The organism is Rhizobium sp. NLR10b (assembly GCF_019685435.1).
Classification (GTDB): domain Bacteria; phylum Pseudomonadota; class Alphaproteobacteria; order Rhizobiales; family Rhizobiaceae; genus Rhizobium.
Genome location: NZ_JABDWV010000006.1, coordinates 57,672 through 284,738 on the forward strand (window position 1 = coordinate 57,672; position 227,067 = coordinate 284,738).

A 227,067-nucleotide genomic window follows, 5' to 3' on the forward strand; every position below is an offset into this window, starting at 1 on the left:
CATGCCGCCGCCGTCGCCGGTGCAGGTGTGGGCCGAGGTTGCCGAGAAATAGGCGCGGCCGTAGCCGCCGGTCGCCAGCACCACCATCTTGGCGGCGAAGCGATGGATCGTACCGTCATCGAGGCACCAGGCGACGACACCGGTGCAGCGGCTGCCGTCCTCAGACATGATCAGGTCGAGCGCGAAATATTCGATAAAGAATTCGGCATTGTTGCGCAGCGACTGACCGTAGAGCGTATGCAGGATGGCGTGGCCGGTGCGGTCGGCAACGGCGCAGGTGCGCTGGACTGGCGGGCCTTCGCCGTAATTCTGCATGTGGCCGCCGAAGGGGCGCTGGTAGATCTTGCCTTCCTCGTTGCGCGAGAACGGCACGCCGTAATGCTCGAGCTCATAGACCGCCTTCGGCGCTTCCATGGTGAGATACTGCATGGCGTCGACGTCGCCGAGCCAGTCGGAACCCTTGACCGTATCATAGAGATGCCACTGCCAGCTATCCGGTGTCATGTTGCGCAGCGAGGCGGCGATGCCGCCCTGGGCCGCAACCGTGTGCGAGCGGGTCGGGAACACCTTGGTGATGCAGGCGGTGCGGAAACCCTGCTCGGCCATGCCGAGGGTGGCGCGCAGACCCGCGCCGCCGGCGCCGACGACGATCACGTCATAGGAGTGGTCGACATATTTGTAGGCTTTGCCATTCTGGGCGGGTGAGGTCGGTGCCATATCGAGCTTATCCTACGAATGCGATTTTCAGAATGGCGAAGAGACAGAGGCTGGCGATCACGATCGCAAAGAAGGTGTTCAGCATCAGCAGAGCGATCTTGCCGAATTCGCCATGCACGTAGTCTTCGATGATGACCTGCATGCCGAGCTTCATATGGATGACGCCCGATATCACCATCAATCCCATGACAACGGCGACAAAGGGGTTCGACAGGGCGCGAACCACGTCCGCATAGGGCGCGCCGGCATAGGTGATCATGAAGATTACGAAGAAGAGGATCAACGGAATATTGGAGACCGCGGTCAGCCGCTGACGCCAGAAATGGCTCGTGCCTTCCTTGGCGGAGCCGAGCCCGCGAACCTTGCCGAGGGGGGTGCGCATATCCATGAGAGGACCTTCAGAAGCGAATGAGGAAGCCGATCACCCAGACCAGCACGGTCAGACAGAGCGACCCGATGATGTTGGCGATGGCGAGTTTGGTCGAGACTTCCTTCTCGAAGCCGTAGCCGAGATCCCACATGAGATGGCGCAAACCGCCGAGCATGTGGTGCAGCAGCGCCCAGGTATAACCGAGCAGCACCAGCTTGCCGAGAAGGCTTCCGAGCACCCAATTGGCCCAGTCATACGACGCTTGGCCGCTTGCCGCCGCGATCAGCCACCAGGCGACCAGCAGCGTGCCGACATAGAGCGCACCGCCGGTGATGCGGTGGACGATGGACATGACCATGGTGGGAATAAGTTTGTAGACTTGCAAATGCGGCGACAGGGGCCGGTTATTTGTCACGTTCGCCATCAGAACCTCGCGGCGGCTTCTCTGCGCTCCCGGATTTCGGAGCATGCTCAGTCAACCACACGAATGACAAAATTCTCTGTGTGCGTTGCATCAATTGCGACGTTTACTCACCGGAAAGCCCGACGACAAGCACAATCGCTGTGCGCTATTAATTTAATCGATTCGGGTTGCCGCGAAGTTTGCGGGCGGGAGAAGCTCCAGAAAGGTGCGAAGCGGCCTTCCACCCGGAATTCCGTAAGAACAAAAGGTTAAGGGCGGTTCTGCGCCTCGGCGAAGAGGCTGAACCGTCCCAACGAAACTCGGCTTAATATTTATGCCGTTCCTTCCAGGCGCATGGACAAGCAGCGGCTTTTGGCGCAATCTGGCATTAACGATTTGTTAACGATCGGGAATTCCGGAGGCCGACATCCATGTTTCGCAGTCTGTCTGCAGTCGCCCTGCTTGGGCTCTCCGCGCTTGTCGCCTTGCCTGCCGCCGCCGGCGAGCGCCGTTTCGATCATCGCTTTGCCGATCATCGCTTCCTTGGCCACCGCCACGTCTTGCACAATGGCTTGCTTCTCGGCCAACGCCTCGGCTGGCGCGATCGCGGCATCCGTTTCGACAGCGCCTATATTCGCCGACCCGGCAGGGAGCGTATGCCGTTCCTGAAGCAGTTTTCGTCCCCGGCGACAAATCGCGTTGCCCGCAGCAGCCTGGTTATCTTCGCGCCCCAGCCGCCGGGTGGCGGCAGCGGCGACACCTATGCCGGCTCCTATGCCTATCAGATCGATGGCGGGACTTATGTCGGCGGCAATGGCTATGGCTATGGGTATTATTCGGGCGCACGGCTCGCGCCCCAGGCGCCGAATGCGAAGGTCATCGACGTCGGCGTCCAGGACGATCCCTGCAGCTACGAGGCCAATGTCTGCGTGATCCGGCCTTAAGATCTTGAGCCGAAGCGCCAGACCGTCGTCTTCTTGATTTCGCTGTCCTCCAGCGCCCGCGTCACCGGCACCTGATAGGCCGCACAGAATTCCAGCTGTTCCCGTGGCAGATAGCTTCTCCCGGGATCGCCGACCAGAACCAATATGCCTTCCCCCGTCAGCCTCGTCAGCCAGGGAACGAGCGCATCGGCGAAGACACGGTCGTAGAAGACGTCGCCGGCAAGCACGACATCGGCGGCGATATCCTGTCCGATCAGATCGGCGCCGGTAAATCCGAGAAAAACGCCGTTGGCCCTGGCGTTCAGCCGGATCGCCGTCTCCGCCCAGGGATCGATATCGGCGGCCGTCACCTCACGCGCACCGGCCATCATCGCCGCAATCCCGACGAGGCCGGAGCCGCTGGCAAAATCCAGCACGCGCTTGCCGCGCACCATTTCCGGATAATCGAGAATGTAGCGCGCCAGTCCCTGCCCGCCCGCCCAGGCGAAAGCCCAGAAAGGCGGCGGCAGACCGATCGCTTCCAGCTCTTCCTCCGTCTTCAGCCAGAGCTCATGCGCCTCGCTGGCCAGATGGAGCGAAATTTCCGGCACATGCGGCGGCGCCATCAGACTGGTATTGGCGCGGATGAAGGCTTCCGGATCGGTTTTCAACGCGGGGGATTGTCGAGCCCGCCCATGCGGCAGACTTCGGCCCACTCATCGTCGGTGACCGGCTGCACGGAAAGGCGCATGGAGGTGACGAGCGACATCTTGGTGAGCTTCTCGTTCGCCTTGATGTCGTTCAACGTCACCGGCTTCGGCATGTCCATGACGGCGCGGATATCGACGCAATCCCACTTCGGATCGCCTTTTGCGGTGGAGTCGGGATGCGACAGCGCTGCGACTTCGACGATGCCGACGATCTCCAGCCCGTCATTGGAATGGTAGAAGAACCCTTTGTCGCCGATCTGCATCGCCCGCATGTTGTTGCGCGCCAGATAGTTGCGCACGCCGGTCCATTCCGTGCCCTTTTCGCCGGCGGCCTTTTGCTGCTCCCAGGACCAGGAGGCAGGTTCGGATTTATAAAGCCAATGCGCCATGCTCACGCCTCCGGCTTGTTGAAGACCCAGTTGAAGGGCTTGATATCGACGCTTTCGAACAAACCGGCCATGGCGTAAGGGTCGGCGTCGGCCAGCGCCTTTGCCTCTTGCGCCGTCTCCGCCTTGACGAGCACCAGGCTGCCGCAGGCTTTGCCCTCGTCGTCAAGGAAAGGCCCGGCCATGGAAAGCTTGCCTTCGGCATTGAGCTTGTCGAGATAGGCAAGATGCGTCGGCCGCGTCTCCAAACGAACGTTCAGATGTCCCGGCTTGTCCTTGCAGAGCAGGGCGAAAAGCATGTCTATTCTCCTATTCGGTGGTGATTGGACGCGTCATCAACTGCTCGATGGCGTCCGATATATCGAGCCTGCCGTCGATGATGGCGGAAACGGCGTCGGTGATCGGCATGCTGATCGAAAGCTCCGCGGCAAGCCGCGAGGCGACCGAGGCGGCAAGCGCGCCTTCCACCAGCGCGCCCTGCAGCGGATCGGCCTTTTCCCCGCGCCCGAGCGCAATGCCGAAGCGCAGGTTGCGCGATTGATGGCTCGTTCCCGTCAGCACCAGATCGCCGAGACCCGATAGCCCGCGCACCGTATCCGCCTTCCCGCCTTTGGCGACGACGAAGCGTGACATTTCCGCGAGCCCGCGGGCAATCAGCGCCGCACGGGCGGATTCGCCGATGCCGCGGCCTTCGACGATGCCGCAGGCGATCGCCAGCACATTCTTGAGCGCACCGCCGAGCTGCACGCCGATGCGGTCGCTGGAGGCATAGAGCCGGAAGGTCCGACCTGATATCGCCTGGGCGAGCCGCTCGGCAGTCTCCATATCCGCCGCCGCGATTGCCATCGCCGTCGGCAGGCCCTTGGCGATATCGGCAGCAAAGCCCGGACCCGAGAGCACCGCGATCGGATGGTCCGGCAGTTCCCGCTCCAGCATGTCGGTCAACAGCTTGCCGGTCGCCCGCTCGATGCCCTTGGCACAGGTGACGACAATGGCGTCTTTCGACAGATATGGGCCATAATGCCGCGCCGCATCCGCCTGCGCCTGCGAGGGCATCGCAAAAAGCACGATGGAGGCGCCGGCGATCGCCTCCGCCTCCGCGGCAAATTCGAGCGATTCCGGCAGAACAATGCCGGGGAGCACGGCATCATGCAGACGTTCGCTCTTCAGATCGGCCATCAGCGATGGATTGCGCCCGACGAGCGTCACTGTGCTGCGACCGGCAAGGGCGATGACGGCGGCAAGCGCCGTGCCGAAAGCGCCCGATCCGACGACGGCGATCCTTTCGCTCATGCCTTGGCTCCTCTCTTTCCAAAGCCGATCAGCCTTTCCGCATTGGCATCGAGCGGCCAGCGCGAGCGCGGCTGGACGTCGAGTGCATCCGGGACCGCACCCGTCGCCATCCGCTCCAGCCCTGCCCAGGCAATCATCACGGCATTGTCGGTGCAGAGGCTCAGCGGCGGCGCGATGAAGCGGAAGCCGTTCTTGTCGCAAAGACCCTGCAGCGTCGCCCGCAGTTCGAGATTGGCGGCGACACCGCCGGCAACGACGAGCGCCGGTTTTTCCTGGTTGACCGGAAACTCGGCCTTGAAACGCTGCAGGCCGCGGCCGATGCGGTCCTTCAGCGTGCGTGAAATCGCCCGCTGGAACGAAGCGCAGATATCCGCCACGTCCTGATCGCTGAGCGGCGCGATCTCCTGCGCCGCCTGCCGCACCGCCGTCTTCAGACCGGAGAAGGAGAAATCCAGCCGCGCCTCGCCGACCAGTGGCCGCGGAAAATCGAAGCGATCGGCGTTGCCGTCCCGCGCCATGCGTTCCACTGCCGGGCCGCCGGGATAGGGCAGGCCGAGCAGTTTTGCCGTCTTGTCGAAGGCTTCGCCGAGCGCGTCGTCGATCGTCGTGCCCCAGCGCTCATAATCTCCGACGCCGCGCACCAGGATGAGCTGGGTATGGCCGCCGGAGACGAGCAGCATCAGATAGGGAAAGGAAAGCCCGTCGGTCAGCCGCGCCGTCAGCGCATGGCCTTCGAGATGGTTGACCGCATAGAGCGGCTTGCCGGCCGCCCTTGCAATCGCCTTGCCGGTCATCAATCCCACAAGCAGCCCGCCGATCAGCCCCGGGCCTGACGTGGCGGCGATGGCGTCGACATCAGCCAGCGACACATTGGCGCGCTTCAGCGCCTCCTCGATCAACTCGTCCAGCGCCTCGACATGGGCGCGCGCGGCGATCTCCGGCACGACGCCGCCATAGGCGCTGTGCTCGTCGAGCTGGGAAAGCACGACGTCGGAGAGTATCCTGGAATGGCCCTCCGCATCGCGCTCGACGATCGCCGCGGCGGTCTCGTCGCAGCTCGTCTCGATGCCAAGGATGCGCAGAAAGGGAACCATAAGGCCTGTTCGTTCATTGCGATGGGGCCGAAACCCGTTTACGAGAACTCCGGTAACAACGGAACAGAGCGGATGCAAACAAAACCTTTCCGGATCGGCACGCGGGGCAGCCCGCTGGCGCTTGCCCAGGCGCATGAGGCCCGCGACAGGCTGATGGCGGCGCATCACCTGCCTGAAGAGATGTTCGAGATCGTCGTGCTGTCGACCAAGGGCGATCGCATCACCGACCGGTCGCTGGCTGAAATCGGCGGCAAAGGCCTCTTCACCGAGGAGCTCGAACAGAAGCTCGTCTCAGGCGAGCTGGATTTCGCCGTGCACTCCGCCAAGGACATGCCGACGCACCTGCCGGACGGCCTGCATCTGTCCGCCTTTCTGCCGCGCGAGGATATCCGCGACGCCGTCATCGGCCGCACCGCACCCAAACTGATCGACCTGCCGCATGGCGCCACCGTCGGCTCCTCGTCACTGCGCCGCCAGGCGCTGATCCGCCGCATGCGACCCGACATCAACGTCATAGTCTTCCGCGGTTCGGTCGAAACCCGGCTGCGCAAGCTCGAAGAAGGTCAGGTGGACGCGACGCTGCTGGCGCTTGCCGGCCTCAAGCGCCTCGGCAAGGTCGAAGCGCTGACCGATATCCTCGACCCCGACGCCTTCCCGCCGGCGCCCGCCCAAGGGGCAATCTGCATCGAGAGCCGGATCGGCGATACGAGGATCGACGAGCTGCTGGCATCGGTCAACGATGCCGCGACCTTCGACACCGTCTCCTGCGAGCGCGCCTTCCTCGCTGCTCTCGACGGCTCCTGCCGCACGCCGATCGCCGGCTATGCCGTCTGCGAGGGCGACCTGATCCGCTTCTCCGGCCTGATCCTCACGCCAGACGGCCGCAGCCAGCATGCGGTGACGACGGACGGCCACCGCCGCGATGCGGCCGCACTCGGCACCCGCGCCGGCCAGGATGTGCGCGCAAGAGCCGGCAGCACCTTCTTCGACGACTGGCACTGAAGCAGCCATGCGTGTGCTTGTCACCCGCCCCGCGCATTCAGCGACAAGAACAGCACAACGTCTGCGCGATATGGGCCACGAGCCTCTGCTGCTGCCGCTGCGCCGGCCACAGCACGACAGTGCCGCAGCCGCGGCCGCGCTCGAAGCCACCAGCGGCGCGATCGCGGTGACCAGCGCCGAAGCCGTCAGGGTCGCATCCGCGCTCGGCGAGAAACTTCGTCCGCATCTTGTCCGCCCGCTTTTTGCGGTCGGCGAGATGACGGCGCAAGAGGCGCGCGGACTCGGCTTCCGTTCGGTCGCCGCGTCCGCAGGCAACGGCCGCGATCTCGCCGATCTCATCGCCACGCAGGGAGCGGAGGAGTTGCTCTACCTCGCCGGACTGCCGCGCGCCGAAACCTTCGAAACAAGATTGCGCCAACTCGGCATCCGCTTTTCGGTCGCCGAATGCTATCGCATGACGCCGGTTGCTCCGAGCCCGGCCGAGATCGAAGCTGTCTTTTCCGGCGGCTGCCCTAACGCCGTTCTCTTCTATTCCCGGCAGACGGTGGAAGATTTTTTTCGCCTGGCGGAGCTGCGATCAGCCCTGTCGGGACACCGCGAAATCCACCTTCTCTGCCTGAGCGAAACGGTGGCGCAGGCCATTCCGATGTCCCTGAAAAAAACTGTGGCGATTTCATCCATGCCGGATGAGCAAAGTCTTTTGTCGCTGCTTTGAAGGCTTTTGAGCCTTTCCTGGTCAGATTGAAGCATTCTGCCGGAGCAGGTTTTCGTCAGGGCAGAGGCGATTGGCGACGGGCATACCCCAAGGTACGTCCGAGCCGATCGCCTCTGATCCTGGCGGAAACATGCCCGGCCCACCGGCCGCACCGCTTCGCCGTGGCGAAGCGACAAGTGCGTCCGGCGATTCCAAAGTCTTGCAGTTTTGCCACGCAAATCTGCGGGAGGGTTGGCTGAAACGGGCCGGCTGATCGACCGGCCGGCTTGGCCGTGGAGCTTGGCTACGACGCGCGCCGGCCGGTCGACCCTCCGACTCCGTTTGAGCCAACAGAATGCTTCAATCTGACCAGGAAAGGCCCAAACCGCCCAAATTTGATCTAACCTCTTCCCTTAATTGGCATCACTGTCTAGTTTCGTTGCAATGCAGGATAAAGAGGACCTCATGGTATCGGGAAACCCGCCACGCCATTCGAAGAGCGCCGATGAGCCGGTCACGATCGACCTCGATGCACAGGACTTCGCCTCCGAAGCCGATACCACAAAGCCGGTGAACAACGATGCCGGCGACGCCGACAGCCCCCCTGCGGATCTTGGCCCGGCGCCGGAAACCGAAGCGGCGTCGCAGCCTCAACCTGAAAGCAAGCCCGAATCGGAGCCGGAGGAGGAGACGCCGGCAGTCGCCGAACCTTCCTTCACGCCCCCTGCCGAACAGCCCGCGCCGCGGGGCGCCGGCACCTCCGGTCTTATCGCCGCCGGCATTTTCGGCGGCCTCGTGGCGCTGCTTGGCGCAGGCGTCATTCAATATGCCGGTTACCTCCCGGGTTCCTCCGCGCCTGAGACCACCTCGCCCGAGGTGGCCGATCTCTCCGGCGAGATCGACGGCTTGAAACAGACCGTCGCCAACCTTGCCGCCAATCCCGCAAACACGGGCGACGGCGCGCTTGAGACGCGGATCGCCGCGCTGGAAACGGCTGCGAAGAACTCCGCGGCGGGGCCATCGGCGGATCCGGCAAATGTCGAGGCTCTCAACCAGAAGGTTGCGGAGCTCAGCAGTCAGGTCGATCAGCTGCGCTCGATGCTTGCCCAGTCCTCCGACCAGCAGACGAGCAGCGATGCCGATATCGCCAAGCGCCTGGCCGAGGCCGAAAAGAAGCTCAACGAGCCGCGCGAGGATGTTGCCGTCGCGCGGGCGATCGCGGCAGCCGCCCTGAAGGCAGCGATCGATCGCGGCGGGCCGTTCCTGGCCGAGCTGGATACCTTCGCTGGCGTCGCACCCGACGATCCTGCCGTTACGGATCTGCGCGCTTTTGCCGAGACCGGCGTTCCCTCACGCGCCGAGCTGATGCGTCAGGTTCCCGACGTTGCCAACGCCATCATCGAATCGATCAATCAGCCGGATCCAAACCAGAGCTGGTCGGATCGGCTGATGGCGAGCGCAAAATCACTGGTGACGGTCCGACCCGTCGGCAATATCGAAGGCGAAAGCGTTGAGGCGATCGCCGCCCGCCTGGAGGACAAGGTGAAGAACGGCGATCTGCCCGGCGCTTCCGCCGAATGGAACAATCTGCCGGCTGCCGGCAAGCAGGCCTCCGCTGCCTTCAAGCAGTCTCTGGAGGCGCGCATCCGTGTCGAGGAGCTGGTTGGCGGGGCGCTGTCGAAGGCGGTCGCCGGCGCCGGCAAGGAAGGGTGAGACCATGACCAGGCTTGTCATCTTCGCCCTGCTCGTCCTGCTTCTCGCCTATGGCTTTTCCTGGTTCGCCGATCGTCCCGGCGACATCTCGCTGATCTGGGAAGGCCAGATCTACCAGACGAAACTGATCGTCGCCGTCAGCGCGATCATCGCCCTCATCGCCGCCGTGATGATCGCGTGGTGGTTCGTCCGGTTGATTTGGACTTCGCCGCATTCGGTGACCCGCTATTTCCGCGCCCGCAAGCGCGACCGCGGCTATCAGGCGCTGTCGACCGGCCTAATCGCTGCCGGCGCCGGCAATGCATTGCTCGCCCGCAAGATGGCGGCTCGTTCGCGTGGCCTCATCCGCGCCGATCAGGAGCCGCTGATCAATCTGCTCGAGGCCCAGGCCGCACTGATCGAAGGCCGCCATGATGAGGCGCGCGCCAAGTTCGAAGCCATGGCCAACGACCCGGAAACGCGGGAGCTTGGCCTGCGCGGCCTCTATCTCGAAGCCCGCCGCCTCGGAGCCAACGAGGCCGCCCGCCAATACGCCGAAAAGGCCGCCGACAATGCACCTTATCTGCCTTGGGCCGCCCAGGCGACCCTCGAATATCGCAGCCAGGCTGGCCGCTGGGACGATGCGATCCGACTGCTCGAACAGCAGAAGGCCGCCCGCGTCGTCGAAAAACCCGAGGCCAACCGCCTGCACGCCGTGCTCCTGACGGCACGCGCCGCCGAGAAGCTGGAAGGCAACCCGGCCGGCGCCCGCGACGACGCCCTGCAGGCGCTGAAGTTCGCCGCCGATTTCGTTCCGGCCGCTCTCATTGCCGCAAAGGCACTGTTCCGCGAAGGCGGTCTGCGCAAGGCCGCTTCGATCCTCGAACAGGTGTGGAAATCGGCGCCTCATCCCGAGATCGGCCAGACCTATGTCAGAGCCCGCAGCGGCGATTCCACGCTCGACCGGCTGAAGCGCGCCGAACGCCTGGAAGCGATGCGCCCGAACAATGTCGAATCTCTTCTCGTCGTCGCCCAGGCGGCGCTCGACGCGCAGGAATTCGCCAAGGCGCGCGCCAAGGCGGAAGCGGCGGCGCGTATTGAACCGCGAGAAGCCGCCTTTCTGCTGCTCGCCGACATAGAGGAAGCCGAGACCGGCGACCAGGGCCGCGTGCGCCACTGGCTGGCCCAGGCACTGAAAGCCCCGCGCGATCCCGCCTGGGTGGCGGATGGTTTCGTCTCCGACAAATGGCTGCCGGTGTCGCCGGTCACGGGTCGTCTCGACGCCTTCGAATGGAAGGCGCCCTTCGGTCAGATCGAGGGGCCGCTCGAAGAAGGGTCGGCGCCCGCCTCGATCGAAACGGCTCTGAAGACCCTGCCGCCGCTGCGTGACGTCAGGCCAGAGAGCCCGGTCAACGATCATCGCATCATCGAACTGGAACGCGCCGCGACGATCGCCGAGGCCGTGCGCCCGGCGCCGGCACAGTCACCGGCACCGGCAAAGCCGAAACCGGCCGAATCCACCGCCAGCGACAAAGCGCCAGCACCGAACGAAACAAAGCCCTTTTTCGGCGGATTGCCGGATGATCCCGGCGTTCGCGATCCCAGGACGGAACCGGAACCCAAGACACGGCTTCGCCTTTTCTGACACGGAACGAAACCCGCATGTTCGAACGCTTTCAGGCATTCTTCCAGAAGCTCACCGCCGATCGTCCAAAGAAAGGTTTTGCCCCCGATGACCCGCGCATCGCAGTGGCAGCACTCTGCATGCAGGTGATGGAAGCCGACGGTCAGATCAAGGCTAGTGAAAAGAAGCGGCTGCGCAAGCTCTTGAAGGAGCAGTATTCGCTCGACAGCAAGCAGCTCGATGCTTTGATGGCCGCCGGCCTCGAAGCCGAAAGCTCCGCCGTCGACTATTATCGCTTCACCGCCGACCTGAAACGCCATCTCGATACCGAGCAACGGCTGGAGCTGATCGGCATTCTCTGGGACATCGTTTACGCCGATGGCGAGCGCAGCGAGATGGAAGACCATGTCATCTGGCGTATCGCCGATCTGCTCGGCGTCTCCTCACGCGAACGCATTCAGAAGCGGCAGGAGGCGGCCGCCAGGGTCACGGATATCCAGGTTGCGCAAGATGATGCCGACTGAGCAAAATCCGGGCCGCGACCGGCGCCCGATCCTTATCGTCCTGCATCAGGAGCGGTCTAGTGCCGGCCGTGTCGGGCAATTGCTGGTCGAAAAAGGCTACTGCCTCGATGTCCGTCGCCCGGTCCTCGGTGATCCGCTTCCGACGACGCTCGCAGACCATGCCGGCGCCGTCGTCTTCGGCGGACCGATGAGCGCAAACGATCCGGATGACTTCGTCAAGAAGGAGATCGACTGGATCGAGGTTCCGCTACGGGAAAAACGCCCTTTTCTCGGTATCTGCCTCGGGGCCCAGATGCTGGTGCGTCATCTCGGCGGCAAGGTACAGCCGAATGCCGACGGCTCGACGGAGATCGGCTGGTACCCGCTGCACCCGACCGAGAAAGGCCGCCTGCTGATGCACTGGCCGAAGATGGTCTATCATTTTCACCGCGAAGGTTTCGAGCTGCCACACGGCGCCGATCTGCTCGCCGAAGGCGATGCCTACCCGAACCAGGCCTTCCATTACGACGGCAACGCCTGGGGCCTGCAGTTCCATGCCGAACTCACCCGAGTGATGATGCATCGCTGGGTCGTGCACGGCGCGCATCGCTTCATTCTGCCGAACGCCCAGCAGGGCCGCGAACACCTCGAAGGCCGCATGCTGTTCGACGCGCCGCTGAGAGCCTGGCTGACAGAATTCCTCGATCTCGTCTTCGAGGGAAAGTCGGCGAAGGCGACACCGTCTATCGCTCTGCGAGCATAATCCCGTTTAGTGGTCAGGCGGGCGCGTCGAGCGTGTCGATCCTGCGCAGCTTCGGGAAACTTGAAGCCCAGATCGCCGCGACCGCCAGTGTTCCGAGCCCGCCGATGACGACTGCCGGCACCGCGCCGAAGACCGATGCCATCGTGCCCGCCCTGAACTCTCCAAGTTCGTTGGAAGCGCCGACGAAGACCATGTTGACCGCATTGACCCGCCCGCGCAGCTGATCCGGCGTCCAGAGCGCGATCAAGCTCTCGCGCACATAGACCGACACCATGTCGGCCGCGCCCATCAGCGCCAGCGCTGCGATCGAAATTTCTGTATTGGACGAGGCGCCGAAGATGATGGTGCCGACACCGAACAGAGCGACGCCGATGAACATATAGAGGCCGGCGCGGTGTTTCAGCGGATAGGCGGCGAGGAAGATCGCCATGACGATGGCGCCGAGCCCCGGTGCTGCCCGTAGCAGTCCAAGGCCCCAAGGGCCAAGCGTCAGAATATCGCGGGCGAAAATCGGCATCAGCGCCGTGGCGCCGCCGAGCAGAACGGCGAAGAGATCGAGCGAGATCGCGCCGAGCACGACTTTTTCGGCGCGGATGAAACTGAAGCCGCCGAGGATCATCGCCCAGCTCTTCGCCTCACCCGTCGTCTTCTGTTCCGGCTTCGGGATCATGAAGAGGAGAGCCGCCCCGAGGACGGAAAAGATGACCGCCACCGTATAGGCGGTCGTCGCACTGACCCCATAGAGCAGGCCGCCGATTACAGGCCCGGTGATCGCCGCAAGCTGCCAGGACGATGAATTCCAGGCGATCGCATTGGAAAGGGCGCGCTCGGGCACGAGGTTGGGTGCGAGAGACTGCACCGCCGGCGACATGAAGGCGCGCTCGATCCCGAAAATCAGAAGCACCGCAAAGACCGGCCAGGGCGCGAAGGTTCCCGTCGCCGTCATGACGAGCAGCGCCAGCGTGCAGAGCGCGCTCACCAGAGAGCAAAGAGCGGCGATGGCCCGGCGATTGTGCCGATCGGCGATCGAACCGGTCACGAGAATGAGCAGCAGCGACGGCAGGAACTGTACGAGCCCGATCAGGCCGAGATAGATCGCCTTGCCGGTCTGGTCGTACATCTGCCAGCCGACGGCAACGCTGACGATCTGTTGCGAGAAGGAAAGCAGAAAGCGCGCGAAGAAGAAACGCGTGTAGGACGAATGCCGAAACGCGGCGAAACGGTCTCCGGTAGGCGAAAACGACATGGGGCCCTGTCCGAGGAAGCGGGCGCGCCGGAATGGCTGCGAGGCCGCCCGTTAAACATGATCTGCCATGCGTTTCGACACGGCACTTGCCCGTTTAGTCGCCAATGTCTACATGTCTGTCAACAACCAATTGGAGACGACGATGTTTGCCTTGTTTCAAACCATTGATTTGGTTTTGAATATTTACACCTGGATCCTGATTGCCAGTGCCGTTTTCTCCTGGCTCTATGCGTTTAACGTCATCAATTCCAGCAACCAGTTCGTCAATTCGGTCGGCATGTTCCTCTACAATGTCACCGAACCCGCGCTGAAGCCGATCCGCCGTCTGCTTCCGAATCTCGGCGGCATCGATATTTCTCCGATCATCCTGCTGGTGATCATCTTCTTCCTGCGTACCTTCCTTTGGACTACGCTATACCCGCTGGTCGCTTGAGCCCTCCCTGGAGATTTTCCGGCGATCAGCTGCGCCTGGCCGTTCGGTTGACGCCGAATGGCGGGCGTGACGCGATCGATGGCGTCGAAGCGGATGGCGACGGCGAGACCCTGTTGAAGGCGCGCGTCACATCAGTGCCCGAGAAGGGCAAGGCCAACAAGGCGCTGATCCTTCTGATCGCCCGGTCGCTGCGCATTCCGAAATCCAGCATCAGCCTCGTCTCCGGCGAGACGGCGCGTAAAAAAATCCTCCGGATTGAGGGCGACCCGGAGGATTTGGTAAAAAAGCTCGAAGCGTTATTGGGCTGAGGGTTCAGCCCTTCGCCTTCTTGGCCCGCTCGACGGCCTCGATGATGAGCTGGCCGGCTTCCTTGGAATCGCCCCAGCCGAAGATCTTCACCCACTTGCCGGGCTCCAGGTCCTTGTAGTGCTCGAAGAAATGCTCGATCTGCTTCAGCGTGATCTCCGGAAGATCGGTAAAGTCCTTCACCTTCTCGTAGCGCAGCGTCAGCTTCGGCGACGGCACGGCAATGATCTTCTCGTCCTTGCCGGAATTGTCTTCCATCTTCAGGACGCCGATCGGACGCACGTTGATGACGCAGCCCGGAACCAGCGGTCGGGTGCTGGCGATCAGCACGTCGATCGGGTCGCCATCTTCAGACAGCGTGTGTGGTACGAAACCGTAATTGCCCGGATAGGTCATCGGCGTGTAGAGGAAACGATCAACGACCAGCGTGCCGGCATCCTTGTCCATTTCATACTTGATCGGATGACCGCCAACAGGAACCTCGACGATAACGTTGACGTCTTCAGGTGGATTATTACCGATTGAAATGGCGTCGATGCGCATAGGATACTCCCGCGGGGTTGAATTGCTCGAAGCCAGATAATCAGTTTCATCTCGCAACGCAACACGGCAGATCACCGATGCGTGATGACACAGGCGTGATGCCGCAAAAACTTTAGAGGAGAGGTGTGCGACGCTCGAGCAGGCCGATCAGTTCCAGATGAAACCGATCTTCTTCAACTGCTTGTGATCGAAATTTTCCATGCCTTCGCAGAAATCGGTCCCGCCATGATGGCGGTAGAAGCGGCTGGCGGCCTCGTTTTCTTCAAGGCACCAGACGACCAGCCCGTTGCAGCCGAGCGACTTCAACAGCCGGCGCGCCTCGCCGAACAGCATGTGGCCGAGACCGATTCCCTGATATTGGGGGCGAAGATAAAGCTCGTAGATTTCACCTTCCTGCGGCAGGGCGCGGGCACGGTTGAGACCGAGCGTCGCATAACCGGCGACTGTCCCTGCCACATCGAGAACCAGCAACGTCGCGGGTCCGCGTGTTGCCTTGCGCCACCAATTTTCGCCGCGTCGCTCGATCATCTGCGTCAGCGCGCGATGCGGAATGATGCCCGCATAGGTGTGTTGCCAGGCGAGCCTGTGCGTTTCCGAAATGGCTCGGGCATCGTGCGGTTCGGCCCGCCGGACATCGATCGACAACGTCTTCATAACGTTTACTCTGGTCCTGCCGCAGGCAATTAACCATATGCGGCGAGCGCATCGTGATCGATTGCCCACAGACTTGATATGTGGACGACGGATAAAATTTAACGCTTTTTTAACGATTGTCACAAGTCGGAATCAGCGCAGCGCACAATAAAAAACCCCGGCTCGAAGGCCGGGGTTTGAAAGGGGGAACGACTGGGCTCTTAGAGAGCCGCCTTGGTCTTTTCGAACCGTTTGCGGTCGTTGGCGTCGAGATACATCTTCCGCAGGCGAATGGACTTCGGCGTGACCTCGACGAGTTCGTCTTCCTGGATCCATGAGAGCGCGCGCTCCAGCGTCATGCGGATCGGCGGGGTCAGCTTGACGGCTTCGTCCTTGCCGGCGGCGCGGATGTTGGTCAGCTTCTTGCCCTTCAGCACGTTGACTTCGAGGTCGTTGTCACGCGTGTGAATGCCGATGATCATGCCCATATAGACCTTTTCGCCGGCGTCGATTATCATCGGGCCGCGGTCTTCCAGGTTGAACAGGGCGTAAGCAACGGCTTCACCGGCTTCGTTGGCGAGCAGCACGCCGTTGACGCGGCCGCCGATCTCACCCTTGTAGGGCTGGTAGCTGTGGAACAGGCGGTTCATGATCGCCGTACCACGCGTATCCGTCAGCAGTTCCGACTGATAGCCGATCAGGCCGCGGGTCGGCGCGTAAAACACCAGACGGACGCGGTTGCCGCCCGACGGGCGAAGCTCGACCATCTCTGCCTTGCGCTCGGACATCTTCTGCACGACGACGCCGGAATGTTCTTCATCGACGTCGATCAGAACTTCCTCGATCGGCTCCAGGAGCTGGCCGCTCTCGTCCTTGTGCATGACGACGCGCGGACGCGAAACGGCAAGCTCGAAGCCTTCGCGGCGCATGTTTTCGATCAGAACGGCGAGCTGGAGTTCGCCACGGCCGGAGACGAAGAACGAATCTTTATCGGCGCTTTCCTCGATCTTGAGGGCGACGTTGCCTTCGGCTTCCTTGAACAGGCGGTCGCGGATGACACGGCTCGTCACCTTGTCGCCTTCGGTGCCGGCAAGCGGCGAGTCATTGACGATGAAGGACATGGTGACGGTCGGCGGGTCGATCGGCTGCGCCTTCAGGGCTTCCGTCACCGACGGATCGCAGAAGGTGTCGGCGACCGTACCCTTGGAAAGGCCGGCAATGGCGACGATGTCGCCCGCATGCGCTTCCTCGATCGGCTGGCGCTCGATGCCGCGGAAGGCGAGGATCTTGGAAATACGGCCCTGTTCGATCAGCTTGCCGTCCTGGCCGAGAACCTTGACGGCCTGGTTCGGCTTGATCGAACCGGACGCGATGCGGCCGGTGATGATGCGGCCGAGGAAGTTGTTGGCTTCGAGGATCGTGCCGATCATCCGGAACGGACCTTCCTCAACCTTCGGCTCGGGCACGTGCTTGACGACGAGGTCGAGCAGCGGTGCGAGGCCTTCGTCGCTCGGGCCTGCCGGATCGTAGTTCATCCAGCCGGCGCGGCCGGAACCGTAAAGGATCGGGAAGTCGAGCTGCTCGTCGGTCGCATCGAGGGCGGCGAAAAGGTCGAAGACTTCGTTGACGACTTCGTCGGCGCGGGCGTCGGGACGGTCGATCTTGTTGATGGCAACGATCGGACGCAGGCCGACCTTCAGGGCCTTGCCGACAACGAACTTGGTCTGCGGCATCGGGCCCTCGGCAGCGTCCACGAGAACGATCGCGCCGTCCACCATCGAGAGAATGCGCTCGACTTCACCACCGAAGTCGGCGTGGCCGGGCGTGTCGACGATGTTGATGCGCGTATCCTTCCATTCGATGGAGGTCGCCTTGGCGAGAATGGTGATGCCGCGCTCTTTTTCGATGTCGTTGGAATCCATCACGCGTTCCATGACGCGCTGGTTCTCGCGGAAGGAGCCGGACTGTTTCAGAAGCTCGTCAACGAGAGTGGTCTTGCCATGGTCAACGTGCGCGATGATCGCGATGTTGCGAAGTGCCATATGTCATAATCTCTGAGGCTGGGGCGCTACGCCAAGTGGACGCGCCATTTACGTTTGGCGCGCTCTTACCGGTTTTTTCGCGATTGCGAAAGGGGGTCGCGCGCGAAAGCTGCGGCATGGCTGCCGCCATGCCGCTCGCTTCTCTGTCATCAAACTGTCTTAAGCGTCGCTGCCTGTCAATTCCTCGAAGGTGGCGAGTCCCTTTTTGACCAGCATAGCATCCGGCCTCGGCAGCTTGCCGCGGAAGCCCTTATAGGCATCCTCGGGATCAACCGAACCGCCGGTGGAATAGATATTTTCCTTGAGCTTGCGCGCCATCTCGCCGTTGAAAGCGTCGCCCGTCTCCTCGAAGGCGGCGAAGGCATCGGCGTCGAGAACTTCCGACCACATGTAGGAATAATAGCCGGCCGAATAACCGCCGGAGAAGATGTGCTGAAAGTGCGGTGTGGCATGGCGCATGACGATCGACTTCGGCATGCCGATCTCGGCCAGCACCTCCGCCTGCACCGCCATCGGATCGTCGACGGCCTGTCGCGTGTGAAACGCCATATCGACGAGCGCCGACGAGGTGAATTCGACGGTGTTGAAACCGGCATTGAAGGTGCGGGCCGCCAGCACCTTGTCGAGGAGCGCCTGCGGCATCGGCTCGCCTGTCTCGAAATGCACGGCATATTCCTTGAGGATGGCGGGAACCGTCAGCCAATGCTCGTAGAGCTGCGAGGGCAACTCCACGAAATCCCGCGAGACGCCGGTGCCGGAAACCGAGGGATAGGTGACGTTTGAAAGCATGCCGTGCAGCGCATGGCCGAATTCATGAAACAGCGTGCGGGCGTCGTCGAGCGACAGCAGCGCCGGCTTGCCCTCGGCGGGTTTGGCGAAATTGCAGACATTGTAGATGATCGGCAACTCGCCGCGGCGGCCGTTCTTCAGTTGCAGCTTGTGCTGCGATTGCAGTGAGCTCATCCAGGCGCCTGAGCGTTTCGAACTACGAGCGAAATAGTCGCCGAGGAAGAGGGCGACCAGCCTGTCGTCCCGATCCCTGATTTCGAACACCCTGACGTCGGGGTGATAGGCCGCGACACCCTTCTTCTCGACCCCGCGAATGCCGAACAGCCGGCCGGCCACATCGAAGCAGGCGTCGATGATCTTTTCGAGCTGCAGATAGGGCTTGAGCTCGGCCTCGGAAAAATCGAACTTCCGGGCTCGGATCTTTTCGGCGTAGTGGCGCCAGTCCCAGGGCATCACCTCGTGGTTCCGGCCCTCCTCGGCGATCAGCGCCGCGATGTCGATCTCTTCCTCGCCGGCGCGTTTGACCGCCCGCGCCCAGACGGCTTTCAAAAGGCCGTTCACCGCATCTGCCGTCTTCGCCATCGTGTTGTCGAGTTTCAGCTCGGCGAAATTGCCGTAGCCGAGCAGCTTCGCCACCTGATGGCGCAGCGCCAGCGTTTCCTTGATGACGGCGCGGTTGTCGGTTTCCCCGCCGTTTGCGCCGCGCGCCACCCACGCATTAAAAGCCTGTTCGCGCAGATCTCGGCGCTCCGAAAAGGTCAGGAACGGCTCGATGATCGAGCGCGACAGCGTCACAGCATATTTGCCCTCCTCGCCGCGTTCGCGCGCCGCCGCCGCCATCGCGTCGCGCAGGAATTCCGGCAGCCCATCGAGCTCGGCGCCCTCGGATAGCATAAGCGCCCAGGCCTTCTCGTCGGCCAGGACGTTCTGGCCGAACTGCGTGCCGAGGCCCGCGAGTTTTTCATTGATCGCCGCAAGCTTCTCCTGCTGGGGCTTTTCAAGCTTGGCGCCGGATTTGACAAAACCCTTCCAATGCCGCTCCAGCACCCGCGTCTGCTCCAGCGTCAGGCCGAGGCTCTCGCGGTTCTCCCAAAGCGTATCGATGCGGGCAAAGAGCGCGGCGTTCATCCCGATCTTTGAATAGTGGCGTGACATCTTCGGCGAGATCTCCCGTTCCAGCGCCTGGATGACCTCGTTGGTATGTGCGCCCGCCTTGTTCCAGAACAGCGCCGAAACGCGCGAGAGCGCATCGCCGGCAATCTCCAGCGCCACCACCGTATTGTCGAATGTCGGCGCATCACTGTTTCCGGCAATCTCGTCGATCTCCTGCTCGTGCGCGGCGAGTGCGGCGTCGAAAGCGGCGGAAAAATCGCCGTCATCGATGGCATCGAACCGTGGCAGGCCGTGGAGAGCGTCCCAGTTGATGAGCGCCGGATTGAAATCGTGGGGAGAAGCCATCGGAGAATTCCTTTTGGTATGCGGGATGGTCAATATAGGAGAGCCGTCACGGAATTGGTATGTCGTCGCGATGGGCTTTTGTCTCATTCGGCGATCTGACGCACGTCAGCCGGTGGGCAAGATTTCACAGTTGAAAATTAACCGTTTGTTAACGATTGACGCGAATCACCCACAAGCGCTAGTTTCCCGGTGATCTTTCCTGCCAGGGGACATGCGCCATGGAAATTTTTTCCCTGCGGTCTTCTCAGAGTTTGCTATTTAAAAACAACCCTAATAACGCAAGAAATTCGAAGACAGCCGATATTCAAATCGAGACCAAGGCTCCGGCTCCGGTCTCGTTCCACATCGAAGATAATCTCGACCAAGGGCCGGATTTCACCGCGGTCAGCCCCGGCGAGCTGCGCAACTACGCCCGCCAAAGCTTCGATAGCGGCCTGATCGACCAGAACACTTACGCCGCGATTTCGGAACCGCTGCCGATGCATGCGATCGATCCGCTAGGCAATATCATCGATCTCTCCGGCGTCACCGACGGCACGAGTTTCAATTTCCTCGATTATTACAAGAACCAGCTGCAGGTCGCCATGTCGATCGGCGATCCTCATGAGGTTCAGACGCTGAAATCGATCGTCAGTTTCTTGAATGCATGATCGCAGTTAGGCCTTGCGCCAACCGATGAGACCGGGCGTGGCGTGCCATAGCGCCTGGGCGGCAAAGCCCATGAACAGGACGCCGGACGAGCGCACGATCAGCCGCTCATGGGCGCGATAGAAGCGCCGCACCGCACCCGCGCCAATGACGCCGATCAGGATGATGTCGGCGGTCACGAAACCCAGGAAGGACACAGCGAGAAGCACCGGCAGCGCCTCGAAATCGAGTGCACCGGCCGAGCCCGCGACCAGCGCCGTGAAGGTGGCAAGCGCCACCGGGTACCCCTTCGGGTTGGTGACCCCGAAAATCAGGCCACGCCGGAACGGCCGCTCGATCACGACAAGCGCCTGCCCATCCGCTTTTGGCTTGGCATTGACGGCGCCCCAGCCGATCCAGGCGAGGTAGAAACCGCAGGCGAGCCCGAGCAGATCGAAGACGAAGGTTCCGATCGTCTTGGCGCCGACGATCGCAATCAGCGCCAGCGACGACCAGATGAGATCCCCGACCAGATGCCCCATCATGAACAAGGCGCCGGCCTTGCGCCCCTGCCCGGCGCCGATGCCGAGCAGTTGCAGAAAGGCGGGGCCTGGTATGAGCACATAGAACAGCGCCGCCAGAAAGGCGCCGAAGAGCAGGGACTGCGTCATGGACATGCTCCGAAGAATGACCGGAGCAGACTAAGCGATGGCAGGCATCCGTCAAGGGCGATGACACGGCCATGAAAAGGTCAGAGCGGTTCTGCGCTCCGTGAGAAGCTGAACCGCTCCAATCCCAATCTGCATGTCGTCATCACCGTCCGGTTGGCATCGGCCGGGCTCGAGCCCGGCGCCGCGTCCGGGGCGCTTCCGCAACGGGTCGCCGTCGGCCGGGTGACGGATGCGACGTCGCCCGGTCACCCATCAGGTGCCCAGGACCTCAATTCCGTGCCTCTGGCACGCCGCCAATACCGCGCCGATTTCCTCCGCCGAAGGGGGGGCCATCCGGCGGAACTTCGCTCTGGCCGATGTCGCGGAAGAAGTGGCTCATCGAATCTTCCACGACTGCGATCATCTGGGCGGGAAGGCTTCCGGTGTTGGCATAATTGTGCGGCTGGAAGGACCGCAGGGTGAGAACGTCGCCGGTCCGCGCGACCATCTGCGAGGGAGGTACGCTGTCGAACACCGTGAAAGTGATCTCACCGCTCAGGACCCGGAATATCTCCACGGATTCGTGCTTGTGCGGCGGCGTACCGGAACCGGGAGGCACGGTCACCTCCAGGATCGACAAGCCCTTCTCCGGCACTTCGCCCATGAACTGCACCTTGTCGCGAATGACCCAAAGGACGTCCGCGGTCTCTCGTGTCTTGAATGCTTGATCCATTATCGGCTCCATCGTCGGGCCGGCTCTTGCCGGCATGTGTTTGATCAGTTCTCGTCAGTCTCGGCAGCCTTCAACAGCGCCTGCATCGCCCAGGACGCGACCTGTCCCGCGTCCTTCCCCGTCAATCCGCCGTAGTCTTTAAGCGTTTCCCAGGCGCTGGCGCTGTAGAGAAGGTGGAAGAGCGCCTCGACCTTGCGGGCGCTCTTGGAATTTATATCCAGATTGGCGTCTTCGAGGCACGTCCGGAACGCAACGCGCCGTGTCTTGACCGTCCGCATCCGCATGGCGTGACCCGTGGGCGTATGAAGGGTGGCGCGAATGATACCTTCGTTCTTGTCGAACTGCGGAAAGGCGTCGAGGGGCGAGCGAAGAAGCTCCTCCAGGGTCGTTGGCAGGGTCGCCGCATTCATGTTCTGGTTAATGTAGACCCAGAACGCGTCGAACAGCGCTTCCTTCGTTGCAAAATGCCGAAACACCGTTCGCCTCTCCACCCCGGCAGACCGCGCAACATCGTCCATGGAAATGTCCGCGAACGCATTGCCGTTGAGAAGGTCTGAGGTGGCGCGCAGGATGCGCTCCCGTGTTTCCTGGGCCTGCGATTCCCGTAAGGGGGAACTGTACTTTCGTGTGGGCGACTGTTGGGACATTATGTCTCTCATGATGTATTAATGTCGCTTCTAGTGACACCATTTTACGATCATGTCAACTGGAGTTGTTGACCGTTGGCGGAGAGGGTATCGGCAAGACCTGGACGCAGGCGATGGCGCGCGAACAGCGACGATTGATGAGCGTCGTTGGGGCAATCCGGTCATCTTGGATGCCCCGAGAGGTATTGGCGCGCTTGCCACTCATTCAATAAAAAGCCCGCGCGGCGATGCCGGCGGGCCGATGTCCGTCCGAAGACGAATTCCGCGATTACTTCGCGAGGTTGCGCTTTCCGAGCGTGCGCAGGCGCAGTGCGTTGAGCTTGATGAAGCCGGCCGCGTCCTTCTGATCGTAGGCGCCCTGGTCGTCCTCGAAAGTGACGAGCTTGTCGGAGTAGAGGGACTTTTCGCTCTCGCGGCCGATGACCATGACGTTGCCCTTGTAGAGCTTCAGCGTCACTTCGCCTTCGACATGCTCCTGGCTCTTGTCGATCAGCGCTTGCAGCATCTCGCGCTCCGGCGAGAACCAGAAACCGTAATAGATCAGCTCGGCGTAACGCGGCATGATCTCATCCTTGAGATGGGCGGCACCCCGGTCGAGCGTAATCGATTCAATAGCGCGATGCGCAGAGAGCAGGATCGTGCCGCCGGGCGTTTCGTAAACGCCGCGCGACTTCATGCCGACGAAGCGGTTCTCGACGAGATCGAGACGGCCGATGCCGTTGTCGCGGCCGTAGGTGTTGAGCGTGGCGAGCAGCGTCGCCGGCGACATCTCGACACCGTTGATCGACACGGCATCGCCCTTGCGGAAGCCGACCTTGATTGTCGTCGCCTTGTCGGGCGCTGCTTCCGGGGAGATCGTGCGCATATGCACATATTCCGGCGCCTCCTGAGCAGGGTCCTCGAGAACCTTGCCCTCGGAAGATGAATGCAGAAGGTTGGCGTCGACGGAGAAGGGAGCTTCACCCTTCTTGTCCTTGGCGACCGGGATCTGGTGCTGTTCAGCAAAGGCCAGCAGCTCCGTGCGGCTCTTGAACGCCCAATCGCGCCAGGGCGCGATGATCTTGATGTCGGGGTTCAGGGCATAGGCGGAGAGCTCGAAGCGAACCTGATCGTTGCCCTTGCCGGTCGCGCCGTGGGCGATCGCATCGGCGCCGGTCTTATGGGCGATATCGATCAGATGCTTTGAGATCAGCGGACGGGCGATCGAGGTGCCGAGCAGATAGACGCCCTCGTAAACGGCGTTGGCACGGAACATCGGGAAGACGAAATCGCGGACGAATTCCTCGCGGACGTCCTCGATGTAGATCTCCTTGATGCCGAGCATCTCGGCCTTCTTGCGCGCCGGCTCCAGCTCCTCGCCCTGGCCGAGATCGGCGGTGAAGGTGACGACTTCGGCGCCGAGTTCCGTCTGCAGCCACTTCAGGATGATCGAGGTGTCGAGGCCGCCGGAATAGGCGAGCACGACTTTCTTCACGTCTTTGTATGATGCCATGATGATGAGGTCCGTTGCATAAGGCCGGCGAAAACCCGGTGTCGCGGCACTTTTAGCGAGATTGGCGCGTGACGCAAGGGCAAGTGCGATCGCTGAGGCGCCGATAGCGTTTGACACTGCGAAAGCGGCGCCCATATTCGGCTGCGTGCGAACAACGCTCGAGGAGGGGCTGTCCCCGTGACGAATATTCAAGACATTTTCAAGAAGTCCAATGTTGCCGTCATCACCGGCGGCGCTTCCGGCATCGGGCTTGCGGCGGCGAAGTACTTTGCCGGGCGCGGCATGAGCGTCGTCATCGCCGATCTCGGCGGCGACCGGCTGGCTAACGCCGCCGACGAACTCAAGGCCATTGCCGGCGAAGAGGATGTGATGGCGGTCGAGACCGACGTCGCCAGCCGCGACTCCCTGGAGGCGCTTGAACGCGCCGTGCTCCAGCGTTTTGGCCGCGTCCACGTGTTGATGAACAATGCCGGTATCGGTCCGGAAACCTCGATCTTCAGCCCGCAGGGCAATTGGGACCATATCCTCGCCGTCAACCTGATGGGCGTCGTCAACGGCACACGCGTCTTCGGGCCGAAGATGCTGTCCCATGGCGAGCCCGGCCTGATCATCAATACCGGCTCCAAGCAGGGCATCACCACGCCACCGGGCAATCCCGCCTACAATATCTCCAAGGCTGGCGTTAAAGTCTTTACCGAAGCGCTCGAACACGAGCTTCGCAACACCGCGGGGTCAAAAATCTCGGCGCACCTGCTGATCCCCGGCTTCGTCTTCACTGGCCTCACCAAGGGTGACCGCGCGGAAAAGCCGGCTGGCGCCTGGACACCGGAACAGACCGTCGACTTCATGGTCGAGAGCCTGGAACGCGGCGATTTCTATATCCTCTGCCCGGACAACGACGTCACCCGCCCGGTCGATGAACGCCGCATGGCCTGGGCGGCCGGCGACATCATCGAGAACCGCCCGCCGCTGTCGCGCTGGCACAAGGACTATGCCGACAAATTCAAGGCCTTCCTGGAGCAGAAGTGATCGTCGCCATCAGGAGGTTTGATTGGTAATTTTCTGAAAGCCGGATTAGAGATCGTCAGGTTTTTTCCGGCTTGCAGAGAGTGCCATGGATTTCGTGCCCAGCCTGCCAACACTTCTGGCCTTTGCCGCCGCGACGCTCCTCCTTGCCGCGACGCCCGGCCCCGACATGACGCTGTCGATCAGCCGCGCGCTGGCCCAAGGAAAGAAGTCTGCCCTCTTCGTCGTCGTCGGCACCAGCCTCGGCATCGTCGTCCACACCATGCTGGTCGCCTTCGGCATCTCGGCGCTGATCACTGCCTCACCAACGGCTTTCCTGATCCTGAAGACCGGCGGCGCGGCCTATCTGTTCTGGCTCGCAGTACAGGCGATCCGCTTCGGATCGAAACTTACGGTCGCCAAGGTCGAGACGCAGAAGGGGACCGCGTTTGCCAACATCTCATCCGGCTTCTGGGTCAATCTTCTAAACCCCAAGGTCATCATTTTCTTCATGACCTTCCTGCCGCAATTCGTCAGCGCCGGCGATCCCGCCGTTACGCAGAAACTGCTGTTTCTCGGATTTTGCTTCATCCTGATCGGCATGCCGGTCAATGCCAGCGTGATCCTCGCCGCCGATTGGCTGGCGTCCTGGCTGCAGAACAACAAGAAGGTTCTGCGCGGCATGGACTATACCTTCGCCGGCGTCTTCTCGGTCTTCGCCGCCAAAATCCTGCTCACCCAAGCGCGATAGGCCGCTATCGGCTTCGCCGATCGGCTCAGCCGATCAGCAAAGCGTCATCATCGAGTGTCTGGCCGCGCATCTTGCGGAACATGGCGATCAGATCTTCGACCTGCAGGTCCTTCCTGCTGTCACCCGCCACGTCGAGAACGATCTCGCCGCCATGAAGCATGATCGTGCGATGGCCGTAATCCAGCGCTTGGCGCATGGAATGCGTTACCATCATCGTCGTCAGCTTGCGCTCGGCAACGATCTTCTGCGTGAGGTCCATCACGAACTCAGCCATGCCGGGATCGAGCGCCGCCGTATGTTCGTCGAGCAGGAGCACCTCGGAGCCTGCAAGTGTCGCCATGACGAGCGACACGGCCTGCCGCTGCCCGCCCGAGAGCAGATCCATGCGATCCTTCAGCCGATTTTCCAGCCCGAGATTAAGCTCGGCGATCCGTTCCTTGAAATAGTCCCGACGTTTGCCGCCAAGCGCCGGCACAAGCCCGCGCTTTTCGCCGCGCCGGGCCGCCAGAGCAAGATTCTCTTCGATCGACAACGAGCCGCAGCTGCCAGTCAGCGGATCCTGGAAGACGCGCGCCACCAGGCCGGCGCGCGCTGCCGTCGATTTGCGCGTCACCTCGCTCTTGCCGATCAGCACCTGTCCCTCACTCGGGATGACATCGCCGGCGAGCACGCCGAGCAGCGTCGATTTGCCGGCGCCGTTGGAGCCGATGACGGTGACGAAGGAGCCTTGTTCGATGGTCAGGCTGACGCCGTTCAGAGCCTGCTTCTGCAGCGGCGTGCCGCGTCCGAAGACGACCTTGATATCCTTGACGCTGATCACGATGCGGCACCTCGGCGAAGACGGGGGAGAATGAGCGCGAAGGTGACGAGCACCGCCGTCACGAAATTGAGATCGGAGGCCTGCAGGCCGATGACGTCGCTCGACAGCGCCAGCTGGATGGCGATGCGATAGAGGATCGAGCCGAGCACGCAGCCGACGAGGGCGATCAGCAGGCCCCGGCGTCCGAGCAGCGTCTCGCCGATGATGACGGCGGCAAGACCGACGACGATCGTGCCGACGCCCGAAGTGACGTCGGCAAATCCGTTGGTTTGGGCAAACAAGGCGCCACCGAACGCCACCAGCGCGTTCGAGATCGCCATGCCGAGATAGATCTGCCGGCTGGTGTCGACGCCCTGGGCGCGGGCCATGCGGGCATTGGCGCCGGTGGCGCGCATCGCAAGCCCGGCATCGCTGTCGAGGAAGCGCCAGACAATGATCAGCGCGACAATAACCAGAACGCCGACGAAGAGCGGCCGCACGTAGAAATCACGCAGGCCATGGCCGAAAAACGGGCTGATCATCGTATCGGCATTGATGAGGGCGACGTTCGGTTTTCCCATCACCCGCAGATTGACCGAAAACAGCGCGATCATCGTCAGGATCGAGGCGAGCAGGTTGAGGATGTTGAAGCGCACGTTGAGTAGCGCCGTCACCATGCCGGCCGCCGCACCCGCCGCCATCGCAATCAGCGCCGCGAGCCAGGCATTGACGCCGGCAATGATCAGCACCGCGGTAACCGCCGCGCCGAGCGGAAAGGAACCGTCTACCGTGAGGTCAGGAAAATCGAGGACGCGGAAGGCGAGATAGACGCCGAGGGCGACGAAGGAATAGACCAGGCCGAGCTCGACGGCCCCCCAGAATGCGATTTGGCTCAAGGCTTTCAGCCCCTTTTGTTTTCGTTCCGCCCGTCGCGAAACCGCAGCCTTTTAATACTTCAGCCGCCCCCGTGCAAACGGGAGCGGCTGAATGTGAATGGTTGATGCGACGATGAGCGCTTATTCGATGACCTTGTTGGCGCGTGAAAGCACGCTCTCGGGCAGGGTGACGCCCATCTTGGCCGCAGCCGCCTTGTTGACGACGAGATCGCTGCCGGCGGCGGTCTTGACCGCGATGTCGCCCGGGTTTTCGCCCTTCAGGACGCGCACGACGATCTCGCCCGTCTGCTTGCCGACGTCGTAATAATTGAAGCCGAGCGCGGCGATCGAACCGCGCGAAACCGAATCCGTATCAGCGGTGAAGAGCGGCAACTTGCTCTCTTCGGCAACCGCAACGGCGCCCTCGAGCGCGGAGATGATCGTGTTGTCGGTCGGAATATAGATGGCATCGGCGCGGCCGACGAGGGCGCGGGCGGCACCCTGAACCTCGGCCGATTTGGTCGCGGCCGATTCGACCACCGTCAGGCCGGCCTTTTCGGCTTCGGCCTTCAGCACGGCGAGCAGCGAAACCGAATTCGCCTCGCCGGAGTTGTAGAGATAGCCGATCGTCTTCACCTTCGGCAGGATTTCCTTGATCAGCGCCAGGTGCTCGCCGACGGGCGACATGTCGGAAAGGCCGGTGACGTTGCCGCCCGGCTTGTCCATGTTCTTGACGAGCTGGGCGCCGAGCGGATCGGAGACGGCCGTGAAGACGACAGGAATGTCGCGCGTCGCCGAGACGACGGCCTGGGCCGACGGCGTGGAAATGGGGACGATCACGTTGGGCTCGTCGCCGGCGAACTGACGGGCAATCTGGGCTGCCGTCGCCGGATTGCCCTGCGCCGATTCGAACATGAATTTCAGGTTCTCGCCTTCCTTGTAGCCCGCCGACGTCAGCACGTCGAGAACGCCCTTGCGGGCGGCATCGAGCGCGGGATGCTCGACGATCGCAGTGACGGCAACGGTCACATTATCGGCCTTGGCGGGCAGGGAAAGGGCCAAAGTGGCGGCAAGAGCGAGCAAAATCGGGCGCATGGATGTCCTCCTGAATGATTTTGGCGGCACTATTAGGAAAAGCGCATGCTTAAATCAATGCAGGAGAATTGTAGCGAGGATCAAACTTGCTGATCAGTCGTCGGCGCCGTGATTGGCGATCATCATTGCCTCGAAGGCCAGGCGCTCGGTCTTGCGCATGCGTTCGGATTCCGATTTCAGCTGGCCGCAGGCGGCAAGGATGTCGCGGCCGCGCGGTGTGCGGATCGGCGAAGCGTAACCGGCCGAATTGATGAAATCGGCGAACTTTTCGATCTGCTCCCAATCCGAACACTGGTAATTGGTGCCGGGCCAGGGATTGAACGGAATGAGGTTGATCTTCGCCGGCACGCCTTTCAGGAGCTTGATCAAACCCTTCGCGTCTTCGAGGCTGTCGTTGACGTCCTTCAGCATCACATATTCGAAGGTGATGCGCCGGGCATTGGAAAGGCCCGGATAGGCCTTGCAGGCGTCGATCAGTTCCTTCAGCGGGTACTTCTTGTTGATCGGCACCAGAATATCGCGCAGGTCGTCGCGCACCGCATGCAGCGAGATCGCCAGCATGACGCCGATCTCCTCGCCGGTGCGGAAGATCTCCGGCACGACGCCGGAGGTGGAAAGCGTCACGCGGCGTTTGGACAGCGACAGGCCGTCGCCATCCGTGGCGATCAGCAGCGCTTGCTTGACGCTGTCGAAATTATAGAGCGGCTCGCCCATGCCCATCATGACGATATTGCTGACCTTGCGGCCCTCGGCAGGCATGATCGTGCCTTGCGGCGCTTCACGATCCGGGAAGTCGCCGAGCCGGTCGCGAGCGAGCAGCAACTGCGACAGAATTTCCTCCGCCGTCAGGTTGCGCACCAGGCGCTGTGTACCGGTATGACAGAAGGAACAGGTCAGCGTGCAGCCGACCTGGCTTGAGATGCAGAGCGTGCCGCGGCCCTCTTCCGGAATGTAGACGGCCTCGATCTCGACCGGGCGGCCCGCGCCCCGCGCGGGAAAACGCAGCAGCCATTTGCGCGTGCCGTCGTTCGAGACCTGCTCCTCGACGATTTCCGGACGCGCGATGGTGAAATGCGTCTTCAGCATTTCACGAAGATCCTTGGCGATATTGGTCATATAGTCGAAATCGGAGACGCCGCGCACATAGATCCAATTCCAGAGCTGCGAGACGCGCATCTTGATCTGCTTTTCGGGCACGCCTTTTTCCCGGAGCGCCGCCGCCATTTCCTCCCGGGAGAGCCCGATCAACGACGGCTTCTCGGCGCCGGAAGACGGGCGCGCGGCCTGAGGTTTGTTGATGACGATCGCATCCATGACGGACATAGGCTTCTGACCCCGAATTCGAACACGTAACCGTTCCGCAAGCCGCGGACTTCGGGATCTGATCCGGAAGACTTGCGGAGGCATGACGGCACATTGGCAGAAATTGATGGCGGACGGCGACTGATATCGCGATCTGTCCGCTGTTTGCGCGGCCTTTAGCATTATTTTGCCCGCGCGTCACTAATGCATGTCGCCCAAAAGTGTGAAGCGGTTTTGGAAAAACGACATGCATACAGCAGAGACCTAAACGGCAAGAGCCGGCACAAGGCCGGCTCTTGAAACTTTGTGACCGAAAGTCCCGCTTACTTGCAGCTTTCGATCTGCTTGAGCGCAGCCGAGATGCCCGACAGCGAATAGCTGTAGGACGTGCCGGTGCCTTTGCGCGAAACCGCATTGACGGTCATCGAATGGCCGGTCTTCATCGCCGCGACGAGGGCCGGCTCCTGGGCAGCATTCTCGACCCAGCCCGCCTTGTCCTTGGTAAACATGACGAAGGTCTTGTTGTCGATGACGACATTGATCTTCGAATTTTCCTTCACCGTGTAGCCCATCATCGCCTGCGGCTCGTAGGAGATGTTCTGGCCGGGCCGCTGCGAAACGATGAAGAAATTGTCGCCATGGTCGACGCTTGCTGGCTGCTTTGCCGTTGGAACGGACAGCACGTAGCACACGGTGCTATTGCCCGACTTATAGGAATAGGCGCCCCATGCCTGGAACTGCTGAATGCGGGTCGGCGCGGCCTGCTGCGCTGCCGCCACTCCGGCCATTGTCAGGGTGAGGGCGAGGGCGGATACGATACTTCTTACAAACATGGATTCCTGCCGGTTCTTGCGATTCAAGGCCCGAAGCGATCATAGCGGGCGCCGCATAATCACGATCTGCTTTATTTTGACTTAATTCAGGTTACCAAATGGTCAACAATAGCTGCGATTTGTATGTGCCTGTGTCATTTCAGCTCGACTACCACCTTTGCCCCTTGCCGAAATCGGCTGCGATGCCGGTGCGCCGATGGCACCGACTGGCCGTTCGGCTGAACTTAAGACACAAAGATTCAGGCAACAGTTTGACCTTTCAAAAATCCGCTGTACCTCATTAAGACTTTGGAAATCCGGGACGAAATTTTCGCCGCAGGGGGCTGGTGAGACGACATGGATGCCGAGGAAAGACAGCGTTTCGCTGCCCTCGCAAAGGCCGTCGCGGATGATCGCGACCAGCAGGCCTTTTCTATCCTGTTCGACTATTTCGCGCCGCGCCTGAAGAGCTGGCTGATGCGCCAGAAGATGACATCAGGCGAGGCCGAAGAGCTGGTCCAGGAGATCATGATCGTGCTCTGGCACAAGGCCTATCTCTACGATGCGACGCGATCTTCTCTGTCGACCTGGCTTTTTCGCATCGCCCGCAACCGCCGCATCGATCTGCGGCGCCGCACCAGCACCCGCACTTTCGACGAAACGGACCCGACCCTGCTGCCACCGGCTGAGATCGGTGCCGATGAAATCGTCGCCAATGGCGATCGCGATGCCAAGCTGCGCGCCGCTGTCGAGCAACTGTCCGAAGAACAGCGCGATATGCTGCGTGCAGCCTTCTTTCTCGGCCAATCGCATTCTGAGATAGCCGAAGCGACCGGGCTGCCGCTCGGCACGGTGAAATCACGTATTCGGCTTGCGTTTGGAAAGCTTCGCAAGATGCTCGAGCAGGAACTCAGGTGAACCGCGCCGCGGCCTTCAAATCGTTTTCATCGTGTCCGCAGGCCGGTCGGCAAGGACGCGGTCCGCTGCGTCGTAATGGTTCGGCCGGATATGACCGCGCACCATGGCGAAGGCGGCGGAAAGCACGGCGATGTCGTCAGAAAAGCCGATAACAGCGAAAATATCCGGGATCATGTCTATCGGCATGACGAAGTATGCCAGCGCGGCCAGCAGCACGCCGCGCACCTTGGTCGGCGTCTGCGGATCGAGCGCACAGTAGAAACCCGCGACGACGTCGCGCGAAAAGGGAATCTGGCGCACGGCCCGGCGGAAGGTCGGCCAGAACTTCTGCCGTACGGTTTCCTCCCGCCGGCTCTGGGTGTCCTCGTCGCCCGGCAGCAGGATTTCCCCGAATTTGACCTCGTCCATTCCTGACATCCTTTCGTCCATGCGAACATATGGTGATGGCGCTTCGGCTTTCAATCAGCGCTCGTTTCAAACGGCACCGCGTGCCGCCGCCTTGTCCATCGCCCTGGCGAGCTTGAAATCCAGTTCCGTCAGCCCGCCGGCATCATGCGTGTTCAGCGTCACATCCACCCGGGAATAGACGTTGAACCATTCGGGATGGTGGTTGAGTTTCTCGGCCGTAATCGCTGCCTGCGTCATGAAGCCGAAGGCCTCGATGAAATTTGAAAACTTGAACGTTTTCGAGATTGAAGAGGCCGCATCGTTGAGCGCCCAGCCTGAAAGCTCAGCCAGTCGTGCCTCGGCCGCCGCCCGTTCCAGTCTTTCCTGTTTCATGCCATGGTCCTCTCATCTGTCAGCAGGTCACCGATGAAAGACATCAGCATCCTTTTCGTTTGCATGGGCAATATATGCCGTTCTCCGCTTGCGGAGGGAATTTTTACCCACCTTGCCGCCGAGGCGAGGCTGACCGATCGTTTCACGATCGATTCCGCCGGCACCGGCGGCTGAGATGAAGGTGAACCGCCCGACTGCCGTTCGATCGCTGTTGCCCGCCACCATGGCATCGACATAGCAGGGCAACGCGCCCGGCGCATCCGTTCGATCGATTTCGTCAGTGTCGATCTGATCGTCGCCATGGACCGCGACAATGTTGCGGAACTCAACAGGATCGCCCCTCCCGAGGCGAACATCCAGCTGTTCGGCGATATCGCGCTGGGAACGGGGAGGACATTGCCGACCCCTATGATGGCGGTCCGGAAGGTTTCGAGCTGCTCTATACCAAGCTCTTGACCGGCTGCAGCAGCCTGCTCGAAACGCTGGTCCCCGAACGTACTTCGTGCAGCGGGAACACTTCCTCGGTGAGATAGGGCCCGCCGCCGACCGATTCGCGCGATGAAAGCAGCACGAAACGCGGCGCCGTGAAGGTCGCGGTGTGGAAGTTGCCACGCCCACTCAGATATTGCACGACATCGTCGAGCCGCGAGGATTTCAGCCGGGCCAGCGTCACGTGCGGCGTGAATTTGCGCGGATCCGGCGGCAGGCCGATGCGCTGGCAGATCCGTTCGATCTCAGCCTGCAGGGCGTACATCTCAGGCGACTGAGAAACGCCCGCCCAGACCGAATGCGGCTTCTTCGAGCCGAAGGACCCGATGCCTTCGAGCCGGAACTGAAATTCCGGCCGATCGATCCGGTCGAGGCGTTCAACGATTTCATCGGCCGTTCGGCCGTCGACATCACCGATGAAGCGCAGCGTGATGTGGTAATTTTCCACATCGATCCATCGTGCTCCGGGGAGGCCACCGCGCAGCAATGAAAGGCTCATTGCCGCATTGCGCGGAATTTCGAGGGCGGTAAACAGTCTCGGCATAACGAGCACTCCCCGAATCTTTTGCAGGTGCTTACACGGAATCACGCAATCAATGGCCGTGCAAGCCCCTAATTCTTCACAGAAGAAATCGTATCGATGAAATTTGTGACATCAGCTTCCATTTTCTCGACCATGACGTCGACACCTCTCGCGTTTGGATGCATGCCGTCATCGAGCTTCAGCCCCGCATCGAGCGCAACCCCGTCGAGGAAGAAGGCATAAAGTGGAACTCCATATTTGTCGGAAAGTTTCCGATAAATCGGATTGAAGCGCGCCGCATAATCCGCTCCCATGTTCGGCGGCGCCATCATGCCGACAAGCAGCACCGCTATGCCGCGCGCCTTGAGCCGGGCAATCATCTGATCGAGGTTTTTCTCGCTCTCTTCCGGCGGAATACCGCGCAGCGCATCATTGGCGCCGAGCTCGAGGATAACGCCATCGGTGCCGTCGGGGACCGACCAGTCGACCCGGGCAAGCCCACCTGTCGTGGTATCGCCCGAAACCCCGGCATTGGCAATGGAAACGTCGAGCCCCTTGGCCTTCAAAGCCGCCTGCAGCTTTTCCGGAAAGCCCTCGCCGGGCGGCAGCTGATAACCCGCCATCAGGCTGTCCCCGAATCCGACGAGATTGATCGTCCGCGCATTGACTCCAACGGCAAAGATCAGCGACACCGCGATGACGGTGAATTGAAGCGCGGCAACTTTAAATCTCATTCTGGCTTCCCTAGATTGGCGAGGTGCCGTGATGCGGCCATTGCGTTAGAGATTAATATAGGTCGATTTCTGTTGGCAAAAACCATCATCGAGTTGAAGGGCGCCGATCTCACCCTTGGCAGTGCGGCCGCCTCCGTCCATGTTCTGAAGGGCATCGATCTCGATATCGCTGCCGGCGAATCCGTTGGCATCGTCGGACCTTCCGGTTCCGGCAAATCCACCCTGCTGATGGTGCTTGCCGGACTGGAAAAGCTCGACAGCGGCGAAATCAATATCAACGACACGCCGCTCCATGCCCTGAGTGAGGATGAGGTCGCCGATTTCCGCGGCCGCAACATCGGCATCGTCTTCCAGTCCTTCCACCTGATCGCCAACATGACGGCGCTGGAAAACGTCGCGGTGCCGCTGGAGCTCGCCAATATCAGCAACGCCTTCGAAATCGCCCATCGCGAACTGAGTTCGGTCGGCCTCGGCGAACGGCTGAACCACTATCCCGGCCAGCTTTCCGGCGGCGAGCAGCAGCGCGTGGCGATTGCCAGAGCGCTTGCTCCCTCGCCCGCCTTGCTGATCGCCGACGAGCCCACAGGCAATCTCGATACCGAAACGGGCCGACAGATCGCCGACCTTCTCTTCGCCAAACAGGCCGAACGCGGCATGACCCTGCTTCTCGTCACCCACGACGTCTCGCTTGCAAACCGCTGCTCGCGCCAGATCCGCGTCCGTTCCGGCAGGATCGAGGGCGACAGCGCCGCCCGCCGCAGCGAGGCGGCAATCGCATGAGCACGGTCACGCCACGCGTCGCGCTCGCTTTTCGCCTGGCGCTCCGCGAGCTGCGCGGTGGCATTCGCGGCTTCTACATCTTCCTGGCGTGCATCGCGCTCGGCACCGGTGCGATCGCCGCCGTCAATTCCGTTTCGCAGTCGATCACTGACACGATCGCCTCGCAAGGGCAGGAGCTGCTGGCGGGCGACGTCCGCTTCGAGCTCAACAATCGCCAGGCGACATCTCAGGAAATGAGCTTCCTTCAGGGCCTGGGAACCATTTCGGTTTCAACCGGCCTTCGCTCGATGGCCCGCAAGCCCGACGGTTCCGACCAGGCGCTGGTCGAGGTCAAGGCCGTCGACGACGCCTATCCGCTCTACGGCAGGTTCGTCGCCGAACCGGACTATCCGCTTGCAGCCCTGCTCTCCAGCCAAGGGGGCACCTATGGCGCGGTCGCCGCCCCGCTGCTTCTCGATCGGCTAGGCCTTGCGGTCGGCGACGAATTGCTGCTCGGCAATGTCAAGCTCAGCATTACCGGCACGGTGAAGACCGAGCCCGACGCGCTGTCGGAAGGCTTCGGTTTTGCGCCGCGTCTGCTCGTCAGCCGCCAGGCGCTCGAAGCGTCGGGGCTGATCCAGACCGGAAGTCTGGTCGAACACGCCTATAAGATCCGGTTGGAAGATAAGGGCGCCATGTCGGGCATCCAGGCCCGCGCCTCCAAGGAGTTTCCCTCCGCCGGCTGGGCGATCCGTACCAGTGATCGCGCAGCACCCTCCCTCACCGAAAATATCACCCGTTTCTCGCAATTCCTGACGCTGGTCGGCCTCACCGCGCTGATCGTCGGCGGCGTCGGCGTCGCCAATGCCGTGCGTGCTTTCCTCGATTCCAAGCGCACCACCATCGCCACCTTCAAATGCCTCGGCGCTCCAGCCGCCGTCGTCGTTCTGATCTATCTCTTTCAGATCGCCATCATCGCCCTTGGCGGCATCTTGGCCGGCCTCGTCATCGGCGCCCTGTCGCCGATCTTTGCGGCACAGTTCCTGGCGCAATTCCTGCCGGTCTCAACCGCGCCGACCCTCTATCCCGGCGCCCTGCTGCTCGCGACGCTGTTCGGCATCCTGACGACGCTCGCCTTCGCCATTCTGCCGCTTGGTCATGCCCGCGAAGTGCCGGCAACGGCGCTCTTCCGAGAGCAGGGCTTCGAAGCCCGCCGGCTGCCGTCCTGGCCTTATATCCTGCTTGCCGCCCTCTTCATGGCGGCCCTTGCCAGCCTTGCCATCCTCACCGCCTATGATCGTTTTATCGCCGTCGTCTTCGTCGGCGCAATCATCTTCGCCTTCGTCGTCCTGCGCCTCGTCGCCGCCTTGATCGCCTGGCTCGCGCGCCGCAGCCCGCGCGTTCACTCGCCGGCGCTCAGGCTCGCGATTGGCAACATCCACCGCCCCGGAGCGCTGACGCCCTCGGTCGTCCTCTCGCTCGGCCTCGGCCTGGCATTGCTGGTGACCCTGACCTTGATCGACGGCAACCTGCGCCAGCAACTGACCGGCCGCATGAACGAGGGGGCACCCAACTTCTTCTTCGTCGATATCCAGAGTGCCGAGGTCGATGCCTTCCGCAATCTCGTCCAGGCGCAAGCGCCAAGGGGCAAGCTGATGGAGGTGCCGATGCTGCGCGGCCGGATCGTCGCCTTCAATGGTGAGGATGTCACCAAGATGAATGTGCCGGCCGCCGGCCGCTGGGTGCTGAACGGCGATCGCGGCATCACCTACGCCGACACGCTGCCCGAAAATGCCGCGCTCGCCGAAGGCAGCTGGTGGGACAAGGATTACAGCGGCGAGCCGCTCGTCTCCTTCTCCTCGGAAGAAGCGCATGAACTCGGCCTCAAGATCGGCGATACCGTCACCGTCAACGTGCTCGGCCGCAACATCACTGCAAAGATCGCCAATCTGCGCCGTGTCGAGTGGGAATCGCTGGCGATCAATTTCGTCATGGTCTTCTCGCCGAACACGTTCCGCGGCGCCCCGCATGCCTGGCTGGCGACGCTAACCGATCCCTCCTCAACACCGGCCGAAGATGCTGCCATCCTGAAATCCGTCACCCACACCTATCCGACGATCACCAGCGTGCGCGTCAAGGATGCGATCGATATCGTCAACCAGCTCGTCACCCAGCTTGCGACAGCGATCCGCGCCGCCGCATCGGTGGCGCTCGTCGCGTCGATTCTTGTCCTTGCCGGGGCGCTCGCCGCCGGCAACAGGGCGCGCACTCACGACGCGGTGGTGCTGAAGACGCTCGGCGCCACGCGCGCTATGCTGATTCGCGCCTTCAGCTACGAATATCTGATCCTCGGGCTGGCCACCGCGATCTTCGCACTCTTTGCCGGCGGTATCGCCGCCTGGTTCATCGTCGCCCGCATCATGCGACTGCCGTCTGCCTTCCTGCCCGATGTGGCGGGACTGACGCTCGTCACCGCGCTCGTGCTCACCATCGGCATCGGCCTCATCGGCACCTGGCGCATCCTCGGGCAGAAGGCCGCACCGGTGCTGCGTGAGCTTTAGACGGATAGCACGGTCGACACGACTTCACGTTACGGCGATTTAACCGGCCGCGCCTTTGCAAGCCCCTTGTTTGCAAAGGGCGAAAGCCTCATATTGTCTGCAGGCATGCTGGAGCTCCGCAGCGGCGCCCGGGTCGAAAACCCCGACACCGTATCTCCTTCGGAGCTTGTAAGAGGAAACTATGGCTGATCTTCGTAACTATCAAAGCCGCGTCCAGACCGGCGAGATGATTGATCAAGGCCTGCGCGCATATATGCTCAAGGTCTACAATCTGATGGCGCTGGGCCTGGCGATCACCGGCGTGGCAGCATATCTCGGATTCAACTTCGCGGTCCAGGACGGCCAGCTCACCCAGTTTGGCGCGCTTCTGTTCCAGTCGCCGTTGCGCTGGGTCGTGATCCTTGCCCCCCTTGCGGTCGTCTTCTTCCTGAGCTTCCGCATTCATCAGATGAGCGTGTCCGCCGCCCAGACCACCTTCTGGATCTACGCCGCCTTGGTAGGGCTGTCGCTCTCGTCGGTCTTCCTGGTCTATACAGGCCAGAGCGTCGTTCAGACCTTCTTCGTCACCGCCGCCTCCTTCGGCGCGCTGTCTCTTTACGGCTATACGGCGAAGCGTGACCTGTCGGCGATGGGTTCGTTCCTGATCATGGGTCTCTTCGGCCTGATCATCGCCTCGCTCGTCAACATCTTCCTGGCTTCATCCGCGCTGCAGTTCGCGATCTCGGTGATCGGCGTGCTGATCTTCGCAGGTCTCACCGCCTACGACACGCAGCGGATCAAGGAACTCTACTATGAAGCGGATGACGTCGCTGTCGCCGGTCGCAAGGCGATCATGGGCGCACTGACGCTATACCTCGACTTCCTCAACCTGTTCATGTTCCTGCTGCAGTTCATGGGTAACCGCAGATAACAGGCGCATTGATAGATCGAAAAGGCGGCTTCGGCCGCCTTTTTTGTTGCACCGGTTTCTCAGGGGTGGTTTTAGAGGAGCCTGCTCCTTCCGACGGACCTGCCGCCCGATGTCCTTCCTCCTGCGCGACGCCTCCCAAACCGACATCACCGCCATTACGGAGATCTATCGCGACTCGGTCCTCAATGGCGTTGCAAGCTACGAGATTGCGCCGCCCTCCGAGGCCGAAATGGCCCAGCGGTTTTCCGTGATCGTCAGCCAGCAATATCCCTATATCGCCGCAACCGATGCTGACGGGAAACTCCTGGGCTACGCTTATGCGTCGGCCTTCCGCACCCGCCCTGCCTATCGCTGGATGGTGGAGGATTCGATCTACCTGGCACCCGAAGCCCGCGGCCGCGGCATCGGCAAGGCACTGATCGCCGAGCTGATCGACCGCTGCACCGGGCTTGGCTTTCGTCAGATGGTAGCCGTCATCGGCGGCGCGAGCCCGGCCTCGATCGCGCTTCATCTGAAGGCAGGTTTTGTGGAGGTCGGACTGATGAAGGGTACCGGCTACAAGCACGGCCGCTGGCTGGACACGATGCTCATGCAGCGCAGCCTCGGCGAGGGCATGAGGACCGATCCGGATCCCTCCATTTATCCCGGTACGCTGTTTGCGGGCTGATGAGAATTATTTATCGACAAGCTTCAAGGCCTTGTCGAACACCTTGAGGACCTGATTCAGCTCGTGCCCGCGCTTCAGGATCATGCCGTTGACGTTGATGACAGAATAGGCGCCCTGCTTGGCGGCAAGCTTCGGGTTCTTTTCGATCCGGAAGAGCGGCATCTCGCCGGAGCGCTTGAAGACGGAAAAGACTGCTCTGTCCTTCAGATGGTCGATGGCATAATCGCGCCATTCCCCCTCGCCGACCATGCGGCCGTAGATCCAGAGGATCGCGTCCAGCTCGCGCCGGTGGAAGGTCACCGGAAGCGGGTCCTTGCTTTGCTTGTACTCCCTGAGATCGACGACGACCGAGGAACTATTGTCGACGGAGCGGCTTTCGCCGTGTCGCAAATCCGGCTGATCTGTCATCAGGTCTCCAAGGCCTCCGCTTGTGACAGGAGAGTGACAGTTTGCCCGAGCCGCCGCAAATTGCAAGAGCGCGGCCCCTCACATTCGGCCTACGGCAGCGCCGCACGTCCAGACACCTTTCGCTGGGGACGAAGCAGTGCTTTCTCCCCAGCGCCGCATTTCAGTCAAAACAGCGCCTCATTTGCAGGGGATTTATGCATCCCGGTTTGGCGCCAGCGCGCCAAAGGGCCCGGCGGAGCGTATCGACCTTAACCCCAGCCCCGAATACGCTCGGCCGGGCCGCCCGGCATTTCACCCGTAATCGGTTGAAATATCAGATATTTTTTCCCGCCATTACCACGGTCGCCCCGAGAATCGCTGCCGGATCGCCGTCGGCCGTTGCCGACTGCAGCAGAATCGCGCAGCCCTCGAGCTGCGGCCGCTGCAGGACGCTCGCCGGCAGCGTCAGACTGGTCGCCTTGCCGTCCCACATGCCTACGGTTTCGACATTGGTGACGCTGTGCAGATAGGAGATCTTCTTGCCGCTGTTTTCGCCTTTTTCGACGTCGATCGTCTTTTCCTTGTCGAAATAGACCATCACGACATTGGCCTTTCCCTGCCCTGCGCCGATTTTGATCTCCAGCTCGTCGCCGCGCATTGCCGCGCTGACGGGGATGGTCAGCCCGTTGCCTTCGCTGCTGTAGGTGTCGATCTTGCTGTTGATGCCGGTGAGATCGGCGCCGGCCAAATGGCCACGGCCATTGACGATCGCCTGCGGCGTATAGACGTTGCTGCGACCCATCGTCCTGGCATAGCCGTACTGCCGCTCGGTATTTTCCTTCGAGCTCAGCGTGTCGGCCCAGCCGAGATAATTCCAGTAGTCGATGTGATAGGCGAGCGCGATGACATCGCCCTGGTTCACCAGCTTGCGAAAGGCGGCATCAGCGGGAGGACAGGAGGAGCAGCCCTGCGACGTGAAAAGCTCGACGACGCCTTTGGGCTTGCCGTCTTCGGCCTGCAGCGAGCCTGAAAAAGCGATGCCGACGATCAGCGGAATCAAGAAACGGGGGGACATTCACCTGCACCTCTTTTTCAGCGCCGGCGGCGTTTGGAACTGAAGGCTCTGAGATATGAACGTACGAATAATCCTTCCGGGTCCAAACGAAAAATCACGAACGGGTGAGACCCTAGCTCGGCCGGAACGCAGCTGAAACAAATCATCGTGAGCCCCCGGCAAAGACTCTTGCAGCAAAGAAAAAGCCGCCGGAAACGCTCTCCGGCGGCCATTATCAATCCACTCTCCTAGACCCGGGTGATTTTAGGCCGACCGGCCTAAAATCTGAATCCGGATCTACATCAAAGAAGAAGAGCATGATGTCGTCCGAAAACCGCTCACACTTTTCGGCATCATGCCCTGAAAATCAGGCAGCGAGATCACGCAGGACCGTCTGCAGAATGCCGCCATTGTTGAGGTAGATCACCTCGTCGAGCGTATCGACACGCGACAGCAGCGGAACTTCCTTCACAGTGCCGTCGCCATAGGTAATCTTGGCGATCTTCCTCTCGCGCGGCTTGATCTTGTCCAGCCCCTCGATGGTGACGAGCTCATCACCCTTGAGGCCGAGGCTCTGCCAGGTCGTGCCCTCTTCGAAGACGAAGGGGATGACGCCCATGCCGACCAGGTTCGAGCGATGGATGCGCTCGAAGCTCTGGGCGATGACAGCCTTGACGCCGAGCAGGTTGGTGCCCTTGGCAGCCCAGTCGCGCGAGGAGCCGTTGCCGTATTCGACACCGGCGAAGATGACGAGCGGAACGCCTTCGGCCTTGTACTGCATGGCGGCGTCGTAGATCGAAGTCTCTTCCTTCGACGGGTAGTGGATGGTGTAGCCGCCTTCCTTGCCGTTCGGGCCGAGCATATGGTTGCGGATGCGGATATTGGCAAAGGTGCCGCGCATCATCACCTCATGGTTGCCGCGCCGCGTGCCGTACTGGTTGAAGTCGGCAACCGCGACGTCATGGCCGATGAGGTAGGCGCCGGCCGGCGATGCCGCCTTGATCGAGCCGGCCGGAGAGATGTGGTCGGTGGTGATCTTGTCACCGAACAGGCCGAGGACGCGGGCGCCCTTGATGTCGGCAACGCCGGTGCCCTTCTTGCCCATGCCGACGAAGTAGGGTGGGTTCTGGACATAGGTCGAGTTGTCGTCCCAGGCATAGGTCTGGCCCGGCGGAACCTGAACCGCCTGCCAGTTGATGTCGCCCTTGAAGACATCGGCATATTTGCTTTCGTAGAGTTCGCGGGTGACGTATTTCTGGATGAACTCCTGCACCTCGTGCGAGGTCGGCCAGATATCCTTGAGGTAGACGGGCTTGCCGTTCTGGTCTTCGCCGATCGGCTCCTTGGTCAGGTCCTTCTGCACCGTGCCGGCGAGAGCGTAGGCGACGACAAGCGGTGGCGAAGCAAGATAGTTCGCCTGGACGTCGGGCGAGATGCGGCCTTCGAAGTTGCGGTTGCCGGAGAGCACGCCGGAAACGATCAGACCCTTGTCGTTGATCGTCTTCGAGATCGGCGCCGGCAGCGGGCCGGAATTGCCGATGCAGGTGGTGCAGCCGAAGCCGACGAGATTGAAGCCGAGCTTGTCGAGATCGGCCTGCAGACCTGACTTGGCGAGATATTCACCGACCACCTGCGATCCCGGAGCCAGCGAGGTCTTGACCCACGGCTTGGTCTTCAGTCCCTTGGCAACGGCGTTGCGGGCGAGAAGGCCGGCCGCGATCAGCACCGACGGGTTGGAGGTGTTGGTGCAGGAGGTGATGGCGGCAATCGCGACGTCGCCGTGGCCGAGATCGAAATCGGTGCCTTCGACCGCATAGCGGTTGGCAAGCTGGCCGGGCTTCTTGTAGTCGGCATCCATCGAGCCGGCAAAGCCGGAAGCGATGTTTTCAAGCGCGATGCGGCCTTCCGGACGCTTCGGGCCGGCCATCGACGGCACGACGTCGCCGAGGTCGAGTTCCAGCGTGTCGGTGAAGACGAGGTCGGAACCGTCGCCTTCGCGCCACATGCCCTGGGCCTTCGAATAGGCTTCGACGAGGGCGATGCGGTCATGCGTGCGGCCGGACATGGTGAGGTAGTTGATGGTTTCGCCGTCAACCGGGAAGAAGCCGCAGGTGGCGCCGTATTCCGGACCCATGTTGCCGATTGTCGCGCGGTCAGCGAGCGGCATGTTGTCCATGCCGGGGCCGAAGAATTCGACGAACTTGGAAACGACGCCCTTCTTGCGCAGCATCTGCACGACGGTCAGAACGAGGTCGGTCGCGGTGACGCCTTCCTTGAGCTTGCCGGTCAGCTTGAAGCCGATGACTTCAGGCAGGAGCATCGAAACCGGCTGGCCGAGCATGGCGGCTTCAGCCTCGATACCGCCCACACCCCAGCCGAGAACGCCGAGACCATTGATCATCGTCGTGTGGCTGTCGGTGCCGACGCAGGTATCGGGATAGGCGATCGTCTCGCCGTCCTCTTCCTTGGTCCAGACGGTCTGGCCGAGATATTCGAGATTGACCTGGTGACAGATGCCGGTGCCCGGAGGAACGACGCGGAAATTCTTGAATGCCTGCTGGCCCCACTTCAGGAAGCGGTAGCGCTCGCCGTTGCGCTGATATTCCAGCTCGACATTCTTGGCGAAAGCCTGCGGCGTGCCGAACTCGTCGACGATGACGGAGTGGTCGATGACGAGGTCGACAGGAACAAGCGGATTGATCTTCTCGGGATCGCCGCCGAGCGACACCATCGCGTCGCGCATCGCGGCAAGATCGACGACGGCGGGAACGCCGGTGAAGTCCTGCATTAGCACGCGCGCCGGGCGATAGGCGATTTCGTTTTCGACAGCGCCCTTGTTGTTCAGCCACGCGGCGACGGCGAGGATGTGCTCCTTGGTCACCGACTGGCCGTCTTCGAAGCGCAGCAGATTTTCGAGCAGCACCTTCATCGAATAGGGAAGCTTCGATACGCCGGCCAGACCGTTTGCCTCAGCCTTGGGCAGGCTGTAATAGACATAGTCCTTTCCACCAACGGAAAGCGTGGAACGACAATTGAAACTGTCAAGAGATTTAGACACGAGAAACCCCGTTCTGATAGCCAACACAGTCGTGCGAACGCCTATGCACTTAATGCACATCAGGATGCGGGTACGGCCATTTCCGCTGTCCGCACGTGGAGCAGATGCTCCAAGTTCGGCGCAAGGATGAAATTCACGCCGACCGCTGGCGTGGTTGCCGGTCTTATAGATAATTTCCTAAAAACTTGCCATACCCGAGCACTGCCAAAACCAGACATTTTTTGAGCCTTCCGAAAGCCGCAACGAAGAAAGAGCAGACGCATGCAACTCACCGCCGAAAATCTGGCTGCAAGGCGCGGTGAGGATCTCATTTTCGTAAACATTTCCTTTCACTTGACGGCCGGAGAAGCCCTCGTTCTGACCGGCAAAAATGGATCGGGAAAATCCACTTTGCTGCGCGTTGCCGCCGGTCTTCTTAAGCCCGAAAAGGGAACTGTCATCTTCCGCGATAAAGAGAGCCCGCAAGGCCGCCATCCGGGCGAGGCCAGCCATTACCTCGGCCATCGAAATGCGATGAAGAATGAACTTACGGTTGCAGAGAATTTGGAATTCTGGCAGTCCTTCCTCAGCAGCCCGGGCGCCGCCGGCCTCCCTGTCGATGACGCCGCCGAAGCCGTCGGCCTCTTAGGGATCACCCACCTTCCCTTCGGCTATCTCTCCGCCGGCCAGCAACGCCGCTTCGCCTTCGCCAAGCTGCTCGTCGCCCACCGCCCCATCTGGATCCTCGACGAGCCCACCGCGGCCCTCGACGCCAGCGCCGACCGGCTGTTTGCCGGATTGATCGAAGCGCATCTGGCAAAAGGCGGCATCGTGCTGGCGGCAACTCATCAGCCACTGGGGCTCCAGAATGTGCAGGAATTGAAGATGACGGGCTTTGCCGGCGTGGATCAGGGAGTGTGGGGATGACCACCCTCTTTCTCCGCGACCTGAAACTTTCCATCCGCGCCGGCGGCGGCGCGCTGATCGGCGTGCTGTTCTTCCTGACCATCGTCGCCGTCATCCCCTTCGGCGTCGGACCCGATCTCAAGCTGCTCTCGCGCATCGGCCCCGCCATTGTCTGGATCGGCGCGCTGCTTGCCGCCCTTCTCGGCCTCGACCGGCTGTTCCAGGCCGAGCGCGACGATGGGTCGCTCGACCTGATGCTGATGCAGGAAACGCCACTTGTGCTCACCGTGCTCCTCAAATGCTTCGCCCACTGGACCGCGACCAGCCTGCCGCTGGTCATCGCTTCGCCGCTGCTCGGCCTGTTCATGAACATGGACGAGACGGCGATCGGCGCCACCATGCTGACGCTCTTCGTCGGATCGCCGGCGATCACCTTCATTGGCGCCGTCGGGGCTGCCGTCGCCGTTGCCCTGCCCCGCGGCGGTCTGCTGGTCTCGATCCTCGTATTGCCTTTGACGATCCCCGTGCTGATCTTCGGTGTCAGCGCCACCTATGCCGCGGTCGAGGATCCTGCGCCATTCCTGCCGCCCTTCCTCATATTGATCGCACTGACGCTGTTCTTTGCGGTCATCGGCCCCGCCGCCGCCGCCTTGGCGCTGCGAAACACGTCGGATTGAATGCCTTTCGATTGCGGGAAAAGCCGGATCAAGGTAAGGAAGCGCTCATGAGCCAAACCAGCCTTGCCATCAGCAAAATCAGCGATCTCGCCAACCCGACGCGGTTTCTGGCGCTGGCCGCGCGCATCATTCCCTGGATGGCCAGCATTACCGTTCTCTGTTTTGCGGTCGGTCTTTATCTGAGCTTCGCGACCGAAGGCGATTACCAGCAGGGCGAGACGGTGCGCATCATGTATATCCATGTGCCCGCCGCGTGGCTGTCGATGATGTGCTATACGATCATGAGCTTCTCGGCGATCGGCACGCTGGTGTGGCGCCACCCGCTCGCTGATGTTTCCGCCAAGGCCGCAGCCCCGCTCGGCGCCGCCTTTACGCTGCTGGCGCTCATCACCGGCTCGCTCTGGGGCAAGCCGATGTGGGGCACCTGGTGGGTCTGGGATGCCAGACTGACCTCTGTCTTCATCCTCTTTCTGATGTATCTCGGCCTCATTGCGCTGAGCCGCGCCATCGACGATCCCTCGAGGGCCGCACGCGTCTCCGCCGTGCTGATCCTCGTGGGCTTCGTCAACATCCCGATCATCAAGTTTTCCGTCGACTGGTGGAACACGCTGCATCAGCCGGCAAGCGTGATGCGCCTCGATGGCCCGGCGATCGATCCGGAATTCCTGCGCCCGCTCTTCGTCATGGCGACCGCCTTCACGCTGCTCTTCTTCACCCTGCACCTCATGGCCATGAGAAACGAGATCTGGCGCCGCCGCGTCGCCGCCCAGCGCCGTCTCGCCGCCCGCATGGCCAGCCGGGAGGAATAGGCCGTGACGCACGCCTTCTATGTCTATGCATCCTATGGCATCGCCGCATTGGTGACACTCGCCGTCATCCTGTGGACCTGGGCCGACGGCCGGGCGCGCCGCCGCGAGCTTGCGAGCCTCGAAGCCGCCGGTATCCGCCGCCGCTCGGCGCGGCCAAAGGATGGCGAATGACCGAGACGCCCGACACCAAAACTGCCAAGCCCCGAGGACTTGGCCGCTACGCCCTGGCGCTTCTGCCGCTGATCGTGTTCGGCGGCATTGCGGCGACGGCCGCGAAGATGCTCTATGACCAGGATTTCCACGGCAAAAACATCGCCGAAATCCCGTCCGCCCTGATCGGCACCAAGGCGCCGTCGCTGAACCTTCCGCCACTCGACGGCGCCAACCTGCCAGCGCTGACCGACGCCGCGATCAAAGACAAGCTGACGCTTGTCAACGTCTTCGCCTCCTGGTGCATCCCCTGCCGCGACGAACACCCTATTCTCAAGGAACTCGCCAAAGACGGCCGGCTGAACATCGTCGCCATCAATTACAAGGACAAGAATGAGAACGCCCTGCGCTTTCTTGGCGAACTCGGCAATCCCTATCAAGCGATCGGCATCGATCCAAACGGCAAGGCGGCGATCGACTGGGGCGTCTACGGCATCCCGGAAAGTTACCTCGTCAGCGCCGACGGCACCATCCTCTACAAGCGCGTCGGCCCCTTCGACGACATCAGCCTGAAGGAAGGCCTGTATCCGGCGATGGAAAAGGCGCTGGGCAAGCCGGCTTCGTAAGTTTCTCCCTACGAACATACGATTAGCTGTCGATTACGCCCGCCGAGGGCGATGCCTCCAGCCCCGCGCCTCCAGATGATCATTGATCCGGCTCCACGGACCGGCCGCACGCCGTTCACCGCGATCAATCTTTTCGCGATGGTTCATATCAAAACCTCTGCCTAGACATCAGAATATTGATTTCAGACATCAATAGGCACATCATGGACCTCAACTGTCAGAGTGTGCGCAAGATAAGCGATGTTTAATCGTGATCACTGCAGCTCAGATGCGGGCCGCCAGGGCCATTCTCGGTATCGACCAGCGGCAGTTGGCCGAACTGACGGGAGTTTCGGTTCCGACGATCCAGAGAATGGAGGCGAGTGCCGATGTGGTGCGCGGGAATGTCGACACCCTGATGCGTCTGCTGGCGGCGCTGGACAGTGCAGGTGTCGAGGTGATCAACGAGGGAGCCGTTAGCACGGATGGCGGGCGCGGGGTCAGGCTTAAAGCGAAGACCAAGCCCTCAGAGAGCGCAACCACGGAACGGTTGGCGTCCTTGTCCACAGCGAGGACGAACTCGTGACATCGGTTTCAGTCCTATTGTTATGCGCGGCGGCATTGCTTGGGACGGCGGTTTTGGCGGTACTGCTCACTCATTCGAGCCGGTCGACGCCAGTTGTCTACGGTGTGAGCCTGGCTTTCTCCGCCATCGCCTTTGTCACTGCCCTCGCATATCTTGGCGGAGGGCTTCCTTCCGCCGAAGCATCGTTGCTTGCCCTTCCTATCGGCCTCCCGTGGCTGGGAAGCCATTTCCGGCTCGATGCGCTCGCTGCCTTCTTCATAATCGTCGTCAATCTCGGTAGTGCCCTTTCGGCTCTCTACGCCCTTGGTTACGGCCGTCACGAACATGCGCCGCATCGCGTGCTGCCGTTCTTTCCCGCCTTCCTCTCCGGCATGAACCTGGTGATCCTGGCAGACGATGCCTTCACCTTCCTCATCTCCTGGGAGTTCATGTCGCTTGCTTCCTGGGCGCTGGTGATGGCCCACCATCGCGATGCCGATAACCGGAAGGCCGGCTACGTCTACATCGTCATGGCGAGCGCCGGCTCGCTTGCCCTGTTGCTCGCATTCGGCCTGCTTGCAGGATCTGCCGGCGATTATAGCTTCGCAGCCATGCGGTTATCGGCGCACAGTCCGTTTGTGGCCGGCCTCGCGCTTGTCCTGCTGCTGCTCGGCGCCGGTTCCAAGGCTGGTCTCGTGCCGCTGCATGTCTGGTTGCCGCTGGCGCATCCAGCAGCCCCAAGCCATGTTTCCGCCTTGATGAGCGGCGTCATGACCAAGGTCGCGGTCTATGGTTTCATCCGGGTGGTCTTCGATCTGCTCGGCATGCCGACCTGGTGGTCGGGTATCGTCGTGCTGATCATCGGCAGCGGGAGCGCCGTGCTCGGCATCCTGCAGGCGCTGATGGAGAGCGATCTCAAACGATTGCTCGCCTACAGCACCATCGAAAACATCGGGGTGATCTTCGTCAGCCTCGGGCTGGCGCTTGCCTTCAAGGCGAACGGTATGGGGCTGGCGGCAGCATTAGCGCTGACTGCCGCGCTATTTCATGTCCTCAACCATTCATTCTTCAAGAGCTTGCTCTTCTTCGGCGCCGGCGCGGTGCTGACGGCGACCGGTGAGCGGAGCATGGACAAGCTCGGCGGCCTTATCCATCGCATGCCGGTCACGAGCGTCGTTTTCCTCGTCGGCTGCGTCGCGATCTCGGCCCTGCCGCCATTCAATGGCTTTGTTTCCGAGTGGCTGTCGTTCCAGGCTATGCTGCAGAGCCCGGTTCTGCCGCAATGGGGCTTGAAGATTCTGGTGCCGGCGGTGGGCGGCATGCTGGCTTTATCGGCTGCCCTGGCGGCTGCCTGTTTCGTCAAGACATTCGGCGTGACCTTTCTCGGTCGTCCTCGCACCATTGTGGCCGAGAAGGCGGTGGAGGTCGATCGCTTCTCGCTCGCGGCGATGTGCGTGCTGGCCGCGCTGTGTCTTCTGGCGGGCATCCTGCCGGGGATCGTCATCGATGCGCTCGCGCCCGTAACGCTGTCGCTGATCGGGGAACAGGTGCCGATGCAGACGGATATTCCATGGCTGTCGATTGTGCCGATCGCCGAGAGCCGCAGTACCTATAATGGTCTTCTGGTATTCCTGTTCACCCTCTTCTCAGCGTCGTCGACGGCCTATCTCATCCACCGTTTCGCCTCGCGGGCGCTGCGCCGGGCGCCCGCCTGGGATTGCGGCTTTCCCGAAATCAACCCGGCGACGCAATACACGGCAGGCAGCTTTGCCCAGCCGGTTCGGCGCGTTTTCGGGACAGTGGTTTTCCGCGTCCGCGAAAGGGTGGACATGCCGCCGCCGGGGGATCTTCGGCCGGCGCGTTTTTCCGTCGAGGCGCATGACCTGATTTGGGAAGGGCTCTACCTGCCGATCGTCGGCGCCGTCGGGTTTGCCGCCGAAAAGCTCAACCATCTGCAATTCCTGACGATCCGGCGCTATCTGAGCCTGGTCTTCCTCGCGCTCGTCTTCCTGCTTCTGGTGCTGGCGCTATGGTCATGATCTCCGCTCTCCTCGTCCAGGCCGTTCAGATGGCGCTCGTCGTGCTGATCGCGCCGCTGCTGACCGGTTTTATCCGTCTGATCAAGGCGCGGTTGCTGCGCCGGCGGGGGCCCTCCATGATCCAGCCCTACCGCGACATTCTGCGGCTCGTGCGCAAGGAAGTGGTGCTGGCCGAGAATGCGTCATGGCTGTTCCGGATAACGCCCTACCTCATCTTCGCCGCGACCTGGGTCGCGGCTGCAGTCATCCCGACTTTCGCCACTGGCCTCATCTTTAGCTGGACGGCCGATCTGATCGCCATCATCGCACTGCTTGGCAGCGCGCGTTTCTTTCTGGCGCTCGCCGGCATGGACGTCGGCACCAGCTTCGGCGGCATCGGATCGAGCCGCGAAGTGATGATCGCAACGCTGGCAGAACCGTCGATGCTGCTCATCATCTTCACGCTCGCCCTGATCGCCGGCTCGACCCAGCTTTCGAGCATCGCCGCCTTCATGACGTCACCGCAGGTGGGGCTGCGGGTTTCGCTGGCGATCGCCTTGATCGCGCTCGTCATGATCGCAATCGCCGAAAACGCGCGTATTCCCGTTGATAATCCCGCTACCCATCTGGAACTGACCATGGTGCATGAGGCCATGGTGCTCGAATATTCCGGACGGCACCTCGCAATTATCGAATTGGCGGCCTTCCTGAAGCTCGAACTCTACATCTCGTTGATCGCCTGCATGTTCGTTCCGTGGAAACTCGCCGAATTGGGAGAAGGCCCTTCTGCCTATCTGGCTGGCATCCTTGCCTATCTCGCCAAGCTCGCAGTCGGCGGTGCTCTCCTCGCCCTGTTCGAAACGGCAACCGCCAAGATGCGGGTTTTCCGGGTGCCGGAATTTCTTGGCGCCGCGCTGATGCTCGGCCTGCTCGCGACTCTGTTGCGCTTCGTTTCAAGGAGCCTTTGATGAACGGTGCGGTCTTCGATATCGCCCATATGCTCGCCGGCGGCCTGGTCTTGGTCAGCATGATGATGCTCTATCAGGACCGTCTCTACGCATTGCTCAACGTCTTCGCGCTGCATTCGCTGATATTGACGATGTCGGTCGCTTGGCAGGCCTTCGTCCAGGATGCTCCGCATCTCTATGTCACGGCGGCGATCGCTCTCGTCTTCAAGGCAATCGTTATCCCCGTCGTACTCCATCGCATGATCCGCCAACTCGGCATCCACCGCGAGATCGAGGCCGTTGTCGGCATCGGCTCCACCATGCTCGCTGGCATCGCTCTCGTCGCTTTGGCGACGGTTATAATGCTGCGGGTGACGCCGGAGGCGGATCCTTTGGCGCGCGAGGACCTCGCCTTCGCATTATCCGTCCTGCTGCTGGGATTGCTGATCATGGTCACCCGCCGCAACGCGGTCAGTCAGGTCGTGGGCTTCATGTCGCTCGAAAATGGGCTGGTGCTCGCCGCGACCGGCGCCAAGGGCATGCCGCTCGTCGTCGAGATCAGCGTCGCCTTCTCGATCCTGATCGCCTTCATCGTCATCGGCGTTTTTTTGTTTCGCATCCGCGAACGCTTCGACACGGTCGATGTCCGCGCGCTGGATGACTTCAAAGGGAGACGGCGGAAATGAATGCGTTCTCCTCCGTCGTGGCCTTCGATGCCGTGACAGCCGTCCTTGTGATACCGCTCGTTGCGGCTGCCCTCCTGGCGCTTTTGCCCGGTTATCGGATGACCGCACGGCTGAACGTATTTGCAAGCCTGCTGACCTTGCTCGCCGCGCTTTCCTTGTTCCCGGCCGAACGGCCGGCTCCGGGGCAATATCTGCTCGTCGACGATCTCAATATCGTCTTCATCGTCCTCAACAGCTTCGTGGGCTTTACCACCAGCATCTTCAGTTCCAGCTACATTGCGCATGAACTGGATATCGGCCGGCTGACGCCTGCAAACCTTCGTTTCTACCATGCCATGTATCAGATCATGATGTTCGGCATGAATCTGGCATTCGTGTCCAACAATATCGGCCTGATGTGGGTCGCCGTCGAGCTTGCAACGCTCACCACCGTGCTGATGGTCGGCATCTACCGTACCCACGAAGCACTGGAAGCTGCCTGGAAATATTTCATTCTGGGAAGCGTCGGCATCGCGTTTGCGCTCTTCGGCACCATTCTCATCTACCTGGCGGCGCAGCCGGTCGTCGGCGAAGGCTATGACGCCATGGTCTGGACCATTCTGATTGAGCACGCCTCGGCCTTCGATCCGGCGCTTCTCAACGTCGCTTTCGTATTTCTGCTGCTTGGATATGGCACCAAGATCGGTCTCGCGCCATTGCATGCCTGGCTGCCGGATGCCCATGCCGAGGGCCCGACGCCGATCTCGGCGGTCCTATCCGGCTTGCTCCTGAATGTCGCGCTCTATGCGGTCTTGCGCTTCAAGATGCTGTTGTCGGCCAATCCCGAAGCTCTTGCGCCTGGACCGCTGATGATGACGATGGGGCTCGCCTCGCTGATTTTCGCGGCCTTCATGCTCTACCGCCGCCGCGACATCAAACGCCTGTTCGCCTATTCTTCGATCGAGCACATGGGCCTGATCGTCTTTGCTTTCGGCCTCGGCGGACCATTCGCCAATTTCGCCGGACTATTGCATATGGTCATGCATTCGCTGACGAAATCGGCGATCTTCTTCGCCGTCGGCCATATCGCCCAGGTCAAGGGAACGCAAAGGCTCTCCGCCATCCGCGGCCTCAGCGAAACGCATCCGGGGCTGGGCTGGGGCTTGCTGACCGGCGTTGTCGCCATCGCCGGCGTGCCGCCGGCGGGGATATTCATGAGCGAGTTCCTGATCGTCAGTTCAGCTTTCGCAAAGCAACCGCTGCTCGCCATTCCGCTCGTCTTCGGATTGCTGGTCGCTTTCGGTGCACTGCTGCTGCGGCTCACGGGAGCGGTGTTCGGACAGCCCCGCGGCAGCACGGCGCCCGCCGAGGCATCCTATGTGCCGATGTATGCTCATCTCATGCTGGTGCTTGTCGCCGGCGTCTATCTGCCGTCAGAGCTGGTTGCCTGGTTCCAGCATATCGCCAACCTTCTTCGATGATGCGAGGGGAGATGTCGACGCTCAGTGATGTCCTCGAGAAAGGTCGTTCCGTACCGCACCACGCTCCGTGGCAACGCGCCATCGTCGATGCGGTCACATGGACATCGGCCATATCGGCGCTATCCGAAGGGCGCCTGATCCTGCTCGGTCTATGGGGCGAGGCGAGTGCCGTTCATATGGCCTTACTCGACGAACCGACCCGCGCAATCGGGGTTCTCAGTCTGGAAGAGCTGGAGGAGGGCGGCTATCCTTCCGTCGCGCAATTGCATCCGCCGGCCTTGCGGCTGGAGCGGGCGCTCCGCGATCTCACGGGGCTTGACCCACGGGATTTGCCGGATAGCCGGCCGTGGCTCGATCACGGCTGCTGGGATCTGCGCCATCCCCTCGGAGAACGCGGGATCGCGTTGCCGGAAGCCGGTCCTTATGCCTTTTTGCCCGCCGAAGGTGACAGTCTGCACCAGATCGCGGTTGGCCCGGTGCACGCCGGCATCATCGAGCCGGGACATTTCCGCTTTGCAGCCAATGGCGAGACGGTCGTCCGCCTTGAGGAGCGACTCGGTTACGTCCACAAGGGGATAGAGGCGCTGATGGAGGGCGCGGATCCGATTCGCGGATCCCAGCTCGCCGGGAGAGTGTCCGGCGACAGCACCGTCGCATACGCCTATGCCTTTTCGTGTGCCGTCGAGGCCGCATTGGGGATCGTTGTTCCGCCGCGGGCGATCTGGTTGCGCGCTCTGATGGCGGAATTGGAACGGCTCGCCAACCATCTTGGCGACATCGGCGCCATCTGCAACGACGCCGCGTTTCCTCTGATGCTGGCTCATTGCGGCGCGCTGCGCGAGCGTGTGTTGCGGGCAGCCGATGCCGCCTTCGGTCACCGCCTGATGCGCGACCGTATCGCGCCCGGCGGCGTCACCCGCGATCTGAACGGCGGCGGAGCGGCCGGCTTGCGAAGCCTCCTTCTCGAAATCCGCCATCGGTTTCCAGCCCTGGTCGAGCTCTACGACAACACCGCCTCGTTGCAGGACCGGACGGTCGGCACAGGTAGGCTGCGCGCCGAATTGGCGCGCGCGTACGGGGCCGGCGGCTACGTCGGGCGCGCATCCGGGCGCGGTTTCGATGCCCGGCACGTCTTGCTCTACCCGCCCTATGATCATTTGGTCTTCGGCGTTCCGGTGCTTAATGACGGCGACGTTAACGCCCGCGTCTGGATCCGTATTCGGGAGGTCGACGAGAGCCTGTTGCTCATCGAGCAGATTCTCGATCGTCTCCCGATCGGATCTATCCTCAACGCGATCCCTTCCGTCGGTGAACGTCGGGAAGGCATGGCGCTTGTCGAGGGTTTTCGTGGTGACGTCCTGGTCTGGCTTCGGCTTGCACCGGAGGGTGTCGTCGAACGCTGCCATCTGCGCGATCCATCTTGGTTTCAGTGGCCGCTGATCGAGGCAGCGATCGAAGGCAATATCGTTGCCGATTTCCCGCTCTGCAACAAGTCGTTCAATTGTTCCTATTCTGGTCATGATCTTTGAAGGCAGGGTCGCATGCGAAAACTCCTTTTCGAAAACCTGATCCGCCTGCCGCTGACAGAACCGGCGCCATCCCCCTCCGATGCGGCCATGGAAGAGCTCATCGCCGCTATCGACAAAACCGCGCGCCGGCGCCTTGGGCGCAGCCTATCAATCCGCGCAGTCGATGCCGGTTCCTGTAACGGCTGCGAGTTGGAGATGCATGCGCTGAGCAATGCCTTCTACGATATCGAGCGTTTCGGCATGCGTTTCGTTGCCTCGCCGCGCCATGCCGACGTGCTGCTCGTAACCGGCCCCGTAACCAAGAACATGCGCGAAGCACTAGAACGGACAAACAACGCCACACCGGCTCCAAAGTGGGTGGTTGCGCTCGGTGGTTGCGCCCGCGACGGTGGCTGTTTTGCGGGCAGTTATGCGGTTGTCGGCGGAGTTTCCAAGGTCATACCCGTCGACCTTCATATTCCAGGTTGCCCGCCGTCGCCGACGGACATCCTCCGAGGTCTTCTTTCTTTACTTGAATACGTCGATACAGGAGGCCGCGCTTCGTGACGGCGAGGTTCAATGGTTCGACTTCTCCAGGCTGGACTTGTTGCAATTGGGATGCTGATCACGGCGGCACTCGGCCTTCTCGCTGCCGTCCGGCGCAGGGCCTTTTCACCGGAGCCGCCACGGCGACGGTTACAATCTCGAAAGCCGGACATCCATCAAATGGATCCGTCCACACGCCTTGCCATTGACCTGGTCGAGAAGGTTTTCATCCGGGATTTCGGATGGTCTTTCCGCAGGCAGACGGATTCGAACATCGGTATCGACGCTCGCGCTGAAATCCTCGAAAACGGTTGGCCAACGGGCCGGCTTCTGCCGCTGCAGATCCGACCGATGTCCTGCGCGGAGAGAACCGAAGGCCATTACATCTATCGCGGTGAAAAACACCATCTGGACTGTTGGGCGAGGCATTCGCTACCCGTTTGCGTCATCATCGTTGACACCGAAACCGGACTGATATTGTGGCAGCGAATGGAGAAGCAGCTATGGGAGGAAGTGAGGATGGAATGGTCGATTGCCATCCCGGCAACCAACTTGCTCGACGCCACTGCCAGGCTCTGTTTCGAGGAGGCGATACCGACTGATCCGGAATTCCTGATGCGCTCGGCCTTTGCGCTCGATCTCGTTTTGATGGAGCAAATACAAGACCAGACAACGTTTTTCGTATGGGACGAGTGGGGCGATACAACTGCGATCTTTGGCAATCTCCGCATCTACATCGGTGAAGGCCAGGAGGCAGAGCCGGATGTGCAGATCGATTATCGTCTCCGAGCTCACAACCTCCACGACGTCATGGTCAGGCTTTTCCCCTGGGCGATCTATTCGTATGCCGAACCTATTTCGGAATATTCCGGTGAGGTTGCCGTTCATATTCTGGAAGTCGAACTGCGGCCCGAAGCGCGTGCCTATCTGGAGGCCGAGAATTTTCTGGTTGCAGGCTATCCCGAGGATGAGGCGCCATCGGCCCCGGAACCTCAGGACTTCATCACGGAAGAAGAGCAAAGTGAGTTTTGGCGCAGCCGGGGAACACCTCACGATCCTCGCGATTGGCAGGATTAGGAGCAGCGGGAAAGATTGGGGAGGGGATTTTATTGCCCCTAAACCCCACCCTGCCAGATCTTGATCGCCTCAACCGGCCAGATCAGCATCAGCACATTCAGTGTCAGATTATCCCGGATCATATACCCGGTGGAAATCTCGAAGAAGATGGCGACGGCCACGGTCAACGCTATCGGCGCCCGCCAGGCGAAGAAGAAGCCGACGCACATGAAGACGGTGTCCATCGCCGAATTCAGGATGCTGTCGCCGTAATAATCGAGCGCGATCGTCGCGGTGCGGTAGCGGTCGATGATGAGAGGGGAGTTTTCCAGCAGTTCCCAGCCGGACTCGATGACGAGCGCCAGGAGCAGACGCGCCATCAGCGGCTTGCGGCGCAGGAGCAGATAGCTCAGTCCGTAAAACAGGAAGCCGTGGATAATGTGCGACGGCGTGTACCAATCCGACAGATGCTGCGAGTTGCCGCTGGTATTGACCCCGCCCTCCCACAGCTTGACATAGCCGCAGGCGCAGATCGGCACGCGCCCCATCAGATGCTCGGCGACGACTTGGGCGACCAGGACCGCAAGGCACGCGACGAACCAGAAGGTCTGATGCCTGATCCGGTATTCGACGTCTGCAGCGCTCACTTTTCACCGTCCGTTTCGGGATTGAGGCTATGTTTCAGCACCAGCGGCATCTGCGCCAGCGTGAAGATGATGGTGATCGGCATCGTGCCCCAGACCTTGAACGCGACCCAGGTATCGTCGGAAAAGTTGCGCCAGACGACTTCGTTCAGCACGGCGAGGAACAGAAAGAAGATGCCCCAACGGATCGTGAGTTTGCGCCAGCCTTCGGCATCGAGCTGGAAGGCGGCGTTGAAGACGTAGCCGAGCAGCGACCGGCCAAAGGCCAGCCCGCCGAGCAGCGCCACCCCGAAGAGCGTGTTGACGATGGTCGGCTTCATCTTGATGAAGGTCTCGTTCTGCAGCCAGATCGACAGCGAGCCGAAGATGACGACGACGATGCCGGAGACGAAGGGCATGATCGGTAGATGGCCGAGCACGATCTTCGAAACTACAAGCGAAATCACCGTCGCCGCCATGAAGAGCCCGGTCGCGACGAACAGCGGCCCGCCCAGTTCGGAAAGGGCGGGAAATTTTTCGACCAGCCATTGGCCACGCAGATTGGCGAAGAAGAAGATCATCAGCGGCCCGAGTTCCAACGCCAGTTTCAGTATCGGATGATGGCGGTCGGCCGCGGACGGGGTGATATCGCTTTCGGTGGTCATGCGTTCTTCGAACCTGCTATTGCTGAAAACCTGTTTCCCGACCGTCCCTTGCAGGCTTTCGGCGGCATATCTGTGGCATCATTGCCCGAGCCCGGCAATGGCATGGGCAAAATCCTCGGCCTCGAACGGCTCCAGGTCTTCCACGCCCTCGCCGACACCGATGAAATAGACCGGCAGCTTGTGCTTGGCGGAGATCGCAACGAGAATGCCGCCCCGTGCCGTGCCGTCGAGCTTGGTCATGATCAGCCCGTTGACGCCGGCGACATTGCGGAAGATCTCGACCTGGCTCAGCGCATTCTGCCCCGTCGTGGCGTCGAGCGTCTGCAGTACGGTGTGCGGCGCATCGGGATCGAGCTTGCCGAGCACGCGCACGATCTTTTCGAGCTCGGCCATCAGCTCGGCCTTGTTCTGCAGCCGGCCGGCGGTATCGACGATCAGCACGTCGCATTTTTTCGCCTTCGCCTGTTCGAAGGCATCATAGGCAAGACCGGCGGCATCGGAGCCGAGCTTGGTGCCGATGAATTCGGAATTGGTTCGCTCAGCCCAGATCTTCAGCTGCTCGATCGCCGCCGCGCGGAATGTATCGCCGGCGGCCAGCATCACCTTCAGCCCGGCGCCCGAAAGCTTCGCCGCAAGCTTGCCGATCGTCGTCGTCTTGCCGGTACCGTTGACGCCGACGACGAGGATGACATGCGGCTTGTGCGAGAGATCGAGCTGCAGCGGCTTGGCGACCGGCGTCAAAACCTTGGCGATTTCGGACGCCATAATCCGGCTGACATCCTCGCCGGTCACATCCTTGCCATAGCGCTCGGAAGCCAGCGTATCGGTAACGCGCAACGCCGTTTCGACGCCGAGATCGGCCTGGATCAGCAGATCTTCGAGATCCTGCAGCGTCTCGTCGTCGAGCTTGCGCTTGGTGAAGAGCGCTGTGATCTGGCCGGTGAGCTGCGAGGAGGTGCGCGCAAGCCCGTTCCGCAGACGCTGGAACCAGCTGAGCTTCGGCTGCGGGGCAATGGGCTCCGGTGCAATGATCGCAGGGCCGGTGGTGAAGCCTTTGGGGAGGACGGGAGATTCAGCCTTCGGCCATTCCGTAATCGTCTCGGAAGGCTCGGCGGATGTGACCCCCCCCTCTGCCCTGCCGGGCATCTCCCCCACAGGGGGGGAGATCGGCTGAACGGCGATCTCTTGCTCCACATCGAGTTCTGGCTCTTCTGGAAGCAGGTCTGCGCCATCCGCTGTCTCTTCCGCGGAAACCGACACCTCCGGCTCCGAACGATCTCGCCCATTGTGGGGGAGATGTCCCGCAAGGACAGAGGGGGGTGTTTCCACCACGTCCACAGCCATCGGCTGGGCTTCCGTCTCCGCTTCCGCCTCGGCTTCCAGCAGCGACAGCGGAACAACGCCGATATCGCTCAGCTGGTCCGGAGCCGGCAGGATCGCGGGCTCAGCATCGTCACGCTCTTCCTCGGCGCCCTCGCCGACATCCGCAGCCGGCCCGCCGGCCGTATCCATCTCCTCGGGAAGAACAGGATCTTCCGCAATCGGCAGGTCCTCGTCGCGCGAGCGTGGCTCGAGCTCCCTTTCCACGGTCTCAGGCAGGGGTTCCTCAGCCGGCTTGCCGAAGGTGAAGACCTTTTTGATGAAACTGAGCGCCATGGGAATTCCGTGAAAGTCAGGCCGCTGCGGCCGTCAATTGCATGTCGAGATGCTTGCCATTGTGGCCGGTGATCGTCGCCGGCACAAGTTCGCCGGGACGAAGGCCGGCGGCTGCGACCAGCGTGAAGTTTTCCGTATGGGCCAGGCCGTTGTTTTCAACAAGCAGCCACTGCCGGGTTCCGACCATGCCATCGAGATGGGATTGATGCAGCCTCTGTCCAGTGGCGCGCAGCCTTGCCGCGCGATCCTTGACCAGCGACCGGTCGAGCTGCGGCATGCGGGCGGCCGGCGTGCCGGGACGCGGGCTGTAGGGGAAAACGTGCAGGTGCGCGATGCCAGCCTCTTCGGCGAGCCGCACTGTATTGGCGAACATCTCTTCCGTTTCCGTGGGGAAACCGGCGATCATATCGGCGCCGAAGCTCATTTCAGGGCGAAGGCGGCGCGCTTCCTCGATGAAACGCAGCGCATCGGCGCGCGAGTGCCGGCGCTTCATCCGCTTCAGGATCATGTCGTCGCCATGCTGCAGCGATAGATGCAGATGCGGCATGAAACGCGGCTCGTCGGCAATGAGGTCCATCAGATGGGCGTCGGCCTCGATGCTGTCGATCGAGGAAAGCCGCAGACGACGGATTTCAGGGAGCTGTTTCAGCAGCGTCTTCGCCAGAAGGCCGAGCGTCGGCGCGCCGGGCAGATCGGCGCCATAGCTGGTGGCGTCGACGCCGGTCAGCACGATCTCGCGATAACCGCTGTCGGCGAGTTTGCGCGCCTGATCGACGACCGCACCCATCGGCACGGAGCGGGAATTGCCGCGGCCATAGGGGATGATGCAGAAGGTGCAGCGATGGTCGCAGCCGTTCTGCACCTGAATGAAGGCGCGCACGTGGCCGTCGATGTGCCTTACCATCTGCGGCGCCGTCGCCTTGACGCTCATGATATCGTTGACGCGGAGCTTCTCTTCGGCCGAAACGCCGAAATCCGGCAGGCTGCGATAAGAGGCGCTCGTCAGCTTCTCCTCGTTGCCGAGCACCGCATCGACCTCCCCCATGGCAGCGAAGGTTTGTTTTTCCGTCTGCGCGGCGCAGCCGGTGACGATGATGCGGGCATGCGGATTGTCGCGCCGCGCCCGGCGGATCGCCTGGCGGGCCTGGCGCACGGCCTCGCCGGTTACGGCGCAGGTGTTGACCAGGATGGCGTTGTTGAGCCCGGCCTTCTCGGCCTGCGCCTTCATCACTTCGGATTCATATGTGTTGAGGCGGCAGCCGAAGGTAATGACCTCGATGCCGCTCACTGCGCCTCGACCTCTCGGGTGCCGTCGCGCGACCAGAGGCCGGTCGAAGGATCGACCCGGCCCGACCATTCCCATTCCGCCGGCCCCGTCATGATGACGTGATCGTCACGCTCGCGCCATTCGATGGAAAGTGTCGCCGGCGGCTTGGCGCTTGCCACGTTGATCGTGACCTTGCGGCCGGTGCGGCCGGTGCGCGCCGCGCTGACGGCGGCCGAACAGGCGGCCGAACCGCAGGCAAGCGTCAGTCCCGCACCGCGCTCCCATGTGCGCGTCGTCACCGATGTCGGCGAGGTCACCTGCGCCAGCGTGATGTTGGCGCGCTCGGGAAACATCGGATGGTTTTCGAGTAACGGCCCGAAGCGGGCGAGATCATAGGACATCACGTCCCTGTCCACCCAGAAGATCGCGTGCGGATTGCCCATCGACATTGCCGAGGGCGAATGCAGCACCGGATTGTCGATCGGGCCGATTTGCAGTTCGATGCGGCTGGTGTCGCGGAATTCTTCCGCCAGCGGAATCCTGTTCCAATCGAAGACCGGCCGGCCCATATCGACGGAGATCGTCCCGTCCTCGTGCTCGACGGCATTGAGAATGCCAGCGACCGTCTGGAAGGTGAAGGCCTTCTTTCCGGTCTCGGCGGCAAGCGCCTGCACGACGCAGCGTGTGCCGTTGCCGCAGGCCTGCGCCTTCGAGCCGTCGGAATTCAGGATATCGATGAAGGCATCGGTGCCGTCGGCCTTCGGATCATGGATCGCCATGATCTGGTCGAACTCGGTCTCAGGATCGGCATTGAGCGCGATTGCCGCCACGGGCGTCACCTTGTCCGGCCGCCCACGCATGTCGACGACCAGGATCTTGTTGCCAAGCCCGTTCATCCTCGCGAATTCGACCGTTGCGTTCATGGTATCATTCCGTCCGTCTTTCCGCTGTATATGGCGGAAACGCGAGGGAATTACCAGTGGGTGAGTGCCATGCAAGCCTTGCAGCCGACCGAGGTCTCGGGCCGTCCGGCTTCTACCGCTGTCCGCCGTCGGGCTCGAACGACGCCGCATGCGCCTCGACGATAGCGGCGGTGATGACCTTTCTCAGCTCATAGACCAGCGAGCGGGACCGTTTGCGGTCCAGATCCTGTGCCGCTTTTGCAAGACTAAGGCCTTCGTTGAGAACAATATGATGGGCCCGTGCCAGCGCCCAACTTTCAATATCAGCATTGATCATTCGATATCTCCGCCGGATCATCCGGCATCAAGGATATTCACGAATCATTTTACAGGACGCACTTAAGTGGAAAATAGAATCACAAGCAGAATATTTTGCAACTCGCCTAAATAGCGAATTTGAACTGTGAGCGGGAATTTAACCGCTTGCCCCACGTGGCGCCGCTTCCGAAAAGCCGCCATGCGGCCATCTGCCCGCATTCGCCTTGACTTTCCCGCCGCTTTCCTGTTTATCGCGCCCAATCCGCGACGAGCCACATGACTCCGAGCCGCCGACCGGGACTTCGAGATCCCGGAGGTCAACACCCGACAGCGCGATGCGCCCTCGGGTGCTTTTTGGCTTTGCGTCTTGTTTTCGTCAAGGAAAAGCACGACGTTTCCGGGCATATCGAAGCCGCCCGAAACGTATCAAGGAAGAGCCGATGTTTGAAAACCTCCAGGACCGTCTTGGATCCATTCTGAATGGACTGACAGGCCGTGGCGCGCTTTCGGAAGCCGATGTTTCCGCTGCGCTGCGCGAGGTTCGCCGTGCGCTGCTGGAAGCCGACGTCGCGCTCGACGTCGTGCGCTCCTTCACCGACCGCGTGCGTGAAAAGGCCGTCGGCGCCGAGATCCTGAAGTCGATCAAACCCGGCCAGATGGTCGTCAAGATCGTCCATGACGAACTGATCGAGATGCTGGGTGGCGAAGGTGTGGGCATCGATCTGCATGCGCCGGCCCCCGTCGTGGTCATGATGGTCGGCCTGCAGGGCTCGGGTAAAACGACGACGACCGCCAAGATCGCCAATCGTCTGTCGACGCGCGACAAGAAAAAGGTGCTGATGGCATCGCTCGACACGCGCCGTCCCGCCGCGCAAGAGCAGCTTCGCCAGCTCGGCGCCCAGGCCAATATCGACACGTTGCCGATCATCGCAGGCCAGTCGCCGACCGATATCGCCGCCCGCGCCGTGCAGGCGGCCAAGCTCGGTGGCCACGACGTCGTCATCCTCGATACCGCCGGCCGCACCCATATCGACGAGCCCTTGATGGTCGAAATGGCCGACATCAAGAAAAAGTCGAACCCGCATGAAATCCTGCTGGTCGCCGATAGCCTCACCGGTCAGGACGCCGTCAATCTCGCCCGCAACTTCGACGAACGCGTCGGCATCACCGGCCTCGTGCTGACCCGCATGGACGGCGACGGCCGTGGCGGTGCTGCCCTTTCGATGCGCGCCGTCACCGGCAAGCCGATCAAGCTGATCGGCGTCGGCGAGAAGATGAGCGAGCTCGAGGAGTTCCATCCCCGCCGCATCGCCGACCGCATCCTCGGCATGGGCGACATCGTTTCGCTCGTCGAGCGCGCGGCCGAAAACATCGACGCCGAGAAGGCGGCCGCCATGGCCGCCAAGATGGCCAAGGGCAAGTTCGACCTCGACGATCTCGCCGATCAGCTGCGCCAGATGCAGAAGATGGGCGGCATGGGCGGCATCATGGGCATGATGCCCGGCATGGCCGGCATGAAGGACAAGATGGCCGCCGCCGGCCTCGACGATAAGCTTTTCGGCCGCCAGATCGCCATCATCCAATCGATGACCAAGGCCGAGCGCGCCAATCCCGACCTGCTCAAGCATTCGCGCAAGAAGCGCATCGCCGCCGGTTCCGGCACCGATGCCGCCGCCATCAACAAGCTTCTGAAGATGCACCGCCAGATGGCTGATATGATGAAGATGATGGGCGGCAAGGGCAAAGGCGGCCTGATGAAGCAGATGATGGGCGGCCTTGCCGGCAAGATGGGGCTTGGCGGCGGCCTGGGTGGCATGGGGGGCGGCATGCCCGATCTCTCGAATATCGATCCTCGCCAGCTCGAAGCCCTGCAGAAGCAGGCGGAAGCGGCGGGGCTTGGAAAGCCGGGTGGGGGTATGCCCGGTCTCGGCGGCCTGCCGGGTGGTTTGCCGGGCCTCGGCGGCGCCAAGCTGCCGGGTCTTGGCGGTGGTTTCCCGGGATTGCCCGGCTTGCCGAAGAAGAAGTGAAAGGATCGTTTGCCCCATGATTGATCCAGACGTCAAAGCCCAGCTCGCGAGCTATCGTCAGTCGATCGACAATATCGATGCCGCTCTCGTGCACATGCTGGCCGAACGCTTCCGCTGCACCAAAGAGGTCGGCGTGCTGAAGGCCAAATACAATCTGCCGCCGGCCGATCCGGCGCGCGAGGAATACCAGATCGAACGCCTTCGCCAGCTGGCGAAGGCCGCCAATCTGGATCCGGATTTCGCCGAGAAGTTCCTGAACTTCGTCATCAAGGAAGTCATCCGGCATCATGAGCAGATCGCTGCGGATCACGCTGAACAGAGCGCCGCAGCCCGATAACCCTGCCGCCCTACGAAGCGGTCAAGAACAGCCTAAGGAGTAAAGAACATGGCCCTGAAAATTCGTCTCGCCCGCGGTGGCTCCAAGAAGCGTCCCTATTACCACGTCGTGCTCGCCGATGCGCGCAGCCCGCGTGACGGCCGCTTCCTCGAAAACCTCGGCTCCTGGAACCCGATGCTTGCCAAGGACGATGAGAAGCGCGTTCAGCTGAACGCCGAGCGCATCAAGCACTGGCTCGACAACGGTGCCCAGCCGACCGACCGCGTTCTGCGCTTCCTCGACGAAGCCGGCGTTGCCAAGCGTGAAGCCAAGAACAACCCCGTCAAGGCGAAGCCGGGCAAGCGCGCCCAGGAACGTGCCGCCGAAAAGGCTCAGAAGGCCGCCGACGCCGCCGCTGCTGCCGCCGACGCTGCGGAATAATCGCAACCTTCCTTTCTTAGACGGGCGGCATGGCGACATGCCGCCCGTTTTCGTTTCCAATCGCCCGCACTTCGTTTATGAGAAACCTGTCTTTCGGCTTCACATGAAGGAACCCATGACAAAGCTTGAAAACCCGGTTTTGATGGCGACGATCGGTGGCGCGCAGGGCCTCAGGGGCGAGGTGCGCGCCAAGGCCTATACGGCCGATCCGACCGCGCTCGGCGATTACGGCCTTCTGCACAGCATGGACGGACGCAGCTTCGAAATCCTCGAGATCCGCGAGATGAAGAACGTCGTCGTCGTCCGCTTCCGTGGCATCAACGACCGCAACGCCGCCGAAGCGCTGAACGGACTTGAACTCTATATCGAGCGAGACAACCTGCCGGACGAGGAGCTCGAGGACGACGAATTTTACTATGCCGATCTCGAAGGGCTCGAAGCGCTTGATGACAAGGGCGTCAGCTACGGAACGGTCTCCGGCGTCTTCGATTTCGGCGCCGGCGATCTCCTGGAGCTCAAGGGCCCGGGCAAGCGCCCGGTTCTCATTCCCTTCTCGGAAGCCTCCGTACTGGAAATCGATCTCGAAGCCGGTACGCTGCTGATCGACCCGCTGGCGGCGGGACTGGTCGACGAACCCGAGCTTTCGCAGTTCACCGCCGGCAAGCCGAAAAAGAAGAAATAATGGCTTTCCGGGCACGCGTACTGACACTTTATCCGGAAATGTTTCCGGGACATCTTGGCTTCTCGCTTGCCGGCAAGGCGATGGAGCGGGGGCAATGGTCGCTGGATCTGGTGCAGATCCGCGATTTCGCCACCGACAGACACCGCACCGTCGACGACACCCCGGCCGGCGGCGGCGCCGGCATGGTGCTGAAGGCTGACGTTCTCGCCCGCGCGATCGACAGTGCCGGTGAAAATGATCCCCGGCCGCGCCTGCTGATGAGCCCGCGCGGCCGGCCGCTGACGCAGCAGCGCGTGCGTGAGCTTGCGACGGGTGACGGCGTCATCATCGTCTGCGGTCGCTTCGAGGGCGTCGACCAACGGGTGATCGAGGCGCGCGGACTGGAAGAGGTCTCGATCGGCGATTACGTGCTGTCGGGCGGCGAGCCGGCGGCGCTGATCCTGCTTGATGCGATCATCCGCATCCTGCCCGGCGTCATGGGCAACGATCTTTCCGGCCTGCACGAAAGCTTCGAGGGCGGGCTGCTGGAACATCCCCATTATACCCGGCCACAAGAGTGGGAAGGCCGGGAAATTCCCTCCGTCTTGACCTCCGGCAACCACGGTGCCATCGAGAAGTGGCGCCACCAGGAAGCGGTGCGGCTGACGCGGGAACGGCGGCCGGACCTGCTCGATCGCGCTAAAACCGAGAAAAACGGCTGATTTCGCCGTCCTTTTCACAAAAATGTCGTGTGAGGGATGACAAGCCCCGGCCTTTCGTGTAATGGCGCACGCGGAAATGGGGTTAGCCCCGTCTGCCAGCAAACAAAGAATGGCGAATCCGCTCCCGTCCGCAAGGGCAAACTCCGGAGGCATCGACCGAAGGACAGTGTGAGCGCTCTGGCTGTTTCAGAAGAACCAAAGGTTGAGACGATGAACATCATCCAGCAGCTCGAGGCCGAACAGGCCGCCAAGATCGAAGCCAAGCGCACCCTCCCCGAATTCTCCCCGGGCGACACCGTCCGCGTCAACGTCAAGGTCACGGAAGGCAACCGTACCCGCGTCCAGGCCTATGAAGGCGTTTGCATCGCCCGCTCCGGCGGCGGCCTGCAGGAAAACTTCACGGTTCGCAAGATCTCCTACGGCGAAGGCGTCGAGCGCGTATTCCCGGTCTACTCGCCGATGATCGAAAGCGTCGACGTCGTTCGCCGCGGTAAGGTCCGTCGCGCCAAGCTCTATTACCTCCGCGACCGTCGCGGCAAGTCGGCTCGTATCGTTGAAGACACCGGCGTTCGCGCCCGCAAGCTCAACGACGCCGAGCGCGCTGCTGTCGCCGAGGAAAAAGCCCGTATCGAAGCCGAGAAGGTTGCAGCCGCCCAGGCACTCGCCGCCGAAAAGGCAGCAGCAGAAGCTGCGGAAGCCAAGGCCGCTGCCGAAGCAGCTGCTGCGGCCGAAGCCGAGAAGGCCGCAGAATAAGATCTGCGCAAAATTCTGTTTCTGGAAAGGCGGTCTTCGGATCGCCTTTTCTATTTTTTGCGCTTGCGCATGACCGGCGGCCTTGCCTTCGGCAGGTCATCCGTGACAATTTTGCCGTTCAATTTTGGAGCCGTTCTATGCTGTTTCGTCGCACCGTTCTCGCAAGCTTCGCCGCCCTTGTGCTTGCACCTATAGCCGCATCGGCCGCCGAGCTGCCGGATCTCGGCGGCAAGAGCGTCATCGTCGTCACCGAGAATGCCTATCCGCCGCTGCAGTTCGTCGATCCGAAATCCGGCAAGGCGATCGGCTGGGAATATGATGCGATGAACGAGATCGCCAAGCGGCTGAACTTCAAGGTCGAATATCAGAACACCAGCTGGGACGCGATGATCCAGGCGGTTTCCGACGGCCAGTACAACATCGGCATGACCGGCATCACCATCAAGGACGACCGTAAGCAGAAGGTCGACTTCTCCGATCCCTATATGCGCTCGCAGCAATTCATGCTGGTACGCGGTGATGAGAAGCGCTTCGCCGACGCCAAGTCCTTCGGTGAATTCAAGGACGGCCTGATCGGCGCTCAGCCCGGCACCTCGCCTTTCTACACCGCCGTCTATGAGATCCTCGACGGCAACGAACAGAACCCGCGCATCAAGCTATTCGAAACCTTCGGTGCAACCGTGCAGGCCCTGAAGACCGGCGACGTCGATCTCGTCCTCACCGACAGCGTCGCCGCCAAGGGTTATGTCGATTCCTCGAACGGCGCCCTGAAGGTGGTTGGCGAACCGCTCGGCACCGAGGATTTCGGCTTCATCTTCCCGAAGGGCTCTGATCTCGTCGCCCCTGTCAATGCCGCCATCGCAGCGCTGAAAGCTGACGGCACCTTCGAGGCGCTGAACAAGAAGTGGTTCCTCGACTACAAAATGGGCGAATAATCCCCCGAGCAATGGCGCCACAACCATACCCGCGACAGGAGAAGGAAGACCGCCCTTGGTGGCTGGCCCTCCTTATCCTGATCGGCATCGTCCTCGCAGTCGTCATCGTCACCAACGATATTTATGCGCAGGTCTTCCAGACCGTGGTCAATGGCGCAGGCATTACCGTGTTCGTGACACTGGTCGCCTTCATGCTGGCGACAGTGCTTGGTCTCGGTATCTCGCTGCTTGGCCTGTCCGACAGCATCGTGCTGCGTCAGGTCGCCCGTTTCTACATCGAGATCATCCGCGGCATCCCGATCCTGGTGCTGCTCTTCTACATCGCCTTCGTCGGCGCACCCGGTTTCGTCGCGGCCTATAACTTCATGATCACACCCCTGGTGAAATCAGGCGTTACGGAACCGATTCTGGTGCGCGACCTGTCGCTGATGTGGCGCGCCATCATTGCGTTGATGATCGGCTATTCCTCCTTCATTGCCGAGATCTTCCGCGCCGGTTTCCAGTCCGTCGATATCGGTCAGATCGAGGCGGCCAAGTCGCTCGGCCTGTCGCGCTACCGCCGATTCCGGCTCGTTGTGTTCCCGCAGGCGATCCGGGTCATCCTCCCGCCGCTCTCCAACGATTTCGTCTCGATGGTGAAGGATTCGTCCCTCGTTTCGGTGCTCGGCGTGGCCGACATCACGCAGATGGGCAAGGTCTACGCCTCCGGCTCCTTCCGCTTCTTCGAGACCTACTCGATCGTCACCTATATCTACCTGATCCTGACGATCGGCCTGTCGCTTTTCCTGCGGCGGGTCGAGAAGAAGATGAAGCAGATGCCGCGGCGCTAGAGCACTTTGCCTCCATGCGGACGCGCCAAGGATGCGCTTCACGATTCGAATTGCCGTTTCGATCAAAAATCGCTATATCCAGCGCCATGGAATCCAAGTTCAGTTGCATTGGCGCGCATATTTTCGTGCTGCAGGATCATTATCGCCTGCCGGCGCGATTCTTCGCATGCGTCTCCGGTGCGCTCAACAGCCGACTTCGTTGATCGAATGACGGCCAGCGGAGCCTGATCCGCTTTTTCCGATTTTCCAAAGCTTCCAAAAACGGACTTACCGCCATGAGCGCACCGCGTACCCTCTACGACAAGATCTGGGACGACCACCTGGTCGACGAGCAGGCAGACGGCACCTGTCTTCTCTACATCGACCGCCATCTGGTCCATGAAGTCACCTCGCCGCAGGCTTTCGAAGGCCTGCGCATGTCCGGCCGCAAGGTTCGCGCCCCGGAAAAGACGCTCGCCGTTGTCGACCACAACGTTCCCACCTCGGCCGACCGCCATCTCGGCATCAAGAACGAGGAAAGCCGCATCCAGGTCGAGCAGCTCGCCAAGAACGCCGCCGAGTTCAACGTCGAATATTATTCCGAGAACGATAAGCGCCAGGGCATCGTCCACATCATCGGGCCGGAACAGGGCTTCACCCTGCCGGGCATGACGATCGTCTGCGGCGACAGCCACACCTCCACCCATGGCGCCTTCGGCTCGCTCGCCCACGGCATCGGCACGTCCGAGGTCGAGCACGTTCTCGCCACCCAGACGCTGATCCAGAAGAAGGCCAAGAACATGCTGGTGCAGGTCGACGGCCAGCTGCCGGCAGGCGTCACCGCCAAGGATATCGTTCTGGCCATCATCGGCGAGATCGGCACCGCTGGCGGCACCGGCTACGTCATCGAATATGCCGGCGAAGCGATCCGTTCGCTGTCGATGGAAGGCCGCATGACGATCTGCAACATGTCGATCGAAGGCGGCGCCCGCGCCGGCCTCATTGCCCCTGACGAAATCACCTTCGAATATATCAAGGGCAAGCCGCGCGCGCCGAAGGGCGAAGCGCTGGAACAGGCGATCGCCTATTGGAAGACGCTGAAATCAGACGAAGGCGCTCATTTCGACCGCATCGTCAAGCTGAACGCCGCCGAACTGCCGCCGATCGTCTCCTGGGGTTCTTCTCCTGAGGATGTCGTCTCCGTCCAGGGCATCGTGCCGAACCCGGATGAAATCCAGGACGAAACCAAGCGTGCCTCCAAGTGGCGTGCGCTTGACTATATGGGCCTGAAGCCGGGCACGAAGATGACCGACATCGCTGTCGATCGCGTCTTCATCGGCTCGTGCACCAACGGCCGCATCGAAGACCTGCGCGCCGCTGCCAAGGTCGTCGAGGGCAAGACCGTCGCCTCGACCGTCAACGCGATGATCGTTCCGGGCTCCGGCCTCGTCAAGGAACAGGCGGAAGCCGAAGGCCTCGACAAGATCTTCAAGGCCGCCGGCTTTGACTGGCGCGAGCCGGGCTGCTCCATGTGCCTTGCCATGAACGACGACCGGCTGAAGCCGGGCGAGCGTTGCGCCTCGACGTCGAACCGCAATTTCGAAGGCCGTCAGGGCTTCAAGGGCCGCACGCATCTCGTCTCGCCGGCCATGGCAGCCGCCGCCGCGATCGCCGGGCACTTCGTCGATATCCGCGAATGGAACTGACCCGCCGGGCGGAATGAAAGATAAAGCCGCCCGGTGCGTCTCAGCGCATCGGGCGGCTTCTTATATGGCGCTGTCGGCAGCCGATCGACGGTATTCAGCAACGGCGATCAGAAAGCCGCTGTCATCGGATCCGGCCCCATGCGGGCGCCGGCGCTGTCGAGTTTGGCGATCGCCGCCATGTCGTCGGCATCGAGCTTGAAATCGAACACCTGGAAGTTTTCTTCGATGCGCGACGGCGTCACCGATTTCGGGATGACGACGAGACCGGTATCGATATGCCAGCGGATGATGACCTGGGCCGGCGTCTTCCCATGCTTGTTGGCGATCTCGCCGATGACCTTGTTCGAGATGAATTTGCCTTGGCCGAGCGGGCTCCAGGATTCGGTGGCGATATTCAGTTTCTTGTGAGCCTCCTGCGCCGCCTTCTGCTGGAAGTCGGGGTGCAGCTCGATCTGATTGATGACCGGAACGACGCCGGTCTCGCCGATGATGCGCTCGAGATGTTCGGGATAGAAATTCGACACGCCGATCGAGCGGGCGCGGCCCTCTTCGCGGATGCGCACGAATGCCTTCCAGGTCTCGGTGTAGAGGCCGCGATGCGGCGACGGCCAGTGAATGAGTTAGAGGTCGACATAGTCGGAGCCAAGTTTCTTGAGACTGCCGTCGAAGGCCCGCAACGCATTGTCGTAGCCCTGGTCGGTATTCCTGAGCTTGGTGGTGACGAAGATATCCTTGCGGTCGAGGCCCGACGAGCGGATACCTTCGCCCACACCCTCTTCATTATCGTAACCCGAAGCCGTATCGATATGCCGATAGCCTGCGGCAATGGCAGTGCGTACCGTCGGCGCGGCAATCTCCTGCGGCGTCTGCCACACGCCGAGACCGACCTGGGGAATGGAATGTCCGTCATGGAAAGTGATGATGGGTTGAGCGGTCACAATATATCTCCGGGAGTTTGAAGAATTGGACGAGGCATGGATTGCGCCCGCACCTGCGGACGTCCCGGAACGCATTTCAGCCGGAGCGTCCGGTCACCGGAACCATATAGGTGGCGGCAGCTTGAAGACAATCAGAGGACCCGGACAATCGTTCCCTTTCGAAGGTGGGGCAGAAGGCGGCGCATGTCACGCAGGCTTACGGCCACGCAGCCGGCCGTCGGCTCGTAGCCCGGCCTGATGAGATGGAAGAAGATCGCCGAACCGCGATGGCGCGCCCGCGAGGAAATGTTCCAGTCCATGACAAGGCAGATATCGTAGAGACCGTCGCTGCGCCGCATCTCCTCATGACTTGCCCCGAATGGCGCCCGCACGAGGCGGTTGTAGTTGGCGTTGCCGGGCTGGTCGCACCAGAGCATGTCTGCGCGGATGCGGCGAATGGGAAGCGAGGTGATGAGTTGACCGTTTTGTTCACCGCGCCGGAAACCGGAAATCAGCCGCATCGCCGCGATTGGCGTGGCGCCGTCGCCCTCGCGTTTCAGGATGGTACGGCCCGATCGGCCGATTGCGGCAGGGACGGTGATTGCGCCGAACCGAACGATGGCGCGGCTCTTCTTCCCTGGAGCGGGCCGCACCATGATCGTTGATGGCCGCATGCCCCGGCTCCGCCTTGCTTTTTCCATTTTTCTCGCATGTCTTGCATTGCCTGGTGCCTTGATTGAAATCATATGAAAAGCTGCGCGGCAATAGCCCCGCCGGCCGATCCTTGCCAAAGCTGCAATTTGGCGTAGGACTAGGGGACTTAACTTTGAGGATGCAACGGCATGACCGCACGCACCATTCTTCTGGTGGATGACGACGAGGACCTTCGTCAGACCTTGACGGAGCAATTGTCGCTTTATGAGGAATTCACGGTTCTGCAGGAAGCCAGCGCCGGCAAAGGTGTTGCGACCGCCCGTTCGACGCCGGTCGACCTCTTGATCATGGATGTCGGCCTGCCCGACATGGACGGCCGCGAAGCGGTGAAGCTCTTGCGCAAGGGCGGCTTCAAGGCGCCGATCATCATGCTGACCGGCCACGATACCGATTCGGACACGATCCTCGGCCTCGAAGCCGGCGCCAACGACTACGTCACCAAGCCCTTCCGCTTCGCTGTGCTGCTCGCGCGCATCCGTGTACAATTGCGCCAGCACGAGCAGAGCGAGGACGCGACCTTCACCGTCGGCCCCTATCTCTTCAAGCCGAGTCAGAAACTGCTTACCACCGACAACGGCCAGAAGATCCGCCTGACGGAAAAGGAAGCGGCGATCATCCGCTATCTCTACCGTGCCGAGCAGAAGGTCGTCACCCGCGACGTGCTTCTTGAAGAGGTCTGGGGCTATAACTCAGGTGTAACGACGCACACGCTGGAAACCCACGTCTACCGGCTGCGCCAGAAGATCGAGCGCGATCCCTCCAACGCCGAAATTCTGGTGACGGAAAACGGCGGCTACAAGATCATACCCTAGAGCATTCCGTTTCCCCAAATCACGGAGATGCTCTATCTCTTTGTTTTCACGCAATTCCCGGCAAGAGCGTTTCACGCTTTGCTTGGCAAATCCGCCAGGCACTTTTGCCGGAGTTGCTCTAAGGCGAAAAGCCGGCATGGCGCTGACCGACGACATTCATCTGCTTTCCCAGCTTCCGCTGTTCAAGGACATGAGCGAGGACCAGCTGCGGCTGATCGCCTTCGGCGCCGACCGGCGCATGATCGCCGCCGGCCAGATGCTGTTCCGCCAGGGCTCGCCGGCCGAAAGCGCTTATGTCGTCTTGAGCGGCAGCCTCGAACTCAGCACGATGAGCAGCGACGGCATGCAGCGGGCGGAGGCGGTCGCCGGGCAGGGAACACTGATTTCCGAACTGGCGCTGGTCACCCTGGTGGAGCGCAAGTTCACTGCAATCGCACGCGAGGACACGAGCATCATCCGCATCACTCGCGCCCTCTTCCATCGACTGCTCGAGGAATATCCCGATGCGGCCCGTCTGATCGAAAACCGCATCCGCGACAACCTCGCCGAACTTGCAGCCATGGCGGCAAGCCAGTTCCATCGATTCAGCTGAACCTTGTCAGAAGTCGAAATGCGCTGTCACCGGCACATGGTCCGACGGCCGATCCCAGCCGCGCGCCTCCTTCAGGATCTCGATCCGCTGGAGATGCGGCCCGAGATCCGATGACGACCAGATATGGTCGAGCCGGCGGCCGCGATCGGCCGCCTCCCAGTCCTTGGCGCGGTAGCTCCACCAGGTATAAAGCTTCTCGCTTGCCGGCACGTGCTGGCGCATGAGATCGAGCCAAGCGCCGCGCTTCATCACCTCGAGCAGCCCGTCGGTTTCGACGGGCGTATGGCTGACGATTTTCAGCAGTTGCTTGTGCGACCAGACATCGTGCTCCAGCGGAGCGATGTTGAGGTCACCGACCAGGATGGCGGAGGTGTTAGCCTCGCCATTCGCTTTCAAGAGCTTCATCTCCTCGATGAAATCGAGCTTGTGGCCGAATTTCGGATTGATCATGCGATCGGGCTCGTCGCCGCCGGCCGGCACGTAAAAATTGTGCAGCCGGACACGGCGGTTGCCGCGCTCGAACACCGCCGATATGTGGCGGGCATCGCCGACGCCGCAATAATCCTGCCGGTGATCCTCCGTCAGCGGAATGCGCGAGGCGATTGCGACCCCGTGATACCCCTTCTGGCCGTGCATGATGATGTGATCGTAGCCCATCGCCCGCAAAGGTGCTGCCGGGAAGAGCTCGTTCGGCACCTTGGTCTCCTGCAGGCAGAGAATGTCAGGCCTCTGTTTGAGCACGAGCTGCTCCACGATCGGCATGCGCAGACGTACCGAATTGATGTTCCAGGTGGTGATCGAAAAGCCCATGCCCCATGCCCTCTCGCGTCAACTTCGCATGCCAGTCGAACCACAGAACTGTGGCTCGACGCGACGCACTTTCATGAAAGGGCTTTAAAACAAAGGCGGGCAGGAAGAAACCGGCAGCGTGCAAAAGCCCCAGTCGATCAACCGAAAACCCTCAGTCTCGAGAAGCTGCCGTGCCCGGAATGCTCTCATAGGGCACCCGGAAGACCCGGTCGTCGAACTGCACACCCGTCTTGACGTTGAAGATCATCACCGACGTATCCTTGCCCTGGTTGTCGGTGATCGTCCACTGGCGCAGATCATAGGTCTTCGGATCGAACATCATGGTGATCGTCGAGTTTCCGAACACGGTATTGTTGCCGAGCGCGATCGTCGTCAGGTCCGACTCCTCCTTCACACCCTTCACCATGCCGGCCGAAAGGTCGATATGTTGCGCCAGGAGCAGGCTGAGCGGAGTCTTCGAGAGCGGATAGAGATCCCAGGTCTTGAGCTTAGTATTGCCGATGGCGACGTTCTTGCCGTCGGCGATCACCCGCATTGGCGACGGATCGTCATAGTTGAAGCGCAGCTTGCCGGGACGCTGGATGAAGAACTTGCCGCCGGTCTGCTCGCCGCGCGGACCGAACTGGACGAATTCGCCCTGCATCGTCGTGACGCCGGAGAAATGATCGGCGATTGCCTGCGCGGTGCCGGAAGCGGGCGCTGCCGCTTGTGCGATGGCGCTGAGAGGGACGGCGCTCGCCACAGCAGCGACGGCGAAAGCGCCGAGAAGATCGCGGCGCGTCATCGCCAGGCCGGAGAGGAAGGAATCGGAGTTACGCATCTAAATCTCCTTAATGCGATCTGCATGCCGCCGAAAGGCGGCGTCTTCAAGGCGTTGCGATCGGCGCGCGAAAAGCAGCGACATCGATGCCACCGCGTTTCCGCCAAAAGGGCCTCATCAGAAATATATGGCGCTTGTCTCAGCGGTCGAGGATGTCGCCCTCGGTCGGAACGAGGATTTCTCGTTTGCCGGCGTGGTTGGCCGGCCCGATGATGCCTTCCTTCTCCATGCGCTCGATCAGCGACGCAGCGCGGTTGTAGCCGATACCAAGCCGGCGTTGAACGTAAGAAGTCGAAGCCTTGCCGTCGCGCAGCACGATGGCGACGGCCTGATCGTAGGGATCTTCCGAATCCGAAAGGTTCGACGTGCCGGCCGGACCGCCGCCGCCGTAATCGCCGTCCTCTTCGTCATCGGCGGTGATCGCATCGAGATATTGCGGCGAGCCCTGCGTCTTCAGGTAGGAGACGATCTCTTCCACCTCGACATCCGAAACGAACGGGCCGTGGACGCGCTGGATGCGCCCTCCGCCCGCCATATAGAGCATGTCGCCCATGCCGAGCAGCTGTTCGGCACCCTGTTCGCCAAGAATTGTGCGGCTGTCGATCTTCGAGGTGACCTGGAATGAGATGCGGGTCGGAAAGTTCGCCTTGATCGTGCCGGTAATGACGTCGACCGATGGACGCTGGGTCGCCATGATCACGTGGATGCCGGCCGCACGCGCCATCTGCGCCAGGCGCTGGACCGCCCCTTCGATGTCCTTGCCGGCGACCATCATCAGATCGGCCATCTCGTCGATGATGACCACGATATAGGGCATCGGCTTGAGGTCGAATTCCTCGGTCTCGTACATGGCCTCGCCGGTATGGCGGTCGAAGCCGGTCTGCACCGTGCGGGAGATAACCTCGCCCTTCGACAGCGCCTGTTCGACGCGCGTGTTGAAGCCGTCGATGTTGCGCACGCCAATCTTCGACATCTTCTTGTAGCGCTCTTCCATCTCGCGCACGGTCCATTTGAGCGCGACGACGGCCTTCTTCGGATCGGTGACAACAGGCGAAAGCAGATGCGGAATGCCGTCATAGACGGAGAGTTCGAGCATCTTCGGGTCGATCATGATCAGCCGGCACTGTTCCGGCGTCATGCGGTAGAGCAGCGACAGGATCATCGTGTTGATGGCGACCGATTTGCCCGAACCGGTGGTGCCGGCGACGAGCAGATGCGGCATCTTGGCGAGGTCGGCGATGACGGCTTCTCCGCCGATCGTCTTGCCGAGCGCCATGGCGAGCTTGGCCTTGCTGCCGTCGAAATCGCGGGAGGCGATCAATTCGCGGAGATAGACGGTCTCGCGCGTCTGGTTCGGCAATTCGATACCGATCGCATTGCGGCCCGGCACGACGGCGACGCGGGCGGCAATGGCGCTCATCGAGCGGGCGATGTCGTCGGCGAGGCCGATGACGCGCGACGATTTGATGCCGGGCGCCGGCTCCAGTTCGTACAGCGTGACGACCGGGCCTGGGCGGACGTGAATGATCTCGCCCTTGACGCCGAAATCCTCCAGCACACCCTCGAGCATGCGGGCATTCTGCTCCAGCGCATCGGCCGACAGTGTCGAATCGCGCACCACGTTCCTGGGCTCGGCGAGCAAATGCATCGAGGGAAGCTGGAAACCCTCGGGACGAATGAACGAACCCTGCGCTTCCCGTTCGACCCGGGCACCGGGCTTCGGACGCGTGATCGCCGGGACGACGCGTGGTTCCGGCTTGGCGGCGGCTTTTGCCGGCGCACGGATCGTCCAGTCGTCATCATCGTCGTCGGGCAGAATGTCGGCCGGACGCGGCGGCATGTCGGTATCGAAGGGCGGATCGCCGTCCTCATCCTCGTCGTCGATGGAAAGCGACGGCGCGGCGACGACGCGGCGGGGCGAAGCCGAGCGCGGCTCCATCGATGGCTCCAGGCGCTCGCCGCGGACGGCCGGCGCTTTGGGGCGGACCGGTTCGTTCAGTGTGCCGAATTCATCGTCGTTGAAATCATAAGGCGACTCGAAATCGCCCTGGCGCCGCTGGCGCGGTCCCATGCCGAAGAGCCGGCGCAGCCGGCCCTGGCTCATGAACCATGCATGCGTCATGGCGCCGCTGAACGCAACCCAGCGCGATTCGTCCTCTTCCTCGTCCTCGTCTCCGACCACCCGCGCCTTGCTTGTTGTCTCGACGTAATCGTCCTCGGTTTCGTCATCGGCGCTGCGGCCGACGAGGCCTGATGCGAAGAGCATCATCCAGGCTGTGGGTACAGCAAAAATGCAGCCGACGACCATGGCGAAGGTGCCGGTTGGATAAGCGCCGACGAAGAGTGCGGGAAAGCGCAGGATCATATCGCCGATGACGCCGCCGATGCCGTTCGGGATCGGCCAGGTGAGCGGCGGCGGAAAACAGCCGATGACGGCGGACGAAAGCACCGAGCCGGCAAGCCAGGCGCCGATGCGGACGGGAATGCGGTCGAAGCGACGACCGGAGATCATCGTCAGCGCCCAGGCAACGATCGGCAGCATCGCCACGACACTGGCAAGCCCCAGAAACTGCATGACGATATCGGCAAAGGCGGCACCGCTGTAGCCGAGAACATTCGTCGGCAGGTTGGCGGTGGCGTAGGAATAGCTCGGATCGGCGACATTCCATGTCGCCAGCGCCGCAACTGAGAAGGCCAGCAGCAGAAAGATCGCAAAGCCGATGAGTGCCTGGATCTGCCGCAGCATGAATGCCGAGAAGGAGAACCGATCCGGACGGCCATCCATTGCCGGCGACGTGCTTCTTGCCATGTGTCTAACCCGTCCAATGCCTGAGGGCAGGCGAATCGCCGAAGCCTCGCCATGCCAAATGCGTCCGCTCTACCTAACCAGAGCGGGGTTAAAGTGATGTTAACCATGCAAGTACCGGCACGCATTCCGGCCGATAAAAGAAAAAAGCCCGAACCTTTGAAGGTCCGGGCCAAATGCGGTCTACGAGCTTTTCCGGGTCTAACCCGGAAAAGCTCGAGGTAGGCCGCGACGGGCCGTGTGGGGCGCCCTCATGCGGGGCGCCCGAAGCCGATGTTACGAGTGATAGGCGGCTTCGCCGTGGGTCGAGAGGTCGAGACCTTCGCGCTCGGCTTCGACGGAGACCCGCAGGCCGATGACGACGTCGACGATCTTGTAGAGGATCGCCGAACCGATGCCCGACCACAGAAGCGTGGTGAGAACACCCTTCGCCTGGTTCAGGACCTGGGTTGCCGTGCCGGCATAGGTGGCGGCGAAGTCAGCCGTCGAATAGTCGACGATGCCTGCACCGCCCAGCGCCGGATTGACGAGGATGCCGGTGCCGAGAGCGCCGATGATGCCGCCGACGCAATGGACGCCGAAGACGTCGAGGCTGTCGTCATAGTTGAACTTGTTCTTCACGACGTCGACGAAGAAGTAGCAGATCGGCGAGACGACGAGACCGAGAACGATCGAGCCCATCGGGCCGGCAAAACCTGCCGCCGGCGTGATGGCGACGAGACCGGCGACGGCACCCGAAGCGCCGCCGAGCATCGAGGCCTTGCCGCGGGCGAGGCTTTCGACGATGCACCAGGACACGGCGGCGGCGGCCGTCGCGACGAAGGTGTTGATCATGGCAAGCGATGCGTAGCCATTGGCTTCGAGGTTGGAGCCGGCGTTGAAGCCGAACCAGCCGACCCAGAGCAGCGAGGCACCGACCATGGTCAGCGTCATCGAATGCGGGGCCATGATTTCCTTCTTATAGCCGGTGCGCTTGCCGAGCATGATGGCGCCGACAAGGCCGGCGATACCGGCATTGATGTGAACGACCGTACCGCCGGCGAAGTCGATTGCGCCGTAAGAGAAGATCAGGCCGGCCGGTGCGCTGTAGGAGCTCGGGCCGCCCCAGAACCAGACCATGTGCGCCATCGGGAAGTAGATGAAGGTGACCCAAAGCACGACGAAGAGCATGACCGCCGAGAACTTGACGCGTTCGGCGAAGGCGCCGACGATCAGACCGGGCGTGATGCAGGCGAAGGTCATCTGGAAGACGATGAAGGTGTATTCGGGAATGGCGACGCCCTTCGAGAAGGTTTCGGCGAGCGACGAGGTGTTGACGCCGGCGAGGAAGGCCTTGGAGAAGCCGCCGATGAAGCTGTTCAGCGAACCGCCGTCGGTAAAGGCGAGCGAATAGCCGTAGGTCACCCAGATCAGCGACACGACAGCCGTGATCATGAAGACCTGCATCAGCACGGAGAGCATGTTTTTGGCGCGCACGAGACCGCCGTAGAAAAGCGCAAGGCCGGGGATGGTCATCAGAAGGACGAGCGCCGAGGAGACGAGCATCCAGGTATTGTCACCCTTGTCCATGGTGAAGGCAGGAGCAGCGGCTGGCGCGGCAGTCTCCTGCGCAAAAGCGACGGCCGGCGCAAGAAGCGCGGCCGATGCTGCGCCGACCCGCGCAAAGGTGGAAGAAAACTTCGAGATTGACATTGGAAAAGGCTCCTTGATCTGCCGTTTACAGCGCTTCTGAATCGGTTTCGCCCGTACGGATGCGCACGGCATGGTCGATCGAATAGACGAAAATCTTGCCGTCACCGATCTGGCCGGTCTTGGCCGATGCCGCGATGGCTTCGACCGCCCTGTCGACAAGTTCCGATGCAACCGCGATTTCGATCTTGAGCTTCGGCAGGAAGCTGACCGCATATTCGGTGCCGCGATAAATTTCGGTATGTCCCTTCTGACGTCCGTAACCCTTCACTTCGGTTACGGTCAGGCCCTGAATGCCGATCGCCGTAAGCGCTTCGCGGACCTCATCGAGCTTGAACGGCTTGATAATAGCCATCACAATTTTCATCTGGTTTCCCATCCTTCGTTATCCTCGGCGCGGAGCCGACTCTCCTTGCCGCTGACGTTCCTGAACAGCGACCGGCGATATACATTCAAAGGACGTGCCAGATTCGAAGCCGAAGTTAACTTATTGAAAAATAAATGTTATAATTGGCAATACCAATAAACAGGCAATTGATCGAGCAATAAGCGCACAAATAATGCGCAAATTTGCAAATATGCCCGTTATTTATTCATTTGCCTTTTTCCGAATCAATCCTTCTTGCGCGACGGATGCGATCAACACACCTGTTCGCGTGAACAGGCTGCCGCGAGTCAATCCCCTGGCGCCCGAAGCCGAGGGGCTGTCCTGCATATAAAGCAGCCAGTCGTCGAGCTTGCACGGCCGGTGGAACCACATGGAGTGATCGAGACTTGCGACCTGCAGGCTCTGATCGAAGATAGACGTTCCGTGCGCATAAAGCGACGTATCGAGCAGCGTCATGTCAGAGAGATAGGCCAGCACCGCAGCCTGATAGAGCCGGTCATCGGGAATCGGACCGGTGGCGCGCACCCAGACATCCTGCCGGGGGTCGAGTTTCCTGTCGGAAAAATAATGGGTCAGCGAGACGGGGCGGATCTCGATCGGCCGCTCGCGCTCCCAGTATTTCCGGATCGCTTCCGGCGCATGCGCAAGAAATTGCTCCTTGATCTGCTGTTCGCCGAGCACCTCTTCGGGCATTGCCACGTCGGGCATGGCGACCTGATGGTCGAAGCCCGCTTCCTCCAACTGGAAAGAAGCCGACAGCGCGAAGATCGCTTTGCCGTGCTGGATCGCGACGACCCGCCGGGTATTGAAGCTCGATCCGTCGCGGATGCGTTCCACCTGGTAGATGATCGGCACCGAGGGATCGCCGGGGCGCATGAAGTAAGCGTGCAGCGAATGGACGAAGCGCTCGGACCCGATGGTACGCTGTGCCGCCATCAGCGCCTGGCCGATCACTTGGCCGCCGAAGACCCGCTGCCAGCCGACCTGCGGACTGCGGCCGCGGAAGATATCGACCTCGATCGGCTCGAGATCGAGCGTCGCAAGCAGCCTCTCCATCGCCGAGGGCTCGGTCGTCTCGCGCGTCATTTTGTATGCCTCCCGGCGGTAGGAAGTGAAGTTGCGATGATCTATATAGATCACATCTGAGGCACAAGGTACGGGAGCGGCGCGATGCTGGATATGCTGGTTGTGGGCGCGGGGTATGTCGGCCTTTCCGCGGCGGTCGCGGTCAAGCAGGCAGCGCCCCATCTGAACGTCACGGTCGTGGAGGCCGCCCCAGAGCATGTCTGGAAAAACGATACGCGCGCCTCAGCCATCATCGCGGCGGCCTCAAAGATGCTCGACGTCTTCGGCATCTGGAACGAGATAGAGCCGGAAGCGCAGCCGATCACCAAGATGATCGTCACCGATTCCAGGACCTCCGATCCGGTCCGTCCCGTATTCCTGACGTTCGACGGCGAAGTGGAGGAAGGCCGGCCCTTCGCACACATGATCCCGAACGTTGCCATGGTGGCAGCACTGCGCGGCCTCTGCGAGCGGCTCGGCATCGACATCCGCCACGGGCTTGGGGCGACCGAATTCAAAACCCACGACAGCCATGCCGACGTCACGCTTTCGGACGGCAGCACGCTGGAATCCCGGCTGGTGGTTGCCTGCGACGGCGTGCGCTCGAGGCTGCGCGATCTCGCCGGCATCAGGACCGTCACCTGGGACTACGGCCAGTCCGGCATTGTCGCGACCGTCGAACATGAGCGGCCGCATGACGGCTGTGCCGAGGAGCATTTTTTGCCGGCCGGCCCCTTCGCCATCCTGCCCCTCAGGAACAACCGCTCCTCGCTCGTCTGGACGGAACGCACGCATGATGCCGACAGGCTGGTTGCCGCCGACGATCTGATCTTCGAGGAGGAACTGGAACGCCGCTTCGGCCACAAACTCGGGGCGCTGAAGGTCATCGGCGACAAACGCGCCTTTCCGCTCGGCCTGACGCTTGCCCGCTCCTTCGTTGCTCCGCGTCTGGCGCTGGCCGGTGACGCCGCGCATGGCATCCATCCGATCTCAGGGCAAGGGCTCAATCTCGGCTTCAAGGACGTGGCAGCGCTCGCCGAAACGATTGTCGAGGCCGACCGCCTCGGTCTCGATATCGGCTCGATCAACATCCTCGAGCGTTACCAGACCTGGCGGCGCTTCGACACCTTCCGTATGGGAGTGACGACCGACGTGCTGAACCGGCTCTTCTCCAACGACGCAATGCCGATCCGTATCGCCCGCGACGTTGGTCTCGGCATCGTCGACCGGCTGCCGCGTCTCAAATCCTTCTTCATCAGCCAGGCGGCCGGAACAGCGGCAAAGGATAATCCGCGGCTGCTGGCCGGTCAGACGATTTAGCCGAATTCGGAGAGGCTATTCGTCGAGGCGGCGGGCCTCGGACACCAGCATGATCGGAATGCCGTCACGGATCGGATAGGCAAGCTGCGCCTTTTCCGAGACAAGCTCATTATGTTCGCGATCATAGGAAAGCCGGCCCTTGGAGAGCGGACAGACCAGGAGTTCCAGCAGTTTCGGATCGACGCGGCTCAGTTTTTCGTCCATGGCCGCAGTCTACTGCAGAACCGTATCGGAGTCACCGAAGACCCGCGCCAGCACGATTTCGGTAATGGCGATCAGCGTCTCGGCCCGTGTCTTCAGGTCCGGCGCCTCCAGGAGCGCCTGCTTTTCAGCCGGCCCGAACGGCGACATCATGGCAAGTGAATTGACGAGCGTCAGGTTGCTGGCCCGCTCGACGCTCTCCCAGTCGGCCTCCAGCTTATTGGCATCGAGATATGCCTTGAAGGCGGTCAGCAGCGCCGTACGGTCGACCGCCTCCTCCTCGTTTTCAGCCGAGAGATCGGCAATGAAGGGCGCGATGCGGAAGGTGCGGAAGGGATCGCTGGTCACCTTCTCCTCCAGGAGCCGGAAGCGGCAGACGCCGGTCAGCGACACGATATAGCGCCCGTCGCCGGTCTCGGCAAATGAGGTGATGCGACCGAGGCAGCCGACGGCGGCAAGATTGTGCTCGCCGCCCTTGTCCTCATGTTCGCCGAGTGCCGGCTGGACCATGCCGATCAGCCGGTTTCCGGCAAGTGCTGCATCCAGCATCGCCAGATAACGCGGCTCGAAGATGTTGAGGGGAAGCTGCCCGGCGGGCAGGAGGAGGGCCCCGGTCAGGGGGAAGACGGCGATCGCATCAGGCAGATCGCCCGGCTTCAGGTATCTGGCATTACCGACTTGCATGAAACCGTCCCGCATTCTGGTAGACGGGCGTGCCCGTCCTGACGAGAATGTGGTGCCCCCGCCCGAAAACGCAAGGGCGGATATTCATCTTAAGAGAACAGCATTGCCGAAAGCTTGCGCCGGGCGGCAACCGTCGCCGGATCCTTGAAACCCCAGACCTCGAAGAACTGCAGCAGTTGACGGCGGGCGCCGTCATCGTCGAAGGCGCGATCCTTGCGCATGATGAGAAGCAGATGTTCGGCGGCTTCCTCGCGCCGGCCTTCGACATTGCGGATCTTGGCGAGCTTCAGCCGCGCCTCGTGATGATCGGGATTGATGGCCAGTTCATGCTCGAGTGCCACGGGATCGCCGAGCTTGCGCGCCTCCTCGATCTGATCGAGCTTCTTCAGCACCGCCTGGATGCCGGCGTCCTTCGCCAGCTCTTCCGGCAGATCAGTCAGCGTTTCGCGCGCCCGCTGATGCTGGTTTGCGGCGATCATGCATTCGGCCATCCCGGCAAGCGCCTTGGCATTCTCGGGATCGGCCTGGATGACCGCGCCGTAAAGCTGCGCCGCCTCGTTGATGTTGCCGGCAGTGAGCAGCTCCGCCGCCTCCGTCAGCACGGCTTCGATCTCGGCCGCCTCATCAGCACCGGCAGGCCCGGCGATACGGTCGATGAACTGAGTGATCTGACTTTCCGGCACCGCGCCCATGAAGCCATCGGCCGGACGGCCGTTGACGAAGGCGATGACGGCCGGAATCGACTGGATGCCGAGCTGGCCGGCAATCGAGGGATGGTCGTCGATATTCATCTTGACCAGACGAACGCGGCCCTTGGCCTCATTGACCACCTTCTCCAGGACTGGCGTCAGCTGCTTGCACGGACCGCACCAGGGCGCCCAGAAATCGACCAGCACCGGCTGTTTGCGTGACGCCTCGATGACATCCTTGCCGAAATTCGCAGTCGTCGTGTCGGTGATGTAGCTGCCGGCCGCAGCCGCCGCTTCCGGCTGAGCGCCGAAGCTTGCCGTTGCCGACATCTGATTTCCGAAGGAACCGTTATAGGGGTTGTTGCTGCCGCTCATAGGTATCTCCCGCCGCGCCGATCCTGCCGGCATCATTGTAGCGCTAAAATCGTATGTCAGGACGTCACTTTCAAGACAAGCGGCTTATGTCCGGTCGCTTCCATAAAACGAACGAGGTCACCGCTCGCAATCGATGTCGTCGCATCGTTGGAGAGCGGATGGCAGTTGACGATCTCCTCTTCCATCAGATCGGCATCGAGCACGAAGGTGACGTTTCCTGCGGTATCGTTGATCGCGCCGAAGGCGGTGACCGCGCCCGGAATGACTCCCAGATACTCCATGAGCTTCTCCGCCCTGCCGAAGGAGACCCTGCCGGACCCGCCGATGATGGTGTGAACCTCCTTGAGGTCGACCTCGGCATTCTCCTCCACCGTCAGCAGAAAATACCGGTCCTTCTTGTCCCTGATGAACAGATTCTTGGTGTGGCCGCCGGGGATTTCATCGCGCAGCGCAACCGATTCGGCCACGGTAAAGACCGGCGCATGATCGACCGTCTTGTAAGCGATCCCTAGTCCGTCGAGGAAGGCGAACAATTCTTCTCTTGTCTTGGGGGTATTTTCGGACATCGGGCGATCCGTCGAATGAGGATAAGGAAAGTCGAGGCGTCCTGATTAAGTCCGTCCACAATGTTTGGCAATCTTCGCAACCGACGCTCTGCCCCCAGTTTTGCGGCCTTTCCCCGCCGCCTGGCCGGGCGCCAAAATTTTTCTTCGACTCTGCGTCATTTCCCTGTTGCATTTGAAAATCCGTTAGGCCATATAGCGCCCGTCGCCACGAGGCGGCGCCCACGGTCCAACGACTACCCCGGACCGATGCGGGTTGAGCGGGTGTAGCTCAGGGGTAGAGCACAACCTTGCCAAGGTTGGGGTCGAGGGTTCGAATCCCTTCGCCCGCTCCAGTTTCTCCGAAATAGCAGTGCTTATCGTTTTCCGGGCGTCAGCATAGCCGGCGTCATCGGCTCAGTACCTTCTTCACCCAGGTATCGACCTCATCGCCACTGCTCACGTCCGCCTGCACCAGCCCGTTGATCATGAAGGTCGGCGAGACGTGGACGCCGTTTTGCCGGGCATATCTGCACTGCCATTTGATCTCCCGGTCGAGATCCGGGATTGCGAAGGCGTCCTTCAGCTCCACGCCGCTATAGCCCTCCAGACGCTCGATGATCTGATTTGGCGTGACGTCCATGTTCGGGCCGCCGGCGTGATGATCGAATTCGAATTCCTCCCGATGCGCGGCGACGGCGGCCATGACCTTCTTCGCCGTCTCCTTGCCGCCTTCCAGGGTCGAGGCTGCGATAATGCAGCGGACGATCACGCCGGAATACATATGCCAAGGCTGCGACTGTAGGCGAATTTTCACCGTGATCCTGTTTTCGCCCGCCTGATCGAGAAGGGTGTCCAGCTTGTTGAATGCCCTGGCGGAATAAGGGTCCGTCGGTTCGAGGAAGGCTTCGAATATGCGTGGGCCATTGCCCCAACTCAGGGGATCTGCGTGCCACGAAGTATCGGTCATGACGATGTCCTTTCCGTTCGTGAATCGGGTATGCAACTAACGGATCAAGCTCCAGAAACCATGCTTTTTTCCATGTTGACGCTTCAATTCGGCGACGTAGGTGTCATGAGGTCGGGCGTTGCCGAAATCGTCGATATGAGGCGCGAGCGACGCGCATACCGCCAGATGGCGCGCGGCATGCCTGTAGCGGCTGGATCGGCCTTCATCGAGGGCGAAGCCGATCATCGACCGTAGCACCACGGTTGCTGCGAGCGGGAATTTCTCCTGCAGCATCTCGGCCGCTGGTGTCATCAGCTCGTAGAGGTCGCCGTTCAATTCGGCCTGGCGCCCGGATATCAGTTTTGCTGCCTCGGCAGGTGCGGGCCAGGTGAGAAAAAAGGCAAGGGCTCGATGAACGTCCGGAAAGCGGTGTGCAAAGGCGAATGCCTTCTCCTCGGCCTCGATATCGTCGAAGTCGGCGAGCCTTCGCAGGAAAGCGCGAAGGTGCTCGCCATTCAGCGACTGCTCGAAGCATTGCCATTGATAGGACCGCGCTTCTTCCCCCCGCCCCAGGACGTCGAGGGCTTTGACGCGGGCGTGCTGCCATTCAAAAGGCAGTTCGAACCGCTCCCTGTGATCGGCGGCGTCCAAAATCTCCAATGCTTCCTCCGCGCGTCCAGCTAAAAGCAAACGGTCGGCAATCTCGGCTGCGACCATCGGCGCCCTTAACGTCTCTTCCGGCTGCTGGGCGATGAAGGCATCGACATCATTCTGTGCATCGGCAATTTCCTGCAGAGCGATGCGTGCCCTCCGTTGCCGATGATTGGTGTAGATCTCGTCCTTGTAAATCGGCCCCTTGCCGCCCCAGCCGAAAATCTCCCGGTCTGCGTCGGCAGGCTTCTCCTCCGGTTCGTTCGACCATCGCACCAGGAGGCTCTTCAAACGTTCAAGGCCGTCCTTGCCCAGCGCCGGAACCATCTCGGCGATCAGCGGATCATATTGGCCGTAGTCGTTATCCTGCAGCGCAGTAAAGATCCTGTCGGCAAGGACATCGATACCGATACAAGCGGAGCTGGCGATGACGCCGGCATCGGCGCATGCCTGATGGAACGTCTCGATGAACGCGCTGTCGCCGCTGTTGGACCGCGCTAATATCGTGTCGGCGACAGCAAGGAATTGCCAGATAAGATCGAACGCTTCCTTCGGATCGTCGGCAGCGACGACAGTGACGATCGCGGACCGCTGCGTTTCGAGGTCGGCGTTAACAGCCTTCACCTTATGCCATTCGATGACGGTGCGGGCTCGCGCAATGCTGGCGAGACGTTTCCGCACCTCACGGGCCACTTCCGCACCACCATGATTGCCGGCAAGCTCCATTCGAAGCCGCCGTTTGTGGGCGGCGCTGCCGGTGCTGATTTCGATCAGCAGTTCGGCGAGACGCTGCGCGCCGAGGGCCTCCAGATTCTTTGCGTTGAGTGTCGTCTTTGCTGCCATGGATCAACTCTATCGTTTCAGCCCGACAGTATCTCAGCGTTCACATCAGTCCAAGGCGCCGAGCGGGGAGGCGTTGCGGTAATCCCGATGCGGTTTCCGTACATCTTCGAATTTCAGTTCAAAGCGCGCCAGATATTTGGCAAGGCGATCGGCGTCGTTGCTGCTCTTCTTTTCCAGGCGCGAATTTGCAAACAGCGCCCGGCCCGCGGCGCTGGCACTGGCATGCTCCCGGCAGGTGCTAAGGACGGCGGCGAGTTGAACGGCGTCGAAACGATCGAGGCGGGCAGTGGCGTCTTCGCCGAGCAGATCGATCAGGATGTCGTCGGAGGATTGGCGTCCCGATGAGCCGCGCCAGGCGGCCTTCAGGCGTCGGATCTCGTCGTCGGCGACCTCCACCGTGATTCGGCCTTGAGGCGCAAGCGTCGCCATGCGCGTGACGGAAGCGGACAAGTCGCGGAAATTCGCGCTCCAGAGGGCCTCCGCGCCGGTTGCAAACGTGAGATAGCGGCTTCGCGCTTCCTTGTTGAAGGTGACGTTCTGCCCTTCACGCTCAAGGAAACGCCGAAGTTCGAAATCAAGATTGGGCTCGATATCCTCCCTGCGCTCGCGCAAGGCCGGCAGCTGGAAAGTCCATAGATTGAGCCGGGCAAAGAGATCCTCGCGGAATCGGCCGCGACGGACGGCGTCGCCGAGATCGCGATTGGTGCCCGCCAGAAGCTGGAAGTCGGCGGAAACTTCGCGGTCCGCACCGACTGGCAGAAAGCGCTTTTCCTCAATCGCCCGCAAGCACATGGCCTGTTCATCGAGGCCCAGTTCACCGATCTCGTCGAGAAAGAGCACGCCCTTGTCCGCCGACTTCATGAGGCCAGGCCGTTCGCCTGCGGCGCCGGTGAAGGCGCCTTTGACATGGCCGAAAAGCGCCGACATGGCGTGATCCCCGCGCAGCGTTGCGCAGTTAACCTCGACGAAGGGACCGCTGACTTTTCGCTCGGCCTTCTTGAGTTCGTAGATCCGCTTGGCAAGCTGGGATTTTCCTGCGCCGGTCGGGCCGGTCAGCAGGACCGGGGCAGTAGAGCGAATGACAACGCGCTCGATCTCGTCGATCATGCGATTGAAGGCGGGATTTCGCGTCGAAATGCCGGATTTCAGAAACGAGGCGGCGTCGGCCTGTTCGGATGCGAAGCGCTTGGCGATTTCGTCATAGCGCGAGAGATCAAGATCGATGATGCGATGGGTTCCCGCGAAATCCTGTCCCGGCTCGCGCTCGCGCGGCGGAGAAAGCTGCAGCAACCTGCCGGGGATGATGCGCGCTTCGGTCAGGAGGAACCAGCAGATCTGGGCGACATGGGTGCCGGTGGTGATGTTGACGAGATAGTCTTCGGCCTCGGGATCGAAACTGTAGTCCCGGGCAAAATCCCTGAGGCTCGTATAGACTTCGGAAAAGTCCCAGGGGTCGCGCAGATTGATGATGCGCTGGCGAACCTCCGTCGCGGGCGAAATCGTCTCGATATCCCTGATTACGGTCTTGGCCAGCCAGTCTGAATGGTTGTCGTGGATCAGTTCCAGCCGATCGATGAAAAGACCGGCCTGTTGGCAAAGGCCGACGTTCGGCCGCCAGCGCGTCCATCGGTCTTCACGCCGGCCCACGTCGAGGGTCGTTCCAAGAATGCTGATGGCGACCCGGCGCTTCATGATTTATCCAAAATTATAAAGCCGTAGATAATCAGATAGATTATTCCGCTTTCTCGAACTTGGCAATTTGCAGGGCAGAAATTCTCTGCTAATTTTTTACTATTAAAAATCAAATCTTTATGAACGAATTCGCGGAGGCTTGTCGCGGATTTTAGAAACTGGCACGCCACTTGAATTGTATTCGGCAGAACCAAATCAAAGAGGTGCTGCCATGGTGAACAAGGCAATCTTCAAACCCTATTTCGGAAAGCTGCTCGCCGGCACGACGACGACCAACCACGAAGGCGCAGCAGCCTATGCCCTGTCGCCGCGCGAAGCCCTGGCGCAATATGCCGTTACCGGAACGTTCAGCGACATTTTCTATGCAGATGCAGGAGAGCAGCTCGATGCCGTGAGGCAGCTTGCGGCGGAGGTCGAGCCAGAATTCCTGGCAAAGCTTGCGATCCATGCGGCGGAGAAAGGCCATATGAAGGACATGCCGGTCATGCTGCTGGCTATGCTTTCGAGCCTCGAAAGCGATGCCTTTGCGCGGGCTTTTCCGCGTGTCGTGAAGAGCGGCAAGATGCTGCGCGGCTTCGTGCAGGTCATGCGGTCGGGTGTGACGGGCCGGAAATCGCTCGGGACGCGGCCGAAGAAGATGGTGCAGGCCTGGTTCGACCGGGTAACTACGGAACAGTTCCTGCATGCGATGGTCGGCAATGATCCGTCGCTGCCTGATGTGATCCGGATGGTACATCCAAAGCCGCGAGACGCGGAGCGTCAGGCGCTCTACGCCTGGGCAGTCGGCAAGCCGTATGATGTCGCAGCATTGCCGGCTGAGGTAAAAGCGTTCGAAGCGTTCAAGCGGGATAGCAGCTTGCCGCTGCCGCCCGTGCCGTTCCAGATGCTGACCTCGCTGGGTCTCAGCAAGGAGCAGTGGTCGGAAATCGCCTTGAAGGGCTCGTGGCAGATGGTGCGCCAGAACCTCAACACCTTTGCCCGAAACGGGGTGTTCGAGGTGGATGGCATGGCCGAACGGCTTGCTGCGCGGATCGCCGATCCGGAAGCGGTGCGGAAGGCGCGCGTCTTCCCCTACCAGTTGATGGTCGCGTGGCATATGGCGAACCAGTCCGTTCCGGCTGTCGTTGCGGATGCTCTGCAGGATGCGATGGAGGTGGCAATCTCCAGCGTACCGACGATCGGCGGCAATGTCGTGGTCTGCCCGGATGTCTCCGGCTCCATGTCGTCCCCCGTCACCGGTTACCGGAAGGGCGCGACATCAGCCGTCCGCTGCATCGATGTCGCAGCACTCGTGGCTGCGTCGTTCCTGCGCCGCAACCGGCGGACGCGTATCATCCCCTTCGAACAGGACGTCGTGAACGTCCAGCTGAACGGGCGCGACAGCGTGATGACCAACGCGGCGAAGCTCGCGGCGGTGGGCGGCGGCGGAACGAACTGTTCTGCACCGCTGCGGCTGCTCGCAAAGGAGAAGGCGGCGGTGGACCTCGTGCTCTTCGTCTCGGACAACCAGTCCTGGATGGATGCGCGGGGACACGGCCAGGCGACAGGGATGATGGTCGAATGGGCGCGGCTCAAGAGGCTGAACCCGGCTGCAAAGCTGGTCTGCCTCGACATCCAGCCTTACGTCCAGACTCCGGCCAAGGCAGAGGACGTGCTGAACATCGGCGGCTTCTCGGATGGCGTCTGCGGAGCCATCACCAGTTTCGCAGCCGGCAAGTCCGGTCCGGGCGATTGGGTTCGCAGGATCGAGGCGACTGATCTTTGAAAAAGCTTCGCGCCGCCAGTGAACGGCGCGAGGCACCGTGACGAATGCCGGATGGAACTACAGACTGTCACTCTCCAGGTCGCGGGTTCGAATCCCGTCGGGTCCCCCAAAAACAAGGACTCGTAGCTCAGCGGATAGAGCGGGTGTTCCACCATATCTCGTCGTCACGGACCAATGGAATGACGTACAAAACATATGGCGAATGCCGGGGAAACTACATCGGTAACCCGAAAGGGCGCGGGTTCAAGGCCCGCCTTGCCGCCCGAATCCGCGAGGGAGGAGGATGCGCAAGATGTTTCCTCAAGACTTGTCGCCATGACCGAAATCGCAGCGGCGAATGCCGGACGGAACTACAGCCTCCGTGTTGAGGTGGCCCGACCGGTTCGACTCCGGTCCTTGGCGGCGCTCTCTGGCACGAGCGGGGCCACGCAGGTTTCGTCCACCTTTGTCGCCGCTGCAAAAATGTCCGGTGAACGCCGGCACGACGACAGGAAAGAAGGTCTCCGGGAAATCGTCGCCCAGGCGAGACCCGAAACGCAACGAAGAAGAAGGACTGCAGACGCAGAAAAGAAGATGACCGAGATCATGAGCGGACAGGATCTGATCGACGCAGGCATGAGCCAGGGCAAGTGGTTTCGCCCGGCTCTCGACGCGGCCAACAGGATTTTGAGCCAAGGCGGTTCGGCCGCAGAGGCCCTCGAAGCGGCAAGGGCCTTTCAACCGGCGCCGACGCTCGCCTTGAGGGCGGATAACGATATCGAGATCTATTCCAATATCCGCGCCGATAACCCCTTCGAGCAGGACAATGTCGAGAAGGTCAACGCGACGATGCGGGCGCTTGCGCGCACGCCGGTCATCCGGGCTGCGGCAATCATGCCGGATGCTTGCCCGGCCGGGCCGATCGGCACCATTCTGGTTGGCGGCGTCGTGGCATCGGAGGCGATCCATCCGGGCATGCACTCGGCTGACATCTGCTGCTCCATGGCGATCTCGATCTTCCCGGACGTCGATCCGAAATCGCTTCTCGATGCGGTGCATGCAGTGACGCATTTCGGTCCCGGGGGCCGCCCGCGCGGTGCGCAGATCAAGCCTTCCGAAGCGACGCTATCTGCCTTCCAGCAGAACCCGTTTCTGCGCGACGGAGCGCTGAGCGCCGGCATCGAACATTTCGGCACGCAGGGCGACGGCAACCACTTCGCCTATGTCGGGACGATGAGATCGACCGGCGAGACCGCACTCGTCACCCATCATGGGTCGCGTGCGCCGGGTGCCCGGCTCTACGACAAGGGCATGAAGGCCGCGAACCGCTTCCGCGAGCAGATCTCGCCGGAAACCCTGCGGGACAATGCATGGATTCCCGCCGACACCGAAGAGGGCGACCTCTACTGGTCGGCTCTGCAGACCATCCGGCAGTGGACGAGGGAAAACCACTATATCGTCCATGACATGGCGGCAGAGGCACTCTCGGCGAAGGTGGCCGATCGTTTCTGGAACGAGCACAATTTCGTTTTCCGGAAATCGGACGGCCTCTTCTATCACGGCAAGGGAGCGACGCCGGCCTTCGACAAATGGGCCGAGGATGCGACCGATCTGACGATCATTCCGCTCAACATGGCGGAACCGATCCTGATCGTCCGCGGCTCCAACGCCGCCCATGGCCTCGGATTCTCGCCGCATGGCGCCGGCCGTAATTTTTCGCGCAGCGCCCATATGCGGCGCCTGGCGGAAGAATATGGCGCCGATGCCCGCGGCCTGAGCCCGAACAATCTGGCGGAGATCCTGGAAAAGGAGACCGCGGGCCTGGACGTTCGCTTCTTCTCGGGCTTTGCCGACGCCTCGGAACTGCCGAGTGCCTACAAGTCCGCCGCCAACGTGCGTGCCCAGATCGAGCATTACGGTCTGGCCGAGGTGGTCGACGAGGTCATTCCGTATGGAAGCATCATGGCCGGCGACTGGCAGAAGGATGCACCCTGGCGTCGCAAACGGGAACGTCGCTGATTGCCTCCGACAATGCTGCGGCCTTTGCCGTATCGGCAAGGGCCGCAGCAATATGTGGGGGCGATTCCGTCGTCGATTCATATTACTTTATCAGGACCTAAGTATTGGCATTTCCTCGTATTATCTAAAAAATAACGCTGCGTCGTAACGACTCCTAAAGCCGGGTTTGGCACCTTGTCGACTATCGTTATTTGCTTCCAATTTTTCGGCTGGGGTTTGTTATGAGTCACAATAGGGACGTCTGGGTCAGCCAGCGCGCTTATTCGCTGTGGGAATCGGAAGGCAGGCCGGATGGGCGTGGGGAAAGCCACTGGGCGCAAGCGCTCAAGGAATTCGAGCAACTGGAATTGACGAAGGCATCGCCCGATGGGAACGATCTCATCGAGAAGCTGAAGGCGGCCGGGCGGCTGATGCGGGTCTGTGATGGGGCGGTCGCCGCGGTCGAGAACGACCTGCAGCTGAAAGCGGCGCGTTAAAATCTTTTCCTGTCAAATTGAAGCACTCACCCCGCCCGAGTGCAGCGATGTGTCGTCCTGATACTATTGGCGGGCAGCCCAGCCGAGGCCGCGCCGCAGGATGAGCGGCATATAGGGATGGTCGAACTCGGCGGCGACATGGCCGAGAGCGGAATAGAAGATGCGGCCGGCGCCGAAATGGCGTTTGAAGACGACGGGCATCACCACATTGCGCGCCGCCGGATCGTAGGCGCCGGTGAAAGTGGTGGTCGCAAGGATTTCGACCGTCGGATCATAATGCAGATAATATTGCTCCGAACGGTAGTCGAAGTCAGGAATGCCCTCCATGACAGGATCGTCCTGGCGGGTGACGGCGACACGGAAATCGATGATGTTGCCGGGATGGGCGACCCAGGTGACGCCGGAGACGTAGCGGAAAGGCGCGCTTTCCTTGAAGGAGGTGGCGAGCGAGCCGTGATGGCCGGCGAGTCCGAGACCTCCACGTACGGCCTCGACCAGGGCGCTAGCATGGGGCTTTTCCAGCGTTCCGCCGGTGATGATGGGCACCAGCAGATCCGCCTTGGCCAGGGTCGGAGACCCGAATATCCCGAGATCGCCGGTCACCTCCACGGCAAAATCGTCCTCGCGCAGGAGATCGGCGACGATATGGGCGCATTGTTCCGGCTCGTGGCCCGGCCAGCCGCCCCAGACGATCAATGCCTTCCTCATTCCCGTTCTCCCTGGCTGATTGCTGCGGATCGGTGATCATCGCCCGATGATACAAGCCGCTTAAATCGGGCGGTCGTGCAAATCACGCGAATAATTGATCGACTTCGCCGTTTCGGCCAAATCGCAAACCGCCAGTTTCGGCATTTGACGTATTGTCAGCTCCTGCTAATCGCAGTTCCTTCTTTTTATTGACGTCTATCTCGTCTAGGTTTCTTCCATCTCTCACTGATCATTAAGGGTGGTGCATGGCAGGTGAAACGGTTCTTGTGGTCGGCGGCGCCGGTTATATCGGCTCGCATACGTGCCTCGACCTGGCGAACAAGGGCTATAGGCCTGTCGTCTTCGATAATTTTTCAAACGGCCATCGCGAGTTCGTCAAATGGGGGCCGGCGGAAGAGGGCGACATTCGCGATCGTGCCCGGCTGGACGAGGTGATGGCCAAGCACAAGCCGGCGGCCATCCTCCACTTCGCGGCGCTGATCGAGGTCGGGGAATCGGTCAAGGATCCTGTTTCCTTCTATGAAAACAACGTCATTGGCACTTTGACGCTGCTTTCGGCGGCGCAGGCGGCCGGCATCAATGCCTTCGTCTTCTCCTCCACCTGCGCCACCTATGGACTGCCGCAGAGCGTGCCGCTCGACGAGACGCACCGGCAGGTGCCGATCAATCCCTATGGTCGTACCAAATATATCGTCGAACAGGCGCTTGCCGATTACGACCAGTACAAGGGCCTGCGCTCAGTGGTGCTTCGTTATTTCAATGCGGCCGGTGCTGATTTCGAAGGTCGGATCGGCGAATGGCACCAGCCGGAAACCCATGCGATTCCCTTGGCAATCGACGCCGCACTCGGTCGTCGCCAGGGTTTCAAGGTGTTCGGCAGCGACTACGAGACGCGCGATGGCACCTGCGTGCGCGACTACATCCATGTGCTGGATCTTGCCGATGCGCATGTGCGCGCCGTCGAATATCTGCTGAAGGGCGGCGATTCCGTCTCACTCAACCTCGGCACCGGCACGGGCACGACGGTCAGGGAATTGCTGGGCGCGATCGAGGACGTGTCGAACCGGCCCTTCCCGGTCGAATATATCGGCCGGCGCGAAGGGGATTCGCATACGCTGGTCGCCAACAACGACAAGGCGCGCGACGTGCTCGGCTGGGTGCCGCAGTATGATCTGTCCGAGATCATCCGTTCCGCCTGGAATTGGCATGCAAAATCCAACCAGCATTGAGCCAAAAAGCCTTGAGAAGCTCCGCCGGCCCAATGTTCTGCTGATCACCGCGGACCAATGGCGTGGCGACTGCCTGTCGGCGGTCGGTCATGCTTGTGTGAAAACACCTCACATCGATGCACTGGCGCGCGAAGGCACGCTCTTCCGGCAGCATTATGCCGGGGCAGCCCCCTGCTCGCCGGCCCGGGCCACGGTCTATACCGGCCTTTATCAGATGAACCATCGGGTCTGCCGCAATGGTTCGCCGCTCGACGCTCGCTTCGACAATCTGGCGCTGGCGGCCCGGCGGGCGGGATACGACCCGACGCTGTTCGGTTATACCGACACGGCGCCCGATCCACGCGGCATGGATGCGGCTGACCCGCATCTGACCACCTATGAAGGCGTGTTGCCGGGTTTTACCGCTCGCCAACTCCTGCCCGAACATGAGCGGCAATGGCTCTCATGGCTCAGGTCCCGTGGCCATTTGAATGCCGTCAGCCGCGACATCCATATCCCCGTCGGTGCTGATGCCGGCGAAATTTCCGATGCGGCGCCAGCCTATTCCAGCGATGAGACCCAGACCGCCTTCCTGGCCGACGAGTTCATTCGCTGGATGGGCGAACAGGACCGGCCGTGGTTTGCGCATGTCTCTTTCCTGCGCCCGCACCCGCCATTTTCCGTGCCGGCGCCGTTCAACCGGATGTACAAGCCGGATGACGGACCGGCCTTTGCGCGAGCGGAAAATCGCGAAGCAGAACAGCGGGCTCATCCCTATCTCGCCTATGCCATGCAGCTCTCCGACAAGGGCAGCTTCATTCACGGGGCGCAGGGGCCGCTCAGCGCCTGGAGCGGCGAGGACTTGGCGGCGATCCGGGCGATTTATTACGGGATGATCTCAGAGGTCGATGCGCAGCTCGGCAGGGTCTGGCAAGCGCTGAAGGATGCAGGCGCCTGGGACGATACACTGATCATCTTCACCTCGGACCATGCGGAGATGGCGGGAGATCATTGGACGCTCGGCAAGGGCGGCTTCTTCGATGGCAGCTATCATATCCCGCTGATAATCCGCGATCCCGCAAACGTTGCGGCCGGCAGGATCGTTGACGATTTCACCGGCGCTGCGGATATTTTTCCCACGCTTTGCGAAAGGCTCGGCATCGAGGCAAAGAACGGGCTCGACGGCCGGTCGCTGATGCCGTTCATCATGGGCGGGCGCTCGGAAGGCTGGCGCGATGCGATATTCTGGGAATTCGATTTCCGCGACATTGCCAAAGGTGAGGCAGAACGGCATTTCGGGCTGAGGCCGAACCAATGCAATCTCGCCGTGATCCGCGACGATCGGTTCAAATATGTGCATTTTGCCGCACTGCCGCCGCTGCTCTTCAATCTCAGCGATGATCCGATGGAACTCGACGACGTCGCGGCGGATCCGGCCTATGCGGCGATCCGGCTTCAATATGCCGAGAAGTTGCTCTCGCTGAGAGCGCGGCATCTCGACCAGACGCTTGCCTATACCGAGCTGACGGAAAAGGGGCCGGTGACGCATCGACCCCGGTAGGGCATTTCCGTCTTCTTCGAATGACCGCAACGCCCGGTTATTTTTACGCAATCCCAGCAAGATCCGCTGTGCGCCTTTGCTGGAATTTGCCTTGAATCAACCGAGATAGTCGCGCTTGCCGATCGGTGCGCCCTGGTTGCGCAGGATGGCGTGGGCGGTGGCGACGTGAAAGTAGAAGTTCGGCAGGGCGAAGGTGGTGATATATTCGTCACCCGGCAGCACGATGCCGCTCTTGCCCGGCAGCGTGATCTGGCGGCTTTCCGCGCCCTCCAGCGCTTGCGCCGAAAAGGTGGCGAGATAGGTCTCGGTCTTTGCCAGGCGCTCGCGCAACTGCTCGATCGTCGTCTCGTTATCTTCGAACTTCGGCGCTTCGGTTGCGGTCAGGCGAGCGAGCGTGAACTTGGCGCTGTCGCTGGCCCGCTGATATTGGCCGGCGAGCGACAGCATGTCGGGCGCAAGCCGAGCGGAGACGAGTATGGCGGGATCGATATTCTTTTCCTTCGCATAGGCTTCAGCCTTGTCGAGATAGGTCTTCAGGCTGGCGAGGCCGCGCTGGAACATCGGAACGGTAAGGCGATAGATCGAAATGGACATCAGTCCTGTCTCCAAAATCTTCAATGGGCGGCCGCGGCGGATGTCGAAGGGCCTGCAGCTGTGAGCCTGTCTTCGACTTCCCATAGATGGAGGCTGCCCACTTCGTGCGCAATGCCGCCGAACGCGTGTGCCGCGCAATTCCCATGCATTGCCCCATCAATATCCCGAGTGCCGCTAAAGAGAGGCTTGACGTCGTTCCTAGAAAATGGAATGAATATTCCGCATAACAAATTTTACGGTTTGTTTGTTCCGTTTTCGGAACGCCGCGGGAGAGGCGGCGCAGCAAATTGCGGCTTCAGGGCAGATGCCCGGAGCTCCGGCGTGAGGAGGGTGTAGCCGGGCACCGCTTTGTGGAGGAAGTAAAAATGAAAAAGTTTATCCTGGGCACTGCGATGGCGCTCGTCATGGCGACGGCCGCCCACGCGGAGACGGTTGGCGTGTCGATGGCGAAGTTCGACGACAACTTCCTGACCGTTCTGCGCAACGGTATGACCGATTATGCCAAAACGCTTGATGGCGTCACGCTGCAGGTCGAAGACGCGCAGAACGACGTTTCCAAGCAGCAGAGCCAGATCCAGAATTTCATCGCCTCCAAGGTCGATGCAATCATCGTCAACCCTGTCGATACCGATGCGACGACGGCGATGTCGAAGCTTGCGGCTGATGCCGGCATTCCGCTGGTTTACGTCAACCGCCAGCCGGTCAACGTCGACACGCTTCCGGAAAAGCAGGCCTTCGTCGCTTCCAACGAGCAGGAATCCGGCACGCTGGAAACCAAGGAAATCTGCCGCATTCTCGGTGGTAAGGGCAAGGCCGTCGTCATCATGGGCGAGCTTTCCAACCAAGCTGCCCGCATGCGCACCCAGGATGTCCACGACGTCATCAAGACCGATGAATGCAAGGGCCTTGAGATCGTCGAAGAGCAGACGGCCAACTGGGACCGTACCCAGGGCGCCGACCTGATGACCAACTGGCTCTCGAGCGGCATCGAGTTCGACGCGGTGATCTCCAACAACGACGAAATGGCGATCGGCGCCATCCAGGCGCTGAAGGCAGCCGGCAAGGACATGAGCAAGGTCGTTATCGGCGGTGTCGACGCCACGCAGGACGCGCTTGCCGCCATGCAGGCAGGTGACCTCGATGTGACCGTGTTCCAGGACGCGGCCGGCCAGGGCAAGGGCGCGCTCGATACGGCGCTCAAGATTGCCAAGGGCGAAAAGACCGAGAAGAAGGTCTACATTCCCTTCCAGCTCGTCACGCCCGAAAACGTCAAGGACTTCGTCACCAAGAACTGAGGTAAGTGCCAAGCGGGATGCGGGCTCTGCCCGCATCCTTTCAGCCTGTCCGTATCCGGAGGAGATGATATGGCCGTCAGTCCGACAACCATGGCAGCCGTGCGTGCGAGCGGCGCCGTTCCGAATGCGGAGTTTCTCTTGAGCGCCGAGGGCGTTCGCAAGGAGTTTCCCGGCGTCGTCGCACTCGATGACGTGCAGTTCCGGCTAAAGCGCGCCTCCGTGCATGCGCTGATGGGCGAAAACGGCGCCGGCAAATCGACATTGATGAAGATTCTCGCCGGCATCTATACGCCCGATAAAGGCGATATTCGCCTCAAAGGGGTCGAGATCCAGCTGAAATCTCCGCTCGATGCGCTGGAGAACGGTATCGCCATGATCCATCAGGAGCTGAACCTGATGCCGTTCATGACCGTCGCTGAAAATATCTGGATCCGCCGCGAACCGAAGAACCGCTTCGGTTTCATTGACCATGGCGTGATGCACAGCATGACCGAGGAGCTGTTTGCCCGGCTCAATATTGATATCGATCCCGATATCGAAGTCCGCCATCTCTCGGTCGCCAACCGGCAGATGGTCGAGATCGCCAAGGCGGTCTCCTGTAATTCCGACGTCCTCATCATGGACGAGCCCACTTCGGCGCTGACCGAGCGTGAGGTCGAGCATCTTTTCCGCATCATCCGCGATCTCAGGTCCCAGGGCATCGGCATCGTCTACATCACCCACAAGATGAACGAGCTTTTCGAGATCGCCGACGAGTTTTCCGTCTTCCGCGATGGCCGATATATCGGCACGCATGCCTCGACCGACGTCACCCGCGACGACATCATCCGCATGATGGTCGGGCGCGAGATCACTCAGATGTTTCCGAAGGAAGAGGTGCCGATCGGCGAGGTCGTGCTCTCCGTCAAGGACCTCTGTCTCAAGGGCGTCTTCCGCAATGTTTCCTTCGAGGTCAGGGCCGGCGAGATTCTCGGTGTGGCCGGCCTCGTCGGCTCCGGACGGTCGAATGTCGCCGAAACGCTGTTCGGCGTGACGCCGGCAAGCTCCGGCACGATCGAACTGTTCGGCAAGCCGGTGACGATTTCCTCACCGACCGAGGCCATCCGTCACCAGATGGCATTCCTGACGGAGGATCGCAAAGACACCGGCTGCCTGTTGATCCTGGATATTCTGGAAAACATGCAGATCGCCGTCCTGCAGGACAAATTTGTCAAGGGTGGTTTCGTGCAGCAGGGAGCACTCGAGGCGACCTGCGAAGACATGGCGAAAAGGCTGCGCGTGAAAACCCCCAATCTTTATGAGCGGGTGGAAAACCTTTCGGGCGGCAATCAGCAGAAAGTGCTGATCGGGCGCTGGCTGCTCACCCATCCGAAGATCCTGATTCTCGATGAGCCGACGCGCGGCATCGATGTCGGCGCCAAGGCGGAAATTCATCGGCTGGTCACGGAAATGGCGCGAAACGGCGTGGCGGTTATCATGATCTCATCCGAAATGCCCGAGGTTCTCGGCATGAGCGACCGCATCATGGTCATGCATGAGGGCCTGGTGACCGGTTTCCTCAATCGCGATGAAGCAACGCAGATCAAGGTGATGGAGCTGGCTGCGCGGTAATGCGCAGCTTGAGATCGCCTAAGGGAGGTTTGATATGAGTACCAAGGCAGCAGAGGGTACGGCCCCGCTCGCAACCCGGCAGAGACGGCGGCGTATGCCGCCGGAACTCAGCATCTTCCTGGTGCTTGTCGGCATCGCGCTCATCTATGAAGCGCTCGGCTGGATGTTCATCGGCCAAAGCTTCCTGATGAATTCGCAGCGCCTGACAATCATGATCCTGCAGGTCTCCGTCATCGGCATTATCGCCGTCGGCGTCACGCAGGTCATCATAACAGGCGGTATCGATCTGTCATCGGGCTCCGTCGTCGGCATGACGGCGATGATCGCAACCAGTTTCGCCCAGTCCTCCACCTGGGGGCGGGCCGTCTTCCCTTCGCTGACCGATCTTCCGGCGCTCGTGCCCATCATGATCGGCCTGCTGATCGGAGCGGCGGCGGGTCTGGCGAACGGCGCGCTCATCGCCTATACGAAGATCCCGCCGTTCATTGCAACGCTTGGCATGTTCGTTTCCGCCAGAGGTGTTGCCAAGTGGTATACGAAGGGGCAGCCGGTTTCCGGTATCACCGAGCAGTTTCATTTTATTGGAACGAAGGCGTGGCCGGTTGTCGTCTTCCTCGTCGTTGCACTGATCTTCCATATCGCGCTGCGCTACACCCGCTATGGAAAGTTCACCTACGCCATCGGCGCGAACCCTCAGGCGGCCCGCGTTTCCGGTATCAACATCGAAGCGCACCTCGTCAAAGTCTATGTGATCGCTGGATTGCTCGCTGGTCTCGCCGGCATCGTCACGGCGGCACGCGCGGAAACAGCGCAGGCAAGCATGGGCGTCGGATATGAGTTGGACGCGATCGCTGCGACCGTCATCGGCGGCACATCGCTCACCGGCGGCGTCGGGCGCATCACCGGCACCGTCATCGGAACCATCATTCTCGGCGTCATGACCTCGGGCTTCACCTTCCTCAGGATCGACGCTTATTATCAGGAGATCGTTAAGGGCTTCATCATCGTCGCGGCCGTCGTCATCGACGTCTACAGGCAGAAGAAGCGCCGCAAGCATTGAGCTCCGCCAGTACGATCCGAGTTTTGACGGGGGCTTCGGCCCCCGTTTCCTCTGGTGATGCTCCACGATGCCGATGACCAAAAAAAAAGAGGTGGCGAATCCCGCCAGCTTTTCTATTCTGCCACGTCATACGCCCGCCTCGGGCAGCGCAGGAAGACAGATGCAATTCGTATTTGACGGCCACAACGACGTTCTCCTTCGACTCTGGACACATTCAAAAGACGGCAGTGACCCGATCGCGGAGTTCGCAGATGGCACGACGACCGGCCATATCGATGCGCGCCGGGCGAAAGAGGGCGGTCTTTCCGGCGGCCTCTGCGCCATCTACATTCCTTCGGGCGATCTTGTGTTCGCCGATCCGGATGCCGATGGCCGCTACATCACGCCGATGGCGGCCCCTCTCGATCCGCTGCCGTCCCTCGCCATCGCCACCGAAATGGCGGCGATTGCGCTGCGGCTCGATCAGGCAGGCGCCTGGCGGCTCTGCCGGACGGTGAAGGACATCCGCAGCGCCATGGAGGACGGTATCTTTGCCGCCGTCATGCATATGGAGGGCTGCGAGGCGATCGGTGCCGATCTTTCGGCGCTCGAAGTGTTCTATGCGGCGGGTCTGCGGTCGCTCGGGCCGGTCTGGAGCCGGCACAATGTCTTCGGCTACGGCGTGCCCTTCGCCTTCCCGATGTCGCCGGACACAGCCCCCGGCCTGACCGATGCCGGCTTCGCGCTGGTCCGGGAATGCAATCGCCTCGGCATCCTGATCGACCTTGCCCATATCACCGAGAAGGGTTTCTGGGACGTGGCCAAAACGACGGAACAGCCGCTGGTCGCCAGCCATTCCAACGCCCATGCACTGACGCCGGTCGCGCGCAACCTGACGGATAGGCAGCTCGATGCGATCCGCGAAAGCCGCGGGCTCGTCGGCATCAACTATGCCACCGCCATGCTGCGTCCCGACGGCCGCTCGGACAGCGACACACCGCTTGCCGATATGATCCGCCACATCGACTATCTGGTGAACCGCATCGGCATCGATTGCGTTGGCCTCGGATCGGACTTCGACGGCGCAACCATTCCGGAAGAAATCGGCGACGCGGCCGGCAATCAGAAGCTGATTGCCGCTCTCCGGGAGGTTGGATATGGTGAGGCCGATCTGACGAAACTTGCCCGTGAAAATTGGCTTCGTATTCTGGCGCAAGCTTGGCGGGAGGACGACGCCTAAAGCGCTGCGCGGCTCTGGACGCACTGAAAACGGACAATAGTTTTAATGGGATATGACCGACAAAACGCTTCGTAGTCAATCAAGAACAGGGGAACAGACCATGATGATCACCAAGCTCAGCCGCAATTTTCGCCTGCTTTCCGCAGGAGCCGCCCTTTCGCTTCTAATGATGACGGCACCCGTCGCCTTTGCCGAAACGCCCAAGGACACGCTGGTCGAGGGTTTTGCCATCGACGACATCATCACCATGGATCCCGGCGAGGCTTTCGAGCTTTCGACGGCGGAGATCACCAGCAACAGCTACAGCCTGCTCGTCCGCCTCGATCTCGCCGACACCTCCAAGGTGAAGGGTGATCTTGCCGAGAGCTGGAGCGTCTCGGATGACGGCCTCACCTATACGTTCAAGCTGAAGCCAGGTCTCAAATTCGCCTCCGGAAATCCGATTACCGCCGAAGACGTCGCCTGGTCGTTCGAGCGCGCCGTCAAGCTCGACAAGAGCCCGGCCTTCATCCTCACCCAGTTCGGCCTGACCGGCGACAATGTCACCGAAAAGGCCAAGGCCGCTGACGCCAATACCTTCGTCTTCACGGTCGACAAGGCCTATGCGCCGAGCTTCGTGCTCAACTGCCTGACGGCGACGGTCGCCTCCGTCGTCGACAAGAAGCTGGTGCTGGAACATGTGAAGGCGGTGACGCCGGATGCCGAGCACAAATACGACAACGATTTCGGCAATGAATGGTTGAAGACCGGCTATGCCGGCTCCGGCGCCTTCAAGCTGCGCGAATGGCGCGCCAATGAAGTCGTCGTGCTGGAGCGCAACGACAACTATTACGGCGATAAGCCGAAGCTCAACCGCGTCATCTACCGCTATATGAAGGAAAGTTCGGCCCAGCGGCTGGCACTCGAAGCCGGTGATATCGATATCGCCCGCAATCTCGAGCCGGGCGACATCGACGCCGTTTCCAAGAATGCCGATCTCGCAACGACCAGTGCACCGAAAGGCACGATCTACTACGTCAGCCTGAACAACAAGAACGAGAATCTGAAGAAACCCGAGGTTCAGGAGGCTTTTAAGTATCTGGTCGACTATGATGCAATCGGCGCAACCCTGATCAAGGGGATCGGCGAAATCCATCAGACCTTCCTGCCGAAAGGCCAACTCGGCGCGCTCGACGAGAACCCCTACAAGCTTGACGTCGCCAAGGCCAAGGAGCTGCTTGCCAAGGCTGGCGTTCCGGACGGCTTCTCGGTGACGATGGACGTGCGCAATACGCAGCCGGTGACAGGTATTGCCGAATCCATGCAGCAGACTCTGGCGCAGGCCGGCGTCAAGCTGGAAATCATCCCCGGCGACGGCAAGCAGACGCTGACCAAATATCGCGCCCGCACCCATGACATCTATATCGGCAACTGGGGCTCGGATTACTTCGATCCGAACTCCAATGCCGACACCTTCACCAGCAATCCGGACAACTCCGATGCCGGCACAGTCAAGACGCTCGCCTGGCGCAACACCTGGGAGGCGCCGGAACTCGACAAGCAGACAAAGGCAGCTCTCCTTGAACGCGACGGCGCCAAGCGCGCGGCAATGTATCAGGACGTCCAGAAGAAGTTCCTTGCCAACAGCCCCTTCGTCATCATTTTCCAGCAGACCGAGGTCGCCGGCTACCGGAAGAATCTGAAGGACTTCAAGTTGGGTCCGAGCTTCGACACCAACTTCGTCGGTCCGATCGCCAAGGAATAATCCGGCGGGATTGCGGCGTGAGCACCATCGAAACCACACGAGAGGCGCGGCCCCGAAAGGGCCGTGCCGGGGCCTTCGCCAAGGCTTTGGGACGGTTCCTGTTCGCCGCCGTCACCACCTATCTCGGCCTACTGGCCGTCACCTTCTTCATCGGCCGCGTCGTGCCGATCGATCCCGTGCTCGCCATCCTCGGCGACCGCGCTCCCACCCATGTCGTCGAGCGGGTGCGCCAGGAGATGGGTTTCAACCTGCCGCTCTATCAGCAGTTCTACATCTACATCAAAGGCATCCTGTCCGGCGATTTCGGCAATTCGGTGCTGACGACCAATCCTGTCATGGTCGACATCCGCCGCGTCATGCCGGCGACGATCGAGCTCGCGACGTTGGGAACGCTGATCGGCGCCTGCGTCGGCGTGCCGCTCGGTGTTCTCGCTGCCGTGCGCCGCGGCAGCATCGCCGACCAGGTCGTGCGCGTCATCGGCCTCGTCGGCTACTCCGTGCCGATTTTCTGGCTGGCGCTGATCTCGCTCGTCATCTTCTATGCCCAGCTGCGTTGGGTGGCCTTCCCCGGCCGCATCGACATCGTCTTCGAATATACGTTCGCGCCGATCACCGGCTTCTATCTTCTGGACAGCGCCTGGCAGGGGCAATGGGACGTCTTCTATGACGTCTTCCGCCACATCATCCTGCCCGCTTCGCTGCTCGGCTATTTCTCGCTCGCCTATATCAGCCGCATGACCCGCAGCTTCATGCTGAACGAGCTTTCGCAGGAATATATCGTTGCTGCGCGCGCAAAGGGGCTTTCGGAACCACGGGTGATCTGGGGCCATGCGCTGCGCAACGCCGCCGTGCCGCTCGTCACCGTCATCGCGCTTTCCTATGCCGGCCTGCTCGAAGGATCGGTGCTGACCGAGACCGTCTTTTCCTGGCCGGGCATCGGGCTCTACATCACCAATTCGCTGCAGAACGCCGATATGAACGCCGTCCTTGGCGGCACGATCGTCATCGGGACGATCTTCATCGGCATCAATCTTCTGTCCGATCTTCTCTACCGGACACTCGATCCGAGGACGCGAAACCGATGACGGCTCCTGCCAGCCCCTCTCCTGCGATGAGCCGCCGCGAATGGTTGCTTTCCGACCGGCCGCAATCGCGCAGGCAGGCCCGTCTCGGCCGCGCTTACGTCACCTGGCGGCAGTTCACGGCCAACAGGCTCGCCGTCGTCGGCCTGCTGATCATCATCGCCCTGCTCCTCGTCGCCGCTTTCGCGGATTTGCTCGCCACACACAACCCCGTCGTCGGCGATCTCCGCAATGCCCGCCTGCTGCCGCCGGGAACGGCCGGCTATCTGCTCGGCACAGACGATCAGGGCCGCGACATCTATTCACGGCTGATCTATGGATCGCGATTGACTTTGTTCGTCGTCGCGCTCGTCGCCATCATCTCCGCGCCGATCGGGCTGATCGTCGGCACGGTCTCGGGCTATGCCGGCGGCTGGGTGGATGCGACGCTGATGCGCATCACCGATATCTTTCTTGCCTTTCCGAAACTGGTATTGGCGCTCGCCTTCGTCGCCGCTCTCGGCCCGGGCATCCAGAACGCGGTCATCGCCATCGCCATCACCTCCTGGCCCCCTTATGCTCGCATCGCTCGGGCCGAGACGCTGACGGTCCGGCGTTCCGACTATATCTCGGCAGTGAAGCTGATGGGCGCCTCGCCGTTCCGCATCATCGTGCGTCATGTCATGCCGCTCTGCATTTCCTCGCTGATCGTGCGCGTGACCCTCGATATGGCCGGCATCATTCTGACGGCGGCCGGTCTTGGTTTTCTGGGTCTCGGCGCACAGCCGCCGCTGCCGGAATGGGGCGCGATGATCGCCTCTGGCCGGCGCTTCATTCTGGATCAGTGGTGGGTCGCGGCCATGCCCGGCATCGCCATCCTCATTGTCAGCCTCGGCTTCAACCTCTTGGGCGACGGCCTGCGCGACGCGCTCGATCCGAAGGAGAGCGGCCAATGACGACGCTTCTGACGGTCGACAGGCTCAAGGTCAGTTATCCCACCCGCACCAGCCTGATCGAAGCGGTGCGCGGCGTCTCCTTCACGCTCGGCAGGGAAAGGCTCGGCATCGTCGGCGAATCCGGCTCCGGCAAGTCGCAGACCGGCCGGGCGATCATGGGGCTGACGCCGAAACACGGCATCGTCACAGCCGACAGGCTCGATTTCAGCGGCATCGATCTCCTCAAGGCATCCGCCAGCGAAAGGCGCAGGTTGCGCGGCAAGCGCATCGCCATGATCCTGCAGGATCCGAAATATTCGCTCGACCCTGTCATGACGATCGGACGGCAGATCTGCGAAACGCTCCGCACTCATGAGAAGATCGGCAAGGCGGAGGCGCGCGAACGGGCGCTCGCCATGCTTGAAGCGGTGCAGATCCGCGATCCTCAACGCGTCTTCGACCTGCACCCACACGAGGTTTCGGGCGGCATGGGACAGCGCGCCATGATCGCCATGATGCTGATCGCCGGACCCGAACTGCTGATTGCCGATGAGCCGACTTCGGCGCTCGACGTGACGGTGCAGCTCGATGTGCTCCGGATCATGGACAGACTGGTCTCCGAGCGCGGCATGGGGCTGATCTTCGTCTCCCATGATCTGAGACTGGTGTCTTCCTTCTGCGACCGGGTCATCGTCATGTATGCCGGCAAGATCGTCGAAGAGCTCGCGGCCGCCGATCTCAAACATGCGCAGCATCCCTATACCAGGGGGCTGCTGAACTGCATGCCGGAGATCGGCGCGAACCGCCATCCGCTGCCGGTGCTCGACCGCAAGCCGGAGTGGGCGGTATGAGCGCAGCCCTCCATGTCGACAATCTCAGTGTCGTCTACGACGATTTTCATGCGCTGAAGGATGTCAGCATCAGCGTCGAACGCGGTGAATCCTTCGGCCTCGTCGGTGAATCCGGGTCGGGAAAATCGACCTTACTGCGCGCCGTTGCCGGACTCGCGCCGATCAGCGGCGGCGCGATCCACATCGACGGCGAAGAGCTGAAAGGTTCAAAGCGCAGCAAGGCCTTCTATCGGCGCGTGCAGATGGTCTTTCAGGATCCCTACGGCTCGCTGCATCCGCGCCAGACGATCGACCGGCTGCTGCTCGAACCGCTTGCGATCCACGCCGTTACCGACAGCGACAAGCGCATTGCCCGCGCGCTCGACGAAGTCGGCCTCGGCAATGGTTTCCGATTCCGCTATCCGCATCAGCTTTCCGGCGGTCAGCGACAGCGTGTGGCGATCGCCAGAGCGCTGATCGTGCAACCGTCGATCCTGCTGCTCGACGAGCCGACGTCGGCGCTCGACGCCTCGGTGCAGGCGGAGGTACTGAACCTGCTCGAACAGATCCGCCGCGACCGCAAGCTCACCTTCGTCATGGTGAGCCATGACCTCGGCGTCATCACCCATATGTGCGAAAGGCTCGCGGTGATGCGCAACGGCGCCGTCGTCGAACGATTGAGCTCGGAAGAGCTGGCGCGGGGCTCGGTCCAGGAGGATTACACGAAAAATTTGATGATCGCGAGCAGGGGCTTCGTCAAAGCCTGAAGGGCAATCATTTCAAGCCATTGAAAAGAAAAGGCTGGTGGCGGCGTTAAGGATAAGGTTCCCTTAAAAGACGACCATTCGACTAGACTATTGACAGCAGCCCGGCTTCTGTCATGATCCTGTTAACGATTGTTAGCTTTCGTGATCATGGAGGTCGAAGCATGTTCTTTCTCGGTGGGATGACCATGGGCTACCTCGATCCTCCGGTGAGAGCCGATCGCAAGGAACAGACCACGGTCTCCATGCCGGCGGAACAGGACCGGCGCCTGATCGGGACAGAGACCTCCGATCTGCAGCAGAACGAGAACGCCATCGAGCGCTCCTTGATCTGGGCATGGCGCACGCTCTGCTGAAGAGCGGTTGAATTTTCTCTTCCGCTCGCTCTGGACGGAAATTTATCTCTACCTACCTGATAGGGAATAAGAAATATAACAGCGAGCCGCACAACCGGCCGCACGAGAACAACGGAGGCGACACATGGCAGAGCTGGGTATTTCGCATACTCACGTAAACCACTATGGTTCGGTAGCCACCAAGAAGCCGCACGCGACGCGCCACAGGCTTCAGACGGTGCTCCATGGGACGATCTTCACCGCGGCATTCCTGTTCGTGGTGGCAATGGTCTGCGGCGTCCTCGGATAGTCGGCGGATGATAGGCCTCGGCACGATGCCGGGGCTGCGTGCGCCCATCCATGCGGCGCGTTCCGCGCTCGCGGCAAGCCCGAACAAAGCGCGGCCAGACGATGATCTGGCGAACCTTCCTCTTATCGAAAAGCTCCTGCCAGTCCTCAAGGTGGCGACATGCTCGGCGCTCAGCCTTGCGCCGCAAGCCCGCGGGCTCGTTCGGCTCACGATTCTTGACTTGAATTATCGCGAGAATGTCCAACTTTTCGCCATGGTTTTGCGGAGAGGGTATTGATCGACCTTCGCGCTGGACCAAGGCTACGCCCGGTTACATCGCTTGGCCCAGACGTCATTCACCCCGGCTTCATCGATCTTCGAAGAATCGGGCCCCGTTCATGTAGCAGTCATGATAAGCAGTGCAAAAGGCTGAGCAAAACAGCCATAACTTTGTTTGGATCCAGAACCGAACCCATGTCTATTGCCAATCTTTCTCCGAGCCTTCCACGCGACTCCGATACGAAGCAGATCGATCACAATGATTCGATCCGCTCGACCTATCTATCCATCGAGGACATCAAGGCGATGGGCGAAGCGGTCGCCGTCAACGGCGTCGACAAGCTGCCGGCTTTCGCCGCCTTTGATTTCTTCGCGCGCCACAAGGAAAACGAGAAGGAAATCCTGCGCGTCTACCGCACCACGGCAACCGACGTCGAGGCCGGAGAGACGATCACGCCGGCGGCGGAATGGCTGCTGGACAATCACTACATCGTCGAAGAGGCGATCCAGGAGGTACGGCGCGACTTTCCCCGCCGCTTCTACCGCGAACTGCCGACCATGCGTGTCGGCGGCGTCGACATTCCGCGCACGCTGGTGCTTGCCTGGCTCTACGTCGCCCATACCCACAGCACGATCTCGCAGGAAAGCCTGACGGCGCTGGTCGACGGCTTCCAGACCAGCGAGACGCTGAGGATCGGTGAACTCTGGGCCCTGCCCTCGCTGGTGCGCTATGTGCTGGTGGAAAACCTTCGACGCATTTCGAGCCGTGTCGAAGCGAGCCGCCGCCTGCGCCGCCGCGCCAACGAGGCGGCCGACGAATTGGTGCGCCTGACCGATCCGGTCAAGGCTGCCGCCTATCTGAAAACGCTGGAACCGCTTGCCGAAGACAATACCTTCTCGACGCAGTTCCTCTATCGCCTGCGTGACGGCTCGCAAACGTCGAGCCTGGCAATCACCTGGCTCGATGAACGCCTGGAAGAGCTCGGTCGCAATACCGAAGAGGCGACGACCGCCGAACACAGCCGTCTGTCTTCCGGCAACGTGACGATGGGCAACATCATCCGCAGCCTGCGCGAGATCGACGATACCGAATGGTCGGTCTGGGTCGAGCAGGTCAGCCATGTCGACAAGCTGCTCTGGGAGCATTCGGATTACGGCATCCTCGATTCCGGCTCGCGCAACAAATACCGCAAGCAGATCGAGAAACTGGCCAAGCGCTCGCCGCTGACCGAAATGCAAATCGCCCAGCTGGCGCTCGACATGACCGAGGCCGCCAAGGCCTCCGACGAGCCGCGGCCGCATGAGCCGAATGTCGGCGGCTTCCTGTCAGGGGCGCAACGGCCGAAGCTCGAGGCGCGGGCGAATTATCGCCCGACGATCACCCAGCACTTCGTGCGCGCCGTGCGCCGGTTCAACTGGCTGTCGATCGCGCTGCCCGTCATGCTGCTGACGATCATCGCCATGGCGATCGTCGGCAGGTTCATGGCAAGTGCCGGGATGGGCGCAATCGAGATCGCAATCCTGCTGATCATGTTCTCATTGCCGGCCTCGGAGGGCGCAACCGGTCTCTTTAATACCCTGCTGTCCTTCTTCGTGACGCCTGCCCGCCTCGTCGGCTACGAGTTCAAGGAAGGCATTCCGGAGGATGCGCGCACGCTGCTCGTCGTGCCCTGCCTGATCTCGAACCGCGACAGCGTCGACGATCAGGTGCGCAATCTCGAGGTTCATTATCTCGCCAATCCGCGTGGAGAGATCTATTTCGCGATGCTCAGCGATTGGCCCGACAGCGATGTCGAGGAGACGCCTGCCGATCTTGAGGTTCTCGATTACGCAAGACGCGAGATCGCCAATCTTTCCGCCCGCTATGCCTACGACGGCAAAACCCGTTTCTACCTGCTGCATCGCCGTCGCCTCTACAATCCCTCGGAAGGCGTATGGATGGGCTGGGAGCGCAAGCGCGGCAAGCTGCACGAGCTGAACATGCTGCTGCGCGGCGACCGGGACACGACCTATCTGCCCGGCGCCAACGCCGTGCCGGCCAATGTGCAATATGTCATGACGCTCGATGCCGACACGCGCCTGATGCGCGATGCCGTCACCAAGCTCGTCGGCAAGCTCTATCACCCGATCAACCGCCCGGTCATCAATCCGAAGACCGGCCGCGTCGAGAGCGGCTACGGCGTGCTGCAGCCGCGTGTCACGCCGTCGCTGACGACGGGCAAGGATGCCTCGGTCTTCCAGCGTGTCTTCTCGATCAATCGCGGTCTCGACCCCTATGTCTTCACCGTGTCGGACGTCTATCAGGATCTTGCCGGCGAAGGCACGTTCACCGGCAAGGGTCTCTATCATGTCGATGCTTTCGAAGCCTCGCTGAAGGGCCGGATCGAGGAGAACTCGGTGCTCAGCCACGACCTTCTCGAAGGCTCGATGGCGCGCTGTGCGCTCGTCACCGATCTTGAATTGGTCGAGGATTTCCCGATCCGCTACGAGGTGGAGACCTCGCGCCAGCATCGCTGGGCGCGCGGCGACTGGCAGCTCCTGCCCTATATGTTCAATCCGAAATACGGCGTTACGGCCCTCGGCCGCTGGAAGATGTTCGACAATCTGCGCCGTTCGCTGACGCCGATCGCCTGGTTCTTCGCCTCCGTTCTCGGCTGGTATTTCATGGGTCCGCTCGGCGCGCTCGTCTGGCAGATTCTCTTGATCTTCTGCCTGTTCGTGGCGCCGACGCTTTCGCTCATCAACGGCATCATCCCGCGCACCAGCGATATCGTCGCACGCGCCCATCTCTATACGGTCTGGTCGGATATCACCGCCGCCAATGCGCAGGTCGCATTGCGGATCGTCTTCATCGCCGATTCGGCGGCGATGATGGCGGATGCGATCGGCCGTTCGCTCTACCGGCTGCTCGTCAGCCGCAAGCTGATGCTGCAGTGGCGGACCGCCGCCAGCGTCCAGGCCGGCGGGCAGGGCACCCTCGCCTCTTATTACAAGCAAATGTGGCATGCGCCGGTACTGGCGCTGCTGGCGCTCGGATTTGCGGCGCTCCCCGGCGACAACGCCTTCCTCGTCGGGATCCCCTTCGCGCTCTTATGGATCCTTTCGCCTGTCGTCGCCTGGTATGTCAGCCAGTCGGCCGAGACCGAGGATCGGCTCGACGTCGCCGATTCCGTGTCGAGCGAACTGCGCAAGATCGCCAGGCGCACCTGGCGTTATTTCGAGACCTTCACCACCCCCGAGCAGAATTATCTGCCGCCGGACAATATCCAGGAAACGCCGCACGTCATCGTCGCGGCGCGCACCTCGCCGACCAATATTGGCGTCTACCTGCTCTCCGTCGTTTCCGGCCGGCATTTCGGCTGGTTCTCTTTCGAGGAGACGCTCGAACGGCTGGAGCAGACGATCGCTACGATCGACAAAATGGAGAAATTCCGCGGCCATCTGTTCAACTGGTATCACACCGATACGCTGCAGACGCTCGGGCCGCGTTACGTCTCTGCCGTCGACAGCGGCAATCTCGCCGGCCATCTGATCGCCATTTCTTCGGCCTGCCGCAACTGGGCCGAGGCGCCATCGGCCCACATGCAGGGCAATCTCGACGGCGTCGGCGACACGGCCGGCATCCTCGGCGAAGTGCTGGCGGACCTGCCGGACGACCGCAAGACCGTGCGCCCGCTGCGCCGACGCCTGGAAGAACGCATCGTCGGCTTCCAGAATGCGCTTGCCGCCGTCAAGCGCGAGCACGAATTCGCCTCGATCCGCATCATCAACCTTGCCGTTCTCGCACGCGACATAGAGAAGCTCGCCGCCAATCTCGATCATGAGGTCAAGTCGAAGCAGAGCGAGGAAGTCACCCAATGGGCGGCATCGCTGGTGAAGGTCTGCGAGGCGCATATATCGGACAGCACCTTCGACCTTTCCAAAGTCGATGCGCTCAGGCCGCGCCTGGTGGCGCTACGCGACAAGGCCCGCGATCTCGCCTTTTCAATGGATTTCGGCTTCCTATTCCGGCCGGAGCGACGCCTGCTGTCGATCGGCTATCGCGTCGAAAGCGGCGAGCTCGACCAGGCCTGCTATGACCTTCTCGCCTCGGAATGCCGCCTGACCAGCCTCTTCGGCATCGCCAAGGGCGATCTGCCGACGGAACACTGGTACCGTCTCGGCCGCCAGGTCGTGCCTGTGGGATCACGCGGCGCGCTGGTCTCCTGGTCCGGATCGATGTTCGAATATCTGATGCCGCCGCTCGTCATGCAGGAGCGTGGCGGGGGTATTCTCAACCAGACGAACAATCTGGTTGTCGTCGAGCAGATGAATTATGCCCGCAAGCTCGGCATCCCGTGGGGCATTTCGGAAGCGGCCTTCAATGCCCGCGACCATAACCTCAATTACCAGTACACGAATTTCGGCGTGCCGACGCTCGGCCTCAAGCGAGGCCTCGGCCACAATGCCGTCATCGCCCCCTATGCTTCGCTGCTGGCCAGCCAGTACGACCCGCCCGGCGCACTCGAAAACCTGCAGAGACTGCGCAAGGTCGGCGCGCTCGGCAAGTTCGGCTTCCACGACGCGGTCGATTTCACGCCGACGCGCGTGCCGGAAGGCAAGAAATGCGCGGTGGTCTACAATTATTATGCCCACCATCACGGCATGTCGATCGCGGCCGTCGCCAACGTCGCCTTCAACGGCCATCTGCGCGAACTCTTCCACTCCGATCCGGTGATCGAGGCGGCGGAGCTTCTGCTGCAGGAAAAGGCGCCGCGCGACATTCCCGTCATGAGCGGCAAGCATGAATCCGATACGCCGGCCAGCATCCAGGACGATCTCATGCGGCCGGAAATCCGGAAGATCAGCGATCCCCTTTCGCGCGACCGCGAACTCGTGTTTCTGTCGAACGGCCATTATTCCATGATGCTGACGGCGACGGGCGCCGGTTATTCCCGCTGGAATGGTCTTTCCGTTTCCCGCTGGAAGGCCGATCCCACCGAAGACCGCTGGGGCACCTTCATCTTCCTGCGCGACACCGCCACCAACGAATGGTGGTCGGCGACAGCGGAGCCGAAGGGTGTCGAGGGCGAAAAGATCAAGGTCGAATTCGCCGACGAGAAGGCACAGTTCACCAAGACGGTCGGCGATCTGACGAGCGAGGTGGAGTGCATCATCGCGACCGAGCACGATGCTGAAGCCCGTCGCGTCACCCTGCTCAACATGGGTGGGGAAGATCGTTTCATCGAAGTCACGTCCTATCTCGAACCGGTGATCACCTCTGATGATACCGACAACGCACATCCGGCATTCGCCCGCATGTTCGTCAAGACCGAGATCGGCAAGCGCGGCGACGTCATCCGCGCCGAACGCAACAAGCGTGATCCGAACGAGCCGAATATCAGCCTCGCACATCTGATCGTCGACAATGCCGGCGACACCCGTCACACCGAATTCGAAACCGACCGGCGCAAGTTCATCGGTCGCGGCCGCAGCCTCGCCGATGCGGCGGCCTTCGATCCGGGCGCCACACTTTCCGGCAGCGACGGTTTCACGCTCGATGCGGTGATGTCGCTGCGCCGCACCGTGCGGGTGCCGGCCGGCAAGAAGGTCAGCGTCTTCTTCTGGACGATCGCCGCGCCAAGCCGCGACGAGGTCGACAAGGCGGTCAATCGCTACCGTCATCCCGACGCCTTCAACCACGAGCTCGTCCAGGCCTGGACGCGCACGCAAGTGCAGATGCGCCATGTCGGCGTCACCTCGCAGCAGGCGGCCGCCTTCCAGCATCTCGGGCGCTACCTCGTCTATCCCGACATGCAGCTGCGCAAGGATGAGGCGACGGTCGAGGCCGGCCTGCAATCGCAATCGGCGCTCTGGCCGCTGGCGATCTCCGGCGACTTTCCGATCTTCACGCTGCGTGTCAACGACGACATGGATCTCGATATCGCCCGCGAGGCACTGCTGGCGCAGGAATATCTGCGCTCGCGCGGCGTCACCGCCGATCTCGTCATCATGAACGAACGCGCCTCTTCCTATGCGCAGGACATGCAACACGCGCTCGACGCCATGTGCGAGAACGTACGCCGCATGGGCCAGGCCGACGGCTTGCGCCAGCATATTTTCGCGGTTCGCAAGGACCTGATGGAGGAGAACACTTACAAGGCATTGATCGCGGCTTCCCGCGTCACCCTGCATGCGAAGAACGGCAAGGTGGTCGACCAGATCAACCGCGCCGTCGCCCTGTTTGCACCGTCGAAGGACGAACTGCAGGAGATGGAGCGCGCCGAGCGCAACAGGGCGCCGGTCAAGCGCATCGCACCGGTGCCGCCGCCCGTGATGCCGGCCGTTGCCATCGAGGAGGAAGGCGACCTCGACTTCTGGAACGGATTTGGCGGCTTTGCCCGCGATGGCCGCGAATATGTCGTTCGCTTGCCCGGAGGTCATGCGACGCCCCAGCCCTGGATCAACGTCATCTCCAACGACAGGTTCGGTTTCCACGTGTCGGCCGAAGGCGCAGGTTTCACCTGGAGCGTCAATTCGCGCGATTATCAGCTGACGTCCTGGTCGAACGATGCGGTGGTCAACCGATCGGGCGAGGCCTTCTATCTCGCCGATCTCGAAAGCGGCGCCGTCATGACTCCGTTCGCAGCGCTTTCGCGCCGGCCGGATATCCGCTTCGAAGCCCGCCACGGGCTCGGCTATTCGGTCTTCTCCACCGTTCAGCACGAGATCGCGCTCGAGCTGACACAGACGATCGACCGCGAGAAGCCGGTGAAACTGCAGCGCCTGCGCCTGCGCAACACCGGTTCGACCGGCCGTAAGCTGCGTCTCTATGGCTACGTCGAATGGGTTCTCGGCAGCAATCCCGGACGCACCGCACCCTTCATCCTGTCGAAGCATGACGAGGAGACGGGGGCGCTGTTTGCCACCAATCCCTACAGCATCGATTTTTCCAACCGAACCGCCTTCTTCGCGGCGAGCGAGACGCTTTCAAGCTTCTCGGCAAGCCGGCGCGAATTTATCGGCAAGGCTGGCACGATCCAGATGCCTCAGGCCGTCACCTCCGCAGCCCCGCTTTCGGGCGTCACCGAACTGGATGGCGATCCGGCTGCGGCTCTGGCGATCGATATCGAACTCGGGGCCGGCGAGGAGCGCGACGTCACCTTCATCCTCGGCGATACGCCGACGGAAGAAGAAGCGCGCGCCCTGATCGCCGATATAAGCAAGTCTTCGTTCGACGATGCGGTCGAGGCAAACCGCGCCTTCTGGCGAGATTTCACCGGCAGGCTGCAGATCTCGACGCCGGATCGCGGGATGAACAATCTCGTCAACACCTGGCTGCCGTATCAGAGCCTCGGCTGCCGCATCATGGCCCGCACCGCCTTCTACCAGGCAAGCGGCGCCTTCGGTTTCCGCGACCAGTTGCAAGATACGCTGGCCTTCCTGATGCACGAACCCTCGATCGCCCGGCGTCAGATTCTGAATGCCGCCTCACGGCAGTTCCGCGAAGGTGATGTTCAGCATTGGTGGCTGCCGGGAACGGGTGCGGGCGTTCGCACCTTGATTTCGGACGACGTCGTCTGGCTGAGCTACGCGATCCACCATTATTGCACCGTCACCGGCGACAAGACCGTGCTCGACGAGGAGCTTGCCTTTCTGGAAGGACCCGCTCTTCTCGAAGGTCAGCACGACTCCTTCTACAAGCCGGAAATTTCCGAGGACAAGGCGAGCGTCTACGAACATGCGGCCCTGGCGCTCGATCTCGCCATCGCCCGCAAGGGCGCGAACGGTCTGCCGCTGTTCCTCGGCGGCGACTGGAACGACGGCATGAATCGCGTCGGCATCGGCGGGCGCGGCACCAGTGTCTGGCTCGGCTGGTTCCTGGCCGGTGCACTGCGCGCCTTCATTCCCTATGCCGAGGAGCGCGGCGATACGGCCCGGGTGGAGCGCTGGTCGGCCCATCTCGCCGAATTGAAGAAGGCGCTCGAAACTGCGGCCTGGGACGGCAGCTACTATCGCCGCGGCACATTCGACGACGGTGCGCTGCTCGGCTCCAAGGAGAGCCCGGAATGCCGGATCGACTCGATCGCCCAATCCTGGAGCGTTCTGTCCGGCGAAGGCGACCTGGCCCGTGCAGGAAAGGCAATGGAAGCCGTGCTCGACCAACTGGTCGATGAGGAGGCGCGCATCATCCGGCTGTTCACGCCGCCTTTCGTCAATTCCGCCAGGGATCCCGGTTACATCAAGGCCTATCCGCCGGGCGTGCGCGAAAACGGCGGGCAATATACCCATGCCGCGACCTGGGTGGTGATGGCGCTCGCGGAGCTGAAGCGGGGCGACGACGCGCTGCGCTGCTTCCAGATCCTCAATCCGATCACGCATGCGCTCGACAAGGCTTCGGCCGAACAATACCGGGTCGAACCCTATGTCGTGGCAGCCGACGTCTATGGGCATGAGCCTTATACGTCGCGCGGCGGCTGGACCTGGTATACCGGATCGGCCGGCTGGCTCTACCGCGCCGCCGTTGAGGGCATTCTCGGTATCCGGTTGAAGGACGGCCGGCTCCATGTGCGTCCGTCGCTCCCGTCGGAATGGGACGGTTTTGCGGCGGAGGTGGAGCGGGGCGGCGTCAAATACCGCATTTCGGTCTCAAAAGTGTCCAATGCCAGCGGCTACACTCTGTCGATCAACGGCAGCGAAGTCACCGATCCCGAAGAGGGATATCCGCTCGGATAACAGCGTTCTCCACGCTGAGGAACACGGCGATTCGCGGCGGCCAAAAGGGAACCCTTTTGGCCGCCGTCGCGTTTGCAAAATCGGATAACAGGAGAAACCCATATGGCAAGCACGCCGACCGAAGCCATCGGCACCGAGCGCAGTTCCTCATCCGCAGCTGCGACGACGCGCGATACAAGGCTTGACGTGCTGCGTGGCCTCGCCCTGATCATGATTTTCATCAATCATGTTCCCGGACAGATCTTCGAATATGTGACGACGAAGAATTTCGGTTTCTCCGATGCCGCCGAGGCCTTCGTCCTGATCTCCGGCATCGCCGTCGGCCTCGCCTATGGTTCCCGCTTCAAGCCGGGCGACCGCATCAAGACGGCGATCAAGGCGGCGCGGCGCGCCTTCACGCTCTACCTCGCGCATATGATCACCACCTTCATGACGCTGGCGCTCTTCATCTGTGGTGCCTGGCTGTTCCACCGGCCGGGGCTGCTGGTCGAGATCAACATCCTGGCGGTTCTGATGAACCTGAAGGAAGGCATCCCGGCGCTTCTGCTGCTCGGTCACCAAATCGGCTACAACAATATCCTGCCGATGTATGGCGCATTGTTGCTGATGGTGCCGATCATCCTGCTCCTCAACGAGCGAAGCCCGCTTCTGGCGCTCGCCGTTTCCGGCACGGTCTGGCTGCTGGCCGGCATTTACGAGGTGGCGCCGCATAATTTGCTGATAGAGGGCTACTGGTTCCTCAATCCGCTCTCCTGGCAGTTCCTGTTTTCGATTGGAATTGTTTCGATCCTGCATATCAAGCGCGGCGGCACGATCCCGCGGCATCCGCTGCTGCTTGCGGCTGCCGCCGGCTATGTCCTGCTGTCCTTCATCTGGGTAACCGGCCATCTGTGGATTTTCGGCAATTCGCTGGCGGCGCTCGGCCTGCCCACCGTCGTCACCGGTTTCGACAAGACCTTCCTGTCGCTGCCGCGGCTGCTGCATGTGCTGGCGCTGACCTATCTCATCATCAGCATCCCGGCGTTCTCGCGCATCCTGCGGCGCCCAGCCGAACACCCGCTGACGATCCTCGGCCGGCATTCGCTGAACATCTTCGTCGCCGGCACGATCCTCGCCATGATCGGCCAGGTCGTGCTCTATATCACCAACAAGGATCCGCTGGTCGGCCCGCTCTTCGTGATCGTGGGCATCGCGACGCAATTCGCCTATGCCCACTACCTCGAGCACAAGCGCCAGCTGGGCAAGATCAAGGGCAAGCTCGTGACGGAGATTGCCGCGGTCCCTGTGCCTGTGCGAGTTGGCGGAGCGGCGAATACCTATCACCGGACCAATCGGAAATAGGAATCCCCCATCTGATTGAAGAGCGGCGGGCTTAGCGGGGGCCCAAAATCGGCATCGAAAAGCACCACGGCATTGCAGCGCCTTTCGCGCGTTGAAAAGACGCGCGGCGCTGTAATGCCGCCGGCTCAACTTTTGTGAACTAGAATATTCACCAGCCGGTCGAAAGGATCGCGCACGTAGAAGCGCCTGACGCCCCAGGGCTCGTCGGCCGGACCGTATTCGATCGGAACGCCGGCGGCAGACATCGCCTCGAAAGCAGCATCGAGATCATCCACCTCGATGGAGAGATCGGGCACCGGAGTCCCGGAGCCGCCTTGGCTGGCGACACTGAGCTGAACTTTCATGGAAGTATTCGCGCCGAACGTGACGATCCAGCCGAGATCCATCATCCGATCAAGGCCGAGAATATCCTGATAGAAGCGTTTGGCGGCCATGATGTCGGGCGCCTGGATATTGGCGACGATGCGAAGGACTTTCATGCCGCTCTCCTGAGTATCGGCTAGCGACAACAGCTTAGAGGGGATCGGCGATGCGATCAATCAGCCCGGCCGCCAGACATGTCGTGCCTTGTGCCGACCTCCTCTGCACGGCCGAGACCTCCGTCTCGATCTCGCTTGGCAGGGAGATGGCCGCCGGGACAAAGGGGGCCACGCGGGTGTCTGCTATCCCAGAAAGCTACCCAAGAAAAACAAAAGGCCGGAAGAGCGTCTGCCCTTCCGGCCTTATCCTTTGACTCGGAAGCGCTCAGGCGGCTTCGGTAGTGTGCGCCTTGCGGACTTCTTCGTCCGTCAGGATGCCGCTGGCGCGCAGCAGGGCGGCGAAGCGGCCGTTGCTGTGGCTGAGCTCGTCGAAGCTGCCCTGTTCGGCGACGCGGCCATCGTCAAGGAAGAGCACCATATCCGCTTCGCGGACCGTCGAGAGGCGGTGGGCGATGATGAAGGTGGTGCGGTTCTGCCGCAGATTGTCGATCGCGGCCTTGACGCGGGCTTCGGTCTCGACGTCGAGCGCCGAGGTCGCCTCATCGAGCACCAGGATCGGCGCATCCTTGAGGATGGCGCGGGCAATCGCGATGCGCTGACGTTCACCACCGGAAAGCTTGTTGCCACGCTCGCCGACATGGGTGTCGTAACGATCCTCACGGGTCTCGATGAAATCGGCGGCGGCGGCGGCTTCGGCCGCACGGCGCATGTCCTCCTCGCTCGCACCTTCGCGGCCGAGGCGGATATTGTCGCTGATCGAACGATTCAGCAGGCCCGCATCCTGGAAGACGGTAGCGATATGGCGACGCAGTGACTTCCGGGTCACCTTGGTGATATCGGTGCCGTCGACGAGAATCTGGCCGCCCTGCGGGTCGTAGACGCGCTGCAGCAGGTTGACCAGCGTCGTCTTGCCGGCGCCGGTCGGGCCGACGATGGCGACCGTCTGGCCTGCCTTTACCGAGAAGGAGACGTTGTGCAGGCCCTGCGAGCTGTTGCCGAAGCCGAAGGAGACGTCGCGGAATTCGACCGCACCCTTGACGTTCTTGATCTCGCTATTGCCGGCCGGCTCTTCACGGTCGCGCACCGAGTCTTCGAGCGTGTAGAAGTCCTCGAGCTTGGAGCGGGCCTCGAAGATCTGCGTCGCGAATTGGCGCATCAGGTCGAGACGGGCGATCAGCAGGTTGGCAAAGCCGATGAAGGCAATGACATCACCGATGCGCAACTCGCCGGACTGGACGAGCATCGTGCCGATGATCAGAACCACCATCATCGCGATGGTCGAAGCCATGCGGTTCAGCGCGCTGGCGAGCGCCCACCAGTCGAGCACCGGATACTGCGCTTCGAGCAGCCGGTCGGCGAAGGATTTCAACGCCTTGGTTTCCGCTTCGATACGGTTGTAGCTATGCAGAACGGAGACGTTGCTGATCGAATCGCTGACATGCGAGAAGACGGTATGGTAGTGGTTTTCGACCGAAGCCTGGCCATCCTTGGTGCGGCTCATGACCACGCGGCCGATCAGCCAATAGGCGATGCCAAGCACGATCAGCACGGCGGAAAGGCGCAAATCCATCGACATTGCCGTCGGCACCAGCAGGGACAGCGCAATGACCGTCGATAGGTGGTTGCGCATGAATTCCAGCCAGAGGCCAAACAGCGTCTCGCAGGCACGCAGCAGTGTATGCAGCGCGTTGGAGGTGCCGCGCTGATGGTGCCAGGCAAGCGGCATGGAAATAATGCGGCCGAAGGCTTCCGTCAGCAGCGTCGCCCGCCGGCCATGGGCAAGCCGGTCGGCCTCGCGTGAGACTAGAACGAAGGCGACGGTATTGAACACGGCGAAACCAGCCCACATGAAGAGGATGGGTTTGACTTCGCCCTTCCCCGATATCGCATCGATGATGCGACCGAACAGGATCGGTTCCGCAATGGTGATGGTCGCCAGAACAATGTTGGCAATAACGACCAGGGATACGCGGAGCTTGTAGGCGCCAAGATAGCGCAGAGCTCTTGCATAGACCTTGAATAGCGACACGTCTAACCTCTTGTGCATCTGCGAAAACGGGAATGATGGGATGCTACAAAAGGCTACCTGAACCGGCGATTAACGGAGTATTCGGGATTCAGCCCGCCGGGTGGTTAACTTGATCACACGATCGAAGCTGCGACGAATTTGAAGCTGCCTCAATAGGACAGAACAGAGGGGTATTCCGGGCTCCTCAGATTTTTCGGCAGCGGGATCTGGCGCCGGAATTCCACCATGATTATATCTCCCGACAATTTGCGCTTGCATTTTAATCAATGTTTAGCGCAGCATTAAATTAGAGACTGCATTTTTTTGAAGAAGACCGTTACGCGACCAATCTGAACAGCCGCCAACGGCCTCGATGCGGTTCAGGTCCGGGCAAAGGGCGCTATTTGTGAATATTAATTCTTTAATTCAATTGCTTGTCATTCTGGAAGAGTGCCCAAATCAGGACGCCGTCGTCACCGAACTCGAGCAGGTCCTCCACGGTTGCGGTTTCGAGTATTACGGTCTGCTGCGACATTTGCAGCAAAACCCGGCGCAGCGGAATATCGAACTGCGCGCCGCGCCGCTTGCCGGCCGCTGGCCGGAACAATGGCTACAGATATATGCCGCAAAAAAATATGTCCGGATCGATCCGATGGTGCGTTATCTCGTGCATGCGCAACGGCCTTTCCGCTGGCGGGAGAGCGTGGCCGCCTTCGACGGTGATGCGCATCAGCGCCGCATGGAGCAGATGATGGTCGATGCCTTCGGTCACGGATTGGAGGACGGCTATCTCTTTCCGATTCATGGGCGCAACGGCATTCTCGGCAGCCTCAGCCTCGGCGGCAAGCCGATCGACTTGTCGCCGGTGGAAATCGCGCTGCTCGAGGCCGTGGCGCGCAAGAGCTTCTGGCGATTGCTCGACCTCTCAGGCGAGGCCGCGGCGCTGGAAACGGTGCTGCCGACCGAGACGCCGCTGACGCGCCGCGAGATGGAAATCCTCCACTATCTTGCCGAAGGCATGACCTCGATGGAGATCAGCAAAATGCTGAAGATCTCAAACCATACGGTCGACTGGTACATGAACGGTCTGCAGGATAAGCTGAGGGCAAAGAACAGGCAGCAGGCAGTGGCGCTCGCCTTCCGTCACGGTCTGATAAGCTAGGCTTTTTCCATCCATCTCGCTGAAATCGCCGCCTACTGCGGGCCGACAGCTCTGGCATGGCGAGAAAGTGCGTTTCGCAGTCGCAAGAGAAATTGAACTTCCCGTGACAAGAAGTTAAGAATTTTCTTCGCGGGTGCAGCATGCCCGTGTCTGAACGACGGAGGAGACCGTTTTGCCCATATCCAAGATACTCGTTGCCAACCGCTCCGAAATAGCCATTCGCGTGTTCCGCGCGGCCAACGAGCTTGGAATAAAAACGGTGGCGATCTGGGCGGAGGAGGACAAGCTGGCACTGCACCGCTTCAAGGCGGACGAGAGCTATCAGGTCGGCCGCGGTCCGCATCTGGCCCGCGATCTCGGACCGATCGAAAGTTATCTGTCGATCGACGAGGTGATCCGCGTCGCCAAGCTTTCGGGCGCCGATGCTATTCATCCGGGCTACGGCCTCTTGTCGGAAAGCCCGGAATTCGTCGATGCCTGCAACAAGGCCGGCATCATCTTCATCGGCCCGAAGGCCGATACGATGCGCCAGCTCGGCAACAAGGTCGCAGCGCGCAACCTGGCGATCTCCGTCGGCGTGCCGGTCGTGCCGGCGACCGCACCGCTGCCGGACGATATGAAGGAAGTCGCCAGGATGGCGGCCGAGATCGGTTATCCCGTCATGCTGAAGGCCTCCTGGGGCGGCGGCGGTCGCGGCATGCGCGTCATCCGTTCCGAGGCCGATCTTGCCAAGGAAGTGACGGAAGCCAAGCGCGAAGCGATGGCCGCCTTCGGCAAGGATGAGGTCTATCTGGAAAAGCTCGTCGAGCGCGCCCGCCACGTCGAAAGCCAGATCCTCGGCGACACCCACGGCAATGTCGTGCATCTCTTCGAGCGCGACTGTTCCGTTCAGCGCCGCAATCAGAAGGTCGTCGAGCGCGCGCCCGCACCCTATCTCACCGAAGCGCAGCGCCAGGAACTCGCCGCCTATTCGCTGAAGATCGCAGAGGCGACGAACTATATCGGCGCCGGCACCGTCGAATATCTGATGGACGCCGATACCGGCAAATTCTACTTCATCGAAGTCAATCCGCGCATCCAGGTCGAGCATACAGTGACCGAAGTCGTCACCGGCATCGATATCGTCAAGGCGCAGATCCACATCCTCGACGGCTTTGCGATCGGCACGCCGCAATCCGGCGTGCCGAAGCAGGAAGACATCCGTCTCAACGGTCACGCCCTGCAGTGCCGCGTGACGACGGAAGATCCGGAACATAACTTCATTCCGGATTACGGCCGCATCACCGCCTATCGCTCGGCCTCCGGCTTCGGCATTCGCCTCGACGGCGGCACCTCCTATTCCGGCGCCATCATCACCCGCTATTACGATCCGCTGCTCGTCAAGGTCACGGCCTGGGCGCCGAACCCGCTGGAAGCCATTTCCCGCATGGATCGGGCGCTGCGCGAATTCCGCATCCGAGGCGTGGCCACCAACCTGACCTTCCTCGAAGCGATCATCGGCCACCCGAAATTCCGCGACAACAGCTACACCACCCGCTTCATCGACACGACGCCGGAGCTCTTCCAGCAGGTCAAGCGCCAGGACCGCGCAACGAAACTCCTGACCTATCTCGCCGACGTGACCGTCAACGGCCATCCCGAGGCCAAGGACAGGCCGAAGCCGCTGGAAAATGCCGCCCGGCCGGTGGTGCCCTATGCCAATGGCAACGGCGTGAAGGACGGCACGAAGCAGCTTCTCGACACGCTTGGTCCGAAGAAATTCGGCGAGTGGATGCGCAACGAGAAGCGGGTGCTTCTGACCGACACGACGATGCGCGACGGCCACCAGTCGCTGCTTGCCACGCGCATGCGCACCTATGACATCGCCCGCATCGCCGGCACTTATGCACATGCGCTGCCGAACCTGCTCTCGCTCGAATGCTGGGGCGGCGCCACCTTCGACGTCTCGATGCGATTCCTCACGGAAGATCCGTGGGAGCGCCTGGCGCTGATCCGCGAAGGCGCCCCCAACCTGCTCCTGCAGATGCTGCTGCGCGGCGCCAATGGTGTCGGCTACACCAACTATCCCGACAATGTCGTCAAATACTTCGTCCGCCAGGCTGCCAAGGGCGGTATCGATCTCTTCCGCGTCTTCGACTGCCTGAATTGGGTCGAGAATATGCGGGTATCGATGGATGCGGTTGCCGAAGAGAACAAGCTCTGCGAGGCGGCGATCTGCTATACCGGCGACATCCTGAACTCGGCGCGGCCGAAGTACGACTTGAAGTACTATACCGATCTTGCCGTCGAGCTCGAAAAGGCCGGGGCTCACATCATCGCGCTCAAGGACATGGCGGGCCTGTTGAAGCCTGCGGCGGCGAAGGTTCTGTTCAAGGCGCTGCGCGAGGCGACCGGTCTGCCGATCCACTTCCACACGCATGACACTTCGGGCATTGCGGCGGCGACCGTCCTTGCCGCGGTCGAAGCCGGGGTCGATGCCGTCGATGCGGCAATGGATGCGCTCTCCGGCAATACCTCGCAGCCCTGTCTCGGCTCGATCGTCGAGGCGCTCTCCGGCTCCGAGCGCGATCCCGGCCTCGATCCCGAATGGATCCGCCGCATCTCCTTCTATTGGGAAGCGGTGCGCAACCAGTATGCCGCCTTCGAAAGCGATCTCAAGGGGCCGGCATCGGAGGTCTATCTCCATGAAATGCCGGGTGGCCAGTTCACCAACCTCAAGGAGCAGGCCCGCTCGCTGGGGCTGGAAACCCGCTGGCATCAGGTGGCGCAGGCCTATGCCGACGCCAACCAGATGTTCGGCGACATCGTCAAGGTGACGCCGTCCTCCAAGGTCGTTGGCGACATGGCGCTGATGATGGTCTCCCAGGACCTGACCGTCGCCGATGTCGTCAGCCCCGACCGCGAAGTCTCGTTCCCCGAATCGGTGGTGTCGATGCTGAAGGGTGATCTCGGCCAGCCGCCGTCGGGATGGCCGGAAGCGCTGCAGAAGAAGGCATTGAAGGGCGAAAAACCCTATACGGTGCGGCCGGGCTCACTGCTCAAGGAAGCCGATCTCGATGCGGAACGCAAGGTCATCGAAAAGAAGCTGGAGCGCGAGGTCAGCGACTTCGAATTCGCTTCCTATCTGATGTATCCGAAGGTCTTCACCGATTTTGCGCTTGCCTCGGATACCTACGGTCCGGTCTCCGTGCTGCCGACGCCAGCCTATTTCTACGGGTTGGCGGACGGCGAGGAGCTGTTCGCCGACATCGAGAAGGGCAAGACGCTCGTCATCGTCAACCAGGCGATGAGCGCAACCGACAGCCAGGGCATGGTCACCGTCTTCTTCGAGCTCAACGGCCAGCCGCGCCGCATCAAGGTGCCCGACCGGGCCCATGGGGCGACCGGGGCGGCCGTGCGCCGCAAGGCCGAGATCGGCAACGCCGCCCATGTCGGCGCACCGATGCCTGGCGTCATCAGCCGCGTCTTCGCCTCGCCGGGCCAGGCCGTCAGTGCCGGTGACGTGCTCGTCTCCATCGAAGCGATGAAGATGGAAACCGCGATCCACGCGGAAAAGGACGGCACCATTGCCGAAGTGCTGGTCAAGGCCGGCGACCAGATCGATGCGAAGGATCTGCTGGTGGTTTACGGCGGATGAGCGACCGACACGAAAGTTTCGTCCGCCAATCCCTGCCAGGCCGGGCTGATCACCCGATTGTGTACAGCTAGTCTGTTAAAAGGTCGATCTTTTTGAAAGGCTAGCGGCCTCCTCGCCTTGCCCGGCGGGGAGGCTTTTTCGTAGACTTGCGTGCCTGCCCCTCCCAAAATCAATCAGGAAACAATTTCATGAGCAAATTGAAGATCGCCGTCATCGTCGGCAGCACTCGTATTGGCCGTTTCGCCGAACATCCGGCAAAATGGATCGCCGAGCTCGTCGGCCAACGCTCCGATCTCGAAGTCGAGGTTCTCGATCTTCTCGACTATCCCATGCATTTCTTTGGCGAAGAGCGCGCCACCACGGTGGAAAGCGACACCGCCGAGCGCTGGAAGAAGAAGCTGCGCGAATTCGACGGCTACATATTCACCGTCGCCGAGTACAATCATGCACCGACGGCGGTTCTGAAGAACGCTATCGATCTCGGCGAGTTCCTCCAGAAGCCGGTCGCCTTCGTCGGCTACGGCGGCGTCGGCGGTGCGCGGGCCGTCGAGCATCTGAGGCTGATCTTCGTGGAAATGGGCGCTGCCTCGGTGAAAACGGGCGTGCACATCGCTTTCAGCGAATATCTGAGCGTGCTCAAGGAAGGCAAGAGCCTTGGCGATTACCCGCACCTCAACGAGGCGGCGAAGAACCAGCTCGATCAGCTCATCTGGTGGGGCAATGCGTTGAAGGCGGCGCGTTCGGTCGTCACCTCAGCCTGAGGCAGGTGGCTTAAAATCAAAGCGTCTCACGTGAATCACGATTCACGTGAGACAAGAGCAATTCCAGCAAAAGTGTGCAGCGGTTTTGCATTCGGAATTGCGTGAAAACATAGAGATAGAGCAATTCCTTGATTCGAAGAGAAACGGAATTGCACTAGATGTCATATGTGTGGGCAGCGTTGATCGTCGATATGAAGCGCTTGGTGCGTTCGCGCTTGGGCGCGCTGAAAATGGCTTTCGCGCTGCCCGTTTCCACCACGCTCCCGGCCTCCAGGAAGACGACGTCATTCGCGATTTTCGAGGCGAGCCGGAGATCGTGGGTGGCCATGACCATCGTCGTGCCTTCGCGGGCAAGCTGGCCCAGCACATCGACCACTTCCGCCGAGAGTTCCGGATCGAGCGCCGAGGTCGGCTCGTCGCAGAGAAGCACCCGTGGCGACGGCGCAAGGGCCCGGGCGATTGCCACGCGTTGCTGCTGGCCACCCGATAAGGTCGAAGGCCAGGCATCGGTCTTGTGCGCCATGCCGACCTTGGTCAGCAGTTCCATGGCGTGTTCGCGCGCTTTCTCCTTCGGCCACTTCAGCACCGTGACCAGACCTTCCATAACGTTTTCAATCGCGGTCTGATGCGGAAAGAGCTGGAAATTCTGGAAGATCATGCCGGTCTGACGGCGGATTTTCTGGATCGCCTGCCGGCCCAAGCGTTTGCCGGGCGCGAAGGAAAGCTCTTCCTCGCCGAGGCGGATCGCGCCTGATGTCGGGATCTCGAGCAGGTTGATGCAGCGCAGTAGCGTGCTCTTGCCACCGCCGGACGGCCCGACGAGCGCGGTGACGCTGCCCTCGGGAATGCGGAGGCTGATATCCTTCAGAATGACGGCATCGCCGAAGCGCTTCTCGATGTTGGAAAGCTCGATCATGCGTTTGCCTCCAGCATGCCGCCATAACGTGCGAAACGACGTTCCAGCCGCACCTGCAGCTGCGAGAGGACGGAGCTCAGGGCGAGATAGATCAGCGCCGCCTCGATATAGAGGATCAGCGGCTCGTAGGTGGTGGCGACGATGCGTTGTGCCGCCTGGAAGAGCTCCGGCACGGTGATGGCGGCGGCAAGCGAGGTATCCTTGACCAGCGAGATGAAGGTGTTCGACAGAGGCGGCACGGCGACGCGGCCGGCCTGTGGCAGGATCGTCCGGCTCATCGCCTGGCGCCAGCTCATGCCGATCGAATAGGCCGCTTCCCACTGGCCCTTCGGCACGGAGGAGATGACCGCGCGGATGATCTCTGAGCTGTAGGCGCCGATATTCAGGGTAAAGCCGATCAGCGCGGCAGGAAAGGCGTCGAGCAGGATGCCGATGCTCGGCAGCCCATAAAAGATCACGAAGAGCTGGACGAGCAGCGGCGTGCCGCGAATGACCCAAACATAGAAACGGGCAAGCGCCGCGACGGGCGTCGGGCCGAAAAGGCGGGCGATCGCCGTGATCAGGCCGAGGATCAGACCAAAGACGAAGGAGAGCAGCGTCAGCGGAATGGTGAAGATCAATCCCGCCCAGAGGAGCGAGGGAAGCGATTCCGCCATCAGTTGGAGCCAGTGCGGCAAGGGATATTCCCTCTCGTCGGTTGACCAGTGATACTTCGAAATACCCCTCCCCAACCCCTTCCCACAAGGGGCAGGGACTTAATCTGCCTCCCGCGCCGCATGAAATGATCACCGAGCTGCAAGTCGGGACCTCTATTTTGAGGTGAGGCGGTTCCCGGCCAAAGCCCCTCCCCCTTGTGGGGAGGGAGGGGAGTTTTTTAGACGAAGCTTACTTCGAGACGTCCTGGCCGAAATATTTGTCGGCGATCTTCTTGTAAGTGCCGTCGGCCTTGATATCGGCGAGCGCCTTATTAATCGCTTCCAGCAGTTCCGGCTCGTTCTTGCGGATGATGACGCCGGAGTAATCGGCATTTTCCTGCTGGGCGGCGATCTTTACCGGCGCGTCCGGCTTGTGCTTCTTGAAGTCGAGGAAGGAGAGGCTGTCGTTGATCGTCGCATCGGCGCGTTTGGTCAGCACAAGCTGGATCGACTGGTCGAAACCGTCCGTGCCCACGAGCTCGGCCCCGGATTCGGTGGCGATCTTGCCGAAGTTGCTGGTCAGCGACTGGGCTGATTTCTTGCCCTTCAGGTCGGCGAAGGTCTTGATGCTGTCATCGCCGTCGCGGACGATCAGCACGGCCTTGGAAGCGATATAGGGCTCGGAGAAATCGTATTTCTGCTTGCGGGCTTCGGTGATGCCGACCTGATTGATGACAGTGTCGTAACGCTTTGCGTCGAGGCCGGCGATCAGGCCGTCCCACTTGCCTTCGACGAACTCGGCCTTGACACCGAGCTTGGCGGCGATGGCTTCGCCGATCTCGACGTCGAAGCCGACCAGCTTGCCGCTTTCGTCATGATAGGTGAAGGGCGCATAGGTGCCCTCGGTGCCGATCTTGAAGACGCCGGCCGATTTGATGGCGGCGAGGTTTTCGCCGGCATGGGCGGGCAGGAGGGCCGCGACGTGAATAAGGGTAGCGGCGGCGACGGTTTTCAACCAGTTCATTGTTCTGTCCATCCTTGGGAGGTTGCGATCGGATGAGCGATACTTTGCAGAAAACTAGGGCGCCGGAAGCGTAGAAAACTGCGAATAAAAGCAGCAACTGCAAATATTTTTCTCAAGAGTCGCCCTCCACGCACGAATTCCATGAAATTGGCGTCGCCGCGGTCACGCTCCAACCTTTCTCTCAGCGACCAATCGAAGACGCGCTTTGATGATTCAATTTTGTTTCACTGCGTCAGGAAACGTGTAACCGCGCATATTGCCTGCACGATCATAAGCGTTTATGCACGTTTATGTCAGTTCAGCGATTGATCCGGTAGGAACATGCAGGATTTTTTATTGCGAGAGCGCCAAGGCGTCATTTCCGAGCGGCTGCGGCTGAATGGCCGCGTGCTGGCGGCGGAACTTGCGCTCGAATTCGGCGTCTCCGAGGATACGGTGCGGCGCGACCTGCGTGAGATGGCGGCGGCGGGCCTCTGCGAGCGGGTCTATGGCGGCGCCTTGCCCGTGTCGCCGGCGCATGGAAGCCTGACGCAGCGCACGGGATTTGCTGCCGACCGCAAGCAGGCCTTGGCGCGGGCTGCGGCAAAGCAGATCGCTGCCGGTTCCTGCGTGTTTTTCGATGCCGGGAGCACCAATCTGGCGATTGCCAATGCTCTACCTGCCGAACTCGAACTGACGGCTGCGACGAATGCGCCGGTGATCGCCGCGGCGCTCATCGACAAGCCTGCGGTCAACGTCATCGTGATCGGCGGCATGGTGGACCGGCAGACGGGTGGAGCGCTCGGCGCCAAGGCCTTGCGGGATATGGAGCAGATTTCGCCCGATCTCTGCATTCTCGGCGCCTGCGGCATCGATCTCGAGGCCGGCATCACGACCTTCGGTTTCGAGGATGCGGAGTTCAAGCGGTTTGCGGCATCGAGAAGCAAAAAGGTGATGGCGGCAGTAACCTCGGAGAAATTCGGCACGGCTGCGCCCCACAGCATCCTTCCGGTTGCGCATTGCGAATGCCTGGTCGTCGAGCACGATGCCGATCCCGGCGTTCTTGCGGGTTATCGCGAGCGCGGCTGCCGGACCGTTATCGCCGAAAAAACGAACTGAGCCGTCGTCACGGAGTTTAGAAAAACGGGGGCTCCCAAGCCCGATAGCGAGGAAAGACCGAAAATGGACAGTCATGTGAATGCGCCGTCGGGGGTCCGCAGCGGCTTCATCACCAGAAGCAGGGCAGCGGTTTCCCTGCTCTTTCTCATGAACGGCTTTGTCGTCGGCTGCTGGGCGCCGAAGATCCCGGATTTTGCCGAGCGTCTCGGGCTGAGCAAGTTCGAGCTCGGGCTGATGATCATCGTCTTCGGCGTTGGCTCGCTGGTCATGATGCCGATCGCCGGCGCGCAGATCGCCAAGCATGGCTCGCGGATCGTTGTTCGGGCAACCGCCGTCTGCGTGCTGCCGCTGCTCCTGGCTCTGACGCTCGCGCCAAACGTGATTACCGCGGCAATCTCGCTCTTCCTGTTCGGCGGCTTCATCGGCGCCATGGATGTGGCGATGAACGCCAATGCGGTGTCCGTCGAAAAATCCATGCGCCGCGCCATCATGTCGTCCTGCCATGCTTTCTGGAGCCTTGGCGGCCTCATCGGTTCGGGACTCGGCGGCATCGTGATCACCAAGCTCGGCATTCTCGGCCATGCGCAGCTGGCGACGGTGTTGGCGGCGATCTTCCTTGCTCTGGCATGGCCGATGATCCTTGCGGATCCGCCGCATCCGGATGCCAAGAAAGAAAAGACGAAGCTGCCGATGGTGCCGCTGCCGTGGCTCCTTGGATTGATGGCGCTGTTCTCGATGGTGCCGGAAGGTGCCGTCCTGGATTGGGGCGCGCTCTATCTCCGGCAGGACATGGGGGCGTCGGTCGCGCTTTCAGGACTTGGTTTCGCAGCCTTTTCGGCGACCATGGCGACCATGCGCTTTGCCGGCGATCTCGTGCGCGACCGCCTCGGGAGCGTCAAGACCCTGCGCATCTGCACGCTCTTTGCCATCGCCGGCATGCTGCTTGCCGGCCTGGCGCCCAATGCCGAGCTTGCCATTTTGGGCTTTGCCTTTTGCGGCATCGGCATATCAAACATGGTGCCGATCGCCTTCTCGGCCGCAGGCAACATTCCCGGCCTCAAGCCCGGCATTGGCATCTCCGTGGTGACGACCATGGGTTATTCCGGCATGCTGGTAGCGCCGTCGTTGATCGGCTTCGTCGCCGAGCATATCGGTTTTGCCGTTGTCTTCATGGCGCTGCCGGTGCTGCTGTTGTTCGTTCTCCTATTCTCCAAACTGGCCCATTATGCCGATGGGGTCTCTGGAGGCGGCCACTGAGCCACCTCCAGACAAAAGTGATATAGTGGGCGGTTGACAATAAAGCGGTCATGATCCACCTGAAAGGCACTGTTTTTAGGGGTGCAAGAACTCTTCATGTCCTCAGCCGCCGATTTTGATCCAAAACCGCGCCGCGCTTCCGTCGCCGTCGATGTCGGCGGCGTCATCGTTGGTGGCGGCGCGCCGATCGTCGTGCAATCGATGACGAATACGGATACCGCCGATATCGATTCGACCGTTGCGCAGGTCGCCGCCCTGCACCGGGCGGGCTCGGAACTGGTGCGCATCACCGTCGATCGCGACGAAAGTGCGGCTGCCGTGCCGAAAATCCGCGAAAGGCTGCTGCGGCTCGGCATGGACGTGCCGCTGATCGGCGACTTCCACTATATTGGCCACAAGCTGCTTGCCGATCATCCAGCCTGCGCCGAGGCGCTGGCGAAATACCGCATCAATCCCGGTAATGTCGGCTTCAAGGACAAGAAGGACAAGCAGTTCGCCGAGATCATCGAGATGGCGATCCGCTACGACAAGCCGGTGCGCATCGGCGTCAACTGGGGCTCGCTCGATCAGGATCTCCTGACGGCGCTGATGGATCGAAATGCCGAGGCCGGGTCGCCGCTGTCGGCACGGCAGGTGACGCGCGAGGCGATCGTACAGTCGGCGTTGCTTTCGGCCGCCCTTGCCGAGGAAATCGGCCTGCCACGCAACCGCATCATCCTGTCGGCCAAGGTCAGCCAGGTGCAGGACCTGATCGCGGTCAATTCCATGCTCGCCGAGCGTTCCGATCACGCGCTGCATCTCGGGCTGACCGAGGCCGGCATGGGCAGCAAGGGCATCGTCGCTTCGTCGGCTGCCATGGGCTTCGTGCTGCAGCACGGCATCGGCGATACGATCCGCGTCTCACTGACACCCGAGCCGAACGGCGACCGCACCCGCGAAGTCCAGGTGGCGCAGGAAATCCTGCAGGTCATGGGTTTCCGGCAGTTCGTGCCCGTCGTGGCCGCCTGTCCCGGCTGCGGACGCACGACCTCGACGGTCTTCCAGGAACTCGCCCAGAACATTCAGAACGACATCCGCAAGAACATGCCAGTCTGGCGCGAGAAATATCCAGGCGTCGAGGCGCTGAACGTCGCCGTGATGGGCTGCATCGTCAACGGACCGGGCGAAAGCAAACATGCCGATATCGGCATCTCGCTGCCCGGTACCGGCGAGACGCCGGCCGCTCCCGTTTTTATCGACGGCAAGAAGGCGCTGACACTGCGCGGTCCCAATATCGCCTCCGACTTCGAGGCGCTTGTCGTCGATTATATCGAAAAGCGTTTCGGCCAGCGGACGGCAGCGGAATGAAGATCCGCGCGTTCGAATGAGCCGGTATTGGTCTGATATCGTCAGCAAGCTCCGACCGTATGTCGCGGGCGAGCAGCCGCGTATTCCCGGCCTGGTCAAGCTCAATACCAATGAGAATCCCTACGGACCGTCCCCAAAGGCGACCGAAGCGATCAGGCAGGCGGCGGACGATCGTCTGCGGCTCTATCCCGATCCCTCCGCCACGGAATTGCGCGAAGCGATCGCCGCCCGTTTCAACCTGACGGCGGAAGAAGTATTCGTCGGCAACGGCTCCGATGAGGTTCTCGCCCATACGTTTCAGGCGCTGCTGAAACACGAGCTGCCGCTTCTCTATCCCGACATAACCTATAGCTTCTATCCAACCTATAGCCTGCTATATGGTGTGGAGGCGATCGAGATGCCGCTCGACGATCAGTTCCGGATTCGGCTTGCTGATTACGACAGGCCGTGCGGCGCAATCATCATTCCCAATCCGAATGCGCCGACTGGTATCGGCCTGCCGCTGGCCGGGATCGAGGCGCTTCTTGCTGCTCATCCGGATGCGGTCGTCGTGATAGACGAGGCCTATGTCGATTTCGGCGGCGAGAGTGCCGTGCCGCTCATTTCTCGTTATCCCAACCTTCTGATCATCCAGACCTTGTCGAAATCTCGTTCGTTCGCAGGTCTGCGCGTCGGCTTCGCGCTGGGGCACCGGGACCTGATCGAGGCGCTGGTGCGCGTCAAGGACAGCTTCAATTCCTATCCGCTCGACCGCCTGGCCCAGGTCGCGGCGACGGCGGCGATCAAGGACGAGGCGTGGTTCGAAACAAGCCGGCGGAAAATCATCGCCAGCCGGGAAACCCTTGTCCGGCAACTGGAAGCGTTGAGTTTCCAGGTGCTGCCATCCCAGGCGAATTTCCTCTTCGCGATGCACGAGAGCCGATCGGGCGGTGCACTTCTGGCCGAACTGCGGGAGCGTGGCGTGCTCGTCCGGCGTTTCGCCGAGCCGCGCATTTCGGAGTTCCTGCGCATCAGCATCGGCACCGACGAGGAATGCGCGCGGCTGGTTGCCGCTCTCAAGGAGATATTGGCCGCCTGACCTTCGGCTCAGCTCTTACGGTCGGCGATGAAATGCGCAGCGGCGGTGAGGATCGAGGCGCGTGCCCCATAGGGGGCGAGCAGGTCTTCGGCATCGCTGACGTGCTGGCGGAGCTCGGTCTCGGCCCATTCCATGCCATGAAGCCCCACGAGCGTTCCCTTGCCGCGGGCCGCATCCTTGCCGGTCGCCTTGCCCATGGTCTCAGCATCAGAGGTCAGGTCGAGAATGTCGTCGGCGAGCTGGAAGGCAAGGCCGATCTTTTCGCCGAAGGCGCGCAGGCGGCGGCGATCTTCGGGCGGGCTTCCTGCGATGATGGCGCCCGCCTCGCAGGCGAAGCGGATCAGCGCCCCTGTTTTCATCGCCTGCAGGCGTATGATGCCGGCCTCGTCGGGGGCCTGTTTCTCGGCCGCGAGGTCGAGCGCCTGGCCGCCGGCCATGCCGCCGAGACCGGCTGCGCGGGCAAGGGCCAGCACCAGCGCTGCTTTGCTCGTATCGGGAAGGGCGGTCTCCGGCGCTGCGACGATGTCGAAGGCGTAGGTCAGCAGGCTGTCGCCGGCAAGGATCGCGGTGGCTTCATCGAACTTGATATGGACTGTCGGCTTGCCGCGGCGCAGGTCGTCGTCGTCCATGGCCGGCAGATCGTCATGCACGAGGGAATAGCAGTGAATGCATTCGAGCGCCGCGCCGACACGAAGTGCGGCCTTCCCATTGCCGCCGAGCAGGGCGGCACTTTCGGCAACGAGGAATGGGCGCAGCCGCTTGCCGCCGTTCAGCACGGCATAATGCATGGCGCTGCGCAGGGTCTCGGGCCTGGCGATTTCATCGGAAAGAGGGACCGGTGACGACAGCAATGCGTCGAGCAGCGCCTCGATTTCGCGGGCGTTGTTCCTAAGCCTCGTCTCGAAAGTGTCCCGGTTCGCGTCCATGGGCGCTGTTTGGCATGGGGCACCGGGGCTTGCAACGGAATTGTCGATGACTGCAGCAAGATTTCCCATGTGCTCTGGCATAAGCGCCTCACAGGCGTTATGAGAACGAGAGGGAGCGAAATGGGCTTGGGACATTGGATATAGCGCCGGAGAGAGAGGATATTGCCGACATGCCGGCCCGTCGGCGATGGTTCGAAGATCGGCCCGTGCTGAGACGCGTCGGTCTTGCCGTTCTGGCCATAGTGATCCTTCCTTACGCCCTGATCTTCCTCTACCTGCTGCCCTTCATCCATCCCGTCTCGACGCTGATGCTGCGCGATCTGGTGCTGCTGCGCGGCTATGACCGCAGATGGGTATCGTTGGACGAGGTCGCTCCGGTCCTGGTGCAATCGGTGATGATGTCCGAAGACGGTCAATATTGTTTCCACGGCGGCGTCGACTGGGCGGAGATGCGCATGCTGGTCGAGGATACGCTGAAGGGCCAGGCAACGCGCGGCGGCAGCACCATCCCGATGCAGACCGCCAAGAACCTCTTTCTCTGGAACAGCCGCTCCTTCGTGCGCAAGGCGATGGAGCTTCCGCTCGCCGTCTCCACCGATTTCGTCCTGTCGAAGCGGCGGCTGATGGAAATCTATCTCAACATCGCCGAATGGGGTCCCGGCATCTACGGCGTCGAGGCGGCGGCCCAGCATCATTTCAAGGTTCCGGCCTCGAAGCTGACGCGGCGGCAGGCGTCGCTGCTGGCTGTCTCGCTCCCGAACCCGATCGACCGCAAAGCAGGCATGCCCGGACGAGGCCTTCGCCGGCTTGCCGGCGTCATCGAGAGGCGTGCGCAGGGCTCAGGCGACTACATCAAGTGCATCTATGAATAAGATCAGAACTTGTCATTAGAAGCAGTGAACGTCATCTGACATTCTTGGTTCTGCCATATGGGCGAATGCAGTCCAATCAGAGCCCCCGAGTCGCCCATGACCGCCCCAACCTTTTCTCCCGAACTTCTCTTTTACTCGAAGACGCACAATCAAAACCCGCCCGCCCATCTCGGCAGCCGCTATGGCAAGATCGGCGGTTTCCTGCCGGAAGCCGGCAACACCATCGTCTGCCACATCGAGAAGGGGTCAAGGACCCGGGCGGTACTGATAGAGGCGCGCGAGAAATATCTAACGATGCCCGAGGCGCCGCAATTTCTCTTCACGCCGATCTCGAGCCTTCACATGACGCTTTTCGAAGGCGTCATCGAGACCAGGCGCCTGCAGGACTGCTGGCCTGCAGACCTCCCTCTCGAGACGCCGATCGACGATATGACCGATCTCATGGCGGCGCGGCTCGAATGTTTCTCGATGGCGGAGCCTTTCAAAGTCGCCGTCGTCGAAGCTCGGCCGTCGGGCCTGCTCGTCGACGGAGCGACGGAGAAGGACCGCAAGGTCATGCGCGCCTGGCGTAACGCGCTTGCCGATCTTCTCGGCTATCGCCAGCCCAACCATATGGATTACAAATTCCATGTGACCTTCGCCTATGTGATCGAGCGGCTGGAGGATGAAGCCTTGCCGCGCTGGCAGGCAATGCTCGACGAGGTGGCCGAGGATATCCGCCGCAAGGCCCCTGTTTTCGAGCTTGCGCCGCCGGCGTTCTGCGTGTTCGAGGACATGAACCATTTCCACGAACTGCTGATCTTCGATTTCGATGCCTGAATGGGAGAGGCCTATGGACAGACCGACGCTCTACATCGCCAACAAGAATTATTCTTCCTGGTCGTTCCGGCCGTGGATGGCGCTGACGAGCGCCGGCGTCGACTTCGAAGAAATCCTGATCCCTTTCGACGATGCGGGCGGCAATCCCAATATCAAGGCGATATCGCCGAGCGGCCGGGTGCCAGTCCTGCAGCACGGCGGTTTGAAGATCTGGGAATCGCTGGCGATCATCGAATATGCCGCCGAGCTTTATCCGGACGCCGGCCTTTGGCCGCGCGACCGTGCCGAACGGGCGCTCGCCCGCTCTGTTTCGATGGAAATGCTTTCAGGCTTCCGAGCCCTGCGCAATGCCTGCCCGATGAATATTCGCCGACCGAGGGGCGGGATCACATTGCCTGACGGCGTCGACGCCGACGTCAGCCGTATCGAGACGATCTGGCGAAACCTTCTGCAGAAATCCGGCGGCCCGTTTCTCTTTGGTGCGTTCAGCGGCGTGGATGCGATGTTTGCGCCCGTCGTCAACCGGTTCGACATCTATGACCTCGTCAGCCGGGAGGAGACGCTCGCCTATATGGAGACGATGAAGGCGCATCCGGCCTGGCGGAAATGGGAAGAGGCGGCCCGCGCCGAGCCCTGGATCGTGCCGGAAGACGAGGTCTGAGGCTCGAATCATCGGCTTCGCAAAAAATATGCATGGGGACTGGTCAAGGCCGCCCCTTGCATGTATAAGCGCGCAAAATTTCCGAAATCGCGACATGTCCGTTTCGGCCGCCATCTGGCCGTGGGAATGTTTTGCCCGCAAGTGGAGTAAGAAAAATGGCTGTACCGAAGAGAAAAACGAGCCCGTCCAAGCGCGGCATGCGCCGTTCGGCTGACGCGCTGAAGGCACCGACCTACGTCGAAGACAAGAATTCCGGCGAACTGCGCCGCCCGCATCATATCGACCTGAAGACCGGTATGTATCGCGGCCGCCAGGTTCTGACTCCGAAGGAAAGCGCATAATTTCCGATCCGGCTCGTCCGATCGCGAGTCTCAAGGCCGGCTTCACGCCGGCCTTTTGCATTTCGGCAAGATAATATTTGCAATCACTTGCGGTGAGACAACGGTTTGCGGCAGTATTCTTTCTCCGCTGGGAGATTGCCGATGGTAGCCGCAATGCCGCTGATGATTATTCCGTTTATTCTTTACAATCTGGCGATGCTCGGCCTGATGGGCGACGGCGGCATCGCAGCCTTGCAGCATAACATCATCGTGCTGTCGATGCTCTCGGGTGCGACCTGGAGCATGGCGCTCGGCGATCTCTTCATCGTCGTTGCGCTCATCGTGCTGTTCTTCGAAATCCTGAAAGCAACGCGAACCGGGCCCGGCAACCTCTTGAACCATATCTTGTCGATGCTGGTCTTCATCGCCTTCCTGGTCGAGTTTCTTCTCGTCCAGGGCGCCGCGACACAGGTGTTCTTCATTTTGATGACGATCGCTCTGATCGATGTGATCGGGGGTTTTGCCGTTTCGATCCGAAGCGCCGGGCGGGATGTCTCTATCGGACTATAGGTTGTCGAGCTTGTTCTGAAGGGCGCGGAGCTGTTCCTTCAGTTCGTCGATATCCTTGGCTTCGGCCTTGCGGCTTTCCTTGGCCGCCGGCGGTGTCATGAAAGGCGAGAACATCTGCATTGCCTGCTGAAACAGCTCGGTATTGCGGCGAACCTGGTCCTCGACCATCTGCATCGGCAATTGCAGGTTCTTGCCGAGCGGCGTCTCGCCGAAGGCACGGTTTACCTGTTCGCGCATCTGTGCCTGCTGTTCGCTGAAGGCGCGCATAGAATGTTCGAGGAAGCTCGGCACGACCATCTGCATCTGGTCACCATAATAGGTGATCAGCTGGCGCAGGAAGGAGATCGGGAGCAGCGTGTTGCCGGTTTTCGATTCCTGCTCGAAGATGATCTGCGTCAGCACCGAATGGGTGATATCGTCCCCGCTTTTTGCGTCCTGGACGGTAAAGTCTTCGCCCCTCTTTACCATCTCCGCCAGATCTTCCAGCGTCACATAGGTGCTGGTGCCTGTATTGTACAGGCGGCGATTGGCGTATTTCTTGATGACAATCTGACCCTCATGCTTCGCCATATCAGTCTCCTGAACCCCCGTCTGATTTATGGATCTTCCTCCACTTCAGACTGTAAACGCAAAAGAAGGCTGGTGACAATCTCTTTGTGCGTTGCGGCAAACCTTTAGCAGATCAAACGAATCGGCGTTGACTGCTGCCGCGAAAATGGCGGCGGCCGGTCTTCCCGTTTGACTTGTGCTCAAAGCTTTGCCAGTTTCCCCTTATGTAAGTGGGACGAAAAACGAGGAGCCTCCCCATGAGCAATTCATCCGTCGTCATCGCCAGCGCAGGTCGGACAGCCGTCGGCTCGTTCAACGGTGCTTTTGCAACGGTCCCCGCGCATGAACTCGGCGCGGCCGTCATCAAGGGGGCGCTCGCGCGCGCCGGCGTCGATGCCGGCGAGGTGGATGAGGTGATCCTCGGCCAGGTGCTGGCCGCGGGCGAAGGCCAGAACCCGGCCCGCCAGGCGGCGATCAAGGCCGGCCTTCCGAAGGAAACGACGGCCTGGGGCGTCAACCAGCTCTGCGGCTCGGGCCTGCGCGCAGTCGCGCTCGGCATGCAGCAGATTGCCACCGGCGACGCCAGGATCATCGTTGCCGGCGGCCAGGAATCCATGTCGATGGCGCCGCATGCCGCGCATTTGCGCAGCGGCACGAAGATGGGCGACATGAAGATGGTCGACACGATGATCAAGGACGGCCTCACCGACGCTTTTCACGGCTACCATATGGGCATCACCGCCGAGAACGTCGCACGGCAGTGGCAGCTGTCGCGCGACGACCAGGATCAGTTCGCCGTCGCCTCGCAGAATAAGGCAGAGGCGGCTCAGAAGGCCGGCCGCTTCACCGACGAGATCATTCCCTACATCATCCAGACACGGAAGGGCGACGTGACCGTCGATTCCGACGAATATATCCGCCACGGCGCGACGCTCGAGGCGATGGGCAAGCTTCGCCCCGCCTTCGACAAGGAAGGCACGGTTACCGCCGCCAATGCCTCCGGCCTCAACGACGGCGCTGCCGCCGCCGTGCTGATGAGTGAGGCGGAAGCGACCCGGCGCGGCATTCAGCCGCTTGCCCGCATCGTTTCCTGGGCAACGGCCGGCGTCGATCCGTCGATCATGGGCACCGGCCCGATCCCCGCGTCGCGCAAGGCGCTCGAAAAGGCCGGCTGGTCTGTGAACGATCTCGATCTTGTGGAGGCCAACGAGGCCTTCGCGGCACAGGCTTGCGCTGTCAGCAAGGATCTCGGCTGGGATCCGTCGATCGTCAACGTCAATGGCGGGGCGATTGCGATCGGCCATCCGATCGGCGCCTCCGGGGCGCGCATTCTCAACACGCTGCTGTTCGAGATGAAGCGGCGCGGCGCGAAGAAGGGCCTCGCCACGCTTTGCATCGGCGGCGGCATGGGCGTCGCCATGTGCTTTGAAGCACTTTAAATAGCATGCGATCCGTCATTGATTGAAATGCCGCCACGAGCGGGCGAAAACACAGAGGGGGAGCGGAACATGAGCAGAGTGGCTCTGGTCACCGGAGGTACACGCGGCATCGGCGCAGCGATATCCATGGCGCTGAAAAATGCCGGCTACAGGGTTGCGGCCACTTACGCCGGCAATGACGAGAAGGCTCATGCCTTCCACGACGTCACCGGCGTTGCGGTATTCAAATGGGATGTTTCGGACTACGCTGCCTGCGGTGAAGGGATCACCAAGGTCGAACGCGAGATCGGGCCGGTCGAGATCCTCGTCAACAATGCCGGCATCACCCGCGACGCAATGTTCCACAAGATGACGCCGCAGCAGTGGCACGAGGTGATCAACACCAACCTGACCGGTCTGTTCAACATGACGCATCAGGTCTGGAGCGGCATGCGCGACCGCGGCTTCGGCCGCATCGTCAATATCTCGTCGATCAACGGCCAGAAGGGCCAGATGGGCCAGGCGAACTATTCGGCGGCCAAGGCCGGCGATCTCGGCTTTACCAAGGCGCTTGCCCAGGAAGGGGCTGCGAAAAACATCACCGTCAATGCCATCTGCCCCGGTTATATCGGAACGGAAATGGTGCTTGCCGTGCCGGAGAAGGTACTAAATGAACGCATCATTCCGCAGATCCCGGTCGGCCGTCTCGGCGAGCCCGAAGAGATTGCCCGCTGCGTTACCTTCCTCGTCTCCGACGATGCTGGTTTCATCACCGGTTCGACGCTGACGGCCAATGGCGGGCAATTCTTCGTTTAAGATAGGACGAACGTGTGTCGATTTGCAAAGGCGCGTTGCAGAACGCGCCTTTGCTTTTGTTCGGGAGGGCAGAAGCGGTTGCCGGTGTTCCGGTCTCGATCAACCCGAATCATGGCCGGCATTCGCTGCCGCGAGCGATCTCCGCTACCAAGACAAGAGATGAGACCGCGGTTGTCAGGAAAGCCGCGGCGACGAGAATGACGACGGTGGAATTGTCGGGCGATGGCGCCTGCCCTGCGCGTACGAGGTAAATATGCGGCTAGCTAATGGGCGTTGGTGGATTTGACTTTCATGACCGATCAACGTCACGTTGACGGACGTGTCGGCAAAGAAAAACGGGCGCAGAAGCGCCCGTTGGGAGTCCGATATGTGATGCGATCAGTAACGGCAACGCGCCTCGTAGCGGCGGCCGTAGCGATCGCGATAGATGCAGTAGCCGCGGCGTTCGACCGACTGGCCGATGAGAGCGCCGGTCAGGCCGCCGGCAACGGCGCCGACTGCGGCACCGCCCCAGCTGTTGGTGACGGCACCGCCGATGACTGCACCGGTGCCGGCGCCGATCGCCGTGCCCTGCTCGGTCGCGGTGCAGGATGCGAGAGCGCCCACGAGCGCGCCGATAAGAACAATCTTCTTCATCATGTCGTAACTCCCCAGGTTAGTCGGGCTTTAGATGCGGCCCATTAGTACAAGGATAATGATAATGACCAGAACTAGCCCCAAACCGCCGGAAGGTCCATAGCCCCAGCCACGGCTATAACCCCAGTTCGGCAGGGCTCCGATCAGGAGCAGAATGAGGATAACGAGAAGTATCGTGCCAAGCATGGTGTTTTTCCTTCATTTCATCTGCAATCTGAATGGACAAGAAACACGCATTGGCGATTTTTGTTCCCGGTTGGGCGCGCGAATTAGGATGCGACGCGATTCATGGTTTGTGATCCGTCACCCCTGACAAATGGCCCGTATGGTTAAAAAGACATTGAAATACAACATGTTGCGGCGAACAAAGCAGGAAGATCACGATGTCTCCGATTCGTCGGTGATTCGTTCCGTTTTTGATCGGTCCGACGGGCAAGCGGGTCAGGCTTAAGGCTGTGTGAATTTGCTCGCCGGAAGATTAACACCGACGTGACGAGATCTTGCCGCCTGCCCCGCATCAAGCGGGCGGAACATGACGACGCCACCAGATATGGCCGTGAACGAAAGGGGAAAGCAGAGCAGTCGGCGATTCGTCGCCGATTCGTTCCGGATTTGATCGAGACGTTAATTTCGGCGGATTTTTCCCTTGGCAAAAAGCGAATGACAGACCTCCGGCAGGGTCACAAAATGCGAACCGGAGAGAGTCCCGCGATTCAGCATTTAGTAGGAAAAAGTGATTCAAAATCAATACTTAGCCGTGAACAAAAGCTGAATCAGCAGGAGTCAGCGATTCGTCTCTGATTCGTTCTCACGCTGTTCCGAATCGGAAATGCGGACCGTCCGGACGACTCGCAAAAGTCGCAATCCCCGACGCATTTTGAAATCTGCCCTTGCGTTTGCGGCAGTAGCTGTCCATGTGTTCTGTGCCTTCATCGAGATGGCAAAACTTTTCCCGGGGCGCGCCTGCCTCACTTGCATGGACCATGACTCTGACTTCGCAGCCGATGATTCTCAGCGGGCGCGGTGTGACCGCGGTGCTTGGACCAACCAATACCGGCAAGACCCATTATGCCATCGAGCGCATGGTCGCACATGGGACCGGCGTGATTGGCCTGCCACTCAGGCTTTTGGCCCGCGAGGTCTATACGCGGGTGGTGGAGAAGGTCGGCTTGCAGAACGTGGCTCTGGTCACGGGCGAAGAAAAGATTTCGCCGCCCAATGCGCGTTTTTCCGTTTGCACGGTCGAGGCGATGCCGCGGGAGACCAAAGCCGCCTTTGTCGCGATCGACGAGGTCCAGCTCGCCGGCGATCTCGAGCGTGGCCATATCTTCACCGACCGTATCCTGCACCTTCGCGGCCGGGATGAGACGCTGCTTCTGGGCGCGGGGACAATGCGGCCGATCCTGCAGCAGATCCTGCCCGGCGTCACGATCGTCGAGCGGCCACGGCTTTCGCATCTCCTTTACGCCGGGCAGAAGAAGATCACCCGGCTGCCGCAGCGCTCGGCCATCGTCGCCTTTTCCGCCGATGAGGTCTATGCCATCGCCGAGCTCATCCGCCGGCAGCGCGGCGGCGCGGCGGTCGTGCTGGGGGCGCTGAGCCCGCGCACCCGCAATGCGCAGGTCGCGCTCTATCAGGCGGGCGACGTCGAATATCTGGTGGCGACCGATGCGATCGGCATGGGCCTCAACCTCGACGTCGATCACGTCGCCTTCGCCCAGGACCGGAAATTCGACGGCTACCAGTTCCGCAACCTCAATCCGGCCGAGCTCGGCCAGATCGCCGGCCGCGCCGGGCGGCACGTGCGGGACGGCACCTTCGGTGTCACCGGCCAAGTCTCGCCCTTCGACGAGGAAGTGGTGCAGCGCATCGAGGGACATGAATTCGACAACGTCAAGGTTCTGCAGTGGCGCACGACGGAGATGGATTTCTCCTCAATTCAGTCGCTGCGCGCCAGCCTGGAGGCCGGGCCGCGCGTGCCCGGGCTGACGCGGGCGCTGCCGGCGGTCGATCAGCAGGCGCTCGAGCAGCTTTCGCGCTATCCCGAAGTGATCGATCTCGCCGACAGGCCGGCCCGCGTCGAAAAACTCTGGGAGGCTTGCGCGCTGCCCGACTACCGGCGTATCACTCCGGCCCAACATGCCGATCTTATTTCGACCCTCTTTTCCGATCTCGTGCGCTATGGCACGGTGAACGAGCAGTTTCTTGCGGAGCAGGTTCATCGCTCGGATCGAACTGATGGGGAAATTGACACGCTTTCGGCGCGAATCGCGCAGATAAGGACCTGGACCTACGTTTCGAATCGGCCCGGCTGGCTTGCCGATCCGACACATTGGCAGGAAAAGACGCGGGAAATCGAAGATCGATTGTCCGATGCGTTACATGAAAGGTTGACGAAACGCTTTGTTGATCGCAGGACATCTGTGCTCATGAAGCGCCTGAGAGAGAATGCGATGCTGGAAGCTGAAATCAGTGTGAATGGCGATGTCTTCGTTGAAGGACATCATGTAGGGCAGTTGAGCGGATTCCGTTTCACCCCGGTGGGGGGAACGGATGGACCGGATGCCAAGGCGGTTCAGGCTGCGTCGCAGAAGGCGCTCGCGCTCGAGTTCGAGGCCCGTGCGGCCCGGCTGCATGCCGCGGGCAATAGCGATCTGGCGATCGGTTCGGATGGCTTGATCCGTTGGCTCGGCGATCCCGTGGCGCGGCTTTCCGGCAGCGATCACGTCATGCGGCCGCGCGTGATCCTGCTCGCCGACGAGCAGTTGACGGGCAATGCCCGCGATCACGTCGCCGCCCGTATCGAACGTTTCGTCAATCATCACATCAGCACGGTATTGAAACCGCTCGATGATCTGTCGCGCGCCGAGGATCTGCAGGGCCTCGCCAAGGGACTTGCCTTCCAGCTGGTCGAAAATCTCGGCGTGCTCTTCCGCCGCGACGTCACCGAAGAGGTGAAGTCGCTGGATCAGGAGGCTCGCGCCTCCATGCGCCGCTACGGCGTGCGTTTCGGTGCCTATCATATCTTTGTTCCGGCCCTTCTGAAGCCGGCACCTGCCGAACTGATCACGCTGCTCTGGGCGTTGAAGAACGACGGTCTCGACAAGCCGGGCTACGGCGATCTCATCCCCGTGCTTGCCGCCGGCCGCACCTCGGTCGTCACCGATCCGAGCTTCGAGCGGATGTTCTACAAGCTCGCCGGCTTCCGCTTCCTCGGCAAGCGCGCCGTGCGCATCGACATTCTGGAGCGGCTTGCCGATATCATCCGTCCGCTGCTGCAATGGAAGCCCGGTCAGAGCAATCGTCCGGAGGGCGCCTATGACGGTCGCCGTTTCACGACGACGACGGCGATGCTGTCGATTCTCGGGGCGACGCTCGAGGACATGGAAGAGATCCTCAAGGGCCTCGGCTATCGCGCCGATGCCGTGAAGGCGGAAGAGGCGTCGGCCCATCTTGCGGCGCAGGACGCGGCTTCAGCCCCTGCCGCCTCCGCGGAAACATCCGCGGAAGCGGCAGAAAAAGCCGATCACGATGATGCCGACGGAGCGACGGAAGAGGCTGTTTCCGAGCCGACCCAAGCCGAGCCGGCTTCGACGGCGGCCGACGTCCCCGCCACAGAAGCGAACGACAGCAACACTGCGGCCGAAGTGACCGAGGCAACCGCTTCGGCAGAGACTGCCGCCTCCGGGGAAACTGGCGAGCCGGCGGAACCGAAGCCGGTTCTATTGTGGCGTCTCGGCGGCCGCAATGACAACCATCGCCAAGCACGCGGCGGCCATGGCGAACGCCGGGGCGGCCAGAACCAGGAGCGCGGCGAACGCAATCGCCGTCCGAACGGCGGTGAAGGCGGCGAAGGCAATCGCGGCGGCGACGGGCGCGACAACCGCCACGGCCGCGGCAAGGACGGTGGCGGCCGTGACGGTGGCAGACCGCAGCAAGCAAGGGGCGAGCGCAAGGACCAGCCGCGCGGTGATCGTCAGGACCGTGGCGATCGGAAGGACCGCGGCGAGCGGAACGATCGCAATGACCGTAACGACCGCAACAACAATCGCGGCGCCCAGCCGCTGCGCTTCGAGGCCAAGCCGCCGCGCAAGGAGAAGCCGATCGATCCGGATTCTCCCTTCGCCAAGCTCGCAGCTCTCAAGGAACAGATGAAGAAGTAATCATGGGCGGGGAGACACAGCCGGCAAGCGGTTCGCGCCAGCGCATCGACAAGTGGCTGTTTTTCACGCGCATGGTGAAGTCGCGCTCGCTGGCCCAGAGTCACGTCCAGTCGGGGCACGTGCGCATCAACGGCGAGCGCTGCAGTCACCCGAGCCAGATGGTCAAGCCGGGTGACCGCGTCGAACTGACGCTGGAGCGGCGCGATGTCATTCTCATCGTGCGTCTCGCCGGGGAGCGGCGGGGTCCCTACGAGGAGGCCCGCCTGCTCTACGACGACCAATCCCCGCCGCCGGATGAGACAAAACGTCTCACGCCGTACGAGCAAGCGACCCGGGGGACGGGTACCGGCCGTCCGACCAAAAAGGAAAGGCGTGCAATCGACAGGCTGATGTCGGACGAGGATTAGAAAACTCTGTCTGTGGCGGCGGCTTTGCAGATCGTTTACCCTTGAAATCCGGCGCTAAAGCCGATAGGTCACTGACAACCTGCCGGAAGCGTGCTTGCCTGCCAAGCCTGTCCACGCTTCGCCCGGCACGGGGATAGGCGCGACGTTCCAGGTTGCCCGGCCCCATCCGCTTGAAATCCTGGAGTTCTTCATGACCTATGTCGTGACCGACAATTGCATCAAGTGCAAATATACCGATTGCGTGGAAGTCTGCCCTGTCGACTGCTTTTATGAAGGCGAGAATTTTCTCGTCATCCATCCGGACGAATGCATCGATTGCGGCGTCTGCGAACCGGAATGTCCCGCCGAGGCGATCAAGCCGGATACCGAGCCGGGCCTCGACAAGTGGCTGAAGATCAATACCGAATATGCCAGCATCTGGCCGAATATCACGGTCAAGAAGGATCCGTTGCCGGAGGCCAAGGAAATGGACGGCCAGACCGGAAAATTCGAGAAATATTTCTCCGAAAAACCGGGTTCCGGCGATTAAGACGGCTGTCCGATTTCGTCGCCGGATGCGGGCCGTTGAGCGGTGAAACGTTTTAAATCCTGCGTCTGGCATATGGGTGATCTGTGTTGCCCGCATGACTCAGATGAAGCAAATTATTGATTTCCTCATATTTTTGTGATAGGTTTCGCCTACTGTTCCATTTGTGGCATGACGCATGCCCAAAACCATCACGAAAGCAAAACCAATCCGTACGCGGTTTCCGTGACATATCAACGCTTTGAGCGCCGGGTCCCCAGATCGCGCGCAAGAAGCCCTTGCTTTTGCCTGATGGGACCAGAGTGAAGTCACCCGACGGATGCAACCGTCTCAACCGGGCCTGACTGACCCGGCTCCGGCCGCCGCCGGAAGCGTAACAGGGAGTTTTTGAATAGAATGACGACTCAGCAGAAAAAGCCTTCTACAGCACGTCACGGCTTCAAGACCGGTGAATCGATCGTCTACCCCGCTCATGGCGTCGGTACCATCACCGCTATCGAAGAGCAAGAAGTTGCCGGCATGAAGCTCGAACTTTTCGTTATCGATTTCGAAAAGGACAAGATGCGCCTGAAAGTTCCGGTCGCGAAGGCGATGAGCATCGGAATGCGCAAGCTTTCGGAAACGGATTTCGTCGATCGTGCGTTGAAGGTTGTGCAGGGCAAGGCGCGCGTCAAGCGCACCATGTGGTCCCGCCGCGCCCAGGAATATGATGCCAAGATCAATTCCGGTGATCTGATTTCCATCGCTGAAGTCGTGCGTGATCTCTATCGTGCAGAGAACCAGCCCGAGCAGTCCTATTCCGAGCGCCAGCTCTACGAAGCAGCGCTCGATCGCATGGCGCGCGAAATCGCCGCTGTCAACAAGATGTCGGAAACCGAAGCCGTCCGCCTCGTCGAGACCAATCTCAACAAGGGTCCGAAGCGCGGCAAGGCGATTGAAGAAGACGATTCGCAGGACGAAGCCGCTTAGGGCAAGCCTGTCTCTCCCAAAAAAACCCGGCCGTCGCGCCGGGTTTTTTATTGGAACTTTTTCCCGACTGACGCGTTTACCACACGTAATTGCGGACTGCTCGTCGGGCGCAAACTCGTCGGGCGAACTGCTATTCCGTCAATATTCGGTGAGGAGCGGATCATGCCTTTTCAATATTGCCCGTTCGGCAACGTGAAGAAACAGGTCCGACCCAGCCGTCTTAGCGGCACGTGATGAGAGATAGGGCCTCTCCCTGAAAAGTCCAGGGGTGAGGCCCTTTTGCATTCGGAACCCCATTCAGTCCGGACAGCGATGTTCCGGAACGTGAGTTTTATTGTCCATTTTGAGGGCGAAGGCCTTTCGGGAGATCGAAATGAAGAACATGTCTGCAGATCGGCGCATGATCAAAATCGCGATGGCCGCCCCCTATCTCGCGCGTCAGGAAGAGCATGATCTCGCCACCCGCTGGAAAGATCACGATGATCGCGGTGCACGCAACCAGATCGCCATGGCGCATATGCGGCTGGTTATCTCCATGGCTGGCAAGTTCCGCAATTTCGGTCTGCCGATGAGCGACCTCGTGCAAGAGGGCTATGTGGGCCTGCTGGAAGCCGCCGCGCGTTTCGAACCGGAACGTGACGTGCGCTTTTCGACCTATGCCAGCTGGTGGATCAGGGCGTCGATCCAGGACTATATCCTGCGCAACTGGTCGATCGTGCGCGGCGGCACCAGTTCGGCGCAGAAGGCGCTGTTCTTCAATCTGCGCCGTCTGCGCGCCAAGCTCGCGAGAGGCGATACGCAACTGACTCTGCAATCCATTCATCAGGAAATCGCCGCTGCCCTCGGCGTCAGCCTCGCCGATGTCCAGACCATGGATGCCAGGCTTTCCGGCAACGACGCTTCGCTGCAGGCGCCTTCCGTCTCCGGCGATGCCGAGAGCGCGGAAAAGATGGATTTCCTCGTCAGCGACGATCCGCTGCCGGACGAGCAGGTTTCCAATATGATCGACGGCGAGCGCCGCCGCGTCTGGCTCGCTTCGGCGCTGAAACATCTCAACGAACGTGAGATGAAGATCATCAGCGCCCGGCGCCTGGCGGAAGACGGCGCCACGCTCGAAGAACTCGGCGCCGATCTCGGCATTTCCAAGGAGCGCGTGCGCCAGATCGAAAGCCGGGCGATGGAAAAGCTTCGTAGCGCGCTGGTCAGCGCCGACCCGCATATGGCGGCCTACGCCTGAACTTCTTTACCCTCCAGCAGCACTGCCTGGCCCGGCGCAAGCCGGGCTTTTTTCATTCGGCGATGATTTTGACGCGATCGCCAGGGGAAACGGCCGCACCCGTCGGCAGGGCATTGATGAGCTTGAAGAGATCAAGCTTGCGATCGGTGCCCATCATGCGCGCGGCAAGCGTCGAGATGTTCTCGCCTGGCCGGACCGTGACGACACGAATGCGCAGCGGCTTCAGCGAGGCTGCCTCCGCCGGTGTCATGCGCCGGAAACTGGCGCGCAGAACATTGGCCGTCGGTTCGAGGGCGTCGCTGCCCTTCGGTACGGCGGTCAGGAAACGGAAGATCTGCGCATTGTTGCGGATGACGGTGACATCGAAATCCCAGCGGTCGGCACTTGCGCGAGCGGTGGCTGCTTCCATGCCATTGACGGTGATCTGTTGAATGGTCGATGGGTCGAGACCGGTCACCCAGCCGCTGGAGATATAGTTTGTGAGGCTCTGGTTCTGGTTGTCGGCAACGCCATCGAAGCGGACGGCGATGTCGTTGGGGCCGGTGGCCATCACGGCTTCGACCTTATTGTCGATCTTGAAGTCCGCCGGTACGTCGAAGCGGATGCCGAGGCCGCCATGCAGGAAAGTCTGGCCGCGTACGTAGCCTTCTTCCGGACTGTCGCCATAGAGCAGGCCGTCAATGCCATCGAGATAATAGTCGCGACCCTTGTCGCCGACCCTCCCTTCCTGGCCGAAGGCGCGCGCATGGGTGCGGGCAAGCTCGATGCGCTGGGCGGAGTTCGGATGGCTCGAGAGGAAGTCGAGGCTCTGGTCGGCTTCCGGGTCGACCGACATGAAGCGGCTGTAGGCCGCCATCGAATCGAGGAAACGGGCGGCGGCATAGGGGTCGTAACCGGCTTCGCCGAGCATGCGCACGCCGATGACATCGGCCTGCAGCTCCTGCTGGCGGGAGAAAGCGGCAAGCCTGAGCTTGCCCCGGGCAAGCGCCTGCTTGCCGGCGATGTCGCTCGATAGGACCTCGGCGACGACGCGGCTGGCGATGACTTCGGCTTCTTCGCGCTTCTGCCGCTCGATACCGTGATTCGCTGTCACGTGGCCCATTTCGTGCGACAGCACAGCGGCGACTTCCGAGGCGTCGTTGGCAAGGGCAAGCAGACCGCGGGTGACGTAGAGGTAACCGCCCGGCAGCGCGAAGGCGTTGATCGCAGGCGAGTTCAGGATGGTGATACGGTAGGACTGGCTCGGATTTTCCGACACCGCCGTCAGCGCGCCGGCAATGCGGGCGACGAGGCGCTCGGTCTTGGCATCCTTGTATTCGCCGCCGTAGCTTGCCACGATGCGCGGATGCTCGCGGGCACCCATCGCCGCGCGCGGATCGTTCTTCTGCACCTCGTCGACGATCTGCGGATTGGAGGAAGGCGAGATGCTCGGCTGGTAGGATTGTTCGATCAGCGACTGACACCCGTTCAGCGCCATTCCGACGGTTGAAAGCAGCATCAGGCGGCGGGCGAAGCGCCGCGTCGCAGAGATGACATCACTGGAAAGCGCGGGCGATTTCCACGTCGTCAAGCTGTCCAGTCTGGTTCTCTGCATCATGTCGCTGTTTTGCCGGTTTGCCGCAGATGGAGACCGGCCTTGGCAAGGGGAACTCAACAGGTGCGCACCCCTGATCTCGCGCCGCATGCTAGGCCGATACACGTCGTTGCTGTAACTGATTTACGCATCGGTTGCATAGCGAGACTCTGTTTAATTGTGGCGCCGTTGCATTTTAGCAAGCCTCAGGCATCGAGGTCTCCCTTCGCTCGGATGAAATTATGGCGAAAGTTCCGTCACCAGTCATAGATTTGTCAGAGGCGCGGAAAAAGAACGGCATGATTGAAGCAACAGGTGGGATAACGGCAGCCCTGCGAGAAAATCGCAACTTTTGATCTATCTATGCGATAGAGAACGTCTGCTGGTGCATATTCCCATTATGTAGTCTATTCCGCCGCTTCCGCCGCCGCCGATTGCGGTCGCTTCGTTTCGCCGGTGCGCGGCAGTTGCACGGGCTTCAGCGTCATTGCGGCAGCAAGGCCGATCAGGGCAATGGCGCAGGAAGTCATGAAAAGGGGCGAGAAGGCGGCGGCATAGACATCTGCGACGGCCTGGCGGCTCGCTGCGGGAAGGGCGGCCATCATCTTCGGCGTCAGCTGTTCGATATCGGCAACATCGGCAATGGGAGCGCCGACCTTGCCGAGCCCGGAGGCGATGATCGCGCCATAGATTGATATGGCGATCGAGGCCCCGCCCATGCGCGAGAGTGTCACCGAGCCGGTGGCGGCGCCGACGTCGCGGGCGGGGGCGGCATTCTGCACGCCGATGACGGGGACCTGCTGCGCAAGGCCGATGCCGATGCCATGCAGCATCATGATCGCGCCGATGAAGGCGATCGGCGTTCCCGCATGGACCTGCGACATCAGCGCGAAGGCAATGGCGCTGCAGGTGAGGCTTGCGATGGCGAAGGGTTTGTAGCGACCGGTCGTCGAGATGATACGCCCGGCCGACAGCGACCCGCAGACGAGACCCCCGGTCAGCAGAATGAAGAGAAGGCCGGCGGCCGATGGCGAAAGGCCGGTCGTCGTCTGCAGGAAGAGAGCGAGATAGTTGACCATGCCGATGGCGATGGCGCCGCCCATCACCGATATTACCAGCAGCAGGCTGAAGGTTGAATTGCGGAAGAGCTGCAGCGGAACGATCGGCTCCGGCGCGCGGCGCTCGACGAACACCCAGGTGACGGCGCAGACGGCGCCGAAGGCGACGATCCCGATACTCTGTGGTGAGATCATCGAGCCGAACAATTCGCTGCTGTCTGTGGCAAGCACGATGCTCGTCGTCGTCAGCGCGATCAGCAGCGCGCCGGCATAATCGATCTTCGGGCGCCGATGCGGCTTGCGGTAGGGCAGCATGAAGGCAAGCCCGGTGAGCACGACGAAACCGATCGGCACGTTGACGAGGAAGATCGAGCGCCAGCCGAAGAGATCGCTCATCGTCCCCCCGAGCACCGGGCCGATCGCGCCTGAAGCCATCAGCACGAGGCTGGAATAGCTTTGATAGCGCGCCCGCTCGCGCGGCTCGAACAGATCGGCGTTGACGGCAAAGATCGACACCATGATGCCGCCACCGCCGAGGCCCTGCAGCACACGAGCGGCGATCAGCGTATTCATCGAGACAGCCAGGCCGCAGACTGCGGAGCCGACGGTGAAGATTCCGATCGCCGTCATCATCACATATTTGCGGCCGAAGAGATCGCCGAGCTTGCCGTAGAGCGGCATGACGGCGCTGAGCGCCAACAGGTAGGCCGAGCCGATCCAGCCGAAACGCTCGAGATGGCCGAACTCGCCGACAATTGTCGGCAATGCCGTGGAGACGATCTGATTATCAAGCGTCGCCATGAACATGGCGGTCATCAGAAAGAAGAAGAGGATAAGCCGGCGACGAGGGTCCGTCACGAGCGGCGCAGGCGCGGGTTGCATGTCCATGAGGCATATTTCCGGGTTCGAACTATTTTATGTGCTATCAGCATGTAATTGTCAACGGCACATGAGTGACCCCGGCATATTCAATTTTGACCTCCGCTCTGCTATGGTTCGGTCATGAATGAGACGCTGACGAAGATCCTGTCCAACAGTCGGGCCGAGCCGGACGATGAGAACCTGCCTCGCATCGGCAGGAGCATGGCGCGCATGCGCCTGATGACCGGCCGACGGCTGATCGGCAGGCTGGCGATCCAGAGCGCCGCACCGGGCCTTGAGCTCTCCCACCTCGACGTGCTCGACGCCGTGCGCCGGGCTGGGTCGCCCGGCGAGGTCACCGTCGGCTTGATCGCGGAGATGCTGCGCATCGACCCGTCGCGCGCGAGCCGGGTGGTGGCCGAGATGGTCGGACGCAACGTCTTGCGGCGCGAAGCCTCCCAGGCCGACGCGCGGCGGATCGTCGTCGTCATCACCGACGCTGGCCAGGCGCTGCTTGCCGAGATCCATGCGCAGAAAATGGCCATTATCTCCGAGATCGTCTCCGATTGGCCACGCGAGGATATAGAGCGTTTCGCGACGCTGTTCGAACGTTTCATCGGTGGCTACGAGGCAATCTTTCTCTCGCGCGACAAGGACACGCCCGGTTGAGGCGAAAGCCGTCCGTCGGTGGTGCCCCTTCCCCTCGCCCCCCCGTTTGCGCTAAGGGCAGTGCCCATGAGCCAATCCACCTTCACCATTCTGCTCGGCGGCGAACTCAGCCTGACGGAACGCCTGCGCCACGCGATCGGCGGCAGCCGCTTCATCGCGGCCGATGGCGGCATGCGGCATGCGATGGCGCTTGGTGTCATGCCTGAGCTCTGGGTCGGCGATTTCGATTCGACGCCCCCCGAGCTCGAAGCGGGTTTTCTCGATGTGCCGAAACAGCCCTATCCCGCAGCGAAGGCGGCAACGGACGGCGAAATCGCCGTATCGGAAGCGATCGCACGTGGCGCGCGGCGGCTGATCCTCGCCGGCGCGCTCGCCGGCGAACGCTCCGACCATGCGCTTCAGCATCTGCTGTCGGCTGTCGGCTTGGCGGAAAAGGGTTTCGACGTACTGCTGACCTCGGGCAAGGAAGAGGCAGTGCCGCTGGTTCCCGGCACGATCGAGCTCGATCTTCCCAAAGGCAGCCTGTTTTCCGTGCCCGGATTTGGGCCGCTGACCGGACTTTCTATCGAGAATGCGCGTTATCCGCTCACCGATTTCCATCTGCCTTTCGGCTCGTCGCGCACCATTTCAAATGTCGCGGAAGGCAAGGTTCGCCTTTCGCTCGAGAGCGGCCGGGCGATCGTGCTTGCCCGCCCCTATGATCTTTCCGGAGTCTGATTTTTGGCCCCTCCCATTCTGAAACTCGACGATATCTTCCTGAGCTTCGGCGGCGCACCGCTGCTGGCGGGCGCTTCCCTGCAGGTCGAGCCCGGCGACAAGATCTGTCTCGTCGGCCGTAACGGCTCGGGAAAATCGACGCTGCTGAAGATCGCCGCCGGCCTGGTCGAGGCGCAGTCCGGCGAAGTTTTCCGTCATCCGTCCTCGACGGTGCGCTATCTCGAACAGGCGCCGGACTTTGCCAGTTTCAGCACCGTTCAGGCCTATGCCGAGGCTGGTCTGGGACCCGGCGACGATCCCTATCGCGTCACCTATCTTCTGTCCCACCTCGGCCTCACCGGTGAGGAGGATCCAAATACCCTTTCCGGCGGTGAATCGCGACGGGCCGCCCTTGCCCGCGTGCTGGCGCCGGAGCCCGACATTCTCCTGCTCGACGAGCCGACCAACCATCTCGACCTGCCGACCATCGAATGGCTGGAAGGCGAGTTGCAAAAGACGCGCAGCGCCCTGGTGCTGATCTCGCACGACCGGCGGTTCCTCGAAAAAGTTTCGACGGCAACCGTCTGGCTCGATCGCGGCGCCTCGCGCCGGCTCGACAGGGGCTTTGCGCATTTCGAAGCCTGGCGCGACCAGGTGCTGGAGGCCGAGGAGCTCGAGCAGCACAAGCTCGGCAAGGCAATCGAGCGCGAGGAGCACTGGCTGCGCTACGGCGTCACGGCCCGGCGCAAGCGCAATATGCGCCGTCTCGGCGAGCTGCAGACGATGCGTTCGCAATATCGTGGCCACAAGGGCCCGCAGGGCACGGTGCAGGCGGCGATTTCGGATGCGCAGGAATCCGGCAAGCTGGTGATCGAGGCCGAGAAGATCACCAAGAGCTTCGGCGACCGGGCAATCGTCACACCGTTCTCGATCCGCGTCCATCGCGGCGATTGCATCGGTCTCGTCGGGCCGAACGGCGCCGGCAAGACGACGCTCCTGAAAATGCTGACCGGCCAGCTTTCGCCGGACGGCGGCACGGTGAAGCTGGGCACCAACCTGGAGATCGCCACCCTCGACCAGAAGCGCGAGGACCTCAAGCCCGAGGAGACGCTTGCAAACTACCTGACCGACGGGCGCGGCGAAAACCTGCTCGTCAATGGCGAGCAGCGCCACGTCACCGGCTACATGAAAGAATTCCTGTTCCAGCCGGAGCAGGCGCGAACACCGATCAAGAGCCTCTCCGGCGGCGAGCGCGCCCGGCTGATGCTGGCGCGCATCCTGGCGCGCCCGGCAAACCTCCTGATCCTTGACGAACCGACCAACGATCTCGACATCGAGACGCTCGACCTCCTGCAGGAAATCGTCGCCGGCTTTCCCGGCACCGTCATCCTCGTCAGCCACGATCGTGACTTTCTCGACCGCACCGTAACCTCGACGATCGCGCCCGCCGTGCCGGATGCGCCCGACGGCCGATGGATCGAATATGCCGGCGGCTATACGGACATGTTGGCGCAGCGCAAGGGCGTACTCGACGAGCGCAGGAAAGCCGAGAAAGCGGCGGAGAAACCGAAGACCCAGGAGACAACAGCTTCCGGCGCAGCCTCGAAGGGCAAGCTTTCCTTCAAGCAGAAATTCGCGCTGGACAATCTGCCGAAGGAAATGGCCAAGGCCGAGGCCGAGATCGCCAAGCGCGAACTTGTCATGGCCGATCCCAATCTCTTCACGCGCGACCCCGTTGCCTTCAACCGCCTTGCAGGCGAGATGGAGAAGCTGCGAGTCAGCCTGACCAAGATGGAAGAGGAATGGCTGGAGCTCGAAATGCTGCGGGAAGAACTGGAGGGCTGAGACTCTCGCACTCAGCCGCTTGCGTCACGTTGTAGGCAGGGGTCCTGCCGATAAGGGGGCGTCCTAAAGCGCCGGCGCGGGGACGGCGGCTGCGCCGGCACTGGCGCTGGCGCCGCTGGTCTGGGCGACCTGCTGCTGCGGCTCTTCGGATCTCGAGGGCAGAGCCTGCAGATGCAGCACCCGGGGCTGCAACGCCTCCAGATAAGTTTCAGAGCGGCCGATATAGATCATGCCGGTTTCGGGCATCGAAGTCAGCACGCTGCACATCGTTTCCTGCCATTCCGGCTCCATGCCCTCGAGCACTTCGTCGAAGATGATCCAGCGCGGGCGCACCAGCAGCAGGCGCGCGAAGCCGATCGCCTTCTGTTCATCGCCGTCGAGCAGCTTGTCCCAGCGGGCGCGGGTATCGAGCCTTGCGATCAGAGAGTGCAGGCCGGCCTTTTCAAGGGCCGCCTCGACCGCAGCTTGCTCGTAGGCATCGGCGCTTTCGGGGAAGGCCAACGCCTCGCGCAACGTGCCGCCCGGAATATAGGCGATTTGCGGAACGAACAGCATGTCGTCGATCGGCGGCAGACCCATCGTGCCGCTGCCGCACGGCCAGAGCCCGGCCAAGGCCTGGAACAGCAGCTTGCGGTTGACGCTATGATCGCCGTTGATCATGATTTTTTCGCCGGCCTTGATCACGATATCGGTTTCTCGCAGGCGAAAACCGCCGCATTCCTCGATGTCTTCGCCGATCTTGGCATTGATCACCACATCCTTCAGCGTCAGCCTGTCGGCGGCGGTGTCTTCATAGGCGATGCTTCCCTTCACGCCAAAGCCCTCGTCCATGTCGAGCAGCGCCTGGCGGAAGTCGGTGACGCGCATCAGCGTGGCACGCCATTCGGCGATCGGGCCGAAATTGGCGACATACCAGCGCAACGCCGTATTGACCTGGTTGAAGGCGCCGACCGACATCATCAGCTGGCCGAGGGTGAGGCCGCCGGAAAAATAGGCGGGTGCGGCAACGATGATCGGAATGACGATCACCAGCCAGCCGTAGCCGGCCGAAACCCAGGTGAGATTGGTATTGGCCATGGCGAGCCGCTTGACGACCCTCAGTACCGAACTGATGTCGGTATTGATACGCCGGCGTTCGTTCTCCTCGCCGCGGGCGACGGTGATCGCCGGCATGTTCTCGTTGGCATGCATCAGCGTGAAACGAAGCTCGGCCTCCTTCGAGAAGCGGTCGGCATTGAGCTTGACCAGCTTGCGGCCGACGACCTGGCTCAACACCGAGGCGGAAGCTGCATAGAAAATCGCCGCCCAGACCATATAGCCCGGTATGGAGAAGCTGTGGCCGCTGATGTGGAAGATGAAGCCGCTCGAAAGCTCCCAGAGCACGCCGATGAAGCTCACCAGAAGAATGGTCGATTGCAGCAGCCCGAGGACGAGCCCGGTCGTGCTTTCGGCAAGGTTGCGGGAATCCTCGTGCAGGCGCTGATCCGGATTGACGCCGATCAGGCCGCTGGAGGCGAGCCGCAGCGCCCGCTTACGCTTCAGCCACTGGTCGACGAGATCGCGTGACAGGCCTTCGCGCATATAAAGCGCGGTCATCTGGTTCAGCCAAGCCTGCAGCACGTTGAGCAGCAGCAGCGTGCCGGCGATCATCGCGAAGATTTCGAGCTGGTGGAAGAATTCGCCGAGGTCGCGGCGCTCGAGCGAATCGTAGAAAGGGGCGTTCCACTCATTGAGAATAACCTGGCCATAGGCCGTCGCCAGGATGACGAGGATCAGCACGGTCGCCAGAAACAGCACCTTGCCGCGAACTTGCGAATTCCAGAATGCTGAGAACATCACACCGAGGCGATATGTCAGGCTGAAATCATACCCTACCCTATCCTGCTTCCGGATGCCTGGCCTCCCTTCGATCTTGTCTGCCATCACGCTTTTCCAACACCGCCCATACTGTCATTATTAACATGGTGGCGTTACCGGTCTATCAACAGATTCTATCAGTCATTAAAGTGTGATGATTCTTGACGGGCCACTCCCGCATGCATTCGGAGTTGATTCGCGGCTCAACTGGGACTAATTAAGGCACTCCGTGGTGATTTGGCCGGCCGGCTTGCAGCCACGTTAAAAAAGTCGCTAAAGGGCCGCGTGCGGACCGGTAGCGATTTTTTCGCCGCCGGTTTTTTATTTTTGATCGAGTTGACCGCAATGCCCATCAAGATCCCCGATACGCTGCCCGCCTTCGAAACCCTGGTTCAGGAAGGCGTGCGGGTGCTGACCGAGACGATGGCGATCCGTCAGGATATAAGACCGTTGCAGATCGGCCTGCTCAACCTGATGCCGAACAAGATTAAGACCGAACTGCAGATGGCCCGTCTCGTCGGCGCTTCGCCGCTGCAGGTGGAGCTGTCACTCATCCGCATCGGCGGCCACAAGGCAAAGAACACATCCGAAGATCACCTGCTCGCCTTCTACCAGACCTGGGAAGAGGTGAAGCAGCGCAAGTTCGACGGCTTCATCATCACCGGAGCCCCGATCGAGCTCCTCCCCTATGAGGACGTTACCTATTGGGCAGAAATGCAGGAGATCTTCAATTGGACGGAGACCAACGTCCATTCGACGATGAACGTCTGCTGGGGCGCGATGGCGGCGATCTATCACTTCCACGGCGTTCCGAAATACGAGCTGAAGGAAAAGGCCTTCGGCGTCTACCGGCACCGGAACCTGAAGCCTTCCTCCATCTATCTGAACGGCTTTTCCGACAACTTCGAGGTGCCGGTGTCGCGCTGGACCGAGGTGCGCCGCGCCGACATCGAGAAATGCGAAAGCCTGGAAATTCTGATGGAATCGAGCGAGATGGGCGTCTGCCTCGTGCATGAGAAAAGGGGCCGGCGGCTCTACATGTTCAATCATGTCGAATATGATTCCACCTCACTTTCGGACGAGTATTTCCGCGATGTGGATGCCGGCGTACCGATCAAGATGCCGCACAATTACTTCCCGCATAATGATCCGGCACTTGCGCCTCAGAACCGCTGGCGCAGCCACGCGCACCTCTTGTTCGGCAACTGGATCAACGAGATTTACCAGACGACGCCCTATGACGTCGAAGAGATCGGCATGGATCTTTAATGGAATTTCTTTCTGACCTGCCTGGTTGCGGTTTGGAACAAATGCGGGCAGGTTCCGGTCCGGAACCCTATAGCGCCGCGCGTTTTTATCGGACGCGCAAAGGAACGGACAGTCGATCATGTCGGATAAGTTGGAGCGGGAAGTTTTTGGGCAGACGAAGGCGGGCGAGACCGTCTATCGCGTCGTCATCAGGGGCGGCGGCCTAACGGCCAAGATCATCACCTGGGGTGCGGTCATCCAGGATCTGCGCCTTGAGGGTCATGAGGCGCCGCTGCAACTCGGCTTCGAGGATTTCGACAGCTATCCTCTCTACTCGGCCTATTTCGGCGCGACGCCCGGCCGCTGCGCCAACCGTGTCGGCGGCGGCGCCTTTACGCTCGACGGCAAGGACTATCAGCTCGAGCCGAATGAAAACGGCGTCACACATCTGCACGGCGGCAGCGACAATATCGGCAAGCGCAACTGGACGATCGTCGAGCATGCGGTCGACCGCCTGGTGATGAAGATCGTCGATCCGGACGGCCGTGCCGGTTATCCCGGCAACTGCACCATTCAGGCGACGTTCCGGGTGCACGGCAATGGTGAACTGTCGATCACCTATGAATCGACCAGCGATCAGCCGACGCTCGCCAATGTCTGCCAGCACGCCTATTTCAATCTCGACGGCCGCGATGATGCACTGGGCCACGACATCATGATCGCCGCCGATCACTATCTGCCGACCGACGAGAAGCAGGTGCCGACCGGCGAAATCCGGCCCGTTGCCGGAACCGAATTCGATTTCCGCGAGATGGCCCCGATGAAGCGTTTCGTCGGCAGTGAACAGGTATTGTACGACCACAATTTCTGCCTGTCCCGCGAACGCACCGCCAAGCGGACCGTGGCACTCGCCCGCAGCCTCTATTCCGGCGTGTCGCTGGAAGTGCGCAGCACCGAGCCGGGCGTACAGTTCTATGCCGGCTTCAAGCTCAACACTGGGGCTCCCGGCCTCGGCGGGCGCAAATATGGTCCGTTCGCCGGCTTCTGCCTGGAGACACAGATCTGGCCGGATGCGATCAACCATGAGGGCTTCCCGAATGCGGTCCTGCGTCCAGGCGAAGTGCTACGCCAGGAAACGGACTACATCTTCACCAAGAGCTGAAGCGTTCTAAAGCGCGTCACGATCTTTCAGATTCGCTCCTCGCGCTTTAGGTTTTTGTTTACGCAAGTCGGTATCGCAAAACCGCCGCACACGTTTGCGCGGACATGCTCTGAGACGTACGGCTGTCAAATTTGACCGTTATTGAACCCTCTTCGGATTGCCGGAGAGGGTTTTTTCTTCTGCCCCTCAGATTCAGGCTTGCCGATTGGTTCTATATAGGTTCTATTGTGTGTCCATGGATAGAACCAGTCTAGTAGCTGAACTCAATAGACGCAGCCTGCGCGACGACGCGCTGACCGGCCCACTCTACAAGCGGCTGGCGCAGGTGCTGACCAGCCTCATTCAGGAAGGCTTGCTGAAGCCCGGCACGGCGCTGCCGGGCGAGCGTGACCTTGCCGAGGCTCTCAAGCTCGGCCGCGTCACCGTGCGCACCGCCTATCGCGACCTCATGGCGGCGGGCGCATTGGAATCGCGCCACGGAAGCGGTACTTTCGTATCGAGCAAGGTCGAGCGCATGGAACAGTCGCTCTGGCGGCTTTCCTCCTTCTCCGCCGATATGCGTTCGCGCGGCCGGTTGCCGGCCGCGCGGATATTGTCGCGAGAGATCAACACGCCGTCGCCGGAAGAATCCTTCCTGCTCGGCCTCGGCGGCGACGAGCCGGTGCTGAGGCTCGACCGGCTGCGCCTCGCTGACGGCTTGCCGCTGGCGATCGAACGCGCCGTCGTGCCGGTCAAGTTTCTGGGGAAGAATGCCGGCGGCGAAGGATCGCTCTACGATGCGCTGGCGGCGAATGGCCATCGGCCGGTGCGCGCGCTGCAGCGGTTGACCGCCGTCACGCTCGATGCATCCTATGCTGCGATGCTGAACGTCAAGGCAGGCGCGCCGGCGCTTCTTATCGAACGTGTCTCGCGCCTGGAAGACCAGCGCGTCGTCGAATACACCCGCTCGCATTATCGCGGCGATGCCTATGACTTCGTTGCCGAATTGAGAATTGGAGATGACCATGAGTGAGAACCAGTCGCTGATGCTGCAGGAAGCAGGCGAATCACCCGAAGTGGTGGCCACGCTTCTCGAAAAGGAAAAGCCGGTCTTTGCCGAGATCGCCCGTCTGTTTTCGTCCGCCCGTCCGAGCGTGGTGACGACGGCCGCGCGCGGCTCCTCGGACCATGCCGCCACCTTCTTCAAATATCTCTTTGAGATCACCTGCGGCGTCCCAGTCGCCTCGGTCGGCCCGTCGATCGCTTCCGTCTATGGTGCTGCCCTCCACCTGCAGGGCGGCGTGCATTTCACCGTCTCGCAGTCGGGCGCCAGCCCCGACATCGTCGCCCTGCAGGAGGCCGCGAAGAAGGGGGGCGCAACGACGATCGCCGTCGTCAACGTCACCGACAGCCCGCTTGCCAGGCAGGCGGATATCGTTCTCGGCCTCAACGCCGGCGCGGAAAAGAGTGTGGCGGCGACGAAATCCTTCATCGCCTCCGTCGCCGCGCTCACCGGGGTGACGGCTGCGATCGGCGGCGCGTCCGACCTGCAGGCAGCGCTGGAAAAACTGCCGGAGGCGCTTTCGGCGACCGCCGGGATCGACACGGCGGCGGCCGAGGAGGTGCTGCTCCATGCGACCTCGCTCTATACGGCCGGCCGCGGCCCGGCCTTCGCGATCGCGCTCGAAGCGGCGTTGAAGGCCAAGGAAACCTCGGGCCTGCACGCCGAGGCCTTTTCGCTGGCTGAACTGATGCATGGCCCGATGCGCCTGGTGCAGCCGGGCTTTCCAATCGTCGCCTTCGCGCCCGACGATGCTGCTTTGGCCAATAACGGCAAGGCGCTGGAGCGCCTGCAGAAGCTTGGCGCCACCACCGTCGGCTTCTCCACGCAGCCGCTCTCCGGCATCAATCTGCGCGTGCCGACGACGGGCAACGGTCTCGTCGATCCGCTGGTGTCGCTGCTCGTCTATTACCGACTGATCGAATCGGTGACGCGCCGCAAGGGCTTCGACCCCGACCGGCCGGCCAACCTGCTCAAGGTGACGGAGACGGTCTGATGGGACGCAAGATCTTCGTCGGCGCCCGGATCTTCGACGGCGAGCGCTTCCATGACGACAAGGCACTCGTCCTTGCCGACGGCCGCGTCGAAGCGATCGTCGCGAGAAACGACCTGCCCGATGGCGAGATGGTCACTCTTGAGGGCGGCGTCCTGTCGGCCGGCTTCATCGATGCGCAGGTCAATGGCGGCGGCGGCCGAATGCTGAACGACGAGCCGTCCCCGGCGTCGATGGAGATCATCGCCGGCGGGCATCGGCCTTATGGCACGACGTCGCTGCTGCCGACCTTGATCACCGATACATCGGAGGCGACCAATGCCGCCATCGAGGCGGCGAAGGAGGCTGTGAAAAAGAACCGCGGCGTCGCCGGTCTGCATCTCGAGGGCCCGCATCTGGCACCGGCCCGCAAGGGTGCGCATCTGGCCGAGTTGATGCGGCCGGTGGAGGACCGCGACGTCAAGGCCTTCATCCGGGCACGTGAGTCGATCGGCACGCTGCTCGTCACCATCGCAGCCGAGCAGGTGACGGTCGCCCAGGTGCGCGAGCTTGCGGAAGCCGGCGTCACCGTCAGCATCGGCCATTCCGATTGTTCGAGCGAGGCGGCGGAGGAACGTTTCGATGCCGGAGCGCGCGGGGTCACGCATCTCTTCAACGCCATGAGCCAAATGGGACACCGTGCTCCCGGCCTCGTCGGCGCGGCCATCGATCATCCCGCGACCTGGTGCGGCATTATTGCCGACGGCCATCACGTCGATCCGAAGGCGCTGCGCACGGCGTTGCGTGCCAAGCGCGGCGAAGGCAGGTTGTTCTTCGTCACCGACGCGATGTCGCTTGTCGGCTCGCAGCAGGACTCTTTCACGCTGAACGGACGCACTGTCCGGCGCGAAAGGGGCGGCTTCTGCTCGAAGTTGGTGCTTTCCGATGGTACGCTGGCAGGCTCCGACGTCGACATGATTTCGGCAATCCGCTACGGCATCACCTATCTCGACCTGGCGCTCGCCGAGGCGCTGCGCATGGCGACCCTCTATCCCGCCCGTTTCCTGAGACTTGCCGATCGCGGCCATCTTTCACCGGGCGCGCGTGCCGATCTCGTGCACCTCACCGATACGCTCACCGTCGCCGCCACCTGGCTTGCCGGCGAAGTTGCATGAATTCAAGGAGAAGTAGGATGACCGACATTACCGATGCCTATTTCTCCAACCTTATCGGCCGGCTGGAAGAGCTGAAGCAGACGCTTGCCGAGCCGATGGCACAGGCTGCGGCGGTCATTCTCGATGCCGCCCGCGGCGACAAACGTGTCTATGTCTTCGGCACCGGCCATTCGCATATGCTGGCGGAAGAGGTGCACTATCGTGCCGGCGGACTCGCCTTCACCGTGCCGGTGCTCGTCGGCTCGGCGATGCTGCACGAGGGGGCGGTCATCAGTTCGGTCTATGAGCGCACACAGGGTCTGGTGCGGCCGATGCTGGAGCGTTACGGCATGCAGCCGGGCGACGTCATTATCATCGCTTCCAATTCGGGGGTGAACGCCGCGCCGATCGAGGCCGCCGATTATGCGCGCGAAATCGGCGCAAAGGTGATCGCCATCACCTCGATCGCCTATTCCTCGGCCATCGCCAATGGCCGCCGCCGGCTCGCCGACGTCGCCGACGTGGTGCTCGACAACGGATTGCCGCCGGGTGACGCTGTCGTCGATCTCGAAGGAACGGGACTTAGGGTCGGACCGGTCTCGACGGCGGTCGGTGTGACCATCATCAACGCGATCTTTGCCGAAGTTGCCTCGGAGCTTGCGAAATCCGGCGATGCGCCGGTCTATCTCAGCGCCAACATGCCGGGCGCGGCCGAGATCAACCAGAAGCTCGTCAAGAAATACCGGCCGCGCAACCCGCATCTCTGAGAGGATAAAGGAGCCTGCTGCTGTCGCAGGCACGGTTCGTGAGGCGATCAAGTGGCGAGGATTGAGCTGACCATACGGGCCGTCCGCGGTGCCAGCGTCAAGCCGATATGCCCGTGTCCAAAAGCAAACACGACGTCCCTTCCTCCTCTTGAAGGCCGAATGACGGGAACGGAATCGGGCATGGAAGGGCGAAAGCCCATCCAGCTCCGGCTTGGTTCACCAAGTGTCGGGAAAATCCTGCGGGCGTTTGCCAATAACACTTCGAGGCGCCTTGGGTTCGAAGGCGCGGTGAGACCTCCGAGTTCCACGGTGCCGGCGACGCGCAGCCGGCCACGCATCGGGCAAAAGTAAAATCCATGATGCGTCGGGCACACCGGTCTTTCCACCGGCGGTGTTTCCATATCGAATTCCAGATGATAGCCGCGCTCGGTGTCCAGGGGGACCCGCTCTCCGAGCTGCAGAGCCAGGCCGCGGGAATGAGCGCCGGCAGCGATCACCGCGGCTCGGGCGTGAATGCTGTGGGCTGGAGCCATCATCCTCACTCCGTTCCGCTCGCGCGAAATAGCCGTCACGGAGTCCCGTACGAACTCGACGCCCGCTTGTCTGGCGGCGGCGTCCATCACGCTCATGAGTTCGCCGGGATCGGTGAAGTTTATCGCTTTCGGAAAGAAAAGCCCTCCGCCATGGGCCTGCGGCAGTCGAGGCTCCAGGCTTTGCACCTCGCCGGGAGTGAGGAGTTGCTGCGCGATCCCGTAATTTCGGCGAAGCCTGACATCCGAAGCGGCCGCCTTGAAGGCCTCGGGCGTCTGGTAGAGGTAGAGGCATCCCTTCGCCCTCAGGAGATCGGATGCGCCGATCTCTGCTGCAAAGTCGAGCCATTCCGATGAAGCGTCGGATAGAAGGTCGGCGATGCGGCGCGTATTGTCTCTGTATCTGTGAGGGAGGGATTCGTAGGCAAAACGCATCAGCCATGGAAACAGCGTGGGCAATGCCGCCTTGCGAATGGACAACGGGCTGTCTGAATTGAGAAGCAGCGAGGCCAGGTTTTTAAGGACAGCGGGCGTGCCGACGGGAATGATTGCATAGTCGGCGATCGTTCCTGCATTGCCGTAGGATGCACCCGAACCGGGTTTGTTCGGTTCGATCAGGACGACATCGCGACCGTCGGCACGCAGCCGCAGAGCGGTTGTCACGCCGATCACGCCGCCGCCGATGACGGCGATATCTGTTGTTAGCTTGTTCATCAGATGTGGATTTATCTTTAGAGAAACGAGGCTTGGATGCCTGATCAGACCAAGAGCTAACCTGGGGAAGCGTAACGCGCGACATAGGCAGCCGTGCGTGCTTCCCTTGGACGGTCAAACACATCTCCGGCGGTTCCCTGCTCGATGATAAGACCGCCATCGATGAAGACGACCCAATCCGATACCTCCTTCGCAAAGGGCAGCTCGTGGGTGACCAGGATCATCGTCATGCCGTCAGCGGCCAGTTCGCGCATGACGCGGAGCACTTCGCCGGTGGATTCAGGATCGAGTGCCGACGTCGGCTCGTCGAACAGCAACACCGTTGGCTCCAGCGCCAGAGCGCGGGCAATCGCCACACGCTGCTGCTCGCCGCCCGACATCTGCTCCGGATAGGCCATCGCCCGTTTGGCAAGGCCTACTCTCGTCAGAAGTTTCACGGCCCGTTCCACGGCTTCTCTTTCGCCGATCCCGGCTGCATGCATCTGAGCGAGAACGACGTTCTCCACGGCGCGCAGATGCGGGAACAGATTGAAGCGCTGAAACACCATGCCGACACGTTGCCGAAGCTTGGCAAGGTTGCGGCAGGCCACCTCGCCATCGGCAAAGATCGTCTCATCCCCGACGGTGATCGTTCCCTGATCGGGACGCTCAAGCAAATTGACGCAGCGCATGAGGGTGGTCTTTCCTCCACCGCTCTGGCCAATGATGCTCACGATTTTGCCCGTGGGAACCTCGAGATCGACGCGGTCAAGCACCAGGCGCCCGTCGAAAGACTTGCGCAATCCGCTGATCTTGACGGCGGGTCGACCGGCCGGCTGATTTGACACAAAGGCAGATTTGGCAGCAGTGGTGGTCATGGGTCAGACCTTTCCCTCGGCCAGAAAGGTCCTGGCTAATTTGAGCCGACGCCTTCTCGCCAATGACAATGGCACACCGGCATGGATCTTGCGCTCCAGCAGAAGCAGGCATTGGGACAGCGGGTAGCAGATGACGAAATAGAGTCCCGAGATCACCAGATACACTTCAAGCGCTCGGAATGTTTCCGAGGCTATCAACTGTGCCTGCGTCATCAACTCGGCAGCGGAGATCGTTACAAGCAGCGAGGTCGACTTGATCAGGTCGACGAACATCGTATTGGTGCCCGGGAGCGCCAGCCGCACTGCTTGCGGCAGGACGACATGGCTGAAGGTTTTGCCGCGTCCCAGCCCGAGAGCTTGAGACGCCTCTTGCTGTCCTCGGTGTACGCCAGCGATAGCCGCCCGAAAGATCTCGGACAGGTAGGCGGCGTAGAAGAGCACCAGGCTCAACACTCCAGCCTCGAAAACCTCCAGCCTGATGCCTACGGAAGGCAGGCCGAAGTAAGTGAGGAAGATGATCGCCAGGAGCGGTACGTTTTTAAAAAGCTCGGTATAGAAGGCCGCGGGAACGCGGACGATTCGCAGCCGGTTGAGTCTCATCAACGCAAGGACAAGACCAAGGATCGTCGCGCCGATGAAGCTGGCCACGGTATAGCCGAGGGTCTTGAGCAGACCCCCGCCGATGTTTCCGACATAGTCATTCCAGGGAACCTGGAAGATATCGGTGAAGGATGACAACGCCGTCATGCTTCGATCTCACTTCGCGATGGAAGGCGGGGTCCAGTCGGCCGGACGGTCGACGCCGCGCCGCTGGGCCGCCATTTCGGGCGACGGAACTAGGAACTGCTGGGGATCGCCGCCCCATTTCGTGATCAAAGCGGCAAGCGACCCATCCTTGTACATATCGTCAATCTGATCGGAAACAGCCTTGGCCAGCTTCGGCGACTGCTTGGGAAGGTAGAATCCGGTCATGTAGGCTTGAAAATACTTGTAATCGGGGTGTGCGGCGACCTGTTCGTCGGTCGGCGGTTTCAGATATTCGATGCGGACCTTCATGTCGGGGCGCTGTTGCTGTTGGTAGGTGATCAGCAGTGGATCGAGAAAGCCGACGTCCAGGCGCCCGGCAGAAATATCCTGGAACACACTGTCGGCGCTCGGGAACGTATGGGGTGATGCGTTAGGCACCTGGGCGATGGATTTCGCCCAGACATAGCCGGTGACGGTGCCGAGATTTTTGCCTTCCAGGCTCGCAACATCGGGAAAGCTCGCCGTGCCGCTTACCGCCATGGCCGGCGGCGAATAATACGGCGGGTCCGTGAACAATCCGACTTTCTGTCGAACGTCGGACCATGCGATTCCGCCGATGGTTATATCGGCCCGCTGTGTCTGGACGGAAGCCAGCATGCCTGGAAAGTCGGTGACGTTGATTTCGATCTTGAGGCCGAGCTTATCGGCTATGGCTGTCAGGATGTCGCTGTCGAGGCCGACGAGCTTCCCATCCTTGACCGCCGTATAGGGCATGTAAGGCTGGACCGTAACAACGAGCGTGCCCGGCTTCACCAGCTCCAGATCGTCGGCGTTCGCAGTGAATGGCGCAGCCGTCGCAAACAGCCCCAAACTCAAGATCGCCACGGCAATGATCCCGTTCGCCTGCGATTTTTTTGTCAATTCAGCATGTTTCATTTGAAACCCCTCTTTGTGGTTATATATTGCTGATATATTATCAATATGCAGACATGATACGAAGTCAAGCAGATTCGTTGAGCGCCTTTTTTCGAGGCGGAACAGCCTCCAGCTATGCGGAAATGGACAGAGGAACACGCTGAATATGTCGGCATTCGAAGTGGATTACGAAGCGGCTGAAGCAACGCTGGCGGAGCGGACCTATATTCGGCTGCGCGACGACATCATCACGACACTGCTTCCTCCGGGCACGCTTCTGCGGGAAGCCGACCTCATGAAACGCATGGAAGTCGGGCGAACCCCGGTCCGGGAGGCGATTCAGCGCCTGCAATATGATGGTTTCGTTGTCGTCAGCGCCCGGCGCGGCACATTTGTCAGCAAGATCGATATCAATGATCTTACTGCCGTCTACGAGGCACGGGCACGGATCGAATCCTGGGCGACCCGGCTAGCTGCCGAAAGGCTGCGCGAGTTCGAGCGGCAGGAAGCGCGGCAGTTGATCGATGAGCTTAAGCAAACAATTGGTCCGATGGCGCTGGAAGACATCCTTGCCCTGGATCGACGGGTTCACCGCTTCATCTACAAAGTGGCGAAGAACTCTTTCCTGTTCGATACGCTGGATCACTACCACAATCTGTCGCTCAGAATTCTATATGTCGCGATGAAACGGTTTCCGGCCCTGGTACCGCGTCTGGAGGACGTCTTGCATGATCAGGTCCTCATGCTCGAGGCGGTATGCAGAGGGGATGCCGATGAGGCTGAAAAGATCGCGATGGCTCACGTCATGAGCTTCGAGAGCGAAGTGCGAAAGGTTATCTGAATTCGGTTCTTGGAATTGGGTGCAGCTTTAGCTGAACCAAGATATTTTCGGCAAAACGAGCCGTCCGAAACAATCGCGCGCTGCGAGTGGACGCGGCATCGATACTTGCTTGCATTCCACATTTCAGTGAGAGGCCGGCTTGAGCCGGCCTCCTGAATGGATGAAAACCAGGATCAGTCCTTGGCGCGTTCGACGTAGGAATTGTCTTCCGTCGCGATGACGACGCGGGTGCCGGCGTCGATATGCGGCGGGACCGAGGTGCGGATGCCGTTGGAGAGCATGGCCGGCTTGTAAGACGAGGATGCCGTCTGGCCCTTGACGACCGGTTCGGTCTCGACGATCTCGAGCGTGACGTGACGCGGCAGTTCGAGCGCCAGCGGAATGCCTTCATGGATCGACAGGATGCAGGTCATGCCTTCCTGGAGATAGGCCTTCTGGTCGCCCATGGTTTCCTGGCTGACGACCACCTGGTCGTAGTTGGCAGGGTTCATGAAGTGGAAGCCTTCGCCGTCTTCATAGAGATACTGGAAGTTGACGTCTTCGACGAAGGCGCGCTCGACCTGTTCGGTAGTGCGCCAGCGCTCGGAAACCTTCACGCCGTCGACGATGCGGCGCATGTCGACCTGAGTGACCGGCGTGCCCTTGCCCGGATGAAAGTTCTGGGCGGTGAGAACGACGTAGAGCTTGCCGTCCACGTCGAGAACGTTGCCCTTGCGGACCGAAGAGGCGATGACCTTGACCATAAGACTTCCTTGTAACTCGGCTTTCGGCGTCGTAGAGGACTGTCGAGACGCCCCAAGACGCAAATGTTTTTCTTTGGGGGCGCAACTAACCTAAAATCCGGGAAATAGCCACCCCATACCGGCTTCTCCGGTGAAGAAAGCTTGGAATGAACTTTTCGGCCAAAGCGTCCCCCTGGTGGACCCCGTCGGTGCATGCCGACCGCCGCCCGTTCCTGATCGGGCGCAATGCGATTCAGGCGTCGTTGCGCGGGTTTTTCGCGCGTGAGGATTTCATCGAGGTCGACACGGCGGTGCTGCAGGTCTCGCCTGGCAACGAAGCGCATCTGCATGCCTTCGCGACGCAAGCGATAACGACGGACGGTCAGACGGCGCCGCTCTACCTGCACACCTCGCCGGAATTCGCCTGCAAGAAGCTGCTTGCGGCGGGCGAGCAGCGTATTTCCTGCTTCGCCCATGTCTATCGCAACCGCGAGCGCGGGCCGCTGCACCATCCCGAATTCACCATGCTCGAATGGTACCGGGTCGGTGAAAGCTATGAGAGCCTGATGATGGATTGCGTGCGGATCCTCGCGCTCGCGGCTGAAACGGTGAAGACGCCGATGCTCGCCTATCGCGGCGCCGAGAGCGATCCCTTCGCAGGGCCGGAGCGGATCAGTGTCGCCGAAGCCTTCGAGCGCCATGCCGGCATCGATCTTCTTGCCTCCGTTGCCGCCGACGGCTCGACCGATCGCGACCATCTGGCGGCCGAACTCAGGCGCGTCGGCATGCGTGTGGCCGATGACGATGGCTGGGCCGACCTGTTCAGCCGGGTGTTGGTCGAAAAGATCGAGCCGCATCTCGGCTCCGGCCGCATCACCATCCTCGACGAATATCCTGTCTCCGAGGCCGCACTTGCGCGTCCCTCGGCACGCGACCCCCGGGTTGCCGAACGTTTCGAGCTCTATGCCTGCGGCGTCGAGCTTGCCAACGGCTTCGGCGAGCTCACCAATGCTGCCGAACAGCGCCGGCGCTTCGAGATCGAGATGGCCGAGAAGGCGCGTATCTATGGCGAGACCTATCCGATCGACGAGGATTTCCTCTCGGCACTGTCGCTGATGCCCGAGGCAAGCGGCATCGCACTCGGCCTCGACCGGCTGGTGATGCTGGCGACGGGGGCTTCGCGCATCGACCAGGTGCTCTGGGCGCCGGTTGCGGAGTATGGAAGATGAATGTCGTCAAACCGGTGAAGAGCGTCGACGATCTGGTGAAGGCCGGGCTTGCCGGGCCTGCCGATCGCGCAACGCTCGAGGCGGTGGCCGCGCGTTACGCCATTGCCCTGACGCCGGCGATGACCAGGCTGATCGACCGCGCCGATCCTGATGATCCAATTGCCCGACAATTCGTGCCTGATGCGGCCGAACTCATCGTCGCGCCCGAAGAACGCGCCGATCCAATCGGCGATCACGCCTACAGCCCGGTCGATGGCATCGTGCACCGTTATCCTGATCGGGTGCTGCTGAAGGCCGTGCATGTCTGCCCGGTCTATTGCCGCTTTTGCTTCCGCCGCGAAATGGTCGGGCCGCAGGGTTTGGGCACGCTCGATGCCGCGGCGATGCAGGCAGCCTTCGATTACATCGGGAGCCATCAGGAGATCTGGGAGGTCATCCTGACCGGCGGCGACCCGCTGGTGCTTTCACCGCGCCGCCTCCGCGACATCATGGAGGCGCTCGCAGGCATTGCGCATGTGAAGATCGTGCGTTTCCATACGCGCGTTCCCGTCGTCGATCCGGAGAAAATCGACGCGGCGCTCATCGCCGCGCTGAAGGCGAGCGGCAAGACGGTCTATGTCGCACTGCACGCCAACCATGTCAGAGAGTTGACGATGGAAGCGCGGGCGGCCTGCGCGCGCCTCGTCGATGCCGGCATCGCAATGGTCAGCCAATCGGTGCTGCTCAAGGGTATCAACGACGATTCCGCAATTCTTGCCGAACTGATGAAGGCTTTCGTCGAGATGCGCGTCAAGCCTTATTACCTGCATCATCCCGATCTCGCGCCCGGCACCAGCCATTTCAGGCTGACGATCGAGGAGGGGCAGAGGATCGTGGCGGCGCTGCGCGGTCGGATTTCCGGTCTCTGCCAGCCGACCTACATTCTCGATATCCCAGGCGGTCACGGCAAGGCCGTCGTCAGCGGAAGCACCGTTCGGGCAACGGGCGAGGGATGTTATTCCATCGCGGATTATCGCGGCGGCGAACATTCCTATCCGCCGGCGGATTGACCTGAAACGCCACTTTCCGTGTCATTTCTGTACTCGTCACGCCGGAAACGACATTGGACATGGGCGATGAAATTTCATCAAGACGTTGAGATCAAATATCTATTTCTGCTTTCGCAGGAAGGATCGCTAAAATCCTAACTATGAGGAACAATCATCTTTAACCCAACAAATTAGCGGAATGTTCTGTTTTCCGCACTAAAAGAACGCTCATGACAAGGCGATGAACGCCGGTTCGGGATCATGAGAATCTTGGAGTGATGGGATGAATACGACAATCCGCGACCTCGTAGCCAAATTCGGCAAGCTTCCTGTAGCGATCGACCAGGTCGCCGACGACGCCGATCTTTATGCGGCGGGTCTGACGTCCTTTGCCTCGGTGCAGCTGATGCTCGGCATCGAAGAGGCATTCGATATCGAATTCCCCGACAATCTTCTGAACCGCAAGTCCTTCGCGAGCATCGCGGCCATCGCCAAGACGGTCGATATCATCCGGGACGGCCGGAAGATCGCCTGATGAACTTCCCCGTCAAGATCATAGAGGACGGTGTTGTCGCACGGGTTGCCCGCGTCGCCGCAATCGCGGCCAAACACGCGGATGCCGTCGACGTCGAAGGCCGCTTTCCCCGGGAAGCCGTGGATGCGATGAAGGCCGAGAGGCTGCTCGGCATCCAGGTGCCGCGCCAGCTCGGCGGTGAATCGGCCTCGACCACCGAAATCGCCGAATTGTGCTCGATGCTCGGCCAGGCCTGTGCGGCAAGCGCCATGGTCTTCGCCATGCACCACATCAAGCTGTCGAGCCTCGTGGAACACGGCGCCGACAGCGAATGGCACTGCGACTTCATGCGCCGCATCGCGGCCGACCAGCTCTTGATCGCCTCGGCCACCACCGAGGGCGGCATCGGCGGCAACCTGCGCAACAGCATTTGCGCGATCGAGGTCGACGGCGATACCTGCAGCCTCGAAAAGGATGCGACCGTCATTTCCTACGGCTCGCATGCCGACGCTATCCTCATCACTTCGCGCAGCCATCCGCAGGCAGCCTCCTCCGATCAGGTGCTGACGGCCTTCCTCAAGGACCAGTACACGCTCGAGAAGACGCATGCCTGGAATACGCTCGGCATGCGCGGCACCTGTTCCGACGGCTTCCTCTTCAAGGGCCGGGCGCCGGCGCGGCAGATCCTGCCGAAGCCCTTCGCTGAGATCGCGGCGCAATCCATGCTCGCTTCCTCGCATCTGCTCTGGAGCGGCGTCTGGTACGGCATCGCGGTCGATGCAGTTGCGCGCGCCCAGGCCTTCGTGCGCGCCGCTGCCCGCAAGGCGCCGGACGCCCAGCCGCCGGGCGCGCTGCGCCTCGCCGAGGTCTCGAACCTCCTGCAAATGGTGAAATCCAACGTCGTTGCCGGCCTCAAGGCCTATGAAGACGCCAAATCAGATCCGGACAGGCTGTCGTCGATGGGATTTGCGGTGGCGATGAACAACGTCAAGATCGCCTCTTCCGAGACGATCCTGGAGATCGTCAACCATGCGATGCTGATCTGCGGCATCATGGGCTACAAGAACGGCACGCCCTTCAGCCTCGGACGCCATCTGCGCGACGCCCATTCCGCTCAGCTCATGATCTCGAACGACCGCATCCTCGGCAATACGTCGAGCATGCTTCTCGTCCACAAGCAGGACACTAGCCTACTGGGGTAAAGTCATGGATATGCAGACCTCGTTCCTGGACCGGCTCTTCGAGTCCGGCCTGCTGATCGATACCGGCGTTGATGGTCTCTATGGCCGCAGCGGCCAGTTCGAAGATGTCATCACCGCCTTCGAACGCCTGATCGATACGTTCGGCGGCGCCGACGGCGCCGAGGCGATGCGTTTCCCGCCGGGCATGAACCGCGCGCTCTTCGAAAAGAGCGGCTATATGAAGAGCTTTCCGCAGCTTGCCGGCACGGTGCACAGCTTCTGCGGCAGCGAGCTCGATCATATGAGCCTGCTTGAATGCATGGAGGTCGGCGACGACTGGACCAAGGATCAGAAGGCGACCGATATCGTGCTGACGCCGGCTGCCTGCTATCCGCTCTATCCGACGGTTGCCAAGCGCGGCAACCTGCCGAAAACGGGAGGCCTCTTCGATCTGCAGTCCTACTGCTTCCGCCATGAGCCGTCGAAGGACCCTGCCCGCCAGCAGCTATTTCGCATGCGCGAATATGTCTGCATGGGAACGGAGCAGCACGTCACCGATTTTCGCCAGAAATGGATGGACCGCGGCGTCGAGATGATGAAGCAGGTCGGCCTCGATGTGACCATCGATGTTGCCAACGACCCGTTCTTCGGCCGTGCGGGCAAGATGATGGTCAACAATCAGCGCGACCAGAACCTGAAGTTCGAACTGCTGATCCCGATCACGTCGACCGCCAATCCGACGGCCTGCATGAGCTTCAATTACCATCAGGATTCTTTCGGCCTGAAGTGGGCTCTCAATCTCGAAGACGGCAGCGTCGCGCACACCGCCTGCGTCGGCTTCGGCCTGGAGCGCATCGCGCTCGCCCTCTTCCACCATCACGGCCTCGACGTAAAGCAATGGCCGGCCAGCGTCCGGAAAACGCTATGGGGCTGATGAGCTCGATGGGATCGGTTTTCCCGGCGATCAGCCCGGAAACCTATCGGCAGCACGCGCTGCATGCCGGCGAGCGTGCATGGCCGGAAACCAATTGTTATATCGATCTCTGGATCGAGGTATTGAACACCTTGGGCGTCGCGCCCGAGGCGATGCTGGGTTTTACCCTGGCACAGGATTTTGAGGGTGATCAATTCACCTTCTTCAAGGTACCGCTCGAAGATCTCGAAGCGCTCTACGGCATCCGCGCGACCGAACTTGCGATCTACGACCGTGTCGAACGGCATGTCGAAGTGCAGATCGCGCGGGGGCGTCTCTGCCTGGTCGAGATGGATTCCTTCTACATGCCGGATACGCGCGGCACCGCCTATCGGCAGGAGCACGGCAAGACGACGGTTGCGATCAACCGGCTTGATGTTGCGGCAAAGCGCGTCGAATATTTTCACAATGCCGGCTATTTCCAGCTCGAGGGTGAGGATTTCGATGGGCTGTTCCAGCTGCAGCTGACGGAGAGCGATCCGCCGTTCCTGCCCTATACGGAATTTGCACGGTTTCCGGAAAGGCCTGCCGACGAAGCGCATCTTCGCGCGACCGCGCGGCGGCTTGCCGGCTTTCACTTCTCCAGGCGCCCCCGCCAAAACCCGATCCGCGCCTTCGCCCGCGTCTTCCCGCAGCAGGTGGAAGCGGTGGCGGAGCGGCCGTTCGGCTTCTTCCATAAATATGCCTTCAACACGCTCCGTCAGGTGGGCGCCAATTTCGAGTTGGCCGCTGATTATCTGACCTGGCTGTCCTCAGCCGAATACGCGGTGGCCGCCGAGGATGCCCGGCGCATTTCCGACGCGGCGAAATCCGTACAGTTCCAGCTTGCCCGCGCTGTCGCCCGCAGGAAGTTCGAGCCGCTGCAGGCGGCACTTGATCCGGCCGCCGATGCATGGGATTCCATGATGGCATCGCTTGCGGAGCGAATCTGAGGCCGGAGATCAGACAATGCGGGGGCGTTTGGCAAGCATCGGAGCTCGGGAAAGCGTGCTTTCCGAAGGCTGGAACCTGATCCTGACGGAGCCGGGGGCCTGCGCCGTACCGCACGATATTCATCTTTCCGCGCAGTTCATTCCTGCGCCCGTTCCTGGCACCGTTGCGGCAGCGCTTGAAAAAGCCGGGCTCTTCGACCGGGAAAATCCCGAACCGTTGAATATGAAGGACGCCTGGTATCTCTGCCGGCTTTTTGATGCCGAGCCTGGCGAAGCCATCCTGCGTTTCGGCGGGCTGGCCACAATTTGCAATGTCTTCCTCAACGGTCAGGAAATCCTCTTTTCCGAAAGCATGTTCACGGCGCATGAGCTCCCGGTGACGCTTTCGGGTGGCGACGAGCTGGCGCTCTGCTTTCGGGCGCTCGGCCCCAGACTGTCCGAACCCGGTCCGCGGGCGCGCTGGCGCCCGCAGATGATCACGCCGGCGGGCCTGAAGAATTTCCGCACGACGCTGCTCGGCCATATGCCGGGCTGGTGCCCCGATATTCATGCCGTCGGTCCGTGGCGGCCGATTTCACTGGTGCAACGCGATACCGTATCGATCGACAATGTCTCCATCCGCGCGGTCCTGGAGGAGAGCGGCGTCGGCCGGCTGAGCGTTTCTCTGCATAACAATGCCGAAGATCCGGCAATGCTGCTGCGCTGCGGCGGCATGGAACAGCCCTTCGAGAAGATTGGCGCCAATCATTACTCGGCTATCCTCAAGCTGTCCGACATCGAGCCCTGGTGGCCGCATACACACGGCACGCCGCGTCTCTATGATCTGACTCTGGTTTCCGACGGCGAGGAATATTCGCTCGGCAGCACCGGCTTCCGGCGCATCGACGTCGACCGCGGTGCGGATGGCGAAGACTTCGCGCTCCTCGTCAACGGCGAGCGTGTCTTCTGCCGCGGCGCGGTCTGGACGACCGCCGATATTGCGCGGCTGCCGGGCGGGCGGGAGGATTACGAGCCGTTTCTGCGGCTTGCCGCCCAAGCCGGCATGAACATGATCCGCATCGGCGGCACCATGGTTTACGAGACGCCGGATTTCTTTGCGCTCTGCGACGAACTCGGCCTGCTCGTGTGGCAGGATTTCATGTTCGCCAATTTTGATTATCCGCGCAACGACAAGGCCTTTCTCGGCCATGTGCATGCCGAGATCGAGGAATTCCTGTACGGCGTCCAGGCGTCGCCTTCCCTTGCCGTTCTCTGCGGCGGCAGCGAGATCCATCAGCAGGCGGCGATGCTCGGCCTGCCCATGGAATTCTGGAGTGGACCGGTGACCGACGAAATCATTCCGGCCATCGCCGCACGCATGCGTCCCGACGTGCCCTATGTGCCGAATTCGCCCCATGGCGGAGCGATGCCGTTTTCGCCCAATTCCGGCATTGCGCATTACTACGGGGTCGGCGCCTATATGCGGCCGATTGCCGATGCCCGCCGCGCCGATGTGCGCTTTGCCTCCGAAAGCCTCGCCTTTGCGCATGTGCCGCAGCAAAGGACGCTGCAGCGCTATCTCGACGTGCCCGCCGTCCACAGCCCCCAGTGGAAGGCGCGGGTGCCCCGCGACCGCGGCGCATCGTGGGATTTCGAGGATGTTCGCGACTTTTACCTCGAGCTTCTCTACGATTTCGACCCGGCCCGTCTGCGCCGCGAAGATCAGGAACGCTATCTCGACTTTTCCCGTGCCGTGACCGGCGAGGTCATCGAAGAGACCTTCGCCGAATGGCGGCGCAAGGGCTCCGGCTGCAACGGAGCGCTCGTCTGGACGCTGCAGGATCTGCTGCCCGGCCCCGGCTGGGGCGTGATCGATTCCACCGGCGAGCCGAAACCCGTCTGGTATGCGATGCGACGGGCCTTCCGACCGGTTCAGGCAGTCTTCACCGATGAGGGGACCAATGGTCTCGACGTGCATGTCGTCAACGAGACGGACACCGACCTTGACCTGGAACTCGAGATCGCCTGCCTGCGTGATGGAAAACAGCAGGTCGTCAGCGGCAACATGGCTTTCAGACTGGATGCAAGGAGCGTGGAGCGCTTTGCCTCGACCGCGCTGTTCGGCGCCTTCTTCGATACGACCTATGCCTTCCGTTTCGGCCCGCCTGCGCATGATGCAAGTGTGGCGCGCCTGCGCTCCCTCGCCGATGGCGCCGTCCTCGCGGAAAGCTTTCATTTCCCCTGCGGACGCGGAAAGGCACTGCACGACGCCGGCATCGAGGCATCGCTCGGCAGAGACGGCGACAGCTGGGTCGTCGACCTCAGGACCGACCGGCTGGCGCAATCGGTGCATATCGACGTCGAAGGCTACAGGGCTGACGACGACTGGTTCCACCTTGCTCCCGGCCCCGTACGGCGCGTGAAGCTCTCCGCGCTGTCCGGCACAGAGAGCGATGTTCAGCCGACGGGCGAAATCAGAAGTCTAGGCAGTTCGCGTCGCGTCGGGCTCGCGGGCTGAGGCTCGTAGGGAACAACGCAAGCTCACCGGAAAGATCGTGATTTGAGAACGATATACCGCTATCTGCGCGCCCATCTCCTGCAGCGGCTGATCCCGCGGTCGCGTCTCGCCTTCAACCCGCGCAAGCCGGTCGAAATCGTCGGCTATCTCTCGATGCCCGTTGGGGTCGGTGAATCGGCAAGGCTCTGTGCCGGGGCGCTTTCCCAAGCGGGACGGGCGATTTCGCTCTCAGACGTCAGCACGCATCCGGATGAAAAATCCTTTGCCGGCTTGGTGTCGTCGCATCTTTCGGCCGAACCGCCGGGAAGCCGTATCTGGCATCTCAATCCGCCGATGCTGCCACGCGCCATCCTGAAGATGGGCGTCGCCAATTTCACCCGCGCCTTCAACATCGGCTATTTCGCCTGGGAGCTTGAAGTCGTGCCGGCGGAATGGCGCTACGGGTTGCGTTACATGAATGCCATCTTCGTCCCCTCGGAATTCACCAGGCGGACGATTGCACCGCTGACGGCGGCGCCCGTCATCGTGGTTCCGCATCCCGTCACCGAGAAGCCGGCCGCAGAGGGCATACGGGAGAAGTTCGGCATCGAGAAAGATGCCTTTCTCGTCAGCTTCATCTTCAGCGCCGGCTCCTCGATCAATCGGAAGAACCCTCAAGCGGTGATCGAAGCTTTCAGACTGTTCAGCGCCGAATGCCCGAGCGCCTTTCTGCTGATGAAGGCGAGCGGCGATATCGGCAAGGATCAGGGCTTGCGCGAAGTGATTGCGTCGGTCGCCGGCGATAGTCGTATCCGGATCGTCACCGACAAGCTCTCGAACACCGAGATCAGCGGCCTCATCCGCTCCTCCAATGCCTATCTCTCGCTGCATCGCTCGGAAGGCTTCGGGCTGACGGTGGCCGAGGCGATCATGTATCGCACCCCTGTGATATCAACCGCCTGGTCGGGCACGGAAGATTTCTGCGACCCCGTGAACAGCTGGCTGGTCGCCTCTCCCCTCATTCCCGTCGTCGATTCCCATCCTGAATTTGCAGGGCTGCCGGGCGCGGTTTGGGCGGATCCCTCTCCTGAAATCGCGGCCGCCCATCTCGGCGATATCTTCCGTGCGCCCGAGCGCGCACGAGAGAAGGCCGGGAAGGCGCGGGAGTTCCTGCTGCGCTACCTCTCGGAGAACAGCTATGAAAAGGCGCTCCAGAAGCTGGCGGCGATGCAGGTCAGCTAAGGTGAGGTCGCCACTCCGCTTTATTTTAACATTTTCGCATTAGTGATGACGGGCATGCGAGTGCAAAACATGTTGCGCAAAGGTGTGCAGCGGTTTTGCGATAACGACGTGCGTAAAGACAAGAACATGAAGCGCGAGGAGCGAATCTCTGAAAGATCGCGACGCGCCTTAAGCTGACCCCCGCGGATGGACAGATGTCGAAGGGTATTATCGCAAATTCGGTGATGAATGCGGCGGCAGGCATGCTGCTGCTGCTGACGGGTTTCGTCTCCTCGATCATCACCGCGCGCCTGCTTGGGCCGGAAGCCAACGGCATCGTCGCCTTCTCGCTGTGGCTGGTGATGACGGGCGCCTCGATCGCCGAGCTCGGCTCCAGCATCACGCTGCTGAAGACCCTGCCGCAGCTTTCGGCGGAGGGCTATGACGCGCGCCGCCGGCGAGGCTTTGCCGCCATCCTCGTCAGCTTCATGATGTTTTCGACGGTGCTGCTGCTGGCGCTCTACGCCCTGTTCTTCCTGACCTCCGAGGAGATGCACTGGGCGAAAACCGCGCCCTCCGTCGCGCTCGTCACCGGAGTGCTGTTTTTCGTCCAGGCGATCGGATCTTTCGTCAAATTCTACCTGATCGGCGAAAAGAGGCTAGGCAGCTTCTTCAAACTGACCGTCGCCGTCTCTACCTTGCAGCTCGCCGGTGTCGCCGCCGGCGCCGTCCTCTACGGAGTCGAAGGCGTTCTCGTCGGTTATGCGCTCGGCCAGCTCGTGCTGTTTTTCGCCACACTGCCGATCCTTCTTGCACGGCGCGACTGGTGCGGGGTTTCACTCAAGTATCTCGCCTCCTCCTCCATCATCCTGTCGATCCAATTCATCATCGATTCCATTTTCCTCAACCGGCTCGAACTGCTCTTCCTGCAGCAGTTCTGGTCGGTGGAAATGGTCGGCTATTATGCCGTCGGTCTGTCGATCGCCAACATCGCGCTGCAACTGCCGATCCAGATGACCGGCAGCCTGCTGCCCTATTATTCCGAACGGCGGCACAGCAGCGACGATTCGACCTTGCCGGTCGAGGTCTTCGCCGCCGTCACCCGCAGCATGGCCTATATCGTGCTGCCGATGAGCCTCGGGCTGGCCGCGATCTCCAGCGAACTGGTGCTCGTGGTGTTCGGGGAAGCCTTCCGCCGCAGCGGCACGGTGGTCGCGCTGCTCGCGCTCGTCGCTCCCGCCTACACATTCATGCAGATCCTCAGCCTCTATCTGCTGTCAATGGACAAGGCCCGCTCCCGCCTCAACATCAGTGTGATAGGTGGCCTGCTCATGGTAGGGGGTTGTTTACTGATCGTACCTAGGCTCGCCGCCGAGGGGGCCGCAATCGTACGCATTCTCGTGTTCGTTGCGATGTCGGTGATGATGATCAGACAGACAGGATTCGGGTCCCAGCTTTCGGGTCTCTACGCAAGCCTGACGAAGGTGACGCTCGCCTCCGTCTTGTGCGCCTGCGCGGCGATTTCAGTGCTGGAATTCGTCCATGGCCCGATCGGCCTTATCTCCGCGATCATCGCCGGCACGCTCGCACATTTCGCCGCACTCCGCGTGCTGCGTGCCGTGCCCCTCGAGGATGTCGAGGTGATGCGTTCCATTGTCGAAAAGATGCCGTCGGTGCTGCGGCGGCCGGTCGGTCGTGTGATCGACTTCATTGCGCCGGGGCGCCCCGGCGATCCCGATCGCGCCAAGGTCGCGCCTGGCGAACTTTCGCTCGAACCGGCCGAAGGTGCCGGCCGCAACGCCGCCCTGCCCGTTGTCTTCGATGGCACGATCGGGCTGTTCATGCCGGAAAATCCTGAAGCCGGGAAGCGCTCGGCTGCGGTGCTCTTCGTCAGCCCATGGGGCTTCGAGGAAATGTGCAGCCGCAAGTTCTTCCGCGTCGCGGCCGAACATTTCTCCGATATCGGCGTACCCAGCCTGCGCTTCGATTACCGCGGCACCGGCGATGCGCTCGATTTCGGAGCGCTGCCGGCAAGGCTGGAAACCTGGGAAAACTCGATCCGCGCGGCGGCCGCCAAGCTGAAATCGCTGACCGGCTGCGACCGCATCATCCTGATCGGCCAAGGTCTCGGCGCGACCCTTGCCCAGCGCATCGGCTCCTCGATCGAGGGCGTCGACAGCCTCGTCATGCTGGCACCGGTGCTAAGCGGCCGCGCCTATATGCGTGAACTCAACATGTGGTCGAAGATCATCGACGCCGATCTCGGCCTCGGCCAGCAGCACGTGCAGGCTGCAAAGGTGCAGATCGCCGGGCTTGTCATGCCGGAAGAGATCGCCGCCGAGCTCGGCAAGCTCAACATCGCCGCGCCGCAGGGCCTGGCGGCGCCACGCTACCTGATCCTCGAACGCCCCGTCAGGGCCGAGGATACCGGATTTGCCGATGCGCTGCAGGCGCTTGGCGCCAATGTCGAGCAGAAAGTGTTCGACGGCTATGACGAGCTCGTCACCAATCCGCTCTTCGCCAAGACACCCATGGCCGTCGTCGAGCTTCTGACGGCTTGGCTGAAGACAGCGACCGCGGAGACATCCGCCGCTCATTCGCCGGCAGCGATCGAAACCACGCCGCTTGCCGGCGAAGGTTTCCTGGAAACGCCGGTGCGTTTCGGAAGTCACGATCATCTGGTCGGTGTCGTCAGCCGGCCGCTCGGCGAGATCAAGGGCAATGCCGTGCTCTTCCTGTCGACCGCCTATGACCGGCATGCCGGCTGGGGGCGGACGACGGTGGACATGGCGCGCGAACTCGCCCGCCAGGGCGTCGTGTCGCTGCGCTTCGATTCCGCCAATGTCGGCGACAGCCCGCCGCGGCCGGATGCGCCGGAGCAGGTGCTTTATTCGATGACACAGACCGACGATGCGATCGCCGCGCTCGATCTGCTCGAAAGCATCGTTGCCGGCCCCGTCATGGTCGCCGGCCGGTGCAGCGGCGGCTATGTCGCCTTCCGCGCCGGCGTCGCCGACGAGCGGCTGAAGGCGGTCGTTTCGATCAATCCCTTCGTCTATTACTGGGATCCGAAGGTGCCGGTGCGCCGCGAGCATGTCGTCTCCGTGCCCCGCAGCCTCGACGATTACGGCCAACGCCTGGCGCGGCTCGACACGCTGAAGCGGCTACTGCGCGGGCAGGTGGACGTGGTGTCGGCGCTGCGCAATATCGTCATCGCCGGCGGTCGGCGGCTGTCGCCCTTCGTCGCGCCATTGCTCGAACTGCTTCCCGACCGGCGCCATATCGCCCGTGAGGTCCGGCAGTCCTTTGCGCTGTTCGGCAAGCGCAAGGTGCCGCTGACGCTGATCTACAGCGAAGGCGACGTCGGCCTCGACCATGTCTATTTCCATTTCGGCCCGCGCGGCGCCAGGCTTTCCCGCTATCCGAACGTGCGGCTGCTGATGCTGCCGGATGCCGACCACAACCTGACGCCGCCGCAATCGCGCAAATTCGTCCTCGACGAGATCATACGTCTCGCGCGAGCGTAAGCGGGTCTTCTGTCGGGGTAGGTCAGAGGCTTTCCGCCGCGGCGATATCAAGCGATCTGTAGAGATCGATGTAACGCCCGGCGACGATATCCCAGGAATAGCCGCGCGCGGCGTCGAGAAGCTCCGAGCGAAGGGCATCCGGTTGGCCCGCAAGGCTGTCATAGGCCGATTCCATGGCCGTCGCGGCAGTCTCGGGACTGGTGAAATCGGCAAGCCTGATGAGGGAGTGCCGATCGGCGAGCGTCTGAAAGGCGTCGTTGGCGTTCAGCACCGGCAGCAGGCCGGCGCTCATCGCCTCCAGCGCGACCAGCCCGAAACCTTCATATTCCGAGGCGGAGGCGAAGAGCGAGGCTGCGATGATGATGCGGCGGATGGCATCATTGTCTGGCGACACATGCAGGGTGACGCGGCCGGTCAGGTCCCGGCTTTCGATCTCACCTTCGATATCCACCCGATTACGGTCGGATTCGGCCCCAACGATGTCGAGATGCCATTCCGGATCGCGGCCCTTCAGGACAGCCATCACGTCAAGCAGATGGTCCAGCCGCTTGTTCACCGAAAACCGGCCGATGGTGACGATGCGACGCCTTGCCAGGCGTGAGGCGGTGTCGGCGAACTTGCCGATATCGGCGCCGTTCTCGATCAGCACGCTATCCGGCACAATCTCGGAAAACTGCCTAAGATCGGAGGCGCTGCAGCAGACCACGCGGCAATAGGCCCTCGCCGAGGCGCGGGTCAGAGTGCGGAACCATATCTTCTTGATCGCCGCGTATTTCCGAGTGTGGAAGAAACCGCCATGGGTGGTGACGATCATCGGCTTGCCGTGCAGCATCCGGCCCCAGGCGAGCGCATCGAAGAAGAAGTCGATGGCATGGACGTGCACGAGATCGGCGTCGCCGAGATGACGAAAAACCTGCGGCGCCAACGGATAACGGCTGCTGCCGGACCACGGGATGCGCACCACCTCGATGCCGTCGATATTCTCGCAAGCCGGCAGCTTATCTTCAGGCGCGGTGAACAGCGAGTTCAGCGTGACGACGCGGACACGATAGCCACGCCGGCGGGTCTGGCGGCTGAGATTGGCGACGACGTCTTCCAGGCCGCCGCGATTGGGCAGGAACTGGCGCACGACATGGACGATCAGCGGAGCCGATTGCGGCTGCGGATTCTCGCGCCCCCTATCTGCCTCGACGATCGCCATTTTCCACCTATCGCTGCGCGTGCCAAACGCGTGTTGGCGCGGATTTATAGCAACGACCAGATATCTCCGACGTTAAGGCGTGGTTTCAGCAACGTCCTGCGGAAGCGATTCTTCGCGAAAAGGGTTAATCGTGTCTGACGGGAGTTCAGAAGGCTTTGAAGGTGAGCGTTGTCAGCGACCGGACGATGCCTGGAATATTGGCGATATTGTCATTGATGAACTTGCCGATATCCTGACCTTCCTCGATATAGATCTTCAACAGCAGGTCGTAATCGCCGCTTGTGGAATAGAGCTCCGAGACCAGCTCGGTCTGGTAGATGGCGTCGGCGACCTCATAGGTCTTGCCGGGGGCGCATTGGAGCTGGACGAAGATCGGCTTCATGGAAATTTCCTGCAAAGTTGTTTGGCCCGCATAATGGTCGAAAGCGCCATGCCGATGCAAGCCGTTCCTCACACGTTCGGTCCGGCCATCGCCTCCGCGACGATCCAGCCGCGAAAGGCGGCAAGCGGCGCATAATCGGCGCGCTCGCTGGGACAGGCGAGATAATACCGCTCCCGGCTCTCCATCTCCCGGTCGACGGCGGCGACGAGATCGCCGCGCCTGAGTTCTTCCTGCATCAGGAATGTCGGCAACAGGGCGACACCGAGACCGGCGGTCGCCGCTTGCGCTGCGGTGGCGAACTGATCGAAGAGCATGCCGTGCACGCTTTCGAACGAAACACCATTACCGGCGAACCATTGTTCCCAGGCATCGGGGCGCGTCGTCAGATGCAGAAGCGGAACGGCAAGCAGATCCTCTGGCCGCGAAATCCTGTGCTGTTTCAGAAAATCGGGACTGCAGGCCGGCACCGTACGCTCCGACATCAGCAAGGTCAGTTCCGCGCCGGGCCAGTGCGGGTGGCCGAAATGGATCGCGGCGTCGATTGAATCGAGCCGGAAATCGAAAGGTGAAAGCCGGGTCGCCAGATTGATGGTCACGCCGGGATTGGCGCTGAGAAAGCGGCCCAGGCGCGGCGCCAGCCAGCGCGTGCCGAAGGTCGGCAGGATGGCGAGATTGAGCGTGCCGCCGTGCGGATTGGCGCGCAGGTTCAACGAGGCGCTCGAGATGCGCCGCAGCGCCTCGCGAATCTCGCGGGCATAACCGTCGCCGGCGAGCGTCAGCCGCATGGTCTGGCGCTCGCGCAGGAAGAGCTCGACGCCGAGCTGCTCCTCCAGCGCGCTGACCTGGCGGCTGACGGCGCTCTGTGTCAGGTCGAGTTCACGCGCCGCTGCCGTGACGCTGCCTGTGCGGGCAACCGCCTCGAAGGCGGCGAGATGTGAAATCGACGGCAGAAAACGTCTTGAAGCGAGCATGATCATTCCGTTTCAGAATGAGCTATTTCCAAAATGTCGATATTTCCGCCTTTGCGCTGCTTGTAAAGAGTTTCATCCTGCAAAATCGGAATGAGCCGGAGCCTCAGATGCCGCAAACCTTCGTTTCCACAGACCGTATCCGCTCGCTTTTCACCGAGGCGATGTCGCAGATGTACCGGACGGAGGTTCCGCAATACGGCGCGCTGATCGAGCTGGTGGCGGATGTGAATGCCGGCTACCTCGAAAGCAATCCGGATCTGCGCGAACGCTTGGCCCGCGCCGGCGAGCTTGATCGCATCGATGTCGAGCGCCACGGCGCCATCCGGCTCGGAACGGCGGAAGAGCTTTTCACCATCCGCCGGCTGTTTGCCGTCATGGGCATGCAGGCGGTCGGTTATTACGACCTTTCGGTGGCCGGCGTGCCGGTTCATTCCACTTGCTTCCGGCCGATCGACGAGGCGGCGCTCAACATCAATCCGTTCCGCGTCTTCACCTCGCTGCTGCGCCTGGAGCTGATCGAGGACGAAGGTCTGCGTCGTGAAGCCGAGGCAATTCTCGCCAAGCGGCGCATCTATACGCCGGGCGCCATCGCGCTGATCGAGCGTCATGAGCAGAAGGGTGGCCTGACCGAGGCGGAAGCGACCGAATTTGTCGCTGAGGCGCTTGAAACCTTCCGCTGGCACGGCGAAGCGACCGTCAGCGCTGAAACCTACAAGCGCCTGCACGACGCGCATCGGCTGATTGCCGACGTCGTCAGCTTCAAGGGGCCGCACATCAACCACCTGACGCCGCGCACGCTCGATATCGATGCGGTGCAGGCCCGCATGCCGGAACGCGGCATCACTCCGAAGGCAGTCATCGAAGGGCCGCCGCGCCGGCAGTGCGATATCCTGCTGCGGCAGACGAGCTTCAAGGCGCTCGAGGAGACGATCGTCTTCTCAGGTGATGAGGGTGCGGTCCAGGGCACGCATACCGCCCGCTTCGGCGAGATCGAACAGCGCGGCGTGGCTTTGACGGCCAAAGGCCGGGCGCTCTACGACCAGCTGCTCGCTTCGGTTCGCGGTGAAGTGCAGGTCGGCGCCGGCGGCGCCAAGGCGGGCGCCTACGACCAGGAACTGGCCGAGCGCTTCAAGGCGTTGCCGGACAGCTGGGATGAGCTGCGCAGCCAGGATCTCGCCTTCTTCCATTATTCCGCCACGCCCGCGGGCATTGCCGCCGCGATCGCCGGGACCTTGCCGCGCGATCCCGAAGCGCTTCTCGCCAAGGGCTATCTCGCCTTCGCGCCGATCGTCTATGAAGACTTCCTGCCCGTCAGCGCGGCCGGCATCTTCCAGTCGAATCTCGGCACCGACCAGCAGCAGAATTATGCGACGCGCTCGAACCGCGACGCCTTCGAGACTGCACTCGGAGCGACGGTTCAGGATGAACTGGCGCTTTATGCGGAGCGGCAGGCCGCATCGCTGGAGACGGCGATGGGGGCGCTCGGGCTCGCGGCCCTGCAGCTGAGGACCGTTGCGTGAAATCGCCGCTTCAACACCTGTCCTTATGCGCTAGAGTACTCCGGTTTCATCCGATCGGGGTGTGCCATGCTGAATGATCCGCGCTCCCATGGCCTCTGGGAAAAGACCGCAGGCGTACCGCCGGCGACCTCGCCTCTCCATGGCGCGGTATCGGCCGACGTCGTCATCGTCGGTGGCGGCTATACCGGTCTTTCCGCCGCCTTGCATCTTGCCGAGGCCGGGTCGAAGGTGGTTCTGCTGGAGGCGAAGGAGATCGGCTTCGGCGGTGCGGGGCGCAATGTCGGTCTGATCAATGCCGGCATGTGGGTGATGCCCAACGACCTGCCGGGCGTGCTCGGCCCAGTTCACGGCGAACGCCTGCTCGAGTTGCTCGGGAATGCGCCGAAGCTCGTCATGGAACTGATCGACAAGCACGCGATCGCCTGCGAACTCGAGCGTAACGGCACGCTGCACTGCGCCGTCGGCGCGGACGGGTTGAAGGAGATCGAGGCGCGCGCGCTGCAATGGTCCGCGCGTGGCGCGCCCGTGAAAGTGCTCGATGCGGCAGAAACGGCCAAACGCATCGGCAGTGATGCCTATGCCGGGGCGCTGCTCGATCTTCGCGCCGGAACACTACAGCCGCTTGCCTATGCGCGCGGCCTCGCCCATGCCGCCGTCAAGGCGGGCGTCACCATCCATACATCGAGCCCCGTCATCGCAACCGAGCGTCGCGGCAGTCTCTGGACCGTGAACACGGAAAGCGGCGAAGCCAGCGCGGACTGGATCATCGTCGCCACCGATGCCTACAGCACCGGCCCCTTCGAGCAGGTGCGCAACGAGCAGGTCTATCTGCCCTATTTCAATTTCGCCACCGTGCCGCTCGGCCACAATCTGCGTCAGTCGATCCTGCCGGGGCGGGAAGGCGCATGGGACACCAAGGACATTCTCTCCTCCTTCCGCATGGATCAGGCTGGACGCCTCGTTTTCGGCAGCGTCGGCGCGCTGCGCAATACCGGGCTTGCGGTGCATAAGGGCTGGGCCAAGCGCGCCCTGAAGCGGCTCTTTCCCATGATCGGCGATGTCGAATTCGAATGCGAATGGTATGGCCAGATCGGCATGACCGACAATGCGCTGCCGCGCTTCCACAAATTCGCCCCGAATGTTATCGGCTTTTCAGGCTATAATGGCCGCGGCATAGCCCCCGGCACGGTCTTCGGCCGCACATTGGCTGAACATATTCTCGGCCGGCTTGCCGAGGCCGATCTGCCGCTGCCGCTGACGTCACCCACAGAGCCGAGCTTCCGTGCGCTCAAGGAACTATGGTACGAAGCCGGCGCTCAGGTCGCCCATTTCGCCGATGCCCGCTTCTGAGAACCGACAAGCGCTTCTGAGAACAATAAGATTGGAAACACGACAATGACCATCGCCGTCCTCGATCTCGCCACCGAAACCGCCAAGCTGCTCGCCGAACTCGGCGTCGACGCCGGCCGCTATCAGGGCGGCACGCTGTCTGTCTCCTCGCCAGTCACCGGCAAGGAAATCGGCAAGCTCAAAGAACATTCCGTTTCCGAAACGAAAGCGGCGATCGAAGAGGCGCACAAGGCTTTCCTCGAATGGCGTTCCGTGCCGGCGCCGAAGCGCGGCGAGTTGATCCGCCTGCTCGGCGAGGAGCTGCGCAGCGCCAAGACGGCGCTCGGCCGTCTTGTCTCGATCGAAGTCGGCAAGATCACCTCCGAAGGCCTCGGCGAGGTTCAGGAGATGATCGACATCTGCGATTTCGCCGTCGGTCTGTCGCGTCAGCTCTATGGCCTGACGATCGCTACCGAGCGCTCCGAACACCGGATGATGGAAAGCTGGCACCCGCTCGGCGCGATCGGCATCATTTCCGCCTTCAACTTCCCGGTCGCCGTCTGGTCTTGGAATGCGGCGCTGGCGATGGTCTGCGGCAATTCCACGGTCTGGAAACCGTCGGAAAAGACACCGTTGACCGCGCTTGCCGTGCAGGCGCTGTTCGAAAAGGCGCTGAAGCGCTTCGTCGCCGAGGGCGGCAAGGCGCCCGCCAATCTGTCGACCCTGATCATCGGCGGCCGTGAGGTCGGCGAGGTGCTGGTCGACCATCCGAAGATCCCGCTCGTTTCCGCCACCGGCTCGACGGCGATGGGCCGCGCCGTCGGTCCGCGCCTGTCGCAGCGTTTTGCCCGCGCTATTCTCGAACTCGGAGGCAACAATGCCGCCATCGTCTGCCCGAGCGCCGATCTCGACCTGACGCTGCGCGGCGTCGCCTTCTCCGCCATGGGAACGGCCGGCCAGCGCTGCACGACGCTGCGCCGTCTCTTCGTCCATGAAAGCGTCTACGACCAGCTTGTGCCGCGCTTGCAGAAGGCCTACGGCTCCGTCACCATCGGCAATCCGCTCGAAACAGGCACACTTGTGGGACCGCTGATCGACGGCCAGGCCTTCGAGAAGATGCAGGCAGCCCTTGGCGAGGCGGCATCGGCCGGCGGCAAGGTGACCGGCGGCGAACGCGTCGACAATGGTTCGGCCGATGCCTTCTACGTTCGCCCGGCGCTCGTCGAAATGCCCGATCAGACCGGTCCGGTCGAGCACGAGACCTTCGCGCCCATTCTCTATGTGATGAAATACAGCGATTTCGACACGGTGCTGGCGCTCCACAATGCCGTGCCGCAGGGGTTGTCGTCGTCGATCTTCACCAACGACATGCGCGAGGCGGAAACCTTCGTCTCCGCGCGGGGCTCGGATTGCGGCATTGCCAACGTCAACCTCGGGCCTTCGGGCGCCGAAATCGGCGGTGCCTTCGGCGGTGAAAAGGAGACCGGCGGCGGACGCGAATCCGGCTCCGATGCCTGGAAGGCCTATATGCGCCGCGCCACTAACACGATCAATTACGGCAGCACGCTGCCGCTTGCGCAGGGCGTCAAATTCGACGTCGAATAGCCATTGTTGCGAGAAGGCGACGCCGAGCGTCGCCTTCTTTGGCTCGATCGATATTTATTCCGACGCGATCTGCAATATCAGGTCAAGATATTGTGATGCTTTTTTCTCGGCGAAGAAACTTGAAATAGACAGTCAAGAAAAATATACGCCTCTTACCCGCAGGGTGACATTGCCATGGAGGCCATCATGACTATTGCTTTTAACCGTTTTTCCCACGTGCTGGCGCTCGCCGCGTCGCTCCTCTCCGCCACCGCGCTCGCAGGCAGCGCCAATGCGCAGGATGAGGGTCTGGTCGTATACAATGCGCAGCACGAAAGCCTGGGCCGCGAATGGATCGATGCCTTCACCAAGGAGACCGGCATCAAGGTCACCATGCGCCAGGGCGGCGACATGCAGTTCGCCAATCAGATCATTCAGGAAGGCGACGCATCCCCGGCGGACATTTTCCTGACTGAGAATTCGCCGGCCATGACGCTGGTCGACGGCGCCGGGCTCTTCGCCCCGGTCGAAAAGGAGACGCGGGATCAGGTCCCGGAGCAGTATCGTCCGGCCGACGGCATGTGGACCGGCATTGCCGCCCGCACGACGGTTTTTGCCTATGATAAGACCAAGCTCAGCGAAGACAAGTTGCCGAAGTCGCTGCTCGACCTCGCCGATCCCGCCTGGAAGGGCCGCTGGGGTGCAGCGCCGGCCGGCGCCGACTTCCAGGCTATCGTCGCTGCCCTGCTGCAGTTGAAGGGCGAAGACGCCACCAAGGCATGGCTGAAGGGTCTCAAAGACAATGCGACGCCCTATAAGGGCAACAGCGTTGCCATGAAGGCGGTCAATTCAGGTGAAGTCGAAGGCGCTGTCATCTATCACTACTACTGGTTCGGCGACCAGGCGAAGACGGGCGAGAACAGCAAGAATGTCGGCATGCATTACTTCAAGAACCAGGATCCGGGCGCTTTCATCAGCGTGTCGGGCGGCGGCGTCCTGAAGTCCACGCAGCACATGAAGGAAGCGCAGGCTTTCCTGAAATTCGTCACCAGCAAGGCGGGCCAGGCGATTCTCAAGAACGGCACCTCCTATGAATATGCCGTCGGAAAGGATTCCCTTTCCAACGACAAGCTCGTTCCGCTTGCCGATCTCAATGCTCCGAAGGTCGAAGCCTCGACGCTGGACAGCAAGAAGGTCGTGGAACTGATGACGGCGGCAGGTCTGATCTAGGCTTTCTGCGTTTCGCAGCACTCAAGCGGGGAATGCTTCGGGCTTTCTGCCGCAGGCCTGCAGTAGCCAAAACTATTGCTTTTGGCTCAAGAAAACCTTAGGGCATGACGGGATCGGGCAACTGTCTTTCCAAGGCGGTTGCCTTCCTTTTTCAGCGTATGAAGGCATCGGCCTTGCTGCAGGACAACAGATTTTTCGTAGCCGGCAACAGGGCGCCGGTCGCGCCGAAGGCCGCGCGAATGCTATTGCCGCGCCGGCGCATGCCGCACGCGCCGGTGATGCTTCTCGCGACCGTCATCGCGATCTTCAGTCTCGTGCCGCTCGGCTTCATCGGCTGGATCACTTACGATGTCGGCTGGGAAACGGTGAAAACGCTCGTCTTCCGGCCACGTGTCGGCGAACTCCTCATCAATACGGTTCTCCTGGAATCGGCGACCATTCCGCTGTCGATCGCGCTGGCCGTGACGCTTGCCTGGCTGACCGAACGAACGGATATTCCGTTCGCCAGACTCTGGGCCTGGCTGGCAGTCGCGCCGCTCGCAGTGCCAGCCTTCGTGCACAGCTACGCCTGGGTCAGCCTCATTCCCGGCATGCGCGGCCTTGAGAGCGGTGTCTTCGTTTCTGTTGTCGCCTACTATCCATTCCTTTATCTGCCGGTCGCCGCAGCGCTGCGCCGTCTCGATCCGGCCATCGAAGATACCGCCGCCTCCCTTGGCCTCGATCCCTGGCGCGTCTTCTTCCGCACCGTGCTGCCGCAGTTGAGGTTTGCCATTTGCGGCGGCTCGCTGCTGATTGCGCTGCATCTGCTGTCGGAATACGGCCTGTTCGTCATGATCCGGTTCGATACTTTCGCAACCGCGATCGTCGACCAGTTCCAATCCTCCTACAACAGCCCGGCCTCCAACATGCTCGGCGGCGTGCTCGTCGCCTGCTGCCTTTTCCTGCTCGGTCTCGAAGTGCTGCTGCGCGGCAACGAACGTTATGCCCGCGTCGGCCCCGGCTCGCCGCGTCCGGCCGATCGCCGGCGTCTTGGCTGGTTCGTGGTGCCGGCCATCCTGCTGCCTGTCGTCCTGGCGGTGCTAGCGCTCGGCGTGCCGTTGATGACGCTCGGCCGCTGGCTCTATCTCGGCGGCAGCGAGATCTGGCGCATCGAGGTCGGCACTGCTTTCCTGCAGACGATGGCGCTCGCTCTTGCCGGCGGCGTGCTGGCGACGGTTGCCGCAGCCCCCATGGCCTGGCTTTCCGTGCGCGCGCCCGGCCGCTTCCAGCGCGTGCTCGAAGCCTGCCACTATTATGTCGGCTCGCTGCCTGGCGTCGTCGTGGCGCTGGCGCTGGTGACGATCACCGTGCGTCTCGTGCTGCCGCTCTATCAGACTTTCGCAACGCTGCTCGTCGCCTATGTGATGCTTTTCCTGCCCCGCGCCATGGTCGGCTTACGCGCCAGCATCGCTCAGGCGCCAGTGGAGCTGGAGCGCGCCGCGATGGGCCTCGGCCGCACCCCCGGTCAGGCAGTGCGGCAGATCACCATGCGGCTTGCCGCACCGGGAGCCGCTGCCAGCGTCGCCTTGACCGCACTTGGCATTACCAATGAACTCACGGCGACGCTGATGCTCTCGCCCAGCGGCGTCGACACTCTGGCGACGAAATTCTGGTCGCTGACGAGCGAGATCGATTACGTCTCGGCCGCCCCTTACGCCTGCATGATGGTCGTGCTGTCGCTGCCGCTCACCCTGACGCTTTATACGCAATCGAAACGGACGGCCGGCCAATGACGCTGCTTACGATCGAAAACATCAGCAAGCGCTACGGGCCCGTCCAGGCGCTGACGGATATTTCGCTCGATGTCCAGGCCGGCAGCCGCACCGCCGTCATCGGGCCATCCGGCTCGGGCAAGACGACGCTGCTGCGCATCATCGCCGGCTTCGAGCTGGCCGACACCGGCAGGGTGACCCTGGACGGCGACGTGTTGGCCGATGGCCCCGCGGCGATGCCGGCTCACAAGCGGGGCATCGGCATCGTCTCCCAGGATGGCGCGCTGTTTCCACACTTGAGCGTGGCTGAAAATATCGGCTTCGGCTTCGAACGGGGTGCTGCCGATCGTGAGCGGCGCATCGCCGAACTGCTCGATATGGTCGAGCTCGACCGCGGCATGCTGGCGCGCCGCCCGCACCAGCTTTCCGGCGGTCAGCAGCAGCGCGTGGCGCTCGCCCGCGCGCTCGGCCGCAAGCCGCGGCTGATGCTGCTCGACGAACCATTCTCGGCGCTCGACACCGGCTTGCGTGAAAACATGCGCAAGGCTGTCGCGCGCGTGCTGCAGGCGGCCGGCATTACCGCCGTTCTCGTGACGCACGATCAGGAAGAGGCACTGAGTTTTGCCGATCAGGTCGCGGTCCTGAGGGAAGGGCGGCTGATCCAGGCGGGAACGCCGCAAACCCTGTATCTGCATCCCAGGGACCGCGAGACGGCACTGTTCCTCGGCGAGGCCGTACTGCTTCCGGCCATCATCCGCAACGGCCTTGCCGACTGCGCCCTCGGCCATGTCGCCGTCGAAGGCAGCCGCCAGGGCAAGGCGGAAATCATGCTGCGGCCCGAGCAGATCCGCGTCATTGCCGATGAAAGCGATCGCGACTACGGCGGACGGGTTGTCGAGGTGGAATTCGGCGGCGCGGTCTGCACGGTCGCCGTCTCGCTCGATGGCGTTGCCCTGCCGCCGATCCGGATCAAGACCTCGAGTGTCGCCCTTCCCTCGCCAGGCGATCTCGTTCGCCTGGATATATCGGGCAAGGCGCACGTTTTCGAGCGCTGAGATAATCCTTTTCGGAAATCGACCCGGGTTGCGCGCTAACCGACTTTACGCATCAACTCTTGCGGCTCGACGCCCTCGAGCCAGCCGCCGGTAAAGCCGGCGCGCTCGAGCCCGAGGCGGATGACCGGCGATTGCCGCATCAACTTCCAGATGAAATCGGAACGCGCGTTTTCGACGGTCATGACGACAAGACCCTGGTCGATGCCGACGGTGCGGTCGTCGACCCAGCCCTCCGGACGTTTTGTCTGTACGGTCGGATTGAAGCCGCCGGGGAAACCGCCTTCCAACAGCAGGTTCGGATAGGTGGTCAGCAGCGCCTTGGTGCCGTCGAGGGCTGCCTGCCGGTCGTAGGGCAGGCAGGCGAGTGCTGCCCATGGCGCGATCGTGCCGTCATCGGGCCCGAGCGGCGCGCCGCGCGCGGCATAACCCAGGACCTTCGGCTGCCGGCCGCCACGCATGCGCCGGGTCGGCGGTGGGCCGTCGCAGGCGGTAAAGCCCCAGACATTCCTGTTGTAGCCGACGAAACTGCCAGGATTGCGCTCGGCATAGTCGCGCTGCATGTTGATGACGATCTGGGTATTGCGGAAGTAGTCCCAGTTGCGCTCCATCATCGGTCTGTCCTGGATGCCGCGGAAATCGATCCAGGCATGCGAGAAGAGATGAATGAAAAGCGGTCCGGCATAGAGATACGGCTGGTCACCGAACGTCATCCAGGAATAGCTGGATGTGAAGGCGTCGTAGCTCGACTGCGGAACGGGATGCGTCGGCGAGGCGAGTGCCAGCGCATAAAGAATGATCGCCTCGTCGAAACCGTGATAGCGCCAGCGCAGGAAGCCCGACGAAGGCTTCCAGCCCATGGAAATCGTGTCGCCCTTGTTCAGCGCCCAGCGCCAGTCGACCCGTTCGTAGATGAAGGTTGCGAGTTCACGGATTTCCGTCTCTGTCTCGTCGTCTTCGCGATTGAAATATTGCGATGCTGTCAGCACGCCGGCGATAAGCAGCGCGGTATCGATGGTCGAAAGCTCGCTGTTCCAGGCGCGATTTCCGCTATCCATCTGGAGAAAATGATAAAAGAAGCCGCGATGGCCGGTCGCATGGCGCTCTTCGCCCTGGCGCGCCTCGGCGAAGAAACGCAGCGTATTGACCGTGCGCTCGGCTGCTTCCTTGCGGCCGATCCAGCAACGCTCGACGGCAACCGGATAGGAGGAAAGGGCAAAACCGACAGCCGCGATGCTTGCCGGCACGCCGCCGATCGAGGTATCGGCCACCAGGCCATTTTCGGGATTGGAATATTTCAGGAAGTACTTGAATGCCGAATGCTGCAACCTGTCGATAAGGGCCGCATCAATGTCTTCAATCCGTTGCAGCATAGGCACCCACCCAACTGTTGCATCGCCCCATGCTTGAACATGGTCGTCATCTCCGGGCAAATCAAACCTTTTTGATTCGTAGGGATAAGAGAGCACAAACGGAGGTGATCGGTCGTTAACAATTATCGGTGAAATAATATCTAGCATAAGTCATATAAGCGGTGCAGCAAAAGCATCGCCGCGCACCGCACCGGCACAGTCTATCCCAGGCGACACTTGTTGCCAGCGGGCGCTGCGGGAAGCAGCCGCTATCGTCCGACCGCATAGGCCTGCATCAGGCGCGGGGTGGCTGCGGCGCGCATCAGCCCGTCGGCATCGCGTCGTGCGGCCGTCAGCCGGCCGATCGTCCAAGGATCGGTGATCGTCAGCTTGTGGCCCTTTCGGGCGAGCGCGGCGAGCACATCCGGACCGAAACTCTCTTCCGCTATCAGGCTGCCGGGTTCGCGGCTGCGCGGATAGAAGGAGCTCGGAAAATGAGCGGTATGAAAGAGCGGCTGATCGATCACCGCCTGCAGGTTCAGCTGGTGATGGATATGCCGCAGGAAGAAGGAAAGCTGCCATTGCTCCTGCTGGTCGCCGCCCGGCGTGCCGAAGGCAAGGGTCGGGCGGCCTTCATAGAGGCCGAGGGAAGGCGTCAGCGTCGTACGCGGCCGTTTTCCCGGAGCAAGCGATGTCGGCAAGCCTGGCTTCAGCCAGAACATCTGCGCGCGGGAATTGAGGCAGAAGCCGACGCCGGGCACGGTTGGCGAAGACTGCAGCCAGCCGCCGGACGGCGTGACGGAGACCATGTTGCCGTCACGGTCGATCACGTCGATATGCACGGTGTCGCCGCGCTTTTCGGACAGATGCGCCATGGTCGGCTCGTAGACGGCGCCGGTCTGCGAATCGGCGCCGAGCATCTTCATCGTCAGGTCATGCTGCGCTTCGAAACCCGGAAAGATGCCGGGGCGAAGATCCAAGGAGGCATCCGCACCGACGAGTTTGCGGCGTTCGGCAGCGTAGCTCTCCGACAGCAGATGCGCGACAGGGATCTCGGAAAAATTCGGGTCGCCGTAATAAACCTCGCGGTCGGCAAAGGCGAGTTTCATCGCCTCGACGACGGTATGAACGAAATCGGCGCCATCCGGTCTCATTGCGGCGAGGTCGAAGCCCTTCAGGATCGACAGGGTCTGCAGGAAGACAGGCCCCTGACCCCACGGACCTGTCTTGGCAATCGTCCAGCCGTGATAATCATAGGTCAGCGGCGCCTCGACCGTCGCCGACCAGTTCGCCATATCGTCTGCCGTCAGCACGCCCTTGTGGCGGCTTCCGCTCGCATCCATCACCTCGGCGGTCTTAATATACTCATCGATCTTCTCGGCGATGAAGCCGCGATAAAAGGCGTTGCGCGCCGCTTCCACCTGCGCCTCCCGCCCGCTTTTCGCCTCGGCCTCGGCAATGACGCGCTTCCAGGTCGCAGCAAGCATCGGATTGCGGAAGTTCGCATGCGCCTCGGGCACGCGGCCACCAGGCAGCCAGGTTTGGTAAGAGGTCGGCCATTCCTTCTCGAAGAAAGTCGCCAGCCCCTTAATGGTGGCCGAGACGCGCGGCAGCAGGGGATGGCCATGCTTCGCGTAGTAGATCGCCGGTTCCAGCACGTCGCGCACGCTCATCGTGCCGTAATCGCGCAGCATCAGCATCCAACCGTCGAAGGCGCCGGGAATGACCGTTGCGAGCAGGCCGTCGCCGGGGATCAGCGTCAGGCCCTCCGCAGTATAGTGCTCGATCGTGGCGCCGGCCGGTGCGGGGCCTTGCGCACAGATGACTTCGACCTTGTCCTTTTTCTTCGAATAGATCACCGCCGGCAGATCGCCGCCCGGCCCGCACAGATGCGGCTCGACGACCTGCAGCACGAAACCCGTCGCTATTGCGGCGTCGAATGCATTGCCGCCCTTTTCGAGAATGCTCATGCCGACAGCGGAGCCGATCCAGTGCGTCGAGGTGACGACGCCGAAGGTGCCGAGGATTTCGGGACGGGTCGTGAATGCGGTCATGTCAGCTGTCCTTTCTGGGGACCATGCCTAGGATCGGGCTAGCGCGCGCGTGCGGAACGGAAGACTTTCGGCTCGAAGGCAAATTCCTTGTCGAAGGGGTAGGTCGGATGCTGCTTGCGCAGCCGCGGCAGGCGCTCGACGAACTGATCGACCACGCCCTCCGACAGCGCCATCAGGTTCGGGTTGGCGATCGGCGCAAGTTCCGGCGAGAGATAGCCCGATTTGACGACGATGATCCTGGCGCCATGCGGGTCGAGGCCGAGCCGGGTGAAATCGGCGATATTGTGGTAGGGCCGCCGTTTGGCCGAGAGCACGAGATCGATGCCGCCGATCGAAACGACTGCCTGCCGATCGGCGGGGTCGCGGGTCTCATGCAGGAATTTGACGGTGAATCGGGCATTGACCGGCCTGCTGCCCTTGGAATCGAGCGAGGCGCCGACGCTCAAGACAAGCTGCGCACCGACACCTGCGGCATAACAGGCCTCGGTCGCCGCCTTGTCGGCGATGCCGGCAAAGACGACGCCGTCAGCACCCTTGGCGATCAACTCGGCCAGGACATCGGCCCGGTCGCCGACGCCACCGCCGGTCGGGTTGTCGCCGGATTCGGCGAGCACGACAGGCGCGGTCGGGCTGGCGATCGCTTTCGCGACGCATTCCTCGACGGAACCGGTCTCGCAGCCGAAGACGAAGTCTTCGCGGGCATCCCAATAGGCCCTGGCGAGCCTCCTTGCCTCACGCTCGAGCACGGCACGGTCGGTGCCGGTCATGATAGCGGCGGCCGTGGCGCGCGGTTCGTCGGCCCAGACATAACCGACCATCAGCGATGCGTCCCAGACGCCTGTCATGACGTCAATCTCAGGCAGCCTTGCATAGAGGCTCTTCGCCGGCTCATCGACCGTGCTGGTGCGCTCGCCGGGCAGGACAACCGGGATCGGCGCCCAGAGGACGAACGGCCTGACGCCGGTTTTCAAGCTCTTGACCAGCATGGAGACCGAGCGGCGCATCGTCTCCTCGACATCGATATGCGGCGCCGTGCGATAGGTGGAGTAAATGTCGAGCGCGTCGATGATGCGCTGGGTGACGTTGCCGTGCAGGTCGTAGCTTGCCGAGACGGTGCATTCCTCGCCGACCAGTGCGCGGGCAGCACTGATCCAGTCGCCTTCGGCATCCTCCATGCCTTCGACATACATGGCGCCGTGCATGGCAAGATAGAGACCGTCAAGCGGCAGCAGCGGCTTCAGCCGCTCGAGAAATTCGCGCTTGAAGCCTTCATAGGTGGCGCGCGAAACCGGCCCACCGGCAATGGCGCGCGCATGGACCGTCGACAGGAACTCGGCATCATAATCCTTCAGAAAGGCGAAATAGGGCGATTCCAGGAGACCCTCTCCGCGCAACACCCGAAAGTCCTTTTCCTCATTCAGAACGGGATTGTATGTGCTGCATTCGATATGGATGCCACCGACGGCAATGCGCATGGGAAACCTCGGTTGAAAGTGGGGGCGATCAGGACGGTATGGGTGGCGATGAGATCAAGGTGAAGACACAGGCGGTTTCTGCAGGTGTGCCGCCGTTATCCGGTGCTGATGATAGTTCGCAAAATAAACGGATCAACCGCACTACATGACAAAATCGACCCGGGTCGATCATGAGATAAGTGTTCGATGACTGCCCTTGGAAGGAACTGCGTCGGCGTGCGGGCAAGATCGCTCACCAGGCGCAAAGCGACCGCGACGTCGGCGTCAACAGTGCGACATCGATACTCCGCCAGCACCGGCTGTCCATCCATGGATAAATCTCCGCCGTCCAGATCGGATTCTGCCGCAGCCGCTGCTGGTAGGCGGCTGCACCGCTTTGATCCGCGTGCGCTTCAAACCAGACGAACACCGTTTCCCCCTCGCGAACCGGCAGGCGCGGGAAACCGTTCCTGCTTCGCTCGGTCATGAACACCGCCTCGATCCGCGCACCGGCCGCCAGCATGGCCGGCATCGCCCTGGCGCGGAAAAATTCCGAGAAATCTTCTCCCGTTCCGGGTGCGAGCGAGCAGATGTTCACGGCGATCAGCCCTTGTGCTTCCGCGCGCTCCGCCTCTTTCTGCCTCGGCAGGTTATGCGCAAATGGAAGCACACCGGCCGCCGGCTTCAGCAGCAGGACATTGTCCGAATTCAGCATCGTCGCGTTCGCGGCCGGTCCATGCTCCTTCCAGACGGGGCCCGAATAAAAGGATGCGAGCGCATCCGTTCTGGCCTCCATGTTCTTGAAGGAGCGCACCCACACAAAGCAATCGGGATCGCCGAGATCGCGAAACTCCCCGTCGACGCGGATGCCCAACGCCTCCTGGGGCTCAACGAACTCGCGATCAAACAGGCGAATCAACCTCTCTCTGCGCTCGGGAAGGAGCCGATAGCGGCGAAGCTCGAATATGAGGTGAGGGTCCATGGTTTTCCTGACAGGTCGATCATCCTGTTTTATAACAGGACAATTGACCTGTTTTGTCAAGCTGCTAGAATGCACGCCGACTGAATTGAGACGCCATGATCGAAACCAAAAGAAACAATGATCCCGAGGGCGTGCGCCGCAGGATCATCGATGCCGCCTATGACGCCTTTGTCACGCAGGGTTATCTCGCAACCGGCATGCTGGAACTGCGCGAGCGGGCCTCCGTGTCCGGCGGCGCACTGGCGCATCATTTTCCTGCAAAGCGTGACCTCGGGCTTGCAGTCATCCGCGATCGCGTCGCTGCCGCCGTTCGGCAGACATGGATCGAACCGCTGCGCACATGCGCCGATGCGCCAACGGCCATAGACCTGATTTTTGAAGCCATCATCGGTGAACTGACACAAAAGGACCGGGTCTCCGGTTGCCCGCTGAATAATATGGCAATGGAAGTTTCCCAACACGACGCAGAGATGCGCGCACTTGTCAGCGCCGTGTTCGGAGACTGGCACAAAGCGCTCTTCGCCAAGTTTGCGGCAGATCTGGAGGAAAAGCGCGCCATCGGGCTCCATCCGCGGACAATCGCAACGCTTGTCATTGCCGCCTATTCCGGCGCCATGACGATGGCAAAGGCAAGCCAGGATGTCGGCCCGCTCCGCGACTGCCGCGCCGAATTGGCGACACTGCTGGCGGCGAACTACCGCCGGCCTTGACCGACAAATGGGATCGGGGAGAGTCGCGCCGATTTCGCCTGAAAAATCAGACCTGCGAAGCCGACATGGACAGAAAATGAGTGGCGGAGAGGGTGGGATTTGAACCCACGATACCCTTGCAGGTATGCCGCATTTCGAGTGCGGTGCATTCGACCACTCTGCCACCTCTCCGCGGTCTGGTCGGCGCTTGTTCGGCGCGGGCGTTCTCATAACGGGCATATGACAGGTTGGCAAGCCGAAATCTCAAGCTTTTCCATCCTTTTGCCTTGACACCTTTCTGTCACTCGCGTATCCCGCATCCGCAATAGGAGTGGAGTAGTCCGCCCCTTGCCCGCCTCGCGCTCGCGCGGGGCTTCACCGGCAGACCAGAGTTCCGGGCCAGTTCCCTGAAATCCCTGCTTAACTTCGACTGATAAAAAGACGGCCACCTGCTATTTGCGGGGAGCGCCGGAACGAACATGAAAGGATAAAAAATGTTCGCAGTCATCAAGACCGGCGGTAAGCAGTACCGTGTGGCAGCCAACGACGTGCTGACCATCGAGAAGCTTGAAGCATCCGCTGGCGACTCCATTGAATTCACCGAAGTCCTCGTGATCGGCGAAGGCGCAGACGCGGCGATCGGTGCGCCCTTCGTAGCCGGCGCCTCCGTCAAGGCGGAAGTCGTCGACCAGACCCGCGGCAAGAAGGTCATCGCCTTCAAGAAGCGCCGTCGTCAGAATTCGAAGCGTTCGCGCGGCCATCGTCAGCATCACACGGTCGTCCGTATCACGGACATCGTGGCTGCCAAGTAAGATCAACGGGTTTCAGGTTTAAAGGAGAACTCCAATGGCACATAAAAAAGCTGGCGGTTCCTCGCGCAACGGTCGCGATTCCGAATCCAAGCGCCTTGGCGTGAAGAAGTTCGGCGGCGAAGCCGTCATCGCAGGCAACATCATCGTGCGTCAGCGCGGTACGCAGTGGCATCCCGGTTCCAACGTCGGCCTCGGCAAGGATCACACGATCTTTGCACTTACCGCCGGCAATGTGGACTACCGAACGAAGGCCAACGGTCGCGTCTACGTGTCTGTCATGCCGAAAGCGGAAGCAGCGGAATAAGCCGGTAGCGCTCAAAAACAGCCGGCGTCTCATCGACCCGGCTGGCCGTACCAGGTTCAGTCCAGAAAACAGGGGAGATGGGGCGCCATCTCCCCTTTTTCTTTGTCCAAACAGGAGGACTGAACATGCAAGGCGAATTGATAAGGGTAGACCAATCACGGTCTTCCCCGGAAGACCAGCGGTCTTCCAAGGAACGGCTGAGGCCGGAGCGGTTAAGGACCGATTGCCCTGTCTTGTTATCGGAAAGGCTCGTCATGCGCGCGCCCCACGAAGAAGACATCGACGCCCTTGCCCATCTCGCCAATAACGCCAAAGTCGCCACCATGGTATCGCGTATGCCGCACCCCTATACCGCCAATGATGCCGCCGACTTTGTTTGGCGTTCGCGAAATGGCGAGATCGGCAAGTGCGTCTATGCGATCACCAAAGCCGAAAACGGCGCATTCATGGGATGCTGCGGCGTCGAACCGCATACCGACGGCAAGACCGTCGAGATCGGTTACTGGCTGGGTGAGCCCTATTGGAACCAGGGCTACACCACCGAGGCCTGCCACGCCCTCGTCGACATGGTGTTCAGAACCCGTCAGGACGTCGACCAGATCGACGCCCGCTGCCGGGTGATGAACGTCGCCTCGCGGCGTGTCATCCAGAAGTGCGGTTTCCAGTTCCAGGGTTCGGGGCTTGCTGCCTCGCTGGCGCTCGGCAGCAACGTGCCTGTGGAATGGTACAGGCTCGACCGCAAGACCTGGATGTCACTCCGAAGCTGGGGGAACATCGCATGAGCACGTCGGCACTGCAAAGGCCGGACACCAGGTCGATGATGCCCGGCCCCGCGCCGGTCATCCCGACCACTCGGCTGACGCTCCGCCCCCACCGGCTGAGCGATGCGCCCGCCATCGCGGAATCGCTCTCCGATTTCGCGGTGACGCGCATGCTTTCCCGCGTGCCCGCGCCGTTCGACCGGCAGGATGCGCTGGACTGGCTGATGCCGGTCACGTCAGGCACCCTGCCGGACTGGTCGCTCGCGATAACAGGCAAGGACGATGTCCATATCGGCACCGTCTCGATCGAGCTGCGCCACGGCCGCTGGCATCTCGGCTACTGGCTGAACCGCTACTACTGGCGGCGCGGCTATATGAGCGAGGCGGTGGCGGCGATCATCGAGCGCTTCTCGCGCCGCATGCCGGAGACGCCTGTCCATTCCGGTGTCTTCGCCGACAACCCCGCTTCGCTGCGGCTGCAGGAGAAGCTCGGGTTCCGCATGACGGGTTGCGGCGAAATCTATTGTTTCGCCCGCAACACCATGGTGTCGCACATCGAAACCGTGCTGCAGCCGGGCGCGCTGCAGCCGCGCAAGGTTGCGTAACCCGGCATTATGCCGAAAAGTGTGAGCGGTTTTCGGACAACATCATGCTCTCAGAAGTCGAAAAAGGAGGCGCCGCCGGCTCGGCGGCGTCTTCGTCAATCGCCGATCTCGACCCACACAGGAAAATGATCGGAGCCGAGGGATTGCGTATCGATCCGCGCGGATTTCAACCGGCCGCCCAGGCCGCAACTGACGAAGCAATAATCGAGATGCATGCGTTTGCCGTGATCTTCGGGATCCATCCAGCTGTAGCTCTCAGGCCCGTAAGCCTTGAGCGCCGCAAAGGCATCGACCGGCGTGCCGATCCTGGCGACACGGCCGTAATATCCGCCGCCGGCGCCGGCAAGCGCACAATATTCCGGCGATTCCGGCTCCATGTTGAAATCGCCCATGATCATATAGTCCTCGGGCAGCGGCAGCTCCGGCAGATCAAGCTCGCCACCCCCCGTCAGCGATCCGCCCTCCTGGACGAATGCGTTGATGTGCACGTTCAAGAATTGCAGCTGGCGAATGCGCTCGTCGGCCGAGACATGGTCGAGATGGACGGAGTAGACGCGGATCGCGCCGCCCGGGATGGCGATCAGCGCCTCGGTTGCGCCGCGCTGCAGGTTGATCTTGGCGATGGTTCGGCTGCGCGGCAGAAGCAGAGTCCGCGTCGACAGGATCGGCCAGCGCGACAGCACCATATTGCCGAACTGAAAACGCGTGCCTCGTACCGGCTGCAGACCGCCTTCGCCCCCGTCGATATGGACGTCGCAGGCCGGCCCATACGCCCAGAAATGGTCGGGAAAGAAGGCTGCGATATCAGCCACCATGTCGGCAAAACCGTTGCGCCAGAAGCCGCGGGTCACCTCCTGCAGCGCGATGACATCGGCGCCTTCGAGGCTCCGGGCAATGCGCTTGAGATCGTATCGGCCGTCGAGACCGAAGCCGTACTGTATGTTATAGCTCACAAAATTCACGATAATCTTTGACCTCCGTCGGAACCGCCTATATCGAATGGGCCAAGACGGGCCGTCCACCTGCCACGGAATATTGGAAGTAAAATGAAATTTCTCGACGAAGCAAAGGTCTATATCCGATCCGGGGATGGTGGCGCGGGCAGCGTTTCCTTCCGGCGCGAGAAATTCATCGAGTTCGGCGGCCCCGATGGCGGTGACGGCGGACGCGGCGGCGACGTCTGGGTCGAGGCCGTCAACGGCCTCAACACGCTGATCGATTTCCGCTATCAGCAGCATTTCAAGGCGACCATCGGCACCCATGGCATGGGCCGCAACCGCACCGGCGCCAACGGCAGCGACGTGACGCTCAAGGTTCCCGTGGGAACCCAGATCTTCGAGGAAGACCGGGAAACGCTGATCTGCGACCTGACCGAGGAAGGCCAGCGCTACTGTCTCGCCCATGGCGGCAATGGCGGCTTCGGCAATGCCCATTTCAAAACCTCGGTCAATCAGGCGCCCGACTGGGCCAATCCCGGCCTGCCCGGCGAGGAAAAAACCCTCTGGCTGCGGCTGAAGCTGATCGCCGATGCCGGCCTTGTCGGCCTGCCCAATGCCGGCAAGTCGACCTTCCTGGCATCGGTTACCCGCGCCCGGCCGAAGATCGCCAACTATCCCTTCACTACCCTGCATCCGAATCTCGGCGTTGCCACGGTCGACGAGCGGGAGTTCATTCTTGCCGATATTCCGGGCCTGATCGAAGGCGCCCATGAAGGTGTCGGCATCGGCGACCGTTTTCTCGGCCACGTCGAGCGCACCCGCGTGCTGCTCCACCTCGTCTCCGCCCAGGAAGAAAAGGTCGGCAAGGCCTACAAGACGGTCAAACATGAACTCGAAGCCTATGGCAACGATCTGGCCGACAAGGCCGAGATCGTGGCGCTGTCGCAGATCGACGTGCTCGATGAGGCCGAACTGAAGAAGAAGACGAAGGAATTGGCCAAGGCCTGCGGCAAGACCCCCTTCCAGATCTCGGCTGTGACAGGCAGGGGCATGACCGAGGTTCTGCGTGCACTGCGCGACATCATCGTCGAGAATAATACCGAGGAGAAACCGGCCAAGGCGCCGAAACTCCGGCATCGCGACATGGTCGTCGGAGAAGAGGGCAAGGACGAGGATGGGGTCGATGACCAGCCGTAAGCCGCTCGGCCGCTACCGCCGCATCGTCATCAAAATCGGTTCTGCCCTGCTGGTCGATCGCAAGGCCGGGCTGAAGAAGGCGTGGCTGGATGCCATGTGCGCCGATATATCTGGCCTGAAGGCCAAGGGTATCGACGTGCTCGTCGTGTCATCAGGGGCCATCGCGCTCGGCCGCTCGGTGCTCGACCTGCCCTCGGGCGCGCTGAAGCTGGAAGAAAGCCAGGCCGCCGCCGCCGTCGGTCAGATCGCACTGGCGCGCGCCTGGTCGGAGAGCCTGTCGCGCGACGAGATCGTTGCCGGCCAGATCCTGCTGACGCTCGGCGATACCGAGGAACGCCGCCGCTATCTCAATGCGCGCGCCACCATCAATCAGTTGCTGAAGATCGGCGCCGTGCCGATCATCAACGAAAACGACACGGTCGCGACCAGCGAAATCCGCTATGGAGACAACGACCGGCTGGCCGCCCGCGTGGCGACGATGACCGGCGCCGACCTGCTCATCCTACTCTCCGATATTGACGGCCTCTACACCGCCCCGCCGCATCTCGATCCGAATGCGAGTTTCCTGGAGACGATTGCCGAAATCACCCCGGAGATCGAGGCGATGGCCGGCGGCGCCGCCTCCGAGCTATCGCGCGGCGGCATGCGCACCAAGATCGATGCCGGCAAGATCGCCACCACCTCGGGCTGCGCCATGATCATCGCCTCGGGCAAGACCGACAGCCCGCTGTCGGCGATCGAAAACGGCGCGCGCTCCTCCTGGTTCGCCCCCTCCGGAACGCCCGTCACCGCCCGCAAGACCTGGATCGCCGGACAATTGCAGCCGGCAGGCGAACTGCATGTCGATGAGGGCGCCGTCACGGCGCTCGGCGCCGGCAAGAGCCTGCTTCCCGCCGGCGTGCGCAGCGTTTCCGGCCTCTTCAGCCGCGGCGACACCGTGGCGATCATCGGCCCTTCAGGCCGCGAGATCGCCCGCGGCCTGGCAAGCTACGATGCCGAGGACGCCCGCCGCATTGCCGGCCGCAAATCGGCGGAGATCGAAGCCATCCTCGGTTATGCCGGACGGGCTGCCATGGTCCATCGCGACGATATGGTGATGACCGCGCAGATCCGGTCGAGATCGGAAAGGCAGAAGAAGGACGCGAGCTATGCTTGATACCGTTGCGCCGGGCCCTGACATTGACGTGCTGATGAATGACATCGGCCGCAAGGCGAAGGCTGCCGCGCGACCGTTGGGCTTTGCCTCCGCCGAGGCGAAGAACAAGGCCCTGAACGCCATGGCCGACGCGATCCTGGCGAACAAGGCGCATATCCTGGCCGGAAACGCCAAGGACCTGAAGGACATCGAAGGCAGCGAAACGCTTGCCTCCTTCGTCGACCGGCTGACGCTGAACGACAAGCGCATTGCCGAGATGGCCGAGGGAATCCGTGCGATCGCCGCCCTTGCCGATCCGGTCGGAGAAGTCATCGCGGCCTGGGACAGACCGAACGGCCTGAAGATCGAACGTGTCCGCACGCCGCTCGGCGTCATTGGCGTGATCTTCGAAAGCCGGCCGAACGTTACCGCCGATGCCGGGGCGCTCTGCCTGAAGGCGGGCAATGCGGTCATCCTGCGCTGCGGCTCGGATTCGCGCCGTTCATCGCAGGCTATACACGCCTGCATGGTCGAGGGCCTGAAGGCGGCGGGACTTCCGGAGCATGCGATCCAGCTCGTTCCGGTCACCGACCGCGCCGCCGTCGGCGCCATGCTGCGCGGCCTGGATGGGGCAATCGACGTCATCGTGCCGCGTGGCGGCAAGAGCCTGGTGGCCCGTGTCCAGAACGAGGCCCGGGTGCCGGTGTTCGCGCATCTCGAAGGCCTGTGCCACATCTATGTCGATGGCTCGGCCGATCTCGAGATGGCGAAGAAGATCGTCGTCAACGCCAAGATGCGCCGTACCGGCATCTGCGGGGCGGCCGAGACGCTGCTCGTTGATGCTGCAGCGGTCGGCACGCATCTGACGCCACTGCTTGAGGTGCTGACTGACGTCGGCTGCGAGATCCGCGCTTCGGCGGCGGTGCTGAAGGTTGCGCCCGGCCTCAAGCCCGCGACGGAGGAGGACTGGTCGACCGAATATCTCGACGCGATCATCTCAGTCGCTGTGGTCGACGGCATATCGGGGGCGATCGCCCATATCCAGAAATATTCCTCGAACCATACCGAGGCCGTCATCGCCGAAGACCCCGGCGTGGTCGAGCGTTTCTTCACCGAAGTCGATTCGGCGATCCTGCTGCACAATGCCTCGACCCAGTTCGCCGACGGCGGCGAGTTCGGCATGGGCGCGGAAATCGGCATCGCCACCGGCAAGATGCATGCCCGTGGCCCCGTCGGCGTCGAACAACTGACCTCCTTCAAATACCGGGTGCGCGGTGCCGGCCAGACCCGACCCTGACGTGACGACGGATAAGCTGGACCGACGTTATCTCCGCATGCCGCACAGCGAGCGCGGCATTGTCGTCGGCCTGTTCGGCGGGTCGTTCAATCCGCCGCATGAGGGCCATGCACTTGTCGCCGAAATCGCCATCAAGCGGCTCGGTCTCGACCAGCTCTGGTGGATGGTGACCCCCGGCAACCCGCTGAAAAGCCGCAATCTTCTTGCGCCGCTTGCCGAGCGCATTGCCGAAAGCGAGCGTGTCGCCGCCGATCCGCGCATCAAGGTCACGGCTTTCGAGCAGGCGCTCGGCGTCAGCTACACCGCCAATACGCTGGCCCGCGTCAAGGCTCGCAATCCCCATGTGCATTTCATCTGGATCATGGGCGCCGATAGCCTGCAGACATTTCACAAATGGCAGAAATGGCAGGAGATCGCCCGCACCTTCCCGATCGCGGTGATCGACCGGCCGGGGGCGACGCTCTCCTACCTCTCTTCGAAAATGACGCGGACCTTCGATTTCGCCCGCATCGACGAAGACGACGCACGTGTTCTCTGGAAGAAGCGGGCGCCAGCCTGGACCTTCATCCACGGGCCACGCTCCGGCCTGAGCTCGACGGCAATCCGCAACGGCGCTTTGCCGGTCCCGGTCGGTAGCTGAATTTCAGAAAAATCCCGGAAACGAGAAAGCCCGACGGGGGAGGAGATCCGTCGGGCTTATAAACTCGACCGACAACTTGGGAGGAGGAGTGTTGCCGATCCTGTCGAACGGCTATGGGAGGAGGAGAAAGCCGTTTCGATGGGTCCGTTGTACCATATTCAGCCGGTAGGTGAATATCATTTTGTGCAATGCAGCAATGCGACCGATGCAACACTGCGGGTAACGAAAGCTGCCGCTTTAATCGGCAAGCCCTGCAGTACAGCCGCTTTGCCCTGCGGTTACTCTGTCTGACCGATCGCCATTCGCGGTTGATTGCAGCCTGCGGACGTCTTGTTCTCAGAAAGCCATGCACCTCCTGAATAGGTAAGGCCGATTGGCAGTCGATACGGTTATGTTTTTCTGAATATATCCCTAGCCAGACAGTGAGCATCGTTATATTCGTCGAAATATTTCGAATCCTGGGGAGTGAAAGCATGCGGAACCGCCGCCAATGGACGAAACTGGCAACCGCCGCGATCGCGGCTCTTTGGTTAGGCGCGGCAGCACTGCCGGCGCCGGCCGCAGCCGCTGAAAAACTGACCGTCTTTGCCGCGGCGAGTTTGAAGAACGCGCTCGACGCCGCCAATGCCGCCTGGACCAGTGAGAGCGGCAAAGAAGCCGTCGCCTCCTATGCGGCGAGCGGGGCACTTGCCAAGCAGATCGAAAACGCCGCCCCGGCCGATATCTTCATTTCGGCGGATCGCGATTGGATGGATTATCTCGCGGAGAGGAAGCTGATCAAAGCCGACAGCCGTTCGGACCTGCTCGGAAACCGGCTCGTGCTCGTGGCCGAAAAGGACAAGGCAAAGCCGGTCGAGATCAAACAGGGTTTCGATCTCGCCGCTGTGCTCGGTGACGGCAGGCTTGCCATGGGTGAGCCGAAATCGGTCCCAGCAGGCAAATACGGCATGGCCGCGCTGGAAAAACTCGGTGTCTGGGCATCGGTCGAATCCAAGGTCGCCGGCGCCGAAAGCGTGCGCGCCGCCCTCGCCCTCGTCTCCCGCGGCGAAGCGCCTTACGGCATCGTCTACCAGACCGACGCGGCCGCCGATAAGGGTGTCGCGATCGTCGGCACCTTCCCGGCCGACTCCCACCCGCCGATCATCTATCCGGTCGCAATTCTTGCCGAGAGCAAGAACCCGGATGCAGCGGCCTATCTCGACTTCCTGAAGTCGGACAAGGCAGCCGCTTTCCTCACGGCGCAGGGTTTCACTATTCTGAAATAGTCGGCCAACTAATGTTTCGTCATGCTCGGGCTTGTCCCGAGCATCTGCAATCGGTTGATGTACAGCAGGTTAGCCACCAAGCCGCGGCTGCCCCTCACCCTAACCCTCTCCCCGTAAACGGGGCGAGGGGACGTGCCATGCGAGAGGCTGGCGAGGAACGGAGAGGTTGCGGCATTCCCCTTCGCCCAGCGAGCGGGAGAAGGTGCCGGCAGGCAGATGAAGGGCAGGCGTCGAATGATGTCTGATTTTCCAGGGAGACGACCGCAGTTGAACATATTCGGCTTGAGCGACGAGGAATGGACGGCAATCCTGCTCAGCCTGCGCGTCTCGATCGTCGCAATGCTGGCGAGCCTGCCCTTCGGCATTCTCGTTGCCTTGCTCTTGGCCCGCGGCCGCTTCTGGGGCAAGTCGTTGCTGAACGGCATCGTTCACCTGCCGCTGATCCTGCCGCCCGTCGTCACCGGTTTTCTTCTTCTCATCCTCTTCGGTCGCCGCGGCCCGATCGGCAGCCTGCTCGACCATTATTTCGGCATCATCTTCTCCTTCCGCTGGACGGGCGCCGCACTTGCCTGTGCCGTCATGGCCTTTCCGCTGATGGTTCGCAGCATTCGCCTGTCGATCGAAGCGGTCGACCGCAAGCTGGAAGAGGCGGCCGGAACGCTCGGCGCCGGCCCTGCCTGGGTTTTCCTGACGATCACCCTGCCGTTGACGCTCCCGGGCATCATCGTCGGCATGATCCTCTCCTTCGCCAAGGCGATGGGCGAGTTCGGCGCGACGATCACCTTCGTCTCCAACATCCCGGGCGAGACCCAGACGCTGCCGGCAGCAATCTACACCTTCACCCAATTGCCGGGCGGTGATGCCGGCGCGCTGCGACTGACGCTGGTCGCTGTCGCCATTTCCATGGCCGCTCTGCTTGCCTCGGAGTTCCTTGCTCGTCTCGCCGGCCGAAGGATTGATCCGGAATGACGCTGATTGTCGAGGCAAAACAAAGGCTCGGCGCGTTCGCGCTCGACGCCGCCTTTACCTCCGAAGGCGGTGTAACCGTATTGTTCGGCCGCTCCGGCTCCGGCAAGACCTCACTGATCCGCATCATCGCCGGTCTCGCCCGGCCGGATGAAGGTCGCGTCGTGCTTGACGGCGAGCGCCTCACCGAAACGACAGCTGGCATCTTCGTCCCGAAACACCGCCGCCGTTTCGGTTATGTCTTCCAGGAGGCACGGCTGTTTCCGCATTTGAGCGTCCGAGCCAATCTTTCCTACGGCCGCTGGTTTGCCCCAAAGGCGGCACGCCGTGAGAGCTTCGATCATATTATCGACCTGCTCGGCATCGAGCCGCTGTTGGAACGCAGCCCGGCAAAACTTTCCGGCGGCGAAAAACAGCGCGTCGCGATCGGGCGTGCCCTTCTCTCCTCACCCCGCCTGCTCTTGATGGACGAGCCGCTCGCCGCCCTCGACGAGGCACGCAAGGCCGAGATCCTGCCATATCTCGAGCGGTTGCGTGATGAAACCGAAATTCCGATCGTCTATGTCAGCCATGCGATCGCCGAGGTGGCACGACTCGCAAATCAGGTCGTCGTCCTCAGCGACGGCAAGGTGGAAACGACCGGCCCGGCCGTCGACATATTGAGCCGTCCCTCAGCGGCCGCCGACCGGAAAGAGGCCGGCGCGCTGCTCGAAGGCACCGTCGAAAGCTTCGATGCGCGTCACCGCCTGTCGACCGTCGCTCTGAAATCCTCCCAACTGCATATTCCGAGCGGAGTGCTTCCGCCCGGCAGACCGGTGCGCATCCGCATTCCGTCGCGCGACGTCATGCTGGCGACCGCCAGGCCCGAGGGCCTCAGCGCGCTGAACATTCTCGAAGGCAGGATCGAGGCGATATCGTCTGGCGAGGACGGAACGGTCGAAATCCGGATCGATTGCGGCGGCAATGCCATTCTTTCGCGTATCACCGCACTGTCCTGCGAGCGCCTCGATCTCCGGCCTGGCAAGACCGTCTTCGCCATCATCAAGACGGTTGCCCTGGAAGGCTGATCAACCGTGCTCGCCAGGCGGCAGGTTGCGCTTGGCTTCGAGCCAGGCGAGATCCTTGGCAAGGCTCTCCCGCACCGTCTTTTCCATCCGGCGAAAACGCGCGAGCAATTCTTCGCCGAACGGTGTCAATGCCGCGCCGCCGCCCTTCTGCCCGCCGCGTTGCGGCTCCACCACCTGTTCTGAGAACATCCGGTTCATCTCGCTGACAAGCAGCCATGCTCGGCGATAGGACATGTCCATCGCCCGCCCGGCCGCCGAGATCGATCCGGTCGCGCGGATATGCTCCAGCAGCTCCATCTTGCCGTGACCGAGACGATGCTCATTCGGGAAGCTGATTCGCAGGACGGGAACAGGTGTTTTTGCGGCGGGGTCGGTCATTGAATCGAAAAATCGAGGAATTTGCGGCACTTTACGCCGCGGCACGGAAACTGTACACCGACCGCACAAGCAGCCCGAGCGGCAATATTCTTCAATTCGGACGCCAGATCGGATTTTCGGCGGCTCTGTACCTTAGCACGTCTTGAAACATTAATGGATTGATGCCTATCTTAACCATGATCCGGTCGTGATCGGATCTCGTGTTGTGCATGGTTTGTCATTCCAGGAAAGGGAAAAAACTGACAACAGTACACGCCAAGGGAAAAACGCTCGCCGTTGTCCCGAAGAGTGCGGAACGTGGCGCCGATGCCGCTGCCCGCGCCTTAGAAGCCGTCCTCACCAGCCTTGAGGACTCCAAAGCTGAAGATATCGTCACCATCGACATTGCCGGAAAATCGGCGCTTGGAGACTACATGATCGTCGTCTCCGGTCGCTCGAACAGGCATGTCCTGGCGATTTCGGATCACCTGCTCACCGATCTCAAGGACGAAGGCTTCGGTACGGCCCGCGTCGAAGGTCAGGAAGGCGGCGACTGGATCCTGATCGACACCGGTGACATCATCGTGCATGTGTTCCGTCCCGAAATCCGCGAGTTCTACAACATCGAAAAGATGTGGGCGGCTCCGGATATGGATGAGGAAACACGGCACTGACAGGCAGGCCGGCATCGCCCGGCGCCTGAGATGCGGCATTTGACTGGCCGGGAAACATGCGAAGCCGGCGGCGGTGTATCGTGTGCCTGAAATGCCGTCACGAGCAGGAGCGGGGAAATGCGAATTGGTCTTTTTGCGGTGGGACGGCTGAAGTCCGGCCCCGAAAAGGATCTCGTGGCCCGTTACCTCGATCGTTTTGCCAAGGCCGGCTCTGCGGTCGGCCTCGAATTCACCCGTATTACCGAAGTTGGCGAAAGCCGCGCCTCCAATGCGGAGACCCGCAAGCGCGAAGAGGCGGCGATGCTGCTGAAATCGCTGGCCGAGGGCAGTGTTCTCATTCTTCTCGATGAACGCGGCAAGGCGCTCGACAGCCAAGCCTTCGCAAACCTGCTCGGCACCTATCGTGACCAGGGAAAACGCGAGCTGACGATTGCGATCGGCGGAGCCGACGGCCTCGATCCCGCCCTTTACGATCGGGCCGACGCCACACTGTGCCTCGGCAAAATGACCTGGCCGCACCAACTCGTGCGCACGCTGATCGCCGAGCAGCTCTACCGCGCCGTCACCATCTTGTCCGGCCACCCCTATCACCGCGTCTGACGGTTCAGGCTCGGTCCATGGCTTTGGCTGCGCGCCGCATTGTCACGCAGCCGTGTTTTGCGCAGGCAGGCTTTCTCCTGCAAACTTTCTGGCAAAGCGTGCCAAATCAGCTTAGTCTCCGCGCGATTTGAGAGAGTGCCCGGACACGCATGACGACGACTCCAACCAGGCGACACCGCATGATTCTGCCGGCACTTGCGGCCGGTTTCGGTGTTGCGGTCATCCTCGTCTCGACAAGCCCGTTTTCGGTCCGGGCCCAGGATGCCGCCCCGGAAGCGCCGCAAGATTCAAGCCCGCCGCCCGCCGAGGCGCCGTCGCCCGATCCGGCCGCCGAACTTGCCGCCAAACGCGATCAGACCCGCGCCGAACTCGAAACCCTGTCGAAATCAATCAGCCTGTCCTCCGATAAGGTGAGCGAACTCCAGCAGAGTATCGCCAATCTGGAAAAGAGTACGCAGAGCATTCGCCAGGCGCTGATCGATTCCGCCGCCCGCCGCAAGGGGCTGGAAAAACAGATCCTCGAGAGCGAAAAGAAGCTTGCCGACCTCGGCGCCAAGGAGGATGGCATCCGCCGTTCCCTGCATGAACGCCGCGGACTGCTGGCCGAGGTGCTGGCAGCACTCCAGCGCATGGGCCGTAATCCGCCGCCGGCGTTGCTCGTCACCCCCGACGACGCGCTTGCTTCCGTGCGCAGCGCCATCCTGCTCGGCGCCGTCGTGCCCGGCATTCGCAAGGAAACCGACAAGCTCGCCGCCGATCTCGGAAGCCTGGCCGCGCTGCAGACGGCAAGCGCCGCCGAGAAGACGCAGCTGACAGCGACGATGACTGATGGCATTGAGGAAGAGCGGCGCATGGACCTGCTGCTTGCCGAAAACGACAAGCTCAGCCGCAGCAACGCCGCTGATCTGGAGGCCGAGAAGAAGCGGTCCGAGGAACTCGCGGGCAAGGCGACCAGCCTCGAAGGCCTCGTCGCCTCAATGGAATCCGAGATCGCCTCGGTACGCGAAGCGGCCACCGCCGCTCGCCAAGCCGAGGAGAACCGCAAGCTCTTGACGGACGAGCAGCGGGCTCAGGCGAAGGCGCTGGCCGAGAGCGGCGTGCCCGATAAAAACCGCATTGCGCCCGCATATCCCTTCGCAGAATTGAGGGCGAAATTGGAACTGCCCGTGGCAGGCGATATCCTGCGCCAGTTCGGCGATGCCGATGGCACCGGGCATGAAGCCATGGGAATGACGGTCGCCACCAACCCCGAAACAGTGGTGACGGCCCCGGCCGACGGGCTGGTGGTTTTTGCCGGCGCTTTCCGCAGTTACGGTCAGATGGTCATTCTCGACGCGGGCGACGGTTACCACCTGGTTCTCTCGGGAATGGATACGATCAATACCCGTCAGGGAAAATTCGTTTTCTCCGGCGAGCCGCTCGCCGTGATGGGAGCGAAAAGAGTGGCAAGCGCAACTGCATTGGCGCTGGAAACGGACCGGCCAACGCTTTACATTGAATTTCGAAAAGACGGTAAACCGGTCGATTCCCGACCGTGGTGGACCGCCAAGGACACTGGAAAGGCACGCAATGATTCGTAGGGCTTCTCTTGTTCTGGTCGGCGCATTGATGGGTGCGACCGCGATGAGCGTCATTTATTCGGCAGGTGTGCCGGCAGAAGCAGCCGGATCCTCCACATACAAGGAACTGTCGGTATTCGGCGACGTCTTCGAACGGGTGCGCGCGCAATACGTTACGCCGCCGGCCGAAGACAAGCTGATCGAAAACGCCATCAACGGCATGCTGTCCTCGCTCGACCCCCATTCGAGCTACATGAATGCGAAGGACGCCGAAGACATGCGCACCCAGACCAAGGGTGAATTCGGCGGCCTCGGCATCGAAGTCACGATGGAAGACGAGCTCGTCAAGGTCATCACCCCGATCGATGACACGCCCGCCGCCAAGGCCGGTGTTCTCGCCGGCGACTACATTTCCGAGATCGACGGGCAGTCCGTTCGCGGCCTGAAGCTGGAAGACGCCGTCGAGAAGATGCGCGGCGCCGTCAACACCCCGATCAAGCTGACGCTGATCCGCAAGGGCGCCGACAAGCCGATCGAACTGACGATCGTCCGTGACGTCGTCGCCGTCCAGGCCGTCAAGTCGCGCGTCGAGGACGATGTCGGTTATCTCCGCATCATCTCCTTCACCGAAAAGACCTATCCCGACATGGAGAAGGCGATCAAGAAGATCAAGGACACCGTTCCGGCCGACAAGCTGAAGGGTTATGTCCTTGACCTGCGCCTCAACCCGGGCGGCCTGCTCGACCAGGCGATCAACGTCTCCGACGCCCTGCTGCAGCGTGGCGAGGTCGTTTCGACCCGCGGCCGCAATCCCGATGAAACCCGCCGCTTCAATGCCGGGCCAGGCGATCTGACGGACGGCAAGCCGGTCATCGTGCTGATCAATGGCGGTTCGGCGTCTGCATCGGAAATCGTCGCCGGCGCCCTTCAGGATCTGCGCCGTGCCACCGTTCTCGGTACGCGCTCCTTCGGCAAGGGTTCGGTCCAGACGATTATCCCGCTCGGCGAAAACGGCGCGCTGCGCCTGACCACGGCGCTCTATTACACGCCGTCGGGCCGCTCGATCCAGGGCACCGGCATCACCCCTGACATCAAGGTCGAGGAGCCGCTGCCGGAGGAACTGCAGGGCAAGATGGTGACCGAAGGCGAATCCAGCCTGCGCGGCCACATCAAGGGCCAGAGCGAAACCGACGAGGGTTCGGGCTCCGTTGCCTATGTGCCGCCGGACCCGAAGGATGACGTTCAGCTGAACTACGCGCTCGACCTGCTGCGCGGCAAGAAGACCGATCCGGCCTTCCCGCCGAACCCGGACAAGGCCGTCGTCGCCAAGTAATCGATCATTGCAAGGCCGGGCACTCGCCCGGCCTTGACCCTTTCTGCTGTTTCCCGGTTTGGAGCGGGCGAGAAAATTGGGAACGGACCTGCATGCGCCTTTGGGGCGCAACCGCAAAACCGGCAGCCGGCGGCCGGGAGTGCTGCTTCTCGGCCGCATCGCCGCCAGTCTGTGTCTTTTTGCAATAGGCGGCTTCTCGCTCTATACGGCGTTTCGCGGCGACGGGCTCGAACGCAAAAATCCGCCGGCAACCGATCAGGCGGCAGTGCCCTCCTCCGGCACACCCCAACCAGCGCAAAAGCCGGCCGGCCAGGCGGCGGATGGCATGCCGCGCGCCGAACCGCGTTCGGGCGCCAATGTCGAGCAGATGGTCACCGGTGACGGCTCCGTCGTCACCAAATACAGCCCCCGCCCCCGCGACGGCGGCGGACCGGTATTGGTCGATGCGATGCAGATCGGCCAGGACCCGCGCATGGCGGCGCTGCCGAACGAGACGCTGCTTGAGGATTCGGCCTATGGCAGGCTGCCGATCGTCGGCCCCGACGGCCGACGGCCGATGGATCAGTATGCCCGTCCCGCGTCCGGCGCCCGCGGTGTACGCATCGCCATTGTCGTCAGCGGCCTCGGGCTTAGCCAGACGGGAACGCAGCGCGCCATCGCCGAATTACCCGAGGAGATCACGCTAGCCTTTGCCGCAAGCGGCAACAGCCTCCAGCGCTGGATGCAGGAGGCTCGCCGCGGCGGCCATGAAATCCTTCTGCAGGTGCCGCTGGAACCGTTTGATTACCCGGCGAACGATCCGGGCCCTGAGACTCTGCTGACCTCAAAGCCTGTCGCCCGCAACATCGAGAACCTCCACAAGGCGATGGGCGAGATCACCAACTACACCGGCATCATGAACTATCTCGGCGGCCGTTTCCTTTCCGACCCTGCCGCCATGGAACCGGTCATGCGCGATATCGGCAAGCGTGGCCTGCTCTTCCTCGACGACGGGACGTCGGCGCAGTCGAAAACGGCTGATGTCGCCAAGGGGACTGAACTGCCCTATGTCTTTGCCGATCTGCAGCTCGACGGCCAGCTCGACGTCAACGCCATCCTGCAGAAACTCGACGAGCTCGAACGCATCGCTCGCAAGAACGGCCAGGCGATCGGCGTCGCCTCGGCTTTTGACGAAAGCGTCGACGCCATTGCCAAGTGGAGCGAGGAAGCTTCTATGCGCGGCATCGAGATCGTCGGCGTCGCAGCGCTTTCCAACGACCCCAGAAACCCCTGAGATGATGACCTCAACGGAGAAGAAGATGAGCCAGGCGACCGTGAAAGCCGAGGATCTGCCCTATCGCCCATGCGTCGGCGTGATGATCCTGAACCGCGATGGCCTGGTCTGGGCCGGCCGGCGCATCCCCGACGGCAATTCCGAATATGACGGCTCGCCGCAGCTCTGGCAGATGCCCCAGGGGGGCATCGACAAGGGCGAGAATCCGTTGGATGCCGCCTATCGCGAGCTTTATGAAGAAACCGGCATCAGGACGGTGACGCTGCTCGCCGAAGCGCGGGACTGGATCAATTATGATCTGCCGCCGGCGCTGATCGGCATCGGACTGAAAGGAAAATTCCGCGGTCAGACGCAGCGCTGGTTCGCCTTCCGCTTCGACGGCGACGAAAGCGAGATCGCTATCAACCCGCCGCCCGGCGGCCACGATCCCGAATTCGATGCCTGGGAATGGAAGCCGATGCATGCACTGCCGGGCCTGATCGTTCCTTTCAAACGCGCCGTCTATGACCAGGTGATCGCAGAGTTCCAGCATCTGGCGGCGTTGCAATCGGAAGACTGATCATGCCCGGATGCTTCCGTTTTGGGCGCGGCGAGCACGGGAGTGCCGGCCGCCCTAAGGCGGCCGGCACCTGGTAGGAGCTTATTCGGCTTGGTCAGCGGAATCGGCGTTGAGCTGGCCGTATTTGCTTTCGCCGATTTTTTCGAGCAGATCGAGCTGCGTTTCGAGGAAGTCGATATGGCCTTCTTCATCGGCCAGCAACTCTTCGAACAGCTTCATCGAGACGTAATCGCCGGCTTCATAACAGATATCGCGCGACTTCTTGTAGGCCGTGCGGGCGTCGTACTCGCCGGCGAGATCGGCTTCGAGGACTTCCTTGACGTTCTGGCCGATGCGCAGGGGGGCCAGGGTCTGCAGATTGGGATGGCCTTCGAGGAAGATGATGCGGGCGACGAGCCGGTCGGCATGATGCATCTCTTCGATGGATTCGGCGCGTTCCTTCTTGGCGAGCTTGGTGTAGCCCCAATCCTCGAGAAGACGATAGTGGACCCAGTATTGGTTGACCGCCCCGAGTTCGAGGAACAGTGCCTCGTTAAGCCGCTCGATGACCTTTTTGTCGCCTTTCAATGTCCGCTCTCCTGTTTTCCTCATGGAACTGCTTCAAGCGCGACATGAAATCAAATATCTCGGCCTCCGTCGAGTGGCGACGGGCGTGATATTCCTCGGTCGTCTGGATAATAATGTCGACCACGTTGGGGAAGCAGCCGCAGCAACGGCCGCGTTTTTCCATGGCGTGGTAGACCTTCGCAGGCACGATAAGCTGCCAACAGTCGTCGTCGAGAAGGTTGGTGATAACCTCCCGGATTTCCTTGTCGGTTATGTAATTGCAGCTGCAGACAAGCACGTCTTCATTTCCAAACATGACATTGACTATCGTGTTTTCTGCTAAAGAAGATGGTGGCTGTCAAGAAAAAATTCGAATCAGACGGCATCGATTGGAAGCGATGGGCGCGGCCTGTTGCAGATTGACTGGAACTGTGCGGCGATCACACGATGAGGCATGCCGGTGATCCGGTCGATCCGACTGCTAATGAAAGTTCCGCCCGCGCGGCATGACCTCGGCGGTTTCCACCACACCGGCATGGCGGCCCGCGGCGCCCGCCTCCCTTTCCAATTCCGCCCCTTCCCGCGCATTCGCAAGCCTTCTCTGTCGTGGATCGACCCCTGGCCTCAGCACCTCGTCGGCGCGCTCGCAGGCACCGAAACGTCGGGCCTCGCGTTGCAGGATGCCAAGCGCCGGCGTCATGTCCTCCATATGCTCGACGACCGTATGGATGACGCCGCTATGGCTTTGCAGCCTGCCCCGGATTTTCACGAGCCGGGCACCCATGACGACCGCCCGGTATTTTTCGAATATCTTGCTCCAGACGATAGCGTTGGCGACACCGGTTTCATCCTCCAGCGTCATGAAGATTACACCCTTGGCCGAACCCGGGCGCTGGCGCACCAGCACCAGACCGGCGATGGTCACTCTCTTTCCGTTCGGCACCGTCAGGAGATCGACATTGCGCGTGATGCCCATCTTTCGGAATTCCTCCCGCAGGAAAGACACCGGATGCGCCTTCAGCGACAATGACAGATAACGATAATCCTCGATCACCTGCTCGCCTGGCGGCATATCAGGCAGGCTGGTCTTCGGTTCGACCTGCAGATCGATATGGTTCACCCGATCGAACAGAGGCAATTTTTCAGGAGCGTATTTCGTATCCAGCGCCCTTGCAGCCCAAAGCGCCTCACGCCTCGACAGGCCGATCGAGCCGAAGGCATCGGCATCCGCCAGCCTTTCGATATCGGCTTTGTCGAGGCCGGACCGCAGCCAGAGATCACGAACCGAGCCATAACCATCGCCCCTGTTGGCAAGAAGGCTCTCCAACGCCTTCTCGGACAGACCCTTGACCTGCCGGAAGCCGAGGCGAACGGCTCGCTTTGCCTTGATGAGGGCTCGCATATCGGCATGCCGCCTGTCGACGGCATTTCTGTCGAATACCGCCTCCTCGAGATGGCAATCCCAATTGGATCTGTTGATGTCGACGGGTCGGACCTCGACCCCGTGTTCCCTGGCATCACGAACGAGCTGCGCCGGCGCGTAAAAGCCCATCGGCTGCGAATTGAGCATGGCAGCGCAAAAGACGTCTGGATAATAGGCCTTGACCCAGGACGAGGCATAGACCAGCAGGGCGAAGGAAGCCGCATGGCTTTCCGGAAAGCCATATTCGCCGAAGCCTTCGATCTGGCTGAAGCAGCGTTCGGCAAAGTCCCTCGGATAGCCTCTGCGGGTCATGCCATTAATCAGATCATCCTTGAACGCGTTGACCTTTCCCAACCGCTTGAAGGTCGCCATCGAGCGGCGCAGGCGGTCGGCCTTGGCAGGCGAGAAGCCCGCCGCCGTAATCGCGATCTGCATCGCCTGTTCCTGAAACAGTGGCACGCCGAGCGTCCGCTTGAGGATCGGGATCATCTCGTCTTTCGGATAGTCGATCTTGAAACCTGGAGAATGCGACTGCTCCCGCCGCGTCAGGTAGGGATGGACCATATTGCCCTGAATCGGCCCCGGGCGGACGATTGCCACTTCAATCACGAGATCATAGAATCGGCGCGGCTTCAGCCGGGGCAGCATGCTCATCTGCGCCCTGCTTTCGATCTGAAAGACGCCCAGTGTGTCGGCCCGGCACATCATGTCATAAACCGGTACGCCCTCGTCTCCGTGTTCCCTGTTGCCGAGATCGGCAAGGGTTTTCTTCACGTCATAATGCAGTTCGAGCAGCGAGAAAGCCTTTCTGAGACAGGTCAGCATTCCGAGAGCCAGAACATCGACCTTCAGGATCTTGACGTTGTCGAGATCGTCCTTGTCCCATTCGATCATATAGCGATCCGGCATCGCCGTCTTCATGATCGGCACGACTTCATCGAGCCGATCCCGGGTGATGACGAAGCCGCCGACATGCTGGGTCAGGTGACGCGGAAATCCGAGGAGTTCGGACGCATAGCGCAGAACGTTTGATGTCACCGGATCCGAAATATCGAGCCCAGCCGCCTTGGCATCCCGCTCCGACAGATTATCCTCCGACCAGCCCCAGACCAGGCTGCTGATCGCCGCCTGGACGTCCTCCGAAAGCCCGAAGGCCTTGGAGACCTCGCGGCCGGCGGAACGAGTGCGATAGGTGGTGACGCCAGCCGTCAGCCCGGCATGCTCCTTGGTATATTTTCTGTAGATGTGCTGGATGACTTCTTCGCGGCGGTCATGCTCGAAATCCACATCGATGTCAGGCGGCTCGTCGCGATCCATCGAGATGAAGCGGTCGAAAAGCAGTGTGCTTTTGGTCGGATCGACTTCCGTGATCTCGAGGCAATAGCAGATGACCGAGTTGGCTGCAGAACCGCGGCCCTGGCACAAAATCTTCAATTCATAACGCGCATGCTGGATGAGCTTGTGGACCGTCAGGAAATAAGGCTCGTATTTCTTCTCCCGGATGAGATCGAGTTCATAGTCGATCTGGGTCTGGATTTGAGCAGGAACGCCATCCGGATAGCGCTTCTTAGCGCCCTCTTTCGTCAGACGTTCGAGGGTTTCATAAGGCGTCTCGCCGGGATCGTTTTCCGGCGGGTAATTGTGTTTCAGCTCATTGAGCGAAAACGAAAGCCTGCCGAAGAATGTCCCGGTATTGGCGATCGCCTCTGGATAATCACGAAACAGCCGGGCCATTTCACGTGGGCCCTTGAGATAACGCTCGGCATTCGGAGCAAGAAGAAAACCTGCTTCGGCGATCGGAACATGCTCGCGGATCGAAATGACGATATCGGAAAGGGGTCGGCGATCCGTATGGTGATAGAGCGGCTGGTTGGTCGCGATGACAGCAATGCGGTGGCGGGCGGCGATTACGGAAAGTGCCGCGAAAACCTGCCTGTCGCGGCCATCATAGGCAGGCGCCAGCGCCACGTGAAACGCCTTGCCGAAACGGTTCCGGAACCGGGCGAGACAGGCTTCCAATTCCTGTTGGGCGACAGGCTCGACGGCAGCCGCCTGGCCGGGAACGAGGGCCAGCATCATCTCGTCCCCCCATTCCATGATATCCGCCTCGTAAAGCAGGCAGGATCCCTTTTCCGCTCTCAAATTTCCCGTACTCAGCAAACGGCAGAGATGCGCCCACCCTCGCCTGTTCTCAGGATAAGCAAGGATATCAGGCGTTCCGTCTGAAAAAACGAGACGGGCGCCCGGCTGAATCCGGATTGGATCGAGAATCTTCTCTTCCTCTCTGCCGTCGAGGTTCTTCTCGTGCCTTCTTCTGAATTTCTCTTCGATCTCCTGCGCCTGCGCATGCGCCCGGACGACGCCGGCAACCGAATTCCGGTCGGCGATTCCAAGACCGGAAAGTTTCAGCGCCGCGGCCTGCACCACCATTTCCTCAGGTTTCGAAGCACCCTCCAGAAAGGAGAAATTGGTGCGGGCGCCGATCTCGAAAAATGCAGGCGCCGCGCTCATGCGAAAATCCCGTGCATAAACCAGCGCGGCGGCGGCTCTTCACCGTAAAAGCCTTCGCGGTAAATCCAGAAACGATGCCCGGCATTGTCCTCGACACGGAAATAGTCACGCGTTTTGGCGTCGGCGCCATCGATCCACCACTCCATTGCAAGCCGTTCCGGGCCTTCGCTGCGCAGAACCTGATGCTGCATGCGGCGCCACCGAAAACTTTGCGGCGGCCCTTCCGGAACTTCGGCGAGCAAGGCCTCCACCGGTTCCGGTCGGGCAAAAAGCCTCAGAGGCCGCTCGCTGCGAGCGGCGGAAAGACGGCTTCCCTCGCTCCTGCGATGCGCCGGAAAACTCCCCATGAGTGGGGTTATGATAACCGCACGCTCCGGCACATGGCTTTCACGGAGCTGAAAGCTTTGGAGACAGTCTGCGCCAAGGCGAGCCGAGACGCGGTCGATGAAAGCTGCAAGCGAGATCTCTCTTTGCCGGCCGCCGTCGAAATCGCCCTGCGTTCCTTCGAAGGGCTCATGGCGCACGACATTCAGCCGCAGGATCTCGAAACCATATCCGGCATCGAGATCGTCATGAATTGCCTGCAGACGCTGGGAAAAAAGATCCGCGATCCGCTTCGGCTCCCTGAGCGGCCGTGAAGCGCCGACCGAAATCCGGAAAACCCGGCCATCGACCCGAAACAGCACGAGTTCGAAGACGCGGCCGCCGGCGCCGCGGGCTTCCAGGGAGGGTTTCAGCGACACGGCGATCTGGCCGGCAAGGACGAGAATATCCTCTTCGGTGCCGATCGGCTCGGCCAGCCGCCGCTCGGCCGAAAGGCTCGCAACCGGCAGGCGCGGCGAAACCGGTTCCTCATCATGTCCGAGCGCCTGATCGAGCCGCAATAGCAGGCTTGCCCCGAAACGGCGGGTCAACGGCGCCCGCGGCGCATTCATGACATCGCCGATATATTTCAGCCCGAGCTTCTTCAGCGATGCCACGGTGTCTTCGTTCAGCCGAAGCGCGGCGATCGGCAGCGGCGCCAGCATATCCTCCATTTCCTCGTCTTCGATGACGCCGCCATTGCCAAAACGAGCGACGGCCGAGGAAAGGCCGGGCGAAGAGGAGATCGAACCCCGGACGTCGAGCCCCATATGGAAAAGCCTGAGCAGAATATCCTTCAGCAGCGCTCTCTCGCCGCCGAAAAGATGGGCACAGCCGCTAATGTCGAGAAACAGCCCGTCCCGTCCGTCGATCGCCACCAACGGCGTATAGCGGTCGCACCAGTCGGCGATGGCTTCGAGCAGCCGCGCATCGGCGGCCGGATCCTCCTCGACGATATCGAGTTTCGGATGCATGGCGCGCGCTTCCGCGACACCCTGGCCCTTCTTCAGGCCAAGCGCCTCCGCGGCCTCGTCCAGCGCCATCAGCCGCATGGCATTTTCGTGCTTTCCGGCGCAGACGATCGGCGCAGCCTCAGGACGCCCTCTCGAACGCCAGGAGAGGCCCCATTTTCTGCGGGCGATCCTGTCCGTCGAAAGGTGCGGAAAGCTGAGCGCCAGGATACGCTGACCGTTCGTCTGGAGTAAGAGCGTGCCTTGGCTCGTTGATGGGGAAAAACTGACGTTCATGAGGGTTCCACTCCAGAAGAAGGGAGAGCGGAGCCGGGTTGCGGCTCTTCTCCAGGCTGAGATGAAAAACCGGATTGCCGATGCTGCCGGCAAGTCTCGATCCACCCGGCAGAGCCCGCATGCCGGCTGGCGCAGGCTCGGCAAGCAGCCGGAAGGCGGCGCTGCTCGCCTCCTCCTCTCCTGCCTGCCGAAGCAGGAAGAGCGGCCGGCCGGCCGCCTTGGCGCGAAGACCGAGCCGCCGGCTCTCGGTCAGACCGACATGCGCGGGATTGCCCCTCATCTCCAGGATGACCACCGAAAAGGCGCCGCTTTCCAGCGCGGTTTCCGCAAGCCAGAGCGCCTCATCGAGCTTGCGCGGCAAAGCCTGCAGGAAACGCTCAGGCCGCAGGCCGAAATCCTGCAGACCCACCGCATAGGGAAGGCCGGCCTCCATCGTCGAGACCGGATCGCCGATCCAGAGTATTGGCGAACAGTCGCTCGCCTCCTCCTCCACCCGCTGCAGCAGCGTTGCGGCCGCAAGGGCGAACCCACTGGCGGCTCCCGCATCCCGGAAAAGCGCCGAACGGATTTCCGTTATCGCATCGAGCGGCAGCCCGCCCTCCATCGCTTCGTCGAGCGATGCCACCCCAAACGACAAGCGCTGTCTGCGTCCATTCCGTTCCGCATCCTGCCGCCCGGTCTCACCCGAAGCCAGGGCTTCCCGCTCCGCTGCCGCAAGCGCCGGCGCAGGCTTTCCTTCCAGCTTGGCGATGGTTTCGCGGAGCGCAAAAAGCCGCTCGCGCGCCAGGGCGTTCTGCGCCATGGCGTTTACTCCGTCCGTATTGTTCCTGTTATGTTCTTATGGATTCCAGAGAGCTGAAGAAGAGTCAACAACCATTTTCTATGAATTTATTCCTGCCTTTGATTCCGCACTCGAAAATCGGCGGCAAAGGTTCTATATGGGCCCGCAAAGGAAGGAATATTCATGGCCCGCATAGACCTGAGCGATGATTGGCGGGACCGCCATGCGCCGACGATCAGCACTTTCGAGTCGCTGGCCATGGAGGCTTACAGCCATCTACCGGATGAATTCCGCCAACTGACGACCAATCTCACGATCGAGATTGAGGATTTTCCCGATGACGACGTTTTCGAGGATATGGCGCTGGAAACGCCTTTCGACCTGCTCGGCCTTTTCGAAGGCAGGGGAATTTCGGAGCGTTTCACCGTGGAAACCGGCGAAATGCCGAACCGCATTCGCCTCTACCGTCGCCCCATCCTCGATTATTGGGCAGAAAACGACGAGACGCTCGGCGATATCATCACTCACGTCCTGATCCACGAGATCGGCCACCATTTCGGACTGAGCGATGAGGATATGGAGCGGATCGAGGCCAGCGCCGAGGAAGCCGCCGAGCGCTGAAACCGTGCGTTCGGCAGAACGCGCTATTGCTCGGAGAGCTTCATCTCCGGATCGTAATCCTTGCCTTCGACAGTCTTGACGACGGCCTGGCCGCATTGCATCGCGCCGGTTGCGGCATTGAAGGCATAGGTCGGTGGGCCCTCCAGCGACCAGCCCTTGTTGAGGGCGGCGGTGACCTTGTGGCAGAAGGAAGCGTCGTCGGGGCCGGTCAGGAAGCGGTAGAGTTTCATCAGGCGGGCTTTCTTGCAGAAATCAGGCGAGCTTTATGAACCAGAGCTTCGGCCTGGACAAGATGCAGCCGTTCGATCATCCGCCCGTTCGCATTGATGACGTTCAGGCCTTGGGCAGCCGGATCGGCAAAGGCTGATATGATTGCCTGCGCTTCGGCAATCTCCTCGGGGCTCGGGCCGAAATGCCGGTTGGCGGCCGCAATCTGCGCGGGATGGATCAGCATCTTGCCGGCAAAACCCATGGCGCGCCCCTGCCCGCATTCGACATCGAAACCTTCGTCATCCCGGAAATCGTTGAAGACACTGTCGAGCGCATCAAGCCCATAGGCCTTGACCGCCAGAATGACCTGCATCAGCCAAGGCACGAGAAAGCTTCGCCCCGGCTGCGGCAGGACGCCGGTTTCCTTGCGCAGATCATTGAGGCCGACGACCAGGAAATCGAGCCGCGCCCCCAGCATGCAGCCGGCTTCAGCAATCGCTCCGGCATTCAGCACGCCGCGCGGCGTCTCGATCATGGCCCAGATGCGCAACTCCTCCGGGGCATCCGCATCGGCAAGCAGATCGCCGATGTCGGTGATATCCCGAGGCGCGTCCACCTTCGGCAGGAGAACGGCGTCGGGCAACAGCGCCTTGACCAGATCGAGATCTGCCGCCCCGAATCCGGATGACAAAGAATTGATGCGAATGATCCTTTCCTTGCCCTCGAGCGGCGGTCCGGCAAAAAAAGCACGCAGATTTTCCCGCGCATGGCCCTTGTTCTCGGGCGCGACGGAATCCTCCAGATCGAAAATAACCGCATCACAATCAAGGGAACGGCTCTTTTCGAGCGCGCGGAGATTGATGGCTGGCACGCTCAGCACCGAGCGGCGCAGACTTGCGGAGCGGAAAGGTTTGGTTTGGTTCATCATCCATTAGTGCCAAGCTTCGCAAAGCCCGGCAAGACAACAAAAAGCCATGCTTGCCTTGCAGAGAGGAAAAGGAAGGACCACATTCCTTTCTGTAGAAAGGTCTCAAACCCATGCAGAACATTCGCTCCATCTTCTTCATGCTGGCCGGCGCCACCTTCTTTGTCGCCATGCTGCTTCTCACCTTCTCGGTGACGCTTGCTGTCGGCGGCATCCTGACCGTGCTCATGGTCGGACGCGCGCTTTCGATGAAGATGAAGCTCGCTCCGGTCCGCGCCAAGGCAAACAACGGCAAGCCGGAGATGCGCATCTGGAACGACGGTCGCGGCACGATCATCGATCTCTGAGGCCTGCTTTCAAAAAAATTGGCGACACTGTCGCATCATGCTTCCGTGATACGTCTTTGAAGCAGCCGGGCATTCTGCCGGCGCTCAAAAACGATGGAGGACGAGCATGGATACGACGGAAAACAAGCCGGCCAAGTTACCGCCGGTGAAGAATGGCCTGCTGCCCTATCTGACGGTCGACGGCGCGGTGAAGGCCGCGGAATTCTACAAGAAGGCCTTCGGCGCCGAAGAGGCCCACAGGGTACCGGTCGATGAAAGCGGCCGGACGATGCATATTCATCTCTATATCAATGGCAGCTCCCTGATGCTGGCGGATGCCTATCCCGAACACGGCCATCCCTTCAAAGGTCATGAAGGCTTTGCCATCCAGCTTGTCATCGACGATATCGATTTCTGGTGGGATCGTGCGGTGGCCGCCGGCGCCGAAGTCGTCATGCCGGTCGAACTGATGTTCTGGGGTGACCGCTACGGCCAGCTTCGCGACCCGTTCGGCGTGCTCTGGGGCTTGAACGCGCCCGCCAAATAACCGGACGCGTACCGTCGCCAGGTCACGCGAAACGTCGCGTGGCCGCCATTTGAAAGCAGTTCGCGCAATAGTGTGCAGCGGTTTTGCGAGAACGACATGCGGCAGACCAGACCTAAAGCGTAGCAAGCGAATCTGAAAGATCGCGGTACGCTTTAGAAAGATTCTCCTTCATTTCGGCAAAAAACTGGACTAGATGCACATTCAGGAAAGTACATTTGCTGAAATGGAGCATGGGTCATGGATAAATTCGTGAAGCTCACGGGCGTTGCAGCGCCGCTGCCGGTCGTCAACATCGACACCGACATGATCATTCCGAAGGACTATCTGAAGACCATCAAGCGCACGGGTCTCGGCAAGGGCCTTTTCGCCGAAGCCCGCTACAATGAAGACGGCTCCGAAAATCCCGATTTCGTGCTGAACAAGCCAGCCTATCGCGATGCCAAGATCCTTGTCGCCGGCGACAATTTCGGCTGCGGTTCCTCGCGCGAGCACGCTCCCTGGGCGCTGCTCGATTTCGGCATTCGCTGTGTGATCTCCACCAGCTTCGCCGACATTTTCTACAACAACTGCTTCAAGAACGGCATCCTGCCGATCAAGGTCAGCCAGGAAGACCTCGACAAGCTGATGGACGACGCCTCGCGCGGCTCCAACGCCATCCTGACGGTCGACCTCGAGAACCTCGAGATCACCGGCCCCGATGGCGGCTCGATCAAGTTCGATCTCGACGAGTTCAAGCGCCACTGCCTGCTGAACGGCCTCGACGATATCGGCCTGACCCTGGAAAAGGGCAAGGCGATCGACGAGTTCGAAAAGAAGAACGTCGCGTCGCACCCCTGGGCCGCTTAAGCTCTGACCAATTGCCGATCGATTAAGCCGGGCTTTTGCCCGGCTTTTTCTTTATAGCGGCGCGCATCTCACGCGCGCAAAGGACGCTGTAACTGGCGCAACTCAGAAAAACTTCTCTTTCCAGACCCTCAGTTTTTCCAGCGACACGCCGATTCCGCCGCAGACCTCGATCAGCGGATTGTCAAAACGCTGAAGCAGTCCGGCATGCACATCGGCAACGGCAAGGGCGGCGCCGCAGGCCGGCTCGACGAGGATGCGATGCGCATCGGCAAATTTCAGGCAGGCGGCGATGGCATCGGCGTCGCTGACGACAACGCTTTCGATCGGGTGCTGCTTCGGCAGCTCGAAGACATGCTGCGCCACCTGCTTTGCGCCGAGCGACGTTGCAATCGAGGTGATCGCTGGAAGCGAGATGCGTTCATTGGCCTTGAGGCTGGCATGAAACGAAGCCGCCCCTTCGGTTTCGACGGCGATGACGGGGATGTCGGAAAGCCCGTTCCGTTTCAGCCCCTCGACAATGCCGGCCAGCAGCCCGCCGCCGCCGACGCTGGTGACGACACAATCGAATGTCACGCCCTTCGCCACCACCTCGTCGATCAGCGTGGCATGACCATCCCACAGAAGCGGATGGTCAAAAGGGTGCACATAGGTCGCCTTACGGCTCTCTGCGAGCTCGACCGCATGAGCGTTGGCTTCATCGAAAGCCGAACCATGGACGAGAACATTGGCGCCGGTTGCGGCAATCGTCTGCCGCACATCCGCCGCCGTCGTCTCCGGCACGACGATCGTGACCGGCACGCCGAGCGCCCGGCCGGCATAAGCCGCAGCAATGCCGGCATTGCCGCCGGAGGCGCAGAAGATCTCGCGGGCACCATCTTCCACCTCGTGCTGGCACAGCCGGCCGACACCGCGCAGC

Annotated in this window: 210 protein-coding genes, 2 tRNA genes, 3 pseudogenes and 1 riboswitch (2 of these 216 running past the window's edge); of the genes and pseudogenes, 128 read left to right on the forward strand and 87 right to left on the reverse strand. The window is 61.5% G+C overall.

All coding sequences use genetic code 11. The features are described 5' to 3' along the window. The 3 genes in view from sdhA to sdhC are tightly spaced (at most 10 nt apart) and all read right to left on the reverse strand, a layout consistent with a single transcriptional unit that may run on beyond the window. Positions 1-717, reverse strand: partial view of a succinate dehydrogenase flavoprotein subunit gene (gene sdhA / locus HJB91_RS11130; RefSeq protein WP_210632960.1) — the 5' end (the start) only. Its footprint begins 1,125 nt before the window's first position; 717 of the gene's 1,842 nt are visible here — the first part of the coding sequence; it begins with the start codon at positions 715-717; its stop codon lies off the left edge, out of view. A gap of 7 nt (positions 718-724) precedes the next feature. Beyond that, on the reverse strand, positions 725-1,105 hold the full coding sequence (sdhD, locus tag HJB91_RS11135) for a succinate dehydrogenase, hydrophobic membrane anchor protein (protein ID WP_221102543.1): 381 nt from the start codon (positions 1,103-1,105) through the stop codon (positions 725-727). 10 nt (positions 1,106-1,115) lie between these two features. Further along, complete coding sequence (gene sdhC / locus HJB91_RS11140) at positions 1,116-1,511, reverse strand: succinate dehydrogenase, cytochrome b556 subunit (RefSeq protein ID WP_168296584.1); 396 nt, start codon at positions 1,509-1,511, stop codon at positions 1,116-1,118. Between the two features lie 410 nt (positions 1,512-1,921). On the opposite strand from sdhC, the gene HJB91_RS11145 reads away from it, so the two are divergent. After that, on the forward strand, positions 1,922-2,434 hold the full coding sequence (locus HJB91_RS11145; RefSeq protein ID WP_221154730.1) for a hypothetical protein: 513 nt from the start codon (positions 1,922-1,924) through the stop codon (positions 2,432-2,434). On the opposite strand, the gene HJB91_RS11150 is transcribed toward HJB91_RS11145, so the two are convergent. Genes HJB91_RS11150 through tsaD form a run of 5 tightly spaced genes read right to left on the reverse strand, consistent with a single transcriptional unit; the run spans position 2,431 to position 5,896 of the window. Further along, entirely contained in the window at positions 2,431-3,084 is a 654-nt protein-coding gene (locus tag HJB91_RS11150) for a methyltransferase (RefSeq protein ID WP_210632963.1), read from the reverse strand. The two genes, HJB91_RS11145 and HJB91_RS11150, sit on opposite strands and share 4 nt — an antisense overlap. Next, complete coding sequence (locus HJB91_RS11155) at positions 3,081-3,512, reverse strand: EVE domain-containing protein (protein WP_221154733.1); 432 nt, start codon at positions 3,510-3,512, stop codon at positions 3,081-3,083. Before HJB91_RS11155 ends, HJB91_RS11150 begins: the two co-directional genes overlap by 4 nt. A 2-nt stretch (positions 3,513-3,514) precedes the next feature. Beyond that, on the reverse strand, positions 3,515-3,808 hold the full coding sequence (locus HJB91_RS11160; protein ID WP_210632965.1) for a YciI-like protein: 294 nt from the start codon (positions 3,806-3,808) through the stop codon (positions 3,515-3,517). Between the two features lie 10 nt (positions 3,809-3,818). Continuing rightward, positions 3,819-4,802, reverse strand: coding sequence for an NAD(P)H-dependent glycerol-3-phosphate dehydrogenase (locus HJB91_RS11165; RefSeq protein ID WP_210632966.1), 984 nt, complete (start codon positions 4,800-4,802; stop codon positions 3,819-3,821). Further along, positions 4,799-5,896 (reverse strand): tRNA (adenosine(37)-N6)-threonylcarbamoyltransferase complex transferase subunit TsaD, encoded by a 1,098-nt coding sequence (gene tsaD, locus HJB91_RS11170; RefSeq protein ID WP_221154735.1) that lies wholly within the window; start codon positions 5,894-5,896, stop codon positions 4,799-4,801. The genes HJB91_RS11165 and tsaD overlap by 4 nt, the downstream gene beginning before the upstream one ends. A gap of 72 nt (positions 5,897-5,968) precedes the next feature. Between tsaD and hemC the strand changes: the two genes are divergently transcribed. The 6 genes from hemC (at position 5,969) to HJB91_RS11200 (ending at position 12,174) form a co-directional block, all read left to right on the forward strand. Then, positions 5,969-6,898 (forward strand): hydroxymethylbilane synthase, encoded by a 930-nt coding sequence (gene hemC / locus HJB91_RS11175; protein WP_221122937.1) that lies wholly within the window; start codon positions 5,969-5,971, stop codon positions 6,896-6,898. A gap of 7 nt (positions 6,899-6,905) precedes the next feature. Then, positions 6,906-7,613, forward strand: coding sequence for a uroporphyrinogen-III synthase (locus HJB91_RS11180; RefSeq protein ID WP_221154737.1), 708 nt, complete (start codon positions 6,906-6,908; stop codon positions 7,611-7,613). Between the two features lie 423 nt (positions 7,614-8,036). After that, positions 8,037-9,305: a COG4223 family protein gene (locus tag HJB91_RS11185; RefSeq protein ID WP_210632970.1), complete on the forward strand. Its 1,269-nt coding sequence runs from the start codon at positions 8,037-8,039 to the stop codon at positions 9,303-9,305. Between the two features lie 4 nt (positions 9,306-9,309). Then, the gene (locus HJB91_RS11190; RefSeq protein ID WP_210632971.1) at positions 9,310-10,929 is read left to right on the forward strand and encodes a heme biosynthesis protein HemY; all 1,620 of its coding nucleotides are present in this window, start codon (positions 9,310-9,312) and stop codon (positions 10,927-10,929) included. 17 nt (positions 10,930-10,946) lie between these two features. Then, positions 10,947-11,432 (forward strand): TerB family tellurite resistance protein, encoded by a 486-nt coding sequence (locus HJB91_RS11195; RefSeq protein WP_085860640.1) that lies wholly within the window; start codon positions 10,947-10,949, stop codon positions 11,430-11,432. Further along, positions 11,422-12,174 (forward strand): glutamine amidotransferase, encoded by a 753-nt coding sequence (locus HJB91_RS11200; protein ID WP_210633045.1) that lies wholly within the window; start codon positions 11,422-11,424, stop codon positions 12,172-12,174. The genes HJB91_RS11195 and HJB91_RS11200 overlap by 11 nt, the downstream gene beginning before the upstream one ends. A 13-nt stretch (positions 12,175-12,187) precedes the next feature. On the opposite strand, the gene HJB91_RS11205 is transcribed toward HJB91_RS11200, so the two are convergent. Further along, a complete protein-coding gene (locus HJB91_RS11205) occupies positions 12,188-13,420 on the reverse strand; it encodes an MFS transporter (RefSeq protein WP_210632972.1) in 1,233 nt (410 codons plus the stop codon). Positions 13,421-13,562: 142 nt separating this feature from the next. Here HJB91_RS11205 and HJB91_RS11210 point away from each other — a divergent pair, with 142 nt between their 5' ends. Beyond that, a complete protein-coding gene (locus HJB91_RS11210; RefSeq protein ID WP_011427104.1) occupies positions 13,563-13,853 on the forward strand; it encodes a YggT family protein in 291 nt (96 codons plus the stop codon). After that, positions 13,850-14,161 carry a DUF167 domain-containing protein gene (locus tag HJB91_RS11215; protein WP_210632973.1) on the forward strand — a complete coding sequence of 104 codons (312 nt, stop codon included), beginning with the start codon at positions 13,850-13,852 and terminating at the stop codon, positions 14,159-14,161. Before HJB91_RS11210 ends, HJB91_RS11215 begins: the two co-directional genes overlap by 4 nt. A 4-nt stretch (positions 14,162-14,165) precedes the next feature. Here the strand turns inward: HJB91_RS11215 and ppa are convergent, their stop codons facing one another. The 4 genes from ppa to HJB91_RS11235 form a co-directional block, all read right to left on the reverse strand. Next, entirely contained in the window at positions 14,166-14,702 is a 537-nt protein-coding gene (gene ppa, locus HJB91_RS11220) for an inorganic diphosphatase (RefSeq protein ID WP_210632974.1), read from the reverse strand. A gap of 147 nt (positions 14,703-14,849) precedes the next feature. Next, positions 14,850-15,356 (reverse strand): GNAT family N-acetyltransferase, encoded by a 507-nt coding sequence (locus HJB91_RS11225; protein WP_221154738.1) that lies wholly within the window; start codon positions 15,354-15,356, stop codon positions 14,850-14,852. A 200-nt stretch (positions 15,357-15,556) separates the two neighbouring features. Then, entirely contained in the window at positions 15,557-17,377 is a 1,821-nt protein-coding gene (typA, locus tag HJB91_RS11230) for a translational GTPase TypA (RefSeq protein WP_085779724.1), read from the reverse strand. Between the two features lie 159 nt (positions 17,378-17,536). Further along, entirely contained in the window at positions 17,537-19,624 is a 2,088-nt protein-coding gene (locus tag HJB91_RS11235; RefSeq protein WP_221154739.1) for a M3 family metallopeptidase, read from the reverse strand. 218 nt (positions 19,625-19,842) lie between these two features. On the opposite strand from HJB91_RS11235, the gene HJB91_RS11240 reads away from it, so the two are divergent. Continuing rightward, entirely contained in the window at positions 19,843-20,274 is a 432-nt protein-coding gene (locus HJB91_RS11240; protein WP_210632976.1) for a hypothetical protein, read from the forward strand. A gap of 6 nt (positions 20,275-20,280) precedes the next feature. On the opposite strand, the gene HJB91_RS11245 is transcribed toward HJB91_RS11240, so the two are convergent. The 4 genes from HJB91_RS11245 to HJB91_RS11260 form a co-directional block, all read right to left on the reverse strand. Next, entirely contained in the window at positions 20,281-20,922 is a 642-nt protein-coding gene (locus HJB91_RS11245; RefSeq protein ID WP_210632977.1) for a LysE family translocator, read from the reverse strand. A 268-nt stretch (positions 20,923-21,190) separates the two neighbouring features. Then, the gene (locus tag HJB91_RS11250) at positions 21,191-21,634 is read right to left on the reverse strand and encodes a cupin domain-containing protein (protein ID WP_259669877.1); all 444 of its coding nucleotides are present in this window, start codon (positions 21,632-21,634) and stop codon (positions 21,191-21,193) included. 44 nt (positions 21,635-21,678) lie between these two features. Further along, a complete protein-coding gene (locus tag HJB91_RS11255) occupies positions 21,679-22,281 on the reverse strand; it encodes a TetR/AcrR family transcriptional regulator (protein ID WP_221154740.1) in 603 nt (200 codons plus the stop codon). 268 nt (positions 22,282-22,549) lie between these two features. After that, on the reverse strand, positions 22,550-23,773 hold the full coding sequence (locus tag HJB91_RS11260; RefSeq protein WP_210632980.1) for an argininosuccinate synthase: 1,224 nt from the start codon (positions 23,771-23,773) through the stop codon (positions 22,550-22,552). A gap of 177 nt (positions 23,774-23,950) precedes the next feature. Between HJB91_RS11260 and HJB91_RS11265 the strand changes: the two genes are divergently transcribed. Next, positions 23,951-24,802, forward strand: coding sequence for an SDR family NAD(P)-dependent oxidoreductase (locus HJB91_RS11265; RefSeq protein ID WP_221154741.1), 852 nt, complete (start codon positions 23,951-23,953; stop codon positions 24,800-24,802). Between the two features lie 85 nt (positions 24,803-24,887). Next, positions 24,888-25,529, forward strand: coding sequence for a LysE family translocator (locus tag HJB91_RS11270; RefSeq protein ID WP_221122929.1), 642 nt, complete (start codon positions 24,888-24,890; stop codon positions 25,527-25,529). Positions 25,530-25,554: 25 nt separating this feature from the next. Here HJB91_RS11270 and HJB91_RS11275 read toward each other — a convergent pair whose 3' ends face one another. The 5 genes from HJB91_RS11275 to HJB91_RS11295 all read right to left on the reverse strand — a co-directional run bounded on the left by HJB91_RS11275 (position 25,555) and on the right by HJB91_RS11295 (position 30,433). After that, positions 25,555-26,349 carry an ABC transporter ATP-binding protein gene (locus tag HJB91_RS11275; protein ID WP_221122928.1) on the reverse strand — a complete coding sequence of 265 codons (795 nt, stop codon included), beginning with the start codon at positions 26,347-26,349 and terminating at the stop codon, positions 25,555-25,557. Continuing rightward, positions 26,346-27,224, reverse strand: a complete 879-nt coding sequence (locus HJB91_RS11280; RefSeq protein ID WP_221154743.1) for an ABC transporter permease — start codon at positions 27,222-27,224, stop codon at positions 26,346-26,348. The genes HJB91_RS11275 and HJB91_RS11280 overlap by 4 nt, the downstream gene beginning before the upstream one ends. Before the next feature lie 120 nt (positions 27,225-27,344). Further along, positions 27,345-28,298 carry an ABC transporter substrate-binding protein gene (locus tag HJB91_RS11285; protein WP_221146086.1) on the reverse strand — a complete coding sequence of 318 codons (954 nt, stop codon included), beginning with the start codon at positions 28,296-28,298 and terminating at the stop codon, positions 27,345-27,347. A gap of 93 nt (positions 28,299-28,391) precedes the next feature. After that, positions 28,392-29,621: a 23S rRNA (adenine(2503)-C(2))-methyltransferase RlmN gene (gene rlmN / locus HJB91_RS11290; protein ID WP_210632986.1), complete on the reverse strand. Its 1,230-nt coding sequence runs from the start codon at positions 29,619-29,621 to the stop codon at positions 28,392-28,394. 302 nt (positions 29,622-29,923) lie between these two features. Next, positions 29,924-30,433 carry an invasion associated locus B family protein gene (locus tag HJB91_RS11295; RefSeq protein WP_064805485.1) on the reverse strand — a complete coding sequence of 170 codons (510 nt, stop codon included), beginning with the start codon at positions 30,431-30,433 and terminating at the stop codon, positions 29,924-29,926. 336 nt (positions 30,434-30,769) lie between these two features. On the opposite strand from HJB91_RS11295, the gene HJB91_RS11300 reads away from it, so the two are divergent. Then, positions 30,770-31,330 carry a sigma-70 family RNA polymerase sigma factor gene (locus tag HJB91_RS11300; RefSeq protein ID WP_221146090.1) on the forward strand — a complete coding sequence of 187 codons (561 nt, stop codon included), beginning with the start codon at positions 30,770-30,772 and terminating at the stop codon, positions 31,328-31,330. 15 nt (positions 31,331-31,345) lie between these two features. Here the strand turns inward: HJB91_RS11300 and HJB91_RS11305 are convergent, their stop codons facing one another. Both HJB91_RS11305 and HJB91_RS11310 read right to left on the reverse strand, forming a co-directional pair. Further along, positions 31,346-31,738 carry a YkvA family protein gene (locus tag HJB91_RS11305; protein ID WP_210632988.1) on the reverse strand — a complete coding sequence of 131 codons (393 nt, stop codon included), beginning with the start codon at positions 31,736-31,738 and terminating at the stop codon, positions 31,346-31,348. A 66-nt stretch (positions 31,739-31,804) separates the two neighbouring features. Continuing rightward, positions 31,805-32,110 carry a 4a-hydroxytetrahydrobiopterin dehydratase gene (locus HJB91_RS11310; protein WP_210632989.1) on the reverse strand — a complete coding sequence of 102 codons (306 nt, stop codon included), beginning with the start codon at positions 32,108-32,110 and terminating at the stop codon, positions 31,805-31,807. A gap of 33 nt (positions 32,111-32,143) precedes the next feature. Here HJB91_RS11310 and HJB91_RS30645 point away from each other — a divergent pair. Beyond that, positions 32,144-32,643, forward strand: a pseudogene (locus tag HJB91_RS30645) (low molecular weight protein-tyrosine-phosphatase). Here the strand turns inward: HJB91_RS30645 and thpR are convergent. Together thpR and HJB91_RS11330 are read right to left on the reverse strand one after the other, a co-directional pair. Further along, positions 32,550-33,143 carry an RNA 2',3'-cyclic phosphodiesterase gene (gene thpR / locus HJB91_RS11325; protein ID WP_210632991.1) on the reverse strand — a complete coding sequence of 198 codons (594 nt, stop codon included), beginning with the start codon at positions 33,141-33,143 and terminating at the stop codon, positions 32,550-32,552. The pseudogene HJB91_RS30645 and the gene thpR sit on opposite strands and share 94 nt — an antisense overlap. A 68-nt stretch (positions 33,144-33,211) precedes the next feature. Continuing rightward, the gene (locus HJB91_RS11330) at positions 33,212-33,856 is read right to left on the reverse strand and encodes an arylesterase (protein WP_221154744.1); all 645 of its coding nucleotides are present in this window, start codon (positions 33,854-33,856) and stop codon (positions 33,212-33,214) included. A gap of 72 nt (positions 33,857-33,928) precedes the next feature. On the opposite strand from HJB91_RS11330, the gene HJB91_RS11335 reads away from it, so the two are divergent. The 4 genes from HJB91_RS11335 (at position 33,929) to HJB91_RS11350 (ending at position 38,753) form a co-directional block, all read left to right on the forward strand. Further along, positions 33,929-34,636: an ABC transporter ATP-binding protein gene (locus HJB91_RS11335; RefSeq protein ID WP_064805499.1), complete on the forward strand. Its 708-nt coding sequence runs from the start codon at positions 33,929-33,931 to the stop codon at positions 34,634-34,636. After that, positions 34,633-37,176: an ABC transporter permease gene (locus HJB91_RS11340; protein ID WP_221154747.1), complete on the forward strand. Its 2,544-nt coding sequence runs from the start codon at positions 34,633-34,635 to the stop codon at positions 37,174-37,176. Before HJB91_RS11335 ends, HJB91_RS11340 begins: the two co-directional genes overlap by 4 nt. A gap of 181 nt (positions 37,177-37,357) precedes the next feature. Further along, positions 37,358-38,086 carry a Bax inhibitor-1/YccA family protein gene (locus HJB91_RS11345; protein WP_210632994.1) on the forward strand — a complete coding sequence of 243 codons (729 nt, stop codon included), beginning with the start codon at positions 37,358-37,360 and terminating at the stop codon, positions 38,084-38,086. A gap of 109 nt (positions 38,087-38,195) precedes the next feature. Next, entirely contained in the window at positions 38,196-38,753 is a 558-nt protein-coding gene (locus HJB91_RS11350) for a GNAT family N-acetyltransferase (protein ID WP_221146096.1), read from the forward strand. A gap of 6 nt (positions 38,754-38,759) precedes the next feature. Here HJB91_RS11350 and HJB91_RS11355 read toward each other — a convergent pair whose 3' ends face one another. From HJB91_RS11355 to acnA, 3 genes are all read right to left on the reverse strand, one after another. Beyond that, positions 38,760-39,161, reverse strand: coding sequence for a DUF2794 domain-containing protein (locus tag HJB91_RS11355; RefSeq protein WP_064805507.1), 402 nt, complete (start codon positions 39,159-39,161; stop codon positions 38,760-38,762). Between the two features lie 313 nt (positions 39,162-39,474). After that, a complete protein-coding gene (locus HJB91_RS11360) occupies positions 39,475-40,215 on the reverse strand; it encodes a thioredoxin family protein (protein ID WP_221154749.1) in 741 nt (246 codons plus the stop codon). A gap of 346 nt (positions 40,216-40,561) precedes the next feature. Further along, a complete protein-coding gene (gene acnA / locus HJB91_RS11365) occupies positions 40,562-43,252 on the reverse strand; it encodes an aconitate hydratase AcnA (RefSeq protein ID WP_221154751.1) in 2,691 nt (896 codons plus the stop codon). Between the two features lie 261 nt (positions 43,253-43,513). Here acnA and ccmA point away from each other — a divergent pair, with 261 nt between their 5' ends. The 13 genes from ccmA to HJB91_RS11430 all read left to right on the forward strand — a co-directional run bounded on the left by ccmA (position 43,514) and on the right by HJB91_RS11430 (position 55,185). Continuing rightward, positions 43,514-44,158, forward strand: a complete 645-nt coding sequence (gene ccmA / locus HJB91_RS11370) for a heme ABC exporter ATP-binding protein CcmA (RefSeq protein WP_221154753.1) — start codon at positions 43,514-43,516, stop codon at positions 44,156-44,158. Next, positions 44,155-44,814, forward strand: coding sequence for a heme exporter protein CcmB (gene ccmB, locus HJB91_RS11375; RefSeq protein WP_210632999.1), 660 nt, complete (start codon positions 44,155-44,157; stop codon positions 44,812-44,814). The genes ccmA and ccmB overlap by 4 nt, the downstream gene beginning before the upstream one ends. 47 nt (positions 44,815-44,861) lie before the next feature. Beyond that, entirely contained in the window at positions 44,862-45,623 is a 762-nt protein-coding gene (locus HJB91_RS11380) for a heme ABC transporter permease (protein WP_221154754.1), read from the forward strand. Positions 45,624-45,626: 3 nt separating this feature from the next. Continuing rightward, positions 45,627-45,794, forward strand: coding sequence for a heme exporter protein CcmD (ccmD, locus tag HJB91_RS11385; RefSeq protein WP_221146102.1), 168 nt, complete (start codon positions 45,627-45,629; stop codon positions 45,792-45,794). Next, positions 45,791-46,399 carry a DsbE family thiol:disulfide interchange protein gene (locus tag HJB91_RS11390; RefSeq protein WP_221154757.1) on the forward strand — a complete coding sequence of 203 codons (609 nt, stop codon included), beginning with the start codon at positions 45,791-45,793 and terminating at the stop codon, positions 46,397-46,399. The genes ccmD and HJB91_RS11390 overlap by 4 nt, the downstream gene beginning before the upstream one ends. Before the next feature lie 250 nt (positions 46,400-46,649). Continuing rightward, complete coding sequence (locus tag HJB91_RS11395; RefSeq protein WP_405047659.1) at positions 46,650-46,964, forward strand: helix-turn-helix domain-containing protein; 315 nt, start codon at positions 46,650-46,652, stop codon at positions 46,962-46,964. Continuing rightward, entirely contained in the window at positions 46,961-48,982 is a 2,022-nt protein-coding gene (gene hyfB, locus HJB91_RS11400) for a hydrogenase 4 subunit B (protein WP_221154759.1), read from the forward strand. Before HJB91_RS11395 ends, hyfB begins: the two co-directional genes overlap by 4 nt. Next, a complete protein-coding gene (locus HJB91_RS11405) occupies positions 48,973-49,929 on the forward strand; it encodes a respiratory chain complex I subunit 1 family protein (protein WP_210633004.1) in 957 nt (318 codons plus the stop codon). Before hyfB ends, HJB91_RS11405 begins: the two co-directional genes overlap by 10 nt. Continuing rightward, the gene (locus HJB91_RS11410; RefSeq protein ID WP_221146108.1) at positions 49,929-50,594 is read left to right on the forward strand and encodes a hydrogenase-4 component E; all 666 of its coding nucleotides are present in this window, start codon (positions 49,929-49,931) and stop codon (positions 50,592-50,594) included. The genes HJB91_RS11405 and HJB91_RS11410 overlap by 1 nt, the downstream gene beginning before the upstream one ends. Continuing rightward, positions 50,591-52,054 carry a hydrogenase 4 subunit F gene (locus tag HJB91_RS11415; protein ID WP_221154761.1) on the forward strand — a complete coding sequence of 488 codons (1,464 nt, stop codon included), beginning with the start codon at positions 50,591-50,593 and terminating at the stop codon, positions 52,052-52,054. The genes HJB91_RS11410 and HJB91_RS11415 overlap by 4 nt, the downstream gene beginning before the upstream one ends. A gap of 11 nt (positions 52,055-52,065) precedes the next feature. After that, positions 52,066-53,583 carry a nickel-dependent hydrogenase large subunit gene (locus tag HJB91_RS11420; RefSeq protein ID WP_221154764.1) on the forward strand — a complete coding sequence of 506 codons (1,518 nt, stop codon included), beginning with the start codon at positions 52,066-52,068 and terminating at the stop codon, positions 53,581-53,583. Positions 53,584-53,595: 12 nt separating this feature from the next. Beyond that, on the forward strand, positions 53,596-54,129 hold the full coding sequence (locus tag HJB91_RS11425; RefSeq protein ID WP_168302249.1) for an NADH-quinone oxidoreductase subunit B family protein: 534 nt from the start codon (positions 53,596-53,598) through the stop codon (positions 54,127-54,129). A 51-nt stretch (positions 54,130-54,180) separates the two neighbouring features. Beyond that, positions 54,181-55,185: a DUF4365 domain-containing protein gene (locus tag HJB91_RS11430; RefSeq protein WP_259669879.1), complete on the forward strand. Its 1,005-nt coding sequence runs from the start codon at positions 54,181-54,183 to the stop codon at positions 55,183-55,185. Between the two features lie 38 nt (positions 55,186-55,223). Here the strand turns inward: HJB91_RS11430 and HJB91_RS11435 are convergent, their stop codons facing one another. From HJB91_RS11435 to HJB91_RS11460, 6 genes are all read right to left on the reverse strand, one after another. Beyond that, entirely contained in the window at positions 55,224-55,811 is a 588-nt protein-coding gene (locus HJB91_RS11435; protein ID WP_221146124.1) for a DUF2585 domain-containing protein, read from the reverse strand. Next, positions 55,808-56,452: a septation protein A gene (locus HJB91_RS11440; RefSeq protein WP_221146126.1), complete on the reverse strand. Its 645-nt coding sequence runs from the start codon at positions 56,450-56,452 to the stop codon at positions 55,808-55,810. The genes HJB91_RS11435 and HJB91_RS11440 overlap by 4 nt, the downstream gene beginning before the upstream one ends. Positions 56,453-56,530: 78 nt before the next feature. Further along, the gene (gene ftsY, locus HJB91_RS11445; protein WP_221154767.1) at positions 56,531-58,108 is read right to left on the reverse strand and encodes a signal recognition particle-docking protein FtsY; all 1,578 of its coding nucleotides are present in this window, start codon (positions 58,106-58,108) and stop codon (positions 56,531-56,533) included. 16 nt (positions 58,109-58,124) lie between these two features. Further along, positions 58,125-59,396, reverse strand: a complete 1,272-nt coding sequence (mtaB, locus tag HJB91_RS11450) for a tRNA (N(6)-L-threonylcarbamoyladenosine(37)-C(2))-methylthiotransferase MtaB (protein ID WP_221154769.1) — start codon at positions 59,394-59,396, stop codon at positions 58,125-58,127. Further along, positions 59,393-60,298 (reverse strand): diaminopimelate epimerase, encoded by a 906-nt coding sequence (dapF, locus tag HJB91_RS11455; RefSeq protein ID WP_221154771.1) that lies wholly within the window; start codon positions 60,296-60,298, stop codon positions 59,393-59,395. Before dapF ends, mtaB begins: the two co-directional genes overlap by 4 nt. Positions 60,299-60,410: 112 nt before the next feature. Further along, complete coding sequence (locus HJB91_RS11460; RefSeq protein WP_042119085.1) at positions 60,411-60,635, reverse strand: hypothetical protein; 225 nt, start codon at positions 60,633-60,635, stop codon at positions 60,411-60,413. A gap of 400 nt (positions 60,636-61,035) precedes the next feature. Between HJB91_RS11460 and ffh the strand changes: the two genes are divergently transcribed. The 9 genes from ffh (at position 61,036) to leuC (ending at position 68,965) form a co-directional block, all read left to right on the forward strand. Then, positions 61,036-62,622 (forward strand): signal recognition particle protein, encoded by a 1,587-nt coding sequence (gene ffh, locus HJB91_RS11465; protein ID WP_210633015.1) that lies wholly within the window; start codon positions 61,036-61,038, stop codon positions 62,620-62,622. 16 nt (positions 62,623-62,638) lie between these two features. Next, complete coding sequence (locus tag HJB91_RS11470; RefSeq protein WP_011427149.1) at positions 62,639-62,959, forward strand: chorismate mutase; 321 nt, start codon at positions 62,639-62,641, stop codon at positions 62,957-62,959. A gap of 48 nt (positions 62,960-63,007) precedes the next feature. Further along, positions 63,008-63,379, forward strand: coding sequence for a 30S ribosomal protein S16 (gene rpsP / locus HJB91_RS11475; protein WP_037116834.1), 372 nt, complete (start codon positions 63,008-63,010; stop codon positions 63,377-63,379). A gap of 115 nt (positions 63,380-63,494) precedes the next feature. Next, positions 63,495-64,061, forward strand: coding sequence for a ribosome maturation factor RimM (gene rimM / locus HJB91_RS11480; RefSeq protein WP_210633016.1), 567 nt, complete (start codon positions 63,495-63,497; stop codon positions 64,059-64,061). Further along, positions 64,061-64,762, forward strand: coding sequence for a tRNA (guanosine(37)-N1)-methyltransferase TrmD (gene trmD / locus HJB91_RS11485; protein WP_210633017.1), 702 nt, complete (start codon positions 64,061-64,063; stop codon positions 64,760-64,762). Before rimM ends, trmD begins: the two co-directional genes overlap by 1 nt. A gap of 210 nt (positions 64,763-64,972) precedes the next feature. Next, positions 64,973-65,515 carry a 50S ribosomal protein L19 gene (rplS, locus tag HJB91_RS11490; RefSeq protein WP_064805537.1) on the forward strand — a complete coding sequence of 181 codons (543 nt, stop codon included), beginning with the start codon at positions 64,973-64,975 and terminating at the stop codon, positions 65,513-65,515. A gap of 137 nt (positions 65,516-65,652) precedes the next feature. Further along, complete coding sequence (locus HJB91_RS11495; protein WP_210633018.1) at positions 65,653-66,450, forward strand: basic amino acid ABC transporter substrate-binding protein; 798 nt, start codon at positions 65,653-65,655, stop codon at positions 66,448-66,450. An 11-nt stretch (positions 66,451-66,461) separates the two neighbouring features. After that, the gene (locus HJB91_RS11500) at positions 66,462-67,280 is read left to right on the forward strand and encodes an amino acid ABC transporter permease (protein WP_221154773.1); all 819 of its coding nucleotides are present in this window, start codon (positions 66,462-66,464) and stop codon (positions 67,278-67,280) included. 275 nt (positions 67,281-67,555) lie between these two features. After that, on the forward strand, positions 67,556-68,965 hold the full coding sequence (leuC, locus tag HJB91_RS11505) for a 3-isopropylmalate dehydratase large subunit (protein ID WP_221146137.1): 1,410 nt from the start codon (positions 67,556-67,558) through the stop codon (positions 68,963-68,965). 107 nt (positions 68,966-69,072) lie between these two features. Here leuC and HJB91_RS11510 read toward each other — a convergent pair. Together HJB91_RS11510 and HJB91_RS11515 are read right to left on the reverse strand one after the other, a co-directional pair. After that, positions 69,073-69,903: pseudogene (locus HJB91_RS11510) on the reverse strand (aldo/keto reductase). Positions 69,904-70,034: 131 nt separating this feature from the next. Next, entirely contained in the window at positions 70,035-70,556 is a 522-nt protein-coding gene (locus tag HJB91_RS11515) for a L,D-transpeptidase (protein WP_221146139.1), read from the reverse strand. Positions 70,557-70,724: 168 nt separating this feature from the next. Between HJB91_RS11515 and HJB91_RS11520 the strand changes: the two genes are divergently transcribed. Beyond that, a complete protein-coding gene (locus HJB91_RS11520; protein WP_210633023.1) occupies positions 70,725-71,408 on the forward strand; it encodes a response regulator transcription factor in 684 nt (227 codons plus the stop codon). Between the two features lie 136 nt (positions 71,409-71,544). Further along, positions 71,545-72,000: a cyclic nucleotide-binding domain-containing protein gene (locus tag HJB91_RS11525; protein ID WP_221154774.1), complete on the forward strand. Its 456-nt coding sequence runs from the start codon at positions 71,545-71,547 to the stop codon at positions 71,998-72,000. Between the two features lie 6 nt (positions 72,001-72,006). On the opposite strand, the gene HJB91_RS11530 is transcribed toward HJB91_RS11525, so the two are convergent. From HJB91_RS11530 to tesB, 6 genes are all read right to left on the reverse strand, one after another. Next, positions 72,007-72,810, reverse strand: a complete 804-nt coding sequence (locus HJB91_RS11530; protein WP_221146140.1) for an exodeoxyribonuclease III — start codon at positions 72,808-72,810, stop codon at positions 72,007-72,009. 151 nt (positions 72,811-72,961) lie between these two features. Continuing rightward, the gene (locus HJB91_RS11535; RefSeq protein WP_210633026.1) at positions 72,962-73,630 is read right to left on the reverse strand and encodes an outer membrane lipoprotein carrier protein LolA; all 669 of its coding nucleotides are present in this window, start codon (positions 73,628-73,630) and stop codon (positions 72,962-72,964) included. A gap of 139 nt (positions 73,631-73,769) precedes the next feature. Next, positions 73,770-76,439 carry a DNA translocase FtsK gene (locus HJB91_RS11540; RefSeq protein ID WP_221154776.1) on the reverse strand — a complete coding sequence of 890 codons (2,670 nt, stop codon included), beginning with the start codon at positions 76,437-76,439 and terminating at the stop codon, positions 73,770-73,772. A gap of 273 nt (positions 76,440-76,712) precedes the next feature. Beyond that, positions 76,713-78,128, reverse strand: coding sequence for an ammonium transporter (locus tag HJB91_RS11545; protein ID WP_221154778.1), 1,416 nt, complete (start codon positions 78,126-78,128; stop codon positions 76,713-76,715). A gap of 25 nt (positions 78,129-78,153) precedes the next feature. Continuing rightward, positions 78,154-78,504 (reverse strand): P-II family nitrogen regulator, encoded by a 351-nt coding sequence (locus tag HJB91_RS11550; protein ID WP_003543684.1) that lies wholly within the window; start codon positions 78,502-78,504, stop codon positions 78,154-78,156. A gap of 210 nt (positions 78,505-78,714) precedes the next feature. Next, positions 78,715-79,599 (reverse strand): acyl-CoA thioesterase II, encoded by an 885-nt coding sequence (gene tesB, locus HJB91_RS11555; RefSeq protein ID WP_221154780.1) that lies wholly within the window; start codon positions 79,597-79,599, stop codon positions 78,715-78,717. A gap of 84 nt (positions 79,600-79,683) precedes the next feature. Here tesB and HJB91_RS11560 point away from each other — a divergent pair, with 84 nt between their 5' ends. Beyond that, the gene (locus HJB91_RS11560) at positions 79,684-80,898 is read left to right on the forward strand and encodes a ubiquinone biosynthesis hydroxylase (RefSeq protein WP_210633030.1); all 1,215 of its coding nucleotides are present in this window, start codon (positions 79,684-79,686) and stop codon (positions 80,896-80,898) included. Positions 80,899-80,913: 15 nt separating this feature from the next. Here the strand turns inward: HJB91_RS11560 and HJB91_RS11565 are convergent, their stop codons facing one another. The 4 genes from HJB91_RS11565 to HJB91_RS11580 form a co-directional block, all read right to left on the reverse strand. Continuing rightward, positions 80,914-81,102, reverse strand: coding sequence for a Trm112 family protein (locus tag HJB91_RS11565; protein ID WP_003567459.1), 189 nt, complete (start codon positions 81,100-81,102; stop codon positions 80,914-80,916). A 9-nt stretch (positions 81,103-81,111) separates the two neighbouring features. Further along, a complete protein-coding gene (locus tag HJB91_RS11570) occupies positions 81,112-81,798 on the reverse strand; it encodes an LON peptidase substrate-binding domain-containing protein (protein WP_176536246.1) in 687 nt (228 codons plus the stop codon). A 74-nt stretch (positions 81,799-81,872) separates the two neighbouring features. Continuing rightward, entirely contained in the window at positions 81,873-82,847 is a 975-nt protein-coding gene (trxA, locus tag HJB91_RS11575; protein ID WP_210633031.1) for a thioredoxin, read from the reverse strand. 56 nt (positions 82,848-82,903) lie between these two features. Then, positions 82,904-83,413, reverse strand: coding sequence for a prolyl-tRNA synthetase associated domain-containing protein (locus HJB91_RS11580; protein WP_221154788.1), 510 nt, complete (start codon positions 83,411-83,413; stop codon positions 82,904-82,906). Positions 83,414-83,670: 257 nt separating this feature from the next. On the opposite strand from HJB91_RS11580, the gene HJB91_RS11585 reads away from it, so the two are divergent. Next, positions 83,671-83,745, forward strand: a tRNA-Gly gene (locus HJB91_RS11585). A gap of 53 nt (positions 83,746-83,798) precedes the next feature. Here HJB91_RS11585 and HJB91_RS11590 read toward each other — a convergent pair. From HJB91_RS11590 to rtcR, 3 genes are read right to left on the reverse strand one after another with little or no spacing between them, the layout of a single operon-like run. Further along, positions 83,799-84,359: a thioredoxin domain-containing protein gene (locus HJB91_RS11590; protein WP_221146145.1), complete on the reverse strand. Its 561-nt coding sequence runs from the start codon at positions 84,357-84,359 to the stop codon at positions 83,799-83,801. Positions 84,360-84,395: 36 nt separating this feature from the next. After that, on the reverse strand, positions 84,396-85,832 hold the full coding sequence (locus HJB91_RS11595; RefSeq protein ID WP_221146147.1) for a DUF6880 family protein: 1,437 nt from the start codon (positions 85,830-85,832) through the stop codon (positions 84,396-84,398). A 45-nt stretch (positions 85,833-85,877) separates the two neighbouring features. Next, positions 85,878-87,524, reverse strand: a complete 1,647-nt coding sequence (gene rtcR / locus HJB91_RS11600) for an RNA repair transcriptional activator RtcR (protein WP_221122951.1) — start codon at positions 87,522-87,524, stop codon at positions 85,878-85,880. A gap of 211 nt (positions 87,525-87,735) precedes the next feature. Here rtcR and HJB91_RS11605 point away from each other — a divergent pair, with 211 nt between their 5' ends. The 3 genes from HJB91_RS11605 to HJB91_RS11615 all read left to right on the forward strand — a co-directional run bounded on the left by HJB91_RS11605 (position 87,736) and on the right by HJB91_RS11615 (position 91,763). Beyond that, positions 87,736-89,289 (forward strand): TROVE domain-containing protein, encoded by a 1,554-nt coding sequence (locus HJB91_RS11605; protein WP_221146149.1) that lies wholly within the window; start codon positions 87,736-87,738, stop codon positions 89,287-89,289. A gap of 585 nt (positions 89,290-89,874) precedes the next feature. Then, positions 89,875-91,287, forward strand: coding sequence for an RtcB family protein (locus tag HJB91_RS11610; RefSeq protein ID WP_221154879.1), 1,413 nt, complete (start codon positions 89,875-89,877; stop codon positions 91,285-91,287). A 221-nt stretch (positions 91,288-91,508) separates the two neighbouring features. After that, positions 91,509-91,763, forward strand: a complete 255-nt coding sequence (locus HJB91_RS11615) for a DUF2934 domain-containing protein (RefSeq protein WP_210632664.1) — start codon at positions 91,509-91,511, stop codon at positions 91,761-91,763. A 63-nt stretch (positions 91,764-91,826) separates the two neighbouring features. On the opposite strand, the gene HJB91_RS11620 is transcribed toward HJB91_RS11615, so the two are convergent. Next, positions 91,827-92,471, reverse strand: a complete 645-nt coding sequence (locus HJB91_RS11620) for a ThuA domain-containing protein (protein WP_221146151.1) — start codon at positions 92,469-92,471, stop codon at positions 91,827-91,829. A gap of 245 nt (positions 92,472-92,716) precedes the next feature. Here HJB91_RS11620 and galE point away from each other — a divergent pair, with 245 nt between their 5' ends. After that, positions 92,717-93,700, forward strand: coding sequence for a UDP-glucose 4-epimerase GalE (galE, locus tag HJB91_RS11625; protein ID WP_210632666.1), 984 nt, complete (start codon positions 92,717-92,719; stop codon positions 93,698-93,700). After that, entirely contained in the window at positions 93,678-95,240 is a 1,563-nt protein-coding gene (locus HJB91_RS11630; protein WP_221146166.1) for an alkaline phosphatase family protein, read from the forward strand. Before galE ends, HJB91_RS11630 begins: the two co-directional genes overlap by 23 nt. Positions 95,241-95,336: 96 nt before the next feature. Here HJB91_RS11630 and HJB91_RS11635 read toward each other — a convergent pair whose 3' ends face one another. Further along, the gene (locus HJB91_RS11635; protein ID WP_221122924.1) at positions 95,337-95,834 is read right to left on the reverse strand and encodes a DUF1993 family protein; all 498 of its coding nucleotides are present in this window, start codon (positions 95,832-95,834) and stop codon (positions 95,337-95,339) included. A gap of 365 nt (positions 95,835-96,199) precedes the next feature. Between HJB91_RS11635 and HJB91_RS11640 the strand changes: the two genes are divergently transcribed. From HJB91_RS11640 to HJB91_RS11700, 13 genes are all read left to right on the forward strand, one after another. Continuing rightward, positions 96,200-97,129 (forward strand): sugar ABC transporter substrate-binding protein, encoded by a 930-nt coding sequence (locus HJB91_RS11640; RefSeq protein WP_221146168.1) that lies wholly within the window; start codon positions 96,200-96,202, stop codon positions 97,127-97,129. A gap of 69 nt (positions 97,130-97,198) precedes the next feature. After that, entirely contained in the window at positions 97,199-98,740 is a 1,542-nt protein-coding gene (locus tag HJB91_RS11645; RefSeq protein WP_221146170.1) for a sugar ABC transporter ATP-binding protein, read from the forward strand. A 34-nt stretch (positions 98,741-98,774) separates the two neighbouring features. Further along, positions 98,775-99,800: an ABC transporter permease gene (locus tag HJB91_RS11650; protein WP_064805578.1), complete on the forward strand. Its 1,026-nt coding sequence runs from the start codon at positions 98,775-98,777 to the stop codon at positions 99,798-99,800. 160 nt (positions 99,801-99,960) lie between these two features. After that, a complete protein-coding gene (locus HJB91_RS11655; RefSeq protein ID WP_210632671.1) occupies positions 99,961-101,019 on the forward strand; it encodes a dipeptidase in 1,059 nt (352 codons plus the stop codon). 100 nt (positions 101,020-101,119) lie between these two features. Beyond that, positions 101,120-102,763 carry an ABC transporter substrate-binding protein gene (locus HJB91_RS11660; RefSeq protein ID WP_221146172.1) on the forward strand — a complete coding sequence of 548 codons (1,644 nt, stop codon included), beginning with the start codon at positions 101,120-101,122 and terminating at the stop codon, positions 102,761-102,763. A 17-nt stretch (positions 102,764-102,780) separates the two neighbouring features. Further along, positions 102,781-103,848: an ABC transporter permease gene (locus HJB91_RS11665; RefSeq protein WP_210632673.1), complete on the forward strand. Its 1,068-nt coding sequence runs from the start codon at positions 102,781-102,783 to the stop codon at positions 103,846-103,848. Beyond that, positions 103,845-104,780: an ABC transporter permease gene (locus tag HJB91_RS11670; protein ID WP_184454662.1), complete on the forward strand. Its 936-nt coding sequence runs from the start codon at positions 103,845-103,847 to the stop codon at positions 104,778-104,780. The genes HJB91_RS11665 and HJB91_RS11670 overlap by 4 nt, the downstream gene beginning before the upstream one ends. Then, positions 104,777-105,610: an ABC transporter ATP-binding protein gene (locus HJB91_RS11675; protein WP_210632674.1), complete on the forward strand. Its 834-nt coding sequence runs from the start codon at positions 104,777-104,779 to the stop codon at positions 105,608-105,610. Before HJB91_RS11670 ends, HJB91_RS11675 begins: the two co-directional genes overlap by 4 nt. Next, a complete protein-coding gene (locus tag HJB91_RS11680; protein ID WP_210632675.1) occupies positions 105,607-106,356 on the forward strand; it encodes an ABC transporter ATP-binding protein in 750 nt (249 codons plus the stop codon). The genes HJB91_RS11675 and HJB91_RS11680 overlap by 4 nt, the downstream gene beginning before the upstream one ends. 161 nt (positions 106,357-106,517) lie before the next feature. Next, positions 106,518-106,709, forward strand: a complete 192-nt coding sequence (locus HJB91_RS11685; protein ID WP_210632676.1) for a hypothetical protein — start codon at positions 106,518-106,520, stop codon at positions 106,707-106,709. Between the two features lie 124 nt (positions 106,710-106,833). Continuing rightward, entirely contained in the window at positions 106,834-106,998 is a 165-nt protein-coding gene (locus HJB91_RS11690) for a hypothetical protein (RefSeq protein WP_020922541.1), read from the forward strand. A 453-nt stretch (positions 106,999-107,451) separates the two neighbouring features. Continuing rightward, positions 107,452-115,971 carry a GH36-type glycosyl hydrolase domain-containing protein gene (locus HJB91_RS11695; RefSeq protein WP_221154790.1) on the forward strand — a complete coding sequence of 2,840 codons (8,520 nt, stop codon included), beginning with the start codon at positions 107,452-107,454 and terminating at the stop codon, positions 115,969-115,971. Positions 115,972-116,073: 102 nt separating this feature from the next. Further along, complete coding sequence (locus tag HJB91_RS11700; protein WP_221154792.1) at positions 116,074-117,312, forward strand: OpgC family protein; 1,239 nt, start codon at positions 116,074-116,076, stop codon at positions 117,310-117,312. A 125-nt stretch (positions 117,313-117,437) separates the two neighbouring features. Here the strand turns inward: HJB91_RS11700 and HJB91_RS11705 are convergent, their stop codons facing one another. Together HJB91_RS11705 and HJB91_RS11710 are read right to left on the reverse strand one after the other, a co-directional pair. Continuing rightward, complete coding sequence (locus tag HJB91_RS11705) at positions 117,438-117,791, reverse strand: VOC family protein (RefSeq protein ID WP_221154794.1); 354 nt, start codon at positions 117,789-117,791, stop codon at positions 117,438-117,440. A 265-nt stretch (positions 117,792-118,056) separates the two neighbouring features. After that, positions 118,057-119,820, reverse strand: a complete 1,764-nt coding sequence (locus tag HJB91_RS11710) for a glucan ABC transporter ATP-binding protein/ permease (protein ID WP_210632681.1) — start codon at positions 119,818-119,820, stop codon at positions 118,057-118,059. A gap of 385 nt (positions 119,821-120,205) precedes the next feature. Here HJB91_RS11710 and HJB91_RS11715 point away from each other — a divergent pair, with 385 nt between their 5' ends. From HJB91_RS11715 to HJB91_RS11725, 3 genes are all read left to right on the forward strand, one after another. Continuing rightward, positions 120,206-120,961, forward strand: a complete 756-nt coding sequence (locus tag HJB91_RS11715) for a LuxR family transcriptional regulator (protein WP_221154795.1) — start codon at positions 120,206-120,208, stop codon at positions 120,959-120,961. Positions 120,962-121,133: 172 nt separating this feature from the next. Continuing rightward, on the forward strand, positions 121,134-124,598 hold the full coding sequence (gene pyc, locus HJB91_RS11720; protein WP_221146177.1) for a pyruvate carboxylase: 3,465 nt from the start codon (positions 121,134-121,136) through the stop codon (positions 124,596-124,598). Positions 124,599-124,786: 188 nt separating this feature from the next. After that, positions 124,787-125,359 carry an NADPH-dependent FMN reductase gene (locus HJB91_RS11725; RefSeq protein ID WP_210632684.1) on the forward strand — a complete coding sequence of 191 codons (573 nt, stop codon included), beginning with the start codon at positions 124,787-124,789 and terminating at the stop codon, positions 125,357-125,359. Positions 125,360-125,513: 154 nt separating this feature from the next. Here HJB91_RS11725 and HJB91_RS11730 read toward each other — a convergent pair whose 3' ends face one another. The 3 genes from HJB91_RS11730 to HJB91_RS11740 form a co-directional block, all read right to left on the reverse strand. Then, positions 125,514-126,275 carry an amino acid ABC transporter ATP-binding protein gene (locus HJB91_RS11730; RefSeq protein WP_221154796.1) on the reverse strand — a complete coding sequence of 254 codons (762 nt, stop codon included), beginning with the start codon at positions 126,273-126,275 and terminating at the stop codon, positions 125,514-125,516. Further along, positions 126,272-126,952 (reverse strand): amino acid ABC transporter permease, encoded by a 681-nt coding sequence (locus tag HJB91_RS11735; RefSeq protein WP_221146182.1) that lies wholly within the window; start codon positions 126,950-126,952, stop codon positions 126,272-126,274. Before HJB91_RS11735 ends, HJB91_RS11730 begins: the two co-directional genes overlap by 4 nt. 208 nt (positions 126,953-127,160) lie before the next feature. Continuing rightward, positions 127,161-127,934 (reverse strand): amino acid ABC transporter substrate-binding protein, encoded by a 774-nt coding sequence (locus HJB91_RS11740; RefSeq protein ID WP_210632687.1) that lies wholly within the window; start codon positions 127,932-127,934, stop codon positions 127,161-127,163. A gap of 321 nt (positions 127,935-128,255) precedes the next feature. On the opposite strand from HJB91_RS11740, the gene HJB91_RS11745 reads away from it, so the two are divergent. From HJB91_RS11745 to hisC, 4 genes are all read left to right on the forward strand, one after another. Beyond that, positions 128,256-129,032 (forward strand): DeoR/GlpR family DNA-binding transcription regulator, encoded by a 777-nt coding sequence (locus tag HJB91_RS11745; RefSeq protein ID WP_221154797.1) that lies wholly within the window; start codon positions 128,256-128,258, stop codon positions 129,030-129,032. Between the two features lie 63 nt (positions 129,033-129,095). Then, the gene (locus tag HJB91_RS11750) at positions 129,096-130,289 is read left to right on the forward strand and encodes an MFS transporter (RefSeq protein ID WP_221154798.1); all 1,194 of its coding nucleotides are present in this window, start codon (positions 129,096-129,098) and stop codon (positions 130,287-130,289) included. Between the two features lie 96 nt (positions 130,290-130,385). Continuing rightward, positions 130,386-131,636, forward strand: coding sequence for a flavodoxin-dependent (E)-4-hydroxy-3-methylbut-2-enyl-diphosphate synthase (gene ispG / locus HJB91_RS11755; RefSeq protein ID WP_210632690.1), 1,251 nt, complete (start codon positions 130,386-130,388; stop codon positions 131,634-131,636). Between the two features lie 16 nt (positions 131,637-131,652). Further along, positions 131,653-132,714 (forward strand): histidinol-phosphate transaminase, encoded by a 1,062-nt coding sequence (hisC, locus tag HJB91_RS11760; RefSeq protein WP_221154799.1) that lies wholly within the window; start codon positions 131,653-131,655, stop codon positions 132,712-132,714. Positions 132,715-132,722: 8 nt separating this feature from the next. On the opposite strand, the gene HJB91_RS11765 is transcribed toward hisC, so the two are convergent. Next, entirely contained in the window at positions 132,723-133,640 is a 918-nt protein-coding gene (locus HJB91_RS11765) for a polyprenyl synthetase family protein (RefSeq protein WP_210632692.1), read from the reverse strand. 134 nt (positions 133,641-133,774) lie between these two features. Between HJB91_RS11765 and HJB91_RS11770 the strand changes: the two genes are divergently transcribed. From HJB91_RS11770 to HJB91_RS11790, 5 genes are all read left to right on the forward strand, one after another. Then, positions 133,775-134,512, forward strand: a complete 738-nt coding sequence (locus HJB91_RS11770; protein ID WP_221154800.1) for a transglycosylase domain-containing protein — start codon at positions 133,775-133,777, stop codon at positions 134,510-134,512. 96 nt (positions 134,513-134,608) lie between these two features. Continuing rightward, positions 134,609-135,331, forward strand: a complete 723-nt coding sequence (locus HJB91_RS11775; protein WP_221146186.1) for a DUF1868 domain-containing protein — start codon at positions 134,609-134,611, stop codon at positions 135,329-135,331. 13 nt (positions 135,332-135,344) lie between these two features. After that, on the forward strand, positions 135,345-135,992 hold the full coding sequence (locus tag HJB91_RS11780) for a glutathione S-transferase family protein (RefSeq protein ID WP_210632695.1): 648 nt from the start codon (positions 135,345-135,347) through the stop codon (positions 135,990-135,992). Positions 135,993-136,147: 155 nt separating this feature from the next. Beyond that, positions 136,148-136,333 (forward strand): 50S ribosomal protein L32, encoded by a 186-nt coding sequence (gene rpmF, locus HJB91_RS11785; protein ID WP_003543812.1) that lies wholly within the window; start codon positions 136,148-136,150, stop codon positions 136,331-136,333. A 141-nt stretch (positions 136,334-136,474) separates the two neighbouring features. Next, positions 136,475-136,882 (forward strand): hypothetical protein, encoded by a 408-nt coding sequence (locus HJB91_RS11790; protein ID WP_210632696.1) that lies wholly within the window; start codon positions 136,475-136,477, stop codon positions 136,880-136,882. On the opposite strand, the gene phaR is transcribed toward HJB91_RS11790, so the two are convergent. Further along, positions 136,877-137,452 carry a polyhydroxyalkanoate synthesis repressor PhaR gene (gene phaR / locus HJB91_RS11795; RefSeq protein ID WP_210632697.1) on the reverse strand — a complete coding sequence of 192 codons (576 nt, stop codon included), beginning with the start codon at positions 137,450-137,452 and terminating at the stop codon, positions 136,877-136,879. The two genes, HJB91_RS11790 and phaR, sit on opposite strands and share 6 nt — an antisense overlap. A 236-nt stretch (positions 137,453-137,688) precedes the next feature. On the opposite strand from phaR, the gene HJB91_RS11800 reads away from it, so the two are divergent. Further along, a complete protein-coding gene (locus HJB91_RS11800; RefSeq protein ID WP_210632698.1) occupies positions 137,689-138,870 on the forward strand; it encodes an acetyl-CoA C-acetyltransferase in 1,182 nt (393 codons plus the stop codon). Positions 138,871-138,939: 69 nt separating this feature from the next. After that, a complete protein-coding gene (locus HJB91_RS11805; protein ID WP_210632699.1) occupies positions 138,940-139,665 on the forward strand; it encodes a beta-ketoacyl-ACP reductase in 726 nt (241 codons plus the stop codon). Between the two features lie 378 nt (positions 139,666-140,043). Here the strand turns inward: HJB91_RS11805 and HJB91_RS11810 are convergent, their stop codons facing one another. Both HJB91_RS11810 and HJB91_RS11815 read right to left on the reverse strand, forming a co-directional pair. Continuing rightward, positions 140,044-140,304, reverse strand: coding sequence for a YMGG-like glycine zipper-containing protein (locus HJB91_RS11810; RefSeq protein ID WP_009991900.1), 261 nt, complete (start codon positions 140,302-140,304; stop codon positions 140,044-140,046). A gap of 27 nt (positions 140,305-140,331) precedes the next feature. Beyond that, the gene (locus HJB91_RS11815; protein WP_003543790.1) at positions 140,332-140,487 is read right to left on the reverse strand and encodes a DUF3309 family protein; all 156 of its coding nucleotides are present in this window, start codon (positions 140,485-140,487) and stop codon (positions 140,332-140,334) included. 797 nt (positions 140,488-141,284) lie between these two features. Here HJB91_RS11815 and HJB91_RS11820 point away from each other — a divergent pair. From HJB91_RS11820 to HJB91_RS11840, 5 genes are all read left to right on the forward strand, one after another. Then, complete coding sequence (locus tag HJB91_RS11820) at positions 141,285-144,464, forward strand: helicase-related protein (RefSeq protein ID WP_221154801.1); 3,180 nt, start codon at positions 141,285-141,287, stop codon at positions 144,462-144,464. Positions 144,465-144,466: 2 nt separating this feature from the next. After that, positions 144,467-144,871: an RNA-binding S4 domain-containing protein gene (locus tag HJB91_RS11825; protein WP_221146190.1), complete on the forward strand. Its 405-nt coding sequence runs from the start codon at positions 144,467-144,469 to the stop codon at positions 144,869-144,871. A gap of 190 nt (positions 144,872-145,061) precedes the next feature. After that, positions 145,062-145,400 (forward strand): ferredoxin FdxA, encoded by a 339-nt coding sequence (gene fdxA, locus HJB91_RS11830; protein WP_011427210.1) that lies wholly within the window; start codon positions 145,062-145,064, stop codon positions 145,398-145,400. 393 nt (positions 145,401-145,793) lie between these two features. After that, a complete protein-coding gene (locus HJB91_RS11835; RefSeq protein WP_011427211.1) occupies positions 145,794-146,366 on the forward strand; it encodes a CarD family transcriptional regulator in 573 nt (190 codons plus the stop codon). 373 nt (positions 146,367-146,739) lie between these two features. After that, positions 146,740-147,603 (forward strand): RNA polymerase factor sigma-32, encoded by an 864-nt coding sequence (locus HJB91_RS11840; RefSeq protein WP_011427212.1) that lies wholly within the window; start codon positions 146,740-146,742, stop codon positions 147,601-147,603. A gap of 52 nt (positions 147,604-147,655) precedes the next feature. Here HJB91_RS11840 and HJB91_RS11845 read toward each other — a convergent pair whose 3' ends face one another. Together HJB91_RS11845 and HJB91_RS11850 are read right to left on the reverse strand one after the other, a co-directional pair. Then, on the reverse strand, positions 147,656-149,200 hold the full coding sequence (locus HJB91_RS11845; protein ID WP_221154802.1) for a M48 family metalloprotease: 1,545 nt from the start codon (positions 149,198-149,200) through the stop codon (positions 147,656-147,658). A 383-nt stretch (positions 149,201-149,583) separates the two neighbouring features. Beyond that, the gene (locus HJB91_RS11850; RefSeq protein ID WP_221154803.1) at positions 149,584-151,122 is read right to left on the reverse strand and encodes an MDR family MFS transporter; all 1,539 of its coding nucleotides are present in this window, start codon (positions 151,120-151,122) and stop codon (positions 149,584-149,586) included. 114 nt (positions 151,123-151,236) lie between these two features. Between HJB91_RS11850 and HJB91_RS11855 the strand changes: the two genes are divergently transcribed. The 3 genes from HJB91_RS11855 to HJB91_RS11865 all read left to right on the forward strand — a co-directional run bounded on the left by HJB91_RS11855 (position 151,237) and on the right by HJB91_RS11865 (position 154,305). Then, on the forward strand, positions 151,237-151,764 hold the full coding sequence (locus HJB91_RS11855; RefSeq protein WP_210632704.1) for a MarR family winged helix-turn-helix transcriptional regulator: 528 nt from the start codon (positions 151,237-151,239) through the stop codon (positions 151,762-151,764). 66 nt (positions 151,765-151,830) lie between these two features. Next, positions 151,831-152,481, forward strand: coding sequence for a thiamine diphosphokinase (locus HJB91_RS11860; RefSeq protein ID WP_210632705.1), 651 nt, complete (start codon positions 151,831-151,833; stop codon positions 152,479-152,481). A gap of 3 nt (positions 152,482-152,484) precedes the next feature. Further along, on the forward strand, positions 152,485-154,305 hold the full coding sequence (locus HJB91_RS11865) for an ABC-F family ATP-binding cassette domain-containing protein (RefSeq protein ID WP_221154804.1): 1,821 nt from the start codon (positions 152,485-152,487) through the stop codon (positions 154,303-154,305). Positions 154,306-154,368: 63 nt separating this feature from the next. Here HJB91_RS11865 and HJB91_RS11870 read toward each other — a convergent pair whose 3' ends face one another. After that, positions 154,369-156,228 (reverse strand): ABC transporter ATP-binding protein/permease, encoded by a 1,860-nt coding sequence (locus tag HJB91_RS11870; protein ID WP_221154805.1) that lies wholly within the window; start codon positions 156,226-156,228, stop codon positions 154,369-154,371. A 153-nt stretch (positions 156,229-156,381) separates the two neighbouring features. Continuing rightward, a riboswitch (SAM riboswitch) is annotated at positions 156,382-156,459 on the forward strand. Positions 156,460-156,507: 48 nt separating this feature from the next. On the opposite strand from HJB91_RS11870, the gene metA reads away from it, so the two are divergent. The 6 genes from metA (at position 156,508) to HJB91_RS11900 (ending at position 162,505) form a co-directional block, all read left to right on the forward strand. Further along, positions 156,508-157,431 carry a homoserine O-succinyltransferase gene (gene metA / locus HJB91_RS11875; protein ID WP_210632708.1) on the forward strand — a complete coding sequence of 308 codons (924 nt, stop codon included), beginning with the start codon at positions 156,508-156,510 and terminating at the stop codon, positions 157,429-157,431. A 118-nt stretch (positions 157,432-157,549) separates the two neighbouring features. Further along, on the forward strand, positions 157,550-158,572 hold the full coding sequence (locus HJB91_RS11880) for an aldose epimerase family protein (protein ID WP_210632709.1): 1,023 nt from the start codon (positions 157,550-157,552) through the stop codon (positions 158,570-158,572). Between the two features lie 235 nt (positions 158,573-158,807). Next, positions 158,808-159,584, forward strand: a complete 777-nt coding sequence (locus tag HJB91_RS11885) for a GntR family transcriptional regulator (protein WP_210633050.1) — start codon at positions 158,808-158,810, stop codon at positions 159,582-159,584. Continuing rightward, entirely contained in the window at positions 159,577-160,608 is a 1,032-nt protein-coding gene (locus HJB91_RS11890) for an SIS domain-containing protein (protein WP_210632710.1), read from the forward strand. The genes HJB91_RS11885 and HJB91_RS11890 overlap by 8 nt, the downstream gene beginning before the upstream one ends. Next, positions 160,608-161,759: an N-acetylglucosamine-6-phosphate deacetylase gene (gene nagA / locus HJB91_RS11895; RefSeq protein WP_221154807.1), complete on the forward strand. Its 1,152-nt coding sequence runs from the start codon at positions 160,608-160,610 to the stop codon at positions 161,757-161,759. Before HJB91_RS11890 ends, nagA begins: the two co-directional genes overlap by 1 nt. A gap of 17 nt (positions 161,760-161,776) precedes the next feature. Beyond that, positions 161,777-162,505, forward strand: a complete 729-nt coding sequence (locus tag HJB91_RS11900) for an SIS domain-containing protein (protein WP_210632712.1) — start codon at positions 161,777-161,779, stop codon at positions 162,503-162,505. Positions 162,506-162,552: 47 nt separating this feature from the next. On the opposite strand, the gene HJB91_RS11905 is transcribed toward HJB91_RS11900, so the two are convergent. From HJB91_RS11905 to HJB91_RS11920, 4 genes are read right to left on the reverse strand one after another with little or no spacing between them, the layout of a single operon-like run. Then, positions 162,553-163,749, reverse strand: a complete 1,197-nt coding sequence (locus HJB91_RS11905; protein ID WP_210632713.1) for an FAD-binding oxidoreductase — start codon at positions 163,747-163,749, stop codon at positions 162,553-162,555. 56 nt (positions 163,750-163,805) lie between these two features. Continuing rightward, complete coding sequence (locus tag HJB91_RS11910) at positions 163,806-164,606, reverse strand: amino acid ABC transporter ATP-binding protein (RefSeq protein ID WP_221154808.1); 801 nt, start codon at positions 164,604-164,606, stop codon at positions 163,806-163,808. 3 nt (positions 164,607-164,609) lie between these two features. Beyond that, on the reverse strand, positions 164,610-165,353 hold the full coding sequence (locus HJB91_RS11915; RefSeq protein WP_221146203.1) for an amino acid ABC transporter permease: 744 nt from the start codon (positions 165,351-165,353) through the stop codon (positions 164,610-164,612). Positions 165,354-165,362: 9 nt separating this feature from the next. Further along, positions 165,363-166,289: an ABC transporter substrate-binding protein gene (locus HJB91_RS11920; protein WP_210633051.1), complete on the reverse strand. Its 927-nt coding sequence runs from the start codon at positions 166,287-166,289 to the stop codon at positions 165,363-165,365. Positions 166,290-166,434: 145 nt separating this feature from the next. Here HJB91_RS11920 and HJB91_RS11925 point away from each other — a divergent pair, with 145 nt between their 5' ends. Beyond that, positions 166,435-167,109, forward strand: a complete 675-nt coding sequence (locus HJB91_RS11925; protein WP_221122911.1) for a GntR family transcriptional regulator — start codon at positions 166,435-166,437, stop codon at positions 167,107-167,109. Positions 167,110-167,282: 173 nt separating this feature from the next. On the opposite strand, the gene efp is transcribed toward HJB91_RS11925, so the two are convergent. Further along, positions 167,283-167,852 (reverse strand): elongation factor P, encoded by a 570-nt coding sequence (efp, locus tag HJB91_RS11930; RefSeq protein ID WP_008528334.1) that lies wholly within the window; start codon positions 167,850-167,852, stop codon positions 167,283-167,285. 146 nt (positions 167,853-167,998) lie between these two features. On the opposite strand from efp, the gene epmA reads away from it, so the two are divergent. The 9 genes from epmA to HJB91_RS11975 all read left to right on the forward strand — a co-directional run bounded on the left by epmA (position 167,999) and on the right by HJB91_RS11975 (position 180,912). Then, positions 167,999-169,060, forward strand: coding sequence for an EF-P lysine aminoacylase EpmA (epmA, locus tag HJB91_RS11935; protein WP_221154809.1), 1,062 nt, complete (start codon positions 167,999-168,001; stop codon positions 169,058-169,060). Beyond that, positions 169,057-170,109: a lysine-2,3-aminomutase-like protein gene (locus HJB91_RS11940; protein ID WP_210632718.1), complete on the forward strand. Its 1,053-nt coding sequence runs from the start codon at positions 169,057-169,059 to the stop codon at positions 170,107-170,109. The genes epmA and HJB91_RS11940 overlap by 4 nt, the downstream gene beginning before the upstream one ends. Before the next feature lie 262 nt (positions 170,110-170,371). Next, positions 170,372-170,623 carry an acyl carrier protein gene (locus HJB91_RS11945; RefSeq protein ID WP_221154810.1) on the forward strand — a complete coding sequence of 84 codons (252 nt, stop codon included), beginning with the start codon at positions 170,372-170,374 and terminating at the stop codon, positions 170,621-170,623. Continuing rightward, entirely contained in the window at positions 170,623-171,804 is a 1,182-nt protein-coding gene (locus HJB91_RS11950) for an acyl-CoA dehydrogenase family protein (protein WP_210632720.1), read from the forward strand. Before HJB91_RS11945 ends, HJB91_RS11950 begins: the two co-directional genes overlap by 1 nt. Before the next feature lie 4 nt (positions 171,805-171,808). After that, on the forward strand, positions 171,809-172,717 hold the full coding sequence (locus HJB91_RS11955) for an amino acid--[acyl-carrier-protein] ligase (RefSeq protein ID WP_210632721.1): 909 nt from the start codon (positions 171,809-171,811) through the stop codon (positions 172,715-172,717). Continuing rightward, a complete protein-coding gene (locus HJB91_RS11960; RefSeq protein ID WP_210632722.1) occupies positions 172,708-173,688 on the forward strand; it encodes a DUF1839 family protein in 981 nt (326 codons plus the stop codon). Before HJB91_RS11955 ends, HJB91_RS11960 begins: the two co-directional genes overlap by 10 nt. Before the next feature lie 16 nt (positions 173,689-173,704). Continuing rightward, on the forward strand, positions 173,705-176,185 hold the full coding sequence (locus HJB91_RS11965) for a glycosyl hydrolase 2 galactose-binding domain-containing protein (RefSeq protein WP_221154811.1): 2,481 nt from the start codon (positions 173,705-173,707) through the stop codon (positions 176,183-176,185). 42 nt (positions 176,186-176,227) lie between these two features. After that, on the forward strand, positions 176,228-177,406 hold the full coding sequence (locus HJB91_RS11970; RefSeq protein ID WP_221154812.1) for a glycosyltransferase family 4 protein: 1,179 nt from the start codon (positions 176,228-176,230) through the stop codon (positions 177,404-177,406). Positions 177,407-177,600: 194 nt separating this feature from the next. After that, positions 177,601-180,912, forward strand: coding sequence for an oligosaccharide flippase family protein (locus HJB91_RS11975; protein WP_221154814.1), 3,312 nt, complete (start codon positions 177,601-177,603; stop codon positions 180,910-180,912). A 22-nt stretch (positions 180,913-180,934) separates the two neighbouring features. Here HJB91_RS11975 and HJB91_RS11980 read toward each other — a convergent pair whose 3' ends face one another. From HJB91_RS11980 to HJB91_RS11990, 3 genes are all read right to left on the reverse strand, one after another. Continuing rightward, entirely contained in the window at positions 180,935-182,113 is a 1,179-nt protein-coding gene (locus HJB91_RS11980; protein WP_221154816.1) for a glycosyltransferase family 4 protein, read from the reverse strand. A gap of 145 nt (positions 182,114-182,258) precedes the next feature. Beyond that, positions 182,259-182,495: an Lrp/AsnC ligand binding domain-containing protein gene (locus tag HJB91_RS11985; protein ID WP_075225001.1), complete on the reverse strand. Its 237-nt coding sequence runs from the start codon at positions 182,493-182,495 to the stop codon at positions 182,259-182,261. Positions 182,496-182,563: 68 nt separating this feature from the next. After that, a complete protein-coding gene (locus HJB91_RS11990; protein ID WP_221146225.1) occupies positions 182,564-183,472 on the reverse strand; it encodes a LysR family transcriptional regulator in 909 nt (302 codons plus the stop codon). Positions 183,473-183,573: 101 nt separating this feature from the next. On the opposite strand from HJB91_RS11990, the gene HJB91_RS11995 reads away from it, so the two are divergent. The 6 genes from HJB91_RS11995 to HJB91_RS12020 all read left to right on the forward strand — a co-directional run bounded on the left by HJB91_RS11995 (position 183,574) and on the right by HJB91_RS12020 (position 191,935). Then, complete coding sequence (locus HJB91_RS11995) at positions 183,574-184,986, forward strand: VOC family protein (RefSeq protein ID WP_210632728.1); 1,413 nt, start codon at positions 183,574-183,576, stop codon at positions 184,984-184,986. 66 nt (positions 184,987-185,052) lie between these two features. Further along, positions 185,053-186,336, forward strand: a complete 1,284-nt coding sequence (locus tag HJB91_RS12000) for an FAD-binding oxidoreductase (RefSeq protein ID WP_221154819.1) — start codon at positions 185,053-185,055, stop codon at positions 186,334-186,336. Between the two features lie 45 nt (positions 186,337-186,381). Continuing rightward, entirely contained in the window at positions 186,382-187,920 is a 1,539-nt protein-coding gene (locus tag HJB91_RS12005; RefSeq protein ID WP_210632730.1) for an aldehyde dehydrogenase family protein, read from the forward strand. A 186-nt stretch (positions 187,921-188,106) separates the two neighbouring features. Further along, positions 188,107-189,129 carry an iron ABC transporter substrate-binding protein gene (locus HJB91_RS12010; protein WP_221154821.1) on the forward strand — a complete coding sequence of 341 codons (1,023 nt, stop codon included), beginning with the start codon at positions 188,107-188,109 and terminating at the stop codon, positions 189,127-189,129. A 104-nt stretch (positions 189,130-189,233) separates the two neighbouring features. Next, entirely contained in the window at positions 189,234-190,901 is a 1,668-nt protein-coding gene (locus tag HJB91_RS12015) for an iron ABC transporter permease (protein ID WP_221122907.1), read from the forward strand. Further along, complete coding sequence (locus tag HJB91_RS12020) at positions 190,898-191,935, forward strand: ABC transporter ATP-binding protein (RefSeq protein ID WP_221154823.1); 1,038 nt, start codon at positions 190,898-190,900, stop codon at positions 191,933-191,935. The genes HJB91_RS12015 and HJB91_RS12020 overlap by 4 nt, the downstream gene beginning before the upstream one ends. A 35-nt stretch (positions 191,936-191,970) precedes the next feature. Here the strand turns inward: HJB91_RS12020 and HJB91_RS12025 are convergent, their stop codons facing one another. The 4 genes from HJB91_RS12025 to HJB91_RS12040 form a co-directional block, all read right to left on the reverse strand. Further along, entirely contained in the window at positions 191,971-193,305 is a 1,335-nt protein-coding gene (locus HJB91_RS12025) for a glucoamylase family protein (protein WP_221154824.1), read from the reverse strand. A 248-nt stretch (positions 193,306-193,553) separates the two neighbouring features. After that, positions 193,554-195,338, reverse strand: coding sequence for a gamma-glutamyltransferase family protein (locus HJB91_RS12030; protein ID WP_221154825.1), 1,785 nt, complete (start codon positions 195,336-195,338; stop codon positions 193,554-193,556). 38 nt (positions 195,339-195,376) lie between these two features. Next, positions 195,377-196,813, reverse strand: a complete 1,437-nt coding sequence (locus tag HJB91_RS12035) for a M81 family metallopeptidase (protein WP_221154826.1) — start codon at positions 196,811-196,813, stop codon at positions 195,377-195,379. Between the two features lie 232 nt (positions 196,814-197,045). Next, positions 197,046-197,774: an NIPSNAP family protein gene (locus HJB91_RS12040; protein WP_210632737.1), complete on the reverse strand. Its 729-nt coding sequence runs from the start codon at positions 197,772-197,774 to the stop codon at positions 197,046-197,048. 95 nt (positions 197,775-197,869) lie between these two features. Between HJB91_RS12040 and HJB91_RS12045 the strand changes: the two genes are divergently transcribed. Further along, complete coding sequence (locus HJB91_RS12045; protein WP_210632738.1) at positions 197,870-198,484, forward strand: TetR/AcrR family transcriptional regulator; 615 nt, start codon at positions 197,870-197,872, stop codon at positions 198,482-198,484. An 81-nt stretch (positions 198,485-198,565) separates the two neighbouring features. Here the strand turns inward: HJB91_RS12045 and HJB91_RS12050 are convergent. Next, positions 198,566-198,655: transfer RNA gene (locus tag HJB91_RS12050), tRNA-Ser, on the reverse strand. Between the two features lie 302 nt (positions 198,656-198,957). Here HJB91_RS12050 and rplU point away from each other — a divergent pair. The 4 genes from rplU to HJB91_RS12070 all read left to right on the forward strand — a co-directional run bounded on the left by rplU (position 198,958) and on the right by HJB91_RS12070 (position 200,945). Then, complete coding sequence (gene rplU, locus HJB91_RS12055) at positions 198,958-199,275, forward strand: 50S ribosomal protein L21 (RefSeq protein ID WP_007824851.1); 318 nt, start codon at positions 198,958-198,960, stop codon at positions 199,273-199,275. A gap of 34 nt (positions 199,276-199,309) precedes the next feature. Further along, positions 199,310-199,579: a 50S ribosomal protein L27 gene (gene rpmA, locus HJB91_RS12060; RefSeq protein ID WP_004676172.1), complete on the forward strand. Its 270-nt coding sequence runs from the start codon at positions 199,310-199,312 to the stop codon at positions 199,577-199,579. A gap of 125 nt (positions 199,580-199,704) precedes the next feature. After that, positions 199,705-200,361 carry a GNAT family N-acetyltransferase gene (locus tag HJB91_RS12065; RefSeq protein WP_210632739.1) on the forward strand — a complete coding sequence of 219 codons (657 nt, stop codon included), beginning with the start codon at positions 199,705-199,707 and terminating at the stop codon, positions 200,359-200,361. Continuing rightward, entirely contained in the window at positions 200,358-200,945 is a 588-nt protein-coding gene (locus HJB91_RS12070; RefSeq protein ID WP_210632740.1) for a GNAT family N-acetyltransferase, read from the forward strand. Before HJB91_RS12065 ends, HJB91_RS12070 begins: the two co-directional genes overlap by 4 nt. 95 nt (positions 200,946-201,040) lie before the next feature. Here the strand turns inward: HJB91_RS12070 and HJB91_RS12075 are convergent, their stop codons facing one another. Continuing rightward, positions 201,041-201,907, reverse strand: a complete 867-nt coding sequence (locus HJB91_RS12075; protein WP_210632741.1) for an endonuclease/exonuclease/phosphatase family protein — start codon at positions 201,905-201,907, stop codon at positions 201,041-201,043. Positions 201,908-201,991: 84 nt separating this feature from the next. Here HJB91_RS12075 and obgE point away from each other — a divergent pair, with 84 nt between their 5' ends. The 7 genes from obgE to modC all read left to right on the forward strand — a co-directional run bounded on the left by obgE (position 201,992) and on the right by modC (position 209,450). Next, positions 201,992-203,080 carry a GTPase ObgE gene (gene obgE / locus HJB91_RS12080; protein WP_221122901.1) on the forward strand — a complete coding sequence of 363 codons (1,089 nt, stop codon included), beginning with the start codon at positions 201,992-201,994 and terminating at the stop codon, positions 203,078-203,080. Beyond that, entirely contained in the window at positions 203,067-204,236 is a 1,170-nt protein-coding gene (proB, locus tag HJB91_RS12085; RefSeq protein WP_210632743.1) for a glutamate 5-kinase, read from the forward strand. Before obgE ends, proB begins: the two co-directional genes overlap by 14 nt. Then, positions 204,229-205,512, forward strand: coding sequence for a glutamate-5-semialdehyde dehydrogenase (locus HJB91_RS12090; RefSeq protein ID WP_210632744.1), 1,284 nt, complete (start codon positions 204,229-204,231; stop codon positions 205,510-205,512). The genes proB and HJB91_RS12090 overlap by 8 nt, the downstream gene beginning before the upstream one ends. A gap of 37 nt (positions 205,513-205,549) precedes the next feature. Further along, positions 205,550-206,152 (forward strand): nicotinate-nucleotide adenylyltransferase, encoded by a 603-nt coding sequence (locus tag HJB91_RS12095; RefSeq protein WP_259669886.1) that lies wholly within the window; start codon positions 205,550-205,552, stop codon positions 206,150-206,152. Between the two features lie 473 nt (positions 206,153-206,625). Then, positions 206,626-207,417, forward strand: coding sequence for a molybdate ABC transporter substrate-binding protein (gene modA, locus HJB91_RS12100; RefSeq protein ID WP_221154828.1), 792 nt, complete (start codon positions 206,626-206,628; stop codon positions 207,415-207,417). 267 nt (positions 207,418-207,684) lie between these two features. Further along, positions 207,685-208,386 (forward strand): molybdate ABC transporter permease subunit, encoded by a 702-nt coding sequence (modB, locus tag HJB91_RS12105; RefSeq protein WP_221122897.1) that lies wholly within the window; start codon positions 207,685-207,687, stop codon positions 208,384-208,386. Beyond that, on the forward strand, positions 208,383-209,450 hold the full coding sequence (modC, locus tag HJB91_RS12110) for a molybdenum ABC transporter ATP-binding protein (RefSeq protein ID WP_221122896.1): 1,068 nt from the start codon (positions 208,383-208,385) through the stop codon (positions 209,448-209,450). The genes modB and modC overlap by 4 nt, the downstream gene beginning before the upstream one ends. Here modC and HJB91_RS12115 read toward each other — a convergent pair whose 3' ends face one another. Next, on the reverse strand, positions 209,451-209,828 hold the full coding sequence (locus HJB91_RS12115) for a winged helix-turn-helix domain-containing protein (RefSeq protein ID WP_210632749.1): 378 nt from the start codon (positions 209,826-209,828) through the stop codon (positions 209,451-209,453). It lies immediately after the preceding gene. Between the two features lie 209 nt (positions 209,829-210,037). On the opposite strand from HJB91_RS12115, the gene rsfS reads away from it, so the two are divergent. From rsfS to HJB91_RS12145, 6 genes are all read left to right on the forward strand, one after another. After that, positions 210,038-210,481: a ribosome silencing factor gene (rsfS, locus tag HJB91_RS12120; RefSeq protein WP_064696433.1), complete on the forward strand. Its 444-nt coding sequence runs from the start codon at positions 210,038-210,040 to the stop codon at positions 210,479-210,481. Positions 210,482-210,598: 117 nt separating this feature from the next. Then, positions 210,599-211,081: a 23S rRNA (pseudouridine(1915)-N(3))-methyltransferase RlmH gene (gene rlmH / locus HJB91_RS12125; RefSeq protein ID WP_221146260.1), complete on the forward strand. Its 483-nt coding sequence runs from the start codon at positions 210,599-210,601 to the stop codon at positions 211,079-211,081. A gap of 179 nt (positions 211,082-211,260) precedes the next feature. Beyond that, positions 211,261-212,661 carry a murein hydrolase activator EnvC gene (locus HJB91_RS12130; protein ID WP_221154829.1) on the forward strand — a complete coding sequence of 467 codons (1,401 nt, stop codon included), beginning with the start codon at positions 211,261-211,263 and terminating at the stop codon, positions 212,659-212,661. Further along, positions 212,651-213,973: a S41 family peptidase gene (locus tag HJB91_RS12135; protein WP_003543943.1), complete on the forward strand. Its 1,323-nt coding sequence runs from the start codon at positions 212,651-212,653 to the stop codon at positions 213,971-213,973. The genes HJB91_RS12130 and HJB91_RS12135 overlap by 11 nt, the downstream gene beginning before the upstream one ends. A gap of 76 nt (positions 213,974-214,049) precedes the next feature. After that, complete coding sequence (locus HJB91_RS12140; RefSeq protein ID WP_221122894.1) at positions 214,050-215,246, forward strand: divergent polysaccharide deacetylase family protein; 1,197 nt, start codon at positions 214,050-214,052, stop codon at positions 215,244-215,246. A 25-nt stretch (positions 215,247-215,271) separates the two neighbouring features. Beyond that, a complete protein-coding gene (locus HJB91_RS12145; protein ID WP_210632753.1) occupies positions 215,272-215,805 on the forward strand; it encodes an RNA pyrophosphohydrolase in 534 nt (177 codons plus the stop codon). Between the two features lie 81 nt (positions 215,806-215,886). Here HJB91_RS12145 and bfr read toward each other — a convergent pair whose 3' ends face one another. From bfr to HJB91_RS30650, 5 genes and pseudogenes are all read right to left on the reverse strand, one after another. Beyond that, positions 215,887-216,372 (reverse strand): bacterioferritin, encoded by a 486-nt coding sequence (bfr, locus tag HJB91_RS12150; protein ID WP_210632754.1) that lies wholly within the window; start codon positions 216,370-216,372, stop codon positions 215,887-215,889. Next, positions 216,338-216,737, reverse strand: a pseudogene (locus HJB91_RS12155) ((2Fe-2S)-binding protein). The gene bfr and the pseudogene HJB91_RS12155 overlap by 35 nt, the downstream one beginning before the upstream one ends. 95 nt (positions 216,738-216,832) lie before the next feature. Continuing rightward, the gene (locus tag HJB91_RS12160) at positions 216,833-220,285 is read right to left on the reverse strand and encodes an error-prone DNA polymerase (protein ID WP_221154830.1); all 3,453 of its coding nucleotides are present in this window, start codon (positions 220,283-220,285) and stop codon (positions 216,833-216,835) included. Further along, positions 220,282-221,700 carry a Y-family DNA polymerase gene (locus HJB91_RS12165; RefSeq protein WP_409079587.1) on the reverse strand — a complete coding sequence of 473 codons (1,419 nt, stop codon included), beginning with the start codon at positions 221,698-221,700 and terminating at the stop codon, positions 220,282-220,284. The genes HJB91_RS12160 and HJB91_RS12165 overlap by 4 nt, the downstream gene beginning before the upstream one ends. Before the next feature lie 40 nt (positions 221,701-221,740). Beyond that, entirely contained in the window at positions 221,741-222,697 is a 957-nt protein-coding gene (locus HJB91_RS30650) for an ImuA family protein (protein WP_259669882.1), read from the reverse strand. Positions 222,698-222,859: 162 nt separating this feature from the next. Between HJB91_RS30650 and HJB91_RS12170 the strand changes: the two genes are divergently transcribed. Further along, positions 222,860-223,297 carry a metallopeptidase family protein gene (locus HJB91_RS12170; RefSeq protein WP_210632757.1) on the forward strand — a complete coding sequence of 146 codons (438 nt, stop codon included), beginning with the start codon at positions 222,860-222,862 and terminating at the stop codon, positions 223,295-223,297. 23 nt (positions 223,298-223,320) lie between these two features. Here the strand turns inward: HJB91_RS12170 and HJB91_RS12175 are convergent, their stop codons facing one another. Both HJB91_RS12175 and HJB91_RS12180 read right to left on the reverse strand, forming a co-directional pair. Beyond that, on the reverse strand, positions 223,321-223,527 hold the full coding sequence (locus HJB91_RS12175; protein ID WP_210632758.1) for a DUF1737 domain-containing protein: 207 nt from the start codon (positions 223,525-223,527) through the stop codon (positions 223,321-223,323). Continuing rightward, the gene (locus tag HJB91_RS12180) at positions 223,527-224,432 is read right to left on the reverse strand and encodes a CoA ester lyase (protein ID WP_221154881.1); all 906 of its coding nucleotides are present in this window, start codon (positions 224,430-224,432) and stop codon (positions 223,527-223,529) included. The genes HJB91_RS12175 and HJB91_RS12180 overlap by 1 nt, the downstream gene beginning before the upstream one ends. Positions 224,433-224,545: 113 nt before the next feature. Here HJB91_RS12180 and HJB91_RS12185 point away from each other — a divergent pair, with 113 nt between their 5' ends. The 3 genes from HJB91_RS12185 (at position 224,546) to leuD (ending at position 226,151) form a co-directional block, all read left to right on the forward strand. Continuing rightward, a complete protein-coding gene (locus HJB91_RS12185) occupies positions 224,546-224,779 on the forward strand; it encodes a hypothetical protein (RefSeq protein WP_221154832.1) in 234 nt (77 codons plus the stop codon). A gap of 106 nt (positions 224,780-224,885) precedes the next feature. Next, a complete protein-coding gene (locus HJB91_RS12190) occupies positions 224,886-225,305 on the forward strand; it encodes a glyoxalase/bleomycin resistance/extradiol dioxygenase family protein (RefSeq protein ID WP_210632759.1) in 420 nt (139 codons plus the stop codon). A gap of 237 nt (positions 225,306-225,542) precedes the next feature. Next, positions 225,543-226,151, forward strand: a complete 609-nt coding sequence (gene leuD, locus HJB91_RS12195) for a 3-isopropylmalate dehydratase small subunit (protein WP_210632760.1) — start codon at positions 225,543-225,545, stop codon at positions 226,149-226,151. Between the two features lie 102 nt (positions 226,152-226,253). Here the strand turns inward: leuD and HJB91_RS12200 are convergent, their stop codons facing one another. Then, positions 226,254-227,067, reverse strand: the 3' portion of a protein-coding gene (locus tag HJB91_RS12200; RefSeq protein WP_221122893.1) for a pyridoxal-phosphate dependent enzyme. It continues 119 nt past the right edge of the window; only the last 814 of its 933 coding nucleotides appear in the window; its start codon lies off the right edge, out of view; it ends in the stop codon at positions 226,254-226,256.

Coding starts and splice junctions, on each gene's coding strand:
- HJB91_RS12040 (WP_210632737.1), bottom strand. CDS start 197,774: ATGGACCCTCACCTCATATTCGAGCTTCGCCGCTATCGGCTCCTTCCC.
- HJB91_RS11145 (WP_221154730.1), top strand. CDS start 1,922: ATGTTTCGCAGTCTGTCTGCAGTCGCCCTGCTTGGGCTCTCCGCGCTT.
- HJB91_RS11675 (WP_210632674.1), top strand. CDS start 104,777: ATGACGACGCTTCTGACGGTCGACAGGCTCAAGGTCAGTTATCCCACC.
- HJB91_RS11190 (WP_210632971.1), top strand. CDS start 9,310: ATGACCAGGCTTGTCATCTTCGCCCTGCTCGTCCTGCTTCTCGCCTAT.
- HJB91_RS11960 (WP_210632722.1), top strand. CDS start 172,708: ATGGGGCTGATGAGCTCGATGGGATCGGTTTTCCCGGCGATCAGCCCG.
- HJB91_RS11740 (WP_210632687.1), bottom strand. CDS start 127,934: ATGAACTGGTTGAAAACCGTCGCCGCCGCTACCCTTATTCACGTCGCG.
- HJB91_RS11535 (WP_210633026.1), bottom strand. CDS start 73,630: ATGCGTAACTCCGATTCCTTCCTCTCCGGCCTGGCGATGACGCGCCGC.
- HJB91_RS11590 (WP_221146145.1), bottom strand. CDS start 84,359: ATGACCGATACTTCGTGGCACGCAGATCCCCTGAGTTGGGGCAATGGC.
- ftsY (WP_221154767.1), bottom strand. CDS start 58,108: ATGGCGCTCAGTTTCATCAAAAAGGTCTTCACCTTCGGCAAGCCGGCT.
- HJB91_RS11705 (WP_221154794.1), bottom strand. CDS start 117,791: ATGAAAGTCCTTCGCATCGTCGCCAATATCCAGGCGCCCGACATCATG.
- dapF (WP_221154771.1), bottom strand. CDS start 60,298: ATGAACGCAACGGTCGAATTCGCGAGGATGAACGGGCTTGGCAACAAG.
- HJB91_RS11500 (WP_221154773.1), top strand. CDS start 66,462: ATGGCGCCACAACCATACCCGCGACAGGAGAAGGAAGACCGCCCTTGG.
- obgE (WP_221122901.1), top strand. CDS start 201,992: ATGAAATTTCTCGACGAAGCAAAGGTCTATATCCGATCCGGGGATGGT.
- HJB91_RS12035 (WP_221154826.1), bottom strand. CDS start 196,813: ATGCGCATTGCCGTCGGTGGCATCCATATCGAATGCAGCACATACAAT.
- HJB91_RS11185 (WP_210632970.1), top strand. CDS start 8,037: ATGCAGGATAAAGAGGACCTCATGGTATCGGGAAACCCGCCACGCCAT.
- HJB91_RS11660 (WP_221146172.1), top strand. CDS start 101,120: ATGATGATCACCAAGCTCAGCCGCAATTTTCGCCTGCTTTCCGCAGGA.
- HJB91_RS11360 (WP_221154749.1), bottom strand. CDS start 40,215: ATGTCCCCCCGTTTCTTGATTCCGCTGATCGTCGGCATCGCTTTTTCA.
- HJB91_RS11350 (WP_221146096.1), top strand. CDS start 38,196: ATGTCCTTCCTCCTGCGCGACGCCTCCCAAACCGACATCACCGCCATT.
- HJB91_RS11200 (WP_210633045.1), top strand. CDS start 11,422: ATGCCGACTGAGCAAAATCCGGGCCGCGACCGGCGCCCGATCCTTATC.
- HJB91_RS11975 (WP_221154814.1), top strand. CDS start 177,601: ATGTCGAAGGGTATTATCGCAAATTCGGTGATGAATGCGGCGGCAGGC.
- HJB91_RS11650 (WP_064805578.1), top strand. CDS start 98,775: ATGAGTACCAAGGCAGCAGAGGGTACGGCCCCGCTCGCAACCCGGCAG.
- HJB91_RS12065 (WP_210632739.1), top strand. CDS start 199,705: ATGCAAGGCGAATTGATAAGGGTAGACCAATCACGGTCTTCCCCGGAA.
- HJB91_RS11355 (WP_064805507.1), bottom strand. CDS start 39,161: ATGACAGATCAGCCGGATTTGCGACACGGCGAAAGCCGCTCCGTCGAC.
- HJB91_RS11295 (WP_064805485.1), bottom strand. CDS start 30,433: ATGTTTGTAAGAAGTATCGTATCCGCCCTCGCCCTCACCCTGACAATG.
- trxA (WP_210633031.1), bottom strand. CDS start 82,847: ATGAGCGGCAGCAACAACCCCTATAACGGTTCCTTCGGAAATCAGATG.
- rlmN (WP_210632986.1), bottom strand. CDS start 29,621: ATGTCCGTCATGGATGCGATCGTCATCAACAAACCTCAGGCCGCGCGC.
- leuD (WP_210632760.1), top strand. CDS start 225,543: ATGGATAAATTCGTGAAGCTCACGGGCGTTGCAGCGCCGCTGCCGGTC.
- HJB91_RS11900 (WP_210632712.1), top strand. CDS start 161,777: ATGACCGACATTACCGATGCCTATTTCTCCAACCTTATCGGCCGGCTG.
- hisC (WP_221154799.1), top strand. CDS start 131,653: ATGAGCCGGTATTGGTCTGATATCGTCAGCAAGCTCCGACCGTATGTC.
- HJB91_RS12115 (WP_210632749.1), bottom strand. CDS start 209,828: ATGACCGACCCCGCCGCAAAAACACCTGTTCCCGTCCTGCGAATCAGC.
- HJB91_RS11700 (WP_221154792.1), top strand. CDS start 116,074: ATGGCAAGCACGCCGACCGAAGCCATCGGCACCGAGCGCAGTTCCTCA.
- rsfS (WP_064696433.1), top strand. CDS start 210,038: ATGGTTTGTCATTCCAGGAAAGGGAAAAAACTGACAACAGTACACGCC.
- hemC (WP_221122937.1), top strand. CDS start 5,969: ATGCAAACAAAACCTTTCCGGATCGGCACGCGGGGCAGCCCGCTGGCG.
- HJB91_RS11790 (WP_210632696.1), top strand. CDS start 136,475: ATGGTAGCCGCAATGCCGCTGATGATTATTCCGTTTATTCTTTACAAT.
- HJB91_RS12135 (WP_003543943.1), top strand. CDS start 212,651: ATGATTCGTAGGGCTTCTCTTGTTCTGGTCGGCGCATTGATGGGTGCG.
- HJB91_RS11165 (WP_210632966.1), bottom strand. CDS start 4,802: ATGAGCGAAAGGATCGCCGTCGTCGGATCGGGCGCTTTCGGCACGGCG.
- HJB91_RS12010 (WP_221154821.1), top strand. CDS start 188,107: ATGACTATTGCTTTTAACCGTTTTTCCCACGTGCTGGCGCTCGCCGCG.
- HJB91_RS11160 (WP_210632965.1), bottom strand. CDS start 3,808: ATGCTTTTCGCCCTGCTCTGCAAGGACAAGCCGGGACATCTGAACGTT.
- HJB91_RS11880 (WP_210632709.1), top strand. CDS start 157,550: ATGTCGGATAAGTTGGAGCGGGAAGTTTTTGGGCAGACGAAGGCGGGC.
- HJB91_RS11780 (WP_210632695.1), top strand. CDS start 135,345: ATGGACAGACCGACGCTCTACATCGCCAACAAGAATTATTCTTCCTGG.
- sdhD (WP_221102543.1), bottom strand. CDS start 1,105: ATGGATATGCGCACCCCCCTCGGCAAGGTTCGCGGGCTCGGCTCCGCC.
- HJB91_RS12005 (WP_210632730.1), top strand. CDS start 186,382: ATGACCATCGCCGTCCTCGATCTCGCCACCGAAACCGCCAAGCTGCTC.
- HJB91_RS11155 (WP_221154733.1), bottom strand. CDS start 3,512: ATGGCGCATTGGCTTTATAAATCCGAACCTGCCTCCTGGTCCTGGGAG.
- HJB91_RS11695 (WP_221154790.1), top strand. CDS start 107,452: ATGTCTATTGCCAATCTTTCTCCGAGCCTTCCACGCGACTCCGATACG.
- HJB91_RS11885 (WP_210633050.1), top strand. CDS start 158,808: ATGGATAGAACCAGTCTAGTAGCTGAACTCAATAGACGCAGCCTGCGC.
- epmA (WP_221154809.1), top strand. CDS start 167,999: ATGAACTTTTCGGCCAAAGCGTCCCCCTGGTGGACCCCGTCGGTGCAT.
- HJB91_RS11635 (WP_221122924.1), bottom strand. CDS start 95,834: ATGTCCATTTCGATCTATCGCCTTACCGTTCCGATGTTCCAGCGCGGC.
- HJB91_RS11890 (WP_210632710.1), top strand. CDS start 159,577: ATGAGTGAGAACCAGTCGCTGATGCTGCAGGAAGCAGGCGAATCACCC.
- HJB91_RS11690 (WP_020922541.1), top strand. CDS start 106,834: ATGGCAGAGCTGGGTATTTCGCATACTCACGTAAACCACTATGGTTCG.
- HJB91_RS12180 (WP_221154881.1), bottom strand. CDS start 224,432: ATGAACCAAACCAAACCTTTCCGCTCCGCAAGTCTGCGCCGCTCGGTG.
- HJB91_RS11530 (WP_221146140.1), bottom strand. CDS start 72,810: ATGGGCTTTTCGATCACCACCTGGAACATCAATTCGGTACGTCTGCGC.
- HJB91_RS11210 (WP_011427104.1), top strand. CDS start 13,563: ATGTTTGCCTTGTTTCAAACCATTGATTTGGTTTTGAATATTTACACC.
- HJB91_RS11560 (WP_210633030.1), top strand. CDS start 79,684: ATGCTGGATATGCTGGTTGTGGGCGCGGGGTATGTCGGCCTTTCCGCG.
- rpsP (WP_037116834.1), top strand. CDS start 63,008: ATGGCCCTGAAAATTCGTCTCGCCCGCGGTGGCTCCAAGAAGCGTCCC.
- HJB91_RS11685 (WP_210632676.1), top strand. CDS start 106,518: ATGTTCTTTCTCGGTGGGATGACCATGGGCTACCTCGATCCTCCGGTG.
- HJB91_RS12175 (WP_210632758.1), bottom strand. CDS start 223,527: ATGAAACTCTACCGCTTCCTGACCGGCCCCGACGACGCTTCCTTCTGC.
- ccmA (WP_221154753.1), top strand. CDS start 43,514: ATGCAACTCACCGCCGAAAATCTGGCTGCAAGGCGCGGTGAGGATCTC.
- HJB91_RS12170 (WP_210632757.1), top strand. CDS start 222,860: ATGGCCCGCATAGACCTGAGCGATGATTGGCGGGACCGCCATGCGCCG.
- galE (WP_210632666.1), top strand. CDS start 92,717: ATGGCAGGTGAAACGGTTCTTGTGGTCGGCGGCGCCGGTTATATCGGC.
- HJB91_RS11330 (WP_221154744.1), bottom strand. CDS start 33,856: ATGAGATTTAAAGTTGCCGCGCTTCAATTCACCGTCATCGCGGTGTCG.
- ccmB (WP_210632999.1), top strand. CDS start 44,155: ATGACCACCCTCTTTCTCCGCGACCTGAAACTTTCCATCCGCGCCGGC.
- HJB91_RS11680 (WP_210632675.1), top strand. CDS start 105,607: ATGAGCGCAGCCCTCCATGTCGACAATCTCAGTGTCGTCTACGACGAT.
- HJB91_RS11285 (WP_221146086.1), bottom strand. CDS start 28,298: ATGCGCCCGATTTTGCTCGCTCTTGCCGCCACTTTGGCCCTTTCCCTG.
- HJB91_RS11620 (WP_221146151.1), bottom strand. CDS start 92,471: ATGAGGAAGGCATTGATCGTCTGGGGCGGCTGGCCGGGCCACGAGCCG.
- HJB91_RS11775 (WP_221146186.1), top strand. CDS start 134,609: ATGACCGCCCCAACCTTTTCTCCCGAACTTCTCTTTTACTCGAAGACG.
- HJB91_RS11820 (WP_221154801.1), top strand. CDS start 141,285: ATGACTCTGACTTCGCAGCCGATGATTCTCAGCGGGCGCGGTGTGACC.
- efp (WP_008528334.1), bottom strand. CDS start 167,852: ATGGTCAAGGTCATCGCCTCTTCGGTCCGCAAGGGCAACGTTCTCGAC.
- HJB91_RS11570 (WP_176536246.1), bottom strand. CDS start 81,798: ATGCGGGACGGTTTCATGCAAGTCGGTAATGCCAGATACCTGAAGCCG.
- HJB91_RS11870 (WP_221154805.1), bottom strand. CDS start 156,228: ATGGCAGACAAGATCGAAGGGAGGCCAGGCATCCGGAAGCAGGATAGG.
- HJB91_RS12090 (WP_210632744.1), top strand. CDS start 204,229: ATGCTTGATACCGTTGCGCCGGGCCCTGACATTGACGTGCTGATGAAT.
- HJB91_RS11835 (WP_011427211.1), top strand. CDS start 145,794: ATGACGACTCAGCAGAAAAAGCCTTCTACAGCACGTCACGGCTTCAAG.
- tesB (WP_221154780.1), bottom strand. CDS start 79,599: ATGACGCGCGAGACGACCGAGCCCTCGGCGATGGAGAGGCTGCTTGCG.
- modA (WP_221154828.1), top strand. CDS start 206,626: ATGCGGAACCGCCGCCAATGGACGAAACTGGCAACCGCCGCGATCGCG.
- typA (WP_085779724.1), bottom strand. CDS start 17,377: ATGGCACTTCGCAACATCGCGATCATCGCGCACGTTGACCATGGCAAG.
- HJB91_RS11180 (WP_221154737.1), top strand. CDS start 6,906: ATGCGTGTGCTTGTCACCCGCCCCGCGCATTCAGCGACAAGAACAGCA.
- HJB91_RS11800 (WP_210632698.1), top strand. CDS start 137,689: ATGAGCAATTCATCCGTCGTCATCGCCAGCGCAGGTCGGACAGCCGTC.
- HJB91_RS12000 (WP_221154819.1), top strand. CDS start 185,053: ATGCTGAATGATCCGCGCTCCCATGGCCTCTGGGAAAAGACCGCAGGC.
- HJB91_RS11495 (WP_210633018.1), top strand. CDS start 65,653: ATGCTGTTTCGTCGCACCGTTCTCGCAAGCTTCGCCGCCCTTGTGCTT.
- HJB91_RS11640 (WP_221146168.1), top strand. CDS start 96,200: ATGAAAAAGTTTATCCTGGGCACTGCGATGGCGCTCGTCATGGCGACG.
- HJB91_RS11730 (WP_221154796.1), bottom strand. CDS start 126,275: ATGATCGAGCTTTCCAACATCGAGAAGCGCTTCGGCGATGCCGTCATT.
- HJB91_RS11225 (WP_221154738.1), bottom strand. CDS start 15,356: ATGAAGACGTTGTCGATCGATGTCCGGCGGGCCGAACCGCACGATGCC.
- HJB91_RS11990 (WP_221146225.1), bottom strand. CDS start 183,472: ATGATCATGCTCGCTTCAAGACGTTTTCTGCCGTCGATTTCACATCTC.
- HJB91_RS12070 (WP_210632740.1), top strand. CDS start 200,358: ATGAGCACGTCGGCACTGCAAAGGCCGGACACCAGGTCGATGATGCCC.
- trmD (WP_210633017.1), top strand. CDS start 64,061: ATGGCTTTCCGGGCACGCGTACTGACACTTTATCCGGAAATGTTTCCG.
- HJB91_RS12145 (WP_210632753.1), top strand. CDS start 215,272: ATGAGCCAGGCGACCGTGAAAGCCGAGGATCTGCCCTATCGCCCATGC.
- HJB91_RS11850 (WP_221154803.1), bottom strand. CDS start 151,122: ATGGACATGCAACCCGCGCCTGCGCCGCTCGTGACGGACCCTCGTCGC.
- HJB91_RS11300 (WP_221146090.1), top strand. CDS start 30,770: ATGGATGCCGAGGAAAGACAGCGTTTCGCTGCCCTCGCAAAGGCCGTC.
- HJB91_RS11940 (WP_210632718.1), top strand. CDS start 169,057: ATGAATGTCGTCAAACCGGTGAAGAGCGTCGACGATCTGGTGAAGGCC.
- ispG (WP_210632690.1), top strand. CDS start 130,386: ATGTCCTCAGCCGCCGATTTTGATCCAAAACCGCGCCGCGCTTCCGTC.
- HJB91_RS11580 (WP_221154788.1), bottom strand. CDS start 83,413: ATGTCCGAAAATACCCCCAAGACAAGAGAAGAATTGTTCGCCTTCCTC.
- HJB91_RS11920 (WP_210633051.1), bottom strand. CDS start 166,289: ATGAAACATGCTGAATTGACAAAAAAATCGCAGGCGAACGGGATCATT.
- HJB91_RS11745 (WP_221154797.1), top strand. CDS start 128,256: ATGCAGGATTTTTTATTGCGAGAGCGCCAAGGCGTCATTTCCGAGCGG.
- HJB91_RS11645 (WP_221146170.1), top strand. CDS start 97,199: ATGGCCGTCAGTCCGACAACCATGGCAGCCGTGCGTGCGAGCGGCGCC.
- leuC (WP_221146137.1), top strand. CDS start 67,556: ATGAGCGCACCGCGTACCCTCTACGACAAGATCTGGGACGACCACCTG.
- HJB91_RS11765 (WP_210632692.1), bottom strand. CDS start 133,640: ATGGACGCGAACCGGGACACTTTCGAGACGAGGCTTAGGAACAACGCC.
- rlmH (WP_221146260.1), top strand. CDS start 210,599: ATGCGAATTGGTCTTTTTGCGGTGGGACGGCTGAAGTCCGGCCCCGAA.
- HJB91_RS11525 (WP_221154774.1), top strand. CDS start 71,545: ATGGCGCTGACCGACGACATTCATCTGCTTTCCCAGCTTCCGCTGTTC.
- HJB91_RS11915 (WP_221146203.1), bottom strand. CDS start 165,353: ATGACGGCGTTGTCATCCTTCACCGATATCTTCCAGGTTCCCTGGAAT.
- rpmF (WP_003543812.1), top strand. CDS start 136,148: ATGGCTGTACCGAAGAGAAAAACGAGCCCGTCCAAGCGCGGCATGCGC.
- HJB91_RS11910 (WP_221154808.1), bottom strand. CDS start 164,606: ATGACCACCACTGCTGCCAAATCTGCCTTTGTGTCAAATCAGCCGGCC.
- HJB91_RS11430 (WP_259669879.1), top strand. CDS start 54,181: ATGCTGATCACGGCGGCACTCGGCCTTCTCGCTGCCGTCCGGCGCAGG.
- rplU (WP_007824851.1), top strand. CDS start 198,958: ATGTTCGCAGTCATCAAGACCGGCGGTAAGCAGTACCGTGTGGCAGCC.
- modC (WP_221122896.1), top strand. CDS start 208,383: ATGACGCTGATTGTCGAGGCAAAACAAAGGCTCGGCGCGTTCGCGCTC.
- ppa (WP_210632974.1), bottom strand. CDS start 14,702: ATGCGCATCGACGCCATTTCAATCGGTAATAATCCACCTGAAGACGTC.
- HJB91_RS11340 (WP_221154747.1), top strand. CDS start 34,633: ATGAGCACGGTCACGCCACGCGTCGCGCTCGCTTTTCGCCTGGCGCTC.
- HJB91_RS12185 (WP_221154832.1), top strand. CDS start 224,546: ATGCAGAACATTCGCTCCATCTTCTTCATGCTGGCCGGCGCCACCTTC.
- HJB91_RS11750 (WP_221154798.1), top strand. CDS start 129,096: ATGGACAGTCATGTGAATGCGCCGTCGGGGGTCCGCAGCGGCTTCATC.
- HJB91_RS12025 (WP_221154824.1), bottom strand. CDS start 193,305: ATGCTGCAACGGATTGAAGACATTGATGCGGCCCTTATCGACAGGTTG.
- HJB91_RS11380 (WP_221154754.1), top strand. CDS start 44,862: ATGAGCCAAACCAGCCTTGCCATCAGCAAAATCAGCGATCTCGCCAAC.
- HJB91_RS11405 (WP_210633004.1), top strand. CDS start 48,973: ATGGTCATGATCTCCGCTCTCCTCGTCCAGGCCGTTCAGATGGCGCTC.
- HJB91_RS11305 (WP_210632988.1), bottom strand. CDS start 31,738: ATGGACGAGGTCAAATTCGGGGAAATCCTGCTGCCGGGCGACGAGGAC.
- HJB91_RS11310 (WP_210632989.1), bottom strand. CDS start 32,110: ATGAAACAGGAAAGACTGGAACGGGCGGCGGCCGAGGCACGACTGGCT.
- HJB91_RS11515 (WP_221146139.1), bottom strand. CDS start 70,556: ATGCGGCCATCAACGATCATGGTGCGGCCCGCTCCAGGGAAGAAGAGC.
- fdxA (WP_011427210.1), top strand. CDS start 145,062: ATGACCTATGTCGTGACCGACAATTGCATCAAGTGCAAATATACCGAT.
- HJB91_RS11805 (WP_210632699.1), top strand. CDS start 138,940: ATGAGCAGAGTGGCTCTGGTCACCGGAGGTACACGCGGCATCGGCGCA.
- HJB91_RS12020 (WP_221154823.1), top strand. CDS start 190,898: ATGACGCTGCTTACGATCGAAAACATCAGCAAGCGCTACGGGCCCGTC.
- HJB91_RS11410 (WP_221146108.1), top strand. CDS start 49,929: ATGAACGGTGCGGTCTTCGATATCGCCCATATGCTCGCCGGCGGCCTG.
- HJB91_RS11520 (WP_210633023.1), top strand. CDS start 70,725: ATGACCGCACGCACCATTCTTCTGGTGGATGACGACGAGGACCTTCGT.
- HJB91_RS11980 (WP_221154816.1), bottom strand. CDS start 182,113: ATGGCGATCGTCGAGGCAGATAGGGGGCGCGAGAATCCGCAGCCGCAA.
- HJB91_RS11610 (WP_221154879.1), top strand. CDS start 89,875: ATGAGCGGACAGGATCTGATCGACGCAGGCATGAGCCAGGGCAAGTGG.
- HJB91_RS11810 (WP_009991900.1), bottom strand. CDS start 140,304: ATGATGAAGAAGATTGTTCTTATCGGCGCGCTCGTGGGCGCTCTCGCA.
- HJB91_RS12015 (WP_221122907.1), top strand. CDS start 189,234: ATGACGGGATCGGGCAACTGTCTTTCCAAGGCGGTTGCCTTCCTTTTT.
- HJB91_RS11925 (WP_221122911.1), top strand. CDS start 166,435: ATGTCGGCATTCGAAGTGGATTACGAAGCGGCTGAAGCAACGCTGGCG.
- rimM (WP_210633016.1), top strand. CDS start 63,495: ATGACAAAGCTTGAAAACCCGGTTTTGATGGCGACGATCGGTGGCGCG.
- HJB91_RS11605 (WP_221146149.1), top strand. CDS start 87,736: ATGGTGAACAAGGCAATCTTCAAACCCTATTTCGGAAAGCTGCTCGCC.
- tsaD (WP_221154735.1), bottom strand. CDS start 5,896: ATGGTTCCCTTTCTGCGCATCCTTGGCATCGAGACGAGCTGCGACGAG.
- HJB91_RS11655 (WP_210632671.1), top strand. CDS start 99,961: ATGCAATTCGTATTTGACGGCCACAACGACGTTCTCCTTCGACTCTGG.
- HJB91_RS11950 (WP_210632720.1), top strand. CDS start 170,623: ATGAACTTCCCCGTCAAGATCATAGAGGACGGTGTTGTCGCACGGGTT.
- HJB91_RS11815 (WP_003543790.1), bottom strand. CDS start 140,487: ATGCTTGGCACGATACTTCTCGTTATCCTCATTCTGCTCCTGATCGGA.
- HJB91_RS11250 (WP_259669877.1), bottom strand. CDS start 21,634: ATGGATCAAGCATTCAAGACACGAGAGACCGCGGACGTCCTTTGGGTC.
- HJB91_RS11440 (WP_221146126.1), bottom strand. CDS start 56,452: ATGACCACCGAAAGCGATATCACCCCGTCCGCGGCCGACCGCCATCAT.
- HJB91_RS11965 (WP_221154811.1), top strand. CDS start 173,705: ATGCGGGGGCGTTTGGCAAGCATCGGAGCTCGGGAAAGCGTGCTTTCC.
- HJB91_RS11420 (WP_221154764.1), top strand. CDS start 52,066: ATGTCGACGCTCAGTGATGTCCTCGAGAAAGGTCGTTCCGTACCGCAC.
- HJB91_RS12095 (WP_259669886.1), top strand. CDS start 205,550: ATGCCGCACAGCGAGCGCGGCATTGTCGTCGGCCTGTTCGGCGGGTCG.
- HJB91_RS11205 (WP_210632972.1), bottom strand. CDS start 13,420: ATGTCGTTTTCGCCTACCGGAGACCGTTTCGCCGCGTTTCGGCATTCG.
- HJB91_RS11725 (WP_210632684.1), top strand. CDS start 124,787: ATGAGCAAATTGAAGATCGCCGTCATCGTCGGCAGCACTCGTATTGGC.
- HJB91_RS11565 (WP_003567459.1), bottom strand. CDS start 81,102: ATGGACGAAAAACTGAGCCGCGTCGATCCGAAACTGCTGGAACTCCTG.
- HJB91_RS11415 (WP_221154761.1), top strand. CDS start 50,591: ATGAATGCGTTCTCCTCCGTCGTGGCCTTCGATGCCGTGACAGCCGTC.
- HJB91_RS11855 (WP_210632704.1), top strand. CDS start 151,237: ATGAATGAGACGCTGACGAAGATCCTGTCCAACAGTCGGGCCGAGCCG.
- HJB91_RS11390 (WP_221154757.1), top strand. CDS start 45,791: ATGACCGAGACGCCCGACACCAAAACTGCCAAGCCCCGAGGACTTGGC.
- HJB91_RS11615 (WP_210632664.1), top strand. CDS start 91,509: ATGAGTCACAATAGGGACGTCTGGGTCAGCCAGCGCGCTTATTCGCTG.
- HJB91_RS11470 (WP_011427149.1), top strand. CDS start 62,639: ATGATTGATCCAGACGTCAAAGCCCAGCTCGCGAGCTATCGTCAGTCG.
- HJB91_RS11670 (WP_184454662.1), top strand. CDS start 103,845: ATGACGGCTCCTGCCAGCCCCTCTCCTGCGATGAGCCGCCGCGAATGG.
- HJB91_RS11195 (WP_085860640.1), top strand. CDS start 10,947: ATGTTCGAACGCTTTCAGGCATTCTTCCAGAAGCTCACCGCCGATCGT.
- HJB91_RS11240 (WP_210632976.1), top strand. CDS start 19,843: ATGGAAATTTTTTCCCTGCGGTCTTCTCAGAGTTTGCTATTTAAAAAC.
- proB (WP_210632743.1), top strand. CDS start 203,067: ATGACCAGCCGTAAGCCGCTCGGCCGCTACCGCCGCATCGTCATCAAA.
- HJB91_RS12165 (WP_409079587.1), bottom strand. CDS start 221,700: ATGCGGCTGATGGCGCTGGACGAGGCCGCGGAGGCGCTTGGCCTGAAG.
- HJB91_RS11255 (WP_221154740.1), bottom strand. CDS start 22,281: ATGTCCCAACAGTCGCCCACACGAAAGTACAGTTCCCCCTTACGGGAA.
- HJB91_RS12190 (WP_210632759.1), top strand. CDS start 224,886: ATGGATACGACGGAAAACAAGCCGGCCAAGTTACCGCCGGTGAAGAAT.
- rtcR (WP_221122951.1), bottom strand. CDS start 87,524: ATGAAGCGCCGGGTCGCCATCAGCATTCTTGGAACGACCCTCGACGTG.
- HJB91_RS12030 (WP_221154825.1), bottom strand. CDS start 195,338: ATGACCGCATTCACGACCCGTCCCGAAATCCTCGGCACCTTCGGCGTC.
- HJB91_RS11630 (WP_221146166.1), top strand. CDS start 93,678: ATGCAAAATCCAACCAGCATTGAGCCAAAAAGCCTTGAGAAGCTCCGC.
- HJB91_RS11260 (WP_210632980.1), bottom strand. CDS start 23,773: ATGGCATCATACAAAGACGTGAAGAAAGTCGTGCTCGCCTATTCCGGC.
- metA (WP_210632708.1), top strand. CDS start 156,508: ATGCCCATCAAGATCCCCGATACGCTGCCCGCCTTCGAAACCCTGGTT.
- HJB91_RS11845 (WP_221154802.1), bottom strand. CDS start 149,200: ATGATGCAGAGAACCAGACTGGACAGCTTGACGACGTGGAAATCGCCC.
- HJB91_RS30650 (WP_259669882.1), bottom strand. CDS start 222,697: ATGGCGCAGAACGCCCTGGCGCGCGAGCGGCTTTTTGCGCTCCGCGAA.
- HJB91_RS11270 (WP_221122929.1), top strand. CDS start 24,888: ATGGATTTCGTGCCCAGCCTGCCAACACTTCTGGCCTTTGCCGCCGCG.
- HJB91_RS11545 (WP_221154778.1), bottom strand. CDS start 78,128: ATGTCAATCTCGAAGTTTTCTTCCACCTTTGCGCGGGTCGGCGCAGCA.
- HJB91_RS11425 (WP_168302249.1), top strand. CDS start 53,596: ATGCGAAAACTCCTTTTCGAAAACCTGATCCGCCTGCCGCTGACAGAA.
- HJB91_RS12130 (WP_221154829.1), top strand. CDS start 211,261: ATGATTCTGCCGGCACTTGCGGCCGGTTTCGGTGTTGCGGTCATCCTC.
- HJB91_RS11245 (WP_210632977.1), bottom strand. CDS start 20,922: ATGACGCAGTCCCTGCTCTTCGGCGCCTTTCTGGCGGCGCTGTTCTAT.
- HJB91_RS11595 (WP_221146147.1), bottom strand. CDS start 85,832: ATGGCAGCAAAGACGACACTCAACGCAAAGAATCTGGAGGCCCTCGGC.
- HJB91_RS11905 (WP_210632713.1), bottom strand. CDS start 163,749: ATGAACAAGCTAACAACAGATATCGCCGTCATCGGCGGCGGCGTGATC.
- HJB91_RS11825 (WP_221146190.1), top strand. CDS start 144,467: ATGGGCGGGGAGACACAGCCGGCAAGCGGTTCGCGCCAGCGCATCGAC.
- HJB91_RS11955 (WP_210632721.1), top strand. CDS start 171,809: ATGGATATGCAGACCTCGTTCCTGGACCGGCTCTTCGAGTCCGGCCTG.
- HJB91_RS11985 (WP_075225001.1), bottom strand. CDS start 182,495: ATGAAGCCGATCTTCGTCCAGCTCCAATGCGCCCCCGGCAAGACCTAT.
- HJB91_RS12160 (WP_221154830.1), bottom strand. CDS start 220,285: ATGAGCGCGGCGCCTGCATTTTTCGAGATCGGCGCCCGCACCAATTTC.
- HJB91_RS11540 (WP_221154776.1), bottom strand. CDS start 76,439: ATGGCAAGAAGCACGTCGCCGGCAATGGATGGCCGTCCGGATCGGTTC.
- phaR (WP_210632697.1), bottom strand. CDS start 137,452: ATGGCGAAGCATGAGGGTCAGATTGTCATCAAGAAATACGCCAATCGC.
- HJB91_RS11995 (WP_210632728.1), top strand. CDS start 183,574: ATGCCGCAAACCTTCGTTTCCACAGACCGTATCCGCTCGCTTTTCACC.
- HJB91_RS11840 (WP_011427212.1), top strand. CDS start 146,740: ATGAAGAACATGTCTGCAGATCGGCGCATGATCAAAATCGCGATGGCC.
- HJB91_RS11460 (WP_042119085.1), bottom strand. CDS start 60,635: ATGATCCGGCGGAGATATCGAATGATCAATGCTGATATTGAAAGTTGG.
- ffh (WP_210633015.1), top strand. CDS start 61,036: ATGTTTGAAAACCTCCAGGACCGTCTTGGATCCATTCTGAATGGACTG.
- HJB91_RS11945 (WP_221154810.1), top strand. CDS start 170,372: ATGAATACGACAATCCGCGACCTCGTAGCCAAATTCGGCAAGCTTCCT.
- HJB91_RS11550 (WP_003543684.1), bottom strand. CDS start 78,504: ATGGGAAACCAGATGAAAATTGTGATGGCTATTATCAAGCCGTTCAAG.
- HJB91_RS11345 (WP_210632994.1), top strand. CDS start 37,358: ATGGCTGATCTTCGTAACTATCAAAGCCGCGTCCAGACCGGCGAGATG.
- HJB91_RS12045 (WP_210632738.1), top strand. CDS start 197,870: ATGATCGAAACCAAAAGAAACAATGATCCCGAGGGCGTGCGCCGCAGG.
- rplS (WP_064805537.1), top strand. CDS start 64,973: ATGAACATCATCCAGCAGCTCGAGGCCGAACAGGCCGCCAAGATCGAA.
- rpmA (WP_004676172.1), top strand. CDS start 199,310: ATGGCACATAAAAAAGCTGGCGGTTCCTCGCGCAACGGTCGCGATTCC.
- HJB91_RS11860 (WP_210632705.1), top strand. CDS start 151,831: ATGAGCCAATCCACCTTCACCATTCTGCTCGGCGGCGAACTCAGCCTG.
- thpR (WP_210632991.1), bottom strand. CDS start 33,143: ATGCCGAGACTGTTTACCGCCCTCGAAATTCCGCGCAATGCGGCAATG.
- sdhC (WP_168296584.1), bottom strand. CDS start 1,511: ATGGCGAACGTGACAAATAACCGGCCCCTGTCGCCGCATTTGCAAGTC.
- nagA (WP_221154807.1), top strand. CDS start 160,608: ATGGGACGCAAGATCTTCGTCGGCGCCCGGATCTTCGACGGCGAGCGC.
- HJB91_RS11235 (WP_221154739.1), bottom strand. CDS start 19,624: ATGGCTTCTCCCCACGATTTCAATCCGGCGCTCATCAACTGGGACGCT.